At 62.5% G+C, this 226710-nt stretch carries 220 protein-coding genes, 1 tRNA gene, 1 pseudogene and 1 riboswitch (2 of these 223 running past the window's edge); of the genes and pseudogenes, 89 read left to right on the top strand and 133 right to left on the bottom strand.

All coding sequences use genetic code 11. The features are described from left to right. From fabZ to EB231_RS20510, 10 genes are all read right to left on the bottom strand, one after another. Nucleotides 1-309, bottom strand: the 5' portion of a protein-coding gene (fabZ, locus tag EB231_RS20555; protein ID WP_172350470.1) for a 3-hydroxyacyl-ACP dehydratase FabZ. Its footprint begins 159 nt before the window's first position; 309 of the gene's 468 nt are visible here — the first part of the coding sequence; the start codon lies at nt 307-309; its stop codon lies beyond the left edge, outside the window. Then, the gene (lpxD, locus tag EB231_RS20550) at nt 302-1357 is read right to left on the bottom strand and encodes a UDP-3-O-(3-hydroxymyristoyl)glucosamine N-acyltransferase (protein WP_172350469.1); all 1056 of its coding nucleotides are present in this window, start codon (nt 1355-1357) and stop codon (nt 302-304) included. Before lpxD ends, fabZ begins: the two co-directional genes overlap by 8 nt. A 75-nt stretch (nt 1358-1432) precedes the next feature. After that, nucleotides 1433-3811, bottom strand: a complete 2379-nt coding sequence (gene bamA / locus EB231_RS20545; protein ID WP_172350468.1) for an outer membrane protein assembly factor BamA — start codon at nt 3809-3811, stop codon at nt 1433-1435. Between the two features lie 217 nt (nt 3812-4028). Next, a complete protein-coding gene (rseP, locus tag EB231_RS20540; RefSeq protein WP_172350467.1) occupies nt 4029-5171 on the bottom strand; it encodes an RIP metalloprotease RseP in 1143 nt (380 codons plus the stop codon). A 97-nt stretch (nt 5172-5268) separates the two neighbouring features. Beyond that, entirely contained in the window at nt 5269-6084 is an 816-nt protein-coding gene (locus EB231_RS20535) for a phosphatidate cytidylyltransferase (RefSeq protein WP_172350466.1), read from the bottom strand. After that, complete coding sequence (locus EB231_RS20530) at nt 6081-6815, bottom strand: isoprenyl transferase (RefSeq protein ID WP_140773545.1); 735 nt, start codon at nt 6813-6815, stop codon at nt 6081-6083. The genes EB231_RS20535 and EB231_RS20530 overlap by 4 nt, the downstream gene beginning before the upstream one ends. 32 nt (nt 6816-6847) lie before the next feature. Further along, nucleotides 6848-7402 carry a ribosome recycling factor gene (gene frr / locus EB231_RS20525; RefSeq protein WP_027051885.1) on the bottom strand — a complete coding sequence of 185 codons (555 nt, stop codon included), beginning with the start codon at nt 7400-7402 and terminating at the stop codon, nt 6848-6850. A 109-nt stretch (nt 7403-7511) separates the two neighbouring features. After that, the gene (gene pyrH, locus EB231_RS20520; RefSeq protein WP_172352971.1) at nt 7512-8234 is read right to left on the bottom strand and encodes a UMP kinase; all 723 of its coding nucleotides are present in this window, start codon (nt 8232-8234) and stop codon (nt 7512-7514) included. A gap of 162 nt (nt 8235-8396) precedes the next feature. Beyond that, nucleotides 8397-9506: an aldo/keto reductase gene (locus tag EB231_RS20515; RefSeq protein ID WP_172350465.1), complete on the bottom strand. Its 1110-nt coding sequence runs from the start codon at nt 9504-9506 to the stop codon at nt 8397-8399. A 37-nt stretch (nt 9507-9543) separates the two neighbouring features. Further along, nucleotides 9544-10071, bottom strand: coding sequence for a nuclear transport factor 2 family protein (locus tag EB231_RS20510; RefSeq protein ID WP_172350464.1), 528 nt, complete (start codon nt 10069-10071; stop codon nt 9544-9546). Nucleotides 10072-10187: 116 nt separating this feature from the next. Between EB231_RS20510 and EB231_RS20505 the strand changes: the two genes are divergently transcribed. Continuing rightward, nucleotides 10188-11123: a LysR family transcriptional regulator gene (locus EB231_RS20505; RefSeq protein ID WP_172350463.1), complete on the top strand. Its 936-nt coding sequence runs from the start codon at nt 10188-10190 to the stop codon at nt 11121-11123. Nucleotides 11124-11136: 13 nt separating this feature from the next. Here the strand turns inward: EB231_RS20505 and tsf are convergent, their stop codons facing one another. The 5 genes from tsf to EB231_RS20480 all read right to left on the bottom strand — a co-directional run bounded on the left by tsf (nt 11137) and on the right by EB231_RS20480 (nt 14880). Continuing rightward, nucleotides 11137-12057 (bottom strand): translation elongation factor Ts, encoded by a 921-nt coding sequence (gene tsf / locus EB231_RS20500; protein ID WP_172350462.1) that lies wholly within the window; start codon nt 12055-12057, stop codon nt 11137-11139. Between the two features lie 109 nt (nt 12058-12166). Then, on the bottom strand, nt 12167-12949 hold the full coding sequence (gene rpsB, locus EB231_RS20495) for a 30S ribosomal protein S2 (RefSeq protein WP_023777441.1): 783 nt from the start codon (nt 12947-12949) through the stop codon (nt 12167-12169). 177 nt (nt 12950-13126) lie between these two features. Next, nucleotides 13127-13738 (bottom strand): LysE family translocator, encoded by a 612-nt coding sequence (locus tag EB231_RS20490; RefSeq protein WP_172350461.1) that lies wholly within the window; start codon nt 13736-13738, stop codon nt 13127-13129. Next, nucleotides 13735-14013 (bottom strand): DUF4031 domain-containing protein, encoded by a 279-nt coding sequence (locus tag EB231_RS20485; RefSeq protein ID WP_172350460.1) that lies wholly within the window; start codon nt 14011-14013, stop codon nt 13735-13737. The genes EB231_RS20490 and EB231_RS20485 overlap by 4 nt, the downstream gene beginning before the upstream one ends. Nucleotides 14014-14049: 36 nt before the next feature. Then, nucleotides 14050-14880 (bottom strand): cell envelope integrity EipB family protein, encoded by an 831-nt coding sequence (locus tag EB231_RS20480; protein WP_172350459.1) that lies wholly within the window; start codon nt 14878-14880, stop codon nt 14050-14052. Between the two features lie 138 nt (nt 14881-15018). Here EB231_RS20480 and EB231_RS20475 point away from each other — a divergent pair, with 138 nt between their 5' ends. The 5 genes from EB231_RS20475 (at nt 15019) to EB231_RS20455 (ending at nt 19282) form a co-directional block, all read left to right on the top strand. After that, the gene (locus EB231_RS20475; protein ID WP_172350458.1) at nt 15019-15483 is read left to right on the top strand and encodes a RidA family protein; all 465 of its coding nucleotides are present in this window, start codon (nt 15019-15021) and stop codon (nt 15481-15483) included. A 7-nt stretch (nt 15484-15490) separates the two neighbouring features. Next, nucleotides 15491-16219 (top strand): glycerophosphodiester phosphodiesterase, encoded by a 729-nt coding sequence (locus tag EB231_RS20470; protein WP_172350457.1) that lies wholly within the window; start codon nt 15491-15493, stop codon nt 16217-16219. Nucleotides 16220-16274: 55 nt separating this feature from the next. Then, entirely contained in the window at nt 16275-17489 is a 1215-nt protein-coding gene (locus tag EB231_RS20465; protein ID WP_172350456.1) for a GNAT family N-acetyltransferase, read from the top strand. Between the two features lie 107 nt (nt 17490-17596). Continuing rightward, nucleotides 17597-18034 (top strand): HIT family protein, encoded by a 438-nt coding sequence (locus tag EB231_RS20460; RefSeq protein ID WP_172350455.1) that lies wholly within the window; start codon nt 17597-17599, stop codon nt 18032-18034. Between the two features lie 111 nt (nt 18035-18145). Next, complete coding sequence (locus tag EB231_RS20455) at nt 18146-19282, top strand: phosphatase PAP2 family protein (protein WP_172350454.1); 1137 nt, start codon at nt 18146-18148, stop codon at nt 19280-19282. On the opposite strand, the gene EB231_RS20450 is transcribed toward EB231_RS20455, so the two are convergent. The 4 genes from EB231_RS20450 to EB231_RS20435 form a co-directional block, all read right to left on the bottom strand. Further along, nucleotides 19283-19924 carry a chloramphenicol phosphotransferase CPT family protein gene (locus EB231_RS20450; RefSeq protein ID WP_172350453.1) on the bottom strand — a complete coding sequence of 214 codons (642 nt, stop codon included), beginning with the start codon at nt 19922-19924 and terminating at the stop codon, nt 19283-19285. It abuts the gene before it with no gap. Nucleotides 19925-19988: 64 nt separating this feature from the next. After that, entirely contained in the window at nt 19989-22457 is a 2469-nt protein-coding gene (gene clpA, locus EB231_RS20445; protein WP_056576958.1) for an ATP-dependent Clp protease ATP-binding subunit ClpA, read from the bottom strand. Nucleotides 22458-22463: 6 nt separating this feature from the next. Next, the gene (gene clpS / locus EB231_RS20440) at nt 22464-22793 is read right to left on the bottom strand and encodes an ATP-dependent Clp protease adapter ClpS (RefSeq protein ID WP_010909565.1); all 330 of its coding nucleotides are present in this window, start codon (nt 22791-22793) and stop codon (nt 22464-22466) included. Between the two features lie 276 nt (nt 22794-23069). Next, entirely contained in the window at nt 23070-23399 is a 330-nt protein-coding gene (locus EB231_RS20435) for a phasin family protein (RefSeq protein ID WP_140773518.1), read from the bottom strand. 285 nt (nt 23400-23684) lie between these two features. Here EB231_RS20435 and EB231_RS20430 point away from each other — a divergent pair, with 285 nt between their 5' ends. Further along, a complete protein-coding gene (locus tag EB231_RS20430) occupies nt 23685-25109 on the top strand; it encodes a D-alanyl-D-alanine carboxypeptidase family protein (protein ID WP_172350452.1) in 1425 nt (474 codons plus the stop codon). A 47-nt stretch (nt 25110-25156) separates the two neighbouring features. Here the strand turns inward: EB231_RS20430 and EB231_RS20425 are convergent, their stop codons facing one another. The 3 genes from EB231_RS20425 to EB231_RS20415 form a co-directional block, all read right to left on the bottom strand. Continuing rightward, on the bottom strand, nt 25157-25858 hold the full coding sequence (locus EB231_RS20425; protein WP_172350451.1) for a DnaJ domain-containing protein: 702 nt from the start codon (nt 25856-25858) through the stop codon (nt 25157-25159). 277 nt (nt 25859-26135) lie between these two features. Then, nucleotides 26136-26573, bottom strand: coding sequence for a DUF1489 family protein (locus tag EB231_RS20420; protein ID WP_172350450.1), 438 nt, complete (start codon nt 26571-26573; stop codon nt 26136-26138). Nucleotides 26574-26642: 69 nt separating this feature from the next. Further along, entirely contained in the window at nt 26643-28046 is a 1404-nt protein-coding gene (locus EB231_RS20415; protein WP_172350449.1) for an L-serine ammonia-lyase, read from the bottom strand. 178 nt (nt 28047-28224) lie between these two features. Between EB231_RS20415 and EB231_RS20410 the strand changes: the two genes are divergently transcribed. Continuing rightward, on the top strand, nt 28225-28944 hold the full coding sequence (locus tag EB231_RS20410) for a DUF599 domain-containing protein (RefSeq protein WP_140773509.1): 720 nt from the start codon (nt 28225-28227) through the stop codon (nt 28942-28944). Here the strand turns inward: EB231_RS20410 and EB231_RS20405 are convergent. From EB231_RS20405 to EB231_RS20375, 7 genes are all read right to left on the bottom strand, one after another. Then, on the bottom strand, nt 28917-29714 hold the full coding sequence (locus EB231_RS20405) for a YdcF family protein (RefSeq protein WP_172350448.1): 798 nt from the start codon (nt 29712-29714) through the stop codon (nt 28917-28919). The genes EB231_RS20410 and EB231_RS20405 overlap by 28 nt on opposite strands. 55 nt (nt 29715-29769) lie before the next feature. Next, on the bottom strand, nt 29770-31335 hold the full coding sequence (locus EB231_RS20400; protein ID WP_172350447.1) for an amidase: 1566 nt from the start codon (nt 31333-31335) through the stop codon (nt 29770-29772). Beyond that, nucleotides 31335-31790: a GNAT family N-acetyltransferase gene (locus EB231_RS20395; RefSeq protein WP_172350446.1), complete on the bottom strand. Its 456-nt coding sequence runs from the start codon at nt 31788-31790 to the stop codon at nt 31335-31337. The genes EB231_RS20400 and EB231_RS20395 overlap by 1 nt, the downstream gene beginning before the upstream one ends. A gap of 7 nt (nt 31791-31797) precedes the next feature. After that, on the bottom strand, nt 31798-32085 hold the full coding sequence (gatC, locus tag EB231_RS20390; protein ID WP_172350445.1) for an Asp-tRNA(Asn)/Glu-tRNA(Gln) amidotransferase subunit GatC: 288 nt from the start codon (nt 32083-32085) through the stop codon (nt 31798-31800). Between the two features lie 82 nt (nt 32086-32167). Continuing rightward, the gene (locus tag EB231_RS20385) at nt 32168-32359 is read right to left on the bottom strand and encodes a hypothetical protein (protein ID WP_172350444.1); all 192 of its coding nucleotides are present in this window, start codon (nt 32357-32359) and stop codon (nt 32168-32170) included. Between the two features lie 294 nt (nt 32360-32653). After that, nucleotides 32654-33070, bottom strand: coding sequence for a hypothetical protein (locus EB231_RS20380; RefSeq protein ID WP_172350443.1), 417 nt, complete (start codon nt 33068-33070; stop codon nt 32654-32656). A gap of 24 nt (nt 33071-33094) precedes the next feature. Further along, nucleotides 33095-33802, bottom strand: a complete 708-nt coding sequence (locus tag EB231_RS20375; protein WP_172350442.1) for a metal-dependent hydrolase — start codon at nt 33800-33802, stop codon at nt 33095-33097. Nucleotides 33803-33926: 124 nt separating this feature from the next. On the opposite strand from EB231_RS20375, the gene ruvX reads away from it, so the two are divergent. Next, nucleotides 33927-34433 carry a Holliday junction resolvase RuvX gene (gene ruvX, locus EB231_RS20370; RefSeq protein ID WP_172350441.1) on the top strand — a complete coding sequence of 169 codons (507 nt, stop codon included), beginning with the start codon at nt 33927-33929 and terminating at the stop codon, nt 34431-34433. On the opposite strand, the gene EB231_RS20365 is transcribed toward ruvX, so the two are convergent. From EB231_RS20365 to EB231_RS20355, 3 genes are all read right to left on the bottom strand, one after another. Further along, nucleotides 34351-34692: a DUF6105 family protein gene (locus tag EB231_RS20365; protein ID WP_172350440.1), complete on the bottom strand. Its 342-nt coding sequence runs from the start codon at nt 34690-34692 to the stop codon at nt 34351-34353. The two genes, ruvX and EB231_RS20365, sit on opposite strands and share 83 nt — an antisense overlap. Beyond that, on the bottom strand, nt 34692-35240 hold the full coding sequence (locus tag EB231_RS20360) for a hypothetical protein (RefSeq protein ID WP_172350439.1): 549 nt from the start codon (nt 35238-35240) through the stop codon (nt 34692-34694). Before EB231_RS20360 ends, EB231_RS20365 begins: the two co-directional genes overlap by 1 nt. Before the next feature lie 118 nt (nt 35241-35358). After that, on the bottom strand, nt 35359-36987 hold the full coding sequence (locus tag EB231_RS20355; RefSeq protein WP_172350438.1) for a DNA alkylation response protein: 1629 nt from the start codon (nt 36985-36987) through the stop codon (nt 35359-35361). A gap of 226 nt (nt 36988-37213) precedes the next feature. Here EB231_RS20355 and EB231_RS20350 point away from each other — a divergent pair, with 226 nt between their 5' ends. The 4 genes from EB231_RS20350 to dprA are packed head-to-tail and all read left to right on the top strand — an operon-like array spanning nt 37214 to nt 41236. Then, the gene (locus EB231_RS20350; RefSeq protein WP_172350437.1) at nt 37214-38179 is read left to right on the top strand and encodes an aspartate carbamoyltransferase catalytic subunit; all 966 of its coding nucleotides are present in this window, start codon (nt 37214-37216) and stop codon (nt 38177-38179) included. Next, nucleotides 38176-39462 carry a dihydroorotase gene (locus EB231_RS20345; RefSeq protein WP_172350436.1) on the top strand — a complete coding sequence of 429 codons (1287 nt, stop codon included), beginning with the start codon at nt 38176-38178 and terminating at the stop codon, nt 39460-39462. Before EB231_RS20350 ends, EB231_RS20345 begins: the two co-directional genes overlap by 4 nt. Before the next feature lie 56 nt (nt 39463-39518). Continuing rightward, the gene (gene plsY / locus EB231_RS20340; RefSeq protein ID WP_172350435.1) at nt 39519-40106 is read left to right on the top strand and encodes a glycerol-3-phosphate 1-O-acyltransferase PlsY; all 588 of its coding nucleotides are present in this window, start codon (nt 39519-39521) and stop codon (nt 40104-40106) included. Beyond that, the gene (gene dprA, locus EB231_RS20335; RefSeq protein ID WP_172350434.1) at nt 40103-41236 is read left to right on the top strand and encodes a DNA-processing protein DprA; all 1134 of its coding nucleotides are present in this window, start codon (nt 40103-40105) and stop codon (nt 41234-41236) included. The genes plsY and dprA overlap by 4 nt, the downstream gene beginning before the upstream one ends. Nucleotides 41237-41245: 9 nt before the next feature. Here dprA and EB231_RS20330 read toward each other — a convergent pair whose 3' ends face one another. The 5 genes from EB231_RS20330 to EB231_RS20310 all read right to left on the bottom strand — a co-directional run bounded on the left by EB231_RS20330 (nt 41246) and on the right by EB231_RS20310 (nt 47422). Further along, nucleotides 41246-41458: a hypothetical protein gene (locus EB231_RS20330; RefSeq protein WP_172350433.1), complete on the bottom strand. Its 213-nt coding sequence runs from the start codon at nt 41456-41458 to the stop codon at nt 41246-41248. A 45-nt stretch (nt 41459-41503) separates the two neighbouring features. Continuing rightward, nucleotides 41504-42286 carry a trehalose-phosphatase gene (gene otsB / locus EB231_RS20325; protein ID WP_172350432.1) on the bottom strand — a complete coding sequence of 261 codons (783 nt, stop codon included), beginning with the start codon at nt 42284-42286 and terminating at the stop codon, nt 41504-41506. After that, complete coding sequence (locus EB231_RS20320) at nt 42286-44055, bottom strand: alpha,alpha-trehalose-phosphate synthase (UDP-forming) (RefSeq protein WP_172350431.1); 1770 nt, start codon at nt 44053-44055, stop codon at nt 42286-42288. The genes otsB and EB231_RS20320 overlap by 1 nt, the downstream gene beginning before the upstream one ends. Nucleotides 44056-44162: 107 nt before the next feature. Continuing rightward, nucleotides 44163-46325 carry an amylo-alpha-1,6-glucosidase gene (locus EB231_RS20315; protein ID WP_172352970.1) on the bottom strand — a complete coding sequence of 721 codons (2163 nt, stop codon included), beginning with the start codon at nt 46323-46325 and terminating at the stop codon, nt 44163-44165. A 35-nt stretch (nt 46326-46360) separates the two neighbouring features. Further along, nucleotides 46361-47422, bottom strand: a complete 1062-nt coding sequence (locus EB231_RS20310) for a glycosyltransferase family 4 protein (RefSeq protein ID WP_172350430.1) — start codon at nt 47420-47422, stop codon at nt 46361-46363. Between the two features lie 279 nt (nt 47423-47701). Here EB231_RS20310 and EB231_RS20305 point away from each other — a divergent pair, with 279 nt between their 5' ends. The 6 genes from EB231_RS20305 to EB231_RS20280 all read left to right on the top strand — a co-directional run bounded on the left by EB231_RS20305 (nt 47702) and on the right by EB231_RS20280 (nt 52094). Next, on the top strand, nt 47702-48088 hold the full coding sequence (locus tag EB231_RS20305; RefSeq protein WP_246740687.1) for a hypothetical protein: 387 nt from the start codon (nt 47702-47704) through the stop codon (nt 48086-48088). 399 nt (nt 48089-48487) lie between these two features. Then, complete coding sequence (gene groL / locus EB231_RS20300; protein WP_172350428.1) at nt 48488-50110, top strand: chaperonin GroEL; 1623 nt, start codon at nt 48488-48490, stop codon at nt 50108-50110. A 240-nt stretch (nt 50111-50350) separates the two neighbouring features. Then, a complete protein-coding gene (locus EB231_RS20295) occupies nt 50351-51166 on the top strand; it encodes a universal stress protein (protein ID WP_172350427.1) in 816 nt (271 codons plus the stop codon). A gap of 18 nt (nt 51167-51184) precedes the next feature. Continuing rightward, nucleotides 51185-51502 carry a universal stress protein gene (locus tag EB231_RS20290; protein WP_246740686.1) on the top strand — a complete coding sequence of 106 codons (318 nt, stop codon included), beginning with the start codon at nt 51185-51187 and terminating at the stop codon, nt 51500-51502. A gap of 22 nt (nt 51503-51524) precedes the next feature. Then, on the top strand, nt 51525-51791 hold the full coding sequence (locus tag EB231_RS20285) for a ChaB family protein (protein WP_340163185.1): 267 nt from the start codon (nt 51525-51527) through the stop codon (nt 51789-51791). An 87-nt stretch (nt 51792-51878) separates the two neighbouring features. Continuing rightward, nucleotides 51879-52094, top strand: a complete 216-nt coding sequence (locus EB231_RS20280) for a hypothetical protein (RefSeq protein ID WP_172350426.1) — start codon at nt 51879-51881, stop codon at nt 52092-52094. A 113-nt stretch (nt 52095-52207) separates the two neighbouring features. On the opposite strand, the gene EB231_RS20275 is transcribed toward EB231_RS20280, so the two are convergent. From EB231_RS20275 to EB231_RS20265, 3 genes are all read right to left on the bottom strand, one after another. Continuing rightward, entirely contained in the window at nt 52208-52612 is a 405-nt protein-coding gene (locus tag EB231_RS20275; RefSeq protein WP_172350425.1) for a baeRF12 domain-containing protein, read from the bottom strand. Nucleotides 52613-52812: 200 nt separating this feature from the next. Beyond that, on the bottom strand, nt 52813-53460 hold the full coding sequence (locus EB231_RS20270) for a BON domain-containing protein (RefSeq protein WP_172350424.1): 648 nt from the start codon (nt 53458-53460) through the stop codon (nt 52813-52815). A gap of 131 nt (nt 53461-53591) precedes the next feature. Next, nucleotides 53592-54110: a pyridoxamine 5'-phosphate oxidase family protein gene (locus tag EB231_RS20265; protein ID WP_172350423.1), complete on the bottom strand. Its 519-nt coding sequence runs from the start codon at nt 54108-54110 to the stop codon at nt 53592-53594. Nucleotides 54111-54124: 14 nt separating this feature from the next. On the opposite strand from EB231_RS20265, the gene EB231_RS20260 reads away from it, so the two are divergent. Both EB231_RS20260 and EB231_RS20255 read left to right on the top strand, forming a co-directional pair. Beyond that, nucleotides 54125-54361 (top strand): hypothetical protein, encoded by a 237-nt coding sequence (locus EB231_RS20260; protein WP_172350422.1) that lies wholly within the window; start codon nt 54125-54127, stop codon nt 54359-54361. 111 nt (nt 54362-54472) lie between these two features. Then, nucleotides 54473-55180: a CBS domain-containing protein gene (locus EB231_RS20255; protein WP_172350421.1), complete on the top strand. Its 708-nt coding sequence runs from the start codon at nt 54473-54475 to the stop codon at nt 55178-55180. 319 nt (nt 55181-55499) lie between these two features. On the opposite strand, the gene EB231_RS20245 is transcribed toward EB231_RS20255, so the two are convergent. Further along, nucleotides 55500-56777: an NRAMP family divalent metal transporter gene (locus EB231_RS20245; protein ID WP_172350420.1), complete on the bottom strand. Its 1278-nt coding sequence runs from the start codon at nt 56775-56777 to the stop codon at nt 55500-55502. 206 nt (nt 56778-56983) lie between these two features. Between EB231_RS20245 and EB231_RS20240 the strand changes: the two genes are divergently transcribed. From EB231_RS20240 to EB231_RS20225, 4 genes and pseudogenes are all read left to right on the top strand, one after another. Continuing rightward, complete coding sequence (locus tag EB231_RS20240; RefSeq protein WP_206681848.1) at nt 56984-57895, top strand: DNA-binding protein; 912 nt, start codon at nt 56984-56986, stop codon at nt 57893-57895. Then, nucleotides 57895-58338, top strand: coding sequence for a DUF3775 domain-containing protein (locus EB231_RS20235; protein WP_172350419.1), 444 nt, complete (start codon nt 57895-57897; stop codon nt 58336-58338). The genes EB231_RS20240 and EB231_RS20235 overlap by 1 nt, the downstream gene beginning before the upstream one ends. A 374-nt stretch (nt 58339-58712) precedes the next feature. Then, nucleotides 58713-59252, top strand: coding sequence for an Hsp20/alpha crystallin family protein (locus EB231_RS20230; protein WP_172350418.1), 540 nt, complete (start codon nt 58713-58715; stop codon nt 59250-59252). Between the two features lie 208 nt (nt 59253-59460). Then, a pseudogene (locus tag EB231_RS20225) lies at nt 59461-59695 on the top strand (ornithine carbamoyltransferase); the annotation flags it as partial. 77 nt (nt 59696-59772) lie between these two features. On the opposite strand, the gene EB231_RS20220 reads toward EB231_RS20225, so the two are convergent. The 5 genes from EB231_RS20220 to EB231_RS20200 form a co-directional block, all read right to left on the bottom strand. Next, complete coding sequence (locus EB231_RS20220) at nt 59773-60435, bottom strand: nitroreductase family protein (protein WP_172350417.1); 663 nt, start codon at nt 60433-60435, stop codon at nt 59773-59775. Between the two features lie 207 nt (nt 60436-60642). Beyond that, entirely contained in the window at nt 60643-62244 is a 1602-nt protein-coding gene (locus EB231_RS20215) for an MBL fold metallo-hydrolase (RefSeq protein ID WP_172350416.1), read from the bottom strand. Nucleotides 62245-62843: 599 nt separating this feature from the next. Beyond that, a complete protein-coding gene (locus EB231_RS20210) occupies nt 62844-63014 on the bottom strand; it encodes a hypothetical protein (protein ID WP_172350415.1) in 171 nt (56 codons plus the stop codon). A 34-nt stretch (nt 63015-63048) separates the two neighbouring features. After that, nucleotides 63049-63264 (bottom strand): helix-turn-helix domain-containing protein, encoded by a 216-nt coding sequence (locus EB231_RS20205; protein ID WP_172350414.1) that lies wholly within the window; start codon nt 63262-63264, stop codon nt 63049-63051. A gap of 170 nt (nt 63265-63434) precedes the next feature. Next, nucleotides 63435-63510 (bottom strand) — tRNA-Lys (locus tag EB231_RS20200). Between the two features lie 301 nt (nt 63511-63811). On the opposite strand from EB231_RS20200, the gene EB231_RS20195 reads away from it, so the two are divergent. Beyond that, nucleotides 63812-64300 (top strand): BA14K family protein, encoded by a 489-nt coding sequence (locus EB231_RS20195; protein WP_172350413.1) that lies wholly within the window; start codon nt 63812-63814, stop codon nt 64298-64300. A gap of 113 nt (nt 64301-64413) precedes the next feature. On the opposite strand, the gene EB231_RS20190 is transcribed toward EB231_RS20195, so the two are convergent. The 16 genes from EB231_RS20190 to EB231_RS20115 form a co-directional block, all read right to left on the bottom strand. After that, nucleotides 64414-64890, bottom strand: coding sequence for a DUF6882 domain-containing protein (locus EB231_RS20190; protein ID WP_172350412.1), 477 nt, complete (start codon nt 64888-64890; stop codon nt 64414-64416). A 33-nt stretch (nt 64891-64923) separates the two neighbouring features. Then, entirely contained in the window at nt 64924-66417 is a 1494-nt protein-coding gene (gene glpK, locus EB231_RS20185) for a glycerol kinase GlpK (RefSeq protein WP_172350411.1), read from the bottom strand. 92 nt (nt 66418-66509) lie between these two features. After that, the gene (locus EB231_RS20180; RefSeq protein ID WP_172350410.1) at nt 66510-68234 is read right to left on the bottom strand and encodes an ABC transporter substrate-binding protein; all 1725 of its coding nucleotides are present in this window, start codon (nt 68232-68234) and stop codon (nt 66510-66512) included. Nucleotides 68235-68313: 79 nt separating this feature from the next. Next, nucleotides 68314-68601 (bottom strand): DUF2160 domain-containing protein, encoded by a 288-nt coding sequence (locus EB231_RS20175; RefSeq protein WP_056576880.1) that lies wholly within the window; start codon nt 68599-68601, stop codon nt 68314-68316. Nucleotides 68602-68668: 67 nt separating this feature from the next. Beyond that, nucleotides 68669-69589, bottom strand: coding sequence for a carbohydrate ABC transporter permease (locus EB231_RS20170; protein WP_172350409.1), 921 nt, complete (start codon nt 69587-69589; stop codon nt 68669-68671). Nucleotide 69590: 1 nt separating this feature from the next. Beyond that, nucleotides 69591-70457, bottom strand: a complete 867-nt coding sequence (locus EB231_RS20165; RefSeq protein WP_172350408.1) for a carbohydrate ABC transporter permease — start codon at nt 70455-70457, stop codon at nt 69591-69593. Beyond that, nucleotides 70458-71525, bottom strand: a complete 1068-nt coding sequence (locus tag EB231_RS20160) for an ABC transporter ATP-binding protein (RefSeq protein ID WP_172350407.1) — start codon at nt 71523-71525, stop codon at nt 70458-70460. Between the two features lie 10 nt (nt 71526-71535). Further along, entirely contained in the window at nt 71536-72615 is a 1080-nt protein-coding gene (locus EB231_RS20155; RefSeq protein ID WP_172350406.1) for an ABC transporter ATP-binding protein, read from the bottom strand. Nucleotides 72616-72656: 41 nt separating this feature from the next. Beyond that, entirely contained in the window at nt 72657-74183 is a 1527-nt protein-coding gene (glpD, locus tag EB231_RS20150; RefSeq protein WP_172350405.1) for a glycerol-3-phosphate dehydrogenase, read from the bottom strand. A gap of 126 nt (nt 74184-74309) precedes the next feature. Then, complete coding sequence (locus EB231_RS20145; RefSeq protein ID WP_172350404.1) at nt 74310-75077, bottom strand: DeoR/GlpR family DNA-binding transcription regulator; 768 nt, start codon at nt 75075-75077, stop codon at nt 74310-74312. 117 nt (nt 75078-75194) lie between these two features. Then, on the bottom strand, nt 75195-76616 hold the full coding sequence (locus tag EB231_RS20140) for a pyridoxal phosphate-dependent decarboxylase family protein (protein ID WP_172350403.1): 1422 nt from the start codon (nt 76614-76616) through the stop codon (nt 75195-75197). A 210-nt stretch (nt 76617-76826) separates the two neighbouring features. Next, nucleotides 76827-77558, bottom strand: coding sequence for a peptidase (locus EB231_RS20135; RefSeq protein ID WP_172350402.1), 732 nt, complete (start codon nt 77556-77558; stop codon nt 76827-76829). Nucleotides 77559-77589: 31 nt separating this feature from the next. Then, a complete protein-coding gene (locus EB231_RS20130; protein ID WP_172350401.1) occupies nt 77590-78381 on the bottom strand; it encodes a transglutaminase family protein in 792 nt (263 codons plus the stop codon). A 7-nt stretch (nt 78382-78388) separates the two neighbouring features. Further along, a complete protein-coding gene (locus EB231_RS20125) occupies nt 78389-79330 on the bottom strand; it encodes an alpha-E domain-containing protein (RefSeq protein ID WP_172350400.1) in 942 nt (313 codons plus the stop codon). Between the two features lie 91 nt (nt 79331-79421). After that, nucleotides 79422-80834, bottom strand: a complete 1413-nt coding sequence (locus tag EB231_RS20120; RefSeq protein ID WP_056576849.1) for a circularly permuted type 2 ATP-grasp protein — start codon at nt 80832-80834, stop codon at nt 79422-79424. A 170-nt stretch (nt 80835-81004) separates the two neighbouring features. Continuing rightward, nucleotides 81005-81241: an Lrp/AsnC family transcriptional regulator gene (locus EB231_RS20115; protein WP_010909609.1), complete on the bottom strand. Its 237-nt coding sequence runs from the start codon at nt 81239-81241 to the stop codon at nt 81005-81007. 253 nt (nt 81242-81494) lie between these two features. Between EB231_RS20115 and EB231_RS20110 the strand changes: the two genes are divergently transcribed. Next, entirely contained in the window at nt 81495-81914 is a 420-nt protein-coding gene (locus tag EB231_RS20110) for a DUF4864 domain-containing protein (RefSeq protein ID WP_172350399.1), read from the top strand. Nucleotides 81915-81918: 4 nt separating this feature from the next. Here EB231_RS20110 and tgt read toward each other — a convergent pair whose 3' ends face one another. The 7 genes from tgt to coaD all read right to left on the bottom strand — a co-directional run bounded on the left by tgt (nt 81919) and on the right by coaD (nt 86498). Further along, nucleotides 81919-83049, bottom strand: a complete 1131-nt coding sequence (gene tgt / locus EB231_RS20105; RefSeq protein WP_172350398.1) for a tRNA guanosine(34) transglycosylase Tgt — start codon at nt 83047-83049, stop codon at nt 81919-81921. After that, nucleotides 83042-83311, bottom strand: a complete 270-nt coding sequence (locus EB231_RS20100; protein WP_172350397.1) for a hypothetical protein — start codon at nt 83309-83311, stop codon at nt 83042-83044. Before EB231_RS20100 ends, tgt begins: the two co-directional genes overlap by 8 nt. Then, nucleotides 83301-84389 (bottom strand): tRNA preQ1(34) S-adenosylmethionine ribosyltransferase-isomerase QueA, encoded by a 1089-nt coding sequence (queA, locus tag EB231_RS20095; RefSeq protein ID WP_172350396.1) that lies wholly within the window; start codon nt 84387-84389, stop codon nt 83301-83303. Before queA ends, EB231_RS20100 begins: the two co-directional genes overlap by 11 nt. Continuing rightward, nucleotides 84389-84838: a DMT family transporter gene (locus EB231_RS20090; RefSeq protein ID WP_056576832.1), complete on the bottom strand. Its 450-nt coding sequence runs from the start codon at nt 84836-84838 to the stop codon at nt 84389-84391. The genes queA and EB231_RS20090 overlap by 1 nt, the downstream gene beginning before the upstream one ends. A gap of 12 nt (nt 84839-84850) precedes the next feature. Continuing rightward, nucleotides 84851-85363, bottom strand: coding sequence for a peptidylprolyl isomerase (locus EB231_RS20085; RefSeq protein WP_056576829.1), 513 nt, complete (start codon nt 85361-85363; stop codon nt 84851-84853). Between the two features lie 30 nt (nt 85364-85393). After that, nucleotides 85394-85888, bottom strand: a complete 495-nt coding sequence (locus EB231_RS20080; protein ID WP_445299323.1) for a peptidylprolyl isomerase — start codon at nt 85886-85888, stop codon at nt 85394-85396. Nucleotides 85889-85997: 109 nt separating this feature from the next. Next, the gene (coaD, locus tag EB231_RS20075; protein ID WP_172350394.1) at nt 85998-86498 is read right to left on the bottom strand and encodes a pantetheine-phosphate adenylyltransferase; all 501 of its coding nucleotides are present in this window, start codon (nt 86496-86498) and stop codon (nt 85998-86000) included. 194 nt (nt 86499-86692) lie between these two features. Between coaD and EB231_RS20070 the strand changes: the two genes are divergently transcribed. Beyond that, nucleotides 86693-86845 carry a hypothetical protein gene (locus EB231_RS20070; RefSeq protein WP_172350393.1) on the top strand — a complete coding sequence of 51 codons (153 nt, stop codon included), beginning with the start codon at nt 86693-86695 and terminating at the stop codon, nt 86843-86845. Nucleotides 86846-86913: 68 nt separating this feature from the next. Here EB231_RS20070 and gyrA read toward each other — a convergent pair whose 3' ends face one another. Further along, nucleotides 86914-89718: a DNA gyrase subunit A gene (gene gyrA, locus EB231_RS20065; RefSeq protein WP_172350392.1), complete on the bottom strand. Its 2805-nt coding sequence runs from the start codon at nt 89716-89718 to the stop codon at nt 86914-86916. 210 nt (nt 89719-89928) lie between these two features. On the opposite strand from gyrA, the gene EB231_RS20060 reads away from it, so the two are divergent. Together EB231_RS20060 and EB231_RS20055 are read left to right on the top strand one after the other, a co-directional pair. Further along, nucleotides 89929-91632, top strand: a complete 1704-nt coding sequence (locus tag EB231_RS20060) for a SulP family inorganic anion transporter (protein ID WP_172350391.1) — start codon at nt 89929-89931, stop codon at nt 91630-91632. After that, on the top strand, nt 91629-92252 hold the full coding sequence (locus EB231_RS20055) for a ParB-like protein (RefSeq protein ID WP_172350390.1): 624 nt from the start codon (nt 91629-91631) through the stop codon (nt 92250-92252). Before EB231_RS20060 ends, EB231_RS20055 begins: the two co-directional genes overlap by 4 nt. A 71-nt stretch (nt 92253-92323) precedes the next feature. Here EB231_RS20055 and EB231_RS20050 read toward each other — a convergent pair whose 3' ends face one another. Further along, entirely contained in the window at nt 92324-93208 is an 885-nt protein-coding gene (locus EB231_RS20050) for a helix-turn-helix transcriptional regulator (protein WP_172350389.1), read from the bottom strand. Nucleotides 93209-93293: 85 nt separating this feature from the next. Between EB231_RS20050 and EB231_RS20045 the strand changes: the two genes are divergently transcribed. The 3 genes from EB231_RS20045 (at nt 93294) to EB231_RS20035 (ending at nt 94964) form a co-directional block, all read left to right on the top strand. Beyond that, nucleotides 93294-93824, top strand: a complete 531-nt coding sequence (locus tag EB231_RS20045) for a hypothetical protein (protein ID WP_172350388.1) — start codon at nt 93294-93296, stop codon at nt 93822-93824. 32 nt (nt 93825-93856) lie between these two features. Beyond that, nucleotides 93857-94234, top strand: a complete 378-nt coding sequence (locus EB231_RS20040) for a VOC family protein (protein ID WP_172350387.1) — start codon at nt 93857-93859, stop codon at nt 94232-94234. 100 nt (nt 94235-94334) lie between these two features. Further along, nucleotides 94335-94964, top strand: coding sequence for a MarC family protein (locus EB231_RS20035; RefSeq protein ID WP_140773427.1), 630 nt, complete (start codon nt 94335-94337; stop codon nt 94962-94964). Between the two features lie 18 nt (nt 94965-94982). On the opposite strand, the gene EB231_RS20030 is transcribed toward EB231_RS20035, so the two are convergent. Continuing rightward, nucleotides 94983-95408: an OsmC family protein gene (locus tag EB231_RS20030; RefSeq protein ID WP_172350386.1), complete on the bottom strand. Its 426-nt coding sequence runs from the start codon at nt 95406-95408 to the stop codon at nt 94983-94985. 146 nt (nt 95409-95554) lie between these two features. Further along, on the bottom strand, nt 95555-96076 hold the full coding sequence (locus tag EB231_RS20025; protein WP_056576800.1) for a single-stranded DNA-binding protein: 522 nt from the start codon (nt 96074-96076) through the stop codon (nt 95555-95557). Between the two features lie 226 nt (nt 96077-96302). On the opposite strand from EB231_RS20025, the gene EB231_RS20020 reads away from it, so the two are divergent. The 9 genes from EB231_RS20020 (at nt 96303) to EB231_RS19980 (ending at nt 104811) form a co-directional block, all read left to right on the top strand. After that, nucleotides 96303-96617, top strand: coding sequence for an ArsR/SmtB family transcription factor (locus EB231_RS20020; RefSeq protein WP_015317709.1), 315 nt, complete (start codon nt 96303-96305; stop codon nt 96615-96617). A gap of 14 nt (nt 96618-96631) precedes the next feature. Continuing rightward, entirely contained in the window at nt 96632-97108 is a 477-nt protein-coding gene (locus tag EB231_RS20015; protein ID WP_172350385.1) for an SRPBCC family protein, read from the top strand. A 21-nt stretch (nt 97109-97129) separates the two neighbouring features. Then, nucleotides 97130-97735 carry an ATP-dependent Clp protease proteolytic subunit gene (locus tag EB231_RS20010; RefSeq protein ID WP_172350384.1) on the top strand — a complete coding sequence of 202 codons (606 nt, stop codon included), beginning with the start codon at nt 97130-97132 and terminating at the stop codon, nt 97733-97735. Between the two features lie 88 nt (nt 97736-97823). Then, the gene (locus EB231_RS20005; protein ID WP_172347038.1) at nt 97824-98123 is read left to right on the top strand and encodes a hypothetical protein; all 300 of its coding nucleotides are present in this window, start codon (nt 97824-97826) and stop codon (nt 98121-98123) included. A 726-nt stretch (nt 98124-98849) separates the two neighbouring features. Then, on the top strand, nt 98850-101771 hold the full coding sequence (gene uvrA / locus EB231_RS20000; RefSeq protein WP_172350383.1) for an excinuclease ABC subunit UvrA: 2922 nt from the start codon (nt 98850-98852) through the stop codon (nt 101769-101771). After that, nucleotides 101771-102181 (top strand): DUF302 domain-containing protein, encoded by a 411-nt coding sequence (locus tag EB231_RS19995; protein ID WP_172350382.1) that lies wholly within the window; start codon nt 101771-101773, stop codon nt 102179-102181. Before uvrA ends, EB231_RS19995 begins: the two co-directional genes overlap by 1 nt. Beyond that, the gene (locus tag EB231_RS19990) at nt 102178-102642 is read left to right on the top strand and encodes a GNAT family N-acetyltransferase (RefSeq protein WP_172350381.1); all 465 of its coding nucleotides are present in this window, start codon (nt 102178-102180) and stop codon (nt 102640-102642) included. Before EB231_RS19995 ends, EB231_RS19990 begins: the two co-directional genes overlap by 4 nt. 43 nt (nt 102643-102685) lie before the next feature. Continuing rightward, nucleotides 102686-103492, top strand: coding sequence for a DUF72 domain-containing protein (locus EB231_RS19985; protein WP_172350380.1), 807 nt, complete (start codon nt 102686-102688; stop codon nt 103490-103492). A gap of 170 nt (nt 103493-103662) precedes the next feature. Next, nucleotides 103663-104811 carry a GGDEF domain-containing protein gene (locus tag EB231_RS19980; protein WP_172350379.1) on the top strand — a complete coding sequence of 383 codons (1149 nt, stop codon included), beginning with the start codon at nt 103663-103665 and terminating at the stop codon, nt 104809-104811. A 6-nt stretch (nt 104812-104817) separates the two neighbouring features. Here the strand turns inward: EB231_RS19980 and EB231_RS19975 are convergent, their stop codons facing one another. The 8 genes from EB231_RS19975 to urtA all read right to left on the bottom strand — a co-directional run bounded on the left by EB231_RS19975 (nt 104818) and on the right by urtA (nt 111936). After that, the gene (locus EB231_RS19975) at nt 104818-105189 is read right to left on the bottom strand and encodes a DUF4260 domain-containing protein (protein ID WP_172350378.1); all 372 of its coding nucleotides are present in this window, start codon (nt 105187-105189) and stop codon (nt 104818-104820) included. A gap of 42 nt (nt 105190-105231) precedes the next feature. After that, entirely contained in the window at nt 105232-105576 is a 345-nt protein-coding gene (locus tag EB231_RS19970) for an ester cyclase (protein WP_172350377.1), read from the bottom strand. Between the two features lie 132 nt (nt 105577-105708). Then, nucleotides 105709-105885: a hypothetical protein gene (locus EB231_RS19965; protein WP_172350376.1), complete on the bottom strand. Its 177-nt coding sequence runs from the start codon at nt 105883-105885 to the stop codon at nt 105709-105711. A 267-nt stretch (nt 105886-106152) separates the two neighbouring features. Then, entirely contained in the window at nt 106153-106848 is a 696-nt protein-coding gene (gene urtE / locus EB231_RS19960; RefSeq protein ID WP_172350375.1) for an urea ABC transporter ATP-binding subunit UrtE, read from the bottom strand. A gap of 71 nt (nt 106849-106919) precedes the next feature. Next, nucleotides 106920-107666 (bottom strand): urea ABC transporter ATP-binding protein UrtD, encoded by a 747-nt coding sequence (urtD, locus tag EB231_RS19955; protein ID WP_056576773.1) that lies wholly within the window; start codon nt 107664-107666, stop codon nt 106920-106922. 3 nt (nt 107667-107669) lie between these two features. Further along, nucleotides 107670-108899, bottom strand: a complete 1230-nt coding sequence (gene urtC, locus EB231_RS19950) for an urea ABC transporter permease subunit UrtC (protein ID WP_172350374.1) — start codon at nt 108897-108899, stop codon at nt 107670-107672. Further along, nucleotides 108896-110512, bottom strand: coding sequence for an urea ABC transporter permease subunit UrtB (gene urtB, locus EB231_RS19945; RefSeq protein WP_172350373.1), 1617 nt, complete (start codon nt 110510-110512; stop codon nt 108896-108898). The genes urtC and urtB overlap by 4 nt, the downstream gene beginning before the upstream one ends. 113 nt (nt 110513-110625) lie before the next feature. After that, complete coding sequence (gene urtA, locus EB231_RS19940) at nt 110626-111936, bottom strand: urea ABC transporter substrate-binding protein (protein WP_140773394.1); 1311 nt, start codon at nt 111934-111936, stop codon at nt 110626-110628. A 313-nt stretch (nt 111937-112249) separates the two neighbouring features. On the opposite strand from urtA, the gene EB231_RS19935 reads away from it, so the two are divergent. Then, nucleotides 112250-112657, top strand: a complete 408-nt coding sequence (locus tag EB231_RS19935) for a hypothetical protein (RefSeq protein WP_172350372.1) — start codon at nt 112250-112252, stop codon at nt 112655-112657. Nucleotides 112658-112775: 118 nt separating this feature from the next. Next, a complete protein-coding gene (locus EB231_RS19930; RefSeq protein WP_172350371.1) occupies nt 112776-114686 on the top strand; it encodes a PhoX family protein in 1911 nt (636 codons plus the stop codon). A 63-nt stretch (nt 114687-114749) separates the two neighbouring features. Here EB231_RS19930 and EB231_RS19925 read toward each other — a convergent pair whose 3' ends face one another. The 3 genes from EB231_RS19925 to EB231_RS19915 all read right to left on the bottom strand — a co-directional run bounded on the left by EB231_RS19925 (nt 114750) and on the right by EB231_RS19915 (nt 117374). Beyond that, nucleotides 114750-116321, bottom strand: coding sequence for a GMC family oxidoreductase (locus tag EB231_RS19925; protein ID WP_172350370.1), 1572 nt, complete (start codon nt 116319-116321; stop codon nt 114750-114752). A 48-nt stretch (nt 116322-116369) separates the two neighbouring features. Continuing rightward, nucleotides 116370-116900, bottom strand: a complete 531-nt coding sequence (locus EB231_RS19920; RefSeq protein WP_172350369.1) for a gluconate 2-dehydrogenase subunit 3 family protein — start codon at nt 116898-116900, stop codon at nt 116370-116372. 78 nt (nt 116901-116978) lie between these two features. Further along, nucleotides 116979-117374 (bottom strand): VOC family protein, encoded by a 396-nt coding sequence (locus EB231_RS19915; RefSeq protein ID WP_140773384.1) that lies wholly within the window; start codon nt 117372-117374, stop codon nt 116979-116981. A 233-nt stretch (nt 117375-117607) separates the two neighbouring features. On the opposite strand from EB231_RS19915, the gene EB231_RS19910 reads away from it, so the two are divergent. After that, a complete protein-coding gene (locus EB231_RS19910) occupies nt 117608-117913 on the top strand; it encodes a ribbon-helix-helix domain-containing protein (RefSeq protein WP_172350368.1) in 306 nt (101 codons plus the stop codon). Here EB231_RS19910 and EB231_RS19905 read toward each other — a convergent pair. After that, on the bottom strand, nt 117910-118623 hold the full coding sequence (locus tag EB231_RS19905; protein ID WP_172350367.1) for a purine-nucleoside phosphorylase: 714 nt from the start codon (nt 118621-118623) through the stop codon (nt 117910-117912). The two genes, EB231_RS19910 and EB231_RS19905, sit on opposite strands and share 4 nt — an antisense overlap. A gap of 188 nt (nt 118624-118811) precedes the next feature. Then, nucleotides 118812-121388 (bottom strand): cell cycle histidine kinase CckA, encoded by a 2577-nt coding sequence (cckA, locus tag EB231_RS19900; protein ID WP_172350366.1) that lies wholly within the window; start codon nt 121386-121388, stop codon nt 118812-118814. 327 nt (nt 121389-121715) lie between these two features. Between cckA and EB231_RS19895 the strand changes: the two genes are divergently transcribed. Beyond that, nucleotides 121716-122474, top strand: a complete 759-nt coding sequence (locus EB231_RS19895) for a flagellar biosynthetic protein FliO (RefSeq protein ID WP_172350365.1) — start codon at nt 121716-121718, stop codon at nt 122472-122474. 155 nt (nt 122475-122629) lie between these two features. Here the strand turns inward: EB231_RS19895 and dksA are convergent, their stop codons facing one another. Further along, nucleotides 122630-123046, bottom strand: coding sequence for an RNA polymerase-binding protein DksA (gene dksA / locus EB231_RS19890; RefSeq protein ID WP_006202025.1), 417 nt, complete (start codon nt 123044-123046; stop codon nt 122630-122632). 274 nt (nt 123047-123320) lie between these two features. On the opposite strand from dksA, the gene EB231_RS19885 reads away from it, so the two are divergent. The 4 genes from EB231_RS19885 to EB231_RS19870 all read left to right on the top strand — a co-directional run bounded on the left by EB231_RS19885 (nt 123321) and on the right by EB231_RS19870 (nt 127136). Further along, on the top strand, nt 123321-123824 hold the full coding sequence (locus EB231_RS19885) for a SixA phosphatase family protein (RefSeq protein WP_172350364.1): 504 nt from the start codon (nt 123321-123323) through the stop codon (nt 123822-123824). 76 nt (nt 123825-123900) lie between these two features. Further along, nucleotides 123901-125379 carry a YcjX family GTP-binding protein gene (locus tag EB231_RS19880; protein WP_172350363.1) on the top strand — a complete coding sequence of 493 codons (1479 nt, stop codon included), beginning with the start codon at nt 123901-123903 and terminating at the stop codon, nt 125377-125379. After that, entirely contained in the window at nt 125376-126461 is a 1086-nt protein-coding gene (locus EB231_RS19875) for a YcjF family protein (RefSeq protein ID WP_172350362.1), read from the top strand. The genes EB231_RS19880 and EB231_RS19875 overlap by 4 nt, the downstream gene beginning before the upstream one ends. A 123-nt stretch (nt 126462-126584) precedes the next feature. Then, the gene (locus EB231_RS19870) at nt 126585-127136 is read left to right on the top strand and encodes a hypothetical protein (protein ID WP_172350361.1); all 552 of its coding nucleotides are present in this window, start codon (nt 126585-126587) and stop codon (nt 127134-127136) included. An 85-nt stretch (nt 127137-127221) separates the two neighbouring features. Here EB231_RS19870 and EB231_RS19865 read toward each other — a convergent pair whose 3' ends face one another. Then, on the bottom strand, nt 127222-127488 hold the full coding sequence (locus EB231_RS19865) for a hypothetical protein (RefSeq protein ID WP_019858327.1): 267 nt from the start codon (nt 127486-127488) through the stop codon (nt 127222-127224). A gap of 343 nt (nt 127489-127831) precedes the next feature. Here EB231_RS19865 and EB231_RS19860 point away from each other — a divergent pair, with 343 nt between their 5' ends. Further along, the gene (locus tag EB231_RS19860; RefSeq protein WP_172350360.1) at nt 127832-129667 is read left to right on the top strand and encodes a monovalent cation:proton antiporter-2 (CPA2) family protein; all 1836 of its coding nucleotides are present in this window, start codon (nt 127832-127834) and stop codon (nt 129665-129667) included. A gap of 14 nt (nt 129668-129681) precedes the next feature. After that, nucleotides 129682-130227: a DUF924 family protein gene (locus EB231_RS19855; protein WP_172350359.1), complete on the top strand. Its 546-nt coding sequence runs from the start codon at nt 129682-129684 to the stop codon at nt 130225-130227. 68 nt (nt 130228-130295) lie between these two features. On the opposite strand, the gene folK is transcribed toward EB231_RS19855, so the two are convergent. The 3 genes from folK to folP all read right to left on the bottom strand — a co-directional run bounded on the left by folK (nt 130296) and on the right by folP (nt 132107). After that, nucleotides 130296-130808: a 2-amino-4-hydroxy-6-hydroxymethyldihydropteridine diphosphokinase gene (gene folK, locus EB231_RS19850; protein ID WP_172350358.1), complete on the bottom strand. Its 513-nt coding sequence runs from the start codon at nt 130806-130808 to the stop codon at nt 130296-130298. Beyond that, on the bottom strand, nt 130792-131151 hold the full coding sequence (gene folB / locus EB231_RS19845) for a dihydroneopterin aldolase (RefSeq protein ID WP_056576709.1): 360 nt from the start codon (nt 131149-131151) through the stop codon (nt 130792-130794). Before folB ends, folK begins: the two co-directional genes overlap by 17 nt. Nucleotides 131152-131222: 71 nt before the next feature. Then, nucleotides 131223-132107, bottom strand: coding sequence for a dihydropteroate synthase (folP, locus tag EB231_RS19840; protein WP_172350357.1), 885 nt, complete (start codon nt 132105-132107; stop codon nt 131223-131225). Nucleotides 132108-132206: 99 nt separating this feature from the next. Here folP and EB231_RS19835 point away from each other — a divergent pair, with 99 nt between their 5' ends. Both EB231_RS19835 and EB231_RS19830 read left to right on the top strand, forming a co-directional pair. Continuing rightward, nucleotides 132207-132830, top strand: a complete 624-nt coding sequence (locus EB231_RS19835; RefSeq protein WP_172350356.1) for a DUF922 domain-containing Zn-dependent protease — start codon at nt 132207-132209, stop codon at nt 132828-132830. Between the two features lie 210 nt (nt 132831-133040). Then, nucleotides 133041-134516, top strand: coding sequence for an MDR family MFS transporter (locus EB231_RS19830; protein ID WP_172350355.1), 1476 nt, complete (start codon nt 133041-133043; stop codon nt 134514-134516). 102 nt (nt 134517-134618) lie between these two features. Here the strand turns inward: EB231_RS19830 and EB231_RS19825 are convergent, their stop codons facing one another. The 3 genes from EB231_RS19825 to EB231_RS19815 form a co-directional block, all read right to left on the bottom strand. Then, nucleotides 134619-135656: an NAD(P)/FAD-dependent oxidoreductase gene (locus tag EB231_RS19825; protein WP_172350354.1), complete on the bottom strand. Its 1038-nt coding sequence runs from the start codon at nt 135654-135656 to the stop codon at nt 134619-134621. A gap of 81 nt (nt 135657-135737) precedes the next feature. Next, a complete protein-coding gene (locus EB231_RS19820; protein ID WP_137931040.1) occupies nt 135738-136058 on the bottom strand; it encodes a 2Fe-2S iron-sulfur cluster-binding protein in 321 nt (106 codons plus the stop codon). Between the two features lie 101 nt (nt 136059-136159). Then, nucleotides 136160-136528, bottom strand: coding sequence for an Hpt domain-containing protein (locus EB231_RS19815; RefSeq protein WP_140773357.1), 369 nt, complete (start codon nt 136526-136528; stop codon nt 136160-136162). 274 nt (nt 136529-136802) lie between these two features. On the opposite strand from EB231_RS19815, the gene EB231_RS19810 reads away from it, so the two are divergent. Both EB231_RS19810 and EB231_RS19805 read left to right on the top strand, forming a co-directional pair. Next, nucleotides 136803-143318 (top strand): kinesin, encoded by a 6516-nt coding sequence (locus tag EB231_RS19810; RefSeq protein WP_172350353.1) that lies wholly within the window; start codon nt 136803-136805, stop codon nt 143316-143318. Between the two features lie 188 nt (nt 143319-143506). Further along, complete coding sequence (locus EB231_RS19805) at nt 143507-144121, top strand: 3'-5' exonuclease (RefSeq protein ID WP_172350352.1); 615 nt, start codon at nt 143507-143509, stop codon at nt 144119-144121. A gap of 33 nt (nt 144122-144154) precedes the next feature. Here EB231_RS19805 and EB231_RS19800 read toward each other — a convergent pair whose 3' ends face one another. The 4 genes from EB231_RS19800 to EB231_RS19785 are packed head-to-tail and all read right to left on the bottom strand — an operon-like array spanning nt 144155 to nt 148235. Further along, nucleotides 144155-144805, bottom strand: a complete 651-nt coding sequence (locus EB231_RS19800; RefSeq protein ID WP_172350351.1) for an ABC-type transport auxiliary lipoprotein family protein — start codon at nt 144803-144805, stop codon at nt 144155-144157. A gap of 37 nt (nt 144806-144842) precedes the next feature. Then, entirely contained in the window at nt 144843-146216 is a 1374-nt protein-coding gene (locus EB231_RS19795) for an MlaD family protein (protein WP_172350350.1), read from the bottom strand. Nucleotides 146217-146230: 14 nt separating this feature from the next. Continuing rightward, complete coding sequence (locus tag EB231_RS19790; RefSeq protein ID WP_172350349.1) at nt 146231-147046, bottom strand: ABC transporter ATP-binding protein; 816 nt, start codon at nt 147044-147046, stop codon at nt 146231-146233. 1 nt (nt 147047) lies between these two features. Then, nucleotides 147048-148235, bottom strand: coding sequence for an ABC transporter permease (locus tag EB231_RS19785; RefSeq protein WP_172350348.1), 1188 nt, complete (start codon nt 148233-148235; stop codon nt 147048-147050). Between the two features lie 78 nt (nt 148236-148313). Between EB231_RS19785 and dgcA the strand changes: the two genes are divergently transcribed. Further along, the gene (dgcA, locus tag EB231_RS19780) at nt 148314-149297 is read left to right on the top strand and encodes an N-acetyl-D-Glu racemase DgcA (protein ID WP_172350347.1); all 984 of its coding nucleotides are present in this window, start codon (nt 148314-148316) and stop codon (nt 149295-149297) included. On the opposite strand, the gene EB231_RS19775 is transcribed toward dgcA, so the two are convergent. Together EB231_RS19775 and EB231_RS19770 are read right to left on the bottom strand one after the other, a co-directional pair. Then, complete coding sequence (locus EB231_RS19775; RefSeq protein WP_172350346.1) at nt 149268-150482, bottom strand: MFS transporter; 1215 nt, start codon at nt 150480-150482, stop codon at nt 149268-149270. The genes dgcA and EB231_RS19775 overlap by 30 nt on opposite strands. 128 nt (nt 150483-150610) lie before the next feature. Further along, entirely contained in the window at nt 150611-151393 is a 783-nt protein-coding gene (locus EB231_RS19770; protein ID WP_172350345.1) for a UDP-2,3-diacylglucosamine diphosphatase, read from the bottom strand. A 152-nt stretch (nt 151394-151545) separates the two neighbouring features. Between EB231_RS19770 and EB231_RS19765 the strand changes: the two genes are divergently transcribed. From EB231_RS19765 to EB231_RS19750, 4 genes are all read left to right on the top strand, one after another. After that, nucleotides 151546-152325, top strand: coding sequence for an SDR family oxidoreductase (locus EB231_RS19765; protein ID WP_172350344.1), 780 nt, complete (start codon nt 151546-151548; stop codon nt 152323-152325). Between the two features lie 175 nt (nt 152326-152500). Beyond that, nucleotides 152501-154825, top strand: coding sequence for an NADP-dependent malic enzyme (locus EB231_RS19760; protein ID WP_172350343.1), 2325 nt, complete (start codon nt 152501-152503; stop codon nt 154823-154825). A 217-nt stretch (nt 154826-155042) separates the two neighbouring features. Continuing rightward, nucleotides 155043-155693, top strand: a complete 651-nt coding sequence (locus EB231_RS19755) for an outer membrane protein (protein ID WP_246740685.1) — start codon at nt 155043-155045, stop codon at nt 155691-155693. Between the two features lie 163 nt (nt 155694-155856). Then, the gene (locus EB231_RS19750) at nt 155857-157056 is read left to right on the top strand and encodes a DUF2865 domain-containing protein (RefSeq protein WP_172350341.1); all 1200 of its coding nucleotides are present in this window, start codon (nt 155857-155859) and stop codon (nt 157054-157056) included. Here the strand turns inward: EB231_RS19750 and gltX are convergent. From gltX to EB231_RS19720, 6 genes are all read right to left on the bottom strand, one after another. Continuing rightward, nucleotides 156974-158347 carry a glutamate--tRNA ligase gene (gene gltX / locus EB231_RS19745; RefSeq protein ID WP_172350340.1) on the bottom strand — a complete coding sequence of 458 codons (1374 nt, stop codon included), beginning with the start codon at nt 158345-158347 and terminating at the stop codon, nt 156974-156976. The two genes, EB231_RS19750 and gltX, sit on opposite strands and share 83 nt — an antisense overlap. Before the next feature lie 227 nt (nt 158348-158574). Then, a complete protein-coding gene (locus EB231_RS19740) occupies nt 158575-159753 on the bottom strand; it encodes a hypothetical protein (RefSeq protein WP_172350339.1) in 1179 nt (392 codons plus the stop codon). A 364-nt stretch (nt 159754-160117) separates the two neighbouring features. Further along, nucleotides 160118-161923, bottom strand: a complete 1806-nt coding sequence (locus EB231_RS19735) for an ABC transporter ATP-binding protein (RefSeq protein ID WP_172350338.1) — start codon at nt 161921-161923, stop codon at nt 160118-160120. Nucleotides 161924-162316: 393 nt separating this feature from the next. Further along, nucleotides 162317-162727, bottom strand: a complete 411-nt coding sequence (locus EB231_RS19730; RefSeq protein WP_172350337.1) for a GNAT family N-acetyltransferase — start codon at nt 162725-162727, stop codon at nt 162317-162319. A gap of 56 nt (nt 162728-162783) precedes the next feature. Further along, a complete protein-coding gene (locus EB231_RS19725; protein WP_172350336.1) occupies nt 162784-164460 on the bottom strand; it encodes an NAD+ synthase in 1677 nt (558 codons plus the stop codon). 108 nt (nt 164461-164568) lie between these two features. Further along, the gene (locus EB231_RS19720; RefSeq protein ID WP_172350335.1) at nt 164569-165285 is read right to left on the bottom strand and encodes a DNA-3-methyladenine glycosylase I; all 717 of its coding nucleotides are present in this window, start codon (nt 165283-165285) and stop codon (nt 164569-164571) included. A gap of 94 nt (nt 165286-165379) precedes the next feature. Between EB231_RS19720 and EB231_RS19715 the strand changes: the two genes are divergently transcribed. Both EB231_RS19715 and EB231_RS19710 read left to right on the top strand, forming a co-directional pair. Then, on the top strand, nt 165380-165943 hold the full coding sequence (locus tag EB231_RS19715; RefSeq protein WP_172350334.1) for a DUF1003 domain-containing protein: 564 nt from the start codon (nt 165380-165382) through the stop codon (nt 165941-165943). Then, complete coding sequence (locus EB231_RS19710) at nt 165940-166527, top strand: DedA family protein (protein WP_172350333.1); 588 nt, start codon at nt 165940-165942, stop codon at nt 166525-166527. Before EB231_RS19715 ends, EB231_RS19710 begins: the two co-directional genes overlap by 4 nt. Before the next feature lie 30 nt (nt 166528-166557). Here the strand turns inward: EB231_RS19710 and EB231_RS19705 are convergent, their stop codons facing one another. Both EB231_RS19705 and EB231_RS19700 read right to left on the bottom strand, forming a co-directional pair. Next, nucleotides 166558-166917, bottom strand: a complete 360-nt coding sequence (locus EB231_RS19705) for a diacylglycerol kinase (protein WP_140773321.1) — start codon at nt 166915-166917, stop codon at nt 166558-166560. A 78-nt stretch (nt 166918-166995) separates the two neighbouring features. Beyond that, nucleotides 166996-167412 carry a GFA family protein gene (locus EB231_RS19700; protein WP_172350332.1) on the bottom strand — a complete coding sequence of 139 codons (417 nt, stop codon included), beginning with the start codon at nt 167410-167412 and terminating at the stop codon, nt 166996-166998. Between the two features lie 413 nt (nt 167413-167825). Here EB231_RS19700 and EB231_RS19695 point away from each other — a divergent pair, with 413 nt between their 5' ends. Then, a complete protein-coding gene (locus EB231_RS19695; protein WP_172350331.1) occupies nt 167826-168896 on the top strand; it encodes a diguanylate cyclase domain-containing protein in 1071 nt (356 codons plus the stop codon). 110 nt (nt 168897-169006) lie between these two features. Here the strand turns inward: EB231_RS19695 and EB231_RS19690 are convergent, their stop codons facing one another. The 3 genes from EB231_RS19690 to EB231_RS19680 all read right to left on the bottom strand — a co-directional run bounded on the left by EB231_RS19690 (nt 169007) and on the right by EB231_RS19680 (nt 174371). After that, the gene (locus EB231_RS19690) at nt 169007-170380 is read right to left on the bottom strand and encodes a class II 3-deoxy-7-phosphoheptulonate synthase (protein WP_172350330.1); all 1374 of its coding nucleotides are present in this window, start codon (nt 170378-170380) and stop codon (nt 169007-169009) included. Nucleotides 170381-170515: 135 nt separating this feature from the next. Further along, a complete protein-coding gene (gene mfd, locus EB231_RS19685; protein ID WP_172350329.1) occupies nt 170516-174013 on the bottom strand; it encodes a transcription-repair coupling factor in 3498 nt (1165 codons plus the stop codon). Between the two features lie 70 nt (nt 174014-174083). Continuing rightward, on the bottom strand, nt 174084-174371 hold the full coding sequence (locus EB231_RS19680) for a succinate dehydrogenase assembly factor 2 (RefSeq protein WP_172350328.1): 288 nt from the start codon (nt 174369-174371) through the stop codon (nt 174084-174086). A gap of 92 nt (nt 174372-174463) precedes the next feature. On the opposite strand from EB231_RS19680, the gene recG reads away from it, so the two are divergent. After that, a complete protein-coding gene (gene recG, locus EB231_RS19675) occupies nt 174464-176572 on the top strand; it encodes an ATP-dependent DNA helicase RecG (protein ID WP_172350327.1) in 2109 nt (702 codons plus the stop codon). Here recG and EB231_RS19670 read toward each other — a convergent pair. The 4 genes from EB231_RS19670 to EB231_RS19655 form a co-directional block, all read right to left on the bottom strand. Then, complete coding sequence (locus tag EB231_RS19670; protein WP_056576606.1) at nt 176524-177276, bottom strand: DUF502 domain-containing protein; 753 nt, start codon at nt 177274-177276, stop codon at nt 176524-176526. The genes recG and EB231_RS19670 overlap by 49 nt on opposite strands. A gap of 91 nt (nt 177277-177367) precedes the next feature. Further along, nucleotides 177368-179191, bottom strand: a complete 1824-nt coding sequence (gene glmS / locus EB231_RS19665; RefSeq protein WP_172350326.1) for a glutamine--fructose-6-phosphate transaminase (isomerizing) — start codon at nt 179189-179191, stop codon at nt 177368-177370. Nucleotides 179192-179392: 201 nt separating this feature from the next. Further along, nucleotides 179393-180769, bottom strand: a complete 1377-nt coding sequence (gene glmU, locus EB231_RS19660) for a bifunctional UDP-N-acetylglucosamine diphosphorylase/glucosamine-1-phosphate N-acetyltransferase GlmU (protein WP_172350325.1) — start codon at nt 180767-180769, stop codon at nt 179393-179395. 160 nt (nt 180770-180929) lie between these two features. After that, complete coding sequence (locus EB231_RS19655) at nt 180930-181676, bottom strand: cytochrome c biogenesis CcdA family protein (RefSeq protein ID WP_172350324.1); 747 nt, start codon at nt 181674-181676, stop codon at nt 180930-180932. A gap of 279 nt (nt 181677-181955) precedes the next feature. On the opposite strand from EB231_RS19655, the gene EB231_RS19650 reads away from it, so the two are divergent. The 8 genes from EB231_RS19650 (at nt 181956) to rpmG (ending at nt 191037) form a co-directional block, all read left to right on the top strand. Continuing rightward, nucleotides 181956-182333, top strand: coding sequence for a COG4315 family predicted lipoprotein (locus EB231_RS19650; protein ID WP_172350323.1), 378 nt, complete (start codon nt 181956-181958; stop codon nt 182331-182333). 374 nt (nt 182334-182707) lie between these two features. Further along, a complete protein-coding gene (gene topA / locus EB231_RS19645) occupies nt 182708-185344 on the top strand; it encodes a type I DNA topoisomerase (protein ID WP_172350322.1) in 2637 nt (878 codons plus the stop codon). Nucleotides 185345-185350: 6 nt separating this feature from the next. Then, entirely contained in the window at nt 185351-187657 is a 2307-nt protein-coding gene (gene rnr / locus EB231_RS19640; protein WP_172350321.1) for a ribonuclease R, read from the top strand. Beyond that, nucleotides 187657-188091: a DUF983 domain-containing protein gene (locus EB231_RS19635; protein ID WP_172350320.1), complete on the top strand. Its 435-nt coding sequence runs from the start codon at nt 187657-187659 to the stop codon at nt 188089-188091. Before rnr ends, EB231_RS19635 begins: the two co-directional genes overlap by 1 nt. A 75-nt stretch (nt 188092-188166) precedes the next feature. Beyond that, on the top strand, nt 188167-188907 hold the full coding sequence (locus EB231_RS19630; protein ID WP_056572180.1) for an NUDIX hydrolase: 741 nt from the start codon (nt 188167-188169) through the stop codon (nt 188905-188907). Nucleotides 188908-188985: 78 nt separating this feature from the next. Further along, on the top strand, nt 188986-190164 hold the full coding sequence (locus EB231_RS19625) for an MFS transporter (protein ID WP_172350319.1): 1179 nt from the start codon (nt 188986-188988) through the stop codon (nt 190162-190164). 92 nt (nt 190165-190256) lie between these two features. After that, a complete protein-coding gene (locus EB231_RS19620) occupies nt 190257-190715 on the top strand; it encodes a hypothetical protein (RefSeq protein WP_172350318.1) in 459 nt (152 codons plus the stop codon). Nucleotides 190716-190869: 154 nt separating this feature from the next. Then, complete coding sequence (gene rpmG, locus EB231_RS19615; RefSeq protein WP_006201775.1) at nt 190870-191037, top strand: 50S ribosomal protein L33; 168 nt, start codon at nt 190870-190872, stop codon at nt 191035-191037. Nucleotides 191038-191139: 102 nt separating this feature from the next. On the opposite strand, the gene EB231_RS19610 is transcribed toward rpmG, so the two are convergent. From EB231_RS19610 to EB231_RS19580, 7 genes are all read right to left on the bottom strand, one after another. Beyond that, nucleotides 191140-192207 carry an ABC transporter ATP-binding protein gene (locus tag EB231_RS19610; protein WP_172350317.1) on the bottom strand — a complete coding sequence of 356 codons (1068 nt, stop codon included), beginning with the start codon at nt 192205-192207 and terminating at the stop codon, nt 191140-191142. 4 nt (nt 192208-192211) lie between these two features. Beyond that, entirely contained in the window at nt 192212-193060 is an 849-nt protein-coding gene (locus tag EB231_RS19605) for a carbohydrate ABC transporter permease (protein ID WP_172350316.1), read from the bottom strand. Beyond that, a complete protein-coding gene (locus EB231_RS19600; protein WP_172350315.1) occupies nt 193060-193983 on the bottom strand; it encodes a carbohydrate ABC transporter permease in 924 nt (307 codons plus the stop codon). Before EB231_RS19600 ends, EB231_RS19605 begins: the two co-directional genes overlap by 1 nt. A gap of 176 nt (nt 193984-194159) precedes the next feature. Then, a complete protein-coding gene (locus EB231_RS19595; RefSeq protein WP_172350314.1) occupies nt 194160-195437 on the bottom strand; it encodes an ABC transporter substrate-binding protein in 1278 nt (425 codons plus the stop codon). A 29-nt stretch (nt 195438-195466) separates the two neighbouring features. Beyond that, nucleotides 195467-196654, bottom strand: coding sequence for a PLP-dependent transferase (locus tag EB231_RS19590; protein WP_172350313.1), 1188 nt, complete (start codon nt 196652-196654; stop codon nt 195467-195469). Further along, the gene (locus tag EB231_RS19585; protein WP_172350312.1) at nt 196651-197385 is read right to left on the bottom strand and encodes a FadR/GntR family transcriptional regulator; all 735 of its coding nucleotides are present in this window, start codon (nt 197383-197385) and stop codon (nt 196651-196653) included. Before EB231_RS19585 ends, EB231_RS19590 begins: the two co-directional genes overlap by 4 nt. Nucleotides 197386-197517: 132 nt before the next feature. Further along, nucleotides 197518-198219 carry a DJ-1/PfpI family protein gene (locus EB231_RS19580; RefSeq protein WP_172350311.1) on the bottom strand — a complete coding sequence of 234 codons (702 nt, stop codon included), beginning with the start codon at nt 198217-198219 and terminating at the stop codon, nt 197518-197520. Nucleotides 198220-198309: 90 nt separating this feature from the next. Here EB231_RS19580 and EB231_RS19575 point away from each other — a divergent pair, with 90 nt between their 5' ends. After that, nucleotides 198310-199257 carry a GlxA family transcriptional regulator gene (locus EB231_RS19575; RefSeq protein ID WP_172350310.1) on the top strand — a complete coding sequence of 316 codons (948 nt, stop codon included), beginning with the start codon at nt 198310-198312 and terminating at the stop codon, nt 199255-199257. A 7-nt stretch (nt 199258-199264) separates the two neighbouring features. Here EB231_RS19575 and EB231_RS19570 read toward each other — a convergent pair whose 3' ends face one another. The 3 genes from EB231_RS19570 to EB231_RS19560 all read right to left on the bottom strand — a co-directional run bounded on the left by EB231_RS19570 (nt 199265) and on the right by EB231_RS19560 (nt 203101). Further along, complete coding sequence (locus EB231_RS19570) at nt 199265-200755, bottom strand: FAD-dependent monooxygenase (RefSeq protein ID WP_206681847.1); 1491 nt, start codon at nt 200753-200755, stop codon at nt 199265-199267. Between the two features lie 522 nt (nt 200756-201277). After that, nucleotides 201278-202651 (bottom strand): PleD family two-component system response regulator, encoded by a 1374-nt coding sequence (locus EB231_RS19565; protein ID WP_172350308.1) that lies wholly within the window; start codon nt 202649-202651, stop codon nt 201278-201280. A 33-nt stretch (nt 202652-202684) separates the two neighbouring features. Continuing rightward, the gene (locus tag EB231_RS19560; protein ID WP_275451165.1) at nt 202685-203101 is read right to left on the bottom strand and encodes a response regulator; all 417 of its coding nucleotides are present in this window, start codon (nt 203099-203101) and stop codon (nt 202685-202687) included. Nucleotides 203102-203303: 202 nt separating this feature from the next. Here EB231_RS19560 and EB231_RS19555 point away from each other — a divergent pair, with 202 nt between their 5' ends. Further along, nucleotides 203304-203603: a DUF3572 domain-containing protein gene (locus EB231_RS19555; protein WP_027052046.1), complete on the top strand. Its 300-nt coding sequence runs from the start codon at nt 203304-203306 to the stop codon at nt 203601-203603. Further along, nucleotides 203600-204253 (top strand): hypothetical protein, encoded by a 654-nt coding sequence (locus EB231_RS19550; protein ID WP_172350307.1) that lies wholly within the window; start codon nt 203600-203602, stop codon nt 204251-204253. The genes EB231_RS19555 and EB231_RS19550 overlap by 4 nt, the downstream gene beginning before the upstream one ends. Before the next feature lie 39 nt (nt 204254-204292). On the opposite strand, the gene EB231_RS19545 is transcribed toward EB231_RS19550, so the two are convergent. Next, the gene (locus EB231_RS19545; protein WP_172350306.1) at nt 204293-205846 is read right to left on the bottom strand and encodes a hypothetical protein; all 1554 of its coding nucleotides are present in this window, start codon (nt 205844-205846) and stop codon (nt 204293-204295) included. 84 nt (nt 205847-205930) lie between these two features. Beyond that, nucleotides 205931-206518 (bottom strand): GNAT family N-acetyltransferase, encoded by a 588-nt coding sequence (locus tag EB231_RS19540; RefSeq protein WP_172350305.1) that lies wholly within the window; start codon nt 206516-206518, stop codon nt 205931-205933. A gap of 66 nt (nt 206519-206584) precedes the next feature. Here EB231_RS19540 and EB231_RS19535 point away from each other — a divergent pair, with 66 nt between their 5' ends. Then, nucleotides 206585-207913, top strand: coding sequence for a DNA polymerase IV (locus tag EB231_RS19535; protein WP_172350304.1), 1329 nt, complete (start codon nt 206585-206587; stop codon nt 207911-207913). A gap of 4 nt (nt 207914-207917) precedes the next feature. Here the strand turns inward: EB231_RS19535 and EB231_RS19530 are convergent, their stop codons facing one another. After that, entirely contained in the window at nt 207918-208424 is a 507-nt protein-coding gene (locus EB231_RS19530; protein WP_172350303.1) for a hypothetical protein, read from the bottom strand. Nucleotides 208425-208599: 175 nt separating this feature from the next. Here EB231_RS19530 and EB231_RS19525 point away from each other — a divergent pair, with 175 nt between their 5' ends. Next, nucleotides 208600-209481 (top strand): DMT family transporter, encoded by an 882-nt coding sequence (locus EB231_RS19525; protein WP_172350302.1) that lies wholly within the window; start codon nt 208600-208602, stop codon nt 209479-209481. A 26-nt stretch (nt 209482-209507) separates the two neighbouring features. Here the strand turns inward: EB231_RS19525 and EB231_RS19520 are convergent, their stop codons facing one another. The 3 genes from EB231_RS19520 to EB231_RS19510 form a co-directional block, all read right to left on the bottom strand. Continuing rightward, nucleotides 209508-210311, bottom strand: a complete 804-nt coding sequence (locus tag EB231_RS19520; RefSeq protein WP_172350301.1) for an ion channel — start codon at nt 210309-210311, stop codon at nt 209508-209510. A gap of 67 nt (nt 210312-210378) precedes the next feature. Further along, nucleotides 210379-213906, bottom strand: a complete 3528-nt coding sequence (gene dnaE / locus EB231_RS19515; RefSeq protein WP_172350300.1) for a DNA polymerase III subunit alpha — start codon at nt 213904-213906, stop codon at nt 210379-210381. A 118-nt stretch (nt 213907-214024) separates the two neighbouring features. Then, nucleotides 214025-216037 (bottom strand): acetyl-CoA carboxylase biotin carboxylase subunit, encoded by a 2013-nt coding sequence (locus tag EB231_RS19510; RefSeq protein WP_172350299.1) that lies wholly within the window; start codon nt 216035-216037, stop codon nt 214025-214027. Between the two features lie 199 nt (nt 216038-216236). On the opposite strand from EB231_RS19510, the gene EB231_RS19505 reads away from it, so the two are divergent. The 7 genes from EB231_RS19505 to EB231_RS19475 all read left to right on the top strand — a co-directional run bounded on the left by EB231_RS19505 (nt 216237) and on the right by EB231_RS19475 (nt 221444). Continuing rightward, nucleotides 216237-217364 (top strand): S-(hydroxymethyl)glutathione dehydrogenase/class III alcohol dehydrogenase, encoded by a 1128-nt coding sequence (locus EB231_RS19505; protein WP_172350298.1) that lies wholly within the window; start codon nt 216237-216239, stop codon nt 217362-217364. Between the two features lie 68 nt (nt 217365-217432). Then, the gene (gfa, locus tag EB231_RS19500) at nt 217433-218002 is read left to right on the top strand and encodes an S-(hydroxymethyl)glutathione synthase (protein WP_172350297.1); all 570 of its coding nucleotides are present in this window, start codon (nt 217433-217435) and stop codon (nt 218000-218002) included. A gap of 63 nt (nt 218003-218065) precedes the next feature. Continuing rightward, nucleotides 218066-218533 (top strand): YaiI/YqxD family protein, encoded by a 468-nt coding sequence (locus tag EB231_RS19495; protein WP_172350296.1) that lies wholly within the window; start codon nt 218066-218068, stop codon nt 218531-218533. A 30-nt stretch (nt 218534-218563) separates the two neighbouring features. Then, on the top strand, nt 218564-219241 hold the full coding sequence (locus EB231_RS19490; RefSeq protein ID WP_172350295.1) for a DUF1345 domain-containing protein: 678 nt from the start codon (nt 218564-218566) through the stop codon (nt 219239-219241). A 97-nt stretch (nt 219242-219338) separates the two neighbouring features. Beyond that, on the top strand, nt 219339-220223 hold the full coding sequence (locus EB231_RS19485) for a cytochrome b/b6 domain-containing protein (RefSeq protein ID WP_172350294.1): 885 nt from the start codon (nt 219339-219341) through the stop codon (nt 220221-220223). A 1-nt stretch (nt 220224) separates the two neighbouring features. After that, nucleotides 220225-221016 (top strand): molybdopterin-binding protein, encoded by a 792-nt coding sequence (locus EB231_RS19480; protein ID WP_172350293.1) that lies wholly within the window; start codon nt 220225-220227, stop codon nt 221014-221016. After that, nucleotides 221016-221444, top strand: a complete 429-nt coding sequence (locus EB231_RS19475; protein WP_172350292.1) for a GNAT family N-acetyltransferase — start codon at nt 221016-221018, stop codon at nt 221442-221444. The genes EB231_RS19480 and EB231_RS19475 overlap by 1 nt, the downstream gene beginning before the upstream one ends. Before the next feature lie 155 nt (nt 221445-221599). Here EB231_RS19475 and EB231_RS34965 read toward each other — a convergent pair whose 3' ends face one another. Beyond that, entirely contained in the window at nt 221600-222220 is a 621-nt protein-coding gene (locus EB231_RS34965; RefSeq protein ID WP_206681846.1) for a DUF3011 domain-containing protein, read from the bottom strand. An 87-nt stretch (nt 222221-222307) separates the two neighbouring features. On the opposite strand from EB231_RS34965, the gene EB231_RS19460 reads away from it, so the two are divergent. Further along, nucleotides 222308-223141 carry a transporter substrate-binding domain-containing protein gene (locus EB231_RS19460; RefSeq protein WP_172350291.1) on the top strand — a complete coding sequence of 278 codons (834 nt, stop codon included), beginning with the start codon at nt 222308-222310 and terminating at the stop codon, nt 223139-223141. A gap of 2 nt (nt 223142-223143) precedes the next feature. Here the strand turns inward: EB231_RS19460 and EB231_RS35190 are convergent, their stop codons facing one another. After that, nucleotides 223144-223353 (bottom strand): hypothetical protein, encoded by a 210-nt coding sequence (locus tag EB231_RS35190; protein WP_246740684.1) that lies wholly within the window; start codon nt 223351-223353, stop codon nt 223144-223146. A gap of 476 nt (nt 223354-223829) precedes the next feature. After that, a riboswitch (glycine riboswitch) is annotated at nt 223830-223916 on the top strand. Between the two features lie 149 nt (nt 223917-224065). Here EB231_RS35190 and gcvT point away from each other — a divergent pair. The 3 genes in view from gcvT to gcvP are tightly spaced (at most 17 nt apart) and all read left to right on the top strand, a layout consistent with a single transcriptional unit that may run on beyond the window. Continuing rightward, nucleotides 224066-225166, top strand: coding sequence for a glycine cleavage system aminomethyltransferase GcvT (gene gcvT / locus EB231_RS19450; protein WP_172350290.1), 1101 nt, complete (start codon nt 224066-224068; stop codon nt 225164-225166). 5 nt (nt 225167-225171) lie between these two features. Beyond that, the gene (gcvH, locus tag EB231_RS19445) at nt 225172-225540 is read left to right on the top strand and encodes a glycine cleavage system protein GcvH (RefSeq protein ID WP_172350289.1); all 369 of its coding nucleotides are present in this window, start codon (nt 225172-225174) and stop codon (nt 225538-225540) included. Between the two features lie 17 nt (nt 225541-225557). Further along, a protein-coding gene (gene gcvP / locus EB231_RS19440; RefSeq protein ID WP_172350288.1) for an aminomethyl-transferring glycine dehydrogenase crosses the window boundary here: on the top strand, nt 225558-226710 show its 5' end (the start). 1658 nt of this gene lie beyond the right edge of the window; the window shows 1153 of its 2811 coding nt (coding positions 1-1153); the start codon lies at nt 225558-225560; its stop codon lies beyond the right edge, outside the window.

Below are 226710 nucleotides of genomic sequence, written 5' to 3'. Positions count from 1 at the left end.
GGCGTTGTCGATGGTCAGGAAATAGACCAGCGACGGCTTCGACGCCCCAAGGCTTCGGATGCAGATGGCGCCCGCCGTCTGTGCCATGGCCTCGACGATCAGCACGCCTGGCATCACGGGCTGATCGGGAAAATGCCCCTGAAAATGCGGCTCGTTGATGGTGACGTTCTTGATGCCGATGGCAGATTCATCGCCATCGATGTCGACGATGCGGTCGATCATCAGGAAGGGATAGCGATGCGGCAGAAGCTTCATCAGCCCCAATATGTCGACCGCTTCCAGCGTCGTCGCCGCCACCATATCAGCCATTGTCCTTGCCCTGCTTGCGTGCCCTGGCCATCGTGCGCAACATGGCTATCTCCCGCATGGCTTCCGCCATCGGCTGTGCCGGATAACCGCCCCAGATCTCGCCGGCAGGGACATTGCTCATAAATCCACTTCTGGCGGCAAGCTTGGCTCCTGTGCCGATGGTCAGGTGATCGGCAAGTCCGACGCCGCCACCCATCGTGACATTGTCACCCACGACCACGGAACCGGAAATACCTGAAAGCCCGGCTACTATGCAATTGCGACCGATGCGGACGTTATGGGCGATCTGGACGAGATTGTCGATCTTGGTACCCTGGCCGATGATCGTGTCGGACATGGCGCCACGATCGACGGTCGAATTGGAGCCGATCTCGACATCGTCCTGGATGACGACCCGCCCGATCTGGGGAACCCGCTCCGGCCCTTTGGCGCCGGCAACGAAGCCGAAGCCGTCCTGGCCAATCCTGGCGCCGCCATGGATGATGACCCGGTTGCCGATCAGCGCATACTGGATGCTGGCACCCGGGCCGACATAGCCGTCACGGCCGATCTGGCACGACTGTCCAATGACCGCGTTGGGTGCGACGACGGTCCCGCGACCGATCGAGACGCCCGGCCCGATGACCACGCCGGCCTCGATGATGGCGCCGGCTTCGATATGCGCGGTCGGATCGACATGGGCATGCGGCGAAACGCCGGTTTCACCGGTCATTGGCCCTGGCGTGGCGGCTGTCGGGAACAGCAGCCGGCCGACGAGCGCGAATGCCTGTTGCGGCCGTGGGTGGATCAGCACAGCGACACCGGCCGGCGCCTTGTTGGCGAATTCCGCCGGACACAGGACCGCAGCCGCCCGCAGCGACGGCATCAGCGCGGAATTGCGTCTGCCGTCGACGAAGACGAGCGCGTTGGCAGCGCCTTCGTTGGCTGGTGCCAGCGCTTCGATCGAAACGTCGGATTGGCCGGAATCGACAAGCACCGAGCCGGTCAGATTCGCGACTTCGGCCGCCGTATACCGGCGTGATGGCGCGAAGAACACCGGGTCGGTCATTCCAGAAGCTATATCCAGCTAGGTCGGAACATTTCTCCCGGATCAAAACAATCCGGGAGCATCGTTGGCCGCCGATCAGAAGCGGGTCGATATGCCGAAGTTGAATTCCTGCACGTCGTCGCTCGCTTCCTTCTTGACCGGGATCGCATAGTCGATACGGATCGGACCGAACGGCGAGGCCCACATCAGGCCGAGACCGACCGAAGCGCGCAATTTCATACCGGTAGAGTCTTGGTTGACCAAGCTCTGATCGGCAATCTTGCTGCCATAAAGCGTCGCCGCATCGGCAAATACAGCGCCGCGCAGGCCGAAGCTCTCAGGTACGACCGGCAGTGGGAACTGGGCCTCGGCCGACGCGTTGAAATATGTGGTGCCGCCGAGATGGTCACCGCTGGTGCCGGAAGCGACCGGGCCGATGCCACCATAGGCAAAACCGCGGATCATGCGGTCGGTGCTCTGGAAGTGATCGAAGATGCGCAGGTCGCCGTCGCTGCCGTAACCCTCGACATGACCGGCGCCACCCGAAATAAGACCGACAAGATCGAGCTGTTCGGACAGCGTCTGATAGATGCTGCCGCGTCCCGTGACCTTCACGAACTTGGCATCGCCGCCAAGACCCGCGACCTCGACGGTCGTGTTGGCATAGATACCCTCATGCGGGTTCTTCATGTCGTCGATAGTGTTGTAGACCAGCCCCAGGCTGACCGACGATTTGATCCACGGACTCTGCTCGATGCCGTCCAGGACAGCCTGCGAGATGTTGCAGTTGCCTTGAGGAAGTGCATCCGTGGGATCGCAACTGTCGTCCACCGAGTACTTCTCTTGCGAGATATTGTACGCGAGCTGGGTCGTGATGCTGTTGGTGATCGGCAGTCCGAAGCGGACCGTCGCACCAGTGGTGTCGCTGTCATAGTTGTTGTTGTACTGCCTCGTCGACTTGTAGATGTCGAAGCCGGCGGCGATGCGCCGCCCGAGGAAATAAGGCTCGGTGAACGAAATGCTGTAGTCGCGCGAATTCTTGCCGCCACCCGCCGACAGCTTGATGAACTGGCCACGGCCGAGGAAGTTGCGTTCGGTGATCGACCCTTCGACGGACGGCCCCGCCGTGTCGCCACCGGTCGAATAGCCGGCGCCGATGGAGAATTCACCTGTCGACTTCTCGACCACATCGACCACCAGCACGACCTGGTCCGGCTGCGAGCCGGGTACAGTCGAGATGTCGACTTTCTCAAAATAATTCAGGTCTTCCAGACGCTTCTTCGCGCGCTGGATGAGCACCTGGTTGAACGCATCGCCTTCGCTGACGTCAAATTCGCGGCGAATGACATAGTCGCGCGTGCGATCGTTGCCGCGGATCTCGATGCGCTCGATATAGGCCTTGGTGCCCTGGTCGACCGTATAGACCACCGAAATCGTATGGTTCTCGAAGTTGCGGTCGCCGCGCGGCGTCACCTGCGCAAAGGCATAGCCGGAGCCGGCCACCTTCTCGGTCAGCGCGATGATGGAGTCCTCGACGTTCTTGGCATTGTAGACGTCGCCCTTACGGGTTTCGACCACCGATTCCAGTGACTTGGAGTCGACTTCCGGGATCGTGCTTTCGACGCTGATGTCGCCGAAGGTGTAGCGCTCGCCTTCCTGGACGGTGATGGTGACCGTGTACTTGTTCGTGGCGCTGTCGAGTTCGCCGACGGCCGACACGACCTGGAAATCGGCATAGCCGTGATTGTAGTAGAAGCGGCGAAGCAGCTCCTGGTCGGCGCGCAGCTTGTCCTCATCGTAGACGTCGTCACGCAGGATGAATGAAACCCAGGACGAGCGCTTGGTGTTGATCACGTCCGACAGGCGACGGCTCGAATAGGCGCTGTTGCCGACGAAGTTGATCGCCGCGATCTGCGTGCGGTCGCCTTCCGTGATGTGGAAAACCACGTTCACGCGGTTGTCGCCGAGTTCCATGATCTGCGCGGTCACGCCAGCATCGTCGCGGCCGATGCGCCTGTAAGCGGCCTTGACCGCCTCGACATCGGAATCGAGCGTCGCCTGCGAGAACGTGCCTCGCGGCTTCAGCTGAACCGCGGCCTGAAGCGCATTGTCCTTGAGCTTCTTGTTGCCCTGGAACAGCACCTGGTTGACGACCTTGTACTCGGCAACCTTGACCACCAGCGTCGAGCCGACCTGGTTGATCTGGACATCCGAGAACAGGCCGGTGCCGAACAGCGCCTTGACCGCGCTGTCGATGTCCGAACTGGAGAAGGCCTTGCCCGGCTTGATGGTGATGTAGTTGCGGATGGTCTCGGCGTCGACACGCTGGTTGCCGGTCACCTCCACCCTGCTGACGACAGCGGCTTCAGCCGCCGATGTGGCAACGAATTGCACTGCGAGCGCACCTGGTACGACCAAAGCGGCGGACAGTGCCGCCGCTGACGCGGCGTTCAGAAACTTGGATGCTGCCTTCATCGGGCTTAATAACCTTTTCTCGTAGTCCCCACGGCGAGAAAACCGGACGTGCGGTAATTTCCCCTACCGTATTAACCGGATTTTCCCTACACGCAAGGCTTCTGGTTAATTTGTATTTACTTAACCCTGGTGCGTGGCTTTCGCGTCACTCATATCCCCGTGCATGGTAAACGGCGTCTCAACATTGGCCATGTCGAAGCCGAATTTCTTCATGATTTCAGCATCCAAAGAGATCATTCCAGAACACGAAACCCATGAAGCACAGGACAAGGAGCAGACCGGCTCGATAGGCCATTTCCATCATCCGTTCCGACACCGGTCGGCGAATGACGGCCTCCACCCCGTAGAACAACAGATGGCCGCCGTCGAGGGGGGGAATCGGCAAAAGATTGAGAATACCTATCCCGACAGACAACAGCGCCACGAGCTGAACCAGCCACTCGAAACCCAGTTTCGCCGCCTTGCCTGCCATGTCGGCGATCTTGACGGGACCACCCAACTGGCACTTGTCCTCGCGCCCCGCGGCGAAACGCTTCAGGAACTGGCCGGTGCGCTCGATGACGTGGCCAGTTTCCTCGACGGCGGCCGCCACGGCACCGACCGGCGTGTAGGTAATGAGGCGGGGCTGGCCGAGTTCCTTGTTGTTGACGACGCCGATCACCGCGACCTTGACCTTGTTGCCGAGCGCGTCTTCCTGCTCCATCAACTGCGGGGTCGCGGTGACCGTGACTTCCTTGCCATCGCGCAGCATGACGAAGGTGATGGTATCGCCGGCCCGGCCCGAAACCAGCCGCTGCACATCGCCGAACGTTTCGACCTTGCTGCCGTCGACGCTGACGAATCGATCCCCGGGCAGGATGCCGGCCTTCGCCGCGGGACTGTCTGTCGTAACCTCCGCCACCATGGGCTCCGAGACATACCGCCCATAGGCCGCAAACAGGACGGCAAAGACGACGATCGTCAGCAGGAAGTTGAACAGAGGCCCGGCCGCCACGGTCGCCGCGCGCTTCCAGATCGCCTGGGTGTGAAAGGCGACCTTGCGCTCCTCGTCGGTCAGCGTCTCGAGTTCATCCGAGGTAGGCTGGCTGGAGGTGGCGTTCATGTCGCCGACAAATTTGACATAGCCGCCAAGCGGTATGGCGCAAAGCTTCCAGCGCGTGCCATGCCTGTCGTTGAAACCGATGAGTTCGGGACCGAAGCCGATCGAAAAGGCCTTGACCCCGATGCCGCACCAGCGGCCGACGAGGTAATGGCCCATCTCGTGGACGAACACCACCACGGTCAGCACGAAGAGAAACGGCACTAGCGTGCCCAGAAAGAAACCTTCCGTGCTGAAAATCGCGTGAAGAATCTCGTTCAATTCAGGCCCTCAAATTCTTCCGCAGTTGCGCCGTGACTGTGACATCAATCCAGGCGAATCCAAGGCGCGTCCGCACCAGATCGTGGAACGGCATCATTCAAATCGGAAACAGCCCCTGTGCCGGATGATCGGCGCCCGCCGAAATCCAGCCAATGACGTACAGGGCGAGAGCCGCCGCGACAAGCCCGTCGACACGGTCCATCACGCCGCCATGGCCCGGAATGAGGACACCCGAATCCTTGCAGCCGTGCCGCCGCTTGACCCAGGATTCGAACAGGTCACCGGCCTGGGCCACGATCGAAAGCACGAGTGCCACAAGGCCGAGCAGCGCCAGGTTCCCGGCACCGGCGGCGGCTGCCAGCATAACCCCGGCAACGACACCACCGACAGCGCCGCCCAGCGCGCCGCTGCGCGTCTTGCCGGGTGAAATCGACGGCGCGAGTTTGGGACCGCCGACTGCGCGTCCAACGAAATAGGCAAAAATGTCGGTCGCCCAGACGACCGCGAACAAGAACAGTATGGCGACGAGGCCCGCATGGTCGCCATCGCGCAGCAGAGCAAGCGACAGGCCGGACACGCTGGCATAGGCAAGACCGCTTGCCTCCCACTGCCCGGTCTGGCGAACCAGGGCGGCAATCGCCGTCACGGCAATCAGAATCACGGCAAGCAGCAGCAGCCAGAACGCAGGAAGGCCGGCGATCAGGGCGCCGATGAAAACAACCGCCAGCGCCTCGGGCAGGAAGCCCAGCCCATGGGCCGTGACAGGCCGCGACATGCGTGTCCACTCGTAAAAGATCATCGCCACCATGGCTGCGCACAGCAGTCGGAAAGGCAGGCCGCCAAGCCAGGTCAGGCCAAGGGCGATGACGGCAAGCACGACCGCTGAAATGACGCGGAGCTGAAGGTTGCTCATCCCGCGGCCGGTCGCGACGCGACGTCTTGCGGGCCCAATCCGCCGAAACGGCGTTCGCGGCCGGCAAATTCGCGCAAGGCCTCGGCGAGGTGCTCGCGGCTGAAATCGGGCCAATAGCAAGGCAGGAACACCAGCTCGCTATAGGCGGCCTGCCACAAGAGGAAGTTGGACAGGCGAAGCTCGCCACTGGTGCGTATGACCAGTTCCGGATCGGGAATGCCTTGCGTGTCGAGACAGCCGGCAAAGCTTTCGGCGGTGATCGCTTCGCTGTCGATCTCGCCGCGCGCCACCGCCGAAGCAAGCTTGCGCGCCGTGCGAACGATCTCGTCGCGCCCGCCATAGTTGAAGGCGATGACCAGTGTCAGCGCTTCGTTGCCGGCGGTAAGCGATTCGGCCTCGTCGAGCAGCCCTCTGATGTCGGCCTGCAGCCCTGCCCTGTCGCCGATGATCCTGACCCGCACGCCGCTCTGATGGAGCTCGGCGAGATCGCGGCGGATGAAAAGCTTCAACAGTCCCATCAGGTCGCTGACTTCGGACTTCGGCCGCGACCAGTTCTCCGAAGAGAAAGCATAGACGGTCAGGAAGGAGATACCGAGATCCGGTGCCGCGCGCACCGTCTTGCGCAACGCCTCGACGCCGGCGCGATGACCGGCAAGCCTCGGCATGCCGCGCGACTTGGCCCAGCGTCCATTTCCATCCATGATGATCGCGACATGCGCGGGCGTTGTCATGATCTCGCTTTCGGGTCAGCCTGCGGCCAACCCTAAACCTGCATGATTTCAGCTTCCTTGTCGGAAAGCAGATGATCGATGGTGCTGATTGTTTCGTCTGTGAGCTTCTGGACCTGGTCCGAACGCTTGCGCTGATCGTCCTCGCTGATGGTGCCGTCCTTCTCCGCCTTCTTCAGGAAGTCCATGCCGTCGCGGCGCACATGGCGCGCGGCGACGCGGGCGTTCTCGGCATAGCCATGCGAGATCTTGACCAGTTCCTTGCGGCGCTGCTCGTTGAGCTCCGGCAGCGGAATCCTGAGATTGGTGCCGTCCACGATCGGGTTGAAGCCCAGATTGGATTCCCGGATGGCGCGGTCGACGGCTCCAACCATCGACTTGTCCCAGATCGACACCGAGATCATGCGCGGCTCCGGAACGGTAACGTTGGCGACCTGGTTGATCGGCATCGTGGTGCCGTAGGCCTGCACCTGGATGGCATCGAGCAGATTGCTGGAGGCGCGACCGGTCCGCAGCGAAGCCAGGTCATGCTTGAACGCGGCTATTGCCCCATCCATGCGCCGCTTGAGATCGTCGTACTCACCACTCATCTTAGTCTCCTCGACCCGTCTGCCGCGGGTTCACTGCTTCGGGGCAAGGCCCCGTTCGAGCCTGATTTTCGAAAAGCCGGCTTCCCTTTTCTAGGGATCAGGCCCCGGATCAATCGTCCGCGACGACCGTGCAGCGGCCGCCGCCCCTCAGAATATCGCCGAAACCACCTTTTTCGTGGATCGAATAGACGATTATCGGAATGTTGTTTTCGCGCGCAAGTGCAATCGCTGCCGTATCCATGATGGAAAGGCCGCGATTTATGACTTCGGCATGGCTGATGCGCTCGAAACGGGTCGCGTTCGGGTCCTTCTTCGGGTCGGCCGAGTAGACACCGTCGACCTGCGTGCCCTTGAACAGCGCATCCGCGCCGATTTCAGCCGCGCGAAGCGCTGCGGCCGAATCAGTGGTGAAGAACGGATTGCCAGTGCCGCCGGCGAAGATCACCACCCTGCCCTGGTTCATGTAAGCGTCTGCCTGGCGTTGCGAAAAACTCTCGCAGAGTTCTGGCATGGCGATCGCCGACAGCACCACCGCATCAACGCCGATTTTGTGCAGCGAGGTGCGCAGCGCCAGTGAGTTGATGACCGTGGCAAGCATGCCCATGTGGTCGCCGGTGACGCGGTCTCCGCCCTTGGAGGCGACGGCCACGCCGCGGAAGATATTGCCGCCGCCGATGACGACGCCGACCTCTATGCCCAGGGCACGGGCCTCGGCGATGTCGGCGGCGATGCGATCCACGACCGAGACGTCGATGCCGAAATGCTGTTCGCCCATCAACGCTTCGCCCGACGCTTTCAACAAGACACGTCGGTAGAGGGGCTTCACCGTCATCTGGTCCTCTTCATTTTGCATGTGGTCGCGCCCGGGCTGGCCGCCCTCGCGCAGGCGCCGAGCCCCGAACATTGGCACGATGCCGAGTTCCGATACACGAAGGGCGCCGCGATGTCACGAGGCGCCCAATCGGCAAATTCACGGTAACCCCTGCCCGATCGATCAGTCCGTGGATACGCCGGCCGGCTCGCCCTCGACAAGCACCGGCGACGCGTAGCCGGAGGGCTTGTCGCCGGTTGCAGCACCGCCGGTGACGCGCGCCTGTATCTGCGGCCCGAAATAGGAATAGGGGAATGGCGCAGGGGTTCCGCTGACCAAATCCAGCCGGTCGCGAAGTTCGGCCGGAATCTCGAAGTCCAGCGCACCGAGATTGTCCGCGATCTGGCTGAGCGTCGTCGCACCCAGGATCACCGTTGCGATCCCCGGCTGCGTCGCCACCCAGTTGATCGCGACCTGCGGCATGCTGCGGCCGAGTTGGGACGCAACCTTCTCGAGCTCGGCCACGATAGTCCAGTTGCGCTCGGTGAATTTCTGGAAGCCCGGATGCGTCGAGTTGCGAAACCCGTCGAGCCGGCCAGCATTTCCAGCCTGGACCGGCCGGTATTTGCCGCTGAGCAGCCCGCTGGCCAGCGGGCTCCAGACCATGATGCCGGCGCCATGGCGCATGCCGAATGGCACGAACTCATTCTCGATCGAGCGTTCGGCGAGGGAGTATTCGAGCTGCAGCGCCGAAACCGGTTCATATCCGCGCAACTCGGCGATCGCCTGTGCCCGCCCCGCATACCAAGCTGGCACATCGGACAGGCCGACATGGCGCACCTTGCCCACCCGCACCAGGTCATCCAGGGTGCGCATGACCTCTTCGGCCGGCGTCAGCCTGTCCCACACATGCATGAGATAGAGATCCATATAGTCGGTGCCCAACCGCTTCAGTGAAGCGTCTATCGCGCGCATGATGTTCTTGCGGCCGTTGCCGCCGGCATTGGGATTGCCGGGCTGCATGTTCATGGTGAACTTGCTGGCGATCACCGCGGTATCGCGCAAGCCCCGCTCGGCGATGAATTCGCCAAGCCAGGCTTCGGCGGTGCCCCCGGTGTAGAGGTCCGCCGTGTCAAAGAAATTGCCGCCCGCCTCGACATAGGCGTCGAACATCGCGCGGGCCGTGTCCCTGTCGGCTCCCCAGCCCCATTCCTTGCCGAACGTCATGGTGCCCAGCGCCAGCTGGCTGACCCTGAGGCCGCTGTTGCCGAGCGTGTAGTAGGTCATGGTCATGATCGTCTTCCAATGCTTGATGGCGAGTGCCGTGGCATCACTGGCCCGGCGTCGCCTTGACCCAAGGGTTGCCGCGCTCATGCGTCATGTGGAAGGCGAAGCCGTCGACCTTCCAGTCGGTGGCGGCGCGCGTCAGCTTGTGCTCATACGTGCCCCAGACCTCCCAAAGCGGGTCGCCATTGCCTTCCATCCGGTTCCAGGCATAGCCGTTCGACAGGACGGTCGCCGTGTCCGCCTCGAGAACGACCTGGTGATTGGTGCGCAGGTGCAGGCTTGTCTTCGAACCCTTGAGATTGCCGGCCCAGGCGCCGATCAGATCGTCGGAGGCAATGATGGCCGCGGGCTGCCCCGACAGGCTACTGAAGTCAGCGGCAACCCGATCCGCGAAATAGCTGCGCGCGAGTTTCCAGTCCTGCGCGTCGACGGCGCGGTCGATGGCATCGGCTATACGGATGACCGCGCGTTCGTCCGCGAGCGCTTGCCAGGCGGACGATTCCGTCCCGCCGGCATCGACCGGCGACAGCGCCATGCCGGCCGCGAAAGTTACGTGCTTCAACGCATTCATATCTTTTCTCCTCAATGCCATCAGCCAATCGCGGATGTGCCGGCGACAATGTGGATCGGTGTCTTGGCATCGATAAGGTTGCATTGTTCGCAAGGACCATGCGATATCATTCATGAATGGATCGCGATCTGCTCAGCCATCTGCCTGTCGTCGTTGCCGTTGCCCGGCGCGGCGGCTTCGCGCTTGCAGCCGCCGAACTCGGCATGAGTCCGTCCGCTGTCAGCCATGCGGTGCGCCTTGTCGAGGAGCGGGTCGGTCAGCCCCTGTTCGCACGTACGACACGCAGCGTTTCGCTCACCGAGGCAGGCAAGGCACTGGTGGAAACGGTGGCCCCTGCCCTTCAGGATATTGCCGAACGGATGGATCGTATCCGCAGTGTCAAGGGCAAGCCGTCCGGCCTGCTCAGGATCAATGCCTCCAACATCGCGATCCCATTGGCGGCGACCCCGGTCGTCGCGGCCATGGCCGAGCGCTATCCGGACATCACGGTGGAGATCTTCGCCGACCAGGGGCTGGTCGACATCGTCGGCGAAGGTTTTGACGCAGGGATCCGGCTGGGCGAGATGATCGCGCAGGATATGGTCGCCGTGCGGCTCACGCCTCCGTTCAAAGCCGTCATCGTCGCCTCTCCCGCCTATATCGGGCGCCGTGGCCGCCCGCGCAGCATAGCCGATCTCGTCAACCACAATTGCATCGGTTACCGGCTTGTCCGCTCCGGCGCGCTCTATCGCTGGGATTTGGCGGAGGACGGCAAGGATGTCGTCATAGAGACCGGCGGAACGGCCATCGTCACGGATTCGCTCGCCGCGATTGACCTGGCGCTTGCCGGAGTAGGCCTTGCCTATCTGTTCGAACCACTGGCGCGCGCGGATCTTGCGGCCGGCCGCCTGGTGCAGGTGCTGCCGCAATCAGCGATCGAGGAACCTGGCCTGTTCCTCTACTTCCCGCGCCGGGCGGCGATGGCGCCGAAGCTGAGGGCGTTTATCGACATAGCACAAGAAATCGGCCTGACATCCATGCGAACATCAGGCCGAAAAACACTGTCGGAATAAAGCGATAGGAAGCTTACTTCTTGACCGCCGCCGCGACTTCCGCCGCGAAATCGGTCTCTTCCTTCTCGATACCCTCGCCAAGCGCGAAGCGCAGATAGGCGGTGATCTTGGCCGGCGCGCCGATTTCCTTCTCGGCATCCTTCAGCGCCTTCTCGACGGTGATGTCGGGATTGAGCACGAAGGCCTGCTTCAAGAGCACGACTTCCTCGTAGAACTTGCGCAGGCGACCTTCGACCATCTTCTCGATGATCGCTTCCGGCTTGCCGGACTGACGCGCCTGATCGGAGAAGATCGCCTTCTCGCGCTCGACCGCAGCCGGGTCGATCTGCTCTGCCGTCAGCGCCATCGGGTTGGTGGCGGCGACGTGCATGGCGACCTGGCGGCCGAAGGCGTTGGCCGCATGCTCATTGCCCGTGGTTTCGATCGCGACCAGCACGCCGAGCTTGCCAAGGCCGTCGGCAACCGCGTTGTGGACATAGGTCGCCACCGCGCCATGCGGAACGGTCAGCTTGGCCGAGCGGCGGAAGCCCAGGTTCTCGCCGATGGTGCCGACAGCGTCCTTGATGGTGTCGGTGACCGACTTGTCGGAACCCGGATATTTGGCGGCGGCAACCGCCTCGGTCGTGCCATAGGCGAGAGCGACCTTGGCAACGTTGGCGACGATTTCCTGGAACGCGGCGTTGCGAGCAACGAAGTCGGTCTCGGAATTGACCTCGACGACCGCGGCCTCGCGCACGCCATTGTCGACGCCGATCAGGCCTTCGGCGGCGGTGCGGCCAGCCTTCTTGTCAGCCTTGGAAATGCCCTTCTTGCGCAGCCAGTCGACGGCCTCTTCCATATTGCCGTTGGTCTCGTTCAACGCCGCCTTGCAGTCCATCATGCCCGCGCCGGTCAAGTCGCGGAGTTCTTTGACCTGTGCAGCCGAAATGCTCATTGTCGCCTCTTTGTTTTAAATGCACCGACGCACCATCGGTACTCGATGGTGCGTCTGTTTAGCGTGCCAAAATATGAGAAAGATGAAGGCCGTTGCCGGCCTTCGATTATCAAGCCTCGGGGGCTTCCGATGCCGGAGCCGGATCGAGCGCCGGCTCGACCGGAGCTTCAACCGAAGCGCCGATATCGACGCCGAGCGCGCCCTGCTGACGAGCGATGCCGTCGATCGCAGCCTTGGCGATCAGGTCGCAATAGAGCTGGATGGCGCGGGCCGCGTCGTCATTGCCGGGGATCGGGAAATCGATCTTGTCCGGATCGCAGTTCGAATCGATGATGGCGACGACCGGGATGCCAAGGCGCTTGGCCTCGAGGATGGCGATCGCTTCCTTGTTGGTGTCGATCACGAACATCAGGTCGGGCGTCGAGCCCATGTCCTTGATGCCGCCCAGCGCCTTGTCCAGCTTCTCGCGCTCGCGGTCGAGGTTCAGGCGCTCCTTCTTGGTGAGGCCCTGGGCCTCGCCGGCAAGCATCTCGTCGAGCTTGCGCAGGCGCTGGATCGAATTCGAGATCGTCTTCCAGTTGGTCAGCATGCCGCCGAGCCAACGCGAGTTGACATAGTACTGGGCCGAACGCTGAGCCGCATCGGCAACGATGTCGGACGCCTGGCGCTTGGTGCCGACGAACAGCACGCGGCCGCCCTTGGCGACGGTGTCGGAGACCTGCTTCAGCGCCTGGTGCAGCAAGGGCACCGTCTGCGAGAGGTCGATGATGTGGATGTTGTTGCGGGCGCCATAGATGTAGGGCGCCATCTTCGGATTCCAGCGGTGGGTCTGGTGGCCGAAGTGAATGCCAGCTTCCAAAAGCTGGCGCATGCTGAAATCAGGCAGAGCCATTCTTATTTTCCTTTCCGGTTAGCCTCCACGGACACAGGCATTTTCGGACTAGGTCCTTGAACGCCACCGGAGGTTTCAGCCGGATTTCTCCCGGGCAGACACCAAAGTCCGTGTGTGGAATGAGCGCGCATATAGAGGGGAAGTGCGACAAACGCAAGCGGGGCGCCGTTTTACCGCTCAGCGTGCGGCAATCAGCGCTCCGGTGCCGATCATCGCGCTGCCGGCAAACCGGTTCATCAGCCGCATGCGCCTGGGTGTCCTGAACCAGCCCGAAGCCCGGCCCGCAAGTGCTGCATAGACACCCATGGTGAGGACGTTGACGCCGATGACGACCGCCACCACGAGCAGGCCATCGACAAAAGTGAGTGTGTCGAGGTTGAGGATCAACGGCATGATCGAGGCATGGAACAGAATTGCCTTCGGGTTCCCCAGCGCGATGGATGCGCCAAGCAAGAAGGACCGGGACAATCTCGCCTCGGCCGTCCGCGGCTCATTCGATTGCGCGGCCGAGGCGCGCCACATCCTGATCCCAAGAAAGATCAGATAGACAGCACCCGCATATTTCAGCAGGAGAAAGATCCACTCGAAGGTCTGGGCCAGCGCCACCAGCCCGAGCAGCGCCAGGGTGACCAGCACCGCATCGCCGGCGGCGACCCCAATGCCGGCCATGAAGGCACGAAGGAAGCCGCGCGACACGCCATTGGTGATGACCGCGAACATTGCGGGTCCCGGTGTGGCGGCGGCGAGTGTGACGGCGGCGCAATAGGCGAGAAATGCCGTTGGTGTCATTGCTTGGCCTTTCCATTGGGCACCCGCACGCGCCGGAAGATCGCGACGATCTCCTCGCGGCTGCATTCGATGGCGCCGAGCCGCACCGCGCGGTCGCGCTCCAAGCCGGTTATGTCATAGTGCGGAGCCGATGTCTTGGGCGGGCCCTGGTAGGACGAACGCTTGACGCCCAGTTCGGCGGCGAATCGATGCAACTCGTCGGTGTCGTCGGCCATCAGGTGGCACCAGCGATGGCCGGCCCACTTCCAGATCGCCGCATCGACGTAGACTGCCATCAAGCCCGCCGCGGCCAGCTCAATTGCGCACCCCGGCTATTTCGATACCGGGCAAGGCTTTGTCTGGTCGAACAGCGAAAGATTGACCAGTTTGCCGGTCATCGAGAAGTCGCCATAGTCCATGGTGAGATCGCGGGTGATGCCGTTCTCATGCAGCTTGAAGCTGATCCGGTACTCCGGCACTTCCTCGCCGTTCTGAGCGCTGTCGTCGAAATAGGCGATGTCGACCGGCCAGTATTTGTCGGTGGCGAGCTTCGCCAGCGCCGGAGCCTCGGGATCGGCCTTGTCGGCTTCGGTCTTCTTGCCGACGACAACGGTGGTCGTCATCACCTTGTTGGCGTCTTCCGAGCCGTCGAACAGGTTGGTCTGGTAGAAATTCTCGCCTTTCTCGGCCTTGCCGATCAGCTCAACCAGATGCTGGGTCGGAAACTGGGTGGCGGCGAGTTCCAGGCTGTTCTTTTCGGGCTTGTCGATATCGACCTTGAGCCCTTTCGGATCCTTCGTGGCGATACCCTTGACCTCCTTGTCGAGGTTCTGGTCGACAAAGGATTTGGTCACGAACGAAAAGGTCTTGCCTTCGGCATCCTCGAAAGTCGTCGTCTGCTGGTCGGTGAGTCTCGTGTTGTCGTTGGTGATGATCTGGGTCACGAAACGGAATTTCACCGTATAGCCTTCGCAGGCCGAGCCGTTGAATTCGTAGACCATGCGACCGGATATGCCTGTTATGCCGGACCGGTCGGAGGCCTTGTTGAGGGTGAGGTCATACACGGCGCGGTGCGCCTGCAGCGCCGGGACGGCGAAAGCGGGTCCTATCGAGAATACCGCCGACAACAGGACGGCGTGGAATGCAAGGCGCGTTGCGCGCATGAGGTACTCCGATCGTCGCGGCTGATGGCAGGCCGCAGGGAAAGATGGTCCAGCTTAAAAAAAGTCGTGGCGGAAGCGAGGCAAAAATAGCAATTTCGGCCCGGCCAGCGCGGCGTCTTCCAGCAATAGGGAAAAGCAATGAGTGAAACAATCGAAAAGCGGCTAAGCGATCTCGGCGTGGCGCTTCCTGTCGCCGCCGCACCTGCCGCCAACTACGTGCCCTATTGCAGGTCAGGCAATTTGCTGTTCACCGCCGGACAATTGCCGATCAAGGACGGCAAGCTGCAGGCGAGCGGCCTGCTCGGCCGCGACGTCGACACGGCAAGCGGCAAGGACGCGGCAAAATACTGCGCAATCAACATTCTGGCACAGGCCAAAGCCGCACTCGGCGACCTCGAGAAGATCCGGAAGCTTGTGAAGATCACCGTCTTCGTCGCCTCCGCGGCTGACTTTGTCGAGCAGCATCTGGTCGCCAACGGCGCCTCCGATTTCCTGGTCGCCGCCCTTGGCGAGCGCGGCAAGCACGCCCGCTCGGCCGTCGGCACCGCCTCCCTGCCGCTTAATGCCGCAGTGGAAATCGAAGCGATCTTCGAAGTCGAATGAGGCTGACATGACCGACCTCTCCTGGCTGACTGCCCGGCCGGTTGCCCATCGCGGCTTCCACGACATGAACAAGACGCGCTGGGAAAACACGCTGTCGGCCTTCGCCGCCGCGGCCGAACGCGGCTACGCCATCGAATGCGACGTGCATCTGTCGTCGGACGGCGTTCCCATCATCATCCATGACGACGATCTGAAAAGGCTGACTGGAGAGGATGGTTTCGTCTGGCAGCGCAGCGCGGCCGAACTGACCGCGCTCAAGGTTGGCGGCACATCCGACCACTTGCCGACGCTGCAGGAAGCGCTCGACCTGGTTGACGGCCGCGTGCCCATGGTCGTCGAACTGAAAGGGATTCCCGGCCGCGATGAAGGTCTGGTGGCGCGTGTCGGCAAGATGCTCAAGCGTTACAAGGGCAAGGCGGCGATCATGTCGTTCGATCACTGGCTGATCCGCGATTTCCCGAAACATGCACCCGGCATTCCCGCTGGTTTGACCGCCTACGGCAAGGACCTCAAGCTGATCGAAGCGCATTTTTCCATGCTGGCGCACGAACTCTCCTTCACCTCCTACGCCGCCGGTGACTTGCCGAACCCGTTCGTCAGCTTCGTGCGTGAAAGGCTCGAGATGCCCGTCATCACCTGGACGGTCCATGACCAGCCCGCGATCGACCTGACTTTCAAATATGCCGATCAGATGACATTCGAAGGGTTCGAACCCGACCTGGTGAAGGTCGCCTGAGCCGAGTGTCTGAAACGTGACTTGTAGCGGCCCGGATGGAGCTTAAATAAGCCTCATGGATCAGGGTGACGACGGCGACGGGCAAACGGCAAACGCGGACTATTCGATCCGCATCGCCGCCGGCATCAGCGCTTTCACCTGCGATGAATGGAACAGCTTTGCCGGCACCACGCGCGGCGATGCGGAAAATGGCTATAACCCACTCGTTTCATTCGCGTTCTTGAGCGCGCTGGAAGATTCCGGATGCGCCGTGCGACGCACCGGCTGGCAAGGACATCACCTGCGGCTGGAGACTGCGCAAGGCAGGCTGCTGGGCGCGGTCCCTTGCTATCTCAAGTCGCACAGCCAGGGCGAATATGTGTTCGACCACGGCTGGTCGGATGCCTTCGAGCGCGCCGGTGGCCGCTATTACCCGAAACTGCAATGCGCCGTGCCGTTCACGCCCGTCACCGGCCCTCGCCTGCTGGTCGGCAAAGGCGAGGATCCGGATGCGGTCAAGGCCGGGCTCGCCGCCGGCCTCAAAATGGTGACCGACAAGCTCGGCGTGTCCTCGGCGCATGTCACCTTCGCGCTGGAAAGCGACGTCGCGACGCTTGAGGCAGCGGGCTTCCTGCATCGCACCGACCAGCAGTTCCACTTCTTCAACGAAGGCTTTTCGACTTACGACGACTTTCTCGCCACACTTGCCTCGCGCAAGCGCAAGGCGATGAAGAAGGAACGGCGCGAAGCGCTTGCCGATGGCATCACCATTGACTGGCTGACCGGCAAGGGCCTGACGGAGAAAGCCTGGGACGACTTCTTCGCCTTCTACATGGACACCGGCAGCCGCAAATGGGGCCGCCCCTATCTGAACCGCCAGTTCTTCTCGCTGATCGGCGAACGCATGGCGGACGATATCCTGCTGGTGATGGCCAGGCGCAACGGGCGCTACGTTGCCGGCGCCATCAATTTCATCGGCTCCGACGCGCTCTATGGCCGCAACTGGGGTTGCATCGAGGATCACCCCTTCCTGCATTTCGAGGTGTGCTACCATCAGGCCATCGATTTCGCCATCGAACGCAAGCTGAAGGTGGTCGAGGCTGGCGCGCAGGGAGAGCATAAGCTGGCGCGCGGCTACAGGCCGGTGACAATGCATTCCGCCCACTACATTTCGCATCCTGGCTTGCGCAACGCGGTCGCCGACTATCTCAGGCGCGAGCGGCGCGAAGTCGAGCGGATGGGCGAATATCTGGAAGAGCATACCCCGTTCCGCAAGGACCTGGAGGAGTAAGCAGGCTTGACACGGTCGATCTCGCCTGATCGCCCGCCGCATCGTCTTGCCGCTCCGGAAGAGCTTCGCTACACGGGATGGCGAGGTACAAATCCGGAGCGTTCGCCATGGCCCAAACCGCCTATGACACCGAGAACATCTTCGCCAAGATCCTGCGCGGCGAAATTCCTTCGCACCGCGTTTACGAAGACGATGCGGTCGTGGCTTTCATGGATGTGATGCCGCAGGGGCCGGGCCACACGCTGGTGGTGCCAAAGGCGCCGTCGCGCAATCTGCTCGACGCCGACCCGTCGACCTTCGGCCCGCTTTTCACGGTCGTCCAGAAAGTGGCCCTGGCCGTGAAGAAGGCTCTCAACGCCGATGGCGTCACCATCCTGCAGTTCAACGAACCGGCCTCCGGGCAAACCGTCTATCACCTGCACATCCATGTCATCCCGCGCTTCGACGGCATCCCCCTGAAGCCGCATACCGGCGCTATGGAAAAGCCCGAAGTGCTGGCTGCGAACGCCGAAAAGATCCGCGCCGCCCTTTCGGCTGAATCTTAAGCCTTTGTAAACCGAGCGATCACCGCTGCGACCGGGACACCACCCGGCGGCTTCTTTCTTAATACTCCAGCAAGCCCTTGCGAGGCATTTCTCGTGCGCGAGGGACATGCATTGCAAGATACTTTCGAATATTTGAGCCGGCGATCCGGAGCCAATGGTGAGGCCGCGTTTTCAAAACTCTTGGTCGAATCATTTCTTCGGCACAGTATTATTCATGCGGTTGCGCTGTTTACTCTGGGATTAGGCTTTGTGGTTGGCGCCCGGGTCGGGAATTTTCCGGATTTCGGATTGCTTTATGAATATGCCTTTTATCTGGTGGTCTATTTCTGGATTTTTGGATGTGCATATGCAGCCTTCCGGTTGATTCAACTGGCGTTGGTCCATCGCGCAAAGTCGCCGGCCAACCATTTGCTGGTTTCCTTCCGGCAATTGCTGACCGATAGGAACCGCATTGCCAATGGCGTGAACGGCCTTGCCGCGATCCTGATTTTTGTTTCGGGTTTTTCAGTGCTGAAGGGCGCGATCGCTGTATTGGCGCCTTTCTCCTGGGACCAGGCCATCGCACACTTCAGCACCAAGCTGCATTTCGGCCGCGCTTCTTACCAATGGCTCTGGTGGATTCTTGAAAGCCCGCTAGCCATCCGCCTTCTCAATTTCTGCTATAATTTTTGGTTTGTGGTGCTGATCGTGACTGTCTTTTCAAGTGCCGTGGCGACCCGCGATACTCTTCTGCGTCATCAGTTCCTGCTCAGTTTCATGCTGCTCTGGCTGATCGGCGGCTTCTTCGTTGCTTTGACATTCTCATCCGCCGGCCCTTGCTACTTTGCAAGGTTGGGGTTTGGCGATCTCTATCAGCCGTTGATGGACGCACTTCAATCGGCGAATAAACAGTATCCAGTCTGGGCCCTGTCCCTGCAGGAGCGGTTGTGGAACGGCTATGAGGGTCTGTCTTCAGGAACCATGGGCATATCAGCGTTCCCTTCCATTCATGTCGCGTCATCCGTGCTTTTTGCGCTCTATGTAACGAGGCTGTCTCCACGGCTGGGCGTCGTAATGTGGATATTCGCGGCGATCATCATGCTCGGGTCCGTGGTTCTTGGGTGGCACTACGCCCCGGACGGTTACGCGGGCATGCTGATCTCGGTCGCCATCTGGAAAATCACCGGTGTTGTATTGTCCCGGACGACGATTGCTTCGCGTTTCGCGAGCGAGATTCCTTCGGCCCGCCCGGAAGCTGCGTCGGTATAGTCAGGAACGCTGATGGATTGCGGGGGGCGGATCCGCAAGCCCCTGAAAGACTGTCGGGTGCGCCGCTCCCGGTAGAAGCCGTTCGCGGATCGCATCCGCGCACTGCACCGGGCTCAGCAACGAAGTGTCGACCTCAAGATCGTATACGCCCGGCCGATGTACCTCATCCTGCCACAGGCGCACCGGCGAAGGTACGGGATCAGCCGGCGAGCCGATGACATAACCCCTGCCCGCCTCGCTGGCGGCTCGCCTTTCCATAATGATTTCAATTGGACAGCGAACGCCGACAAACAGCACCGGCAGGTCGGCGAGCCGGCGCGCACAATCGATCAGGCAGTTGAGGGGCTTTGAATACGCATCGTGATGGCCGACATCCGTCACGACATTCAGGCCCAGCCGGCTGTGGGCCGCGATCGATTCATAGAGGGCCGCATAAAAGCGGGGCACGAGGACCTCAAGGTCAGGTCGCTCCCCGCCGGGGCGCAGGCCTATTCCCGGACGATATCGCGGGGGTGTGATCCGCTCATAGCCGTCGACGCCCAGATTCATCCACGGGCCATCGAAGCTTTCCTGAATGGCTCGGGCGATGCTCGACTTTCCTGATCGCGGCGCGCCGTTGAGGATGATGATCTGGCCGGCCATAGCCACCCCATTGTTCAAATGAAAAAAAGCCCCGTTTCCGGGGCTTTTCTCGACTGCGAAATGATCAGTTCTTTCTTGGCAGTTGCGGCACCAGGCTGCGCTTGCCGCCATCCTTGCCCTTGGGCTCCGGCTTCTGCGCCACAACCTTCTTTGCCGCGGGTTTCTTGGCCACGGCCTTCCTTGGCTTGGGTGCGTCTTCCGGCTCTTCCTTCTTCGGCTGCACCGGCGCCTCATCGGCCAGCGATTCGAGCTTCAGGCCGGTCTCGCCGGTTTCCTTCTTCTCGACGGTGACGCGCACCGTGCCGCCCTTCTTCAGCTTGCCGAACAGCACCTCGTCGGCCAACGGCTTCTTGATGTGCTCTTGGATGACACGACCGAGCGGTCGCGCCCCCATGCGCTCGTCATAGCCCTTGTCGGCAAGCCAGGCGATCGCATCCGGCGACAGGTCGAAGGTGACGCCACGCTCGGAGAGCTGGGCCTCGAGCTGCATGACGAACTTCTGCACCACCTGATGGATCACCGGCACCGGCAGCGAGCCGAACGGGATGATCGCATCGAGACGGTTGCGGAACTCCGGCGTGAACAGCCGATTGATCGCCTCGACATCGTCGCCTTCGCGCTTGGTCGAACCGAAACCGATCGCCGCCCGCTGCGCATCCGATGCACCCGCATTGGTGGTCATGATCAGGATCACATTGCGGAAGTCGATCTGCTTGCCGTTGTGGTCGGTCAGCTTGCCGTGATCCATCACTTGCAACAGGATGTTGAACAGGTCCGGATGTGCCTTCTCGACCTCGTCTAGCAAAAGCACGCAGTGCGGATGCTGGTCGACGCCATCGGTCAAAAGGCCGCCCTGGTCGAAGCCGACATAGCCGGGAGGCGCGCCGATCAGCCGTGAAACGGTATGACGTTCCATGTATTCCGACATGTCGAAGCGGATCAGCTCGACACCGAGCGAGGCGGCGAGTTGCTTGGCGACTTCGGTCTTGCCGACGCCGGTCGGGCCCGAGAACAGGTATGAGCCGATCGGCTTCTCCGGTTCGCGCAGGCCGGCACGAGCCAGCTTGATCGCCGAGGTGAGCGCGGTAATGGCGGTATCCTGGCCATAGACGACACGCTTCAGTTCGATGTCGAGGCCTTGCAGCACTTTCTCGTCATCGGCCGAAACCGTCTTCGGCGGAATGCGCGCCATTGTGGCGATCGTTGCTTCGATCTCCTTGATGCCGATGGTCTTCTTGCGCTTGGCTTCCGGCACCAGCATCTGCGAGGCACCGGTCTCGTCGATCACGTCGATCGCCTTGTCCGGCAGCTTGCGGTCATTGATGTAGCGCGCCGACAGCTCGACCGAGGCCTTGATGGCTTCGCTCGTGTAGCGGACCTTGTGGAATTCCTCGAAATAGGGCTTCAGCCCCTTCATGATCTCGATGGCATCCTCAATGGTCGGCTCGTTGACGTCGATCTTCTGGAAGCGCCGCACGAGCGCGCGATCCTTCTCGAAGAACTGGCGGAATTCCTTGTAGGTGGTCGAGCCGATGCAGCGGATCGCACCCGACGACAAAGCCGGCTTCAACAGGTTGGACGCGTCCATCGCGCCGCCCGACGTGGCGCCGGCGCCGATCACCGTATGGATCTCATCGATGAACAGCACGGCGCCCGGATAATCCTCGAGCTCCTTGACGACCTGCTTCAGCCGCTCCTCGAAATCGCCGCGATAGCGCGTGCCGGCCAGCAGCGTGCCCATGTCGAGCGCGAAGATGGTGGCGTTGTGCAGCACTTCGGGAACATCGCCCTCGACGATGCGCTTGGCCAGGCCTTCGGCGATCGCCGTCTTGCCGACGCCGGGGTCGCCGACATAGAGCGGGTTGTTCTTGGAGCGGCGGCACAGCACCTGGATGGTGCGGTTGATTTCCGACTCGCGCCCGATCAACGGATCGATCTTCCCGGCCTTGGCCTTGTTGTTGAGGTTGACGCAGTAGGCGGTCAGCGCGTCCTGCTGCTGCTTCTTCTTGCCGCCTTCCTCTTGCGGCTCGGCGCCGTTCTGGCCGCCCTGCTCGTCATCGGCGCCGCGCGGCGAGCGCGTCTCCGATGCGCCCGGGCGCTTGGCGATGCCGTGCGAGATGTAGTTGACCGCGTCGTAGCGGGTCATCTGCTGTTCCTGCAGGAAATAGGCGGCGTGGCTCTCGCGCTCGGCGAAGATGGCGACGAGCACGTTGGCGCCCGACACTTCCTCGCGGCCCGACGACTGCACATGGATGACCGCGCGCTGGATGACGCGCTGGAACCCCGCGGTCGGCTTGGAGTCCTCGTCGTAGCCGGTGACGAGGTTGTCGAGCTCGGTGTCGATATAGGTGAGAACAGTGTGCTTCAGCTCGTCGAGATCGACGTTGCAGGCGCGCATGACGGCGGCCGCCTCGGTGTCGTCGATCAGCGCGAGCAGCAGATGTTCAAGGGTTGCGTATTCATGGTGCCGCTCATTGGCGAGCGTCAGCGCCTGGTGAAGCGCCTTTTCCAGGCCTTGGGAGAAAGCCGGCATGTTACCTCACTTCTTCTCCATCACGCATTGCAGCGGATGCTGATTCTGTCGGGCGAAATCCATGACCTGAGACACTTTGGTCTCGGCCACCTCGAATGTATAGACCCCGCACTCGCCCACTCCATGATTGTGAACATGAAGCATGATGCGTGTGGCGGCTTCGCGGTCCTTCTGGAAAAAACGCTCCAGGACGTGAACCACGAACTCCATCGGAGTGTAGTCGTCGTTGAGGATGAGGACCCGGTAAAGGCTGGGCTTCTTGGTCTTGGTTTTGGTGCGCGTGATGACGGCCGTCCCGCGGCCGGCCTCATTGCCGTCGCCGCCGCCGTTTTGCATCCGCGCCACTTGTTTCGTGGCAGTCAAACCGATCGTCACGTAATCCTGCCTCTTCGAATCCTCATGCGAGTTCGACATGTAGGTGTTCGATGGACGATTTTAAGCCCTTCTGGTTAGCTGACAATATGGCTAGGTGACCAAACTTCGCGGATTTTCGCAATCGTGAAGCGCTACGCCGCCCCGGAGCGGAAATTGGCGTGAAAAAACCCGGCCGCGCTTCCGCGACCGGGTTTGTCCCAGACCCAAAGGGCCGGAGTTGCAGCTGTCGGACGAAAATTACTTCGCCTTGGCAACGATCGATTCGAACGGCTTGTAGGCTTCCTTGGCGAGTTCGGCATAGAGATCGCCAATCTTGGTGGCTTCGGCGACGAACGCCTCGTAGGACTGCTTGGCGTAGTCGGACTGGATCTCGATCGCCTTTTCCAGCGACTTGGCCGAAAACAGCTTCTCGGCAGCGGCGCTGCCGGCCTCGAAACTCTTCTTGGTGTATTCACCGGCTTCGGTCGCGATCGCCTGCGCGCCCTTGGAGAGCGAAGCGAAGCTCTTCAATCCGGTATCGGCGAATTCCTTGCCGTATTTGCTGAAGTCCTCATAGGTCTGGGTCATTTCACGATTCCCTTGACGGTTGAGGCGTCCTTCTTCGGGGCGCCCTTGTGCAATGCACTCAAATATATTGTGCGCCGCACAAAAGTCAATATTTGACCTGCGTGCGGGGCCTGCCTGCGCAGGCAATGGCTAAAAATCAAATAAAGTGAGTTTCAAGCCCGAAGAAAATGGTGAACGCGGCGGTTACCATAAACGGATTGGTAACGCTGCCCCGCTAGCTTGGCTGGAAGTGAGGCAGGACCCTTTGCCGCCTCCAGCGCAACGAAGAATTCAAGGGAAATATCAGTGCGTCAGGCGTTGTTGGGCATCGTTTCCAAATCCACCTCCCCCCTCAAAGCGATCATGGTCTTCGCCTTGGCGATGACATTCGTCTGCGCTGACGTCGCCTCGTCGCTGGCAGCGCGGCCGGCAGCCATTGTCGTGGACGCCAAGACGGGCAAGGTGCTGTACTCCGCGGATGCCAACGGCAGGCGCTATCCGGCGTCGCTGACCAAGATGATGACGCTCTATCTGACCTTCGAAGCGATGGCGAAGGGCAAGATCAGCAAAAACTCGCCGGTGGTGTTTTCGGCCCATGCCTCCGCCGAGGCGCCGACGAAACTCGGCGTAAAGCCGGGCGGTTCGGTCACGGTCGAGACCGCGATCCTGTCGATCGTCACCAAGTCGGCGAATGATTCGGCCACCGCGCTCGGCGAAATGCTTGGCGGTGATGAAACCACCTTTGCCCGCATGATGACCGCCAAGGCGCGGCAGCTCGGCATGAACGGCACCGTCTTCCGCAATGCCAACGGCTTGCCCGACCCTGGTCAGTTCACCACCGCGCGCGACATGGCTACGCTGGGCATCGCACTGCGCGAGCATTTTCCCCAGTACTATGGCTATTTCTCGCAGCGCTCCTTTCTCTACGGCCGCCAGCGCATCAACGGCCATAACCGCCTGCTTGGACGCATCAAGGGCGTCGACGGCATCAAAACCGGCTACACCCGTGCCTCCGGCTTCAATCTCGTCTCGTCCGTCTCCGACGGCAACCGCCGGCTCGTCGCCGTTGTCATGGGCGGGACGTCGGGCGGCAGCCGCGACAACCAGATGGCAAGTCTGATCAACACCTATATGCCGAGGGCATCGACCCGCGGCGGTGGCGATCTGGTTGCCAAGGCTGACAGCAACAATCCGATCAAGGCACTTGCCAAGGTTCTCCTGCCCAAGCACGACGCGCCCACCCCGGATGAAAAGCCGGTAGCTGTCGCTGAAGACGACACGGCTGTCGCCGACGACGCAACCGTTGCCCAGGGCGACAGCGAGGACGCGGATACCGCTCAGGCCGAGACACCCAAGCTGGTAGTCCCGGCAAAGAAGGTGAAGACCGTCATCGTCGCTGCCCCCAAGGTCGCTACGGCGCAGGTCGTGGCCGCCTATGCGGAACCGGCACCGGCTGTCGATCCGGTCAACACGGCGTCGGTACCGTCGGGCTGGGCCATCCAGGTCGCATCGTCGCCTAAACAGTCGGAAGCCCAGGCATTCCTCGACAAGACCACCAAGCAGGCGCCCAAGGTGCTGGCGGATGCTGCCGGCTTCACCGTCGCCTTCGACAAGGACGGCGTCACCTATTACCGCGCCCGCTTTGGCGGCTTCGGATCGAAGGACGCCGCCTGGAAGGCCTGCACCGCTTTGAAGAAGAAGAAAATCGAGTGCTACGCCGTCCAGCAATAGAACGGTGTGGAAGCGATCTCCCGGAAATTTGCTGCGTCGAAGGAGAACTAATTGTGATTGGAGAGCAAGACGTCCTTGGCTTCGTTAATTCGCGCCGCCAGGAAAGACGTGCCGCCGACATCGGGGTGCAGGCGCTGCATCAGGCGGCGGTGCGCCTTGCGGACATCCGCCGCGGCGGCCCCCGCTTCAAGACCAAGGACCTTGTAGGCCTCCTCCTTAGTCATGGAGCCCGGACCTGGCGCAACACCCAGCCCTTCGCCACCGTTCGTCTCAGTGTTTTTGCGCCAGACGGGAAATCGGCCGTCAAGATACGTCTCTAGCAGTTGGCGACTCTCCGCATCGCCGGAGAGTTCGCGGTAGAGATGCTGCAGCTCCGCAAGGCCCATCGCGCCAAGCATCTTGCCGTCGTGGCGGCCGGCCAGAACCAGTCCTTCAAGGCCGCCCGTATTGTGATCCAGCTCCATCTCGAGTGCCGCCGTCCGCACCGTCGAGCGTTTTCCTGGCGCCGAACCGGCCTTGGGTCGGTTCGCGTGGGCGGCGGCATACCAGCCGATCGCCACGAACAGGATGACGCCGCCGATTCCGCTTCGACCGACTAGAAGCAGGGCGCCGCCCGCCAGCGCCAGCAGGACCGGAGCCAGTGTTCTCGTCCCGCTCGCGAGCCGTGCGGGGTCCGCCCGGAGGAAGGCCGAGACCACGGCCAAGAGCACCAGCAGCAATGCGACCAGAACGATAATTGCGCCTAACATTTCCCACCGCCCCGCGGATATCCTGTCCGCCCGGACAGCCGCGTGATGTCACCGAACACTTTTTCTGCGCCGGAATGATGGCCTTCCCTCGGGCGAGAAGAGGCCGCCATGCAGGCCGGCCCGGCGAATGCCGCGGCTTTCGTCGAGTTCGACAGCTTTTGATCGCGCATGAATTTCAAGATGTGGCGTTGTGGCTCCGCTTGCAAGTCCAGTGCGAGGCAAGATTGGGGGCCAGAAACAGCCCGCGCCGGGACAGGCAACGCTTGTGCGCGGAGACCTACAGCAAGCCGAGGTCGGCAAGCTCGCGCCTGAGTTTCGGCGGCATCTCGACCAGTCCGGCCTTGCCCTTGCCGAGATCGAGTGGCGCGTCCGAAGGTTTCAGGTAGCGCCAGCCCTGGAAAGCCCGCCGCGGCTGCCAGTCGGTGCGCACGACTTGCGGATCGAGCATCAAATGGCAGCGGCCGATGCCCTCATCGTCGGTGAACGGCCGGATCTCAGTGATCAGCTGGCGGCACTGCACGTTGCCCTTGATCACCCAGTAGAGCGAACCACCATCGATGATCTCGGCGCCGCGCGTCGGCACCATGCGCGTGGTGTGCCAGTGTTCGGCCGGTTCACCGGCTCGGCGCCGTTCGTCAAGACGGAACTCGATCCATTCCTCGAGATCCTCGACGCTGTCGCAGCCGACGCACAGTTTTAGGAGATTGAGAGCCATTCGCTAAGGTTAGTCCGGAGCACCGGTACGTCAACGGCCTGACGAACTTCTCCACAGTGCCAAGCGCCCTCAGCACTCCACGACATTGACAGCGAGCCCGCCGAGGCTGGTTTCCTTGTACTTCTCGTTCATGTCGAGGCCGGTCTGGCGCATGGTCTCGATCGCCGAGTCGAGGGGCACGAAGTGAACGCCGTCGCCCTTGATCGCCAATGACGCGGCGGTCACCGCCTTGACCGCGCCGAGAGCATTGCGCTCGATGCACGGAACCTGCACCAGCCCGCCGACCGGATCGCAGGTCATGCCGAGATGGTGTTCGAGCGCGATCTCGGCCGCATTCTCGACCTGCATGGCCGTACCGCCCATGACGGCGCACAAGCCGGCCGCTGCCATTGCCGAGGCGGAGCCGACCTCGCCCTGGCATCCGACCTCGGCGCCCGAGATCGACGCATTGGTCTTGATGATGCCGCCGACGGCCGCTGCCGTCAGCAGGAAGTCGCGGATGCTCGGCTGGTCGGCCTCCGGATGGAAATGCAGCCAGTAGCGAAGCACCGCCGGCAGCGTGCCGGCTGCGCCATTGGTCGGCGCGGTGACGACGCGCCCGCCGGCCGCATTCTCCTCGTTAACCGCCATCGCGTAGATCGACAGCCAGTCATTGGCGAGCAGCGGATTTGGCCGGTTCTGTTGCCACTGTTCCTGCAGCTTGTCGTGGAGCTGCCGGGCGCGGCGCCGCACCTTCAGCCCGCCAGGCATGATGCCATCCTGCGACAAGCCACGGTCGATGCAGCCCTTCATCGCACTCCAGATCGCGTCGAGGCCGGCATCGAGATCCTCGCGCGACATCTGCGTCTCCTCGTTGACGCGCTTCATCTCGGCGATGGAAAGGCCGCTCTTGGCCGCCATCTTCAGCATCTCGACCGCGTTCTTGAAGGGATAAGGCACTTTCTTGCCTTCCGTCGTCACCGACCCCTTGGCCTTCATCCGCTGCAGTTCTTCTTCCGAGACCACGAAGCCGCCGCCGATCGAATAGTAGATGCGTTTGAGAAGCAGGCGATCAGCGGAATCGTAGGCATAGAACGCCATGCCGTTGGCGTGACCCGTGAGCGGCGTCTTGCGGTCGAGCACCAGATCCGTGGTCGGGTCGAAATGGTAGGACGGGTGGCCGGGCGGTGAAATCAGCCTGTCGGCGGTGATGCGGCTGACAATGCCGTCAGCCTGGTCGGGATCGACTGTTTGCGGGGTCTGGCCGGCGAGGCCGAGGATAACGGCGCGGTCGCTGCCATGGCCGATTCCGGTATAAGCGAGCGAGCCATGCAGGCTGGCCCCGATGCGGGCGACCTTGGCGCCGGCGGGCCGCGGCCAGTCGTCCCCCGCGACTTCGTCGAGAAACCGCCGGGCGGCAGTCATCGGCCCCATCGTGTGAGAGCTGGAGGGGCCGATGCCTATCTTGAACAGGTCGAAAACCGAAAGGAACACGCTGTCTCCTGGGGCACGTCGAGGACTACATACAGATATAGGAATTCCCCGGATGTTTCCGCTCTTTTGGCAATCGCGGCGCAGCACCTGCCGACCTTGTTTGCTCCGGCAGCGACATTGCCGTCGATCACGTGAGCCCGCATCGAAGCGACCGCGCTGGATGTGATAAATTCAGCCCATGGGCGATTCCTTCTATCTTTCGATGGCTGATTTCGGGGCGCTGGCCTTCTTCCTGATCGCGTGGCTGCTGCACACGCTCGCCTCCGACGGCAAGCTGGTCAGCCGCATGTCGCTGACGACCGCGATGAATGCACAGCGCGAAGCCTGGATGCGCACCATGGCCGAACGCGAAATCCGTATCGTCGACACCGCCATCATGAGCGGCCTGCAGCAGGGAACCGCCTTCTTCGCCTCCAGTTCCCTGATCGCGCTCGGCGGCTGCTTTGCCTTGCTCGGCGCGTCCGACCGAGTGCTTGAGGTGCTGAGCAACCTGCCACTCGGCGGAGCGCCGTCGCGCCCGGCCTTCCAGATCAAGGTGCTGGGACTGGTGCTGATCCTCGCCTTTTCCTTCTTCAAATTCGGCTGGGCATACCGGCTGTTCAACTACTGCTCGATCCTGATCGGCGCGGTGCCGATCCCGCACGGCGAAGCCTCGCGCAATCCGGTCACCGAAACGGCGGTGTGGCGCGCGGCGCAGATGAACATGCTGGCCGGCAAGCATTTCAACTCGGGCCTGCGCGGCGTGTTCTTCTCGATCGGCTATCTCGGTTGGTTCGTCGACCCGGTGGTGTTTGTGCTGTCGACGCTTCTGTTGCTGGCCGTGCTGGTGCGCCGCCAGTTCTTCTCGGCGGCGCGGCGCGCCGTCATCGGTCAGCCGCCCGGCGCCGGAAACGGCTGATCGATGCGGCCCGAAAGCCAATAGGCGAAAAGCCCAATCCATTCGCGGAGCGCTATGGTGGTGTTCTGCACGGAATCGATCGCATTGTCGCGAAACAAGCCGACACCTTCCTTGCCGGAAGTGTGATAGTCGACCGGCCAGGGAACGGTTGGAAACCCAGCCTTGTCGAAAAGCGCCTTGGCCCGTGGCATGTGGAAGGCGGAGGTCACCAGCAGCCAGGTCTCGCCCGGCTTCGGTTCGACGAGTTTGCGGCTGAAGACCGCATTTTCGTAGGTGTTGCGGGACTTGTCCTCAAGGACAAGACGATCGGCCGATACACCAAGCGGAACGAGCAGGCGGGACGCGGTGTCGGCGTCCCCCTCGGCGTCGATGAAAAACGAGCCGTGTCCGCCTGATACAACCACCTTGGCTTGTGGGAAGCGCCGGGCGAGGATTGCGGTCTCGATCATGCGGTCGCCGCTGCTGCCCAATTCATAGCCGCCACGCGCCAAGTTGATGGCGCCCTCGAAGCCGCCGCCGAGCACGATGATGCCGTCGACCTTTTGCGGCAGCGGCGGGCGCGGAAAGCGCTCTTCCAGCGGGTTGAGCATCATCGCGCCAAGGGACGTCCAGGTCGAGAGCGCCAGAATCAGAAAGGCGAGAACGCTACCGGTGACGGCCAGCCGCCGCCGGCCGATCATTGCGGCGATCAGCCCCGCCAGAAGCAGGAAGATCGTCAGGTTGAGCGGCTGGATGAAGAACCAGAAGACCTTGGAAAGAAGGAAGAACATCGCTCACCCCAATACGGCGCCGCGCATCCTTTTACGCGCTAGACGAGCGATACCCTTACCACCACTTTTCCGGCTGGAATGTGCCGGCCGCCTGCTCGATGACGGCGGCGGTCTGGAACAGTGTTTCTTCCTCGAACGGCCTGCCGATGAGCTGCAGGCCAAGTGGCAGGCCCTTGGGATCGAGACCGGCCGGCACGGCGATGCCCGGCAGGCCGGCCATGTTCACGGTGACCGTGAAAATGTCGTTGAGGTACATCTTGACCGGGTCGGCGGCCATGTCCTCATCGGCGATGCCGAAGGCGGCCGACGGGGTCGCCGGGGTCAGGATGACGTCGACACCGGCGGCGAAGACGTTTTCGAAGTCGCGCTTGATCAGGTTGCGGACCTTCTGAGCCTGCAGATAGTAAGCGTCATAGTAGCCGGCCGACAGCACATAGGTGCCGATCATGATACGGCGCTTGACCTCACGGCCGAAACCGGCCGCACGGGTCTTCTCATACATCTCGACAATGTCCTTGCCCGGCACGCGCAAGCCGTAGCGGACGCCGTCGTAGCGCGCGAGGTTGGATGAAGCTTCCGCGGGTGCCACGATGTAGTAGGCCGGCAGCGCGTATTTGGTGTGCGGCAAGGAAATATCGACGATCTCGGCGCCGGCATCCTTGAGCCAGGCAATGCCCTTCTGCCACAGCGCCTCGATCTCCTCAGGCATGCCGTCGACGCGGTATTCCTTGGGAATGCCGACCTTCATGCCCTTGATCGGCTTGCCGATCGCCGCCTCATAGTCCGGAACCGGCCGGTCGACCGAGGTGGTGTCCTTTGGGTCGACGGAGGCCATCGACCTGAGCAGGATCGCGGCGTCGCGCACGTCGCGCGCGATCGGTCCGGCCTGGTCGAGAGACGAGGCGAACGCGACGATGCCCCAGCGTGAGCAGCGGCCATAGGTCGGCTTGATGCCGACGGTTCCGGTGAACGCGGCCGGCTGGCGGATCGAACCGCCAGTGTCCGTGGCCGTGGCGCCGGCGCACAGGAAGGCCGAGACGGCGGTTGCCGAACCACCGGAAGAGCCGCCCGGCACCAGTTGCGCATTGTCCAGGCTGCGCTGGGTTTTCGTGCCGCCGGCAGATACGAAGCCGCCATCGCCCTGATGCGTCGTCGGCATCACCACCGTGTCGAGGCGCGAGCGCCGCCAAGGGTTTATGACCGGGCCATAATAGGATGTCTCGTTGGACGAGCCCATGGCGAACTCATCCATGTTGAGCTTGCCGAGCATCACTGCGCCGTCGGCCCACAGATTGGCGGTGACAGTCGATTCGTAACGCGGCTTGAAGCCGTCGAGTACATGGCTGCAGGCCTGGGTATGAACGCCTTCGGTGCCGAACAGATCCTTGATCCCCAGCGGAATGCCTTCCAGCGCACCGCCCTCGCCCTTGACCAGCCTGACATCGGATGCCTTGGCCATGTCGCGCGCTCTGTCGCCGGTCACCGCGACATAGGCATTGAGCGCCGGATTGGCGCGATCGATCGCCGAGAGATAGGCCTCGGTGATCTCGGTCGCGGTGATTTCCTTGCCTCGCAGCTTGGCGCGGGCCTGCGAAATCGTCAGTCGGGTCAGATCGCTCATCAAAGGCTCTTTTCGTAAAATACCGACCACTCGGAATCGGGATAATCCAGCACCGGGCCGCAGCGCGAGAACCCGGCACGTTCGTAGACGGCCCAGGCCGCGGGATGACGATCGCCCGTCTCCAGCACCAGCCGCTTCAGTCCTTCCTGCCGCGCCAGCGCCTCGACCCGTTCGACGATCCCAGCGCCGATCTTGCGGCCGCGATGCGAAGGCCGCGTGTACATACGCTTGACCTCGCCTATGGCGTCGCCATGGCGTTTCAGCGCCCCACAACCGATGGCGACGCCATCGTCGCGGGCGATGAAAACGGTCGTATCCTGGCCCGCCATCTGCTCGACCGTCAGATGGTAGCAATGCTCAGGCGGCGTCAATTCGAGCAAGGTCTCGTTGAGTTCCTGGACCAGCCCGCGCACATCGTCCTGCAGCGGCGTCTCGATGGCGATCTCGATTGCCATCGACGCCCTACTCCACGACCTTCGGCACGAGGAAGAAATTCTCTTCGGTCGCCGGCGCATTGGCGACGATGTCGGCCGCCTTGTTGCCGTCGGTGACGACGTCCTGGCGCTTCTTCATCTCCATCGGCGTCACCGAGGTCATCGGCTCGATGCCGGACACATCCACCTCGTTCAGCTGCTCGACAAAACCAAGGATGGCGTTCAGCTCGCCGGTCATGCGCTCCGCATCCTCTTCGCTCACCGCGATACGGGCGAGACGCGCGACGCGCTTCACAGTCTTGACATCAACGGACATTCTGGAACCTTCGAAAAACCTGCCCGCGCTATAGCCGCGCCGAGCCGTGTGCGCAACATATTGGTGCCAGTTCGGTTACACCTCACTGAAAGGCATAGCCTGCGTGCCCGCGGCTTTGCGCAATAATGGCGTTGACGACAGCTTTGCGGTTCGCGGGGTTGTCTTTAAGGATCATCATCGGCGCACAAGGTTGCTGGACAAGCTGAACGAACGGTATTCCATGACGATCGATGGCAGCGCGCAAGCCGACGATCACATTTTCCGGGCCGCTCATTGCTCTGGCATAGCGAATGTCGAATGGACCCAGACCGCCCCCAATTCTTCAATCACGGAGAATCGAGGATGGTCTCGGTGACTTCGAACTTGATACGAATGCTATCGGCAGGGCGTTCCGATAACCCGTCCCGTCAGATGCGCATGATCGTCCTTGCCCAAAGCCTCGATAAACTTGCGCTGCCGCTCCGGGATCTCCGGGTCGAATACCGGTTGATAGGACAGCACTCTGGCGCGGACGACGACCTGCGCGTTGCTGATGTAATTCAGGTCAAGATCATAAGTTCCGGGACGATCAAGGCATGTTGACGCCCTCGCACCGATAGTAGCTGCCGCTGTTGCCGCTCGCCTCGCTTTCGTCATCGATCGGCCGGACCGACACGAGATCGAGCTGCGTCGGGCTGATCCGCCTCACCGACAGGACATCGGGAAAGACATAGCCCGGTTCCTGGCAAATGGCCGTCACCGCCCAGCTCGGCGAGCGTGTCGCCTTGCTGACCTGCACGAATTCGCAATTGTATTCGACGCCCTGCAGGCCATGCACGGAAAGCACTATGTTGCCGGCGTCGATCAACGTCTGCAGCGTGTCCTTCCTGGCCTGCGTGCAAAGCTCCTCGGACTGCAGATAGACGCCTTCGATAAAGTCATCCGCGGCAAGCGCGGGCGATGCCGCGACAAACATTGACACGCAAAGAGATCGTCGCAACACCATGGACTTGTTCCGCTTTGGCTGTTTCTAGATCGTAATCGCCTGGCCGATATCAGGCAATGCGACCTTCACGCCGGACCCTTCCAGGCCGGCCTCGAATTTCTCGGGCGTCGGATCGATCATTGGAAACGTGCCGAAGTGACAAGGCACGACCGTGTCGAACTTGAAGAAACGGCGACATGCAAGTGCCGCCACCGCGCCGCCCATGGTGAAACGGTCGCCGATCGGCACGATGCCGATCTTCGGCTCATGCAGCTCGTTGATCAGCGCCATGTCGGAAAAGATGTCGGTATCGCCCATATGGTAGAGCGTCCGGTCTTCCGGGAAATGCAGGACCAGCCCGCCGGGATTGCCGAGATAGACATTCTTGCCGCCCTCTTCGCCAAACGAGGAAGAGTGCAACGCCTGGACAAAGGTGGTGGTGAAGCCGCCGCAATCGACCGTGCCGCCGATGTTGCCGGGATTGATCTTGTTGCCGTCCACGCCCTTGCCGACCAGATACATGCAGATCTCGAAATTGGCGACCAGCTGGGCACCACTCTTGCCGAGCACTTCCAGCGCGCCGCTGATGTGGTCGCTGTGCCCGTGCGTCAGCAGGACATGCGTGATCCCTTCCGCCGGTCCTTCCCAGCCGCCCGTCCAGGATGGGTTGCCGATCAGATAAGGGTCGATGAGTATCTTGGCGTCAGCGGTTTCTATACGGAAGGCCGAATGGCCGTACCAGGTCAGTTTCATGTATGCATTCCTCGATTTTTGCCGGGCCAAAGGATAGAACGCCGATAGCCCCGAGATCAAAGGGTATAGTGTCCGCCGCCCATCCGGAAGGATGCGTGCCGCTGAAAAAGACAAGGGAAAACTGTTGGCTATCATCACGATTGAGCAATTGCCGGCACGGCTCGCCAATGGCAGGACGCTGGCGGGGCTCGATCTCGGCGACAAGACGATCGGCGTTGCGGTTTCCGACCGGGGATTCTCCTTCGCCCATCCACGCCCGGTCATCATGCGAAGGAAATTCTCCCTCGACGCCGCCGTGCTTCTGGCCTTGCTGGAGAAGGAGAATGTCGGCGCGGTTGCGATCGGGCTGCCGATCAACATGGATGGCTCGGAAGGTCCGCGCGCGCAGAAATCACGCGCCTTCGTACGCAACATGGCCCAACTGAGCGACCTGCCCTTCGTGTTCTGGGATGAGCGGCTGTCGACGGTCGCGGCCGAAAGGACGTTGATCGAAATGGATTTCTCGCGCGCCAAACGCGCCGGCAAGATCGACTCGGCCGCGGCCGCCTTTATTCTGCAGGGAGTTTTGGACCGGCTTCGGTCGCTCGATGCAGCCGAACGAACGGAACCTGGACCGCCCAACGCCGACTGATCCAGCCGGCGATTTCGCGACGGCGGCGGAACGCCCACAGGGCCAGCAGCAGAAGCCCGTCGAAGATGCACGTCTTCGCTACCATTCCAGGGATGATCGAGGGGTCGATGCCCAGCATCTGACCGTAGAGCTGGAAGAAGAAGTCGTGCGTTTGCCGGCTGAGCATGACGTAGCCGAAATTGAGGTCGTTGGCCGACAGATAGAACCAGCCCCAGAAGATCGCCATCGGGGCCGCCCACATTCCGAAGATATAACGCATCAGCGGCCTCCCTTCCCGTTCGGTCCAGTTCGGCCCGATATCAGGGAGAGCAGCGAATTATGGGCCGCTGCCTTCGCCATGCTGTGCGCCATGGCATGGAAATCCGCGTCATCGGACGCGGCCGCCGAGCGCCGCTCGGCGAGCATCGCGACATAGGAGGCCAGCAGCGCGGCCAGTTGCACCGCGACGACCATGAAAAGCCCGTTGATGCCCTGCGCGGCGCCACCGATCAGGATCATCGACAGCACGCCTGAAGCGGAAATGAAGGCCATGCGAACGACGCTGTCTGCGCCCGGGCTGGCCGCATCGTTGATCAGGGAATCGACAAAGGCCCAGAAGAACAGCACCGACACCACCAGCAATGCTGTCGCCAGCGGCGCGACAACGATGACATTCTCCAGATTGACGAACCGGGCGCTCTCGACCGTGACGCCGAGCACGCCGAGGGCTGCGGCCACGCCGCGGTTTCCATCGATGCAGATCAGTGCCAGCAGGGCGAAAACAATCGCCCAGTGCACAGACAGAAAGGAGGTCAATACGTGTCGCATCGTGGTTCCTGCTTCGGCAGGAATGACAGTGGGCTTTGCCGCCCGCCGTCGCAATGGAAACCATTTGTTAAGGTTAACGGCGATCCACAGGACGCACAGCGACCCGGCGGTTCCCGGCTCAGTTCACCGGCGGATAAAGCGTGTCGATGATCATGCGCGCATCGTGGCGCGAATCGAGCATGCCGTAGGTGTTGCGCCACTGGCCGGCCAGACGCGTTTCGACGAAGGCATCGGCAATCCGCCCTGCCCCCAGCCGTCGCAGTTCCGCCGCCGCTGCCGACAACGCCAGCTGTTCCGTCAGCAGACGGGCGGAGCCCTCATCGGTCGAAGCCACCTGCATCGCCGCCTTCAGCACGCCGATCGTGCCACGCCCGCCGGCGCCGAGGTCACGGTCGATTCCTGCCAGCACCTCTTCGAACAGGCCCGGCGCGCGGCCGAGCACACGCAGCACGTCGAGTGCCATGACGTTGCCCGATCCTTCCCAGATCGCGTTGACCGGGGCCTCGCGATAATAACGGGCGAGCGGCGCTTCCTCGACATAGCCATTGCCGCCGAGGCATTCCATAGCCTCGTAAAGCAGCGGCGGCGCGATCTTGCACACCCAGTATTTGACCACCGGCGTCATGGCGCGGGCAAACGCCGCCTCGCCGCGATCGCTCGCCGCCTCGTCGAAAGAGCGCGCCAGCCTGAACGACAGCGCGGTGGCCGCGGCGACATCGAGCGCCATGTCGGCCAGCACGCGCTGCATCAGTGGCTGCTCGATCAAGGTCGAGCCGAACACCTGGCGGTGGCGGGCATGATGAACCGCTTCCGCCAGCCCTGCCCGCATGATCGCCGAGGACGCCACGGCACAGTCGAGCCGGGTCAGGGTCACCATGTCCATGATCGTCTTCACGCCGGCGCCGGGTTCGCCGACCATCTCGCCGATGGCGTTGACGAATTCGACCTCGGACGACGCGTTGGAGCGGTTGCCGAGCTTGTCCTTCAGCCGCTGGAAGCGGAAGCCATTGCCCGACCCGTCGCCGAGAACACGCGGCACGAGGAAGCAGGACAGTCCCTCCGGCGCCTGTGCCAGCACCAGGAAGGCATCCGACATCGGCGCCGACATGAACCATTTGTGGCCGGTCAGGCGGTAGAAGCCGCTGCCGGCGCGTTCGGCCCTTGTCGTATTGGCGCGCACATCCGTGCCGCCCTGCTTCTCCGTCATGCCCATGCCGAGCGTCAGCCCGGTCTTCTCGACTGGCGGCTTCTGGCTCTGGTCGTATTTGCGCGTCGTGACCCGCGGCGCCCATTCGCGGAACAGTTTCGGGCTGGCCATCAACGCCGCCAGCGAGGCGCTGGTCATTGTGATCGGGCAGAGATGCCCGGTCTCCAGCTCCGCCGTCAAATAGAAGCGCGCGGCGCGCACCTGATGGCGGCGACCGATCTCGGCATCGCCATTTTCCCAGACCGAGGAATGCAGGCCATTCGCCACCGAACGGCGCATCAAGGCGTGGTAAGCGGGGTGGAATTCGACCAGGTCGATGCGTCGTCCCTGGCGATCATGCGTCCTCAGTTTCGGCGTCTCGACATTGGCGAGACGGGCCAGTTCCTGCGCCTCCTGCGTCAGCACGAAACGGCCGAGCCCGTCCAGGTCCTTGCGCACCGGGTCGGAAAAGCGCTCGGCAAGCTGGATCAGCAACGGATCGCCCCGCCAGGCGTTGCCGCCCGTCAACGGCGGCGGCTGGTTCGTTACGTCGTCGGTCACGCCCAATCCCTTTTATCGGTAGACCTTTATCGGTAGAAAGGTCCTTATCGTGCGAAAGCCACGAATCCGAGGCCCTCGGCTAGATATAGCCAAGCGTTGCCGCGCGCGCGACGAAAATACCGGCCGATTTAATCGGCTATCTACACGAAAAAAATGAGGAGAACGGCGTCAATCCAAAGCTGGCGCTTGCAGGCGCAAAATCCGCACCCTATAGCAGCGCCTTGAGATGACCGACGCTTCGTCCCTGCCACTCTACCCTCACCGCCATCTTCTGGGCATCAGCGATCTTTCGCCCGCCGACATCGAGCTATTGCTCGACCGGGCGGATCGGGCGGTCGCGATCTCGCGGCAGTCCGAGAAAAAGACCTCGACGCTGCGCGGACGCACCCAGATCAATCTCTTCTACGAAGCCTCGACCCGTACGCAGTCTTCGTTCGAGCTGGCCGGCAAGCGGCTCGGCGCCGACGTCATGAACATGTCGGTGGCGAGTTCCTCGGTGAAGAAGGGCGAGACGCTCATCGACACGGCGATGACGCTGAACGCCATGCGACCCGACATCCTGATCATCCGCCACCAGTCGGCGGGCGCGGCCGCCCTTCTGGCGCAGAAAGTCGGCTGCTCCGTCGTCAACGCCGGCGACGGCGCGCACGAGCATCCGACACAAGCGCTGCTCGACGCGCTGACCATCCGCCGCGCCAAGGGTCCGCTGTCGAAGCTGATCGTGGCAATCTGCGGCGATATCCTGCATTCGCGCGTGGCGCGCTCCAATATCATGCTGCTCAACGCGCTCGGCGCACAGGTTCGGGTCGTAGCACCTTCAACGCTGCTACCCTCCGGCATCGACCGAATGGGGGTGATTGTCACCCGGTCGATGGCCGAAGGCCTGAAAGACGCCGACGTGGTGATGATGCTGCGCCTGCAGCGCGAGCGGATGGAAGGCGCCTTCGTGCCTTCGGTGCGCGAATATTTCCGCTATTTCGGCCTCGATGCCGAAAAGCTGAAGGTGGCCAAGGACGACGCAATGGTCATGCATCCCGGCCCGATGAACCGCGGCGTCGAGATTGCCTCCGAAATCGCCGACGGTCCGCAAAGCGTCATCCAGGAACAGGTGGAGATGGGCGTTGCCGTGCGCATGGCGGTGATGGAAGCGCTGCTCGACCCCCGTCGCAATCAAGAGGGTCGCGACGCATGAGCACGACGGTCTTTGAACGCGCCCGCATCGTCGACCCCTCGCGCGGCATCGACGAAGTCGGCTCCGTCATTGTCGATGGCAAGAAGATCGTTGCCGCCGGCAAGGCGGCGTTGAACCAGGGCGTGCCCGAGGGAGCGACCGTCATCGACTGCGCCAACAAGGCGATCATCCCCGGCCTGATCGATGGCCGCGTCTTCATCGGCGAACCAGGTGGCGAGCATCGCGAAACCATCGCTTCGGCGAGTGTTGCCGCCGCGGCCGGCGGCGTCACCTCCATCGTCATGATGCCCGATACCGATCCCGTGATCGACAATGTGGCGCTGGTCGAGTTTGTGCTGCGCACCGCCAAGGACACGGCGATCGTCAATATCTTCCCGGCGGCGGCGATCACCAGGGGCCTCGATGGCCGCGAGATGACCGAGTTCGGCCTGTTGCGCGAGGCCGGCGCCGTCGCTTTCACCGATGGCCGCCACACCATAGCAAGCGCGCTGGTGATGCGCCGCGCCCTGACCTATGCCCGCGACTTCGGCGCTACGATCGTGCATGAAACGCAGGATGCCGACCTCGGCTCGTCAGGCGTCATGAACGAGGGCCTGTACGCCAGCTGGCTCGGCCTCTCCGGCATTCCGCGTGAAGCCGAATCCATCCCGCTGGAGCGCGATCTGGCTTTGGCCCGTCTGACGCGCGGTTCCTACCATGCGGCAAAGATCTCGACGGCGATGGCGGCAAGCGCCGTGACGCGCGCCAAAGCCGACGGCGCTGCCGTCACTTCAGGCGTGTCGATCCACAATCTGTCGCTCAACGAAAACGATGTTGGTGAATACCGCACCTTCTTCCGTCTGACACCGCCGCTGCGCGCCGAGGAAGACCGGCTGGCGATGATCGAGGCGGTCAGGGATGGCACGGTCGACATCATCGTCTCCTCGCACGATCCGCAGGATGTCGACACCAAGCGCCTGCCCTTCGCCGACGCCGCGGCCGGAGCCATCGGATTGGAGACGTTGCTTGGTGCGGCCTTGCGGCTCTACCACAATGGCGATGTGCCGCTGCTCCGGCTGATCGAAACCCTGTCCACCGCGCCGGCAAGGCTGTTCGGATTGGCCGGCGGCACGCTGAAGCCTGGTGCTGTTGCCGATCTTGCCCTTGTTGATCTCGACGAACCCTGGATCGTCAGTGAAAGCGGCATTCGCTCGCGCTCGAAAAACACCTGTTTCGAAGGCGCGCGCCTGCAAGGCAAGGTCTTGCAAACACTGGTCGCGGGCCGCACAGTGTACCCGGCATAGACTGGGAACGGGCGTCGAACCTGATCCGGTTGGCCCAGGAAAATGCGGGGGAAACAATGACTTACGGCCTGATCCTGGCATTGGTGTTCGGCTATCTCCTGGGCTCGATCCCATTCGGCTTGCTGCTGACCCGTGCCGCCGGCCTCGGTGACGTGCGCAAGATCGGCTCGGGCAACATCGGCGCCACCAACGTGCTGCGCACCGGCAACAAGGGCCTGGCCGCCGCGACCCTGCTGCTTGATGCGCTGAAGGGCACGGCCGCCGTGCTGATTGCAGGCCATTTCACGCCCGAAACGGCGGTCTGGGCCGGCCTCGGCGCCTTTCTCGGCCACCTCTTCCCGGTGTGGCTGGGCTTCAAGGGCGGCAAGGGCGTCGCGACTTATCTCGGTGTGCTGATCGGCCTTGCCTGGCAGGTGGCGCTGATCTTCGCCGTCGTCTGGCTGGTGATGGCCTTCCTGTTTCGCTTCTCCTCGCTGGCGGCGCTGACGGCGGCCGTCATCGTGCCGATCGCCCTGTATTTCATGAGCGCACCGCAAACAGCCGTCCTGTTCGTGGTGATGAGCATCATCGTCTTCATCAAGCACAGGGCGAACATTTCGCGGCTGCTTGCCGGCACCGAGGGCAAGATCGGAGCCAAGGGATGAGCGAGCCGGCCGCCGGGCCGCGCCTCAGCGACCGGCAGCGGCTGAGCTGGCTGCGGCTGATCCGCACCCAGAATGTCGGCCCCGCTTCCTTTCGCGATCTGATCAACCGCTTCGGTTCCGCCGAAGTGGCGCTGGAGATCCTGCCGGAACTGATGATTTCGGGCGGCGCCAGCCGGATCGCCCGCATTCCGTCGATCGCCGAAGCCGAAGCCGAGCTCGAGGCAGCTCGCAAGGCTGGCGCGCGTTTTGTCGGTATCGGCGAGCCAGACTATCCATCCTTGCTGAGAAGCATGGACAATCCTCCCCCGCTACTGGCGGTCAGGGGCAATGCAGCTGTGTTCCGGTTGCCGGGGGTTGCCATCGTCGGCGCCCGTAACGCATCGCTGGCCGGCATAAAGATGGCGCGCAAGCTGGCGGCCGATCTTGGCGGCGATGGCTACGGCATCATCTCCGGCCTGGCGCGCGGCATCGACACGGCGGCGCATCAGGGCAGTCTGGCGACCGGCACTGTCGGTGTGCTCGCAGGGGGCCTCGACCTGCCCTACCCGCCTGAAAACGCAAGCCTATGTGACGACATTGCCGAGCGGGGTGCCATCATCTCTGAAATGCCATTCGGCTGGCAGCCGCGCGCCCAGGATTTTCCACGCCGCAACCGGCTCGTCGCGGGGGCTGCCCTTGGGCTGGTGGTGGTCGAGGCGGCGCAGCGTTCAGGCTCGCTGATCAGCGCCAGGCTTGCCGGCGAAATGGGCAGGCTGGTCTTTGCCGTGCCGGGCTCCCCGCTTGATCCGCGCGCCGCGGGATGCAACGGCCTGCTCAAGGACGGCGCCACGCTGGTCACCGAGGCATCTGATATTTCCAGGGCGATCGCACCGTTGACCGGCATGCGGGCGCCTGATGTGCCGCCGTTTGAAGACCCGCCCGACTTTTCGGCCACCCCGCCGCCCGGCGAAAGTGACCGCGCACGCGTCATCGAGGCGCTCGGCCCGACGCCGGTGTCGGTCGACGAAATCATCCGCCACACCGGCTTGCACCCGGCCCAGGTGTTCATGATATTGCTGGAACTCGACCTTGCCGGTCGGCTCGAACGCCATGCCGGAGGCAATGTTTCGCTGGTTTTCGGGGACGGTTGAGCGCAACGATCAATGGCGGTTGCCGCCCTTCTCCCCGGCCTCGGCATAATCCGTTGTGTTGGCTCCAAACAAATCGTTCTCGACAGCCTTGCGCCAGACTGCGTCGGCATCTTCGGGACGCAACGGCTGAGCTGCCGTCTTGGCGTCACCGCTTTGCGGCTCAGAGCGCCGCCGCAGCCAGGCGGGCATGATTTCCCGGATGAGGCTGGTCAGTTGGGTCATTGCAGACTCCTTCCATGCGCGGGAACGGCTTGGGTGCAATCCGGTTCATTTGGCCATTGCGGCTAGCGTGGCCACGGTCTCGCGTCTGCTCATCACGTCCAGCCAGGCCAAGGCGGCGTCTACGCCGGCCAGCGCAAAAGGTGCCGCTGTCGATCCATACGGCTTTATGCGAACGGAGATGCCGTCCAATTCGTTGACGACCTCGAACCCGTTCTCGTCTGAAGTATCGTCACCGAGGAACACCGGTCGGCGTCCCCTGAAAGCCGGAATTTGCATGAAGCGTCTTATGGCTGCTCCCTTCGCCGCCTCCAGCGGCATCAGTTCCACACCGGCATTTCCGGCCAGGACCCGATATCCCGCAGGTAACTTGTCCAGGGCCTGTTCGACCAACTGCGTCGCCCGCTGCAGCAAATGCGGCGCCGCGCGTGTATGAATGGCAAGGATCGGTCCCTTGCGTTCGATGTAGACGTCCGCATTGTCCAGTTCCGTCGCGATTTCGTTGGCAAGCGCTGCGATGTCGGCCGGTTCGCCGGCCGCTTCGACCGGACCATCGCGCGCCAGCCTGTGCTCGAGGCCATAGAGCCCGGCGGCGCGCAATCTGAGGGGTTGGAAGAGATGGTCGACGGCGGCGATCGACCGTCCCGTGATGAACGCCAATGCTCCGTCCAATTGCGCTTCTAGCCGTGTCAACAGCACGCGCAACTCCTCACTGACAACCACCGCATCGGGATGCGCGGCATGTTCGAGAAGCGTGCCATCGATATCGAGGAACAGGCTCCATGGACCTTGCGGGACGACGGGTTCTGGCAGGTTTGGCGATATCGACATCACAGCGCCGCCACACGTCTGCGATCAAGCAGCGATATCACATTGCCAGGGGGCGCCGGAGCGACGCCGACGGCACGATCGACCGCATCACGCTTGCGTAGGCGCGCGGCATCGAGAAGCATGCTGCCCGCCCACCGATAGACATTGTTGTCGCGCACGATCTCGCGCATGCGTCGCATGCGCTGGAGTTGCTCGTCCTCGGACATGGTCAGGGCCTGCAGCAAGGCGTCGCCCATCATCGCCGCGTCATAGGGATTGACGATCAGCGCCTCCAGCAGTTCCTTGGAGGCGCCGGCGAACATGCTGAGCAGCAGCACACCTTGTTCATCCTCACGCGCCGCAACAAACTCCTTGGCGACCAGGTTCATGCCGTCATGCAGGCTGGTCACTGTGCAGACATCGGCCGCACGGTAGATCTCGTAGACTTGGTCTTGCGAGTGATGCTCCGTCACCATCAGAACGGGCGTGTAGCCTTCGCGACCATGGCGCTGGTTGATATCCTCGGCATGGCGCAGGCATTCCTCATACAATTGTTGATAGGCGGGAAGAGTGCCGCGGCTGGGCGCCGCGATCTGCAGGAACGCCACCTTGCCGATCCATTCCGGATGAAGCGTCAGCAGTTCATCGAGCGCATTGAAGCGATCGAGGATACCCTTTGTATAGTCGAGACGTTCGACGCCAACGCACAGTTTGACATTCTCAGTCAGACCGAATCTCTCACGGACACGCAGGCGGCATTGCGCCACGTCAGGCAGTTTGGCCAGTTGCGCCGGCGGCCATTCGATTGAAATCGGATAGGCATGAACCAGGCTGATCTGGCCGCCATAGGAGATGGCCGAGTCCTCGCGCTCGATCCTGCTCTCCAGGAAGCGGTCGACGCTGTCGATGAAGTTGTTGCAATGAAACTGGGTGTGAAAACCAACGATCGAACTGCCAAGCAGCCCCTCGAGGATCTTCTCGCGCCACGGGCAGATGCTGAACACCTCCGAATTGGGCCACGGAATATGCCAGAAGGTGATGATGATCGCCTCGGGCAGGCGTTCCCGGACCATCCGCGGCAGCAACGCGAAGTGGTAGTCCTGGACCAGCACGATCGGCCGCTCGTTACGGGCCTCCGCGACGACGGTGTCGGCGAACTTGCGGTTGACCGCCTCATAGGCTTCCCAATCCGAGGCACGGAATATCGGCCGGGTGAACGCTATATGGCACAGCGGCCAGAGACCTTCATTGGCAAAGCCGAGATAATAGCCTTGCTGTTCTTCCTCGCTCAGCCAGACACGGCGCAGCGTGTAGGAAGGATTGTCGGGCGGCACCTCGATCCGGTCGTTCTTGTCGACCACAAGCGCGTCGGCTGAACCGCCGCCATAGGCGATCCAGGTGCCTGCACAGGCCCGCGTGATCGGTTCCAGGGCGGAGACCAGGCCGCTGGCGGGTACGACCAGTTGGATGTCGTCGCCCTCGCGGTTGTGGATATATGGCTCGCGATTCGAGACGACGATCACCTGGGCATCGGGAAGTTCGGTTGCCAGGATATGACGCAGCGTTTCGGGCGACCACTGCACCAGTGCCGCGGCCGCCGACTGCCCATTTTTCTCAAATTCCGGCAAAGAGCTGCGAGCGGGTTCAACGTCCGCGGCGGCAATCCTGTTACCCTTGCGCGCCCGCACTTTCATCGTCACCAATACAACAGCCAGGACGACGACAGCTGCAAGAATGAAGAGCCACAAGGCGAATACGGGAACGGCCAGGTACAAACTGTTGTCGGGCATTGAAATCGATTACCTTTCAATGGGATGCCGAAACAACTCCATCTGATGGAGCTTCGACGCCCATAGCTGGTGGTCAAACGCCCGCGGCGCCTGATGGTTCCGATTTTTCAGCTCCTGACCACGAGCGGCACCAGCCCCTCATGAGGTTCGGCAAGGAAGGCTCCGACACGGTCCCCCACGCGCTGGAATGTCAGATCCACCGACGCCTGCCCTACCGAAAGATGGCGAATGACGAGGTTGTCGATGCCGATCGGCAGGCGCGGCCGGGTTACATGGATCTCGCCTGTCCAGCCATCGATCTGAAGGCCGAGGCACGATTGCATGAGCATGAAAGCGGAGCCGGCGGACCAGGCTTGCGGCAGGCAAGCCACCGGATAGGCAATCGGTGCCTCGCCGGCCGCGCGCGTGAAGCCGCAAAAGAGTTCCGGCAGCCGCATGTTGAAGTGAACGGCGGATTCGAAAGTGCCGCTCATCAGCCGCACCACGCTGTCGCGGCTGCCGTATCGCGCCAGTCCGGCCGCGCAGATCGCCGTGTCGTGCGGCCAGATGGATCCGTTGTGATAGGACATCGGATTGAAGAAGATCGCGTCGTCCGCCAGCGTTCGCAGTCCCCAGCCGGAATGGAACGAGGCCGATAGCAGCTGGTCGGCGACCATGCGCGCGCGGTCCGGTTCGGGAAGGCCGACATAGAGCAGGTGACCGGCATTGGATGTGCGCACCTTGCAGGGTTGGCCGTCGCCATCCAGCGCCAGCGCATAGTAGCCAAGCTCCTCGATCCAGAAATGGCGCTCGACTTTTTGCCGAATGGCGTCGGCGCGTATTTCCCAGTTTTCCGCCCGCTCCGTCTCACCGCGCAACCGTGCCAGTTTCGCCAACCCCTGGAATGCCGCAAAGACGTAGCCCTGTACCTCGACCAGCGCGATCGGTCCCTTCGGAATGCGGCCATCGGCGTGAAAGACGGAATCGAAACTGTCCTTCCATCCCTGGTTGGCAAGGCCGGATTCCGCAGCGCGCTGATAGGTGAGGAAACCCGTCGAGCGGCTCGCTGTTTCGATCCACTCGGCCGCGGCGCACAGCGAGGGCCACAGCGTATCTATGAAGGCTATGTCCCCCGTGCGGTCCGCATAGGCGCAGGCAAGATGGATATAGAGCGGCGTCGTGTCGACACCGCCATAATAGCGCCCGAACGGCAGTTCGCTCAGCGCCACCATCTCACCCTTGCGCGTCTCGTGCATGATCTTGCCGGGTTCGGAATCGCTGAAGGGAGAGGTCTCGGTCGCCTGGTGCTGGGCGAGAAACGCCAGGACGCCGCGCGCCAGACCAGGATTGAGCCAAAGCATCTGCAAGGCTGAAATCACGCCATCGCGGCCAAAGGCGGTGGAGAACCAGGGAATGCCGGCATAGGGATAAGGTCCGGTAGCCAGTTCCGTGGTGAGCAGCGCGACATCGGCGCGAGCCCGCGCCATCCAGTCATTGAAAACGCGGCCCGAACTGTGCAGCGTCGCGCCATGTCGACGTTTGGCGCGCATGCCGAAACGAGCACGGGCGGCAGCAGCGCGAAATCGCTGGCTTTCGGGGTTAGCATCCGTCTCGTTGCCCACTTCCACGTAAAGCGTCTGGCTGCTGCGCTTGGTGACGGCGATGACAAAATCCGCCTGGTCGGAGGTCAGTTGATCGGGCGTCTGCGAAAACGAAATCGCCGATGTCCGCACCACGCTGTCCAGGCCTTCGTAGCGGAGCACGACCGCGCTCTTGGCGATCTCGGCCGTATGGGCCGTTCCACGCCTCGAGCGGGTCGAGCCGCGAACCTCGAACATGTCGCGAAAATCAGCAGCAAAACGCAGCGACAGCAGGATCGTCGAATGCTCCCGGCTGTAGTTGGACAGCGTTATGCGCTCATACAGCCTTTCCTCCCACAGCAGCCGGACGCGCTCGATGTGGATAGCGCCTTGCGGTATCTGGCGGCCCGCGGCGCTCTCGATCGGCAGATTGGTGAGGTTGGTGGTGAACAGCACGTTGTCCTGGCTGAGCGACGCGCCAAGCAACGACGTCGACCGCCCGCCAACGGTGAGGCGAAATTCGGAAAGTACGCGCGTGTCGTCGCGGAAGAATCCGTCGCCGACCCCGCGTATGTCGCCATAGGCGTCGGCGACGACAAAGCAGTCGCCATGCTTGAGCGCGAAAAGACGATGCGGCTCCCTGGGCGCGGTTTCGTCCAGGGAAGCCAGTGCTATGGCAGGATCAAGCTTGCGCTCGTCGAGATGGGTTATGGTCAAAAGATCGTCCCGTACTGGTTTCGAACGGGCTATGAGGCTCTGCTTTGCTCATGGCCGTTGTTCAGCCGCGAATAAGCCGCGACGTAGTCCCTGGCCATCCTGTCGGCTGAAAACCGCCTTTCGAACACCGCCCTTATGCGCCGCCTGTCGAGTTGCAGGAGAGCCGGCATCGTGGCGACAGCATCTTCGATCGTTTCGACGACGAAGCCGGTAACTCCATAATCGATGATCTCGGGCATGGCGCCGCAACTCCAGGCCATGACCGGGGTTCCGCAGGCCATGGCCTCGATCACGGCAAGGCCGAAGGGTTCGGGCCAATCAATGGGAAACAAGAGGGCGGCTGCGTTGCCAAGAAATCTGCTCTTCTGATCCTCGCCGATCTCGCCGACATATTCGACCCTGTCGCCATCGATCATCGGCTGGACGACTTCCTCGAAATAAGCGCGATCGCCATCACCGACCTTGGCCGCAAGTTTGAGTTTCAGCCCGGTGCGGCGGGCGATTTCGATCGCTCGGTCCGGTCGCTTGTCGCGCGACATCCTGCCGAGAAACGCAAGATAGCCGCCATCCGAGCCTGCCTCGAAATCGGGTTCGTAGAGATCGACCGGCAATCCGTGATGAATCGTCGCCAGCCAATTCGCGGACGCGAACCGCGCCCGCTGGCTGCGGGATATGGAAATCATCGGAAACCGCGGGAACCGGTCGTAGGCTTGTGCGAGGTCGGCGTAATCCAGCCTGCCATGCGGCGTCGTCACTGTACGTTGCGGGATCCCTCGGAAGAACGGGAAATGCAGGAAATGACTGAGATGGAAATGAATGACGTCGAAATCGTCGGCCCGTTTCCTCACCTCGTCGAGCATCGATAGATGCGCCGCGATCTCGGATTTCAATGGACGCGGATCAAGACGAAGGGCCCGCTCGCGGCATGGCACGAGCCTGGCGGAGGTCTTCGTGTCGCCACTGGCGAACAACGTCACATCGTGGCCGAGGGCGACGAGAGCCTCGGTCAGGTAGGAAATGATGCGCTCGGTGCCGCCATAGAGCCTTGGAGGTACGGATTCATATAGTGGCGCGACGTGGGCAATCTTCATGGCCCGGCCTTCCCTCAATGAGCTGGTCATGCAGTGGAAATGCCTCAGCCGCAGGATCGTTCCGGCCTCATTCGCAGATGCGTCAAATGGTCGGGAGCCTTTGACGTTCGATCGAGCCGCCCTATTTCATTTTGGCTGCCGAGTTGCACTCAGCTTAAGGAGGCCTAGGTGCAGGAGCCCAGGGATATCGCGGCCCGACGCCTGAGTATGATCATCGAACAATATGTCGAGGCCAGAAAACGGCGTTATGGCTTCGTATCGACGGATCAGGCTGCCAGGGTGATCCGCAGGATGCTGAAACCAGCGGACCCAGCCCTTTCCGATCGCAAGCTCGACGATATGGTCGCCGCACTCGCGGTGAAGAACGGCCTGGCGGTCGTCTTCGATCGCGGCGCCAGGGGACCGGCTGATGGCACCGAGGCCGACCTGAACAGAAAGGAACCGACCATGCGAGCGCCAGCGGAGACTCCGGATGTTGCCAGCGCGGTGGATGCCATTCTGGGCACTCAAACCGCCCCACTTTCCCAAACCGCCCCACTTTCGATGAGCGCTGTGATCTCGCTGCTGCGCGAACGGACCGGCACCAAGCGATCGGACGCGGATCTGGAAGGCCTGATCGCCAAGAAGGCCGCGGTCCTGGACGTGCATCTGTCGCGGAACGGCTGAGCGGTCGATCGCGGCGCAAGGTTTAACAACGGCGCCAGCGTGATATGAAAATCGGAAGCACTAAAGTACACGTCCGCCGCGGATGCGTTTTATCGCAACAGATTGCTCAGACTCACTCCTCCCTATTCGTTTGCATAGCTGCTCTGCTGGCGATCGGCTTGGCCGAGCCCCTCAACGCCTTGATCGCGGCAACTTGTTTCACTGACGTTTTGGGACCCGTTCGATAGCGAATTCGGGCTGTGTGGCATGGCTGTTATCCAAGCTGCGTTGACAGCCACCCAACAGGAAACGGGTCTACTTTGATCCTCGTCAACCTGGGCTGACGCTTGGATTGATGCGTATCAAAGCCGGCTGACCTCATCCCTGTTAGCCAAGACGCATCATAGCTCGGAGGCGATCATGGCTCACAAACAGGTATTGTTTCGTTCAGCAGCGCGCGAAAAGATTCTTCGTGGCGCAACCCAGCTCGCCGACGCCGTACGCGTGACGCTCGGGCCGCGCTCGAAATCGGTTCTGATCGAAAAGAAGTGGGGCGCTCCCATCGTCTGCAATGACGGCGTGACCATCGCGAAGGAATTCGACCTGAAGGACCCCGAGGAGAATCTTGGCGCGCGGATGCTCAGGCAGGCAGCCGAGAAGACCGGGGACATGGTCGGTGACGGCACCAGCACGTCAACCATCCTGGCCCACGCGATGTTCGCCGACGGGGTGCGCAATGTCGTTGCCGGCGCCAGCGCGATCGACATCAAGAAAGGTCTCGATCGTGCAACAAAACGGGCGATCGACACACTCAAGCAGATATCTCGGCCGGTCTCGACCCGTCGCGAAAAGGAACAGGTGGCAACGATCTCCGCGCACAACGATCCCCTCATCGGCCAGTTGGTCGGCGAAGCAATGGAGAAGGTCGGCGGCGAAGGTGTCATCACGGTCGAAGAATCGAAGACCACGGAAACCGTCCTCGACGTCGTCGAAGGCATGCAGTTCGACCGCGGATTCCTGTCGCCCTATTTCGTGACCGATCCGGAGAAGATGGAAGCGGTCCTCGAAGATGCGCTCGTGCTGATCGTCGAAAAGAAGATCGCTTCGCTGAATGATCTTATCAAGCTGCTTGAAGCCGTGGCGAAGTCCGGTTCGCCCTTGCTGGTGATCGCCGAGGAAGTCGAAGGCGAGGCCCTTGCGACGCTCATCGTCAACCAGATCCGGGGCACCTTCAAGAACTGTGCCGTAAAGGCACCTGGCTTCGGCGATCGCCGCAAGGCCATGCTGCAGGACATTGCCATCCTGACCGGCGGCCAGGTCATCTCCGAAGACCTCGGGCTCAAACTGGAAAATGTGACCATGGAGCAGTTGGGGCGCGCGAAGCGCATTGTCGTCGACAAGGACAATACGACGATCATCGGCGGCAGCGGAGATGCAAAGGCGATCAAGGGCCGTGTTGAGCAGATTCGGCGCGAGATCGACAACACGACGAGCGACTATGATCGCGAAAAGCTGCAGGAGCGGCTGGCCAAGCTTGCGGGCGGCGTCGCCGTCATCAAGGTCGGCGCGCCGACAGAGGCCGAGATGAAATCGAAGAAGGAAGCGCTCGACGATGCCATCAGCGCCACGAAGGCCGCGGTCGCCGAAGGTATAGTGCCAGGCGGCGGGCTTGCCCTCTTGCGCTGCATCGCGACCGTGGCTGACGAGGAGCAGCATTGCGAGGGCGACGAGCGGACCGGCGTACAGATCCTCAAGCGCGCGCTGGAAGCACCAGTCAGGCAGATTGCAGAAAATTCAGCAGTCGACGGCGGGGTCGTCATTGCCAAGATGATTGAAGGCATCGGCAATTTCGGCTTCGATGCGGGCCGCAAGGAATACGTCGATCTCGTCGAGGCCGGGATCATCGACCCGACCAAAGTGGTGCGCATCGCTCTGGAAAACGCCGTCTCGGTCGCGAGCGTTCTGCTCTTGACGGAAGCGACCATGACCGAAATTCCGGAACCGGCGAAAGAACGCGCTCTCGAACCAGAGATGACTATGTAATACCGCGCGAAACGTCGTTGCCAAGACAAACTCGATGATGATTTCGGCGCAGCAATGCCGCGCTGCCCGCATTCTCATTCAAGTGGCTTGTTCTCTCTTGGCTACTGCGTCCGGCGTCTCGCAAGCCGGCGATGACGATGTGCCCTGACGGACTTACAAGATATGCGGACTTTGATACGCATCAAGGCGCGAGATCGGACCTCCGGTGATCTTGCAACAAATCTCATCGGAGGCACGGAAATGATCTTCAACACCATCATGGTTCAACTCGACGTCGATTCTCCGGCTGCGCCGCGAGCGACCTATGCGCTGGAGTTGGCGCGGCGCTTCGAAGCTACGCTGATCGGTTTCGCCGCAGCCGATTCATACGTGTTTGTTCCGGGTGACGATGGCGGCATGGCGGCGGCGGAAATCATGCGTGAGCGCCGGATCGAGATCGAGGATCGCCTGAAGATTCTGAAGGAGGAATTCCTGAGCCTCGTCGGAGACGACGCCACATGGCGTGAAGAGATCGGGGACCCGACACGTCTGCTCGCGATGCATGCCCGCGCCGCCGATCTCGTCGTGACGGGAACGCCGGTCTCCGGCGCTGATCACCACCGGGTGGTCGACATCGGAACATTTGTGCTGTCGGCCGGACGGCCTGTGCTGATTGCGGCCGACCGGCTTGTCCCACCCGACCCCAAGAACGTTCTGGTCGCGTGGAAGGATACCCGCGAGGCTCGGCGAGCAGTCACCGATGCATTGCCCTTCCTGACCGGCGCACAAGATGTGCTCGTGGCGACGATCGAAGAACAGAACCAGAGAGATGCGCGCGAAAGTGTCAGCGACGTCGTCCGGTTCATGATGAGGCACGGCATCAAGGCGAGATCGGAAGTCCTGGACTCGGATCATAAGGATGCTTGCGAAACCATCATCGAACTCGCCCATGGCATGGGTGCCGATCTTGTCGTCGCCGGTGGCTACGGTCATAGCCGGCTGCGCGAATGGGCCTTTGGCGGCATGACCCGCTCCCTGCTCAGGAATGGCTCCGTCGACCGCTTGTTCTCGAACTGACGCGCTGAATGCAGCGCGGTGACCGACACCGTGCCGCTGATGGCGATGGCAAACGAGGCGATCGTGGTCACGGTCGACTCAGAGCCCAGCGACAGGACCGGGGCCGGCATCAACGATGTCGCGACCTTCATGGCAACGCATGGCATCACGGCGCGCACCGAAGTGCTGAAGGCCGATGACGAGAGCGACGAGCTGGTCGACTTCCTGAGCTCCGCCAACGCAGACCTGGTCGTGTCAGGCGCCTACGGGCACAGTCGGATCAGGGAATGGGTATTCGGCGGCGTTACCCGCCCGCTGCTCGACGACAGCCGGCTCTGCCGCTTCATGTCAAGCTGATCGTCCGCGACGGCCACGTCCGATGTTCATCGGCCACATCCCAGCCATGGGCGTTGGCTTGGCTGCAGTGAGAATGGCAATGCCCTATGCGACCGAGAAGGATCTTCCACCGTCTGTCAGGGCGCACCTGCCCCTGCATGCGAGGGAGATCTTTCGCGCTGCTTTCAACAGCGCCTGGGACGAATATGCCGACCAAGGCGAAAGGCGTGAAGAGACTGCCTACCGCGTCGCTTGGGCTGCCGTGAAGCGCCTTTATCGAAAGCAAGGCAAAGGCTGGGTGCTCATTTGAGCCCGCGCAGTTTGATCGAAATCAAAACCATCCGTGTCGTGTTCATTCATATGATTTCAAAACAGGCGCTTAATTAATACGGGTTCAATGACTCACATCGTCGCGGGGCTTCTCAATGCGTGCAACGCTGAAAAGAACAAGGGAGCGGATTTTCCAACGATCTGGAAAAACATCCTGAAGGTGCACCCTTACGTCGCGGGATCGCCGATCCAGGACAGCGGCGAGAATGGGCCCATGTTGAAAATTCCCCTGATCACCGGTCAGTTTCTCGTCTTCCTTGGCTCGAGCTTCTCACTCCTCTAAACCGGGATGCGTTCAAATTGAACTGAGCATCCAATCCGCCCAAAGTCGCCATGCTAAAAGGTTCTCGACGATAGTCGAGATCGGCAGGGTTTGGTCGATGATCTGGGCGGGGCTCAAGCCGCCGCCAACGTGTTCTCGATCGCCCCGGCGGGATGTTTCGCGAGATCCTTGGCCAGCTCGCCCACCAGCTTTGCTTTCAGCGAAGGCTGAAAGTGCTTGCGCAGTTCGCCCAGCGTGCGCGGATCGGCGATCACCACCACATGCTGGAACGCTTCCGCCAGCGCTTCGCGATTGAGATAGGCTGCCACGGTGGCGGCAAAGTCGTCTTCCCGCAGGCGGGAATCATCGGGATTGGCCGCGGAACTGCGATGCCGTCCGCCCGAGCCCGTGTTAGCCGAATGCAGCATCGGTTCGGGCAATTCCACCAGGTCGATCCGGGGTTCGGGGCTCTTGTTGCGGAAGAGACGCAGGTTCTCGCCGTCGGTGACCGCGATGATAGTGCCATTAGCCAGAATCATTTTGTTTCTCCTTTGACACGGTCTTGATCGAGGTCCAACGCACTGCCTCGCCATCCTTGGCAACGATCTTCGTCGCCTCGTGAACTGGAAGAGCGCGCCCTCTTCCTCCGAGCGTGCTTCTCTTAACCGAATACGCACCGCGCGCTGCATCGGCGTGGCGGCAACTCATGGAAGCCGCCGCGCCGGCCTTGTCGGCCTCATCAGATTATGGAAATCCGATCGTCCACCGCCCGGACGCCCGGCGACGACCAGGCGGCACGCTCGGCTGCCTGGCGCTCGGACCAAGCCTTGACCTTGCCTTCAAGGGTAACCTTGCCATCCAGAACGATGACGCGGATCGCCTGGGCTTCGATTTCCGCATCACGTTTCAGCGCGTCCTCGATGCGCTTCTTGACGTCGGGCACCGAGGCACGAGGGGTGACTTCGATCTGATTGGCAATACCGACAACGCCGGCCAGCCCGCGCACCGCCTCGGCCGCCGCGTTCTTCTGGTACTGCCATTCAACTTTCCCGGTCAGCGTGATCCAGCCGTCCTGGACCTTGACCTGCACCTTGTCCCTCGGGATGGAGACGTTCCAGGTGACCGCATTGACCGCACGTTTGGCGATCTCGTCGTCCGCGGTCCCCTTCTGGCCAATCAGCCGGACTTCGATTTCCTCGGCGAGACCCTTCACGCCCTTGACCCGCTTGACCACATTTTCGGCGGTGGTCTTTTCCCAGTAGGAAGAAACATGTCCGGTAAGGGTGACGATGCCATCTTCCACGGCGACGCCGATGTGTGCAGCGTCGATGCTCGGCTCGAATTCCAATTCATCGAGAATGTTCTGACGCAACGTTAAATCCGTCATGGTCTGTCTCCTGTTTGTTGAGCGGACTTCTCGCCCGCAGCGTCAACAAAAAGCATCTTTTGCGCCCTTGCTCATTGATCCGGCTCAATGCCGCGTCGGATAGTCAGCTGCTTGGTCGATCGACGCGATCGTCAAGAGCTGGCGGGAGTGCCCACGAGCCAATGGTGTCGCATGCTGTCCAGGGTCTCGGCGATGTCATCGGCCTCGACTTTGACGAGGTCGGTGTGACCAAAACCCAGGGAATAGTCGAGCACAGAGACGATCGTGGGCCGTACTCTGAACAGCTTCACAGGTACGGACTCACTGGGCTGGACAGCCGAAATCTGCGGGAAGCGCTGCACCATCATGCGTCCGATTTCCGTGAGTTCGGAAGGCAAGGCGACCTCCGTCGCGGTCGCCGCCATCGACAACCCCTTGATCTCCAGCCAGTTCTCATAGGGTGCGGTCAGGGCCACCGAAACGCGCGGATCGCGAGAGATATTCATGGCCTTTTGCGAGCTGGCTCCGCAGCCGAAATAAAGCAGCAGACCATCATGGGCGAACGAGACGACCGTCGCCTGTGGCGAGCCATCGGAGCGGGTCGTTGCTATCGTCATGTCCATGCAACGCGCCAGGATGTCGATCATCTTCTGCTGAAGCTTGTGTTTCATGACACTCTCCTCGTTTGTTCAAATGGGCCAGCATCTCGGCCTGCGTCGCCTTCACGCCGCCGCACCAACTCGGCGGTTCGCCGCAACGGCGCGAAGTCGTCAGGCGTCAGCGTTTCCTTCTCGAGCAGCAGGAGGGCGGCCACGACGTAGCCGATGTTGAATTTATGCTCATTGCCCATCGTTCGACGCTCGAACCAGATTTTGCAGGATTGGATTTGAAAACTGCAACCTCGGTCGGGATCCTGCCTTGACGCCGGTCAAAGCGCCCGCCTGCCCAGGGAATAGGATGAGGTCAGCTATTCCATGCTGTCGCGATCCCTCGGCGGCAAGCCGAACAAGTCTAGATTTCGAAGGAGACGAACGTGCAAGCCTCATCGATAATGACTTCCCCCGTCATTGGCGTCGAACCGTCCGCATCGATCGCCGACGCGGCCGGATTGATGCTCTCGCGCAAGATCAGCGGCCTTCCCGTCATCCGCAGCGATGGCGTGCTGGTCGGGATTGTCAGTGAAGGCGATTTTCTGCGCCGCAGCGAGCTGGGCACGAAACGCAAGCGCTCACGCTGGCTGGAGTTTCTCGTCAGCCCAGGACGTGTCGCCGAGGAGTATGTCCATGCCAACGGCCGTCGGGTCGACGAGGTAATGTCCGAACAAGTCGTCACGACATCCCCTGAAAGCGCATTGGAGGACGTCGTCGAACTCATGACGCGCCACCAGGTCAAACGCATTCCGGTGGTCGAGGGCGGAAAAGTTATCGGCATCGTCACACGTTCCGATCTTCTGCGCGCATTGCTTCGCTCTCTTCCAAAGGGCGACTCGACGGTGGCAACCGACGAACAGATTCGTCAGAAGATCGTTGCGGAGCTTGCGGCGCAGCCATGGGCTGGAACAGACATGATCCATGTCAGGGTCGACAAAGGGATTGCCGAGCTGAACGGCGCGATCCTTGACGAGCGCGAGCGTCAGGCCGCGCTTGTCGCGGCAGAAAATGTTGCCGGCGTGAAATCCGTGACCGATCATCTGTACTGGGTCGAGCCTCTGTCCGGCATCGTGGTCGACCCGCCAGCTTAAGGCAGTACTGCCAACTGAGCTTGGCCGCGCGATCGGAAGCCGGCAAGCCGAGAGCCAGAATTGATCTGGCACGAGGTCACAGGCGCTTGCAGCAGCAACGCGTGGCCATTGCCCGCGCCTTGGCGATGAAACCGTTGCTGGTGCTCGCCGATGAACCGACCTGCAATCTCGACACGGCCTCGGCCGATGCTGTCTTCGACTTGATGCGGCGCTTCAACACAGAGCGTGGGAAGATCTTTTATCATCACCCACAATCACGATCTCACCGGCCGTTGCGCCCGCATCATCCAAGCCGTCGACGGCAGGACCCTTCCGTCTGTCACAGCACGAAAAAGCCAATTGAAGCCAGGGCCATCACCGCCGTGGCGAGCGCGCCGCCGAGAGCCATCCAGCGCGGCAAGGTGAGATGGCCCATGATCCGAGGGTTCATGGCGATCATCATCATGATCGCCATCAGTGGAGCGGCCAGAACTCCGTTCACCACAGCACTCCAATAGAGCGCTCTTATGGGATCCATGCCGACAAAAGTCAGAGTTACCCCACCCAGCGTCGCCACCGCAATCGTGCCGTAGAAGGCCTTGGCATCTTGCGGGCGCCGATCGAGGCCTTCCGACCAACGAAACATCTCCGCGACTGCATAGGCGGCCGAGCCGGCAAGCACGGGGATGGCAAGCATGCCCGTGCCGATAATGCCGGCAGCGAAAATGGCGAACGCAAACTCCCCGGCGACAGGCCTGAGTGCTTCGGCCGCCTGCGATGAGGTTTGGATCTGCGTGATCCCGTTGGCATGGAGCGTTGCCGCGGTGGCGATGATGATGACAATGGCCACCAGGTTGGAGAAGCCCATTCCGAACAGTGTGTCGCCCCGGATGCGCGACAGCTCCGGCCCGGCAGCGTGCGAGTTGGCGCCCAGCCGTTGACGATGTTGCCGGTGCTGCTCCTCGACCTCCTCCCCGGCTTGCCAAAAGAAGAGGTAAGGACTGATTGTCGTGCCAAGAACGGCAACCAGCGCCATGGCGTGATCGCCGTCGAAGGCGATCTGCGGAACCAGCGTGCCATAGAGCGCCGTGCCCCACGGCACATGAACCGACAGCACCACCGCGACATAGGCAAGCAGGGACAGGGTCAGCCATTTAAGCACCGTGACGTAGCGGCGGTAGCTCACGAAGATTTCCAGGAAGATGCACGTCAGCGCGAACAACACCGCATACAAATATTGCGGGCCACCTATGAGCAATTCAAGCGCCGCTCCCATGGCGCCGAGGTCGGCGCCGATGTTGATGACGTTGGCGACAAGCAGCAGAAGAACGGCGAAACGCAGCAGCCAGGGCGAGTAGTGTCGACGCAGATTGCGCGCGATACCTTGGCCGGTTACCGCGCCGATCCCGGCACTGATCCCTTGAGTTACAGCCATCAGCGGATAGCTGAAGAGCATGGTCCATGCGAGAGAGTAGCCGAATTGGGCGCCCACCTGACTATAGGTGGCAATACCGCTTGGATCATCATCAGCCGCCCCCGTGATCAGGCCTGGGCCCAAGCTTCCGAAGAAGTTGTAGCGTTTGCTAAACGCGGCAGCCGATGCCTCCGACGGTTCCATCGAATGATTTCCCCTCACTTTTCTCGTCACGCGAACCGAGCTCACTATTGCCACGCCGAGCTGTTCCGAACCTTCGAGCGCGAAGAAGCACGCATATTTTCTATCCGGTTTCGAAGTCCGACGGATTGATGCGGGTCAAGAATACGAGGCGTCGAATGGCCTAGGAGGGCTAATCAACCTTTTGAACTCCAGCACCGAGGAAGGTCATGCCCGAGCCGCTTCAGACCGCCAGGCCCAGCCTTGGCGTCAAGCCAATGACGCCATTGGCGACCAAGCCGCTCCTCGAGAACATCGGGGTGGCAGCAAAATTCCGCGATTTTGCCGATCTCCTCGACAGCCAAGGCGCCGACGGTTTCCGTGCACGGGCCTACAGAAGGGCCGCAGATGTCGTTTCCAGGCTGGAACGGCCGGTGGGCGAGATCCTGGCAAGGGAAGGACGCGATGGCCTCGTCGCCCTCCCGGCAATCGGAACAGGCCTGGCTGGCGCGATTGCCGAGATGGTTGCAACGGGACGCTGGTCCCAGTTGGAACGGCTGCGCGGCGAAATGGAGCCGGAGGCGTTGTTTCGGTCAATCCCCGGAATCGGACCACGATACGCGCACCGCCTCGCCGAGGACGGACAACTCGAGACCCTCGAAGACCTCGAGAATGCGCTCCATAGCGGCGCGCTTCACGTCAAGGGCATCGGTCACAGGCGCAAGGAGATGCTGGGGGCAGCCCTCGCCGAGCGGCTCGGCAGGGCTCGGCTGAGAACGACCCATCAATCTCAACCCTTGCCGCCAGTGTCGATGCTGCTCGATGTTGATCGCATGTATCGCGAAAAGGCGGCGGCCGGGGCGCTTCGCAAGATTGCGCCAAAGCGCTTCAATCCGAAAGGCGAGGCCTGGCTGCCGGTGTTGCATGCGCGACATGACGACTGGCATTTCACCGCGTTTTTCTCGAACACCAGGCTGGCGCACGAACTGGCGAAGACGCGCGACTGGGTCGTGATCTATTTCCAGGTCGACGGCCAACCGGAAGGGCGCTGTACGGTCGTCACCGAAACACATGGTCCGATGATCGGCAGACGCGTCGTGCGGGGACGCGAAAGTGAACAGCAACTGAAGGAAACAGTATGATGGAAAAAGCGGCGAGCAGTATTGGCAATGGTGAAACGGAACTCGAAGTTCCCCTCGAAACCGTATGCTTCATCATCATGAAGGCGCGTGAATTCGATGCCAAGGATCCGGTCACCGAATCCAACCCCGCCTCCAATCCATCCGACGACCGATCCGCGGCGATCCTGGAGGATCATGCCGACGACCCCGTCCTCGAAGAACTGCAGTCCCTGATTTCCGACCTTTCGCTCGACGCTCAGATCGACCTGGTCGCCCTGATGTGGCTGGGTCGCGATGATCAATCCGCCGACGAATGGCAAAGTGTCCGCCAGCAGGCGACGGACGCGCACAATGAGCACACGGCCGACTATCTCTGTGGGACACCGCTGCTCGCGGACTATCTTGCCGATGGACTGTCCACACTCGGCTACTCCTGCCTCGAATTTGAGCGCGAGCACTTTTAGTCATCACCGCGCCGTGCACTTTGCTAACGGAAGACGTCCGGCTCGGTAATGATTTGATTGCGCTGTAGCTCAGTGATCGCTCATCTCCACCACGATTCCAGCGGGAAACATTTTCAGTCGCCATTGATGTCGATCAATGAGGCCTCCCCTTGCAACGGCTTTGATGCTGTTCTTGCCAGGCCGAGCCAGATTTGGCGACGCGGGCGCGATGGACCGCAGCAAAACCGCGGATTCGCGAAGCAATGGGCCAGTTCGACGACGACACTTGGCAAGCAGGTCCGCTGACCTCCAGCTCTAGCACCTCTTGGGAGACCTAAAGGTGGAAGAGTGGAGGCGGCGATACCTGCCGATCAACTCACCAAAGGAGAAAAACCATGGCTGAAGCTGCCACCAAACTCCCAGTCAAGACTGAGAAGAGCACTGCCCCTGCCCGGTCCGACAACTGGACAGCACCGTTCGAAAGCCTGCGTCGCGAAATCGACCGGCTATTCGACGACTTTCACCCATTCGACTTCCGCATGCCTTCGACACGGTCCCTATTCGGCCGTGAACTGCCGTCCCTGCGGAATGCGGGTTGGCCAGTCGCGCCCGCCATGGATCTGGTCGAGAAGGACAAGGAGTACGAGATCACGGCCGAGCTGCCCGGCATCGACGAGAAAAATGTCGAGATCAAGCTCTCCAACCACACGCTGACGATCAAGGGCGAGAAGAGGGACGAAAAGGAAGAGAAGGACAAGGACTACTATCTGTCCGAGCGCCGCTACGGCTCCTTCCAGCGTTCGTTCCAACTGCCTGAAGGCGTCGACGCCGACAAGATCGATGCAAGCTTCGCCAAGGGCGTGTTGACGGTGAAACTGCCCAAGACCGCCGAAGCCCAGAAGGCCGAGAAGAAGATCACGGTCAAGGCTGCGTAGTGACCCGCTTGTCTCGGCGCGTCTATCCGGCGCGCTGAGACCTTCTTCAAAGGACGATATGCCAAGCTGCGTTTGGTTGGGTGCCTAGTCCGGATAGCGAAACTATTTCGACCCCGGATCGCTTTGCCGCACCATATCAATGCAATTGTTTGACGACACTTCCTGGTTTGCCGGCGCGAGGGACTGATCGCGAGCTTGGCTTTCGCTTCTTCTCAAGCTGGCGGCCGATCTCAAGGCGGCCAAGCCCGCCGGACACGAGATCCCTCGTCTTGTCAGGAACAACATCGCGCTGATCTTCGAGAAGGATTCCACGCGCACGCGGACGGGGTTCGAGGTAGCGGCTCATGACCAGGGCGCTCATGTCACCTATTTCGGCCCCACGGGCAGCCATATCGGTCACCAAGGAATCCATGAAGGACACAGCTCGCGTGCTCGGCCGGATGCGGCTCAGAACCGGGTTCGTCAAAATCGGGCAAGATGTCGTGAGCACAATCGATGGCTGATGGAGTGTAGAGCTCCATCAGCCTGAGCTCGGATATCCTACAGGTTGCACGAAGGTCACGAACTGCGTCTGCGACAGGCCAAGCACCTTGCCAAGCGTCGGCTTGTCCACCCCGCCCACCAGGCACGTACCCAGACCGGCCGATGCGCAGTAGAGATAGACGTTTTGCGCCACGATGCCCGCGTCGACATGGGCAAACGCACTTGCCTGATCTTCGTTCGCAACATGCAAGCGCCCCCTATCGGCGCAGTAGATCAGGACTGCAGGCGCGGTTTCAACAAAAGTCTCCTTGCTTGCCAAGCGCCGAATGTCGCGCGAAAGAATGGTCACGGCAGCCTGTCCGGCCGGGTCGAATTTGCGCACGCCCCGTTCGTCGGCGACATAGATGTCGGTCTCCATGGCGCCATGCCATGAAGGCGCCGTATGGCCGCCGCTGTTCGGCCTGTTGATGCCGAAGGCGCACCAAAGCAATGTCGAAAGGGTCTCGTCATCAATGGGTTTGTCGGCGAAGAGCCGTGTCGATTGCCTGAGCGAAAGCGCCTCGAGCAATGACATCCCTCCATTCTTGGCAGCGTCCGGCAAGCTGGAAGACGTGTCGGCTAGTGCAGTCCGGTTGGAGAAAGCTGCAACCATGGATGCAATTGACAGAAAAACACGTCTCGATATGCCTGCCATGGTCATTCTTCCTCTCCGGCGATCCGATTCTTGGCTGAAGACAAATTACTCGCCGAGATGAACGCCCAAGGCCGCAGCAGCGCTCGGGGCCAACATCGCAACTCCGATCAACTCGCGGACCAGACCGCCATCGATATGCTGTCCGTCTAACCTCTTCTTGCATCGGTTTTCGCGGGCCGCATTGCCCTGAATCAATTCGCCTGTCTTCGACCTTTATGCCCCCTTTTCTTCGAGCGCCCTGCGCACGCGCCTGATAACCGCTGCGCGACCCCGCTCATCTGCCGCGGCGCTCACCGCCTCATTTATATCCAGGAGAAGCTTGGAAAGGTCGTTGTGCCAATCGAGGCGAGCGACCTTTTCCGGTCTCAGACGGCGCGGTTCGTTGAGTGCCACCGGCACACTGCCGCCGGGTGTCAATCGGAAGGCGTCATCCAGGCTCGGCATGACGATCCTGCCTTCCGGGATCAACCCTCGCAGCCGCTTGCTGAGAGCGCTGAGCCCCGTTTCCTCGCCGTGGGTCAGGAAAGCCACCTGCTTGACCGGAAGTCGAGCCTGGACCCAGGCGACCAGCTCGCCGGCGTCGGCATGGCCGGAATACAGGTCGAATAGACTTATATGCGCCTTGACCTCCACCTCTTCGCCCTGGATGCGCACGCGCCGAGCCCCGTCGAGCAGGATCCTGCCAAGCGAACCCTGGGCTTGGTACCCGGCGATCATCACCGTGGCGTTCCGGCGCCAGAGATTGGCCTTCAGATGATGGCGGATGCGCCCCGCGTCGCACATGCCGCTGGCAGCGATCACCACGAAGAAGCCGGTCAGGCGGTTGATCGCCTTGCTCTGTTCCACCGTCTCGGTAAAACGTAGCTCCTTGGACTTGAGCGCCTGGCGTAGCACGTCACCCTGTTCGATCTCATCGGCATGGCGCTCAAAAATCGCACTGGCACGTGTTGCCAGCGGCGAGTCAACGAAGACCGGAGCTGTCGGCACCTTCCCCGCTTGCATGAGCAAATACAGATCGACCAGCAATTCTTGCGTCCTTTCGACAGCGAAGGACGGAATGATGAGCGGGCCGACGGCCTCGGCGGCGCCACGCACGATGTCGCCGAGCAAGGAGCGCCGCTGTTCGGGCGAAACGTCCGGCCGGTCGCGGTCGCCATAGGTCGACTCGCAGATCAGATAGTCGACGCCGGCGGGCCCCTCGGGATCGGTTTGAAGCAGCTTGTGGCCTGGCCCGATGTCGCCCGAAAATATGATGCGCAGCGGCGCCTCGTGTCGATCGATCTCAAGCTCGACGGATGCCGAACCAAGCATATGGCCAGCGTTCCAGAACCGAGCGCGAAGGCCTTCGGCGACCGTAGTCCATTCGCCATATTCCAAAGCCCGAAACATGGTCATGCAGGCGGCGGCATCTTGCTGGCTGTAGATCGGTTCAACGAGCGGGCGCCCACGCTGCGCGTTGCGACGGTTCAGGTGCTCGACCTCCGTTTCCTGGATATGCGCCGAATCCGGCAGCATGACCGAGCAGAGGTCGATGGTGGCGAGGGTCGTGAGGATGGGACCAGAAAAGCCCTGCTTGACCAGTTTCGGCAACAGGCCGCTGTGATCGATATGCGCGTGCGTCAGAATGACCGCGTCAATCGCTTCAGGTGGAAACGGGAATGCCCCGTAGTTCAATTCCCGCTCGGACTTCGACCCCTGGAACAGGCCACAGTCGACGAGGATCCGCCAGTGCGCCGTTTCGATCTCATAGCATGAACCGGTGACGCCACGGGCTGCGCCGTGGAAACGCAGGATAGGATCCGTGTCGCTTCTCATCTCGCCACGACCTAGTGCGACAGGCCCACTATATCATCCGAGCCATGCCGTACCGTGCCAATCTTCGTGGCAACGACTATAGCGCCGTCCGGGCGAAAACGCCAGGGATTGCCGCCTGCCAGCCCCGCCAGCGCGCATGGGCCGTATCGCCGACCCGCTACAGCGGTCAGCGCCAATCGCGCGCTGTAAGGCGACTATCGGTCGGTGCTCGACAACGCAGATTTCAACTCGTCCAAAGTCGTCTTGCCGGTACTGAATAGCGCCATGACGCGAGATGCTAGGTTCTCGCGCTCTGGACTGTCGAGCGGGATGCCCGTGGTCTGGCAATGCTCGTCAAGCGCTCTGGTTAGGATGGATAGCTGGTCGGGATCGGCTGTGTTTTGGAACGGCATTTGACACCTCCACTCAGGCGAAAGCGCTGTCCTCTTTCATCATCCCTGTGCCCTCAAGACGGGATGACGTCTGATAAAATAAAATGACCCAGAAAATCCCGCAACAAAAAATTGTGTGAGGGTCAGTCCGTACGAATCCGTACCATCTGCTCTATCGCCCTTTCCCCGTGGAGCCTTCCGGGCACTGTCTCCCTCGGCACAATGTGCTCATGCAGGCTTGTTGTCGCGGATTTTTCGCCTGCCCTGCAATTTAGCGGTTTCCTCGGCTAAAAGCTTTACAAGCATATTCCGCTTTGCCGGATCGGCTTCTGTTTCCAGTTTTGATGAGAAATTTTTGATGTTTTCAAGTTGAATGTAGTGGTCGTATCTACCGGCCATAATCGCGCTCCTCTCAAGAGGCATGCGGTAGTATTCAACTCTCCACGCCCTTCTTCGTTGCATCGCAACCGACGACTCGCTCATGCAGCCGCGCGATGCGCGAAGCCGGCCCGGCCATATGATCGTTGTTCACGCCGTTCGCCATTCTCCAGATCGTCGTCGGGGAAACATTCGCCTGCCGGGCGATCTCGGGGCGACTCAGGCCGGCGCGTTCGAGGCCGGCAATGAGGGCGGCGAATGGATCGGGCATAGGAGAAACTCTCACGATCCGGCGACGGGGGAAAGGCTTGGGGAAAAAGCCGGGGAGAAGGAATCGGGGGAAAAGGGGCCGGCTTTCCCCCACGCTTTCCCCCAAGGCCAAATGATCCGCCCGCCGCCGGCCGGCTTTCCGCTAAATCATTTGATATTCTTGGCTATTTTTGGTGAGCGCGATGGGATTCGAACCCATGACCTACTGATTAAAAGTCAGTTGCTCTACCGGCTGAGCTACGCGCTCCCGCGGGCTTGAAGGCCGCCCTCGAAATTGCGCGGAACATAGGGAGAGTGCCTCGACCGGTCAACCGGAAAAAGAGGTCCACGGGCCAGACTTCTCAAGCATCGCCGCCGTGCCTTCCTGCCCGCTTCGGTTACGAGTGGCACGCTCCTGGCGAAGCAGAGGCGCAACCTCCCGTCGTCACCGGGTACAGCCCGGAGAAACATTACAAATCAGCAACTTGGGATTTGACGAGGAACCTTCGCCCACATCACCCGTTGTCTCACCACAAGGGACGTCAATCACCCTTTCGAAGGAGAAGACCATGAATAAGATCGTAACGGGTATACTGGCGACCACACTTTCGGCTTCGTTTGCCGCCGCAGCTGTGCCTGCCAATGCAGCGCAGATGTTTGTGCCGCAGGCGGCATCGGCTTCGAGCGATGTGCAGACGGTCGATTACAAGCCGTGGATGAACAACCGTCACTTTAACCGCAATTCCGGCAATCGTCATTTCAACGGCCATCGCAACTTTGCTCGAAACAACGATGGCGGCGGATATTGGAATGGCCATCGCGGTTATCGCGAATACCATCGCGGCTATCGCCGCCACGGCGACTATTGGTTCCCGCTCGCAGCTTTCGCGACTGGCGCGCTGATCACGGGTGCGATCGTCAACAGCGAGAACCACCGCGTCTACGAAGGCAATTCCCATGTGCAGTGGTGTTACGACCACTACCGGAGCTACCGTTCCTCGGACAACACCTTCCAGCCAAATTACGGCCCGCGGAGGGAATGCCGTTCGCCTTACTGATCCAAGCGCGTATATCAGTAGCTGGAAACTCTGAATGGAAGGCCCGCGTCGGAAATGGCGCGGGCCTTTTCGGTTGGAATTACACCATCCCGATCGGCGGAATGAAGTTCCTGTCAGCTGGCCCAGCCTGCGCTTTTGAGGATCAGATAAAGACCGCCCCCTTCCCCGCGCGGAGAGCGGTAAGCACCGAGTGCTTCGCAGACACGCACCATCGCTGCTGTCAGTTCCCAGCCGAGCGCTTCCAGATCATCTTTCGTGTCGGTCACATAGGCCTGCTCAAGTTCGGCGATATCGTTCTTCTCACCGAAGGAACGAACCCGCTTGGCATCGCCGAGAAGGTCGTCGGGCAGGTTAGAATTCGACCAGGCCCAAAGCCAGTTACCAGCTTTGGCGCTTGTCGAGCCTGCAATCTGAATCTCGGTGACGACTTTTACGACACCCTGGTCCGAGAACAGAAGCCTGCCGGTCGTCAGGTCGTAGTCATAGCGCGGCCAGTGACCGAGGCGGAACTCCTTCTCCAAACGGGCATTCTTGTCGCGTAGCTGTTCAAAAGCCTCGTCCCGCCAAGCAGGATACCAGTCTGGCTGCATGCCCCCCACCTTCAGCTCGTTCCGTGGTGAGCGTTATGGCACGCTCAGCGTCCTGCGCACAGCATCGCGCCAGCCCGCCAGCTTCGCGGACCGCATGGAGTTCTCCATCTCCGGCTTGAAACGCCGCTCCAGTGCCCAGCTTTTCGTGAACTCCTTCGCCTTCGGCCAGACCCCTGCTTTCGAGCCGGCGAGCCAGGCCGCACCCAGCGCGGTCGTCTCGAGGATGGTCGGGCGGTCGACCGGCGCGTCGAGTATGTCGGCCAGGCGCTGCATGGTCCAGTCGGATGCAACCATGCCGCCGTCGACCCTGAGAACCGTTTTGGCGGAAGTCCCCTTCCAGTCCTTGCGCATGGCGTCGAGCAGGTCGCGGGTCTGGTAGGCGACGGATTCGAGTGCGGCCCGCGCAAATTCCGCCGGGCCGGAATTGCGGGTCAGTCCGAAAATGGCGCCGCGCGCGTCGGCGTCCCAGTGCGGCGCGCCCAGTCCGACAAAGGCCGGCACCAGGTAGACATTCTGCGTCGGGTCGGCCTCGGCGGCCAGTTGCCCGCTATGCTCGGCCTTGCCGATCACCTTGATGCCGTCGCGCAGCCATTGCACGGCCGCCCCGGCAATGAAGATCGAACCCTCCAGCGCGTATGTGGTCTTGCCGTTCAATCGATAGGCAATGGTGGTCAAAAGCCGGTTCTTCGAACGCACCAGATCGCTGCCGGTGTTGAGCAGCGCAAAACAGCCGGTGCCATAGGTGGATTTCATCATGCCGGGCTCGAAGCAAGCCTGGCCGATGGTCGCGGCATGCTGGTCGCCGGCAACACCGAGGATTTTTATCTCGGCGCCAAACAGATTTTTCTCGGTCGCTCCATAGTCATCGGCGCAATCCTTGACCTCCGGCAGCATTTTTGCCGGGATGTTGAGAATGGCCAGCAACTCATCGTCCCAGGCGTTTTCCGCGATGTTGTAGACTAGCGTGCGCGAGGCGTTGGTGGCGTCTGTGGCGTGGATCTTGCCGCCGGTCAGCCGCCAGATCAGAAAACTGTCGATGGTGCCGGCCAGCAATTCGCCCTTCTCGGCGCGTTTCCTGGCGCCCTTCACCTTGTCGAGCATCCAGGCGATCTTGGTGCCCGAGAAATAGGGATCGAGCAGCAGCCCGGTCTTGCGCGTGAATTTCTTTTCCAATCCTTGCTTTTTCAGCTTCTGGCACAGCGGCGCGGTGCGGCGGTCCTGCCAGACGATGGCATTGTGGATCGGCTTGCCCGTCGCCTTGTCCCAGATGACGACGGTCTCGCGCTGGTTGGTGATACCGATAGCGGCAACGTCGGATGCCTCGCGGCCGGCAGCCTTCAGCGCGGCCTTCACGGTTGTCACGACACTCGCCCAGATCTCCTCCGGGTCATGCTCGACCCAGCCGGAGGCAGGATAGTGCTGGGTGAATTCCTTCTGTCCGCTGCCTACGACTTTCATCTGGCCATCGAACAGGATCGCACGGGTCGACGTCGTTCCCTGGTCGATTGCCAGCACAAAACCATTCATTCCAGCGTCCTCCGCCTTGACACAAAGAAGGGAGACGGCAACGCGCCGCCTCCCCCAATTTCACACGGGCGCGAACGCCCGCATAGACAGTCCTACTTCTGCCAGCTCTTGACCAGTTCGTCATAGTTGATGGTCTGCGGCTTTTCCTTCTCGTTCTCGATCTTGAGCTGAGGAGCGAGATTGCCGGCCTTGACCGCGTCGGCGTTCCAGTAGGCGAGATCATGTTCCTCGGCGAGCTTCGGCCCGATGTCACCCTGGACGCCGGACTTCTCGATGCGGCCCATGACCTTTTCCTGCTCGGCGCAGAGCGAGTCCATCGCCTCCTGGGCCGACTTGGCACCAGAAGAAGCGTCACCGATCGCCTGCCACCACAGCTGTGCCAGCTTCGGATAGTCCGGCACGTTGGTGCCGGTCGGCGACCATTGTACGCGGGCCGGCGAGCGGTAGAACTCGATCAAGCCGCCGAGCTTCGGCGCACGTTCGGTGAAGCTCTTGTCATGGATGGTGGAGTCGCGGATGAAGGTGAGGCCGACATGGCTCTTCTTCACGTCCACGGTCTTCGAGGTCACGAACTGAGCGTAGAGCCAGGCCGCCTTCGCCCGGTCCTCAGGCGTCGACTTCATCAGCGTCCACGAACCGACGTCCTGGTAGCCAAGCTTCATACCGTCCTTCCAGTAGACGCCATGCGGCGACGGCGCCATGCGCCACTTCGGCGTACCGTCGTCGTTCATGACCGGCAGGCCGGGCTTGACCATGTCGGCGGTGAAGGCGGTGTACCAGAAGATCTGCTGGGCGATGTTGCCCTGCGCCGGCACCGGACCCGATTCGGAGAAGGTCATGCCTTGCGCTTCCTGCGGCGCGTAGGCCTTCAGCCAGTCGAGGTATTTCTGGATCGAATAGACCGCCGCCGGGCCATTGGTGTCGCCGCCGCGCGCCGTGCAGGAGCCGACCGGCTGCGATTTCTCGTTGACCTTGATGCCCCATTCGTCGACCGGCAGGCCGTTCGGGATGCCCTTGTCGCCGTTGCCGGCCATCGACAGCCAGGCGTCGGTGAAGCGCCAGCCGAGCGAGGGATCCTTCTTGCCGTAGTCCATGTGACCATAGACCTTCTTGCCGCCGACATCGCGGCCGGTGAAGAATTCGGCGATGTCCTCATAGGCCGACCAGTTGACCGGAACGCCGAGGTCATAGCCGTACTTGGCCTTGAAATCGGCCTTGTTCTTCTCGTCGTTGAACCAGTCGTAACGGAACCAGTAGAGGTTGGCGAACTGCTGGTCGGGAAGCTGGTAGAGCTTCTTGTCCGGCGCGGTGGTGAAGGAGGAGCCGATGAAATCCTTAAGGTCGAGGCCGGGATTGGTGACATCCTTGCCTTCATTGGCCATCCAGTCGGTCAGGTTGCGCACCTGCTGATAGCGCCAATGGGTGCCGATCAGGTCGGAGTCGTTGACCCAGCCGTCATAGAGGTTCTGGCCGGTCTGCATCTGGGTCTGGATCTTCTCGACGACGTCGCCCTCCTGAATGACGTCATGCGTGACCTTGATGCCGGTGATGGCGGCAAAGGCTGGAGCCAGCACCTGCGACTCGTACTGGTGCGTCGTCAGCGTTTCCGACACGACCTTGATTTCCATGCCGGCAAACGGCTTGGCGGCGTCGACAAACCACTGCATCTCTTTTTCTTGATCGGCGCGTGATAGAGATGAAAGGTCGCCTATCTCCTTGTCCAGAAAGGCTTTTGCCTCATCCATGCCCGCATAGGCGTTGCCCACGCCGAGCAATAGCACAAGGGCAGTCGTTGATGTTAGGAATTGCCGTCGCATTGTGTTTCCTCCACTTTTCAAGGTTCAAGTGCGATCTGGGGCGGTCGCCAGCACGCGGCCGCTCCAACAGTTTCCCCCTCTATACGTAGCGGAACACGCCGATGGCGTAGACCACGGAGAGAGCGAGAGCCCACCACAGGCTGGGCCCAATCAGACCCAGCCAAGCGAGATGGATAAAGGCGCTGCCAAGCAGCGAAACGAAGAGGCGATCGCCGCGCGTCGTCTCGAAGCGCAGCACGCCGACACGCGGATTGCCGCCGGGCGACGCATATTCCCAGACCCCCATGCCGACCAGCAGCAGCGCGATGACGATGAAGAAGGCGGCCGTCGGCCAGGTCCAAGCCATCCAGGAGAAGTCGAGATTCATGGACGGCCCCTCCCCAGGGCGAATCCCTTGGCGATGGTGTTGCGAACGGACTCTTGCGTTCGTTTCATCACACCCTCCCCAGGGCGAAGCCCTTGGCGATGTAGTTGCGCACAAACCAGATCACGAGCGCGCCAGGGATCAGCGTCAGCACGCCGGCGGCGGCCAGCAGCCCCCAGTCCATGCCCGATGCCGACACTGTGCGGGTCATGGTCGCCGCGATCGGCTTGGCGTCGGTCGTGGTCAGCGTGCGGGCGATCAGCAGTTCGACCCACGAGAACATGAAGCAGAAGAAGCAGGCGACACCGATGCCGCTGGCGATCAGCGGCATGAAGATCTTGATGAAGAAGCGCGGGAAGGAATAGCCGTCAATATAGGCGGTCTCGTCGATTTCCTTCGGCACCCCGGACATGAAGCCTTCAAGGATCCACACCGCCAGCGGCACGTTGAACAGGCAGTGCGCGAGCGCCACCGCGATATGCGTGTCGATCAGACCGAAGGCGGAATAGAGCTGGAAGAATGGCAGGGCGAACACCGCCGGCGGCGCCATGCGGTTGGTCAGGAGCCAGAAGAACAGATGCTTGTCGCCAAGGAAGCGATAGCGCGAGAAGGCGTAGGCCGCCGGCAAGGCCACTGACACCGAAATCACCATGTTCATGACGACATAGGTGATCGAGTTGATATAGCCGGAATACCAGGCCTTCTGCGTGAAGATCGTGACGTAGTTGGCGATGGTCGGGGCATGCGGATAGAGCGTCAGCGAGTTGACGATCTCCGCATTGGTCTTGAAGCTCATGTTGATGAGCCAGTAGATCGGCATCAGCAGCACGAAGATGTAGAGCGTCGGCACGATCCACCACCAGCGCGATTCCTCGCCGCGACGGCGCATGCGCCTGTCGAGTTCGCTCTGCGACAGCGAACTGGCCAGACCTTCCGCGGCGGCGGCCCCGTTCATCGCGTTGCGCTCGGTTCGTTCATTGGCGCCGGCCATCTCAGCGCTCCGCGTCGTAGTTGGTCATCACGGTGTAGAACACCCATGACAACAACAGGATGATGAGGAAGTAGACCAGCGACATGGCGGCAGCCGGACCGAGGTCGAACTGGCCGAGCGCCGTCTTGACGAGGTCGATCGACAGGAACGTCGTCGAGTTGCCCGGCCCGCCGCCGGTGACGACGAAAGGCTCGGTGTAGATCATGAAACTGTCCATGAAGCGCAGCAGCACGGCGATCAAAAGCACCCGCTGCATCTTCGGCAACTGGATGTAACGGAACACCGCCCAGCGCGAGGCGCCGTCGATCTTGGCTGCCTGGTAGAAGGCATCCGGGATCGAGACCAGACCGGCATAGCAGAGCAGCACGACGAGGCTCGTCCAGTGCCAGACATCCATGATGATGATCGTCACCCAGGCATCGAATGGATCCTGCACGTAATTGTAGTCGATGCCGAGCGCGTTGACGTAGTAGCCGAGCAGGCCGATGTCGTTGCGCCCGAACACCTGCCAGATGGTGCCGACGACATTCCACGGGATCAGCAGCGGCAGCGCCATCAGCACCAGGCAAACCGGCACTCCCCAGCCCTTCTTCGGCATGTTGAGCGCGATGAAGATGCCGAGCGGCACTTGGATGGCGAGGATGATGAAGGAGAAGATGAGGTTGCGGCTCATCGCCTCCCAGAAGCGGCTGGAATGGAGCAGTTCCTCGAACCACTCGGTGCCGGCCCAGAAGAAGACGTTGTTGCCGAACGTGTCCTGCACCGAATAATTGACGACGGTCATCAGCGGGATGACGGCGGAGAACGCCACCAGCACCAGCACCGGCAGCACCAGGAACCAGGCCTTGTTGTTCCAGGTCTTGTCCATCTATGCCCCCATCTCGACACGCCAGGAATCGGCATAGATGTTGATGCCCGCAGGCTCGAACCGCACCTTCGGTTCGGCCGGAACGGCCTCGTCCTCGCCGATGACGGCGGCGATGTCGCGCCCCTCCAGTTTGGCGCGCACCACCTTGTGGCGGCCCAGATCCTCGACCTTGCTGATTGAAACAGCCATGCCTTCGCGGCCGAGACGCACATATTCGGGACGGATGCCGAGTTCCACGGCACCGCCGGCCGCTTTGGGTGCGCCCGGCAATTCGATCCGCTGGGAGCCGAGCGTCGCGGTCTTGCCGTCGATCGCCACCGGCATGACGTTCATGCCGGGCGAGCCGATGAAATAGCCAACAAAAGTGTGGCGCGGCCGCTCGAAGAGTTCCGCCGGCGTGCCGATCTGGACGATACCGCCATCATACATGACCACGACCTGGTCGGCGAAGGTCAGCGCCTCGGTCTGGTCATGGGTGACGTAGACCATGGTGTAGCCGAAGCGGCGATGCAGTTGCTTCAATTGCGAGCGCAGCACCCACTTCATGTGCGGGTCGATGACGGTCAGCGGCTCGTCGAACAGGATGGCGTTGACATCGGAGCGCACCAGCCCGCGGCCGAGCGAGATCTTCTGCTTCTGGTCGGCGGTCAGGCCCCTCGCCTTCTTCTTCGCCCACGACGCCAGGTCGATCATCTCCAGCGTCTCGCGCACCTTGCGGTCGACATCGGCCTCCGGCACGCCACGATTGCGCAGCGGGAAGGCCAGATTGTCATAGACGGTCATGGTGTCGTAGATGACCGGGAACTGGAACACCTGCGCGATGTTGCGCTCCTGCGTCGACAGATTGGTCACGTCCCTGCCGTTGAACAGCAACTGGCCATGCGAGGGATGAAGCAGCCCCGAAATGATGTTGAGCAGCGTGGTCTTGCCGCAGCCGGACGGGCCGAGCAGCGCATAGGCGCCGCCATCCTCGAAAGTGTGGTGCACTTCCCGCAGCGCGAAATCGGCATCCTTCCGCGGGTTCGGCAGGTAGGAATGCCTGACATGGTTGACGTCGATGCGTGCCATATCGCCCTCCTCAAGCCGCCAGCTTCGGCGCGGTCACGGCACGGCCGTGCTCGTCGAAGACCATGATGTGACGCGGATCGATGAACACCTCGACCACCGCGTCGGTCTCGAAATCGCGGATGCCGTGGGTCAGCATGACCCAGCGCACATCGGCGAAATCGAGATGGATGAAACTCTCGGACCCGGTGATCTCGGTGATGGTGACCTTTGCCCGCACCGGCACCGCCGAGGCATTGGGCCGTTCGAGAGAAAGATGGTGGGGCTGGAAGCCGATCGTGTAGTTGCCGTCGGCAATGCCGACGAGTTCGGGCGGCACCGGCAGCTTCACCCCGCCTTCGAGCAGGAAGTCGGCGCCCTTCTTGGCCAGCACGATGGTGTTGAGCGGCGGATCGGCGAAGGTCCTGGCCGTCACCAGGTCGACCGGCCTGCGGAAGACGTCGATGGTCGGCCCGAACTGGGTGATACGGCCCTCCGACAGCGTTGCCGTGTTGCCGCCGAGCAGCAGCGCCTCGTGCGGCTCCGTTGTGGCATAGACGAAGATGGTGCCGGCGGCGGCAAAGATCCTCGGCAGTTCGGCCCGCAACTCCTCGCGCAGCTTGTAGTCGAGATTGGCGAGTGGTTCGTCGAGCAGCACCAGGCTGGCATTCTTGACGATGGCGCGCGCCAGCGCTGTGCGCTGCTGCTGGCCGCCCGACAGGTTGAGTGGTGTGCGGTCGAGATAGGGCGTCAGCTCGAGGAGTGCGGCGGCCTCGCGCACCTGGCTATCGATCTTGCCCTGCTCGACGCCGGCCACCCTCAGAGGCGAGGCGATGTTCTCATAGACCGTCATCGCCGGATAATTGATGAACTGCTGGTAGACCATGGCGATCTTGCGCTTCTGCACCGGTATGCCGGTGACATCATGGCCATCGAACCAGACTGAACCGGAGGTCGGCGCATCGAGGCCGGCCATCAGCCGCATCAGGCTGGTCTTTCCGGAAAGCGTAGGCCCAAGCAGGACGTTGAGCGAGCCGTGCTGAAGGGTCAGCGACACATCGTGTATGTGCTCCACCGCACCGACTGTCTTGGTGACGTTCCTCAGTTCAAGCATGACGCCTCCTCCCAGGCTTTCTGCATCAGCTCAAAATCTCCTCATTCGGCGGCCGCGACATGCCGGCGGCTTATGCCGCGCATGAATTCATCGAGGGCTGCGACCTGCTCGCGGGCGAGATGCAGGCCGCGCTTGGTCCGGCGCCACAGCACATCCTCTGCTGTGACGGCCCATTCGTTTTCAACGAGATAGCGAACCTCGGCCTCGTAGAGGTCGCCGCCGAAATTGCGGCCGAGTTCGGCATTTGACTTGGCAAGTCCGAGCAGAACCTGAGCGCGCGTCCCGTAGAGCCGCGTCAGCCGCCGGGCGAGGCGCGCATCGAGGAACGGATAGGCAGCCTTCAGCTTGGCCACCTGCGCATCGAAACCGGTGGCCGGGAAATCGCCGCCCGGCAGCGGCGCGTCCGACGTCCACGGCTTGCCGCGCTTGCCTAGGAAACCCTCGATCTTCTCCAGCATCGATTCCGACAGCCGGCGGTAGGTGGTGATCTTGCCGCCAAAGGCATTGACGATCGGCGCGTCGCCCTCGCCGCCATCGGCCCTCAGCACGTAGTCGCGCGTTGCTTCCTGCGCCTTGGAGGCGCCGTCATCATAGAGCGGACGCACCGCTGAATAGGTCCAGACAATGTCCGAGCGCTTGACGGGTTGCGCGAAATACTCGCTGGCCGCGGCGCAGAGATAATCGATCTCGGTATCGCTGATCTTCACGTCGTGCGGATCGCCGGGATAATCCCGGTCGGTGGTGCCGATCAGCGTGAACTCTTCCTCGTAGGGAATGGCGAAGATGATGCGGCCATCCTTGTTCTGGAAGAAATAGGCGCGCGGATCGTCGAATTTCTTGGCGATGACGATATGGCTGCCCTGCACGAGACGGACATTGTGCACATCGTTCAAGCCGACGACGCCGGAAAGCACGTGATCGACCCATGGTCCGGCGGCATTAACCAGCAGCCGGGCCTTGACCTCCTCGGTCTCGCCGTTCTGTAGATTCTCGATCTTGATCGTCCAAAGGCCGTCTTCGCGGTGCGCGCCGACAACCTTCGTCCGGGTTCGAATCGTCGCGCCACGATCGGCGGCATCGCGTGCGTTGAGCGCCACCAGGCGCGCATCATTCACCCAGCCGTCGGAATATTCGAAGGCCTTTTTGAACAGCGGCTTCAAAGGCTTGCCCGCCGGGTCGCTCGCCATGTCGAGCGTCCTGGTCGCCGGCAGCAGTTTGCGGCCGCCTATGTGGTCGTAAAGGAACAGGCCGAGCCGGATCAGCCAGGCGGGACGCAGGCCCTTGGCATAAGGCAGCACGAAGCGCATCGGCCAGATGATGTGCGGCGCGTTCCTCCACAGAACCTCACGCTCCATCAGCGCCTCGCGCACCAGGCGGAATTCGTAGAATTCGAGGTAACGCAGGCCGCCATGGATCAGCTTGGTCGAACCGGAGGAGGTTCCGGAGGCGAGGTCGTTCATCTCGGCCAGAAAAACCGAAAACCCGCGCCCAACGGCATCCCGGGCAATACCGCAGCCATTGATGCCGCCGCCGATTACGAAAATGTCCCGGACTGAAGTTGTGTCCACTTAATTCCTCCACGATTTCGCATTGCACCATTTTTGGTCTTTTGCGAAACCGTGGCGGAATTATTTCGAACTAATAACGAATGTCAAACGAAATATCAAAACGCCGTGAGACGGCCGTGACCAGTCTCAGCCGAGCGACGTCTCGATCAGTTGAACTTCGGCCTCCTGGCAGATCTTGCGCACCGACGCGATGTCGCAACGGTCGGTGATGAAGGTGTTGACCTGCGACAGGTGGCCGATACGCACCGGCGCCGTGCGCTCGAACTTGGTCTGGTCGGAGACCAGGATGACGTGCCTGGCATTGGCAATGATCGCCTGCGCCACCTTCACCTCGCGAAAGTCGAAATCGAGCAAGGCGCCGTCATGGTCGATGGCCGAAGCACCGATGACGGCGTAGTCGACCTTGAACTGCCGGATGAAATCGACCGCGGCTTCGCCGACGACGCCGCCGTCCGAGCCGCGCACGACCCCGCCGGCGATCACCACCTCGATCGAAGGATATATGCGCATCCTGTTGGCAACATTGATGTTATTGGTAATGACCATGAGGCCGCTGTGATCGAGCAACGCCTTGCTGACCGCCTCCGTCGTGGTTCCGATGTTGATGAACAGCGAGGCATTGTCGGGAATCAGCCTTGCCGCTGCGCGGCCGATCGCTTCCTTCTCATCCGCCGCGATCTTGCGCCTCGCCTCATACTCCATGTTCTCGATCCCGGAAGGGAACAGTGCGCCTCCATGGATACGCGAAAGCAGTCGCTGGTCGCAGAGATCGTTGAGATCCTTGCGAATGGTCTGCGGCGTCACATTGAAATGAGTGGCCAGGTCATCGACCAGCACACGGCCATGGTCCTTGGCCATCTGGATGATCTCGGCATGGCGCGGAGACAGATACATAGGCAAGCTCCCGTTTTCGTTTTTCTTGTCTATAGACGAAAGCGAAAGCCATGAAAAGGTATAAGCCGGCTAACAGAAATTACCCGATCGCCAAGGCAAAGCCGAAACGCAACGCCATCAGGGCTGGACCACACCATTCCTGGCGATTTCGGTGATGATAGCAAAAGCAGCGTCGACATCACCAGCTGTCGTTTCGAATTGGCCGACCTGGAACCGTATTGCCACCTGGCCGTCCAGCCTCGTCTGTGTCAGGTAGATACGTCCATCGTCGTTGATCGCATTGACCAGTCGCAGATTGTGCTCGTCGGCATCAGCGCTTGAGGTCGTTTTGTGCCGGAACGAAAACAGCGACAGCATCGGTTCGCTGACAATCTCGAAATCTGGCTCTCCTGCCAGCCGTGCGGCAAGCCCCTCGCTCCACGCGACATGGTTGCGGATCATGGCGCGCAGGTTTTGCAGCCCGTGGGCGCGCAGCAGGAACCACAATTTCAAGGCGCGGAAGCGCCGGCCGAGCGGCACCGACCATTCGGAATAGTTGATGATGCCGTCACGTCCGTGCGTCTTGAGGAATTCGGGCTTGACCGCCAGTGTGCGCACCAGGTCTTCCGGCTGTCGCAAGAACTGGATGGAGCAGTCGAACTGCGCGCCCAGCCATTTGTGCGGGTTGAAGACGACAGAATCCGCTTGTTCGGCGCCGGCCCAGAAATGACGATACTCCGGGCAGATCATTGCCGATCCGGCCCAGGCGGCATCGACATGCAAATAGAGCCCATGCCGGCGCGCCACACCGGCGACCGCGGCGATATCGTCCGTGCCGCCGATGCTGGTTCCACCGACGCTGCCTATGATGCCGGCAGGCAGCATTCCAGCCGCACGATCAGCGACGATTGCCGCTTCCAGCGCTGCTGTATCCATGGAGCGGAAGCGGCCGCTGACGGGAATGCGCACCAGATTGTCCTCGCCGATGCCCGAAACCCATATCGCGCGGTCGATCGAAGTGTGCACCTGATCCGAGGAATAGACGCGCAGCCGTGCCTGGCCGGCCAGTCCCTTTTTGTTGCCTTGCCAATCCAGCGCCCGCTCGCGCATGGTCAGCACGGCATTGAGTGTCGCCGACGAGGCGGAATCCTGGATAACGCCGGAGAATCCTTCGGGAAGGCCGAGCGCCTGGCGCATCCAGTCGACGGTGCGTGTTTCGAGTTCGGTCGCAGCCGGCGACGTCTGCCAAAGCATGCATTGCGCGGCCATCGCCGACACCAGATACTCGGCCACCACCGAGACCGGCGCCGCGTTGGCCGGGAAATAGGCGAAGAAGCGCGGATGCTGCCAATGCGTCATCCCCGGCACGATCTTCTCCTCGAAGTCGGCGAAGATCTTGTCCATCGGTTCGGCGTCTTCGGGCGGAGAGGCTTCGATGCTCCCGAAAATGTCGCCCGGATCGACCAGCGGCCGCACCGACCGCTCGCGCAACGAATTGCGATAGTCGGCGCCCCAGTCGGCGGCACGCTGCGACCATTGCCGGAACTCGTTGTTGTTCATCCTGTCCTCCCGACATCGCAAATCCGGCACCCCTGGCCCGGCTCTCGAATTCCACCATTAATTAACATGTAAAATAGATTCAACGGCTGTCGCGCACCGCGCCGCGCCCTGAAGCGCATCGCATTTGATCGGATCGACGGCGATGCGCTTTAGGTCCTTGTTTTCATGCATGTCGTTCGCCCAAAACCGGGGACGCTTGGGCGACATGCATTAGCCCGGGAAATCCGGCAGGCTGGCAAAAGCCGTCTTCAACGCATTCGACCAGCCATCGGAGATCGTGCGGTAATACTGGTCGTCCTGACCGATCCGCTTCTTCAGGCCAACCTTGAAAATATCCTTCTCCAGGAACAGCAGGTCGAGCGGCAAGCCAACCGACAGGTTCGATTTCAGCGTCGAATCGAACGACACCAGGAGCAGCTTCACCGTCTCGGCCAGGCTCATGGTCCGCTCATAGGCGCGAATGATGATCGGCTTGCCATATTTGGTCTCGCCGATCTGAAAGAACGGCGTGTCGTCGGTCGACTCGATGAAATTGCCCTCGGGATAGATCATGAACAGCCGCGGCGGACTGCCCTTGATCTGTCCGCCGAGGATGAAGGAGGCATTGAAATAGGAATCGGCCTTCTCGCCGGCGGGCGAGGAATGCGCGATCACCTCCTTGACCGTGTCGCCGACCAGCCGCACCGTCTGGTACATGGACGGTGTGTCCAGGAGCTTCTCGTGACGATCGCCGACCGCCTTGGTACGCTCGTCGAGCAGGCTGACCACGGCCTGTGTCGTCGCCAGATTGCCGGCCGACATAAGCACGATGACGCGTTCGCCGGGCTGCTCCCAGACATGCATCTTCTTGAAGGTCGAGATCGAATCCATGCCGGCATTGGTGCGCGTGTCCGACATGAACACGAGCCCGCGATCGATCTTCAGGCCGACGCAATAGGTCATGGAATCTCTTCTGGCACTAATCCTTGCGGGATTACTGCTCTACCGTGACGGTGACCGCAAGCTGTTCTTCCGCCTGCCCCAGCCGAATTCCCGATACCGGCGAGGCATCGCGGTAGTCGCGGCCGGTGGCCACCTTCACATAGCGTTCGTCGGGAGAAATACCGTTGGCGGGGTCGAAGGCAACCCAGCCGAGGCCCGGGACATGCGCTTCGGCCCAGGCATGGCTTGCCGCTTGTTCGACGGCGTCCATCATCAGATAGCCGCTGATGTAGCGCGACGGAAAACCCATGGCCCTCGCAGTGGCGGCAAAGATATGGCTGTGGTCCTGGCAAACCCCGGTTTTCAGCGCCAGCGCCTCTTCCGCCGGTGTCGTCGCATTGGTGGTGCCCGGCGTGTAGGCGACGCGCTCGCCGATCATTGCCATCAGCCGATGCAGCCTTTCGATATCGGTGCCCGCGCCGACCGCTTCGGCAAGATCGCGGATGCCGCCGCCTATGGTGGTCAGCGGTGTCTCCTGCGCAAACAACCACAGCGGCGCGAAGCCGTGATGCGGCCCGCTAACGCCTGACGTGTCGCGCGTCACCACCTCGCCAGAAGCCTCGACCGTGATGAAGTCATGGTCACCCTCGACGCTCAACAGTCGGGTGTCGTTGCCGTAGTGGTCAGTAAATCGCACTTCCTCGCGCGCGCCGTCGACCTTCAGCGCCCATGACAGCACCGTCTGTGTCTGCCCGCTCACCGGCAGCAGCCGCAGCCGTTGCAGCAGATATTGCACCGGGGTGTCGTAGCGGTATTCGGTCCGGTGCGTGATCTTGAGCCTCATGGCTTCCTCAATAAAACCGGTAATCCTGCGCGATCTCGTCGCCGAGCCTGGTGTTGTCGCGAATGAAGTTGGCCAGGAACTCATGCAGGCCGGCATCAAAAATGTCCTTGATCGACCCTGCCCTCAGCATGGTCTGCGTCTTCTCCGCCGTTGCGTGGCAGGCGTGACGCTCGCCGTAATCATCGCTGAGGAATTTCAGATGTTCGGACAGGAAGCGGTAGCAGAAAGTCAGCGAACGCGGCATGCGTACGTTGAGGATCAGGTAATCGGCGATGTTGGTCGGCTTGTAGTCGGCGTCGTAGACCCAGCGGTAGGAACGATGCGCCGACACCGAACGCAGGATCGATTCCCACTGATAGTTGTCGAGCGTCGAGCCGACCCAGGAGATCGACGGCAACAGCACGTAATATTTCACATCGAGGATGCGTGCTGTGTTGTCGGCGCGCTCGACATAGGTGCCGAGTTGCGAGAAGTCGAAGATTTCGTTGCGCAGCATGGTGCCGTAGAACGAACCGCGGATCAGCGCCGTCTCGCGTTTGATCGCGTCGAGGACGCTTGGCAGGTCACGCTCGTCGATCGGCCTAGCCAGCATCCGCTTCAGTGACATCCAGGCTTCGTTGATGCTTTCCCAGGTTTCTCGCGTCAGCGCGGTGCGCACCATGCGGGCATTGTTGCGGGCCGTCTCGATCGACGACATCGCGCTCGACGGGTTCGAGGTGTCGCGCAGCAGAAAATCGGCGACGTTCGCGGCCGTGTAGTCCGAGTACTTCTGCGTGAAAGCGACATCCGAGCCGGCGCTGAGCAGCACCGAATTCCATTCCTCCGACGCGCTTTGCGTGCGGGTCAGCGCCATGCGCAGCCCGGCATCGACCAGCCGCGCCATGTTTTCGGCCCGCTCTATATAGCGGTTCATCCAGTAGAGCCCGTTGGCGGTGCGGCCCAAAAGCATGTCAGCTTGCTCCGGTGTCGGGCGAAAGGCCAATGGCGAGTGGCGAATAGCGAAGAATACGTCTCATGATTGCTGCGTCCCCCCGCTCGTCTCAATCATCCAACACCCAGGTATCTTTCGTTCCGCCGCCCTGCGAGGAATTGACCACCAGCGAGCCTTCCTTCAACGCCACGCGCGTCAGGCCACCGGGCACGATCTGGATGCGGTCGGAAACCAGCACGTAGGGCCTGAGGTCGACATGGCGCGGTGCCAGCCCCTTGTCGGTCAGGATCGGACAGGTCGACAGCGCCAGTGTCGGCTGGGCGATATAGTTGGAAGGCTTCGCGGCCAGTTTCTTGGCGAACGCCTCGCATTCCTTCTTGGTCGCCGCCGGGCCGACCAGCATGCCGTAGCCGCCCGATCCGTGCACTTCCTTGATCACCAGCTCATGGATGTGCTCGAGCACATATTTCAGGCTGTCCGGCTCGGAACAGCGCCATGTCGGGATGTTGCCGAGGATCGCCTTGCGGCCTGTGTAGAACTCGACGATCTCGGGCATGTAGGAATAGATCGCCTTGTCGTCGGCGATACCAGTGCCCGGCGCATTGGCGATGGTGATGTTGCCGGCGCGGTAGACATCCATGATGCCGGGTATGCCAAGGGCCGAATCCGGCCGGAAGGTCAGCGGGTCGAGGAAGGAATCATCGACGCGGCGATAAAGCACATCGATCTGCTTGTAGCCCTCGGTCGTGCGCATCGCGACATGGCCGTCGACGACGCGCAGATCCTGCCCCTCGACCAGTTGCACGCCCATCTGGTCGGCAAGGAAGGCGTGCTCGAAATAGGCCGAGTTGAAACTGCCGGGTGTCAGCACCGCGATGGTCGGCGCGCCCTTGGTGCTCTGCGGCCGCACCGCCGCCAGCGACTGGCGCAGCAGCTGCGGGTAGTTCTCGACCGGCCGCACCTTGATCTTCTGGAACAGCTCGGGGAACAGCTGCATCATCGTCTCGCGGTTCTCCAGCATGTAGGAGACACCCGACGGCGTGCGTGCATTGTCCTCCAGCACGTAGAATTCGTCCTCGCTGATGCGCACGATATCGACGCCGATGATATGAGTGTAGACGCCGGCCGGCGGCCGCACCCCGATCATCTCCGGCAGGAAAGCCTCGTTCCTGGCGATGAGGTCCCTGGGGACACGGCCGGCGCGCAGGATTTCCTGGCGATGGTAGATGTCGTCGAGGAAGGCGTTCAGTGCCTGCACGCGCTGTTCGATGCCTTGCGTCAGGCGGCGCCACTCATTGCCTGAAATGATGCGCGGAACGATGTCGAAGGGAATAAGTCTCTCAGACGCCTCTTGCTCGCCGTAGACGGCAAAGGTGATTCCGGTTTTGCGGAAGACGCGTTCGGCGTCCTGCATCTTCTCGGTAAGCCTGGCTGGATCCTGCTCCTTCAGCCAACGATCATAAGCCGAATACGGTCTTCTCAATCCGGAGACTTCCGGAAGCATTTCATCGAACGCTGCCAATCGCATACTCCCCTGTGACGCCATTTCACTGGCGTCGCCGGAGAAAATCAAGCGCAATCGGTGATTTGGGAGGTCCGGTTGATCAGTATGTCGCGCCTGCCTAAAATTGAGGCAGCTGAAATACGGCCTTGATCAGGCTTTGCCTCGCGCCCGGGCACATGCATCCCCGGCTAGAAGGCGCGAAACGTGACGACCGTGAACGTGTCCTTGATGCCGGGGAGAATCTGCACCTTCTCGTTGACGAAGTGGCCGACATCTTCCTCATCGTCGACATAGAATTTGGCGAGTAGATCGTAGTTGCCGGCGGTGGAGTAAATCTCCGAGGCGATCTCGGCATCGGCAAGCGCGCTGGCGACCTCATAGGATTTGCCCAGCTCGCATTTGATCTGCACGAAAAACGCCTTCATGGCTTCGTCCCGCTAAACGTCCAAGTCCAAGCGGCCCTTCTGGCAGACTGGAGGCGGCCTTTCAAGCATTGGAATCCGTACTTAGCCGACACGGGCACTGGCCACGGCCTCGCGCAGCTCCGCAACCGGCATGACATTCCAGTGGCGAATATTCGCAATCGGTGAAACCGGGATGCATCGCCAAGCGTATGTTATCGTGGGTCTTCGGACATCATTTTTGAGGGACCATTCCGAGGAACGACGGAGACAGGCCATGCGCCGCGCTTTTTTCGCATTCGCAGTCATTCCATTCATCTTCATATCCTCGGCCTTTGCCGGCGATGCCGAAATCAAGGCTGGCCAGGCTGTCATCGATGGCCAGTTGAAGGCCCTCCTCGCTGATGATGGCGCCAAGGCCTACAGCTTCGCCGCCCCGAACGTGAAGCAGGTGTTCCCGACCGTCGATGCCTTCATGAACATGGTGACCAATGGCTACCCGCCGGTGCGCAAGCCACAGTCCTATGCCTTCGGCAAGGTCGAACAGACGGGCCCGGGTTCGATCATCCAGCAGGTGCTTATCGTCGGCCCAGACGGCAAGGATTATGAGGCGGTCTATACGCTGCAGCAGCAGCCCGACGGCACGTTCCGGATTACAGGCTGCAGCCTGCGCGCATCGAACTCGTTGAGCACCTGAGGTTTTACAGGGCGGGGATGTCGCCCCTCGCCCAGCCCTCCGTGATCTCGGTCCCACGCGTCTCGAAGCTCCCGGTCTCGATCCCGGCTCGAATGTCCTGCATCAGCTTCTGGTAGTAGGAAAGATTGTTCCAGGTGAGCAGCATCGCGCCAAGCGCCTCCTGCGAGCGCACGAGATGATGCAGATAGGCGCGCGAATAATCCCGCGCTGCCGGGCAGTCGCTTTCCTCGTCCAGCGGTCGCGGGTCGTCCGCATGGCGCGCGTTGCGCAGATTGACCTTGCCGCGCCTTGTATAGGCAAGGCCGTGCCGGCCGGCCCGCGTCGGCATGACGCAATCGAACATGTCGATGCCGCGCGCCACCGATTTCAGGATATCGTCAGGCGTACCGACACCCATGAGATAGCGCGGCTTGTCATCAGGCAGTTCCGGACAGGTGATGTCGAGCATCTCGAGCATCACCGCTTGCGGCTCGCCGACGGCCAAGCCGCCGACCGCATAGCCCTTGAGATTCATCGCGCTCAGCGCCTGCGCCGAGCGCACCCTGAGCGCCGCGTTGTCGCCGCCCTGCACGATGCCGAACATCGCCCTGCCGGGCTGGTCGCCGAACGCCACCTTGCAGCGCTCGGCCCAGCGCAGCGACAGCTCCATCGCACGCTCGATCTCCTTCAATTCAGCCGGCAGCGCCGTGCATTCGTCGAGCTGCATCTGGATATCGGAATCAAGCAGCCCTTGGATCTCGATGGAGCGCTCCGGCGACATCTCGTAGGCTGCGCCATCGATATGTGAGCGGAAGGTGACGCCCTTTTCGGTCAGCTTCCTCAGCTTCGACAGCGACATCACCTGAAAACCGCCGCTGTCGGTCAGGATCGGATGCGGCCAGCGGGCGAATTCATGCAGGCCGCCGAGCCGCGCCACGCGCTCGGCGCCCGGCCGCAGCATCAGGTGATAGGTGTTGCCCAGGATGATGTCGGCGCCGACGCCGCGCACCTGGTCCATGTACATGGCCTTGACGGTGCCGCCGGTGCCGACCGGCATGAAGGCCGGCGTGCGGATTTCGCCGCGCGGCATGTCGATGACACCGCGCCGCGCCTTGCCATCGGTCGCCAGAACCTTGAAGCTGAACGGCTTAGCCATTGAATTCCTTGTCATGAACCGGCGCGTCAGGCGCCTGCCTGTCGAGCGACTGGCGGTATTGCACGCAGCCGCGCATGAATTTTGGCCAGGGCGGCACGGCGATCGACGGCTCGGTCTTTTCAGGCAGCAGGTCCCACAAATCCGGGTGATGCCAGCAGAGATCATGGCCTGACGTGTCACGATGCGCGCGAATGCCGGCGCGCAGCTTTTTCACTTCGGCGATCAGGCCTTCGCGATCGAGGGCTTGCAGATCATCGTCCATCGCTCATCTCCGCTCGATAAAGCAGGCTTGCGTCTCCATAGGAGTAGAACCTGTACCGGTTCGCAATGGCATGCGCATAGGCGGCACGCATTGTGTCGAGACCGCTGAAGGCCGAAACCAGCATGAACAGCGTCGAGCGCGGCAGATGGAAATTGGTTATCAGCATGTCGGCCGTGCGAAAACGGTAGCCGGGCGTGATGAAGATGTCGGTCGGGCCTGACCAGGCAGCGAGCGAAGCGTCCTCACGCGCGGCACTCTCAAGCAGGCGAAGCGAGGTCGTGCCAACGGCAATGATGCGTCCGCCCCTCACCTTGGCCGCGTTGAGCGCGTTGGCAGTCGCTTCACTGACCGAACCGATCTCGGCATGCATCTTGTGATCGGCGGTGTCGTCGGCCTTGACCGGCAGGAACGTGCCGGCGCCGACATGCAAAGTCACGAAGTGGCGTTCGACACCCCTGGCGTCGAGAGCAGCAAAAAGCTCCGGCGTGAAATGCAAGCCGGCGGTAGGGGCGGCAACAGCGCCTTCCTCCCTTGCATAGATGGTCTGGTAGTCGGCCCGGTCGCGCTCATCGTCATCGCGCTTCGAAGCGATGTAGGGAGGCAGAGGGATGTGACCGACGGCGTGCAGCGCTTCGTCGAGGAAAGGCCCCGACAGGTCGAAGCCAAGCAGCGCCTCGCCGCCCTCGCCTTTCTCGACAACGGTGGCGTCGAGCTGGCCCAGGAAACAGGAATTGCCGTCATGACCGAAATGGATGCGGTCGCCGGCGGCGATACGCTTGCCGGGCCGCATGAAGGCCAGCCAACGGTCCGGCGCCACGCGCATATGCAGTGTCGCTTCGACTTGCGCCGCCGCTTCGCCGCGCCGCCTGATGCCTTTGAGCTGTGCCGGAATGACCTTGGTGTCGTTGAACACCAGCACGTCGCCGGCCCTGAGCAGGGATGGCAGGTCGCCAACCGCCCGGTCTTCAAGCTCTTCGCCTGGCTTGACCACCAGCATCTTGGCGCTGTCGCGCGGTTCTGCCGGGCGGAGCGCGATGCGCTCCTCCGGCAGGTCGAAGTCAAAGAGATCGACGCGCATCAGTATAGCCGGACGAGCAGCGCTCCGACCAGCAGCAGCACCGCGCCGGCGACCCGGCCGAGCGAGATCTCGCGCACCGCGACACCAAGGAAGCCGACGCGATCGATAAGCATGCCGGCCAGCAGCTGGCCGGCGACCAGGAACGCCATCAAGGCGGCGGCCCCGATGCGCGGAGTCAGGATTGTGGAGAGCGTGACATAGAAGCCGCCGAGCATGCCGCCGGCGACGAACAGCCACGGCGCTGGCGCCTTCCAGTCGAGCGAGATGCCTTGCAGCTTCACCACCGTGACGGAGATGATGCCGAGCACGATGGCGCCCGACAGGAACGAGAAGGCAGCAGCCGCGACCGGGAGACCCAGGCCGCGAGCCAGCTGCGAATTGATCGGGGCCTGAATGGCAATGAAGGCGCCGGACAGGATGCCGAGAAGCGACCAGACGACGCCCATCATTTTCGTTTCGCCTTACTTCACGTCCGCCGCGACCTTCAGCGACACGATCTTGTCGGGATCGACAACCGGCTCGCCGCGCTTGATCTTGTCGACATTGTCCATGCCTTCGATGACCTGGCCCCAGACCGTATACTGGCGGTTGAGGAAAGCGGCATCGTCGAAGCAGATGAAGAACTGCGAATTGGCCGAGTTCGGGTTCTGCGCACGCGCCATCGAGCAGGTGCCGCGGCCATGGTTGGCGTTGGAGAACTCAGCCTTCAGGTCCGGCTTGTCGGAACCGCCCATGCCCGCGCGCGAAGGAGCAAAGGTCGGCTTGTTCGAATTGCCGAACTTCACGTCGCCGGTCTGCGCCATGAAGCCGTCGATGACGCGGTGGAAGACCACGCCGTCATAGGCGCCTTCCCTGGCCAGTTCCTTGATGCGGGCGACGTGGCCGGGAGCCAGGTCGGGGAAAAGTTCGATGACGACCTTGCCCTTGGTCGTTTCCAGGATGAGCGCGTTCTCGCGGTCCTTGATCTCAGCCATGTCAGATATCCTTTTTCTCAAAAAACAGAATTATTTGTCCGCGGCGATGCGCACCTTGATCATCTGGTCCGGGTCGGTGACCGTACCGTTGTCGGCCTCGTCACCCTTCTTGATCTTGTCCACCAACTCCATGCCGCTGACGACGTTGCCGACGATGGTGTACTGGCCGTCGAGCGGCGGCGCCGGCGCGAACATGATGAAGAACTGCGAATTGGCGGAGTTCGGATCCTGCGAGCGGGCCATGCCGACCACGCCACGCTTGTAGTGCTCGGTCTGCGAGAACTCGGCCGGCAGGTCGGGCAGGTCCGAGCCGCCGGTGCCGACGGCTTGCGAGTTGAAACCCTTCTTCATGTTGCCGAACTTGACGTCGCCGGTCTGCGCCATGAAGCCGTCGATGACGCGGTGGAAGGCGACATTGTCATAGGCATGGTCTCGCACGAGCTTCTTGATCTGCGCGACATGCTTGGGCGCCAGGTCGGGCCGCAGCGCGATCGTGACGTCGCCGTCCTTCAGCGTGATGATCATGGTGTTTTCGGGATCTGCGGCATAGGCGGAAACGGAAGCGGTCAAAAGACCGGCGAGCACGACAAGGAACGAGGCGAGCCTTTTCAGCTGCATGTGTTTTCTCCGAGGCTTATTTCGCGAATTTGGCGGTGAGCGCGCCAGCAACCGCCGCCGGCACGAAGGGGCGGATGTTGCCGCCCATCGAGGCTATCTGCCGTACAAGTGTGGCGGTAATGGTGCGTACCGACGGGCTGGCGGGCAGAAAGACCGTCTGCAATTCAGGCGCCATGGTCTCGTTCATGCCGGCCATCTGCATCTCGTAGTCGAGATCGGTGCCGTCGCGCAGGCCGCGGATCATGATCGAGGCACCCTGCTTCCTCGCGGCATCGATGACAAGCCCGTCGAAGGCGACCACCTTGATGCGGGCGCCATCGCTGCCAAATTCGGCTTTCGTGGCGGCTTCGATCAACTGGACCCGTTCCTCGAAGGAGAACAGCGGCTTCTTGCCGGGATGAATGCCGATCGCGGCATAAACGATGTCGGCAACCGCCAGCGACGCCTTCAGCACATCGAGATGGCCGTTGGTCAGTGGGTCGAAGGAGCCGGCATAAAGGGCGATGCGTTCGGTCATGGCAGGTGCTTCTAGCGAGCCTCTCTCGCAAAGGCAAATCCGATCGGCGCGCTGGCCGTGAACCTTTTCCGGCGCATGAACGACAGATGAACACGCTGATCACGAAGCCTTCACGCAGCGTTCACTAGGTTGCACCTTAATAAGATGAAACCAAAATCCCATCTATCCGTTGTAAGGCGCAGGAGAACACGCACATGCTGATCTACATGCTCGCCACCGCAATGACCGTCGCCATGCTGATCGCCACCGTATTCGGGCTGCATCAGGAGGCACAACGCGTCCGCGTCAAGGTAACCACCAAGCGCTTCGAAGGTTTCGGCCCGCGCAAGCCGTATCGTCACTACTAGGTCATTCCACACTTGCTGCCGCGCCGGCCAATGGGCCGGCGTTGCTATGTCAAAAACCGGTCCAGGGCTTACTCAGCGCTATCCGAGCCAGTATCCGCCACCGGATCGGACTCAGAGCCACTCTCGACGGTTTCTTCGCCCTCTTCCTCCGCTTGCGGCTCCGAGATCCGCTCGACCGAAACCACCTTCTCACCTTCAGCCGTATTGAAGATGGTCACGCCCTTGGTGGCGCGGCTGGCAAAACGGATGCCGTTGACGGGCACACGGATGACGGTGCCGCCATCCGACACCAGCATGATCTGGTCGTCATTGCCGACCGGGAAGGTTGCCACCAGCCGGCCGATCTCGGCCGTTTTCGACACGTCGGTGGCCCGGATGCCCTTGCCGCCACGTCCGGTCAGGCGGAAATCGTAGGAAGACGAGCGCTTGCCGTAGCCATACTCGGTCACCGTCAACACATACTGCTCATGTGCCTTGAGGAACTCGTAGCGTTCGTCGGAAAGCTCCGTCTCCTCGCCGATTTCTTCGTTGGTCAGCGCAATCTCTTCCTCTTCACCGGCCGCTACGCCGGCGGCAGCCCGCCGTTCGGCCGCGGCCCGCTTGAGATAGGCCGCACGCTCGGCCGGCGAAGCGTCGACATTCTCGATCACCGACATCGAAATGATGCGGTCGGTTTCGGCCATGGTGATGCCGCGCACGCCGACAGAGTTGCGGCTCTGGAAGACGCGCACGTCGCCGACGGAGAAGCGGATGCACTGGCCGGAACTGGCGGTCAAAAGCACATCGTCATTGTCGGTGCAGGTCTCGACGCCGAGAATCTCGTCGCCCTCCTCCTCCAGTTTCATGGCGATCTTGCCGTTGCGGTTGACCTGGACGAAGTCGGATAGCTTGTTGCGGCGCACGGTGCCGCGCGTGGTGGCGAACATCACGTCGAGTTCGCCCCAGCTTGTCTCGTCCTCGGGCAGCGGCATGATGGTGGTGATGCGCTCGCCCTGCTCCAGCGGCAGCATGTTGATCAGCGCCTTGCCGCGGGACTGCGGATTGCCGATCGGCAGCCGCCAGACCTTTTCCTTGTAGACGATGCCGCGTGAAGAGAAGAACAGCACCGGCGTATGCGTGTTGGCCACGAACAGCCGGGTGACGAAATCCTCTTCCTTGGTCGACATGCCGGAGCGGCCCTTGCCGCCGCGGCGCTGCGCCCGGTAGAGCGACAGCGGCACGCGTTTGATGTAGCCGGAATGGCTCACCGTCACGACCATGTCCTCGCGCTGGATCAGGTCCTCGTCTTCCATGTCCGCGCCGCCGTCGGTGAGCTCGGTGCGGCGTGGCGTGCTGAACTCGTCGCGCACGGCGGCGAGTTCATCCTTGACGATCTGCTGGACGCGCGCGCGCGACGACAGGATGTCGAGGTAATCCTTGATCTCGTCGCCGATCGTGTTCAGCTCGTCGGCGATTTCGTCGCGGCCGAGCGCCGTCAGGCGCTGCAGGCGCAGTTCGAGGATAGCGCGCGCCTGTTCCTCGGACAGATTGTAGGTGCCGTCCTCGTTGATGCGGTGGCGCGGATCGTCGATCAGAAGGATCAGCGATTCGACATCGCCGGCCGGCCAGCGCCGCTCCATCAACTGTTCGCGCGCCGTCTGCGGATCGGACGCGGTGCGGATCAGCTTGATGACCTCGTCGATATTGGCGACGGCGATGGCGAGACCAACCAGCACATGGGCGCGGTCGCGCGCCTTGCGCAGCAGGAATTTCGTCCGCCTTGTGATGACCTCCTCGCGGAAGGAGACGAACGCCTTCAGCATGTCGGTCAGGTTCATCACTTCCGGCTTGCCGCCATTCAGCGCCACCATATTGGCACCAAACGAGGTCTGCAGCGGCGTGAACCGGTAAAGCTGGTTGAGGATGACGTCGGCGACGGCATCGCGCTTCAGCTCGATGACGACGCGATAACCCTGGCGGTCGCTTTCGTCGCGGATGTCGGAAATGCCCTCGATGCGCTTGTCGCGCACCAGTTCGGCCATCTTCTCGATCATCGAGGCCTTGTTCACCTGGTAGGGAACTTCGGTGATGATGATCGATTCGCGGTCATTGCCGCGCTGCTCGATGTTGACCTTGCCGCGCATCACGATGGAGCCACGGCCGGTCGAATAGGCGCTGTAGATGCCGGAACGACCAAGCACGATGCCGCCGGTCGGGAAATCGGGGCCCGGAATGATCTCCATCAGCGCCGGCAGGTCGATCGCCGGATTGTCGATCACGGCGATCGCGCCATTGCAGATTTCGCCAAGATTGTGCGGCGGGATGTTGGTGGCCATGCCGACGGCGATACCGCCGGAGCCATTGACCAGCAGATTGGGAAAGCGCGCCGGCAGAACCTTCGGTTCGGTGTCCGAAGCATCATAAGTGTCCTGGAAGTCGACAGTGTCCTTGTCGATATCCTCCAGAAGCTCATGCGCGACCTTGGTCAGCCGCGATTCTGTGTAGCGCATCGCCGCCGGCGGATCGCCGTCGATCGAGCCGAAATTGCCCTGCCCGTCGATCAGCGGCACGCGCAGCGACCAATCCTGCGCCATGCGCACCAAGGCGTCATAGATCGAGGCGTCGCCATGCGGATGGTATTTACCCATCACGTCGGCGACCGGGCGCGCCGACTTCACATATTTGCGGTTCCAGTGGTAGCCGCTCTCATGCGCCGCATAGAGGATGCGGCGATGCACCGGCTTCAGGCCATCGCGCACGTCGGGCAGCGCACGGCTGACGATCACGCTCATGGCGTAAGAGAGATAGGAGCTCTGCATCTCCTCGATGATGGAGATGGGCTCGATGCCGGTGGGGCCGCCGTCGGCGCCGCGCGGGGGTTTTTGGTCGGTCAAATCGGATCACAATCTAATCAGGAATCACTGACCGCTTATATAGGAAGCAGCGCCGAAACTCCAATATTCCCAGCACTTTTCCAGTGTCATTTTTGGTGGTAATTTCAAAAGGATACCGCTGATTGCGACGATATGGCCACAACGCTTTTCGCCGCCACAAGGCAAAAGCCGGCAATGGACCGTTTTCCCCAAGCGAAAGCCGCAAGCACGATGAATCGGAGCCGGTGGCTGCCTTTGCGAACGTTGAGCGGCTGGCAGCCCCGGCATATCAATGGCGATCTGGTCGCGGGTTTGACACTGGCCGCGATCGCCATTCCCGAGCAGATGGCAACCGCCCGGCTCGGCGGCTTTGCTCCCGAGGTCGGCTTCTTGGCTTTTGTCGCTGGCTCGGTGGCATTTGCCCTGTTTGGCGCCAATCGCCACCTCTCGGTTGGCGCGGATTCGACCATCACGCCGCTATTTGCCGGCAGCCTGGCGCTGCTCGCCACATCCGGCTCGCCGCATTATCTGGCCCTGGCAGCCATGCTGGCATTGATGGTCGGGTTGATCGTGACGCTGAGCGGCATCTTTCGCCTCGGCTGGATCGCCGATCTCCTGTCGGTGCCGGTCACGACGGGGTTTTTGGCCGGCATCGCCGTCCACATCATCCTCTCGCAAATGCCAGGGCTTCTCGGCCTGCCTGCCGAGAGCGGCGGGACCTTGCGGCGTATCGGCGAGACTGCCGGCAGTCTCCATCTCACCAACCCATGGGCCCTCGGGCTCGGCTTTGGCGTGTTCGCGATCGTGTTCTGCTCGGAACGGATCAGCGCCCGCATCCCTGGCGCCTTGATCGGCATGGTCCTTGCCACGCTTGCGGTCGTCGTCCTCGGCCTTAGGGATCACGGCGTCGAGGTGCTCGGCGCCCTGCCAAACGGCCTGCCGCGCGCCTCCCTGCCGGAGGCCGGCCTCGATGATGTACAGGCGCTGGTTCCGCTTGCGCTGCTGATCGCCATCGTCGTCATGGTGCAGACGGCCGCCACCTCGCGTTCCTTCGCCTCGCAGCAGGACGACGCCCCCGACGTCAACCGCGACTTCGTCGGCGCCGGCGCCGGGAGCATCGTGTCAGGCCTGTTCGGCGCCTTTGCCGTCAATGCCAGCCCGCCGCGCACGGCAATCGTCTCCCAGTCGGGTGGCCGCTCGCAACTGTCCGGCCTCATTGCCGCGGCGATCGTTCTGGCGCTCGGCGCCTTTGGCGGCGGCCTGCTCGCCAATGTTCCACAGGCCGCCCTTGCCGGCGTCCTGATGTTCGTTGCCCAGCACATATTGCGCTGGAAGGTGTTCGCCAATGTCTACCGGCAGGCGCCGGTCGAATTCGTATTGATCCTGGTCACCATGGCGGCAATCGTGGTGTTGCCGATCGCGACCGGCGTGGCGGTCGGCATCGGCCTGTCACTGCTGCACGGGATCTGGAGCGCGACCCGCACGCTGCCGATCGAGTTGGAACAGGTGCCGGGCACCTCCGTTTGGTGGCCACCAGGTAAGCCCGGTGCCGGCGAACAACTCTCGGGGGTGCTGGTGGCGGCGTTCCAGGCGCCGCTGTCCTTCGTCAACGCCGACCGCTTCAAGCGCGGCCTTTGCGATCTCATCGACGCCCGCAACGAAACCGTGAAACTGGTCGTGTTGGAGGCCAGCAACATCGTCGAAATCGACTACACCGCCGCGCAGGCGCTGAAAGACACCATCGTCCATTGCCGCAAGTCAGGCGCTATTTTTGCCATCGCCCGGCTGGAATCGCTGCGCGCGCAGGCGGCTTTGGCGCGGTTTGGCATTGCCGAACTCATCGGCCCGCAGCGAATCTTCCATAGCGTCGATGCGGCGATCAAATCGCTTGGTCCGGGGACACGGCAGCAGCAAGAGCAGGATAGAGTGCCATGATCGACCCCCGAGAACCCTTTGTCACGCCGATGCCCGTCGCGGACCTTAGGCCGACGCAGATAACCGTCGGCATGCGGGAAGTTGCGTTGAAACGCCAGATGATCCGGGAACAGGACGCCCAGAAGAAGACCGGCGCTTTTCTCGGCAGACACATGGTGCCCGTCGTATTGGGTCCCAAGAATCGAAACTACGTCACCGATCACCATCACCTCGCTCGCGCCCTGCTCGAGGAAGGCGTCAAGGACGTGCTTGTGACCGTGATCAGCGACCTGTCCGCGCTCGACAAGGACGCGTTTCTTTTCGTGCTCGATAACAGAGGCTGGATGCACCCGTTCGACGAGAACGGCCGGCGCCGCGATTACTCGGCAATTCCGAAGACAATCGGCGAGCTGATCGATGATCCCTATAGGAGCATGGCCGGCGAGTTACGCCGGCAAGGCGGCTTCGCCAAGGACACGACGCCGTTCAGCGAATTCATCTGGGCGGATTTCCTTCGTCGGCGCATCGACCGCAATGCGGTTGCGAAGAACTTCGACAAGGCGATGAAAGAGGCGTTGACGCTCGCCAAGGGCAAGGACGCGGACTATCTGCCGGGCTGGTGCGGACCGACCTCGGATTGATCGTGCCTCGGCTTATGCATGGCCCGAAAATGACCTCGGTTTTGGAAGAACGACATGCATGAAAGCAAAACCTAAAACGGGTCGCATGAATCCGTTTCAACGCGACGCGCTTTAGGTGCGCGCATGCCGGTGCTGCCTGACCGGCGAGCGCGATAATCGCCTGGCGTCTCCCCCATGACGCGCCGGAACCGGCGATTGAACGTCGACAGGTCGTTGAAGCCGGCGTCGAAGGCGACCGCCGAGATCGCATCGTCCGACAGACGCAGCCGCACCGCTGCCCGGTGCAGGCGGGTCTTGAGCAGGAACTGGTAGGGCGTCATGCCGGCAACCTGCCGGAAAATACGCAGGAAATGATAGGGACTGGTCGCCGTCTCATCCGCCAGTGCCGAGAGCGAAACGGGGCTGTCGGCATCCAGTTCGATCCGCCGCACGGCTTCGGCCACCCGTTTCTGATCGCGGCGGCTCGGCGTGCGCGGGACAGCCGTGGCGCCGGAAGTCGTGGTCACGGCCGCGCCCGCCATGCGCAGGGAAAGTTCCTGGAAGGCATCCTTGTCGGCCATCTCACGCGCGGCTTCCGCCTCGGCCAGCAGCGGTGCCAAAGCTGGCAAGGGCGGCAGGCGCGGCACCTCGAAGGCGACGGTTCGGGCGCCCGGCACGCCGGCGGCGATCCGTTCCATATAGGCCGGTCCAAAATGGAACGAGAGGCAACGGTCGCCGCTGCCATGCTCGTGCCCGCATTCATAGCATGTGCCGGAATTGCCGAGCAGCAGTGCGCCCGGCGCCAGCATCGCGGTGCCTTGCTGCGTACGGTAGCGGAACGTGCCGCTGGTGACCGCCGCGACGCAGAAATCCTGATGGGATTCCTCGAACGGCCGGTCGCCGGCGCCGGCCGTGCAGATCACGTCCGCGACGTGCCAGCCGGGTCCGAATGCGAGGGTGCGGGTCGTCGCCGTCATGGCCGAAATATAGCAATTTTTCCCAAGCCCAGAACCCCGTCGGCGCCTACTCCTCGCGGTCTCCTGACAGAAAGAGACCGCACCCATGTTCGACCCCTTCGCCGAAGCCCTGCACAGTCCCGGACCGGTCGGCGGGCTTGCCGAAAAACTGAATCTCTACGGCCGCTTCGTCGGCGCCTGGACCTTCGACGCCTCGCGTCACCTCGAGGACGGCAGCGTGCTGACCGGACGCGGTGAAGTGCATTTCGGCTGGGTACTGGAAGGCCGCGCCATCCAGGATGTCTGGATCCTGCCCGCGCGCGGCACCGGCCCCTCGCCGTCGCTCGGCAAGTGGACATTCTATGGCACGACGCTGCGGGTCTATGATCCCGGCGCGGACGCCTGGCACATCTTCTGGAGCGATCCACGCAGCCAGTATTTCAGCCGCCAGCTCGGCCGTGCCGAGGGCGACACGATCGTGCAGGTCGGCGCCGACGGCACCGGTTCCTCGGTGCGCTGGAGTTTTTCGCGGATTACCGAGAATTCCTTTCGATGGCTCGGCGAGCGCTCGCACGACAATGGCGCGACCTGGCGGCTTGAAGTCGAGTTCCTGGCGCGGCGAGAGACAACAACCTGACGTCGCAACACTTTGTAACAATGGAGAAAACCATGTTCGACCATATTTCGATCGGCGTTCGCGACAGCAATGCCTCGAAGCGCTTCTATGACGCAGCGCTGGGACCTCTCGGCTATAGCTGCCTCAGCCAGTCACCGGGTTCGTTCGGTTATGGTGCCCAGAGTGTCGCGCTATGGGTCAACGAGGCGGCGCGGCCAGTAGCGGCGGACGGAGAATCCGGCCTGCATTTCTGCTTCGCCGCACCAACGCGGGACGGCGTCGATGCCTTCCATGCCGGTGCGTTGCGCGAAGGCGGAATCGACAATGGCGGTCCGGGTCTTCGCGCCGACTATGGTGAAAACTACTACGCTGCCTTTGTCGTGGACCCGGACGGCTATCGCCTGGAGGCCTATTGCAACGCTGCTGGCTAACCCTGCCGGGAGCCGTGCTTTCGCAGTCCTGACTGTTCCCACCGACCGGGCTTTGCTCTACCAATGTGGAACGGGCTCGGCCCGGCGGGAGGGATCAGCGATGCCGAGTTTCGACAGCCTGTTCAATGCCTTCGTCACCATTCTCGTGACCATCGACCCGCCCGGGCTGGCACCATTGTTTCTGGCCGTGACGCGCGGCATGAACCGCGAGGAGCGCCAGCAGGTTTCGGTGCGCGCCTCGGTCATCGGCTTCCTGGTGATGGCGCTGTTCGCGGTTGCGGGCGCCTCCATCCTGTCGGTGTTCGGCATCACCCTGCCGGCCTTCCGCGTCGCCGGCGGCTTTTTGCTGTTCTTCATCGCCTTCGAAATGGTGTTCGAGCGCCGGCAGGACCGCAAGGAGAAGATCGGCGACGTCGCCATCACCAAGGATATGATCCACAACATCGCCGCCTTCCCGCTGGCGATCCCGCTGATCGCGGGCCCCGGTGCGATTTCGGCGACGGTGCTGCTCTCCGGCTCGTTTCAGGGCTTCGCCGCGCAGGCCGCACTCGTCGGCATCATCTTCGTCTGCCTGGCCATCACCTATCTGGTGTTCGTGCTGTCGGAACGCATCGACCGCATCCTTGGCCAGACCGGCCGCTCGATCCTGACCCGCCTGCTCGGTGTCATCCTGGCCGCGCTGGCCGTTCAGTTCGTCGCCGACGGCATCAAGGCATTGATGGTGGGATGAGCGGCAGTCTCTACTGCCCTACTTCGCCGACGTGTCTACAACCTCAAAATCATGCGTGATCGTGGCCGTCTTGGCCATCATTGCCGAGGCCGAGCAGTATTTTTCGATCGACAGGTCGATCGCCCGCTTGACCTTGTCGGGCGAGAGCGCCCTGCCCTTGACGATGAAATGCATGTGGATGCGCGTGAACACCTTTGGCTCGGTTTCGGCCCGGTCGGCATCGAGCTCGACCACGCAGTCCTCAACCGCCTCACGGCCTTTTTCCAGGATGTGCACGACATCATAGGCCGAACAGCCGCCGGTGCCGATCAGCACCAGTTCCATCGGGCTCGGGCCCGGTGTCTTGCCTTCAGGTCCGGACGCCGTTCCCAGCACCAGCTTGTGACCGCTGCCGGACTCACCGACGAAGGTGCGCTCCTCGACCCATTTTACCCGTGCCTTCACCGCTTTGTCCTTTCAGTCCCAGATCGCACCTGCTGTCAGGCCAAATCAACAACGCAAAACCCCGAAAGTCCATCAGGACCCTCGGGGCGTATCGATCACGTAACGTCAGTCACCTGGCGACGTCAGCCGTTCGGCATTGCTTTCGATCAGAACGGGATCTCGTCATCCAGCTCGCGCGACGAACCACCGCCACCGCCGCCCCTGGGAGCGCCGCCGCCACGGTTGAAGCTTTCGTTCGGGCCGGATTGGCCGAAATCGGAACCACGGCTGCTGCCGCCACCGGAATAACCGCCGACCTGGCCGCCTTCGCCCTGGCCGCGCGCGTCGAGCATCTGCAGTTCGCCACGGAATTTCTGCAGTACGACTTCCGTCGTGTACTTGTCGGCGCCAGTCTGGTCCTGCCATTTGCGCGTCTGCAACTGGCCCTCGACATAGACCTTCATGCCCTTCTTCAGGTACTGCTCGGCTACCTTGGCGATGCCCTCATTGAAGATGACGACATTGTGCCACTCGGTCTTTTCCTTGCGCTCGCCGGAATTCTTGTCGCGCCAGCTTTCCGACGTGGCGATGCGGATGTTCACGACCGGCTCGCCCGAGTTCAGGCGACGAATTTCCGGATCCGCGCCAAGATTGCCGACCAGAATGACCTTGTTGACGCTACCCGCCATGATTTTTCTCCGCGCTCATCCGAAACAAATTTTTGTCGCAGCACCTTACAGGCTGCGCACGTCAGCCGCCTGCTAAGGCTGGCTTTTCCCACAAGGTTTTTGTTCCCTTTTCGTTCCTATATGCACTGCTGCTGATTGTCAAGGAATGGCAGCAATGCCTAGGGCCTTCATATGGGTTTCAAAACAGCACTTGCCAAATCAATAAGTATCAACTTATGCTTTTGTCATGATCGAAGCAGAGATTTTCCGCGCCCTGGCCGACCCGACACGCCGCGCCGTCTTCGAGCGCCTCGCCACAAGCGAGATGAGCGTGTCGGAATTGCGCAGCGGCCTGACTGTGTCGCAGCCGGCCGTCTCACAGCATCTGGCGGTGCTGCGTGGCGCGGGCCTCGTGGTCGAGCGGCGGGCCGGCCGCAACGCCTATTATCGTGCCGATCCTCAGGGGCTTGCCCCCTTGCTCTCCTGGATCGAACGCTACCGGACCTTCTGGCCGGAGCGCATCGAAAGGCTGAAGACGGTTTTGAAGGACATGGATCAGTGAAGGAAGTCGGATCAATGAACGCCGAAAGCCAAAGCGAAGCTGCCTCGGATGCGCTCGAGTTCGAATACGACCTTGCGGAGCCGCCGGAAAAGGTTTGGCGGGCGCTGACGGTTCCGGAACTGCTCGCCGCCTGGATGATGCCCAACGACATCACGCCGGAAATCGGCAATCGTTTTGCCTTCGCCGGGATGGACGCTGCGATCGAATGCGAAATCCTCGACGCCGAGCCCGAACGCCTCCTGCGCTATTCCTGGCGAGAGCAGCCGGACGATCCCGCACGGCAGGATCCTCTCGATAGCGTCGTCACCTTCACGCTCGCCCGCACCGTTTCGGGCGGCACGCATCTGCGCATCGTCCATGACGGATTTTCCCGCAAGGCGATGCCTGCCGTCGCCATGGCAGGCGCCGGCTGCCGGCTTTCGCTGGGGCCGCGCGGGGCAGGAAAGCCCATCGCGGCGAACACACCGCGCCTTGTGCTGCGTGCGGCCTGAACACGTAAATCGGAGAAGAAAATGAGCGGTATTGCCAGTCTGGTGCCGATGGTGGTCGAGCAATCGAGCCGCGGCGAACGCGCCTTCGACATTTTCTCGCGGCTGCTGCGCGAGCGCATCGTCTTCATCAATGGCGAGATCAACGACGACGTCTCGGCGCTTGTCTGCGCGCAGCTCTTGTCGCTGGAGTCGGATAACCCCGACAAGGAGATCTCGCTCTACATCAACTCGCCGGGCGGCGTGGTGACCAGCGGCTTCGCCATCTACGACACGATGCAATATGTCAGCTGCCCGGTATCGACCGTGTGCATGGGTTTTGCCGCCTCGATGGGTTCGTTCCTGCTGATGGCGGGCACGCCGGGGCGCCGCATCGCGCTGCCGAACGCCACCATCCTTCTGCATCAGCCGCTGGGCGGCTTCCAGGGCCAGGCTTCCGACATCCAGCGCCATGCCGAGCGGATCGGCAAGACCAAACGGCATATGGCCGAACTCTATGCCCAGCATTGCGGCCGCAGCTATGAGGAGGTCGAACGCACGCTCGACCGCGACCATTTCATGACCGCCCGCGAGGCCCAGGCATGGGGTATTGTCGACCACGTTTTCGATACGCGCAAAAGGGCGGCATAAACCCAAGCCAGATCGGATTCCTGGCGGTTGTCGAAGATTTGACGACACCGGTCTGGTTCCGGCAGCGGCTCGTCCCTATAATCCGGGAATGATCGACACTTATTCGCCCAGGACGTCGCATCGCGTCATCGCCGCCGCGGCGCTCACTTTCGCCAGCCTTGCGAGCGGCATGGCACTCGCCGACGACAGCGCACCGCCGGCGCACAAAGGCGCCCTGCCCGGCGTGGCCGGCGATTATCGCATCGCCAAGCCGGCTCCCCAACCGGAACCCGACGACGCATTCCCCAGCAACGGGAACGGCACGTTCAAGATCGGCGATACCGATGTCAGGATTTCCGGCAGCATCACGGTCGATATGGCCACGGGCGGGTTCAAGCCCCCGAGGTGAGCAGCCCTCCACCAGGGCCAGTTCAGCCATTTCCTCAAAAGAACAGCCCCGCCGTGCCTTGGGCAAACGGACGGGGCTTTTCTGGATCTCAAATCCATTTTTTGCCGGGAGTGTACTGCCGGCGTTGGATTTCGGATGCTTCGCGGCGTCAGCCGACGATCCGACTAGCAGTCTCTAATTTTTAGGGAATACGGCAAGTCACGGTTTGCCGGGCGGCGCAAACGCTAAACCCTGGCACTTATGCCTGCCGCGGCTCCAACGAGACGTGGAGCCCTTGGGGACTGTCCGGTGGCGTCATGCTCCGCTCCTGTGTCCGTTGCGACATTGCCGTCGCGAAGCGCAAATCGCGAATGCCTGCGGCGTCTCGCAGGCCGCCTTGGGGCGGCGAGGCCATCGAAAGACGGCCGGCTTCGCTGACTGCCCAAGACTGCTCCTGTGAGCCGGCCGCGTCAACCATCAATAGCCGGTTACGGAAAAATGTGATCGCCGGGAGGTTACGTGCCAGTCAGTTTTCTGAAAACAGCCGTGCCAGTTTTTGCACAGCTTTGTCAGGAGCGTGTTCAGCCTTTGTTCTTTCCGCTTGCCCGTTCGCGCGAAAGGCGGTTAAACGACTTCTGTCGGGAGTTATGGGCGTCTCTCGACGTGGCGGCAAAAAGACCTACATAGGGGATGGCCGGGAAGAACCAGCCAATCCCACGAATTCCAGATCTGAGGCGGCGACCGGCTATGGCCGACCATAAATTCCTTTCCATTCGCGGGGCGCGCGAACACAATCTGAAGAACGTCGATCTCGACCTGCCGCGTGACAGCCTGATCGTCATGACCGGCCTGTCCGGCTCCGGCAAGTCGTCGCTCGCCTTCGACACCATCTATGCCGAAGGCCAGCGCCGCTATGTCGAGAGCCTGTCGGCCTATGCCAGGCAATTCCTCGAAATGATGCAGAAGCCTGACGTCGACCAGATCGACGGCCTATCGCCTGCCATCTCCATCGAGCAGAAAACCACCTCGAAGAACCCGCGCTCGACGGTCGGCACCGTCACCGAGATCTACGACTACATGCGCCTGTTGTTTGCCCGTGTCGGCGTGCCCTACTCGCCGGCCACCGGCCTGCCGATCGAGAGCCAGACGGTCAGCCAGATGGTCGACCGGGTGCTGGCGCTCGAGGAAGGCACGCGCCTGTTCCTGCTGGCGCCGATCGTGCGCGGCCGCAAGGGCGAATACCGCAAGGAATTGCTGGAATTGCAGAAGAAGGGGTTTCAGCGCGTGAAGGTCGACGGCGTCTTCTATGAGATCGCGGATGTTCCGGCGCTCGACAAGAAGTACAAGCACGACATCGACGTCGTCGTTGACCGCATCGTCGTGCGCGGTGATCTTGCCACGCGTCTTGCCGACTCCATCGAAACAGCGCTGAAGCTTGCCGAGGGGCTGGCGGTGGCGGAGTTTGCCGACAAGCCGCTCGATTCCAGCCAGACCGGCGAGGATTCGGTCAACAAGTCCAAGAACGAGACGCATGAGCGCATCCTGTTTTCGGAAAAGTTTGCTTGCCCGGTATCCGGTTTCACCATTCCCGAGATCGAGCCGCGGCTGTTCTCGTTCAACAATCCGTTCGGGGCCTGCCCGACCTGCGACGGTCTCGGCAGCCAGCGCGCCATCGACCCCAATCTCGTTGTGCCGGACGAAAACGTGTCGCTGCGCGACGGCGCCGTCAGCCCGTGGGCGAAGTCGACCTCGCCCTATTACGTGCAAACGCTCGAGGCATTGGGCAAGGCTTACAATTTCAAGCTCGGCGACAAGTTCAAGGATCTGAGCACCGAGGCCCAGGACGCGATTCTGCGCGGCACCGGCGAGCGGGAAGTCACCTTCCAGTATGATGACGGGCTGCGCTCCTACAAGACGACCAAGACCTTCGAAGGCGTCATCCCCAATCTCGAGCGGCGCTGGAAGGAGACCGAATCCGCCTGGATGCGCGAGGAGATCGAGCGCTTCATGTCGGCAACGCCCTGCCCCGCCTGCAAGGGCTACCGGCTGAAGCCCGAGTCGCTGGCCGTGAAGATCGCCGGCAAGCATATCGGCGAAGTCACCGAGCTTTCGATCCGCAAGGCCGACCAGTGGTTTACCGACCTGCCGCCACATCTCAACGACCAGCAGAACGAGATCGCGGTGCGCGTACTCAAGGAAATCCGAGAACGCCTGCGGTTCCTCAACGATGTCGGGCTCGACTATCTGACGCTGTCGCGCAATTCCGGCACGCTGTCGGGGGGCGAGAGCCAGCGCATCCGGCTGGCCTCGCAGATCGGTTCCGGCCTGACCGGCGTGCTCTATGTGCTGGACGAGCCGTCGATCGGCCTGCACCAGCGCGACAATGCGCGCCTGCTCGATACGCTGAAGCATCTGCGCGACATCGGCAACACGGTGATCGTCGTCGAACATGATGAGGACGCCATCCTGCATGCCGACTATGTCGTTGACATGGGACCGGCGGCCGGCATCCATGGCGGCGAGATCATCGCCCAGGGCACGCCGCAGCAGGTGATGGCCAACCCCAACTCGATCACCGGCAAGTATCTGTCGGGCGCGCTTGAAGTCGCCACCCCTGGTGTTCGGCGTGAGGCGAAAAAAAACCGGCGCCTGAAGGTCGTCGGCGCCCGCGGCAACAATCTGAAGAACGTCACCGCCGAAATCCCGCTCGGCACCTTCACCGCCGTCACCGGCGTGTCGGGCGGCGGCAAGTCGACCTTCCTGATCGAGACGCTGTTCAAGGCGGCCTCGCGCCGCATCATGGGTTCGCGCGAGCATCCGGCCGAGCATGACCGCATCGAGGGGCTCGAATTCCTCGACAAGGTCATCGACATCGACCAGTCACCGATCGGGCGGACACCGCGTTCGAACCCGGCCACCTATACCGGCGCCTTCACGCCGATCCGCGACTGGTTCGCGGGCCTGCCGGAGGCCAAGGCGCGCGGCTATCAGCCGGGGCGTTTCTCCTTCAACGTCAAGGGCGGCCGCTGCGAGGCCTGCCAGGGCGACGGCGTCATCAAGATCGAAATGCACTTCCTGCCCGACGTCTACGTCACCTGCGACGTCTGCCACGGCAAGCGCTACAACCGCGAGACGCTCGACGTGCTGTTCAAGGGCAAGTCGATCGCCGACGTGCTCGACATGACGGTCGAGGAAGGCGTCGACTTCTTCGCCGCCGTACCCGGCGTGCGCGACAAGCTCGACACGCTGAAGCAGGTCGGCCTCGGCTACATCCATATCGGCCAGCAGGCGACGACGCTGTCGGGCGGCGAGGCGCAGCGCATCAAGCTCGCCAAGGAACTGTCGCGCAAGGCGACCGGCAAGACGCTCTACATCCTCGACGAGCCGACCACCGGCCTGCATTTCCATGATGTCGCCAAGCTGTTGGAAGTGCTGCATGAACTGGTCGACCAGGGCAACACGGTGGTGGTCATCGAGCACAATCTCGAAGTGATCAAGACCGCCGATTGGGTGCTCGATCTCGGTCCCGAAGGCGGCGATGGCGGCGGCGAACTGGTTGCCTCGGGCACGCCGGAAGCGATCGTGCGCGAAAAGCGCAGCTACACCGGCCAGTTCCTCAAGGAGCTGCTGGAGCGGCGCCCCGGAGGCAAACGCGAAGCGGCTGAGTGATGGCTGAGGATGGTCTGATCACGGCCCAGAGCCGTTTTGGCGTGACCGAAACCATCGATCGCCTTGCTGAGGTGGTCAAGCGCGCGGGCCTGCTCGTCTTCGCACGCATCGATCATGCCGCCGGCGCGCGCGATGTCGGCGCCTCGCTGCGGCCGACCGAGTTGCTGGTTTTCGGCAACCCCAGAGGCGGCACACCGCTTATGCAGGACAGGCAACTTGCCGGCATCGACCTGCCAGTGAAGGCGCTGGCCTGGGAGGATGAGGACGGCAAGATCTGGCTGTCTTACAATGATCCGAACTGGATCGCCGCGCGCCATGGCCTGGGCGAAGCCAGCCGCGCCGCGGTCGCGGCGATGGCTGCCGGCATGAAGAAGGCGATCGCCGCTGCCACTGGAATGGATCAATCATGAGGCTTGCCCACTCCGAAGATCTCGCCGCGATCGTCGCGCTGACGGAAGCAGCCTACGCTCCCTACAACGCCATACTCGACGCACCGCCGATCCCGGTGACCGAGGACTATGCGCCGCGCATCGCCAACGGCGAGGTCTGGCTGCTGGAGAGCGGCGATGGGCTTGCCGGAGTGCTCACACTGGAGCGGCACGAGGATCACGCGATGATCTTCTCCGTCGCGGTGTCGCCCACCTTCCAGGGCAAGGGTTTCGGCATAAAGCTGCTCAATCACGCGGATCAACAGACGCGCTTATGGGGCCTGCCGGAGATACGGCTCTACACCAATGCGAAAATGGAACGGAACATCGCGCTCTATCTCGCTTACGGCTATCGCGAAACGGGTCGCCGGCCCAATCCTTACAGGCCAGGATGGGTGCTGGTCGACATGGCAAAACCGGTCGACGAAACCACGACGGTCTGATTTTTCTGAATTTGGCCAGACTTCTGCATTCGGGAGGACGACAATGAGCAAATCGGGAACAATCCGCTCCGGCATGGGCGGCTGGACCTTCGAGCCTTGGGACACGTCCTTTTATCCGGACAAGCTTCCGAAGGCCAAGCAGTTGCAATACGCCAGCCGGCAGGTGCCGAGCATCGAGGTCAACGGCACCTATTATTCCAGTTTCAAGGAACCGACCTTCGTCAAATGGGCCAGCGAGGCACCGGACGGCTTTGTCTATTCGCTGAAAGGCAACCGCTTCGTCACCAACCGGCGTGTACTGGGCGAAGCCGGTGAATCGATGTTGCGCTTCCTCGGTTCCGGCGTTGCCGCTCTGGGCGACAAGCTCGGTCCGATCCTGTGGCAGTTCGCGCCGACCAAGAAATTCGATCCGGACGATTTCGAAGCCTTCTTGAAACTGCTGCCGGAAAAGCAGGATGGTGTCGCGCTTCGCCACGCACTCGAAGTGCGCAATGACAGTTTCATCGTGCAGGAATTCGCCGCGCTCGCGCGCAAATACAAGGCTGCGATCGTCTATGCCGACCATGCCAAATATCCTGATATCGCCGATGTGACCGGCGATTTCATTTACGCCCGGCTGCAGACCGGCTCAGACGACAATCCCGACTGCTATACGCCGAAGGGGCTCGATGAATGGGCGGCACGTGCAAGGATCTGGGCGGAAGGAAAGCAGCCGGCCGACCTGCGGCGTGTCGACCCCGCCACCGACGCTCCGGTGCAGCCGCGCGACGTGTTCGTCTACTTCATCACCGAGGGCAAGGTGCGCGCGCCCTTCGGGGCGATGGCGCTGATGAAACGGTTGGCGGACTGACGAGCAACAGGCCACATGCCATAAGCGCCACCTATGCGTCTTGCCCTTGGCAAAGCGCCTTTTGATGGCATCTTCGCCGCCATCGTAACCTTATCGACACTTCCTTGCTGCATGAATGCGGCGACGCCAAGCCGCAGAACTGGAACCGCCGCCGGCAAGGAAAGAGGGGCATGTCGCTCGACTACACTTCGCTTCTGCTGGCTGTCGGATTCTCCGCGGCCTGCCTGAGTTTGACATTGTTCGGCATGTGGCTAACCGCCCGTTCGGAGCGTTTTCTGCTGACATGGGCAATAAGCCTCGTGTTCGTGGTCGGCGATATCTTCTTCTATGACGCCTATATCGACATGCCCGGGCGGCTGCTCGGCATCGCCGCGCTGGGTTTCCTGCTGATCGGCTTTTCAACCATGCTGGGCGCTGCCTATCAGTTCAGAACGGGCGATTCACCGGTCAGGCGAACGCTGTTGGGTTGTATTTCGCTGGTGGTGACGCTGCCCCCCATGGCGCTGGGCTATGACGGCCTGGGCTTCATATTCGAGAACTCGTTCGCGGCCTTGCTTCTGTTCGCCACCGCATTCGAATATTGGAGGTGCCGGAACGAGGCCCCTGCCCTGACGATCGGCATCACCGCGCTCTATTCGGCCACCGCCACGTCTTTCGCGCTCTGCGCCATGGTTCTTGCCTGGGATGGAAAACTGGTCCTGGGGCACGCACCAAGCAACTGGGCGGAGGAACTGAGCCTCATCGTGGTCATCGCCAGCATGACGGGTATTGGCGCCCTGTCGCTTGCGCTCAATCAGGGTCGTCTGGCGAGGCACCATCGCCGCGATGCCCTGACCGATCCCTTGACCGGACTGCTCAACCGGCGCGCCCTGTTCGACATGCATGGCGGTGTCCCGGTCGGCGCCTTTACCGCTGTCGTCGTCTTCGACCTCGACAACTTCAAGGCCATCAACGACGAATACGGCCACGCGGCGGGCGATGAGGTGCTGAAAGTGTTCGCCGGGGAACTCGCCGGCAATCTTCGCCAGGCCGACGTCGCGGCGCGCATGGGCGGCGAGGAGTTCGCGCTGGTGTTGAAGCGCACTCTGCCGGAGACGGTTGAAGAAGCCGCGGAGCGCATCCGGACCGCTTTCGCAACGCGCTTGATTGAGACCGAAAACGGTTCCCTGAACTGCACGGTCAGTGCCGGCTTTGCATTCGGCAGCAAAGAAGGCCTCAGCTTCGACAAGGTGCTCAGCGCCGCCGACAAGGCGCTCTATGACGCCAAGCGTGGCGGCCGCAACCGTGTCACTGCCTCCCCGTTCCGACGCGCGAGCTGACCTCGCTTACCGCCGCTTTCCGATGCGGCCAAGATGGGTGTGGTCAAAGCCTTCCGGAAATTTCAGGCCATAGCCCAGCATGCGGTCAAATCCCGCATGGGCAATCCAGAGCCATCCGAAACCGGCAAGAAGCGGAGCCGGCGCGAGGAGGCCAATTGCAAGCACAGCCGCGCCGAAGCCGTAGATGTGGACCGCGTTGTAGATGAACGCGCCCGTCCTGGCCCCCAGAAGATAGCCAAGGAAGCTGAGGTCGGGGGCGAAAAACGCCAGCAGCGCTCCCCACCATGGTATCGACCCATTGCCGTGCCAGAAGAGCAGGAGACCTGCCCCGAACAAGATAGCCCCCTCGAAGCGCTGCCATAGGACGGTCTCGGCCATCATCTGCTCCCTGTTGAGTTTGCTCGTTCGACGATCTCGCGGCTAAGAGGCGACCTCTTCATGCGTCGCCCCCCGGATCGCGGCCACGACGCCGGCCAGATTGTTCATGCCCCAGTGTTCGGCGTAGCGGTCGTCGCGAACGCGCACGATATCGATGACATCGATGGCGATCGGCGCATTCGTGGGACCGGCTCCCAGCAATCGCCCCGTGAGAATACCGGTGACAGACTTGCGCGTCGTCACCATGTCGCCCTCTGCGATCTGGTCCTCGATCCTGACGCAATCGCGATCCGCACGGGCGCGTTGGATTGCAGTCCGGCTAGAGAACATTCTGGACGAGGACGACCGCGAGACGCTGGCAGCAGCGATCGTGCTGCTGGAACGCATGGCATCGCCCGGGCCGGATTGATGGCCGTGGATATCAGCCAGGTCGGAAAGGAAACGAGCCGGCTATGGACAAGAGTTTTCGACCAGACACCGGGCCTTTTACGATGGGATAGCGAGGCGGCCCCGGCCAATCTATGCCGCCATGACGATCTCATTGAAGGCATCGAGGTCGACGTAGAAGACCTTGGTGATCTCCTCGATCAGGTCGTCGTATTCGCAGCCCTGTGACCTCAGGATGTTGATGGCGGCGATGATGTCGACGCGTTCGGTAAGCCGCCGCTTCTGGTAGTCCTCGATGTAACGTTCCATGGCTGTCCCTTAGCCTGCTGTGTGCCCAAACGCGTTTGAACGACAGAGATCGCAGGAGGGAAGCTAGGAAGCCTTGCTTGCGTGGAACTTGCCCGGCCTTCGCCGCGCCTTCGATCTGCGATAACCAGACTGATACGGAAGCGGCCGACTCACAAAGCCAAGAAAAAGACTAGCATGCAGTCCCTGATGCACCAGAGACGCGAATGGCCGGATGAAAGAAATATTGGACTTGCCAAGGAATTCGAACCAGAAGCTGAAGTGCCGATTCTAGACCGTGAGAAATTTGCGGACATCAGCCCGGTCCAAATCTTCTGCCGGGCCGGTGTGGACGATCTGGCCACGATCCATGATGTTGACCTCGTCAGCGAGTTCGCGACAGAAGTCGAGATACTGTTCGACCAGCAGCACCGCGATGCCGGCCTGGTCGCGCAGATAGTGTATGGCGCGGCCGATATCCTTGATGATCGACGGCTGGATCCCTTCCGTCGGCTCATCCAGCACCAGAAGCTTCGGCCGCATTACCAGCGCCCTGCCGATGGCGAGTTGCTGCTGCTGGCCGCCGGAAAGATCGCCGCCACGGCGGCCAAGCATCTGCTTCAGCACCGGAAACAGCTCGAAGACATGCGCCGGCACGTTGCGGTCGGCACGCTTCAATGGCGCAAAGCCGGATTCCAGGTTTTCGCGCACCGTGAGCAGGGGAAAGATCTCCCTGCCCTGCGGTACGAATGCGATGCCCGACCGGGCGCGGTCATACGCCGCGCTCCGGTCGAGCGCCTTCCCCTCGAAGGCAACGCTTCCGCTCGTCAGCCTGTGATGGCCAACGATCGATCTCATCAAACTGGTCTTGCCGACGCCATTGCGGCCGAGCACGCAGGTGATCTTGCCGGCGCCCGCCTTCAGCGAAACACCACGCAACGCCTGGGCGGCACCGTAGTGGAGCGTGGCGTTTGAAACCTCGAGCATGTCTCAGCGCCTTTTCCAGAACCGGAGAAAGGCCAGATCGAAGCGATGGAATTGGACCCGCCAGATCATGCTCACCTCCCCAGATAGACTTCGACGACACGCTCGTCGGCCGAGACAAAATCGAGTGTGCCTTCCGAGAGCACGGAGCCCTCATGCAGGCAGGTCACCTTGACGCCGAGTTCGCGCACGAAATGCATGTCGTGCTCGACGACAATGACCGAATGGTCGCGCGCAATGTCCTTGAGCAGCCGCGCGGTCTCCTCGGTCTCGGCATCGGTCATCCCGGCCACCGGTTCGTCGACCAGAAGCAGCTTCGGATCCTGTGCAAGCAGCATGCCGATCTCCAGCCACTGCTTCTGGCCGTGACTGAGGTTGGCCGCCAGTTCGTTACGTTTGTCGCCCAGCCGTATGATGCCAAGAATATCATCGATCTGGCGTGCCTCGGCGGCGGAGCGGCGGTGGAACAGCGCCGGGAAGATCGAGCGCGGCCCCTTCAGCGCCAGCATCAGATTTTCCTCGATCGTGTGGCTCTCGAAGACCGTCGGCTTCTGGAATTTGCGGCCGATGCCCATCATGGCGATCTCGGCCTCGTCATGCCTTGTGAGATCCACCTGGCCGTCGAAGAACACTTCGCCTTCGTCGGGCCGCGTCTTGCCTGTCACGATGTCCATCATCGTCGTCTTGCCGGCGCCGTTGGGGCCGATAATGGCGCGCATCTCGCCCTTGTCGAGCACAAGAGACAGGTTGTTGATGGCGCGAAAACCGTCGAAGGAGACCGAGACGCCGTCGAGGTAAAGGATGGTGTTCGACTTCGACATCGCTTACTCCGCCGGCTGCGGTTCGTGGCTGGACGACGACCAGTCGCCGGGCTTTGTCGCCGCGCTGCGAACGATCTTCGCCGGCGCCGGGTCGCCATCGGTGCCGGCCTCTTCGGCCAGCGATGCCGCCCGCAAGGCCCTGGCGTTGCCGCGCCAGGAATCCCACATGCCGATGATACCCTTCGGCAAGAGCAGCGTGACGGCGACGAACAACCCGCCCAGCGCAAACAGCCAGAGTTCCGGCAGCACGCCGGTGAACCAGGATTTGCCGGCATTGACCAGCAGCGCACCGATGATCGGCCCGACAATGGTGCCACGCCCGCCGACGGCCGCCCAGATCACCACCTCGATCGAATTGGACGGCTCGAATTCGCCGGGATTGATGATGCCGACCTGCGGCACGTAGAGCGCGCCGGCAATGCCGGCCATGACGGCCGAGACGGTGAAGGCAAACAGTTTCACGTTCTCTGCCCGCCAGCCGAGGAAGCGCGTGCGGCTCTCGGCGTCGCGCACCGCCATCAGGAGCTTGCCGTATTTGGAACCGACGATCGCCCAGGTAACGAACACGGCGAGCGCCAGCATCGCCGCGCTGACGGCGAAAAGAGCCGAACGGGTCGCATCGGCCTGCACGTTGAAGCCCAGAATATCCTTGAAATCGGTCAGCCCGTTATTGCCGCCGAAACCCATGTCGTTGCGGAAGAAGGCCAGCAGCAGGGCATAGGTCATCGCCTGGGTGATGATCGAGAGATAGACGCCGGTGACGCGGCTGCGGAAGGCGAACCAGCCGAAGACGAAGGCAAGCAGGCCGGGCACGGCAAGCACCATGAGCGCGGCGAACCAGAAATGGTTGAAGCCATACCAGAACCAGGGCAATTCCTTGTAGTTCAGGAACACCATGAAATCCGGCAGGATCGGGTTGCCATAGACGCCGCGCGAGCCGATCTGGCGCATCAGATACATGCCCATCGCATAGCCGCCGAGCGCGAAGAAGGCGCCGTGGCCAAGCGAGAGGATGCCGCAATAGCCCCAGACCAGATCCAGCGAGAGCGCCAGCAGCGCATAGCAGAGATACTTGCCGGTCAGCGCCACGATATAGGACGGGATGTAGAACGCGCTTGCCGGAGAAACAGCCAGGTTGAGCAGCGGCACGATGATGGCCGCCGCCAACAGGACGAAAATGGTGATGGCGATGCGGCGGTCCGCGCCGGCGGCGAAGAAGCGTCCCGTGATCATGCTTCCACCGCCCTGCCCTTGAGCGCGAACAGGCCGCGCGGCCGCTTCTGGATGAACAGGATGATCAGCACCAGCACGACGATCTTGCCGAGCACCGCGCCGGCATAGGGCTCGAGGAACTTGTTGACGATGCCGAGTGAGAAGGCGCCGACCAGCGTGCCCCATAGATTGCCGACGCCCCCGAAGACGACGACCATGAAGCTGTCGATGATGTAGCCGCGGCCGAGATTGGGCGAGACATTGTCGATCTGGCTGAGCGCGACGCCGGCGATGCCGGCAATGCCGGACCCCAGCGCGAAGGTCAGCGCGTCGACCCATGGCGTTCTGATGCCCATCGAGGCGGCCATGCGGCGGTTGGCGGTGACGGCCCGCATCTGGAGGCCCCAGGGCGTGCGCTTCATCACGTAGAGCAACACGCCGAAGACGGTGAGCGCGAAAACGAGGATCCACAGACGGTTCCAGGTGATGGCCAACTGGCCGACATCGAACGAACCCGACATCCAGGAGGGATTGCCGACCTCCTGGTTGGTCGGCCCGAAGATCGAGCGCACCGCCTGCTGCAGGATCAGCGACACCCCCCATGTCGCCAGCAGCGTCTCCAGCGGCCGGCCATAGAGGAAGCGGATGACGCCGCGTTCTATGGCGAGACCAACCAGTGCGGCGACCAGAAAGGCAAGCGGCAATGCGATCACCAGCGACCAGTCGAACAGGCCGGGAAAGGATGTGCGGATCACCTGCTGGACGACGAAGGTGGTGTAGGCACCCAGCATGACCATCTCGCCATGCGCCATGTTGATGACGCCCATCACGCCGAAAGTGATGGCGAGCCCGATCGCGGCAAGCAGCAATACCGAACCCAGCGAGATACCGTACCAGATGTTCTGTCCGGCATCCCACAGGGCCAATGTCGAATTGATGTCCGCGATTGCGGCTGTCGCGGCTTCCTTCACGGCGCCCGAGGCGTTGGCCTCGACCGACGTGAGCAAGGAGACCGCATCGCGGTCGCCACGCGCGCCGATCAGTGCGATCGCCGCAAGCTTGTCGGCATCCGGACGGTCGGAGACAAGAACCGAAGCGGCGCGGGCCTGTTCGAGCAGAGCCTTGACGCTGACAATCGTCTCCTTGGCGATCGCCGCGTCGAGTGGCTCTATATTGGCGGCGTCGGGTGTCTTGAACATGGTGGCGGCGGCGGCGATGCGGACGGTCGGATCCTTGGCGCCAAGCGTCAGCGTGCCCAGCGCATCGCGAATGACGCGGCGCAGCGTGTTGTTGACCTTGATCTTGGTGATGCCGTCCTTGGCCGCCTCGCCGGATGCTTCGCCGCTCAGCGGGTCGGAAAGCTGGACGCTTTCGCCGGCTTCCTTGCCTATGAACACCAGGGAATCGGCCTTGCGGATATAAAGATTGCCGTCGGCGAGTGCGGAAAGCGTCCCTTCAACGGCCGGGTCACCGGTGGCCGCCAGTTCGTGAACGACAGTTCCGATCTCCGAAAAACCCTTGGCCGTCGCGAATTTGGCAATGATGCCACGCAGTTCGGCTTCCCCTGCTCCCGATGACGACAGCGTCGCCAGCAGGAACAACAGCGTCAGCCCAATCATGCGGAACAGGTTCATCGCTTCAGGTGACTTCCGAAAGGTTGATTTCGCGCCGGGCGGACTGGAGGAGAAAGCCCGCCCGGCGCGCTTGCGGTCATGGGCCTGGACCTGACGGTCCAGGCCGGGGAGGATCAGTTCGTTCCCTTGCCGCCGCACTTGCCCGTGGCAACGTTGAAGTTGCCGCAGGACAGGGGCGCGCGCCAATCGGAGATCAGGTTCTTGGAGTCCGGCAGATAATCGGACCATTCGTCACCCATGACCAGGCCAGGCGTCCGCGAAACCGTCTCGAACTGGCCGTCGGCCTGGATCTCGCCGATCAGCACCGGCTTGGTGATGTGGTGGTTCGGCATCATCGTCGAATAGCCGCCGGTCAGGTTCGGCACCGAAACACCGATCATGGCGTCGATGACCTTGTCCGGATCGGTGGTACCGGCCTTCTCGACCGCCTTCACCCACATGTTGAAGCCGATATAGTGGGCCTCCATCGGGTCGTTGGTGGTGCGCTTGTCGTTCTTGATGAACTTGTGCCAGTCGGCGATGAACTTCTTGTTTTCGGGCGTGTCGACGCTCTCGAAATAGTTCCAGGCGGCGAGATGGCCGACCAGCGGCGCGGTGTCGAGACCGGCCAGTTCTTCCTCGCCCACCGAGAAGGCCATGACCGGGATATCCTCGGCCTTGATGCCCTGGTTGCCGAGTTCCTTGTAGAACGGCACGTTGGCGTCACCATTGACGGTCGAGACGACGGCGGTCTTCTTGCCGGCCGAGCCGAACTTCTTGATCGCCGAGACTTCGGTCTGCCAGTCGGAGAAACCGAATGGCGTGTAGTTGACCATGATGTCTTCGGCCGCGACGCCCTTCGACTTCAGGTAGGCTTCGAGGATCTTGTTGGTGGTGCGCGGATAGACGTAGTCGGTGCCTTCCAGCACCCAGCGCTTCACTGAGCCGCCATCCTCGCTCATCAGGTAGTCGACCGCCGGAATGGCCTGCTGGTTCGGCGCGGCACCGGTATAGAACACGTTACGCTCGCTCTCCTCGCCCTCATACTGGACGGGATAGAACAGGATGTTGTCGAGTTCGGAGAACACCGGCAGCACCGATTTGCGCGACACCGAGGTCCAGCAGCCGAACACCGCCGCGACCTTGTCCTTCGAAATCAGCTCGCGTGCCTTCTCGGCGAACAGCGGCCAGTTGGACGCCGGATCGACGACAACGGCTTCAAGCTTCTTGCCGAGCAGGCCGCCCTTGGCGTTCTGCTCGTCGATGAGCATCAGCATGGCATCCTTCAGCGTCGTCTCCGAAATCGCCATGGTCCCCGACAGCGAATGGAGAATGCCGACCTTGATCGTGTCGTCCGCCGCCTTGGCGGGAGCCGACATCAACAGGCCAGCGGCGACCACGCTTGCCGAGAACATTTTTGTTATTGTCGAGAAATTACCCCTCATACGGAAGACTCCCAAGCTGGTTGATTGCACCGCACCAATACAATGCAACCCCCATGCCAACCGCTGCCTGGACGCCAAAAAACGGCAAATAAACGAATATTATCAGATCGTTATTATATTAGGCGGAACAAACAAAGGAGAGCCGGTTAAAAATTGGTTGAGGGAAATTTGCGCAACGCACAAGGCATCTGCCTAATTTTCGCTCAATTCGACCAAATGCCTAGATTTTGATCGCAGCATACCGCGCGTGGACGACAAATGTTGCGATACGGCACAAAAATGGGGCAAGCTCGCGTCTCAACCGAGCGACGCCATGGCATCCCTGATTTCACGCATTTCTATCGGCATAGTGCTTCTGTCCACGGCAACCGGGGCCGCAAGGGCCGATTTCAGCGACGGCAAGATGCCTGATGGCACCTATCACTGCGAAGTCTACCTGCTCGGCATGTTCCTCAACCTCGGCGACATCACCATCAAGGGCAATGTCTACACTGGTCCGGTCACCTTCGGGGCCGCCCAGCAGGGGTACAACTACCAGATGGATGCAAACGGCGTGATCTCCTGGCTGGGACCGCTCGGTGGCTATACGGCTGGCGGCAACTCGCTGTCGCTGACCCAGGCAACGCTGGACGGCCAGAGCCCGCCCTCCTTCGACATCATCATGAAGCAGCCCGATGGTGCCTTCACGGCATCGACCTGCACCAAGGCAGACAATCCGTAGGCCTCGCCTTGGCGGGCGCGGCCTGCAGGCCCTCCCCGCCCTCTCATGTCATCTGGATGTTGCCGAAGCTGGATAGGCAGCGGTGCGCCGTCACCCATCCACATCGAGAGGCAGACACATGGCCAACTTCCCGTTTTCATCCTCCCCTGTCATTCGCGAAATCATCGCCGAGCGCGTCTCGCGCCGTACGCTCCTAAAAGGCGGCCTCGCTTCCGGCGCGCTGATCGCCGGCGGCAGCTTTGTCGGCTCGTTGTTCGCCGGCGAAACGCATGCCACCGCGCTTTCCACGCTGGGCTTTCCCGAACTGAAGCGGGTCTATGACAAGACCCATGCCGCCGCCGAAGGCTATGAAACAACAATCGTCGCACGCTGGGGCGATCCGCTCGTCGCTGGTCTCCCGGATTTCGACGGCAACACGGTCGCGGCCGCCGAACAGGAAAAGCGTTTCGGCTACAATTGCGATTACATCGCCTTCCTGCCGTTGCCCAAGGGCTCGGTGAACTCCGATCACGGCCTGCTTTGCGTCAACAACGAATACATCTCGCCCAATGTCATGTTTCCCGGCATGACCGAGGACGACGCCGGCAAGACGATGAGCAAGGAGCAGGTCGATCTCGGCCTTGCGGCGATGGGCCACTCGATCGTCGAGGTCATGTTCAAGGACGGCAAGTGGCAAACCGTCGAGGACAGTCCGCTCAATCGCCGCATCACGGCCAACACCGAGATGACCGTTTCCGGGCCGGCAGCCGGCCACGCGCTGCTCAGGACGTCCGCCGACGCGACCGGCACGAAGGTGCTCGGCACCAGCTACAATTGCAGCGGCGGCTTTACCCCCTGGGGCACCGTGCTGACTTGTGAGGAAGGCGTTTCCGACCTGTTCGGCGGCGATCCGAAGAAGGCACCGACCGCTGACATTCTCGACCGCTATGGCTTTGATGGCTCCGACATCTACGGCCGTGGCCGTTTCCATGACCGCTTCAACATCGACAAGGAGCCGAACGAGCCGAACCGCTTCGACTGGGTGGTCGAGATCGACCCTTATGATCCCCAATCGAAGCCGGTGAAGCGCACGGCCCTTGGCCGCATGTCGCATGAGGCCTCCACGGTCGTCCTCAACAAGGACGGCCGCATCGTCGTCTACATGGGCGACGACGACTATTTCGAATACATGTACCGCTACGTCTCGAACAAGGCTTACGACAAGGCGAACCCGGCTTCCGGCAACGGCCTTCTGGACGATGGCGTGCTCTCGGTCGCCCGTTACGACGCCGATGGCTCGCTGACATGGCTGCCGCTGGTTCATGGTCAGGGCAAGCTCACCGCCGAGAACGGCTTCGCCGACCAGGCCGAGGTGCTGTTGAAGACACGGCTGGCGGCGGACGCGCTCGGCGCGACCCCGATGGACCGGCCGGAGGACATCGAGACCAATCCGGTCACCGGCCGCGTCTACGCCGTCATGACCAAGAACAAGAAGCGAGACGAATCCAAGGTCAATCCGGCCAACACGCGGCCCGAAAACCTCTGGGGTCATATCGTCGAGCTGATCCCGCCCGGGGGCCGCGGCGCCGAGGCCGACCATACCGCCGACAAATACGCTTGGGACCTGTTCGTGCTCTGCGGCAATCCAAAGGACACCAAGGTCGGCGCAACCTTCCATCCCGAGACGTCGGACAATGGCTGGTTCGTCTGCCCTGACAACATCACCTTCGACCCGGCCGGCCGGCTCTGGGTGGCGACCGACGGCGCCAATGATTTCGGCCTGCCGGACGGCGTCTATGGCGTCGACACGGAAGGTGCGGCGCGCGGCTTGCCGAAGCTCTTGTTCACCTGCCCGCATGGCGCGGAAGCGACCGGCCCTTGCTTCACGCCGGATGGCACGACGCTGTTCCTTTCGGTGCAGCACCCCTCCGAGGATGCCGAAACACTCGACAAGGCGCAGTCCCTGTGGCCAGATTTCCGGGACGGCCAGCCGCCGAGGCCATCGGTGGTCGCCATCCGTCGCAAGGACGGCCAGCCGGTCGGGGCATAAGGTTCCAGCACAAAAAAAGGCGCGGAACCCGGTCAGGTTCCGCGCCAGCAGGCAGTCGGGAGGTTAGATGGTCTTGGCCGACATCTGGGCGGCGATGTAGTCGGCCTGGCGGATCGCCAGCGACACGATGGTCAAGGTCGGGTTTTCCGCGGCACCTGTCGTGAACTGGCTGCCGTCCGACACGAACAGGTTCTTGATGTCGTGCGTCTGGCCATGCTTGTTGACGACACCATCGGCCGCCTTCTCGCTCATCCGGTTGGTGCCGAGATTGTGGGTCGAGGGATAGGGCGGCGTCGGGAAGGTGCGCGTTGCGCCGACCGCCGCGTAGAGCGCCGAGGCCTGCTTGTAGGCGTGGTCGCGCATCGCCGTGTCATTGGGATGGTCATCGAAATGCACGTCGGCGATCGGCATGCCATGTTCGTCTTTTTCGTCGGCATGCAGTGTGATGCGGTTTTCCTCGCGCGGCATGTCTTCGCCGACAATCCACAGGCCGGCCATGTGGTCATAATGGTCGAGCGCCGTGGTGAAGGAGCGCCCCCAGCCGCCTGGGTTCAGGAACGCCGCCATGAACGGCAGGCCGAGGGAGAGCGTCTCGAACTCATAGCCGCCGACGAAGCCACGTGACGGATCATGCCGCGCCTCGTCGCGGATGATGCCGGCCATGGTGGTGCCGCGATACATATGCACCGGCTTGTCGAAGATCGCGTAGACCGAGCCCGTGGTGTGGCGCATGTAGTTCTTGCCCACCTGCCCTGAGGAGTTGGCCAGGCCATGCGGGAATTTGCTCGATTCGGAATTGAGCAGCAGGCGCGGGCTTTCGATCGAGTTGCCGGCCACCGCGACGATGCGAGCCTTCTGCTCCTGCAGCTTGCCGTCTTTGTCGGCATAGACGACACCCGTCACCTTTCCCGACGCATCATGGTTGATCTTGATCACCATGGCGTTCGGTCGGACTTCAAGATGGCCTGTCGCCTCGCCCTTGGGGATTTCGGTGTAGAGCGTCGACCATTTGGCGCCCCATTTGCAGCCCTGGAAGCAGAAGCCGGTCTGCTGGCAGGAGTTGCGGTCGTCGCGTTCGACGGAGTTGATCGCCATGTTGCCCGTATGGCATTCCTTGTAGCCGAGCTTGTCGGCGCCCGCCTTGAGAACCTTGAAGTTGTTGTTGCCCGGCAGGCGCGGCCAGTCATTGGTGCCTGTGACGCCCATCTTGGCTTCCGCCTTGGCGTAGTACGGCTCCATTTCGGCCAGCGTCACCGGCCAATCGAGGAGGTTCGCACCCTTCACCTTGCCGTAGGTGGTCGCCGTCTTGAACTCGTGCTCCTGGAAGCGAAGCGAGGCCCCGGCCCAGTGCGTCGTCGAGCCGCCGACCGATTTGACGATCCAGGCCGGCAGGTTGGGAAAATCCTTCGCCACGCGCCAGTCACCCGATGTGGTGCGCTTGTCCTTCCAGGCGAGTTGGGCGAACGAATCCCATTCGTCGTTGATGAAGTCCTCATACTCGTGACGGGCGCCCGCCTCGAGGATGACGACGTCTATGCCCTTCTGGGCCAGTTCGTTGCCGAGCGTGCCGCCGCCGGCGCCCGAGCCGATGATGACGACCACGCCGTCGTTCTTGAGATCAAATTGTGTTGCCATGGTTTCCTCCCATGAGATCGGTCAAAAAGCGGTTGCGGACAGAGTGGCTCAGAGCCACTCGATGTCGTTGAAACCGCGCGCGATGTAGCCGCCCTTGGAGTAGGACTCGCCCTCATAGCCGAAGATCGGCCATACCTCTTTCTGGTTGTAGAGACTGACGACGAGACCGCCGCGCACCGTCTGGAAGAAAGGCGTCTTCTCTATCTCGGTGAGCAGCGCCACACGCTGCTCCTCCCAGCCGAGCCCGCGATAACCGCCCTTGCCGGCCTTCTTGTCGAGCTCGGCAATGCCCTTCTCGATCAGTTCCTTGTGAGCGGGATCCTTGGCGGCTGTCTCGTCATGGCCCTTGACGGCGATGGCGTAATATTTGTCCGGCACCTGGTCGTGCGGATAGATGTCGCGCGCCACCTGGATCAGCGTCGCCATCGTCTCGGGCTTCAGCGCCGAGGTTTCCAAGCCCCAGGCGTGCTCAGGGCTGATGATGGCGCTGCCTGAAATGACAAGCAGCGCACCGACGCCGCCGCGTTTGAGAAGCTCGCGCCGTGACAGGCCAGGCTTCCTCTCATAAATCGTGACCATAGTTTCCTCCCTGCTTGCTGTTCGCACCCCTTGGGGTGCCGTTGCTGGCGCCGCGCGTTGCGCGCGGCTGGTTGTCCCCTATTGGAAGCGCCCTCCACGCTGCAGGACCTCGATCTTGTAACCGTCGGGATCCTCGATGAAGAAGAAGCGGGCGATGAGCGACCCGTCATGGTTGAACTCGACGATCTTCTTCGGATTGAGGCCGAGCGCGCCGAGCCGATCGTGTTCGCCGTCGAGATCGGCGACCGACACCGCGAGGTGACCATAGCCGTCGCCAAGCGCATAAGGCTCCTGCCGCCCCTTGTTGACGGTCAATTCCACTTCGAAAGGGGTATCGGCATTGCTGAGATAGATCAGCGTGAACGTCTCAAAATCCAGTCGCTGGGCGACCTCAAGGCTGAAGGCCTTGGTGTAGAAATCGATGGACCGGGCCTCGTCGAGAACCCGGATCATGGTGTGAATCGCCTTCGCCAAATCAGACTCCGCAGCTTTCATGCTTTAGAAGTGATTATGCGCGCCGGCGAAGAAAGGTGGTGGCAGCCGATTACCACGTGTAGAATAGGAGAAACGGTAGTGTCGCTTCATCTAAGGACGAAAGTCTGATTGCCGTTGTCGGCCGTCCGGTCGAAGATGAAACCGCAGGCAGTGTCAAAAGAGGCGTCGGCCACTGAGTCGGCACCCAAGACCAACAAAAACGGGAGGAAACGATGTGCAGAGTCTTTGCCGCACAGGATCCGGAAGGCTATCGTCAGATCAACCGGTCGATCCGCATTGATGGACATTCGACCAGCATCCAGCTCGAGGCGACGTTCTGGGCCCTGCTTGACGAAATCGCCGAAAGCCAGAACCTAACCACGCCCAAATTCATCTCGAAGCTGTACGACGAAGCCATCGAGATCAACGGCGAAATCCCCAATTTCGCGTCCATGCTGCGCACGACCTGCGCGCTCTATCTGCGCGGCCATCGGCCCGACCTGGACGAGCGGATGGCGCCTAAGCGAGAAGCGGCCTAGCGACCGTCCCCAGCGATTTCGAGCGCCAGCCGGGTCATGTCCGTGAAAAGCTGCTGACGTTCTGAATAGTCGGTCAGCTCACCGGTCTCGATATTGTCGACCACCGTGCAGATCGACAGTGCACTGACTCCGAAATGCCTGGCGATTCGGTAAAGCGCGCTGGTTTCCATGTCCACCGCCAGCGCGCCTGCCGCCTGGGCCTCCGCAAATCGGGTGCGACCGTCCGGGTGGTGGAAGATGTCGCTGCAAAGTGTCAGGCCGGCGTGATGTTCAACGCCGAGTTCGGCCGCCTTGGCCAAGGCACGGGCCAGCAGCGTCGGATCCGGACCGGCAGCGGTTCCGTAAAGGCCGAAGACTTGACCGCTTTGAGCGCTTTCGGGCCGAACCGATTGCGAAATGACAAGGCTGCGCAGCTTTACCTTGGCGCTCAGGCTACCGCAGGTACCGGTGCGGATCAGCGTTCTTACGCCATAATAGTCAAGTAATTCATGAGCATAAATCAGGAATGATGAAACACCGATACCCGTCGCCTGAATGCTGATGGGCCTGCCGCGAAACAGGCCGGTAAAGCCGAGAGTACCCCGCCGGCTATTGACGCAGCGTGGCGCTTCCAGAAATGTCCGCGCCATCCATTCGGCGCGCTGCGGATCACCCGGTAACAGCACCGTGTCGGCATAATCGCCTCTGCGCGCTTCGATGTGTGGCGTCAACAGTTGCTCCCCCAAGCCCGCTTGCTCCTTCACCCGCAATCATGGCGTTGTGAGGGCGTTGCGCAAGGGCAGAGAAGCGGAAGCGCCTAATGCATGTCGCCCAAAAGCGCCCTCCGTTTGGGCGAACGCCATGCACAAAAGCAAAGACCTGAAGCGCGGCGCATGGATCCGTTTCAACGTGAGGCGCTCTAGGACTCAAGCATGTCCTTGACGATCGTTGCCAGTTGCTTGAGCGAGAACGGCTTCGGCAGGAAGCCGAAATGCGCCTCGGCCGGCAGGTTCCTGGCGAATGCGTCCTCGGCATATCCCGACACGAAGACGAACTTGATGTCGGGCTGGCGCTTGCGCAATTCGCCAAGCAGGGTCGGCCCGTCCATTTCGGGCATCACCACGTCCGAGACGACGATGTCGACCTTGCCGCCCAGTGCTTCGAACACTTCCAGCGCCTCGACGCCGGATGATGCCTCGTGCACGGTATAGCCGCGCGAGGTCAGTGCTCGCACGCCGCCCATGCGCACGGCGTCCTCGTCCTCGACCAGCAGGACCGTGGCCGACCCGGACAGGTCCTTGGTGCTGTCGACCGGCTTGACCGGCGCGGCGCTCGGCGCCTCCCCGGGCTCGGCTGCCTTTTTCGCTTCCGCGATGTGACGCGGCAGGAAGATGCGGAAGGTCGACCCCTTGCCTACCTCGGAATCGCAGAAAATGAAGCCGCCGGTCTGCTTGATGATGCCGTAGACCATGGACAGGCCAAGGCCCGTGCCCTTGCCGACCTCCTTGGTGGTGAAGAACGGCTCGAAGATCTTCTTCAGCACATCAGGCGCGATGCCGCTGCCGGTATCCTCGACTTCGACCACGACGTAGTCGGCGGCGACGAGTTCGCGGTAGGGGAAGGTCTTGCACTCCTCGGCGGTCACGTTGCGGGTGCGCACGGTGAGATCGCCGCCGGCCGGCATCGCGTCGCGCGCATTGACCGCCAGGTTGACCACCACCTGCTCGAACTGGCCGATATCGACCTTGACCGGCCACAGGTCACGGCCGTGGTCGACCTTCAGCTTGATGTCGTTGCCCACGAGGCGGGCAAGCAGCATCCTGAGATCGGCAAGCACGTCGGTCAGGTTCAGCACCTCGGGCCGCAGCGTCTGCTTGCGCGAGAAAGCCAGCAACTGCCTGACCAGAGAAGCGGCCCGGTTGGCGTTCTGCTTGATGTTCATGATGTCGGGGAAGGACGGGTCCGACGGCCGGTGATTGGTCAGGAGCAGGTCCGACGCCATGATGATGGCGGTCAGCACATTGTTGAAATCGTGGGCGATGCCGCCGGCGAGTTGGCCAACCGCCTGCATTTTCTGGCTTTGCGCCATCTGCCCTTCGAGCGCCTTCTGCTCGGTCGTCTCGACGGCGTAGACGATGGCCGATTCCTCGGCGCCCTCGCCGCCGGTGCCATCGGCGACGGCGTTGACGTAAAACCGGATATGCCGCTCTTCATTGCCGGGAAGCACAGTGTCGATCGGTTCGATGTCGGCCTGCCGCTGGCGGGCTTTCTCGAAGGCGGCGGCAAAGGCCGGCCGGTCGCGCTCATGGATCACCGTATCGAGCCGCACGCGGCGATCCACGGCGTCCCGGTCGACGACCGAGGAAAACAGCGACAGGAAGGGCGCATTGGTACGCAGGATGCGCCCGTTGGCATCGACACCCGCGATCGCCATCGGCGTCGAATTGAAGAATCGGGTGAAGCGCACTTCCGAAGCACGCAGATCGGCCGACGCATCCTCGCCCTGCGTGCGGTTGAGCACGATCGTGCGCGTCGGGCCGCCGACACCTTCGCGGCTGGCCGAAACGCGATGCATGAAACGCACCGGCAGCGCCTCTCCCGTCATCGTTGTCAGGTCGAGATCGATGACCGCGTTGCGCGTCGTGCCGGGATCGGCCTTGACCGAGCGCACCAGCGCCATGCCGTCACCGGCAACGATATCCGGCAAGGTCACGGCGCCGGGCGTGAAACTGGCGAGATCAATGCCGAGCCATTCCGCGAGGGTGGCGTTGATGTAGGTGACACGGCCGTCCTGGTCCGCGGAAAAGAAACCGGCCGGGGCGTGGTCGAGATGGTCGATGGCTTTCTGCAGGTCGAGGAAGAAGCGCTCCTGCTCGGCCCGTTCCTGCGAAATGTCGGCGAGTTGCCAGGCCAGCATCGGCAGCCGCTGGCCCGGAACGCTGAAGGTTCGGGCGCGCGCCCTATACCAGCGGGCACCCTGTTCGGCGCCGGGCCGGATCGATTGGGCGAGCCGGAACTCGCCGTCGCCGGGCTGGCCGTCACGCAGGCCGGAGGCCAGCCGGTAAATGGTCACCGAAGCCTCGGGAACATCCGAAAGCAGCCCTTCGACCGTCTTCAGGTCGGCCGCCGAGGAGGCTCCGGTCATGTCGGCATAGGCGCGGTTGGCGTAGACGACGCGGCCCTTGGTGTCCGTCACCAGCAGGCCTTGCGACATCGAATCGACGAAAGCCTTGGACAGTTCATCGCCGGTCGAGCGCGGCGTGACCTGTACGAAGCCGATCGCGGTCGCGAACAGGAAGCCGACGCCGATCATCGCCAGCACGCCCAGCATGCCGAGCAGGAACGGATCGCCGAGGCGCTCGCGGAACAGGCCGAAGACGATCGCGGCCCCCGTCAGAACGACGATGAAGGTGATGAGCCGGGTGACCGCGCCCGGTCGCGTGTTCTGGTCGACGATCGGTACCGGATAGAAATCGCCGCGCGCTTCCTTGGCCATATGCCCCCTGCTCGTGAAGTCCGCTGTTCCGACACCCGCCCCTAATGCATGTCGCCCAAAAGTGACTTCGGTTTTGGGAAAACGACATGCACGAAACACAAGGACCTGAAGCGCGTCGCATGAATCCGTTTCAGCGCGACGCGCTTTAGCCGGTTGAATCACATTCTCCTAGTCCGGAAAAGGCCCGGGCGGCAAATGTCAGATAAAAATGATGCCGGCCGGCCGTAGAGTGTTTCAAGCTGTTCACGACGCGTGAAAGGCAACTTGCGGTGGCCAGCCGCAACGGTCTAGTGTCGCGTCACTTTCCAAACCGATCAGGGGAAACCAATGCAGTGGCTGGATAGCGTGGCGGGCCCTGGTTATGCGGCGGCACTCCTGTGGACTTTCGCGGCGCTGATCCTGCTGGTCATCGTGCTCGTCATCATCAGGCTCGTGCGCAACCTGACCTTCGGTACGTTTGTCGCCGGTGGACGGAACCGCAAGACCCGGCTTGCCGTCATGGACGCCACGGCCGTCGACAGCCATCGACGGCTGGTGCTGGTGCGCCGCGACGACATCGAGCATCTGCTTCTGATCGGCGGCCCGACCGATGTCGTCGTCGAACGCGACATCCGTCTGGCCGCGCCCCGCCGTCCGGCGCTGACCGGAGATGGCGGCCTGCAGCCCGTCCCGGCCGCCACGGCCCCGGCAGCAAAATCGCGTCCGCCGCAGCCGGCTCCCGCACCGGCTCGCCCCGCACCGCCTCCACAGCCGGTGACCGCTGCACCAGCGCCTGCCCGCCAGCGCCCGGCCGCACCACCGCCAACCCCGGCGCCCGCACCGAAGCCGGCGGCGCAAACCTATCAGTCGGCCAACGACACGCCACTGCCTGCCTACGGCTCCGCCAACGCCAATGCCGTCAGGCACGCGCCGCCACCGCCGCCAAGGCAGGACAGCATCGACGATACGCTGATGAAGGAACTCGAGGTTTCGCTGGACCAGCCCCGCTCCGGCGGCCCGGTGGGCAAACCGGCAGCCAAGGCGCCGCAGTCGCTCGACGATGAAATGACCAAGCTTCTGGGCGAACTTTCAAGCCAGAAGAGATGACAAGCGCCTGAGCCGGCCGGCGACCTGGCCGAGGTTGAGTACGCTGTCGCCCGGTTTTAGCCAGCCAAGCACCAACGAAAAATGGCCGGGAAACCCGGCCATTTTGATATCAACTTCGTTGTAGCTGCCCGGAACCGCGGCCCCAAAGCAATGCGTCAGTCGTCGCGATAGACTTTTTCGCGGCGCTCATGCCGTTCCTGCGCCTCGATCGACAAGGTGGCGATCGGACGCGCATCGAGCCGCTTCAGCGCGATAGGCTCGCCGGTTTCCTCGCAATAGCCGTAGGTGCCTTCATCGATGCGCTGTAGCGCCGAATCGATCTTCGAGATCAGCTTGCGCTGGCGATCGCGGGCCCTGAGCTCGATGGCGCGGTCGGTTTCCGAAGAGGCGCGGTCGGCGAGGTCAGGGTGGTTGGCGTTTTCTTGCTGAAGGATTTCGAGAGTTTCGCGCGCTTCGCGCAGTATGTCATTTTTCCAAGTGACGAGCTTTAGGCGGAAGTAGGATTTCTGCCGTTCGTTCATGAACGGCTCGTCTTCGGAGGGTACGTAATCGGCGGTAACGATGTCGTTCATTCGACTCACCCAAACTGCCCCAAATTTGGCGCCTATATATTCGCCGGTCGACGCCTGCACAAGCGCAATCGCCCACCGACTCACGCAATTGTTAAAGTACGCCGGCGGCCTCCGCCGAAGCGAGCCGCAGCCGATTCCATGGCTAAGGCGAAACCACCCTTTGCCATCCGGCCCATGCAATTCATTGGTGGGAGGACGCGGGACCATTGTGCGAACCGCCCTTCTCGTGGCTAATCGCGGTGCGGCTTCGGCATTCGGCATCACTGGAGGTTGGGTGAGCAGGCTCTATCTGTTGCGACACGCCAAGGCCGGCTGGGCGCTGCCCGGCATGCGCGATTTCGATCGCCCGCTCGACGCATCGGGCCGCGCCGATGCCGAGATCATAGGCACGGCCATGCGATCACGTGGCTATGTCCCCGACCTGACATTGTGCTCCAACGCCAGGCGCGCCAGGGAAACGCTCGAAGGACTGGCCGGTCAGACAGATACCGGCAAGGTCCTGTTTTTCGACACGCTCTACAGCGAAGACGCGGCCGGCTATCTCCGCCTTATCCGGGAGCATGGCGGGCCGGGTTCCCTGCTGGTTATCGGTCACAACCCGATGATGGAGGATCTTGCCATGGCGGTCTCCGGCGACGGCGACGACACGGCGCGGGCAACGCTCAATCATGGTTTCCCGACTTCGGGCCTGGCGGTCGTGCGCTTCCTGGACGATCTGACGAAGGTAGCCCAGGAAGCAGGTTATCTCGAAGCGTTTCTGACACCGGCCGATCTCTAGTGTCGCTTGCCGGCGCCATTTCAAAGCCGGGTTCCAAAGCCTATATCGCAGGGACCGAAGCCCGAGAGAGCACATTTTGGCATCATCGCTAACCACTTTCACCGACGAGGCAAGAATTGCCCTCGATACGCTGTCGGGACGCGCCACAGGGCTTTTTTCTCCGTCGTTGAGACTGGGCGTTACAGGCCTTTCCCGCGCGGGCAAGACGGTGTTCATCTCCGCGTTGGTCCACAATCTGATCCACGGCGGACGCCTGCCATTGTTCGAGGCACGGAGATCGGGGCGCATCGCGCGCGCCTTCCTCGAGGAACAACCTGACGACGCCGTGCCGCGCTTCCAGTACGAGGACCACATCGCCGCATTGGTCAACGACCGGGTCTGGCCCGATTCGACACGCGCCATTTCTGAACTGCGGCTGACCATCGAATACGAATCGGCCTCCGGTTGGAGCCGCATGTTCTCTTCCGGCAAATTGTCCGTCGACATCGTCGACTACCCCGGCGAATGGCTGCTCGACCTGCCGCTGCTCGGCAAATCCTTCACCGATTTTTCACGCGAAGCCATCGAGATGGCCGCTTTGCCGGTGCGAGAGGATCTGTCGCAGGCCTGGCGGGCGATCTCGGCGCGGATCGACCCGAATGCCGACGCCGACGAGATGACGGCACGCCGCCTGGCGGAGAGCTTCGCCGCCTATCTCAAGGCCTGCAAACTCGACGAGCGGGCGCTTTCAACCCTGCCGCCGGGCCGTTTCCTGATGCCCGGCGATCTCGAAGGCTCGCCCGCGCTGACTTTCGCGCCGCTGGCGGGCCTGGGCGACAGACGTCCACGACCGGGGTCGCTGCACGCCATGATGGACAGGCGCTACGAGGCTTACAAGACGCATGTCGTCAAACCTTTCTTCCGCGAACACATCACGCGGCTGGACCGCCAGATCGTGCTGATCGATGCCATGCAGGCGCTGAATGCCGGCCCTGGCGCCATGGCCGATCTCGAGCGCGCCGTGACCGAGATTCTCAGCTGTTTTCGTCCCGGCCGGGGCAGCTTCCTCACCGACCTCTTTTCGCGGCGCATCGACCGCATCCTGGTCGCCGCGACGAAGGCCGACCACCTGCACCATGAAAGCCATGACCGGTTGCAGGCTATCGTACGGCGGTTGGCCGACCGCGCCGTGGCACGGGCGAACTTCACCGGCGCCGACGTCGACGTGGTGGCCATGGCGGCGGTGCGTGCGACCCGAGAAGGCACGGTCAAGCAAGGCCGCGAGACGTTGCCGGTCATTATCGGCACGCCGATCGCCGGCGAGAGGATCAACGGCGAAACGTTTGACGGAAAGACCGAAACTGCCATATTTCCTGGTGACTTACCGGAGAAAATTGATGCGCTGTTCGACATCTCCGGACCCGACCACAGGCAGGATTCCGCGGACCCGGCAATCCGCTTTGTCCGGTTCCGTCCGCCAAGGCTCGAACGCACGGCCGAGGGTGTCACGCTGTCCTTGCCGCATATCAGGCTCGACCGCGCCCTGCAGTTCCTGATCGGAGACCATCTGGCATGACCGCGCCCCGCAAGCCGGCGGCCTTCCGCATCGAGCCGGAAGCCACGCCAACACAGCATGCGCCAGAAGCGCGCCAGACCGAGCCCTCGCGCAAACCCCGTGCGCTCAAGACAGATGTCGCGCTGGTCATACCGGCTGAGATCGACGTTTTCGACGAGCCGGACATCGTTGCGGCCGAGCCGCCACCGGCGATCGCCCCCAGAAAACGCTCACTGTTGGCCAGCATCTTCTTCGGCGCCATGGGCGTGCTGGTTTCACTGGCGGTCGGCCTGTGGACAGACCAGCTGATACGCGACCTCTTCGCCCGTGCCGAATGGCTGGGCTGGCTGGCCGCCGGCATGGCTGTTGTTGCCGTGCTCGCGCTCCTGGTAATCCTGATCCGCGAGTTCCTGGCGATCGCCCGCCTCGCCGAGGTCGAAAAACTGCAGAAGCGCGCGCTCGATGCCATCGCGCGCGACGATCCAAAGGCGGCACGATCAGTGGTCGACGAGCTTTCGGCTTTCGTCGCGGCCAAGCCGGAAACAGCGGCCGGCCGGCGTGCGCTGGCCGAACTGCGCGGCGAAATCATCGATGGCGGCAATCTGGTGCGCTTGGCCGAAGCGGAAATTCTCGGGCCCCTTGATGCCCGGGCGAAGGTGATGATCCTCGAGGCCGCCAAACGCGTCTCGCTGGTGACGGCGGTCAGCCCGCGCGCGCTCGTCGATGTCGCCTATGTGGTGTTCGAGGCAGGCCGCCTCATTCGCCGTCTTTCGGAACTCTATGGCGGACGGCCGGGAACGCTGGGGTTCTTCCGCCTGGCGCGCAGCGTTCTGGCGCATCTGGCGGTCACCGGCTCGATCGCCGTCGGCGACAGTTTCGTCCAGCAGATCGTCGGCCACGGCCTGGCGGCGCGCCTTTCGGCAAAGCTCGGCGAGGGCGTCGTCAATGGCATGATGACGGCACGCATCGGCATCGCGGCGATGGAGACGGCGCGCCCCCTGCCCTTCAGTGCAGCCAAACGTCCTGGACTGGGCGATTTTCTCTCTGCCTTGACATCGTTCGCCGCGAAGAAGGACACCGAAACGACGGGCTCCGGCAAGTAGCGCCCTGCTCCTCCCGACGATGAGCTGATTGCGGTTTCGACGCCCCGCAGTGACGAAGCATTAACCAATCTTCTTCATGGTCAAACCGGTTCCAAACAGCCTCTTTGTTGCCGGGTGTCGTCGATGAAAAGCGTAATTCTGTCCAGCGTCCTGCCCCTGGCCGTCGCGATCACAGCAGTCGTCGGCGTCGCTTCCGGGGCTTCCGCCGCGGAGCCGGACAAGCAGTTCTTCCAGTCGGCCGAAGGCAAATGGGTCGGTCCGGGCGAAATCATCGCCGGCAAGTACAAGGGCACGAAATTCAACTGCAGCTTCACCGGCTCCACGCCCGACGGCAAGATGGGCATGACGCTGGACGGCGGCTGCCGGGTCGGCGTGTTTACCCAGCCAATGTCAGCCAAGATCGAGCGCAAGGGCCGCGACTACAAGGGCTCCTTCATGGGCGGCTCGGCCGGTGCAGGCCTCGATATCATCGGCGGCAATGTTGTCGATGCCCGCAAGGTGGTCTTCACCATCAACCGTAACCAGTTGCGCGGCGTCATGCAGGCCCGCATTCCCGACGACAATTCGATGACCGTGACGGTTGCCGTGCGTGTCCAGGACCAGTTGGTGCCGGTCATCGGCATGAGCCTGAAGCGCGTCGATGCCGTCGAAGTCGGCTCCATCGCGCCTAACTGAGCGCGCATCGCGCCGTAATACACCTCAAAAGCAAAGAGGCGGCAGCCCATCGCCACCGCCTCCTCTGAAACAGTCGAACCGGGCGTCAGCCCTTGATCGCTGCCGTCACCTCGTCATAGGCCTTGCAGGCATCGGCAAGTGTCGTGGTGCCCTGGTACTTGGTTGTCACCGCCTGGACCTTGGCGGTCAGGTCAGCTGCCTTGGACGGATCCTTGGTGATCGCTTCCTGCAGCGCGGCAGCCATGTCCTGCGCCTTCTTGGTCGCGATCTCGGCCGTGCATTCCGGTGCCTTCGAACAGGCCGAGCCGGCAAGCACCGCCAGGCCGACGGCAACAAGCAAAAACTTCTTCATGTCAGTCATCTCCTCAAAAGGGCGCGACTTGATCGTCGCTCACCCTCCAATGGCCGAAGCCGAGCGTGCTCTAACCCTCGATTGTGGCAAGATGCAACGCGGCCTCAGCCTCAACTTGTGTAACGCGCCTGCAATATTGTCCGGGCTGGATTCAGGCTGTTCGATCCGCGCCGAAACCCCTATCCTTCCGGCCAGGCGCGAGACATGAAAATCGGAATCGATTTTCTGAGCGGATCATGCGCAAAATCAAGGTGCTACGGCGTCCCAGCGCATCCCTCGATCCGCGCGCCGCCATGGTTTTGACCGCGTCGGCCGCGGTCCTCGAACAAACGGAACGGTGGGAATGGCGGTAGAAACATCAGGCAGCGATCTCATTCAGGTGGTGGCGCTGCTTGCCGCGGGGGTCGTCGCCGTTCCAATCTTCAAGCGCATGGGCCTCGGCTCGATCCTTGGCTATCTGGCCGCCGGCGTGGTGATCGGCCCGTTCGGCATCGGCGTCTTTTCCGAATCGGGCGCCATCCTCCACGTCGCCGAACTCGGCGTCGTCATGTTCCTGTTCATCATCGGGCTGGAAATGCAGCCGTCGCGGCTATGGGGCCTGCGGCGCGAAATCTTCGGCCTCGGCGCGCTCCAGGTCGGGATCTGCGCGGTCCTTCTGACCGGCGTGGGGATGGCCGGGGGGTTTTCGATCTCGCAATCCTTCGTGGCCGGAGCCGGTTTCGTGCTGACCTCGACGGCGATCGTCATGCAGCTTCTGGAGGAACGCGGCGAAATCGCCTCGCCGAAAGGCCAGCGCATCGTCTCCATCCTGCTGCTGGAAGATCTGGCCATCGTGCCGCTGCTGGCCCTGATCGCATTCCTGGCACCCGGCGGCGCTGACACCAGCCTGTCGGAAAGACTGACCGAGGTCGGCATCGGCCTTGCCGCGATCGTCGGACTGGTGCTGGCCGGACGCTATCTGCTCAACCCCTTCTTCCGCATCCTGGCGGATGCCCGTGCCCGCGAGGTGATGACGGCGGCGGCCCTTCTGGTCGTGCTCGGATCGGCACTCGCCATGCAGCTCAGCGGCCTGTCGATGGCGATGGGGGCGTTCCTGGCCGGCGTTCTTCTGTCCGAATCGACCTTCCGCCATCAGCTCGAAGCCGACATCGAACCGTTCCGCGGTATCCTGCTCGGCCTGTTCTTCCTTGCCGTCGGCATGTCGCTCGACCTGCATGTGGTGGCCGCGAACTGGAAGCTGATCGCCGTCTATGTCGTCGCCTACATGGTGATGAAGGCGCTTGGCATCTACATCGTCGCCCGCATCCTCAAAACCGGCCATCGCGAAGCGCTCGAACGCGCCGTCTTCATGGCGCAAGGTGGTGAATTCGCCTTCGTCCTCTACTCGGCCGCCGCTGCCGTCGGCATCATCGACGGCCAGGCCAACGCGACCCTGACGGCGATCGTCATCATCTCCATGGTGCTGACGCCGCTGGCAATCATCGCCTTGCGATATGTCACCCCGCGCGACGAGCAGTCGCTCGACGGGGTCGATATCGCCGACGGCCTGACTGGCAGCGTGCTGATCATCGGCTTCGGCCGCTTCGGCCAGATCGCCAGCCAGCCGCTGCTGTTGCGCGGCATAGACGTCTCGATCATCGACAACGATGTCGAGATGATCCAGGCGGCGGCCGATTTCGGCTTCAAGGTCTATTATGGCGACGGCACGCGGCTGGATATCCTGCATGCGGCCGGCGCCGGCCGGGCACGCGCGGTGCTGATCTGTGTCGACAAGGCCGATGCGGCTGTTCGCATTGCCGAGCTGATCAAGGCCGAATTTCCGCTGCTTACAGTGCTGGCCCGGGCTTTCGACCGCGGCACCGCGCTGCAGCTCATTCGCGCCGGCGTCGACTATCAGCTGCGTGAGACCTTCGAATCTGCCCTGGTTTTCGGTGGCTCGGCCCTGGAATCGCTTGGTGTCGATCCCGAAGACGTGGCTGAAACGATCGAAGACGTCAGGCGCCGCGACACCGACCGCTTCGAAACCCAACTCGCCGAAGGCATCCGCGCCGGACAACGCTTCTTGCGGGGCAACATCGGCACGCCGATTCCGACACCGCTCTCCACGCCGCGCCGCCCCGGTCAGGCACTCAATGAAGAGACGGCCGGCGTCCTGCACAAATCCGAAACTGCCGATTGAACAGGGAAGCATGCATGGAATTGGACAGCAGGGCCCTGTCGGTCACCAAATTCTGGCGTGACGCCGGCGAGGATGCATGGTTCGAGAAGAACGATGCCTTCGATGCCGGTTTCCGCGACCGCTTTCTTGATCTGCACTACGCCGCCGCGCGGCGCGAATGCGATGATTGGTCAGAACACGCCGAAGGCTCGCTGGCGCTGATGATCCTGCTCGACCAGTTTCCGCGCAATTGTTTTCGCGGTACCGGCCACATGTATGCCACCGACTCGCTGGCCAAGCATTTTGCTCAGAAGGCGGTCGCCGCCGGGCATGACCTGGCGCTGGAACCCGAAGTCCGCGTGTTCCTGTATTTGCCGTTCGAACATGCTGAAAACCTTGCCGACCAGGACATCTCGGTCGAACTGCACACCGCCAGGGCCGAGTTCAACCTGAAATACGCGCTGGAGCACCGTGACATCATCCAGCGCTTCGGCCGCTTTCCGCACCGCAACAGGTTGCTTGGCCGCGAAACCACGGCGGAGGAAAAGGCATTCCTGGACGCAGGCGGTTTCTCAGGCTGACGCCCATCCATCTCTTTGTTCGACGCAATTCCCAAGGCGGAGCCGTCTCACACTTTCCTCGAATTGCCTCAGCGCAGCCACCAGTCACGGCCGGACGGCAATCTCTCGATGCCGGCGGCGTCTACGGCGCCCAAGCGCTCCGACACGCTTCGCCCGCCGACGGCAAGATCCGGCGCGATTTCGGCCAGCGGCGCCAGCACGAAGGCGCGCTCCAGCATGCGCGGATGTGGCACTTCCAGGCCGGTCTCATGGATGATGCGGTCGCCGAACACCAGAATGTCGATATCGATCAGGCGCGGCCCCCAGCGCTCCTCACGCACCCGCTTCAGCTTTCGCTCGGCATCGAGGCAGAGATCGAGCAGCGCCCGCGGCGAGAGTCGGGTCGACAGTTCGGCGGCGGCGTTGAGGAAATCCGGCTGATCGAGCTTGCCCCAGGGCGGCGTACGATAGAGCGAAGAGACAGCGGCGACGCTGGTATCCGCATCGGCATCGAGAATACGCAACGCCGCTGCCATCGAGGCAGCGGGGTCGCCCAGATTCCCGCCGAGGCTGAGATAGACGGTGTTACTCCGGCCAGACAACGGTCACCTCGACATAATCGAGCACACCAGGCACCGGCGCGTTCGGCTTGCGCACGGTGATTTCGGCTCTCTTGATCTGGGGAAACCGCTCCGTCAGCGCCTTTGCCACTTCCATTGCCAGGGCCTCGATCAGGAAGCGCCGCTCGCCGGTGATGATCTTCTCGATCACCGTGAAGGCAATCCCATAGTTGACGGTTTCCCCGATGGCATCGTCGACAAGCGCGCGGCCGGGTTCGACCGACAGCACCGCGTCGACATAGAAACGCTGGCCGAGCGCCTCCTCCTCGTCGAGCACGCCATGCCGGGCAAAGAAGGCGCAGTTCTTCAAGCGGATGACATACATGGCTCAGCGTCCCGATCTAGAGCGACGTGCGTCCACTTGGACGCACAAAGTACGCTCTAACACTTTTGAATCTACGCATCGTGCTTTCCGAAAATCGACTCCGATTTTCGGGCCGATGCAGCGGTTTCACGCGCCAGCATAGCATCCGCCACGGCCAGCGCGTCCACGTTGATTGCGACATCATGGACGCGAAACAGATGCGCTCCCCTGAGCCTGAGAATGACGCTGGTCGCCGCCGTCCCGGCGGCACGGTCGGCCGCATCGCGGCCGGTGACGGTGCCGATGAAGCGTTTTCGCGAGGTGCCGGCCATCAACGGAAAGCCAAGCGCATGAAGCTCGGCAAAACGCGCCATCAGGTCGAGATTTTCCTCAGCCGTCTCCTTGGCGAAGCCGAAGCCGGGGTCAAGCACGATGCGCTCGTCCGCAACGCCGTTCCGACGGGCGATCTCCAGCGATTTCTCCAGGAAGGCGAATTGGTCGGCGATCACGTCGGGCAGTTTTTCGCGATCCCGACCGGTGTGCATGATGATGAGCCCGGCGCCGGTTTCGGCGGCGACCCGCGCAATGTCGGGCTCGCGCTGCAAACCCCAGACATCGTTGACGACATGCGCGCCGGCAGCCACCGCAAGCCGCGCGGTCTCGGCACGATAGGTGTCGACCGAAATCAGCACCTCGCCGGAACGCGCCAGCGCCTCGATCACCGGCAGGATACGCGCCTGTTCCTCGCTGGCCGATATTGCGGCACCACCCGGCCGGGTCGATTCTCCACCAACATCGATGATCCGAGCCCCTTCGCCGACCATGCGACGCGCCTGGGCCAGTGCCGCCTCGGGGACATCAAACAGGCCACCGTCGGAAAAGCTGTCGGGGGTGACATTGAGGATCCCGACAACCACGGCCTTGCGGCCAAGGTCGAGATGGCGTCCATGGGCCAGCTGCCATCGCCCCGCCGTCATTGCTCATCAACCATGGGTTCATCAATGATGTGTGATCCGCAAAGGATCAATTCCGTTGCGTTGGCAACGGCCGTAAAGCAAGGTGGTCGAAGAGGCAATATGATGAAACGAACCCTGCTCTGCGCGCTGCTGCTTGCCGTGACGACCGCCATCCCAGCGGGCGCGGCCAATCTGGTGAAGACATACAGCTATTTTTCCATTGGCGGCAGCACGCTCGAGGATATCGAGAAGCAGCTCTCCAAACATGGGCCGCAGGTCAAAAGCACGGGCTCGCGCCACCCCGGCGCCACCCAGATGGCCTTCACCACTCGTATCAGCTACGCCCGGCAGGCTGGCTCCTGCCGGATCGCCGACGCGGTCGTGACCCTCAAGGTCAAGGTAATCCTTCCGGAATGGCGCCGCCCGCGCAAGGCGGATGCCGATGTCAAGCTGTTCTGGGATACGCTGTCTGCCGACATCAAGCGCCACGAAGAACGCCATGTCGAGATCGCCAAGAATCATGCCCGCGAGTTGGAAGACGCGCTGAAGGCTACCTATCCGCAGAAGGATTGCGATGCGGCCAAGGCGAAGGCGGCCGAGATCACCGCCGCCGTCCTCGCCAGGCACGATCGCGCCCAGGTGCAGTTCGACCGCGTCGAAAGCGTCAATTTCGAAAGCCGTATCCTCCGGCTCATGCGCTATCGCATCGAGCGCATCCAGAATGGCCAGTTGCCGCCGGCCTGAATTTTGTGGGCGCACCGAGCGGCGCCGACACAAGCCAACCGGGCCGAAGCGTAGTGCCAGCTTCGAAAAATTTTCGAACGGCAGTCGAAATCGGCCTATACGGAACGACATATCACGGGTTGGCAGGGCACAACCCTTCAAGCACGGCGCACCCACCAGACAAGCCCAATCGGTGACCCGGACAGCGCGCGAGCACATGGACGAAAGACTATGGACCAGGCTGTCGACAAGCAGACCATCGCGGCTGCGGCCACGCCACTGACCGAAGCCGAAAAGAACGCCATCATCGGCGGCGTGCTTTTGTCGATGCTGCTGGCGGCGCTCGATCAGACCATCGTCGCGCCGGCCATGCCGACCATCGGGCATGCGCTTGGCCATGCGCAGTATCTGCCGTGGATCGTCACCGGCTACCTGCTGACTGCGACCGCCATGGCACCGCTCTACGGCAAGATCTCGGACGTCCATGGCCGTCGGCCAACGGTGTATGCCGCGATCCTGATCTTTCTCCTGGGATCGCTTGTCAGCGCGATGGCTCCCAACATGTTCGTGCTGGTGGTCGGGCGCGCCATCCAGGGCGCCGGCGGCGGCGGCCTGTTCGCCCTGGCGCAGACCGTGATCGGAGACCTTGTGCCGCCGCGAGAGCGGGCACGATACGCGGCCTGGATTTCGGGCACCTGGGCGGTCGCCAGCATCGCTGGGCCACTGTTGGGCGGCACCTTCGCCGAACATCTGCACTGGTCGCTGATCTTCTGGATCAACATCCCGCTCGGCATCGCCGCGATGGCCATCATCAACAAGCCGCTGAGGAAGCTGCCAGTCGCGGCAAAGCGGCATCGCATAGACGGTCTTGGCGCGCTGCTTTTGATCGTGGCCACCGCCCTAGTACTTCTGGCCTTGAATTGGGGCGGCAGCGAGTATCCGTGGCTGTCGCGCGAAATCCTCGGGCTGCTGGCGAGTTCGGCCATCATCTGGTGTGCGTTCGCGCTGCGGCTGTTGCGCGCTTCCGAGCCGCTGATCTCGCTCGAAGTGCTCTCCAATCCAATCGTTCTCGGGGGCACGCTTTCGCTGTTCCTCCTGCAGGCCTCCAATATCGGGCTGTCGGTCTATCTGCCGGTCTACCTGCAATCGGTCATCGGCTTGTCGGCGAGCGAATCCGGCACCGCCCTGCTGGGGCTGATGCTGGGCACGGTTGCCGGCGCGACATTCAGCGGGCGCACCATTCCACGCTTCGTCCACTACAAGCGGATCGCCATGATTGGGTTGGCCTTCGCCGCCGCGTGTCTCGCCATCCTCACGCTTGTGGCCGGGCACGCCTCGCTGTTGGTCGTCGAGATCCTGACGACATGCATCGGCATTGGCAGCGGCACCACCTTTCCGGTCGCCACGGTGTCGGTCCAGAACGCGGTCGACCCCAAGCATCTCGGCGTCGCCACCGGCGTGATGACGTTCCTGCGCTCGCTGGGCAGCGCGCTCGGCGTGGCGATCCTCGGTGCCGTCGCGCTGGGCAACGGCCTGCCGCTGGCTGGCGAAGGCGCCCAGGCGGGCGGAGCCGTGGCTGGGACTTCGGCGTTCTGGGTGATCTTCGCCGCCGCCGTGGTTATGCTGATGCTGGCGCTTCTGACGCTCAGCCTGATGCCGGAAAAGCCGCTGCGCGGCCGGCCCGAGACTCCGGTCCTGGCGGACTAGACTGGAGCAATTCCAGGAAAGTGCGAATCGCGTTCCCCTTGGGAAATGCATTAGATCAAAGAGATAGAGCCTCTTCCCGTTTCCGCGAAACGGTGAAACGCCCTAGGAAGCGTCCACCACGCCGAGCTTCTTTTGCAGGCTCGTCGACGAGGTCGTGTACTGGAACACGATGCGTTCCCCGGGGCTGATGATGCGCTTGGCGGCCTGCGCCATTAGCGCCACTTCATGGAAGCCCGACAGGATCAGCTTTAGCTTGCCCGGATACCAGTTGATGTCGCCGACGGCGAAAATGCCGGGCACCGATGTCTGGAACTTCTCGGTGTCGACCGGAATCAGGTTTTCGTGCAGATTGAGCCCCCATTCCGCGATCGGTCCAAGCTTCATGGTCAAGCCGAAGAAGGGCAGCATGCGTGTGCATGGCACTTCGATATCGCCGTCCGGACCGCCCTTGATGGTGGCCGATGACAGCTGGCCATCGGCGCCGGAGAGGCCGGTCACCTGGCCGACCTTGAATTCCAGCTGCTTCATCTCCTGCATGGCGTACATCTTGTTGACGCTGTCGGGCGCGGCGCGGAATTCAGGCCGCCGATGGACCAGCGTCACGCTTTTCGCCACAGCCTGCAGGTTCAGCGTCCAGTCGAGCGCCGAGTCGCCGCCGCCGACAATGACGAGGTCGTGGCCGCGAAAATCCTCCATCCGGCGCACCGAATAGAAGACGCTCTTGCCTTCATAGGGCTCGATGCCCGGGATCGGCGGACGCTTCGGCTGGAACGAGCCGCCGCCCGCGGCGATGACCACCACCTTGGCCTCGAACACCTCGTTCTCGTCCGTGGTCACGCGAAAGCTGCCATCCTCCAGCTTCTCCAGGCTGGAGACCATGCGATTGTAGGTGAAGTCAGGCTTGAACGGGTGGATCTGCTCGAGCAGCTTGTCGACCAGCCCTTGCGCCGAGATCGAAGGCCAACCGGGGATGTCGTAGATCGGCTTTTCCGGATAAAGCTCCGCGCATTGGCCCCCTGGCCTGTCGAGAATGTCGATCAGGTGGCACTTCATATCGAACAGGCCGAGTTCGAACACGGCAAACAGCCCCACGGGCCCCGCTCCGACAATGAGGACGTCTGTGCTGATGATCCCGGTCATGCGCTATGCCTCGCTGCTGGATTGGCGTGAGACTGCATGACCGCCGACCCGCTGCCAAGCGGCAGCTGGAAAAATCGGCTTTCAGCCCTGGCGCTCGGGCACCCGCACCACCAGACCGTCGAGCGCGTCGCGCACCTTGATCTGGCAGGACAGCCGCGAATTCGGCTGGACGTCGTAGGCGAAGTCAAGCATGTCCTCCTCCATCGCCTCGGGCTCGCCGACCTCCGCCGTCCATGCCTCGTCGACATAGACATGGCAGGTGGCGCAGGCACAGGCGCCGCCGCACTCGGCCTCGATCCCCGGCACGGCGTTGCGGATGGCGTTTTCCATCACCGTCGAGCCGTTTTCGGCATCCACGTCAAAATGTGTGCCGTCATGGGCGATGAAGGTCAGTTTGGTCATTTGTCACCTGAAGGGAGTTTCAGCCGAGATAATCACTCCGGCAAACAAGTCAACTGCCGCGCGAAAGCGGCGCTCGGTGACGTTTTTCCACAAACCGGGGGTCAGCGATTGATCGCGGCGATGAAATCGCGCACTTCGTCGATCAGCGTGCCAAGCCGCTTGAGCGTCTGGCTGTCTTCCGGCCGCCGCTCGATCTCGGTGGCGCAATCGGCGATGGCGAAGGCGCCGACGCCGCGAGCCGAGCCCTTCAACCCGTGAGCCAGCAAAAGCCGGTCCTTGAGATTGGCGTCGACTATTTTGTCGCGCACCGACAGCGCCTGCTGTACAAACAGCGCCAGCACCTCCTGCTCGAGAGCGCGGTCGCCCATCGTCTGCCGGGCAAGGTGTGCCAAATCGACCGGTCGGGACTGCCTGGTTCCCGATACGTCGCCCCCGGGCATTGAGAAGGCAATGCCGCTTTCGCCACGCATGAACTCGAACTCCGTTTTCTTCGGCCGCCTGAAAAACTAGGCGAATCCAATGGACAACGGGTTAATGAATGGCCCGGAAAAATGTTGCGAAAGCGGCGCCCAAATCACGCTTCCGTTAACCTTATATTTAAAGTTTTACGTATCCCGCGGAATGCATGTTTTCTTTACCCCCCTGTGTCATTACGATACGAGGGTCCATTTTCAGCCTCCTGCGCGGGGGTAAGACAAACAGAATTATATAAGCCCGCGGCAGCTAGTACAGGGTAGCGAAGGCATGGCGAAGAAACCAACGACGAACACGAGAACTCTCGACAGCGACGTGGCCAGGGAACTGGAAAAAGCGCTCGATCTCGACCTCAGCGGCGACATCGGCAGCGGCGATCTCGATATCGCGGCTTCGATGGAAGATCTGGAAGCGCAGATATCCCAGGCCGCCGACGAGCTGGCTCGCGAGGGACGCAACCAGAATCCGGCACCCGCCGCCAATCAGGCGCCCGTGGCCAATCAGGGCCCCGTGACCGATCAGGCCGCGAAGCCCGCGCCAAAGGCCAAGCCCGCTGAACTGCGCCCGGTGGAGACACGCAATGGCAATGGCACGCAGCCCACGGGCTTTGCGCCGGCCAACGACGATCGTCAGAAAGATTACAAGACCCTCCTGCACAGCCTCAACAGGCGCGCTTCCAACACCGTCTACTGGATCATCGCGTTTGTGTCGCTCGCATGGGTCGCGGGCGCTGGTGCGCTCGCCAACCTGCTGTTCGGACCGGGCATCTGGCGGATCCGCACGCTCGACCAGTTCTTTGCCCGTCCCGAGCTGATTGGCCTCGCCGTCGCGGCGATCGTGCCGATCATCCTGTTCTGGGCCTTCGCGGCCATGATTCGCCGCGCCCAGGACATGCGCATCGCCGCACAGTCGATGACGGAAGTGGCCTTCCGCCTGACCGAGCCGGAAAACATGGCGCAGGATCGCGTCATGATGATCGGCCAGGCTGTTCGCCGCGAAGTGGCGGCCATGGGCGAAGGCATCGAACGCACACTTGCCCGCGCCGTGGAACTGGAAACGCTGGTCCACAGCGAAGTCAACCAGATCGAGCGCTCCTATTCGGAAAACGAAACCCGCATCCGTTCGCTGGTCGACGGGCTCGGCAGCGAGCGCGAGGCCGTCGTCACCCATGCCGAGCGGGTCCGCGCCTCGATTTCGGGCGCGCATGAGACGCTCAGGGATGAAATCGGCGCCGCCAGCGACATCATCCGCGACTCGATCCTCAACGCATCGACCAAGCTGTCGATGACGATCACCAATTCCGGCGACACGCTGATCGACCGCATCAATGAAAGCTCGATGTCGATTTTCGATTCGGTGGAAGGCCGGCTCGACAACATCACCGACAGGCTTACGACCTCTGGCGAGGCCTTCGCCAGCCTGCTCGACACGCGCATTGCCAAGCTGACGGACACGACGGACGGCCTGACCCGGTCGCTGACCGATCTGCTCGACGATCGTACCACCGGCATGGTGTCGCTGCTTGGCGGCGCCGCGCGCACCCTCAATTCGGAATTCGAAGCCAGCCTCAACGGCATCGAGCGCACGCTCGCCGAACGCGGCCAGGCGCTGATCAGCGAGTTCCAGACCCGCGCCGAAGCGCTGGACACCGGTACGCAGAAGCTCAACGCCGCGCTTGAGGCGCGAGCCCGCCAGATCAACGAGACGCTGGTCGAGCGCGCCCGCGAAATCGCCCACACTTTCGCCGAGAGCAGGGATACGCTGACCGCCATGATCGATCAGGGCAAGACCCAGATCGGCGCCGACATGGCCGACATCGTCACCTCGACATCGAGCATGCTGGAGGCCCGCGCCAGCGACTTCGCCGGGCGCATGGAAGCGGCGCGTCACGTCGTCTCGCGCTCTTTCGACAGCGACATCCAGCGGCTAGCCGACGCTCGCGTCGGCATCGAGGAAGCCGTCGAAAACCACAGCCGCAAGCTTTCCGAAAGCCGCGAACGCATGGCAGCCGCCATGGAGGCGGATCTCGCGAAATTCGCCGAGGGCCGCGCCGGCATCGATGCCGCCGTGACCAACCAGGTGCAGAAGCTGGCCGAAGGCCGCAGCCTGATCGCACGCGCCCTCGAAGAGGACCTGCGCAAGGTCAACGAATCGCGCGCTGCCATCGATGCATCGCTCGGCAGCCACCTCGAGAGGCTGGAAGAAGGCCGCAACCGGCTTTCACTGGCCCTCAACGAAGACTCCGGGAAACTCGTTCAAGCTCGCACGATCATTGATGAAATGGTCGCCGGACATGTCGGAAAACTCGCCGAAGGCCGCAACATCCTGTCGCGCGCCCTGGAAGCGGATCTCGGCAAGCTGTCCGACAGCCGCGCCAGCATTGACGGGCTGGTCGCCGGCCAGGTCGAGAAGATCGCCGAAGGCCGCGCGGTGCTCGCCAAGGCGCTGGAAAACGACATCATCGGCATCAAGAACCTGATCGAGACCCATTCGGCAAAGCTGATGGAAGACCGCACCCAGCTCGGTCGTTCGCTCGAAAACGACCTCTCGGGCATCAGGGGCCTGCTTGACGATCATTCCGGAAGGCTTGCCAACGACCGCAGCCTGCTGTCGCAGACGCTCGAAGCCGACCTTGCCAAGCTGGCCGAAAGCCGCTCCAGCATCGACGGCCTGGTCGCCGGCCAGGTCGAGAAGCTGGCCGAGGGCCGCGACATTCTCAAGCGCGCGCTGGAATCGGACCTCAACACCATCAAGGGCGTCATATCCAGCCAGTCGGAAAAGCTGGCGGAGGATCGCGGGCAGCTTTCGCGGGTCCTGGAAGCCGACCTGCAGAATGTGAACAGCGTCATCGCCGATCATATGAACAGGCTGGTTCAGGATCGTTCGACCTTGTCGAAGGCTCTTGAGGATGACCTCGCCAAGCTGGCCGACAGCCGCTCCAGCATCGATGGTCTGGTCGCCGGCCAGGTGGAGAAGCTGGCCGAAGGCCGTGACATTCTCAAACGCGCGCTGGAAGCCGACCTCAACACGATCAAGAATACCGTTGCCGACCAGTCGCAGAAACTGGTCGACGACCGCGCCCAGTTCGCCAAGGCGCTCGAAGCAGATCTCGAAAGCGTCAACAGCCTCGTCAACAGCCATTCCGAGCGGCTTGTCCAGGATCGCTCGACCCTGTCGAAGGCGCTGGAAGTCGACCTCGAAAGCGTCAACAGCCTCGTCAACAGCCATGCCGAGCGCCTGGTTCAGGAGCGCTCGACCCTGTCGAAGGCGCTGGAGGCCGATCTCGACAGCGTCAGCGGCCTGGTCGCGGGCCACGCCGACAGGCTTGTCCAGGAGCGCTCGACCCTGTCGAAGGCTCTCGAGGACGATCTTGCCAAGCTGGCCGAAAGCCGCTCCAGCATCGATGGCCTGGTCGCCGGCCAAGTAGAGAAGCTGGCCGAAGGCCGCGACATTCTCAAGCGTGCCCTTGAAGCTGATCTCGCCAAGCTGGCCGAAAGCCGCTCCAGCATCGATGGTCTGGTCGCCGGCCAGGTCGAGAAGCTGGCCGAAGGCCGCGATATTCTCAAGCGCGCGCTGGAATCGGACCTCAACACCATCAGAGGTGTCATATCCAGCCAGTCGGAAAAGCTGGCGGAGGATCGCGGGCAGCTTTCACGGGTCCTGGAGGCCGACCTGCAGAAGCTGACCGAGAGCCGCGGTGAGATCGACAACATCATCGCTGGCCATGTCGGCAAGCTGGCCGAAGGCCGCGACATGTTGAGCCGTGCGCTGGAAGACGATCTCGGCAAGCTCGCCGAGACCCGTAAGGACGTCGACCGCTCGCTGTCGGGTCATATCGACCAGATCGCAGCCAGGAGCACCGACATTTCGGCCGCGATCGCCGCCGATGTCGACAAGATCGAGCAGGCGTTCAGCCGTCAGACCGGCATCATCGAGGAACGCGCCGGAACCATGGAGCGTGCGCTTTCGACTGGCGTCGACAACGTCCGCAGCGTGCTCGAGAAGAGCGCGGTCTTCGTCGCCGGCGCATTGCGCGACAAGGTCCTGGAAGTCACCAGCACGCTGCATGAGCAGGCCGGTGCGGCCTTCAGTGACGCCGACCGCAAGATCGCCGAGCGCGCCGAACAGACGTCAGCCGCCCTTTTGGCGCGGGCTGAAGACATCGCCCGGACCTTCGAGGAGGCCGATCGTCGCCTCCACGCCCGTGCGGAAGATACTTCGAACGCGCTGCTTGCCCGCGCGGACGACACCTCCAGCACGCTGCTGGCGCGCGCCCATGAAACCGCCGATCAGTTGGCTGCCCGCGCCGGCGAGATCGCCGGCACCTTCGACCTGGCGGACCAGAAGCTCGCCGCCCGCGCCCAGGCAACCACCGATCAGTTGGCCGCCCGGGCTCAGGAGACCGCGGATCATCTGGCGGCCCGTGCAAGCGAGATCGCCGGCACGTTCGACGCGGCCGACCAGAAACTGGTTGCCCGCGCTGTCGAGACGGCACAGTCGCTGGCCGCCCGCGCCGGCGACATCCTGCGCAACTTCGAAAGCGCCGACCAGCGGCTCGGCATGCGCATCGGCGAATCGGCCGAGGCGCTGGCCGCCCGCGCTTCGGACCTCGGTCGCATCTTCGATGCCGCCGACCAGCAACTGGTTTCGCGCATCGCGGAAGGCTCGGACGCCCTGTCCAGCCGTGCGTCGGAAATCGGCCGCATCTTCGACGAGGCAGACCAGCGCCTGGTCTCGCGCATCGCCGACAGCTCGTCGACGATCGGCGAACATGCGCAGACCATCGTCGGTGCTTTCGCCAGCACCGAGCAGAGGGTCGCCGACCGTGCCCGCCAGACCGGCCAGGAACTGGCCGTGCATGCCCGCGAAATCGAGCAGGCGCTTGCCGGCGCCGACGAGCGTCTTGCATCGAGCGCGGCGGCGGCGGCCGCCCGTGTCGAGGAACAGATCGCGAGCGTCGAGAACCGGCTCGCCTACACTACCGAGACGATGGGACAGAAGCTCAACGAACAGGTTTCGACCGCCGAGGCGCAACTCGTTTCACGCGCCAATGTGATCGCCGAGACCTTCACCGCGGTTGGCCAGCATATCGGCCAGAGCACCAACGACGCCGCCAAGACGATCGGCGCCAACACCCGCGAACTCAACACCATGCTCGCGGCCCGCTCGGCCGAAATGTCGAGGATCCTCGACGAAACCGCCCGGCCGTTGGTCGAGCGCTTCGCCCAGGGTGGCTCGGAACTGCAGAAGAGCATGGAAGAGGTCACCGAACGCGCGACCGAGAAGCTGCGCAGCGAAAATGCCGCCCTTGTCAACGCGCTCGCCAGCCGCACCGCCGAGACCTTGTCGGCGGTCGAGGGCGCTCGCTCGTCGCTGTCCGACAGCGTTGCCGATCTCATCGGCCGCATGACCAACTCCAGCTCGCAGCTCGGTCAGTTGATCGAGCAGGCCGCGGTCAATCTCGGCCAGGTCGACGAACGCCTGACCGGCAGCACACAGAGCTTCGCGGCGACCACCGAAAAGGCGGCGCAGACCTTCGCCAGCTCGGCGCGCCTGGTCGATTCGAACACCACAAGGCTGACGGAACTGTCGTCGTCGACCTTGCGCGAAGTGGCCTCGATCGCCACCAAGTTCGATGAACACAGCCGTCTGCTGGCCAGTGCCTCGGACCTCTTGAGCTCTGCCCAGAGCAACCTTGAGCACACGCTGGAAAGGCAGTCGTCGCTCGAGGATCTTGCCGTCGGCCTGGTCAAGAAATCGGAAGATCTCGAAAGGGTCATGCGCTCCTTCGAAAACCTCGTCGGCCAGACGCTGCAGAACGCCGAAGGCAAGACGCTGGAATCGGCCGACAAGATCCGCAACGCCATCACCGATGTCGTGGATTCGGCCACCAAGCGCTTCGCCGATGCGACCGAGGAGATGCGGCGCACGGCGGGCTCGATCAAGAGCGAACTCGACCTCACCCGCGCCGAACTCAAGAAAGGCGTCATCGAGATGCCGGAAGAGGCGAAGGAATCGACCTCCGCCATCCGCCGCGCCGTTTCCGAGCAGATCAACGCCTTGAAAGAGCTTTCGGACATCGTTGCGAAGTCCGGTCGTGGCGGCGACACCTCGGAGCCGCGCACCTTGCGTCCGGCGCCGCAAGCGCCGGTCACCCGCGCTGCCGAGCCGCCGCGTCGCGCGCCGGCGCCGCAGCCGGAGCTTCGCACGCCTCAGGCGCCGCTGGGCGGCACCGCACTGCGCGGCACGCTCGATCTCGAGCGTCCAGCCGAGGCGGCACCGCGTCAGCAGCGTCCCGACGCCAACACCCGCACGCCACAGGGCGGCTGGGTGCGTGACCTCCTGACCGCGGCGTCGAACGATGCGGATCTCAGGCCGGCGGCTCCACCCTCGGCGCCCGCCGAAGCGCCGCGCGCGGCGCCTGCCCAGCGCTCGCCGCTGCATGTGGTGGAATCGCTGAACTCGCTCTCTGTCGATATTGCACGGGCCATCGACCACGACGCTTCGATCGAGCTGTGGAACCGCTATCGGCGCGGCGAGCGGGACGTGTTCACGCGCCGGCTCTACACACTGAAGGGCCAGCAGACGTTCGACGAGATCCGCCGCAAATATCAGGGAGAGGCCGAGTTCCGCGCCGCCGTCGACCGTTACTGCGACGACTTCGAGAAACTGCTGAAGGATGTCTCACGCAACGACCGCGACAACATCATGGCGCAGACCTACCTGACGTCGGACACCGGCAAGGTCTATACCATGCTGGCCCATGCCAGCGGCCGCTTGCACTGAGCCGGAATTGAACAGGCGGGGCCCCGCCCCGCCTGTGACTGCCTCAAAGCTCCGTCGCTGAAACCGTCTCGCAGCTGCGAGCCGACGCATACGTTCGGTACGCTCGCGGCGCAAAGTCCGCTTTCCCGACGGCGCGAAGACCACGGGCTAACCCGCTGCCCTGATCCTCGATAAAAAGGGGGCCGATCGTGAAGACGGCAATCATATTCGACTGCGAGTTTCTCTGCCTTGAGGGTTCGCAGCGCAGATTCTGGTGTGCTGCCCACGATCCAGACCCGGTCATCGCGCAGATCGGCGCTGTCAGGCTTGGGCTTGAAGACGGCTTTCCGCTGCTCGGTTCACACAAGGCCTATATCAGACCGATCGACCGGTTTGGCCGGAGATACGCGCTCGACCCGTTCTTCACCAAACTGACCGGCATCACTGAGGAAAACATCGAGACCGAAGGGATCGCGCTGGGAGAAGCCCTTGCCGACATCGATCGTTTTTCCGGTGGCGCGCGATTCTGGTCCTGGGGCAAGGACGAACTGAACATGATCGCCATCAGCTGCTATGTCGCGGGCATTCAGCCTTCCATCCCGGCCACCCGTTTTGACAATGCCGTGAAGTTGCTGATCGCGGCCGGGATGCCGATCGAGGATTTGGCGAGGACGCCGAGCAACAAGCTTGCGGACTATTTTGGTGTCGAACACCCGCCGTTACAGGGTCACGACGCGCTCGACGATGCGCTGTCAGTAACCTACACCTTGCAGCACCTGATGAAGACCGGAAAGCTGCGGCCGGAGGTCTTCGACCGCCTTTAGCCCGGAAGCGTCGGTGCATCCGGCGCCGGGCGCTCAGATCACCGAATCGGTCCAGCGGACGATCTGCTTGGCGGCATCGCCAAACGCACCGTCCAGCGCACTGACATAGGCGGAATTGCCGCTGCCCGAGACCGGTGTGGTTGCGGTGAAGCTCTTGGACGCGCGCACCTCACCGTTGCGGTCGTTGAGGATGCGTACGAACAGGTCGACTTCGGCGTGCTCGCCACCGTCGACGCGCACCTCGAACGAACGGATCTCGACGATGACCTGATAATCGATCGCCAGGCCCTCGCCCGGCTTGCCGACACCGGCAAAGCTGCCCGAGCGCTGGAATGTCTCGGCCAGCCGCGCCTGCACGATCAGCGGCAGGCGGTCGGCCCATTGCGCGCCCTTCAGATACTGGATCGAGCGGTCCGAGGGTTTGATGACGATGTTCTGGCTGTCCAGCGCCTTGAGCGCCGAGGGCTGGGCGATCAGGATTTGCTTGCGGCTGTGGCCATTGGCGTCAACGGGCGGCGCCGAAAGCTCGAATGTGTCCAGCGGCGCCGGTTTGCCGCCCAGTACCGCGCAGCCGGCAAGCGATAGCGCAAGCAGCGCCGCAGCCGATGTCAACCCGCTCATTCTCACCCAAACAGACTTCACGCGCGATCCTCGTTGTCCCCGGATCGTAAGATCAACCCGCATCCGCAGCTCATGTTCTTGGGGCGTGCGGCGGCCGAAGTCAACGCCGCGCCCTGCCATCGAACTGCCGCACCTCGCCATCGCCACCCGAAAGGATGCGCTGCGGGTTTCGGCTGAGATCGGTCACCGCCTCCTCGATGCGGGTGATCGAGCGGCGGCTGTCCTGCACCAGCGCCTCGACATTGGTCAGACCCTGGCCCGAGAAGCGCGCCAGATTGTCGGTGATGACGCCAAGCCGCGAATTCAGCGTATCGGCAACCTGCTTGAACGACTTCAGCGTATCCCTGGCGTCGGCCATCACGCCATCGGCCTGCCCCGACCCGAGCAAGGTATCGACCTTGGCGAGGATGCCGTCGACACGCACGGAGGCGTCGTTGAGCCGCTGCGCCAGTTGCCTGGCATCCTTGATCGTCTGGTCGATGTCGTCGGCCCGGTTGGCGAACTTGTTGGTCACGACGGCGATGTCGGCGGCGGCCTTATCGGCGCTTTCGCTCGCCTTCTGGATGTTGGCGAGAGCGGTGCGCACCTGCGCCGGGTCGATGCCGTCGAGCACGCCATTGACCTTGGCCAGCGTGCCTTGCGTCTGCTTGGCGAAATCATTGACGGAGCCGACCGCGGTGTCGACATTCTTGATCACGCCGTCGAGCTGCTGCGATGTCTCCTTGAGATTCCCCGTCACCGTGTCGACATTGGCAACAATGCTCTTGATCTTGTCCTTGTCGACAGCGTTGAGAATCCCTTCGGCGGCCTTCAGCGTGCCGTCCAGCTTGCCGGAAACGCCTTTCAACTCATCCGACAGCGCACTGACGGCGGTCAGGAACTTGTCGATGCCGTCGGAATTCTTGGCCAGTGCATCGGAGAAGGTCTGCACGTTCTTGACGGTGTCGGTCAGCGGTCCGCGGACATCCTTGGTGAAGCCTTCAAGCTCGGTCAGCACCTTGTCGGCGCGGTTGAAGATGTTCTGCGCGGTCTGCAAGAGATTGGTGACCGCCGAGGGGTTGGCAACGATCTCGGCAACCTTGCCTTCCTTTTCGGCCTGGTCGAGGAGTTTTACTTCCTTGGGGTCGGCGCCCTTGAGTTCGATATTGGCCTGCCCGGTAAGACCCGCAAGGCCGATATCGGCCTGCGTCGACTTGGTGATCGGCGTCAAGCGGTCGATCTCGGTGTCGGCGATGGCGACAGTCGGATTGTCCACGTCGATATAGACGCGCTTGACGTCACCGACCTTGACGCCGTTGAACAACACGAAACTGCCGCGGCCAAGCCCGGAAGCCGAGCCCGGAATGCGCACGCGCAGCAACGTGGTCTCGCCCTTGTCGCCGATCGCCGCCGTCCAGTACACGAAGGCGAACGCCGCCAGGATCGCGACCAGCGTGAAGATACCGACAATGACGTAGTTGGCTCTGGTTTCCATTGCTCCACTTATGGCTATGCGCGCGCCGCAAGATCAAGTTGCCGGGCGCGTTTTCCGCGGAAATAGGATTTCACCCACGGCTCCTCGCTCTTCAGCATGTCGTCGATGGTGCCTTCGACCAGTACTTTCTTGTTGCCGAGCACGGCCACGCGGTCGCAAGCGGTGAAAAGCGTGTCGAGGTCGTGTGTGACCATATAAACGGTCAGGTCCATCGTATCGCGCAGCTTGACCACCAGTTCGTCGAATTCCGCCGCGCTGATCGGATCGAGGCCGGAGGTCGGCTCGTCGAGGAAGACGATGTCGGGGTCGAGCGCCAGCGCCCGCGCCAGCGCCGCCCGTTTGATCATGCCGCCGGAGAGCTCGGAGGGGAATTTTTGCGCCGCGTCCGGCGGTAGCCCGACCAACTCGACCTTGAGCATTGCCAGTTCGTCCATCAGCTGTCGCGGCAGGTCGAGATACTCGCGCATCGGCACCTGGACGTTTTCCAGTACCGTCAGCGCCGAAAACAGCGCGCCATGCTGGAACAGTACGCCAAGCCGCATGTCGATGCGCAGGCGTTCCGCGTCGCTCGCCTTCTCGACATCGACGCCGAACAGCTTGATCGTGCCCGACCGCTTGCGCGTCAGGCCGAGAATGGTGCGCAGCAGGACCGACTTGCCGGCGCCCGAAGCGCCGACAAAACCGAGAATCTCGCCGCGCCTGATGTCGAGCGACAATTTGTCGAGGATCACCTTGTCGGCGAAGGCCACGGTGATGTCGTGCGCGGAAAGCACGATATCGCCCTCGCCCGTATCGTCCGCGATCGCCTTTGTCCTGCTCCGCAGCTTCATCTCAGAACTCGATCGCTGCGTAGAAGATGGCGAAAAGCCCGTCGAGAATAATGACGACGAAAATCGATTTCACCACCGAGGCGGTCACGTGCTGTCCGAGCGATTCGGCGCTGCCGCCGACCTTCATGCCTTCGACCGAGGCGATCGTGCCAATGATCATCGCCATGAACGGTGCCTTGATCAGGCCGGAGAAAATCGTGCTGAGATCGATGGCGACGCGCAGTCGGTCGATGAAGGCGGCAGGCGCGATATCTGAATAGAGCCAGGCCGCGAGAATGCCGCCGCCGAGCGCCGCGAAATTGGCGATGATGGTCAGGCACGGCAAGGCGATCACCAGCGCCACCAGCCGCGGGAAGACCAGGACGCCGATCGGGTTGAGCCCGATCACCTTCAGCGCGTCGACTTCCTCGCGCATCTTCATCGAGCCGATCTCGGCGGTAATCGCACTTCCGGAGCGACCGGCGATCATGATCGCCGTCATCAGCACGCCGAGCTCGCGCAGGATCAGCACGCCGACGAGGTCGACGACAAAAATGTCGGCGCCGAAATAGCTGAGCTGATAGGCCCCTTGCTGGGCAACGATGGCGCCGACGATCGCCGACATCAGCACCACCACTGGAATGGCGCCGACGCCCATGCGGTCGATCTGATTGAAGATCGCCGCAGGATTGACGGCATGGCCGCGGCCGAGCTTCATCTGCGCGCCGCGGATGGTGGCACCCAATATGTTCATCGAGGCAAGGAAGTCGTCGCGCATCTCGTAGACGCGCCGGCCGACCGCCTCCAGCGCGCGAATGATGATGTTGGGCGGCCGCACTGGACCGGATTCGGATTCGCGCCGAACCGCCTCGCCCACAGCGTCGAGCAGTATCGAAGCGATCTCGCTTTGGCCTTGCAGCTGGATTTTGACGCCCTTTTTCTCGAAAGCGCTGACCAGCCTGTCTATCAGCCAGGCGCCGGCGGTATCCATCTTCTCGATGTTAGAAAGATCGAGCGCCAAGACCTTGAAACCACTTCGTTTCTCGATCTTGCGCATATCGTCGTCGATCAATGCGACGGTGCGTGTCGTCCAGATTCCGGAGAAGGCGCAACCCAGAACGCCGTCCTCCTCGCCGATCGCCACGCGCGGTTCGTGGTCAGCCTCCCCCGCGGTCGTGCCGCTTGCGTCGCGCTTGCCGATGGTCAACATGGCGTCCTGTTTAGCCTGATGGAACCAAGCTGTCGATTTGCCGACGACGCCGTTCTCGCATAGCCGGAGCAGAAAAATATGGCGCGTGTCATTTCGGTTGAGGCCGAACGTTTCCCGATCGCCGGGACCTTCACCATTTCACGTGGTTCGAAGACCGAGGCCGAGGTCATAACCTGCACGATCAGCCAGGATGGTCATAGCGGTCGCGGCGAATGCGTTCCCTACAAACGCTACGGCGAGACCATGGACGGCGTGCACGCCGCGATAGAGGCGATGCGCGAGCGGATAGCCGGCGGCATCGACCGGACCGCCCTGCTCGGCGCAATGCCGGCGGGGGCCGCCCGCAACGCGGTCGACTGCGCCCTCTGGGACCTTGAAGCCAAGATGGGTGACAGCCCTGTTGCGCACGCAATCTGGCCAGCTCCGCCGCGTCCATTGGAAACTGCCTACACACTATCGCTCGGCGAACCCGCGGCGATGGCGGCACAGGCCCGTGCCAACGCCGGCCGGCCGCTGCTGAAGGTCAAGATCGGCGGTGACAATGACATCGCCCGGATCCAGGCGGTGAGACAGGCGGCACCCGGGAGCCGAATCATCCTTGATGCGAATGAAGGCTGGACCGACGACAACATCGTCGCGAACCTCGCCTTTGCCGCGGAGCAAGGCGTTGCGCTCGTCGAGCAGCCCCTGCCCGCCGGCAGGGATGAAATCCTGCGCCATATCGCGCATCCGGTGCCGATCTGCGCCGACGAAAGCGTGCATGAGGCGAAGAACCTGGAAGCGCTTGTCGGCCTCTACGATGCCGTCAACATCAAGCTGGACAAGTCCGGCGGACTGACCGCGGCGCTCGTGTTGCGTGACCGCGCCCGCGAACTGGGTTTTGGCATCATGGTCGGCTGCATGGTCGGCACATCGCTTGCCATGGCGCCGGCGGTCCTGCTCGCCCAGGACGCCGATTTCGTGGACCTCGATGGCCCGCTTCTGCTTGCTCGCGACCGTGTGCCGGGTCTCGTCTACCAGGGTTCGCTCGTCTCACCCCCGGACCGGGCGCTTTGGGGCTGAGCGCGCGGCAAGCCCTATCAGCATGAGGCCAATGATCGCGATCGGGATCATCACCAGGAAGCCATCGACGCCGAGACGGTCATAGAGCGGACCGGACGCGAGCGTAACGGCGGCCATGAAGAAGCCGTTGAAGAAATAGGCAATGCCTTGCGCGGCGCCCGTGCGCTCCTCGGAGACGGTCTCGGCGATCATCTTCTGCAGGCCGATCAGCACCATCGCGACAGACACCGAATGCAGTGACTGCACGGCGAAGAAGCCGGCGACGCCGAGGCCGAGCGGCCATACCAGTGGAAAGACGATCCAGCGCACGATCGACCCGATGCCGGCGATGACCATCACCCTGACGACGGATATGGAGGCGAAAATGCGATTGAAAAACAAAAACATGCAGACTTCGGACACCACGCCCCAAGCCCACAGCAGGCCAACGACGGAATCGCTGATGCCGATCGATTTCCAGTAGATGGAAACGAAGCCGTAGAGGAAGGCGTGGCTGGCGGTGATGATGCCGACGCCAAAGGTGAAGTAGAGGAAATAGGCATTGAACAGGCTCGGCGCCGCGTGCTGGATTTCCGCGGCCGACAGCGGCGAGGCCTTGCGCGGCCGCCCCATGCGCGGCGCCAGCAGCCCCGCGACGAGCGCCGCGCCAAGAGCGAGAAAGATGATCACCGGAACGGCTTGCGGACCGGTAGCTGCCAGGATGAAGCCGCCCGCGACATTGGCGCAGAGATAGCAGATCGAACCCCATTTGCGCATGCTTGCGTAGTTCGAACCGAAGCGGCGCACGCCCGAAAGCGCCAGCGAATCGGCGATCGGCGAATGCGGCGTCCAGACAATGGTCAGGGCAAGCGACACCGCCAGCACCATGGCGTAGGTCGGTGTCAGGAAATAACCCGCCGAGAGCAACAGGGAGGCTGCCACCAGCGCGACATAGACATCGGCGCGGTCTCGCGCCCGGTCGGCGAGCGTCGTCAGCAACGGCGTCGTCACCACGCGCAGGAACATGGGCGCCGCCAGGATGACCGCAATCTGCTCGGCGTGAAAGCCCTTGGCCTGCAGCCAGAGCGGGAAATAGGGCAGATGCGTGCCGAGCGATATGAACAGCGTGCCGAAGATAAGGCTCATGCGCAGTTCGAAATGGCGCGGCTTGACGAGCTGTTCTGGCGAAAGCGGCGGCAGGGACATGAATCGATCCAATTACGCCGCACTTGGCCGGCCGGCCAGCAACGTAGATCGATCCCTTAACATGGTGGAAAATTCGGGGAAACCGGCTGGACTAATCGATTGACGCCGAAAACCGGCGAGAATTCGGGTCAGGCCGCCTGCCCCACCCGATCTTCGATGAGCATCGGGATAAAGGGCCCGTCCGGCGCTTCGGGCAGGATTTGCGCCCAGGTCAGGATTTCCATCCGGCCGTCGAAGTGCTCAACCACGGCCGTGCAGCTTTCCACCCAGTCGCCGGTGTTGATGTAGCGCACATCGTCGAAATTCTCGATCGCGGCATGGTGGATATGGCCGCAGATGACGCCGTCGACATGCGAGCGGCGGGCTTCCTCGGTCAGCACGGTCTGGAACGAGCCGATGAAGTTGACCGCTTTCTTGACCTTGACCTTGGCCCAGGACGAGAACGACCAGTAAGGCAGGCCGAGCAATTGGCGCAACCGCGTCACCACGCGGTTGACGATCATCGCCGCGTCATAGGCATGATCGCCGAGATAGGCGAGCCAGCGCTGGTTGTGCACGACGGTGTCGAACTGATCGCCATGGATGACAAGAAGGCGCTTGCCGTCGGCTGTTTCATGGATCGCGCGGTCGGCGACGACGATGCCGCCGAAATGCACGCCCTGGAACTGGCGGGCGAACTCGTCGTGGTTGCCGGCTATATAGGTGATGCTGGCGCCCTTGCGCGCCTTGCGCAGCAATTTCTGCACGACGTCATTGTGGCTTTGCGGCCAGTGCCAGCTACGCCGCAGCCGCCAGCCATCGACGATATCGCCAACCAGATAGATGATGTCGGCGTCATGGTATCTAAGGAAATCGATCAGGAATTCGGCCTTGGCCGCCTTCGAGCCGAGATGGACGTCGGAAATGAACATGCTACGGAAAGTGCGGGGCTCTTGGCCTGACATCGCGATTTCACCCTTGCTTTCGAGCAGCCTATGCCTCGATTCATGCAACAACCGTATGACGGTTGCGATTGGTCCAGTCCAAGGACTAGCTTGCCGGCCTGATCACAGGAGAAATCGTCATGGATCTCGGTATCCGCGGAAAGAAGGCAATCGTCTGCGCTTCGAGCAAGGGGCTTGGGAAAGGCTGCGCCATGGCGCTGGCCGAGGCCGGTTGCGACATCGTCGTCAATGGGCGCAATGCCGAACTGGTGGCCAAAACCGCTGCCGAGCTGCGCGAGCGCTATGGCGTGACGGTGACGGAGGTCGTCGGCGACGTCTCCAAGCCGGAGGTACAGAAGGCGCTGCTTGCCGCCTGCCCCGAACCCGACATTCTCGTCAACAACAATGGTGGTCCGCCGCTACGCGATTTCCGCGAGCTCGATCGCGCGAAAATCCTCGAAGGCGTCACCCAGAACATGGTGACGCCGATCGAGCTGGTGCAGGCCGTCCTCGACGGCATGGCAAAGCGCGGCTTCGGCCGCATCGTCAACATCACCTCGCTGTCGGTTTATGTCCCCATCCCCGGCCTCGACCTGTCGTCGGGCGCACGCGCCGGCCTGACCTCGTTCCTCGCCGGCGTGGCGCGAACGGTGATCGACCGCAACGTCACCATCAACAGTCTCTTGCCGGGCAAGCTCGACACCGACCGGCTGCGCGGGCCGCACGAGGCCGGCACCGTCGAGGAACCCGCCGCTGCCGCCGCGCGCAAGACCCGCATCAGCGCCGATGTGCCGGCCAAGCGGCTCGGCACGCCGGAGGAATTCGGCCAGATCTGCGCCTTCCTCTGCTCGGTCCATGCCGGCTATCTCACCGGGCAGAACATACCGGTCGACGGCGGTCTCTACGTCAGCGCTTTCTGATCGAAAGGTCCGCGACGCGGCGCGATTCATCTGGCATGAAACAGCCGTAAGAATCTGACATCTAATGCTAATTGACGCGCCGGCGTTTAAAGCTGCCGGCGCGTCAATTAGCATCGCGAAAAATCTTGGCCGCATGCTAAAAGGACTCCCAACACAGGTTTCGAGGAGCGGCCGCATGGAAGGCGAGAGCAAGAAAACGGCACGTTCGGACCTCGACGAAGCCGCCCTTTACTTCCACAAGCACCCGACACCGGGAAAGCTCGAAATCCAGGCAACCAAGCCGCTTGGCAACCAGCGCGACCTGGCGCTCGCCTACTCGCCCGGTGTCGCCGCCCCTTGCCTGGAGATCCGCGACAATCCGGCGACCGCCGCCGACTATACGGCGCGCGCTAACCTGGTCGGCGTCGTCTCCAACGGTTCGGCCGTACTCGGTCTCGGCAATATCGGCCCGCTCGCCTCCAAGCCCGTGATGGAAGGCAAGGCGGTCCTGTTCAAGAAGTTCGCCGGCATCGATGTCTTCGACATCGAGATCGATGCCCCCGAGATCGAACGCATGGTGGAGACCGTCGCCGCTCTTGAACCCACTTTCGGCGGCATCAACCTCGAGGACATCAAGGCGCCGGAATGTTTTGAAGTCGAAGAGCGGCTGAAAGCCCGCATGAGCATACCGGTGTTCCACGACGACCAGCACGGCACCGCCATCATCGTCGCCGCCGCCGTGCTCAACGGGCTGGAATTCGCCGGCAAGACCATTTCGGACATAAAGATCGTCACCTCCGGCGCGGGTGCGGCCGCCCTTGCCTGCCTCAACCTCCTGGTCTCGCTCGGCGCGCGGGTCGAAAACATCTGGGTCACCGACCGTTTCGGCGTCGCCTACAAGGGCCGCACCGACGAGATGGACCGCTGGAAAGACCCCTATGTGAAGGACACCGAGGCGCGCACGCTGGCCGATGTCATCCCGGGCGCCGACGTCTTCCTCGGCCTCTCCGCGGCCGGCGTATTGAAGCCGGAGCTGCTGCAGCACATGGCGCCGAAGCCGCTCATCCTGGCGTTGGCCAACCCCAATCCCGAGATCATGCCGGAAGTGGCGCGCGCGGCACGACCCGATGCCATGATCTGCACGGGCCGGTCCGATTTTCCCAATCAGGTCAACAACGTCCTGTGCTTCCCCTATATCTTCCGCGGCGCGCTCGACTGCGGTGCCAGCGCCATCAATGAAGAGATGAAGATGGCCGCGGTGCGGGCCATTGCCGCCCTTGCCCGCGAAGAGCCTTCGGACGTCGCCGCGCGCGCCTATTCGGGCGAGACGCCGATCTTCGGGCCTGATTTCCTTATCCCCTCGCCCTTCGATCCCAGGCTCATCCTGCGCATCGCGCCGGCCGTCGCCAAGGCAGCCTGCGACACCGGTGTGGCGACACGGCCGATCACCGATTTCACCGCCTATATCGACAAGCTCAACCGTTTCGTCTTCCGCTCCGGCCTGGTGATGAAGCCGGTATTCTCGTCCGCCAAGGCGTCGAGCGCCAAGCGCGTCATCTATGCCGATGGCGAGGATGAGCGCGTGCTGCGCGCCGCCCAGGTGGTGCTGGAGGAAGGCATCGCCGAGCCGATCCTGATCGGCCGTCCGCACGTCATCGAGGTCAGGCTGAAACGCTACGGGCTGCGCATCAAGCCGGGCGTCGATTTCGGCCTGATCAACCCCGAGGACGATCCGCGCTATCGCCACTATGTCGACCTCCTGATCGAACTTGCCGGCCGGCGCGGCGTCACGACGGAGGCCGCGCGCACCATGGTGCGCACCGACAATACGGTGATCGCGGCGCTCGCCCTGAAGCGCGGCGATGCCGACGCCATGGTCTGCGGTCTCGAAGGACGCTTCGAGCGGCACCTGCGCAACGTCACACTAATCATCGGCCCACGCGCCGGCATCAAGGACTATGACCTGTCGACGCTGTCCATGCTGATCTCGCAGCGAGGCATCATCTTCCTCACCGATACGCACGTCTCCGTCGACCCGACGGCGGAGGAGATCGCCGAGATGACCGTGCTGGCGGCGGAGGAAATCCAGCGCTTCGGCATCGAGCCCAAGGCGGCACTGCTGTCGCATTCGGATTTCGGCTCGCGCGATTCGCCAAGCGCGCTGAAGATGCGGCAGGCGGCGGCGATCCTGGCGCGTATCGCGCCGGAACTTCAGTGCGACGGCGAAATGCATGCCGATTCAGCCTTGTCGGAACCTCTGCGCCAGCGCGTCTATCCGCATTCGCGCCTGAAGGGTGAAGCCAATCTGCTGGTGTTCCCGAACCTCGATTCGGCCAACATCACGCTGACGGCGCTGCGCGCGATGATGGATGCGCTGCATGTCGGGCCGATCCTGCTTGGCACCGATATGCCGGCGCACATTCTGACGCCCTCGGTGACATCGCGCGGTGTCGTCAACATGACGGCGCTCGCCGTGGTCGAGGCCGCGCACAAGGCGCAGGCTATCGCCAATCTGGACTAGGCCGGGCTCCGGCGGTTCGACCTGGCCCGCAGGAGGCTTGCCGGCGCGCGCCGACAACCACCGCTTTCCGACTCGGGGTGTTGCCGGTCGGCAACTTGCGATTGCGGAAAGCCGGTGTTGGCCGGGAGCGGATTTCGCACCGAAAGCCGACCTGATATGGTTTCGCATATGATTTGACGGTGAGGACGTCATGAAGGGTTTGTTGCTTGCATCCGCATTGCTGTCCCTGATCAGCGGACAAGCTCTGGCCGCGGACGCTATCAGTGCCGAGCCTGCAACCGTCCACGATTGGTCCGGCGTCTATATCGGTGGGCAAATTGGCTACGGTTTCGGAAGGACCGATGCGGCTTACAACTTGCCGAACACACCGACAATCCGCGGTTCTCAAAACTACGATACCGACGGTTTCCTGGGCGGCATCCAGCTCGGCTACAACTACCAGATCAATTCCACCGTTCTCGGCGTGGAGGCCGATTTTTCCGGAGCCGACATCAAGGGCCACTCCGACGAGATCAATGTCGGCGGAGGCGATACTTACGACACCAAGGTGGATTGGTTTGGAACGCTTCGCGCCAGGGCGGGCTATGCGTTCGATCGCACCCTGATCTACGGGACCGGTGGCCTGGCGTTTGGCAGCGTCGAAAACCAATATCTCGACGGTCCCTTGAACAGTTCCGAAAAGAACACCAAGGTCGGCTGGACCATCGGCGCTGGAATGGAGCAAGCGATCACAGATCATTGGTCGGCAAAGTTCGAATATCAATATGTCGATCTGCGGGACCAGACCATCGACTATGGAGCCAACTCCAACACCACCTTCGACAACACGTTCAATACGGTCAGGATCGGCATGAACTACAAGTTCTGACCGGCCGGAGCGGTCTGCCGCTAACTGTTGTTGCTCGGCCGATTGAACCCGCCTGCTGCAGCGACTTGACGGCTTTCGGCCAACCGCCGGACTGCATCCGAAATAGACGATTAACCGCGAACGGGGTAGCTTGGCGACCACAGGCAAGCGGGATTTGAGGCGGATGACAAGCGCAGGGTTGAAGCGGGCGCATACTGCCATGCTGCTTGGCCTCCTGCTGTCCGGCGCCGCCATCACCGAACCACAGGCCGCCTCGCGAGTTTGCCGTCAGTTGGAGGCCGATCTCGCCGCGGCTTCGCGCGGCGGCGGCGGCCCGGCAATGATCCGGAAATACGATGCCGCGATCGACCGGCAGCGCGAGCAGATCTCCAAGGCCCGTGGCCAGGCGGACAGCGCCGGGTGCGGATTTTCGCTGTTTTCCCGCAACGTCAATCAATGCGCCGGGCTCAACGCCACCATCGACCGCATGAACGCCAACCTCGACAGTCTCCAGGCCAAGCGCGCCCAGCTCGCTGGCGGCGGATCGCGTCGTGACCGTGGCCGCATCCTGGCCGCGCTCGACGCCAATGGTTGCCGCGACGACACGGTTGCGCCGCGCCACGCTCCGCTGCAGGAAGCCGACCGTGGAGAAGACGGCAACGCGAACCTGTTCGACCAGCTTTTCGGCAACGACAGCCAGCGGAGCGACACGCTTGACCAGCCCGACGATCCCGATGGGGAGCGCAATATCAGCAGGGTTTTGAACCAGCCCGGGATTCCCGACTTCCCGAGCGCGGGCGGCGAGTTCCGCACGATGTGCGTACGTACCTGCGATGGCTACTTCTTCCCGATGTCGAACGCGGCCTCGGTCAGCGATTTCGAGCGCGACCAGAAGAATTGCGAATCGAGCTGTCCCGGCACCGAGATGCAGGTCTTCTATTCGCGCGGCATGGATGACGATTCCGCCGCGATGACGTCATCGGTCACCGGCAGGCCCTATAGCGAACTGCCAACTGCCTATCTCTACAAGCAGTCCAACATGCCGCGCCCTTCGGCTTGCGGCTGCAATGCCGCGCAGAACTTCCAGATCATTGGCGGCAACTCGCCAAATCCGCAACAGTCGCAGCCCGAAACGGACGCGGCACCGTTCATTCCGGTCCCTGCCTCCAAGCCCGATCCGGGCGCCGACCCGGAAACCCTGGCCAATATGGAAGGCGGGCTCGACCGCGAAGCCATCAAGCGGCTTTCCGCTAAGCCGGTGACATCGCCCGTGTCCGCCTTGCCGCCGGAACAGCGCAAGGTCAGGGTCGTCGGGCCAACGTTCCTTCCCGACCCATCAGCGGCAATAAATCTGCAAGCTCCGGCCCCGAAGGCAGTCCGGTAAGCGCAAGCCTGAGCGGCATGAACAGCCCCTTGCCCTTGCGCCCGGTCGCTTCCCTGATCTTGCCGGTCCAATCCTTCCAGACTGTCCCGTTCCAGGGCTCTTCCGGCAGGACATCGAAAGCCTGACGAAGAAAATCGCGGTCGTCGGCGGAAAAATCGGACCGTTCCTGCGGACCTTCGCGCAAGATGCGCCACCAGCCCACCGCATCGGCGAGCCGGTCGAGATTGCCGCGCACCGCCAACCAGAAAGGTTCGGCCTGGTCGCCCGAGATGCCGAGCACCATCAGCCTGTCTCGGGCCTCGTCGAAGCGCATATGGTGCAGCAGCACGCGGTTGAGCACGAACAGCTCGTCCGGATCGAACTTGGCCGATGATTTCGAAGTCGCGGCCGGGTCGAAATGGCCGGCGAGTTCAGCCAGGTCATGCGCGGCCGCGACATTCTCCGAGGTGCCGACCAGCACGGCAAGCGAAGCGACGGCCATCGGCTCGATGCCGTCCTCGCGCAGGCTTTCAATGGAGAGCGCCCCGGTGCGCTTCGACAGTCCCTCGCCCGAGACGGTGGTCAAAAGATTGTGGTGACCGAAAACCGGCGGTTCGGCGCCCAGCGCCTTGAACAGGGCAATCTGCACGCCGGTATTGGTGACATGGTCGTCACCACGGATGACGTGGCTGATGCCCATCTCGATGTCGTCGACGACGGACGGCAGCGTGTAGAGATAGGTGCCGTCCTCACGCACCAGCACCGGATCCGAGAGCGAAGCGAGATCGACCGTTTCCTCGCCGCGCACCAGATCGTTCCAGTGGATGTCGGTGCGTTCGGGCTGCTGCGGATCGTCCGAGAAATTGGGCAGCAGGAAACGCCAGTGCGGCCGGCGCCCGTCGGCCTGGTATTCGGCGACCTGCTCTCTGGTCAGCGCCAGGGCCTCGCGGCCATAGACCGGCGGCAGGCCGCGCGTGCGGCGCACTTTTCGCCGGAGATCGAGTTCCTCCGGCGTTTCGTAGCAGGCATAGAGAACGCCCGCCGCCTTCAGCCGCTCGACGGCCGCGTCGTAGATCTCGAAGCGCCGCGACTGATATTCGGTGGCGTCCGGGAAAATGCCCAGCCAATGCAGGTCGTAGAGGATGGCGTCGGCGAATTCCTGCTTCGAGCGGGCGATGTCGGTGTCGTCGAAGCGCTGGATGAAGCGGCCCTTGTTGTTCAGGGCAAACAGCCAGTTGAAGAGAGCGGTGCGCGCATTGCCGATATGGATGCGGCCGGTCGGTGACGGGGCGAAACGAACGGTAACTGTCATGGATGGGGCGTACCGGATGCCTTTGTGATTGACAAGATGCGCCCCCGCGCTGTGCCGCAGACATAGAACATGGCGCGCGCGATGAAAAGACCGGGCAGCGCGTGCTGCGTTCGAGCGCAGCCGGCGGGCGGAGCCGACGCCGGTCGAGATAATGATGCCGCTCGGTTCCTGCCGCCTTAGGTCAACTCTTGGCGAGCCCGGACATCCGAACCGGTCGCCGAGGGTGATCAGCGGCCAAAATCATCGGAACTGAGGCGGGTCCAGCGGTCGCCCATCAAGCCACCGATGAAGATGTCGCCGGAGCGGACCGCTTCCGTGACTTCGGCGATCCGCGAGCGGACCATCGTCCCCCCGGCGTAGCGGAAAAAGACATTCTTGTAGCCGAAGAGCTGAGGCATGAACCTGCCTTGCGTTTGCCCGGTGATGCCCACGCAGCCCATATTCCTCGCGTCGACGATCAGGCCATCCAGCGTCGCGCCCCAGTGAGATCCGGAGGCCTGGATTTGCAGCAGGTTCGCGATGCCGTCGGCTTGGCCGTAGAAAGCGTAGCAGCCGAGTATCTTGCCTGTTTCGTCGTAGGTCCCGCCGAAATGAAGGGGACCGTCGGCCCGCTTCTCGGCCGCCAGAGCGAGCAGCCGTGGCAGCTCGCCATCCTGCCAACGCGGCCGAAGCGAGTAATCGGACACCAGGGTCGGCAACCGCTCCGCAAATTGCGCGGCATCCATCGGTTCGCGATGGACCCGGTGTGACGAGGAGTGCTGAGCGGGCGGCTCGAATCTTTTTCTCGCAAAAGCGTCGAATGCTCTGGCGCAAGGATCGAGCGCGAAGCGAGGCAGGCCCGGCCATTTGCCGCGCGCCACGGTGGCGGCCATCGCGGCCGGCCGGAAAATGCAGGTCCATCCCAGACAATGCACCGGCAGCAGCTGATACTTCATCGGGCGCGCGAAGGCCAAGGATACCCGATTGGCCGAATCGGTCAGGTGCAGATCGAATGCGCCTTGATGCACGGCACGCAGCAGTTGCGGTCCGGCCGAGCCGTGATCGGTGCCGGGGTCGGCCATGAGCGGCCCGATGATCGCCGCGTTCAATGCCGCTCCGTTGAGTTCGTAGCGGGCTTTCAGGACCCCGAGGAAGCCACCCAGACGGCCCTGCGGGTTGATCTGGACAAGAGCGTTGCTCTCCCCGGGCTGGCCGGCAGGCTCAAGATAGATCTTTTTCATATACTCGGCCGTCTCCGCGATCGCGCGATCGAGAAGGTGACGTCGCCGCCGAAACTTCGTCAGGAAGAGTGCGGCGACACGCTCGAGATCTTCGGCTGCGAGCGGCCGAACCGTGCCGTGTTGCGTCTCCAGCACCGACGGCGCAGCCACGCTTTTCACACCGGCATTTGCGGAAACAAGATGCATCGTGAGGCCTATGGAGGTCGTCTGCCGGAGGACGAAACCCTGTGCTGATCAATCGGGATCCCAGGAGATGCGAAGATCTTCCTTGGGTTGCTTTGAGCAAAGCCATATCAATCAATGGTTGAGACAACGTATCTCGATCGGCATCATAAACAAAATGTCTCAAACTCAGGATCCGCAAAAGGGCCTGGATATCGCTTCGCGTCACGGATTGGCTCGGCCAGCATAGGCTGGGTGACGGGGAGCCCCCGCCGATGCATTCGCGACAGGTTCGGCCCCGCCCCGCGGTTGCGTGCACCGCCACTCCCGACCGGCCGACAGCGCCTGATAGAGGTGGCCTCCGAACGAAGCCGAAGGCCACCCCAGATCAGATGGCAAGTCCCTTGGTCAGCTCGAGCGCCTGGCGCTCGAACAGGCGTCGGTAGATGCCGCCCTTCAGCCGGATCAGTTCGTCATGCGAGCCTTCCTCGACGATGTTGCCGCGATCGAAGACCAGCAGCCTGTCGAGCGCCCGCACCGTCGAAAGCCGGTGCGCGATGACCAGCGTGGTGCGGCCGACCATCAGCCGCTCCATCGCCTGCTGGATCAGCACCTCCGATTCCGAATCCAGGCTCGATGTCGCCTCGTCCAGGATCAGGATGCGCGCATCGGCAAGGAAGGCGCGCGCGATCGCCACGCGCTGCCGTTCGCCGCCCGACAATTTCACGCCGCGCTCGCCGACCAGCGTGCCGTAACCCTTCGGCAGGTTGGCGATGAAGTCGTGCGCGCTCGCCAGCCTGGCGGCATGTTCGATCTCGGCCTGCGTCGCGCTCGGCCTGCTATAGGCGATGTTTTCGGCGAGCGATCGGTGGAACAGGATCGGCTCCTGCTGGACGATGGCGATCTGCCCGCGCAGCGACGCTTGCGCCACCTGCGAGATATCCTGGCCGTCGATCAGGATCTTACCCGCATTCACGTCGTAGAGCCGCTGGATGAGCTTGACGAAAGTCGTCTTGCCCGACCCCGAGTGCCCGACGAGCCCGACACGTTCGCCCGGTGCGATATCGACCGAAAAGTCGCGATAGAGCGGCGTCCGGTGATTGCCGTAGTGAAAGGTGACGTTGTCGAAGCTGATGGCCCCTTGCGTGATCCGGACCGGCCCGGCGCCGGGCCGGTCTTCGATGCCGAGCGGCTCGGACTGGAAATCGACCAATTCCTCCATGTCGTTGATCGAACGCTGCAAATTCCGGATATGCGTGCCGATATCGCGCAAATAGCCCTGCAGCACGAAGAACGAGGTCAGCACGAAGGCGATGTCGCCGGCGCTCGCCTGCCCCCATGACCACAGCATTAGCGCCAGACCGATCACCGCGGCGCGCATGGCCAGCAGCAGCACTCCTTGGGTGGTGCCGTTGACGGTGCCGCGCACCCAGGTGCGGCGCGTGCGTCCTCGCCATTTGGCGATAACCCTAGCGAGGCGGCGCTCTTCGCGCTCCTCTGCGCCAAAACCCTTGACCACGGCGTTGCAGCTCACTGCATCGGCCAGCGAGCCGCCCAGGCGTGTATCCCACGTGTTGGCGAGCCTTGCCGCCGGCGCGACATAGCCAAGCGACAGCATTGCGGTCACCATGATGAACAGCACCGAGCCGGCGGCAACGACCGCCCCCATCAGCGGCCAGAACCAGCCGAGCAGCAGCGTCGAGCCGACAAGCATGACGACGGACGGCAGCAGCGCGATGAGGATGGTGTCGTTGAGCAGGTCGAGCGCCCACATGCCGCGCGTCACCTTGCGCACGGTCGAGCCGGCAAAGCTGTTGGCGTGCCAATCGGTGGAAAACCGCTGGACGCGATGGAAGGCATCGGCGGCGATGTCGGCCATCATCTTGAGCGTCAGTTCGACGATGCCCATGAACGCCAGGTTGCGCAGCACAACGCCGGTCAGCGCCAGCGCCATCAGAATCGAGAACGCCGTCATCGCGGCATTCCAGGCAATGGCGTCCGCGCCAGCACTGCTGGCGACGGCGTCGACCAGCCGGCCGGAATAAAGCGGCGTCAGGACATCGGCCAGCGTCGATAGCAGGAAACCGCCCATGATGAGCGAAAGCCGCCACGGCTGGCGCCGCCAGTGGGTGAGCGAGAAACCAAGAACGCTGCGAAACGCGCTCGCGCGCAAATCGATCTTAAGACGAGCCATGATGTCATTCGGGCGCAAACGAGCCCGATCCCAGTAAAGTCGAAAATTGAAGAAGCCGCGCAAGGGGCTGATGATTGCCCGGAAGCGGACTGGCATATTTTGGCGTCACGCCCCTGTCAGGGCGGCGACCGGCATCGGCATAAGCCCGTGCCCAATCCGGCTTCGACGCGAAGAGTAGATCTTCGCGGAGTGCCGGATGAGACCTAGGCTTCGCGGCCTCGCATTACCATGTGAAATACTGCCATTCGGACCTCCCGCAAATGAATCGCGGAACGGCCCTTATAGAGACGGCCCGATGCATCGCCAAGGCCAGCTCCTGACCAAAGCGTATCTGGTCCAAGGACTGAGATTATTTTGCAACAATAGCTGATAGAAGCTTTCGCCGGGTGCCCGTCATTGGGGCGAGCGATCGAGGCGCATGTATCGGCCGTCCGTCGAGGCCTTGAAACCCAGTTTCTCATAGACGCCATGCGCGTCGCTGGTCGACAGGCTCCAGTGCGAGACGGTGCCGAGCTCGGGATGATCGATGAGCTCCCGCACCAGCCGCGAGCCGATGCCCTGCCCGCGATGCCGCGGCCAGACGAAGATGTCGGCGAGATAGGCGAACACCGTGCGATCGGTGATCGCCCTGCCGAAACCGACCTGTTTGCCATCGATGTAAGCGGCCGCGCAGAACGAATTGGCAAAGGCCCGGCGATGAAATTCATCGCTGCGTCCGGCCCCCCAGTAGCTCGTCATCAACAGGTCCGAGGTCGCGCGGAAGTCGATCCGCGCGAGGTCGAAACTGATCTCACAGTCTTGCATGGCTGTGTCCTCGCCTCGCGGCATCGCACATTTTCGTCCGGTGGACGAACCGCGCCTTATCCACGATCCCTGAAACGGTTGGTGATGGGATAACGGCGGTCGCGGCCGAAATTCTTCCTGGTGATCTTCACGCCAGGCGCGGCCTGCCGACGCTTGTATTCGGCGATATAAAGCAGATGCTCGATGCGCGTCACCGTCGCCCGGTCATGGCCACGCGCCACAATGTCGTCGACGCCCATCTCGTTTTCGACCAGGCATTCGAGGATGTCGTCCAGCACCGGATAGGGCGGCAGCGAATCCTGGTCGGTCTGGTTTTCCCGCAATTCCGCCGACGGCGCCTTGTCGATGATGTTCTTCGGGATGACCTCGCCCGACGGTCCGAGCGCGCCCGGCGGCACATGGCTGTTGCGCCAGCGCGACAGCGCATAGACCTGCATCTTGTAGAGATCCTTGATCGGGTTGAAGCCGCCATTCATGTCACCATAGAGAGTGGCATAGCCGACCGACATCTCGCTCTTGTTGCCGGTGGTGACGACCATCGAGCCGAACTTGTTGGAGATCGCCATCAGAATGGTGCCGCGCGCTCGGCTCTGCAGGTTTTCCTCGGTGATGCCTTCCTTGGTGCCTTCGAAAAGCTGCGTCAGCGCGTGCATGAACCCTTCGACGGGCTCAAAGATCGGTACGATGTCATAGCGGCAGCCGAGCGCGCGCGCGCAGTCCTCGGCATCCTTCAGCGAATCCTTCGACGTATAGCGGTAGGGCATCATCACCGCGCGCAGCCGCTCCTCACCGAGCGCGTCGACGGCAAGGGCAGCGCAGATCGCCGAATCGATGCCGCCCGACAGGCCCAGCACCACATTCTTGAAGCCATTCTTGTTGACGTAGTCGCGCAGGCCCAGCATGCAGGCGCGATAGTCGGCCTCCTCCCTCTCGGGGATCTTCGACATCGGCCCTTCCGAGCAGACCCAGCCCTCCTCCGTGCGTTTCCACGTGGTGACGTCGATCGCGTCCTCGAACTGGCTCATCTGGAAAGCCAATCTCTTGTCGGCACCGATGGCGAAGGACGCGCCGTCGAAGATCAGCTCGTCCTGACCGCCGAGCTGGTTGGCATAGATCATCGGCAGGCCGCATTCGATGACCTGCTTGATGACAACCTGATGGCGCACATCGATCTTGGCGCGATAATAGGGCGAGCCGTTCGGCACCAGCAGAATTTCAGCGCCGCTCTCGGCCAGTGTCTCGCACACCGCGACGTCGCCCCATATGTCCTCGCAGATCGGGATGCCAAGCCGCACGCCGCGGAAATTGACGGGGCCCTGCAGTTCCGGCCCGGCCTGGAAGACGCGCTTTTCGTCGAACTCGCCATAGTTCGGCAGGTCAAGCTTGTAGCGCTCGGCCAGGATCTTGCCGCCATCGGCGACGATGATCGAATTGTGCGTGCCGCTCTTGCGCTTCAGCGGTGTGCCGATGATGACGCCTGGCCCGCCATCCGATGTATCGGCGGCGAACTCTTGCGCCGCCCGCTCGCATGCCTTGAGGAAGGCCGGCTTCAGAACGAGATCTTCCGGCGGATAACCGGCCAGGAAAAGCTCGGTATAGAGCACGAGATCGGCGCCATGGCGCGCGGCATCCGCCCTCGCCTCGCGGGCTTTGGCGAGGTTGCCGGCGACATCGCCGACTGTCGGGTTGAGCTGGGCGATCGCGATGCGCAGTATGTCGGGCTTCTTGGTCATGCCTGCTGACTTAGCGCGGCGGAATTGCCCGAGCAATGGCGTTCGTTTGGACCACCCCAGACCGTGCCGATCCGAATGACCTGGGGTCATTCGCGCCCAGACCGGCGATCAGTCGTCGCCCATATATTCGCGCAACGACTGCGGGGAATGGTTGTCGCCGATCGACATCGCCAGGATGCGCGAAATGTGCCGGCGCGGCAGGCCCGTGTCCGCCACCCACTGATTGATCTGGGCCTGGATCTTGTCGAGGTCCCTCTTCGAAGTCGGGCTTTCGGCGATATCGAGGCCTGCGTCACGAAGGGCCGCCGCCATGTCGGGCGAAATGACAAAGGCGTCCCAGCCCAGCCAGCGCAGGAAATACTGGCCGGTATTGCCGCCCAGCCGGCTGCCATGCTTGCCGAGATAGGCCATCAGTCCGACCTGATCATCCGCTGGCCAGTCGGCAAGGAAATGACCGAAGCCGCCATGTTCCTTGGACACGCGTTCGACGAAGGCAGAGTTGTCGCGGACGGATTTGATCTTCTGCGGATTGCGCACGATGCGCGGGTCGGAAGCCAGATCGTGCCAAAAATCGTCAGGCTGGAACAACAGCCGCTTCGGCTCGAAACGCAGAAACGCCTCCTCGAAACCCGGCCACTTCTGTTCAATAACGCGCCAGACAAAACCGGCGGCAAAGATTCGCTCGGCCATGGTCGACAGAATGCGATCGTCCGGGATGTCGGCGACTGCGGCATTGTCGGGCACCGGCCCCAGCAGCGTTGAAAGCTCCGCTTCCCCACCCTTGCGTTTGGCTGTACGGGCGCGGATTTTGGCGAAATCTGGCATCTTGCCTCCATCTCCATGCCGCGCTTTTGAAGGTACGGCATCTTCCTATATGGAGACGAAACTGCCAAGCCAACGCTTTGGTGTGGAGACGTCCATGAACAAGACAGTGCCCGAACTGGCCAATCGATGGCTGAGGCGAAACCCAGAGAATTTGAGCGAGCTCGAGAGGCGGGTGCTGCAAAGCACTGTCGACCGCAAACCCATATCACAGGACATCAACGACAATCTTACCGGCCTTCAGGGCGCGGGCGATCGTATCGCCGATGCCATCGCGCGTGTCGGTGGTTCGTGGACGTTCATTCTGTCATCCATCGCCTTCCTGATCCTATGGATCGGTGCCAACTGGTGGCTGCTAGGACAAAAGTCGTTCGACCCCTACCCCTTCATTTTCCTCAACCTGGTGCTGTCGATGATCGCTGCCCTGCAGGCGCCGGTGATCATGATGTCGCAGAATCGCCAGGCGGCGCGCGACCGCATCGACGCTGCCCATGACTACGAGGTCAACCTCAAGGCCGAAATCGAGATCATGGCACTGCACGAAAAGCTGGACGAATTGCGCCACAGCCAGATCATCGGCATGCGCGACGAGATCGCGCAGATAGCCGAACAGCTGAAGCGGATCGACGAACGGCTCGCTCCCCAGACCCAGTCCTCATGACCGAAGCGATCCATCATTTCATCGAACAGTACGGGCTGCTCGCCGTCTTCGTCGGCTGTGTCGCCGAAGGGGAAAGTGCCGCGATCCTCGGCGGCTTCTTCGCCCACCAGCATGTTTTCGTGCTTTGGCACGCCTTTGTCGCGGCAGCGCTCGGCGCCTTCGCCGGCGATACCTTCTTCTTCATCCTGGGCAGAAGTTTCGCAGACAACCGTCATGTCGTCAGGCTGCGCAGGCGGCCCGGCTTCCGCCGCGCCTACCGCCTGCTCAACACCCATCCCAACATCTTCGTGCTGTCGAACCGCTATGTCTACGGCATGCGCCTGGTCGGCGGCATCGCGGCCGGCCTGTCGACCATAGCAGCACCCCGCTTCGTCATCCTCAACGCCATCTCATCGGTGATCTGGGCGGTGGTGTTCAGCACCATTGGCTATGTTTTTGGGCTGGGCGCCGAGCATTTCGTTGGCCAGGCCTTGCTGCGCCACGAACGACTGCTGATCGGGCTTGGCATCGGCCTCACCGTGGCCGTGCTGGCCTGGCTTGTCGCCCGCCACATCGCCAGCCGCGAGCGTAACCGTGAACAGTGATGCCGCCAGCCTCCATAGTCGGGCGGAAGGTCAGATGGGAAAGCCGGTGATCCGCTCGATGAGCGCGATGCCCCAGACGCCGGCGACGATGAATACCGAAATCAGCACGGCTAGCGAACCGCAATCCTTGGCCAGCTGGATGTCGACATTGAACTCGCGGCTGAACGCATCGCAGGCGGCCTCGATCCCGGTGTTCAGCACCTCGACCATGATCAGGAGCAGCACCGCCCCGATCAGCAAGGCGTAGCCACGCCACGAGACGGAAACGAACCACCCGGCCGGCAAGGCGAGCAGCAACAGCAGCAATTCCTGCTGGAAAGCCTTCTCGCTGGCGGCCAGCTTGCGAAACGCCCGCACCGAATTGAAAAAAGCGTCGATCAGCCGCTGCATGCCCAAACCTCTGTCCGAATTACCGGCACGAGATAAAGCAACGGCCCGATCAAGGGAATAAGGCGTCTCGTCCAAAATTCATTCGGCGACCGCTATCGAAGGCGTCGACTTTTCAAATTGGGGCAGTCCGTCGTCGATCGAATAATAGTCGCCCTTGTCGCCAACGAAGATATGACAGTCGCCCTTGAGGCCTGTCGGCTTGTCGAACGATCCCGCCATGACCGAAATGTAGCCTTGATCCCTCGGCTTCCAGAAAAGCACCGACCCACATGTCTTGCAGAAACCGCGCCTGGCGAAATCGGACGCTTCATACCAGGTGATGCTTTCGGCGCCTTCGATGACGATGTCGGCGTCGGCAACATTGGTCGCGGCATAGAAATGCCCGCTCTGCTTCCTGCATTGCGAGCAATGGCAGTAGACGACATCACGCAACGCCCCGTGCGTCCGGAAGCGGACCGCTCCGCACAGGCATGATCCCCGGTGACTGTCGCTCATTTTGGCACCCCTTGAAGAAACCTCGTCCAGCATCATTGCCAGGATTCCAGCTTTGCGGGGATTGCGCGCAAGCAAATACGACATCGATTGGCGTGGCGAATTCGAAATTCAGTTTCATTTCCAGCAGCGCGCCGCACGCATTTCGAATTCAACGCGCCAAATTGGGTCTTGTCTCGCGACCGTGATGCGAAAGTTTATGCTTCTACAGCCACAGGTAGAGAAAACTTGCGGGAATCGTGCAAATTAAGGAAACTTTAGCGCTACCGCATTTATGGTTGCGTCAAGCGAAGGTCATGGGTGGGGACAGGTCTCTTCGCAAGATGTTTTGGACTATCGGCTAGCGCTCCCCAGGGCGGCGATCAATGGAACCCGCAAATTCCGCGCCGGGATCCGAGGGGACGAGTGAACTAGACATGCAGCCGGCATCCGCCCCAACCGAACAAGGCACCGACATCGTATCCGCCGTTGTCGCCACGATGCGTCAGCTCGGCGTGCTCGGCCTGCCGCGCAATTACGAGATCTTCTACGAGGCCCTGAGCGGCACCAATCGCGAGCTTAGCCTTGCCGTGCTCTCGCTGAGCAACCGGCCGACACAGGACGAGTTGGACAAGATAGGCCGTTCTTTCTTTGCCCATAACCATGGCCCAGACATTGTCGAGCATGCGCGGGACGTCATCGCCAGGGAGCTCGAGGAAGTCGCATCGCTGTTGCGAAGCGAGCGCGGCCACATCGAAAAATACGGCAGGATTCTCGATGAGACATCGAGCGGCCTGAGTAACCGAAGCCTGCTTTCGCAGGATCTCCTGCACAAGATCGCCAACGCCATGTCGGTCGCCACCAACTCGACCATTGATCATGGCCGGCAGGTCGCCTCGACGCTCAACGACAAGACGACCGAACTCGAGAGCGTCAAGTCGAAGCTCGAAGAGTACAAGCGGCTCGCCGACACCGATCCGTTGACCCATATCTGGAACCGGCGGGCCTTCGACAAGGAAATCACCCGGATCTACAACAGCAACAAGGGCATCCTGTTCAATGCCCTGATCCTTGCCGACATCGATCGGTTCAAGGATATCAATGATCGCTACGGTCACCCGGTCGGCGACAAGATCATCCAGATCATCGCCGACATTTTCCAGACCAGCATCCGCGGCGACATGTTCGTTGCCCGCACCGGTGGCGAGGAGTTCGCGCTGATCATCGAGGGCGCCAGCGAAGACGCCACCTACGAGATCGCCGAGCGCATTCGCGCCCTGATCGAACAGACGCCGTTCACCAGCAGCCAGACCGGTATGAATTACGGCACCGTGACGGTGTCGATGGGCATCTGCATGGCGTCGGAGGCCGAAGGCCCCGAGGACCTCTACACGAAAGCCGACCGTGCGCTCTACCGCTCGAAGGTCAGCGGCCGCAATCGCGTCACCAAGCATTCCACCATGGCCGGTCGCGCCGGCAAGAGCTGGCTGCTCTACAAGAAAGACTGATGTCTTTTGCAGATCGCGCCGGCTTGGGCGGGAGCGCAAACGATGAGCTGAAAAAGGAAAGGCGCCGGGTTTCCCAGGCGCCTTTTTCTTTACCGGTCAATTGGTTGGGATCAGCCGTTGGCGACCTGCTTGTGCTGCACCGGATGGCTTTTCTTCAGGAGGTCCGAGACCAGGAAGGCCAGTTCGATCGCCTGGTCGGCATTGAGGCGCGGATCGCAATGGGTGTGGTAGCGGTCCTGCAATTCCTCGGCCGTGATGGCGCGCGCGCCGCCCGTGCATTCGGTCACGTTCTTGCCTGTCATTTCGACATGGATTCCGCCCGGATGCGTGCCTTCCGCGCGGTGCACCTCGAAGAAGGTCTGCACCTCCTTCAGGATGCGGTCGAACGGCCGCGTCTTGTAGCCGGCTGCCTCGATGGTGTTGCCGTGCATCGGGTCAGACGACCAGACCACGCTGCGGCCTTCCTTCTGCACCGCGCGCACCAGCTTCGGCAGATGATCAGCGACCTTGTCCGAACCAAAGCGCGCGATCAGCGTCAACCGGCCGGGCTCGTTCTCGGGGTTGAGCAGGTCGATCAGTTCAAGCAAGCCGTCAGCGCTCAGCGACGGGCCGCATTTCAGGCCGAGCGGGTTCTTGATGCCACGGCAATATTCGACATGGGCATGGTCGGGCTGGCGCGTGCGGTCGCCAATCCAGATCATATGGCCTGACGTGGCGTACCAGTCACCGGAGGTCGAGTCGACGCGGGTCAGCGCCTCTTCATAGCCGAGCAGCAGCGCCTCGTGGCTGGTGTAGAAATCCGTCTCGCGCAGCGCGTAGTTGGTCTCCGAGGTGATGCCGACGGCCTTCATGAAGTCCATCGTCTCGGTGATGCGGTTGGCCAACGACTCGTATTTTTCGCCCTGCGGGCTGTCCGACACGAAGCCGAGCATCCAGCGGTGCACGTTCTCCAGGCTGGCATAGCCGCCCTGCGCGAAAGCGCGCAGAAGGTTGAGCGTCGCCGCCGACTGGCGGTAGGCCATTTCCTGGCGGGCTGGGTCGGGAATACGCGATTTGGCATCGAATTCGATACCGTTGATGATGTCGCCGCGGTAGCTCGGCAGCGTCACCCCGCCCTTGGTCTCGTTGTCGGACGAGCGCGGCTTGGCGAACTGGCCGGCAACGCGGCCGACCTTCACCACAGGCTGTGCGCCGGCAAAAGTCAGCACGACCGACATCTGCAGGAAGACGCGGAAGAAGTCGCGGATGTTGTCCGCGCCATGTTCGGCAAAGCTCTCGGCGCAATCGCCACCCTGGAGCAGAAAGGCTTCGCCAGCGGCAACAGCCGCCAGCTGCTTCTTCAGCTTGCGTGCCTCACCGGCAAAAACCAGCGGCGGAAAGGTGGCGAGCTGGGCTTCCGTGTTTTTCAGCGCGGCAAGATCCGGATAGGCAGGAACCTGCTTGATCGGCTTTGCTCTCCACGAATTCGGCGACCATTTCGTCATCGCTGCACCCAACGCTCTTTCCGGCGAACACCCTCGCCCGCATTTCCACCCCTATATGGGTTGGCCGGCTCCATACACGAAGCCGATTTCCTATTCTAGACCGGAATCTCAGCGCTGGCGAATGGGCAGGCTGGGCTATGCCGCCTTCTCGACCAGCCTTGCCAGTTGCGTCATGACCACCGCCGAGCCCGCCAGACGCTTTTCGGCCGTTGGCCAGTCGCGGGTGAAGACGACGCTGTGGTCCGGCCGGATCTTGGCCAGCGAGCCCTGCTCGCTGATAAACTTGACCAGCCCGACCGGGTTGGAGAATTCGCGCTTGCGGAAATGGATGACGACGCCCTTCGGCCCGGCATCGAGCTTCTCGACATTGGCCTTGCGGCAAAGCGCCTTGATGAAGACGATCTTCAGGAGATGCTTCACCTCGTCCGGCAGCGGGCCGAACCGGTCGATGAGCTCGGCGCCAAAGGCGTCGATCTCCTCGGTGTTTTCGAGATCGCCAAGACGGCGGTAGAGCGCCAGCCTGAGCTGCAGGTCCGGCACATAGCTTTCCGGGATCATCACCGCCGTGCCGACGGCGATCTGCGGCGACCAGCCGCCATCCTGGACCTCGCCGGAATCCTTCACCTCGGCGACGGCCTCCTCCAGCATCTGCTGGTAGAGTTCGAAGCCGACCTCCTTGATGTGGCCGGACTGTTCTTCACCCAGAAGATTGCCGGCGCCCCTGATATCGAGATCGTGGCTGGCGAGCTGGAAGCCGGCGCCGAGCGTGTCGAGCGACTGCAGCACCTTCAGACGGCGCTCGGCGGTGTCGGTCAGCTTGCGGTTGGCGGGCAGTGTGAACAGCGCATAGGCGCGCACCTTGGAACGGCCGACGCGGCCGCGCAACTGGTAGAGCTGCGACAGGCCGAACATGTCGGCGCGATGGATGATCAGCGTGTTGGCGGTCGGTATGTCGAGACCGGACTCGACGATGGTGGTCGACAGAAGCACATCATATTGCCCGTCGTAGAAGGCGTTCATGATATCGTCGAGTTCGCCCGGCGGCATCTGGCCATGAGCCACCGCCACCTTCAATTCGGGAACAGATTCCTTCAGGAAATCATGGATTTCCGCGAGATCGCTGATGCGCGGAACGACATAGAAGGAATGCCCGCCGCGATAACGCTCGCGCAGCAGCGTCTCGCGAATGACCAGCGGATCGAAGGGTGAGATGAAGGTGCGCACCGCCATGCGGTCGACCGGCGGGGTGGCGATCAGCGACAGTTCGCGTACGCCCGTCAGCGCCAGTTGCAGCGTACGCGGGATCGGCGTCGCCGACAGCGTCAGCACATGGACATCGGTCTTCAGGTCCTTCAGCCGCTCCTTGTGCTTGACGCCGAAGTGCTGCTCCTCATCGATGATCAGCAGGCCGAGATTCTTGAACGAGATCGAGGATCCGAGCAGCGCATGGGTGCCGACAACGATGTCCACCTGCCCCTCGGCCAGCGCCTTCTTCGTTTCGGCCAGCTCCTTGGCGCCGACCAGCCGCGAGGCCTGGGCGACCCGGATGGGAAGGCCGGAGAAACGCTGCGAAAACGTCTTGAAATGCTGGCGCGACAACAGCGTCGTCGGCACCACCACCGCAACCTGGAACCCTTCCATGGCGGCGATAAAGGCGGCGCGCAGCGCCACTTCGGTCTTGCCGAAGCCGACATCGCCGCAGATCAGCCGGTCCATCGGCTTGCCGGCGCCAAGATCGTCGCGCACCGAATCGATCGCGCTCTGCTGGTCGTCGGTTTCCTCATAGGGGAAACGGGCTGAGAATTCGTCATAGAGGCCTTCGGCCGGCACCAACGCCGGGGCGGCGCGCATCTGCCGCTCGGCGGCGATGCGGATCAGCTGCCCGGCCATGTCGAGCAGGCGCCGCTTCAGCTTTGCCTTGCGCGACTGCCAGGCACCGCCGCCAAGCTTGTCCAGCGTCGCCTCGGCTGTATCAGAGCCATAGCGCGACAGAAGCTCGATGTTCTCCACCGGCAGGAACAGCCGGTCGTCGCCGGCATAGTGGATTTCGAGGCAATCATGCGGCGCACCGACCGCTTCGATGGTGCGCAAGCCGATAAAGCGGCCAATGCCGTGGTCGGCGTGGACGACGATATCGCCGGCAGACAAGGCCGAGGCCTCGGCAATGAAGTCGGACGCGCGCTTCTTGCGCTTCGAACGCCGGATCAGCCGGTCGCCCAGAATATCCTGTTCGGCGACGACGACCAGTTTCTCGGTCTCGAAGCCGGATTCGAGCGGCAGTACGGCAAGAGCAGCCTGCCCCGGCTCGAGCTGTTCGGCTTCCGCCAGCGTCTCGACTTGCTTGAGATTGCCGAGATGATGCTCGGCCAGGATCTGGCCAAGCCGGTCGAGCGAGCCTTCGGTCCAGCCGGCGATGACGACACGGCGGCGCGCGGCGCGTTCGTCGGCGATGTGTCTGACGACCACATCGAACACGTTGACGTTCGGATCGGCGCGCTCCTCGACGAAGCTACGGCCATGGCGCGAGCCGGCGTGATACACCTTTTTCGCACCGGCATCCGGAGCATCAAAGGGCGTGAAGTCGATCGCTTCGCGCGGTCCGAGCGAGGCGATCAGGTTTTCCGGCGACAGGTAGAGCAGATCGGGCGCCACTGGCTTGTAGGGCACCGCATCTTTCAGCGCAGCGTCGGCCTGCTTCTTACGCGCCTCATAGTGGTCGAGGATCAGCGTGTGGCGTTCGGCCAACGCCTCATGCGCCAGATGGTCGAAGACAACCGGCGTGTCCGGCAGATAGTCGAATACAGTCTCCAACCGTTCATAGAAGAACGGCAGCCAGTGCTCCATGCCGGCGAAGCGCCTGCCCTCGCTGACCGCCGCGTAAAGCCCGTCGTCGCGCTGCGGCGCGCCAAAGGCCTCGATGTAGGAGCGGCGGAAGCGGCTGATGGTTTCGGGCGTCAATGCCACTTCGCTCATCGCCTGCAATGCCATCGACTTGCGCTGGCCGGTGGTGCGCTGCGTGGCGGCGTCGAAGACGCGGATCGATTCCAGCGTATCGCCGAAGAAATCCAATCTGAGCGCCTCGCTCCAGCCCGGAGCGAACAGGTCGAGAATGCCGCCGCGCACCGCGAATTCGCCGATGCCGCGCACCGTTGGCACGCGCTCGAAGCCTGACGTTTCCAGCCGTGATACCAGTGCGTTCATGTCGATCTGGTTGCCGGGCCTGGCGTGAAAGGTCTGTGCCTCGACAAGGTCGGCCGGCGGAACGCGCTGCAGCAACGCATTGGCGGTGGTGAGGATGACGGCGCGGTGTGGCTTCTTGGCCAGCGCGATCATCGCGGTCAGCGCATCGAGGCGCTTGGCGGCGGCATCCGAACCTGGCGAGACGCGATCGTAGGGCAGGCAATCCCAGGCCGGCAGTTCCAGCACCGGCAGGCCGGGTGCCGCGAAGGCCAACGCCTCGATGATCGCCGGCAGGCGCTGGCCGTCGCGCGCCACGAACAGCACCGGCTTGTCGGGCGCGATTTCCAGGGCCGTCTGCACCAGCGCGAAGGCTTCATAGCCATCGGCGACGCCGTCGACGATGAACTGGCCGGCACGGCCTTTCGGCAGACCAATGGTGGGAATGAGGCTCATCAAATCACGGTCTTGTTTGTCGCAATTCCCGTGGGAAAACCGCTTCGCATTTTCCTGGAATTGCTTTTGTTCAGAATGTCATGGTCCGGCGGGACGCCAGAATCTTTTGCAGGACGGCGCAATCGATATCCGCCGGGATCGGCCGTTCACCGGTGATCAACGGCAGGAATTCGGTGTCGGGAATGTCGAGGAGCCTCTCATATTGGTCGATTTCCTCGTCGGTCAAGGCACTGATCTCGGCGTCGGCGAACGTGCCGAGGATCAGATCCATCTCGCGCATGCCGCGATGCCAGGAACGGAACAAGAGCTTGCGGCGGTGGGTGTCCAGCCCCTCGCTTGATCGTTTCGTTCCGGTCATTGTGCCGCATCCTCGCTTGCTGCGGCGCATATAGCGTGGATAGAAGGTGCTGTCAGCCTTGCGCTGACACCGTCGCAACATAAGCTGACATTATGCGTCCTTCCATCCTCGATCCGCTGTTCGTCCCGATCACTTCGCTTGCCGGCGTCGGGCCGAAGGTTGGCGCGCTGATCGAGAAGGTCGTCGCCGCTGATCTTGGCGATCGCGCGGCCCGCGCTGGCGACCTTCTGTTCGTGCTGCCGCATACCGTCATCGACCGCCGCAGCCGGCCGGGGATCGCAGGGTCCGCGGAAGGCCAGATCGTCACGCTCGACGTGCGCATCGACCGCCACCAGCCGCCGCCGCGCGGCAACAGGTCGGTGCCCTACAGGGTCTACGCCCATGACGATACCGGCGAAATCGGCCTGACCTTTTTCCATGCGCACGCCGCCTACCTCGAAAAGGCGATGCCTGTCGGCGAGCTTGTCGTGGTCTCGGGCCGCATGGAATGGTTCAATGGCCGCCCGACCATGGTCCACCCCGACCATATCGCGCTGGCCAGCGAGGCGGAAAACCTGCCGCTGGTCGAACCGGTCTATCCGCTGACCGCGGGGCTTTCGGGCAAGGTGCTGCGCCGGGCGATCGGCCAGGCGCTGGCGCGCTTGCCCGAATTACCGGAATGGCAGGACGGCGCCTTCATGCGCCGGCACACCTTTCCCACCTTTGCCGATGCGCTCATCCGTATCCACAATCCAGCAGACCCGATCGACGTTTCCATCGACGGCGCTGCCTGGCGGCGTCTTGCCTATGACGAGTTGCTGGCGGGCCAGGTCTCGCTGGCGCTGGTGCGGGCAAAGATCCGCCGTCTGTCTGGGCGCCCCCTGGTCGGCGACGGCCGCATCGTCGAGAAATTGCGTGCGGCCCTTCCCTATTCATTGACCACAAGCCAGGAATTCGCGCTCGGCGAAATCAATGCAGACCTTGCCGACCCCGAGCGCATGCTGCGGCTTCTGCAGGGCGATGTCGGTTCGGGCAAGACGGTGGTCGCTCTGCTTGCCATGGCGCGCGCCGTCGAGGCGGGCGGCCAGGCGGCACTGATGGCGCCGACCGAAATCCTGGCGCGCCAGCATCTGGCGACGATCGCGCCACTTGCCGCCAAGGTCGGGCTGCGCATCGCCATCCTCACCGGCCGCGAGAAGGGCCGCGAACGCACCGAAACGCTGGCTGGTCTGGCGAGCGGCGAGATCGATATCGTCGTCGGCACCCATGCGCTGTTCCAGGAGACGGTCACCTTCCACGACCTGGTCCTTGCCGTGATCGACGAACAGCATCGCTTTGGCGTTCACCAACGGCTCGCCATCACCGCCAAGGGCGATGCGCCCGACATGCTGGTGATGACCGCGACGCCTATCCCGCGCACGCTGGTGCTGACCGCCTTCGGCGACATGGATGTCTCGAAGCTGACGGAAAAACCGGCCGGCCGCCAGCCGATCCGCACAGTCACGCTGCCGCTTGAGCGTCTCGACGAACTGGTCGGGCGCATGGAGGACGCGGTCGCCGGTGGCCAGAAGATCTACTGGATCTGCCCGTTGGTGGAAGAATCGGAAGAGATCAAGCTGATGTCGGCCGAGGATCGCTTCGCTTCGCTGAAGCCGCTGTTCGGCGACCGCATCGGCCTCGTCCATGGCCGCATGAAGGGCGCCGAGAAGGATGAGGCCATGCGTGCCTTCAAGGAGGGCGAGACCCGCATCCTGATCGCCACCACGGTCATCGAGGTCGGTGTCGACGTGCCGGACGCCACCGTCATGGTGATCGAGCATGCAGAACGCTTTGGCCTTGCGCAGTTGCACCAGTTGCGCGGCCGCGTCGGGCGCGGCGACAAGCCCTCCTCCTGCGTGCTGCTCTACAAGGATCCGCTCGGCGAGACCGCAAAACGCCGGCTGTCGGTGATGCGCGAGACCGAGGACGGCTTTTTGATCGCCGAGGAAGATCTGAAATTGCGCGGCGAAGGCGAGCTTTTGGGGACCCGCCAGTCCGGCACGCCGGGGTTCCAGGTGGCGCGGATAGAGGCGCATGCCGATCTGCTGGAAGCCGCCCGCGATGATGCGAGGCTGATCCTGTCGCGCGATCCGGAGCTGCAATCCGACCGCGGTGAGGCGTTGCGCCTGCTGCTCTACTTGTTCGGCCGCGACGAGGCGGTGCGGCTCTTGCGCGCCGGATGAGGCCCTAGCGGCGGATTGGCGACCGTTCCATTGATCGGCTCGCCGTTGAGCGTCACCAATTTCGTCTTCACCTCGGGCGCCACCAGCCCGGCGGAGACGATCAGCTTGGCGCCGTCCTCGATCGTCATGTCGAGCAGCACGATGTCCGACTTCGGCACGTACATCAGGAATCCGGTTGTCGGATTCGGCGTGCAAGGCATGAACACGGCGATCAGCGGATCGCCTTCCTGGTCGAGCTTCTCATTGATCTCGGTTTCTTTTTCGCTGGCGACAAAGACCAGCGACCACACGCCCTTGCGGGGATATTCGACCAGTCCGACCTGACGGAACATGTCGCCCTTGTTCGACAGCACGGTCTCGAAGATCTGCTTCAGCGAGCCATAGATACCGCGTACCAGCGGCATGCGGCCAAGCAGGCGCTCGCCGAAACCGACAATGGCGCGGCCGACAATGTTGGCGGCGAGGAAACCGATCAGCGTGATCAGGATCAGCGCGACGATCAGCCCGAATCCCGGAACAGGAAACGGCAAATAGGTGTCGGGGCTATAACGCGCCGGAATATAAGGCTTTACCCAGGAATCGACCCAGCCGATGAACGACCAGGCGATATAGGCGGTGATCGCCAGGGGTGCGCAGACGATGAAGCCTGTGAGGAAATAGTTCCTCAGCCGGGTCATGCCGGAGGTCTTCGGAGCATCGGACATGGTTCACCGGGGCGCGGGTTGCAGCGCAACATTAGTGAACCGGACGGCCGTTTGGAACTGCGAAGTTTTTAAAGAGCGCCTGTTGAGGCCCCTACTCCACCGTGACCGATTTCGCCAGGTTGCGGGGCTGGTCGACGTCGGTGCCCATGAAGACGGCGGTGAAATAGGCCAGCATCTGGATCGGCAGCGCATAGATGATCGGCGAGATGATTTCGGGCACGTCCGGCAGGATGATCGTCTCCATCGTCTTCACGCTCGCCTGTGCCGCCCCCTTGCTGTCGGTGATCAGGATGATCTTGCCGCCGCGCGCCGCCACTTCCTGCATGTTGGACACGGTCTTCTCGAAGATGCGGTCATGCGGCGCGATCACGATGACCGGCATGTTCTCGTCGATCAGCGCGATCGGCCCGTGCTTCAGCTCGCCCGCCGCATAGCCTTCGGCGTGGATGTAGGAGATTTCCTTGAGCTTCAGCGCGCCTTCCATGGCCAGCGGGAAATTGGTGTCGCGGCCGAGATAGAGCACATCGGAATAGCGTGACAGGTCCCGCGCGATGCGCTCGATCTGCTCCTCGAGCTTGAGCACCTGGTTGGCATAGCGCGGCGCTTCCGAGAGCGCCCGCACCAGGGTTTTCTCCTCATCCTTCGAGATCGTGCCGCGTGCCACGCCGGCCCGCACCGCAAGCGACGCCAGCACCGAGAGCTGGCAGGTGAAGGCCTTGGTCGAGGCGACGCCGATCTCCGGTCCGGCCAGTGTCGGCAGCACGACATCGGATTCGCGCGCCATGGTCGATTCCCGAACATTGACGACGGCGCCGATCTTCATGCCGGCCTTGCGGCAGTAGCGCAGCGAGGCCAGCGTGTCGGCGGTCTCGCCCGACTGCGAGATGAAGAAGGCGGCATCGTTGGCCGACAGCGGCATCTCGCGGTAGCGGAACTCCGAGGCGACATCGATGTCGACCGGCAGCCGCGCATAGCGCTCGAACCAGTATTTGCCGATCAGGCCGGCGAGATAGGCGGTGCCGCAGGCCGAGATCGCCAGCCGGCCGATCTTGGCGAAGTCGAACGGCAGGTCGAGCGGTTTGGAGACGCCGGAGACGAAATCGACATAATGCGCCAGCGTGTGCGAGATCACCTCGGGCTGCTCATGGATCTCCTTCTCCATGAAATGGCGCCGGTTGCCCTTGTCGACCATGAAGGAGGTCGACAGCGACTGCTGGCGCTTGCGCTCGACTTGTCTGCCGTCAATGTCGAAGATGGCGACGCTGTCGCGGCGCACCACCGCCCAGTCGCCGTCCTCGAGATAGGTGATGGAATTGGTGAAGGGCGCGAGCGCAATGGCGTCGGAGCCCAGGAACATCTCGCCGTCGCCATGGCCGACGGCGAGTGGCGGGCCGTTGCGGGCGCCGACGATCAGGTCTTCGTCGCCCTTGAACATGATGGCCAGCGCAAAGGCGCCTTCGAGCCGCTTCAGCGCCTGGTGCGCCGCCTCGACCGGCTTGCGCCCCCTGGCCAGTTCGCGCGCCACCAGATGCGCGACGACCTCGGTGTCGGTCTGCGAGGAGAAGGAATAGCCGTCGCGGATCAACTCATCGCGCAGCTCGGCGAAATTCTCGATGATGCCGTTGTGGACGATGGCGACACCGTCGGAAAAATGCGGATGCGCATTGGTCTCGTTGGGCACGCCATGCGTCGCCCAGCGCGTGTGGCCGATGCCGATCGTGCCCTCGAGCGGGTCGTCCTTGAGCCGGCGTTCAAGGTTGATCAGCTTGCCCTCGGCGCGCCGGCGGCCAAGTTCACCCTTCTCGATGGTGGCCACGCCGGCCGAGTCATAACCGCGATATTCGAGCCGCTTCAGCGCGTCGACGATGAGCGGCGCAACCTGCGAGTGGCCGACGATTCCAACGATACCGCACATGCAGACAGTCCCCGATTCCCCATGCAAAACCAGCGCTTATTTAGGGATGGCTGGCCCGCCGCGAAAGTCACATTGCATTTCGCCCACTGTAACGGACGCTTGCGCACGCATGCACCATGCCAGACCGCTCTTGCAATCCGGTTACTGCAATTGATCGGATTTCAATTGCTTCAGGAAGAAACAAAGCCCGCCGACTGACCGCTAATGATCGGCGCCAGCGGCCTTCTTCTTCGCCGCCGCGGCCGAGGCAAATCGCTCGCGCAATTCCTTGCCCTTGCCGGGAATGGTCTTCTGGCGGGCGCGGCCGAAGGCCAGCGCGTCGTCGGGCACGCTTTCAGTGATGACGCTGCCCGACGCAATGTAGCCGCCCTTGCCGATCGATACCGGCGCCACCAGCGAGGAGTTCGAGCCGACGAAGGCGCCCTCGCCGATGTCGGTGAAGAATTTCGAATAGCCGTCATAGTTGCAGGTGATGGTGCCGGCACCGATATTGGCGCCCGCGCCGACACGGGCATCGCCGATATAGGTCAAATGGTTGACCTTGGCGCCCTCCTCGACAACAGCCTGCTTGACCTCGCAGAAATTGCCGACCTTGGCCTTCTGCCTGAGATCGGCGCCTGGCCGCAGCCGAGCGAATGGCCCGACATCGCAATTGGCCGCGATGGTGGCGCCTTCGATATGGCTGAAGGCATGGATCCTGGCGCCGCCGGCGATCTTCACGCCTGGGCCGAACCAGACGTTGGGTTCGACCAGCGTGTCGGCGCCGATCTCGGTGTCGTGCGAGAAATAGACCGTTTCCGGCGCGATCAGCGTCACGCCCGACAGCATCGCCTCCTGGCGTCGACGCTGTTGCCAGATGCCCTCGGCCTGCGCCAGTTCGGCGCGGTTGTTGATGCCGAGCGCGTTCTCGAAACTGGCTTCGGTGGCCACGACATCGAGACCTTGCGCGCCCGCGATCTCGACAATGTCGGTCAGATAATACTCGCCCTTGGCATTCTTGTTGCCGACCGCGTCGAGCAGCCCCAGCGCATGGGCGCCGGCGACCGCCATCATGCCGGCATTGCAGAAGCTGATCTTCTTCTCCGCTTCGGAACAGTCGTTCTCTTCGCGGATGGCGATCAGCTTGCCGCCTTTTTCGACCAGCCTGCCATAGCCGTTTGGATTGGGCGTTCGGAAGCCGATCACCGCGACGGCCGCGCCTTCGGCGAGCTTCATCCGCGCCAGGATCAAAGCCTCCGCATCGATCAGCGGCGTGTCGCCGAACATCACCAGGATGTCGTCATAACCCCTTGATATCGCTTCACGGGCGGCAAGAACGGCGTGCGCCGTACCCAAGCGTTTGTCCTGCACGAAGGTCTCGGCCTTGGGTGAGAACTTCGCCACCGCCTTGCGCATCTCTTCCGCGCCATGGCCGATGACGATCGCATCGCTGCTGGCACCAGCGGCGTCGGCCGCCTTCACCACATGGGCGACCATCGGCAGGCCGGCGATCGGATGCAGCACCTTCGGCAACGCGCTCTTCATGCGCGTGCCTTCGCCAGCGGCGAGGATGACAGACAGGCAGGATCTCTGGCTCATGGGCGGACAACCATAGGAAAAGGGTTGGGAATCAAGACAGGATAGCAGTGGCGCCATGCTGCACCAATGCGGTTAAATTCCGGTGAGATGGTCGAGCAAGTGACTTTTAATCAGTCGGTCCACTGTCCGATATTTTATGGCAAATGCCGCAGTTGCGGCCTTACCCCAGCCGCCCCAGCACCGGAAAATTCTCCAGCAGCCAATACGACACCGTCTGCACGCCGCCGGTGAGGAAAAACACGCCGGCGACCACCAGCAGCGCGCCGATCGCTTTTTCGACCCGGCCGAGATGGACGCGGAATTTGCCGAGGAAGCGCATGAAGGCGCCGGAAAACAGCGCCGCGATCAGAAAGGGTATGCCAAGCCCAAGCGAATAGGCGGCGAGCAGCAGAGCGCCCTCGCCCACCGTTTCGCGCCCGCCGGCCAGCGTCAGGATCGGCCCCAGCACCGGGCCGATGCAGGGCGTCCAGCCAAAGGCGAAGGCCAGCCCCATGACATAGGCGGCGACGGCACTGGCCGGCTTGCCTTGCGACTGGAAGCGCGCCTCGCGCGACAGCAGCGGAATGCGCAATATGCCGAGGAAATTCAGGCCCATCAGGATAATCAGCACGCCGGCGGCCATCGCCAGCGGCTCCTGCCAGACGCGCAGCAGCCGGCCGATGGTCGAGGCGCCGGCGCCGAGCGCCACGAACACGGTCGAGAAGCCGAGCACGAAGGCGATCGAGGAATAAAGCAGCGCGCCACGCGTGCCTTCCCTGGCCGTCACGCCCGCATTGCCGCGAAAATCGTCGACCGACACGCCGGCCATGTAGCAGAGATACGGCGGCACCAGCGGCAGCACGCATGGCGACAGGAACGAGATAGCCCCCGCCCCGACCGCGCTGACATAGCCGATGTCCAATGCCATTCCCTGAGCTCCGACTGTTTGGCGACGATATAGCGACGCCCTGACCTGTGCGCCAATCACCAATGTGTGGCAACCGGTCGCTGTTCGGGCAATCGCAATGGCCCCGAATTCAGTAGCGCCACCCATCTAGTACGACCGAACCGAGGGAATTGTTACTGGCAACTGCGGCCGCCAGCTGCCGATGTCCCACAAGCCTCTCGGGAAGATACCGCGATCGAAAGGCGTTGACGCTGTGAGGCCGCGATTTCCCGCGTGTCTCCAGATATCAGGGAGATTTCCATGAAAACCATAACCGTAGGGCTGGCAGCACTTTTGCTCAGCACCGCCGCATCCTTCGCCGCTGACGCGTGGAAGGAAGCAGAGGTCAATGGCACCAAGATCTACACAGACGCCATGGGCATGACGCTTTACACCTATGACAAGGACGAGAAGGGCAAGTCGAACTGCTACGACAAATGCGCCACCAACTGGCCGCCGCTGAAGGCCGAAGCCGGCGCCAAGGCCGACGACGAATGGAGCGTTGTCGACCGCACCGACGGCACCAAGATGTGGGCCTATGATGGCAAGCCCGTCTACACCTTCATCAAAGACAAGAAGGCCGGCGACGTGAATGGCGACGGCGTCGGCGAAGTCTGGCACATCGTCAAGGCCAACTGAGTCTTCGCACCCATTCCCGCTTGTTGGCGGGACAAGAACTGGCTGCCGTGTATCCTTCCAAAGCAAGTCCGGCGGCCAGCACCTATCTGCCTATCACGGCATAGCCTGCGCACGCCATCGTGCCGGCTGTTCGCGACTCGGCCGAAAAACCAAAACAGGTCGTTTCGGCCGACTCCGCACCATCATCACCTCAAGCTGAAATTCTGTGATTTTCTCCATACACTCTTAGAGTGTATTGCTGCCGGCGACCTCGCAATTTGGGCGCTTCCCCTTGACCGGATGCAAAAGCGCGGCCATGTGAGCGACAAACAGAAACGAGATTTCGTCGCGCGCAGCGGAATTCTTCTGGCGCATCACAGCAGATAAGAGACCTCATGGACGTCGTCGTCGTCGAATCGCCGGCCAAGGCTAAGACAATCAACAAATATCTGGGCAAGAACTACAAGGTTCTGGCTTCGTTCGGCCATGTCCGCGATTTGCCGGCCAAGGACGGCTCGGTGCGCCCGGATGAAGATTTCGCCATGTCCTGGGCGGTCGACACGGCATCGGGCAAGCGGCTCGCCGACATCGCCAAGGCGGTCAAGGATGCCGACGGCCTGATCCTCGCCACCGACCCTGATCGCGAAGGCGAGGCCATTTCCTGGCATGTGCTGGAAGTGCTGAAGCAGAAGCGCGCGCTGAAGGACAAGCCCGTCAGCCGCGTCGTCTTCAACGCCATCACCAAATCGTCGGTGCTGGAAGCCATGGCCAATCCGCGCCAGATCGATGCGCCGCTGGTCGATGCCTATCTCGCCCGCCGGGCACTCGACTATCTCGTCGGCTTCACGCTGTCGCCGGTTCTATGGCGCAAATTGCCGGGCGCCCGTTCGGCGGGCCGTGTCCAGTCGGTGGCTCTGCGCCTGGTCTGCGACCGCGAATCCGAGATCGAGCGCTTCATCCGCGAGGAATATTGGCAGATCGCCGCGATCCTCGGCACGCCGCGCAACGAAAATTTCGAAGCACGGCTGACCGCCTTCGAGCGCAAGAAGCTGCAAAAGCTAGACATTGCGAACAAAGCGCAGGCCGACGACATCAAGGCGATGCTCGAGGGTGCGACCTTCAAGGCGTTGTCCGTCGAAGCCAAGCCGACCAAGCGCAACCCCGGCCCGCCCTTCACCACCTCGACGCTGCAGCAGGCCGCCTCGTCGGGCCTCGGTTTCTCGGCCACGCGCACCATGCAGGTGGCGCAGCGCCTCTATGAAGGTATGGAGATCGGCGGCGAGACCACCGGCCTGATCACCTATATGCGAACCGACGGTGTGCAGATGGCACCCGAGGCCATTTCCGGTGCTCGGGACGCCATCGCCAAGGAATTCGGCCCAAAGTACCTGCCGGAGAAGCCGCGCCAATACACCGCCAAGGCCAAGAACGCCCAGGAAGCGCACGAAGCGATCCGCCCGACCGACTTCATGCGCACCCCAGCATCGGTCAGGCAGTATCTCGATTCCGACCAGTTGCGGCTCTATGAGCTGATCTGGAAGCGCGCCATCGCCAGCCAGATGCAGCCGGCCGAAATCGAGCGCACCACCGTCGAGATCGAGGCCGTCAATGGCGCCCGCACCGCCGAGCTTCGCGCCGTCGGGTCGGTCGTCCGCTTCGACGGCTTCATCGCCGCCTACACCGACCAGAAGGACGACGACGCGGAAGACGAGGAAAACCGTCGTCTGCCGGAGATCCGCGCCGGCGAGCAGCTTGCCCGCCAGGCGATCAACGCCACCCAGCACACGACCGAGCCGCCGCCGCGCTATTCCGAGGCTTCGCTTATCAAGAAGCTGGAAGAGCTCGGCATTGGCCGGCCGTCGACCTACACGGCAATCCTCAAGACGCTCGAGGACCGCGATTACGTCACGATCGACAAGCGCCGGCTGGTGCCGCAGGCCAAGGGCCGTCTGTTGTCCGCCTTCCTCGAAAGTTTCTTCGAGCGCTATGTCGAATACGACTTCACCGCCTCGCTCGAGGAAAAGCTCGACGAGATCTCCGATGGCAAGCTTGCCTGGAAAGACGTGCTGCGCGATTTCTGGAAGGATTTTTCGGGCGCGGTCGCCGACATAAAGGAACTGCGCGTCACCGACGTGCTCGACGCGCTCAACGAGGAACTGGCGCCGCTGGTCTTCCCTGCCCGCGAGGACGGCTCGAACCCGCGCATCTGCCCGAAATGCGGCACTGGTAATCTGTCGCTGAAGCTCGGCAAGTTCGGCGCCTTCGTCGGTTGCTCGAACTATCCCGAATGCTCATTCACCCGCCAGCTCGGTGACGCCGCCAATCCGAACGGCGAGAATGGCGGCGGCGAGGACGGCACCAAGGTGCTCGGCAAGGATCCCTACACGGCTGAGGAAATCACCCTGCGCTCCGGCCGCTTCGGCCCCTATATCCAGCGCGGCGACGGCAAGGAAGCCAAGCGTTCGAGCTTGCCCAAGGGCTGGACGCCCGACTCCATCGACCATGAGAAGGCGCTCGCGCTGCTAGGTCTGCCGCGCGACGTGGGAAAACATCCCGAATCCGGCAAGATGATCTCGGCCGGGCTCGGCCGTTACGGTCCGTTCGTCCTTCATGATGGCACCTACGCCAATTTGGACAGCATTGAGGACGTGTTCTCCATCGGTCTCAACCGTGCCGTCACGGTGATTGCCGAGAAGCAATCCAAGGGCAAGGGCGGCCGTAATGGCGGCACGGCTGCGGCCCTGAAGGAACTTGGCGACCATCCGGACGGCGGCGGCAAGATCGTCGTGCGCGACGGCAAGTACGGGCCTTACGTCAATTTCGGCAAGGTCAATGCCACGCTGCCCAAGGGCAAGGATCCGCAGTCGGTGACGATTGAGGACGCGCTAGCGCTGATTGCAGAGAAGGAAGCCAAGGGCGGCGGCGGCAAGAAGCCGTTCCGCAAGGCGGCAGCGGCCAAGGCACCGGCGGCCAAGAAAACAGCGGCCCAAAAGCCGGCTGCGAAGAAGCCGACCGCGAAGAAAAAAGGGTAGGACAGCGTGGCGCGCAGGATCACCGGAAGAAGCCACGGCGATCCGCGCACCGCCGACACGAGGGCCAAGGTCAAGGACGACTACAAGCCATCGCGCGATGAGATCCTGCGCTACATCGCCGAAAATCCCGACCGGGCGGGAAAACGCGACATCGCCAAGGCGTTCGCGCTGCGCGGCGACGACCGCATCTGGCTGAAAGATCTCCTGCGTGACCTGCAGGATGAGGGCGTACTCACCAAGGAGCGCAAGCGGCTGGCCCGCGTCGGCGCCCTGCCCCATGTCGCCGTGCTCGACATTTTCGGCCGCGACGGCGACGGTATCTTGCTGGCGCATCCGGCGGAGTCCGTGGGCACGGGCGAACCACCCGTCGTGTCGATCCGCGTGTCGCGCGGCGGCAACGGACCAGCGCCGGGCATCGGCGACCGCGTCCTGGCCAAGACCTTCCCGACCGATGACCCCTCAGGCCCCGCCTATACCGGACGGGTGATGAAGATCTTCGAGAAGCGCAACGATGCCGTTCTCGGCGTCTTCCGCGTGCTGCAGGACGGTACCTTCCGCATCGAACCAGTGGAACGGCGCCAGCCGGAGCTGATCGTCGACAAGGAATTCCAGAACGGGGCTGAGAATGGCGACCTGGTCGAGGTCGAGCCGGCACGCGCCTCCCGTTATGGGTTGCCGAGAGCCAAGGTGCTCAACGTGCTGGGATCGCTGACCAGCGAAAAGGCGGTCTCGATGATCGCCATTCATGCCCACGACATTCCGCACATCTTCCCGGCCGACGTCATCGCCGAGGCGGAGGCGGTAAAGCCCGCGACGATGGCCAATCGTGAGGACTGGCGCGACCTGCCGCTGGTCACCATCGATCCGGCCGACGCCAAGGACCATGATGATGCTGTCTTCGCGACGCCTGACCTGGACGAAAAGAATCCGGGCGGCGTGATCGCCACTGTCGCGATCGCCGATGTTGCCGCCTATGTCCGGTACGGCACGGCACTCGACCGCGAGGCGCTGAAGCGTGGTAATTCGGTCTATTTCCCAGATCGCGTCGTGCCGATGCTGCCCGAGCGTATTTCCAACGACCTCTGCTCGCTGCGCGAAGGCCAGGATCGGCCGGCGCTTGCGGTGCGCATGACCTTCTCCGCCGATGGCCACAAGATCAGGCACTCCTTTCACCGCGTGATGATGAAGTCCGCGGCGAAGCTCGCCTACCCCCAGGCCCAGGCGGCGATCGACGGCGCACCGGACGACAAGACCGGCCCGATCCTCGACACGGTGCTGAAGCCGCTATGGGATGCCTATGCGATCCTCAAGCGCGGTCGCGACGGCCGCCAGCCGCTCGAACTCGACCTGCCGGAGCGCAAGATCCTGCTCAAGCCGGATGGCACGGTCGATCGCGTCATCGTGCCGGAACGGCTCGATGCCCACAAGCTGATCGAAGAATTCATGATCCAGGCCAATGTCGCCGCGGCCGAGACGCTGGAGGCGAAGAAGCAGGCGCTGGTCTACCGTGTCCACGACGCGCCTTCGCTCGCCAAGCAGGAATCGCTGCGCGAATTCTTGGCAACGCTTGGACTATCGCTGGCGCGCGGGGCGCAGATGCGGCCCAGCCAGTTCAACGGCATTCTTGAGCGCGTGCATGGCGCCGACAACGAGGCGCTGGTCAATGAGGTGGTGTTGCGCTCGCAGAGCCAGGCCGAATATTCACCCGGGAATATCGGCCATTTCGGCCTCAACCTCAGGCGCTACGCGCATTTCACCTCGCCGATCCGCCGCTACGCCGACTTGATCGTGCACCGCGGACTCATTGCCGCACTCGGCCTCGGTCCCGGCGGGCTGACGCAGGACGAGGAAGCGCGGCTCGAGGATGTCGCGGTGCTGATCTCCGGCACCGAACGGCGCGCCATGGCGGCCGAGCGCGACACGGTTGACAGACTGATATCAGCCTATCTCGCCGAACGCATCGACGAGCGCTTCGACGCCCGCATCTCCGGCGTCACCAAATCAGGACTATTTGTCCAATTGCCGCAATATGGCGCCGATGGTTTCATCCCCGTCTCAACTCTGGGCGGCGATTACTATATATATGACGAAACGGCCCGCTCCCTGTTCGGAGAACGCTCGGGAAAAGGCTACCAGCTCGCGGACCGCGTCGAGGTTCGGCTCGTCGAGGTGGCGCCCATGGCCGGCGCGATGCGTTTCGAGATGTTGACCGACCCGAAGCCCCTACCAGGCTCCACCAGGTCGTTTCACAAGGCTAAGGGCCGCGCCCGTGCGTCGCAATCGCGACCGGGGTCGCGCGGCAGGAGACGATAATGGAACAACAGGTTTTCGGCGGCGAACATCAGTCGGGCCGGGTTGCCCGCCCATTATGGACGGCGATGAAGCGTGGCTTTTTGGGGCGCTGCCCGAACTGCGGCGAAGGCAAGCTGTTTCGCGGCTTCACCAAGACCGTCGAGACCTGCAGCGTCTGCGGCGAGGAGATCCATCACCATCGCGCCGACGATCTGCCGGCCTATCTGGTCATCGTCATCGTCGGCCACATCATTCTCGGTGCCTTCATGGGCGTGGAAGCGACGTCGACCTTGTCCACCTGGCAGCACATCCTCATCTGGGTGCCCCTGACCATCTTGCTGTCGGTAGCGCTGCTGCAACCTGTCAAAGGCGCCGTCATCGGATTGCAATGGGCGTTCTATATGCACGGCTTCGGCGGCGAAAAGGATGGGATTGAGCCTCATCCGAGAGCCTAGAGCTCCGGCTGGCGCAACATACCGACCGTGAAAGGCCACTTTCGCTTGCCAGAAGTTTCCGCTAGGTCCCTGCGCATGGAAGCAATGACCAAGGTGGACGTCGACAAGCTCGACAAGGGTCTTGCCGCACATAGCGGCCGGCCTCTGCGTCCGCGTGACGCCGCGACGCTGATCCTGCTCGACCGCAAGGGCGATGAGGTGCTGGTGCTCATGGGCCGCCGTCATGCCGGCCACGCGTTTATGCCAGGCAAGTTCGTGTTTCCCGGCGGCCGCACTGATCCGGCGGATAGCCGCGTCGCGACCGCTACCGCATTGCACCGCGATGAGGAAGCAAAGCTGCTTGCTGGTCCCGGCCGCACCAGTGCCGCGCGAGCCCGGGCTGTCGCATTGTCAGCGATTCGCGAGACCTATGAGGAAGCCGGGCTGCTGATAGGCCAGAAGGCCGCCTTTGCCACCGACAAGCGTGACTGGCAGGGTTTTGTCGAACACGGCGTAAGACCGTCACTGGAAACGCTGCGTTTCATCGCGCGCGCCATCACCCCACCCAACCGGATACGCCGCTTCGATACCCGTTTCTTCAGCGCCTGGCGCAACGATGTCGCCGTCGAACTGCCCGGCGGCGGGCCGACCAACGAACTCGAGGAACTGGTCTGGCTGCCGCTCGCCAAAGCCCGGGAAGCCGACATACCCGACATCACGCGAATGATCCTGGACGAGCTGGAAAAGCGCCTCGCCCATGATCCGCTGCTGCGTCCGGGCGGTCCAGTCCCCTTCTACCGGCTTGTCCGCAACCGCTTCACCCGCGAACTTCTGTAGGGCAATTCCAGGAAAAGTGTGACGCGGTTTTCCGCCCGGAATTGCGTAAGATCAAAGAGACAGAGTATTCAGCATCCCATGACGGTCGATACCCAACCCAAGGGCGACGAACGCGTACACTGGCTGCCGATGGTGGCGGCGATCTCGTCGATCAGCGTCGTCGGCATCGCCATTGGCCTCGGCATGCCCCTGCTCAGCGTCATCCTGGAAACGCGGGGCCACTCGGCTTCGATGATCGGCCTTAACACCGCCGTCGCCGGCCTGGCCTCGATCGCCGGTGCGCCGTTAGCCACACCGCTCGCCATGCGCTTCGGCGTCGCCTGGACCATGATTGGGATGATCGCCGCCGGCGCCCTCGCCTTCGTCGGCTTCCATTTCGCGCCCGACTTCTGGATGTGGTTTCCGCTGCGCATCGTGCTTCATATCGCGTTGACGGTGCTGTTCATCCTGTCGGAATTCTGGATCAGCACGTCGGCACCGCCGCACCGGCGCGGTCTTGTGCTTGGCATCTACGCCACCGTCCTGTCGCTCGGCTTTGCCGCCGGACCGTGGCTGTTCGCCCATCTTGGCAGCTCCGGCTTCAGGCCGTTCGGCGTCATCATCGTACTGGTGACGCTGGCCGCGATACCGGTGCTGGCCGCGCGCAATGAAAGCCCCTCCATCGTTGCCGATGGCGAGACCAGCAACTTCCTTCGCTACATCTGGTTGGTGCCATCGGCGACCGCCGCCGTGCTGGTATTCGGTGCGGTCGAAACCGGCGGCTTCGCGCTGTTTCCGATCTACGGCAACCGCATCGGCTATTCGGAAGCCGACGCCGCATTGCTGCTGACCATGATCGGTCTCGGCAATGTGCTGCTGCAGATCCCGATCGGCATGATCAGCGACCGGGTCAGCGACCGCCGCTATCTGCTGCTCGCCTGCGCCACCGTCGGCCTTGCCGGCACGGTCTTCATGCCCTTCTTCGCCCAGAATTGGCACCTGATGGCCGCGCTTCTGTTCGTCTGGGGCGGTGTTGTCGCCGCCATGTACACGATCGGCCTTGCCCACCTCGGCTCGCAGCTTTCCGGCCATGAACTGGCATCCGCCAACGCCGCCTTCGTGCTCTGCTATGGTGTCGGCATGGTGCTTGGCCCGCAGGCGATCGGCATCGGCATGGACGCGTTCGGTCCGTCCGGTTTCGGCTGGTCGCTCGGCCTGTTCTTTGGCGCCTACATGGCGCTGGTTGGCGTCAGGCTCGTCCGCAAGATTCTCCTTTGACCCTTTGAGATAGCGACCGCTGCTGACAGAACCGTGTCAGCAGCGTCAGGTTAAAAGAGTGTCCCCCAAAAACGGAAGTTGAGGACACTCCCATGATCGACAGCGGCTTTGAAACCACATCATTGCGAATGACGCTCCTGCTGCTTGTGACCTTCCAGGCCCCGGCCGCGGATGTCGACCGCATCATGGAGGCGGTCGTTGCGATCGCCCCGCTGGCCATGGGCAAGTACGACCGCAACGCCTATCAGTCGGGACACGGCATCGAGCGCTACAGGCCGCTTGAAGGGGCCGCGGCCGGGGCCGAAATCGAATTGCGCCGCCGCCTGGGCACGGTCGAGGTTTCATTCGAACTGCCTGACGACCAGGCGCTGGCAAGCCGCGTCGTCGAGGCGATTTTCCAGGCCCATTCCTATCAGGAGCCGGTGATCCGCCTCCAGCCGATCCTCGCCAGCCGATCCAAGGGGCTGGATGACCGCGCCAATCCGAATCGTTGGTGGAACACGACCGGAGATTGGAAGAAGGTTGCCGTGCCAGAGACGGAAAACGTCTGATTTACGCGCAATGGGCTTCCCGGACGGGCCACTTCAGGTCCGCCGGGCTTGACTTTCCAGGCACGTTCTTTATGTGTCGCGCCAAGTTTCCCGCGTCCGGGTGTTTTCCCGTGCTCCAGCGGCCAAAACCCCACGAACATAACGGACTGAGATCATGGCCAAAGCCGCAAACATCAAGATCAAGCTTCTGTCGACCGCCGACACCGGTTTCTTCTACGTCACCAGCAAGAACAGCCGTACCAAGACCGACAAGCTGTCGTTCCGCAAGTACGATCCGGTCGCCAAGAAGCACGTCGAATTCAAGGAAACCAAGATCAAGTAATCTGGGTTTTCCCTTGCAAACAAAAACGCCGCCCATCGGGCGGCGTTTTTGTTTGCAGGGCAGAGGCTGCGGGCTCGCTCCCTCAGCCCGGCTGAATTTCCTTCAGCCGATGCGATCGCCGCTTTTCGGATCGAACAGATGCAGCGACGTCGGATCGGCCGCCAACCGCACGATGTCGCCGGGCTTGACGCCGGCGCGTCCCATGGCAAAGACGCAAAGCTGCTGGCCGGCCAGCGCGACGTAGAACTGTGTCGAGAGGCCGAGCGGCTCCACGACCCCTACCTCGCCCTGTAGCGCGCCGTCATCGGCCAACCGGATATGCTCGGGCCGCAGGCCGATGGTAATGGCATCGCCGTCGCTGAGCGGCGGGCCATCCGGCAGTTTCAGCGCCTGGCCATCAGCCAGCACCGCTTCCGGTACCTCGCCCTTGCGAACCGTCGCCGGCAGGAAATTCATGCCCGGCGAGCCGATGAAACCGGCAACGAACACGTTGGCCGGACGGTCATAGAGATCGAGCGGCGCGCCAACCTGCTGGATCAGCCCGTCATGCATGACGACGATCCGGTCAGCCATGGTCATAGCCTCGATCTGGTCGTGCGTGACATAGACCGAGGTGGTCTTCAGTTGCTGGTGCAGCGCCTTGATCTCGGCCCGCATATGGACGCGCAGCTTGGCATCGAGGTTGGACAGCGGCTCATCGAACAGGAAGACCTTGGGATCACGCACGATGGCGCGGCCCATGGCGACGCGCTGGCGTTGGCCGCCGGACAGCTGCCGCGGCAAGCGCTGAAGGTAGGTGTCCAGGCCCAGCCGCTTGGCCGCGCCATCCACCCTGGCATCGATCGCCGGCTTCTCGGCCTTGCGCAGCATCAGGCTGAAGCCCATGTTCTTCGACACATCCATGTGCGGATAAAGCGCATAGGACTGGAAGACCATGGCGATGTCGCGATCCTTGGGCGCCACGTCGTTGACCAATTGCTCACCGATACGGATCTCGCCGCCGGAGGCTTCCTCCAGCCCGGCGATCATGCGCAGCAGTGTCGATTTCCCGCAGCCGGATGGACCGACCAGAACGACAAATTCGCCGTCGGCGATTTCAAGGTCGACCGCATGCAGGACGCGGACGGCGCCGTAATCCTTGCGGACCTTTTCGAGCGTGACAGAGGCCATCGGTCTATCCTTTGACGGCGCCGGCGGTCAGGCCGGTGACGAGATAGCGTTGCAGGAAGGCGAAGAAGATACAGACAGGGATCAGCGCCAGGATCGACGCCGCCATCATCTGCCCCCAGTCGACGGCGAATTTGCCGATGAAGGTGAGCAAGCCGACGGCGAAGGTCTTCTGATCGTCGCTGGAAATCAGCATCAGCGCGAACAGGAGCTCACTCCAGGCGGCGGTGAAGACAAAGCCAAGCGTGGCGCCCATGCCGGGCAGCGTCAGCGGCACGATCACCCGGCGCATTGCCTGCGCACGCGTACAACCGTCGATCATCGCCGCCTCTTCCAGATCCTTCGGGATGCCATCGAAGAAGGATTGCATCAGGAAGGTGGCGAAGGCGGTGTTGAAGGCGGTGTAGATGACGATCAGCCCGGTCAGGCTGTTGATCAGCCCGATCTGACCCATGACGCGGTAGATCGGCGGAATGACCATCACCAGCGGAAAAGTCTGGGTCAAAAGCAGCATCAGCGCCAGCACCGCCTTGCCGCGAAAGGTGAAACGCGACATGGCGTAACCGGCGAGCGTGGCGATCACCGTCACCAATGCCGCCGTCGACACGGAGACGATGACGCTGTTGAGGAAATAGCGCGGGAAATCGGTGGCCTCGAGCACGGTGACGAAATTCTGCAACGTCGTGCGCGACGGCCAGAAGGTGATGCCTTCGGAATAGAGCAGCCGCTCCGGCGTCACCGAGATCTTCAGCGTCCAGTAGATCGGGAACAGGGCGAAGATCACATAGGCGGCGATCGCCGCGTAGAGGCCGATACCACCAAAGAACCGTTGTGAAGCAGAGCGTCCCGCGATCATCAGACGTGCCTCACCAGGGAGCGGCGGATGGCGATCAGCGCGATTGCATAGGCGATCAACAGCACGAGCAGCAATACGGCTACCGCCGAGGCATAGCCCTTGTCCAGTGACTTGAAGGCGCTGACATAGATATAGACCGGCACCGTATTGGTGGAACCAGCCGGCCCGCCCTCGGTCATGACGAAAATCAGGTCGGCGAAGGTGGCGATCCAGATGGTGCGCAGCATCACCGTGATGGCGATGGTCGGCGCGAGGAATGGCAGCGTCACCTTGGTGAAGCGCTGCCAGGGCGAAGCGCCGTCGATCGCCGCCGCCTCGTGCATTTCGGACGGGATAGACTTCAGCGCCGCCAGAAGCGTGATGGCGAAGAACGGAATACCGAACCAGACATTGGCGACGATCGGCCCCCACATCGCCGTGGCGGGATCGGAGAGCACATTGGTCGGCTCAGCCTTGAGCCCCAGCGCGTACAGCCAATGCGGCAGCGGCCCGATGATAGGGTTGAACAGCCAGGCCCAGGTCAGCCCGGACAGGAAGGACGGTACCGCCCAGGGCAGGAACACCAGAGCCTGCACCAACTTGCGACCCCAGAACGGCTTGTCGAGCAGCAGCGCCAGGCCAAGACCGAGGAAGAATTGGAAGAACAGGCTGGCGATCGTCCACCACAGCGTGTTGATCAGGGCTTGCCCCAGAACCTGATCCGACAGCATCGCCTGATACTGGCCGAGCCCGACATATTCCGACTTGAAGGCCGAGAATTTGCGGAAGGAGTAGCTGATGCCGATGATCAGCGGCACCAACAGCACCACGATCAGCAGGATGATCGCCGGGCTGAGATAGAGCCAGGGCTCGATGACGGCATGCGACAGCCGCTTGCGGCGCGGCTTGCCGGCGGATCGTATTTCGGACACGGCATAGGTCATTGGGTGAGGATCGGCTCCCTGGAGCGGCGTCGGGGACAGCGTCCTTCTCCCCGTTTGCGGGGAGAAGATGCCGGCAGGCAGATGAAGGGCAGCGCCAGTCTATCGAGGCGTTGCGCCGCCCCTCATCCGTCACTTCGTGACACCTTCTCCCCGCGAACGGGGAGAAGGGAACAAAACTACTTCTTGTTCTTCGCCAGCCAGTCCTGCTGTTCCTTGGTCAGGAAGGCAGCCCATTGGTCCGCGACGTCCTTGGCGGTCTTCTGGCCAAGCAGCACTTCCTGAAAGTTCTTGATCGCGACCTGGTCGACGAAGTTGCCGAGATTTTCCAGATGCGTCGGCGGCGTCACCATTTCATATTTGGAGCTGTCGCTCAGTTCCGTGAACCAGCCCTTGAACTGCTCGGTCTTGAAATGAGGATCCTGGTCGGCGCCATTGTGGATCGGGACGACGCCGACTTCCTTGGCCCATGCCAGATTGTCCTTGGGCGAAAGCAGCGTCGCCATCAGCTTCCAGGCGTCGTCCTTGTGCTGCGAATTGGCGAACATCGCCCAGCCGGCATAGCCGAGCGTCGGATACGACTTGCCGCTCGGACCAACGGGGAGCGGCGCCACGGCGAAGTCGTCGGCGCTCATCTTGTCGGCGATGCCGAGCAGCGCGTCCGGATCCTGGTTCAGCATGGCGCAGGTGCCGGAATAGAAGCCGGTGACGGTCTCGTTGAAGCCCCAGCTCACCGCATCCTTCGGCGCCAGCCCGTCCTTGTACATGTCGGCCAGCATCTGCAGGCCCTTGACCGAGCCCTCGTCATTGATGGTCGAGGTGCCGTCCTCGTTGAAGTAGCCGCCCTTGCCTGCGGCGATGTTCATGAACATGTGCATGCCGTTGAAGGCGCCCGGCCCGCCGCGCAGGCAGTAGCCATACTTGCCCGGGATGGCGGAGATCTTCTTGGAATCGGCGACGAACTCGTCGAGCGTGGCCGGCGGACCGTCGAGGCCGGCTTCCTTGAACAGCTTCTTGTTCCAGAACAGCGCGTTCACATAGTAGCCGTAAGGGATCATGAACTGCGTGTTGTTGACCGTCGAACCGAACTGCTTGGCGCGGTCGCCGAGCGTCTTGGCATCGTCCCACTTGGCCATGTAGGGGCCGAGGTCCTCGAGCTGGGCATTGTTGGCATAGAGACCCATCCAGCGTTCCGGCATCTCGACCACGTCGGGCGTATCGCCGGCCTGCACCATGGTCAGGAACTTTTCGAAAGCCTGCCCCCAGGGCAGCGAGATCAGCTCGACCTTGACGCCGGGATTGGCTGCCTCGAACTCGGCGATCTGCTTTTTCAGGAATTCGGTGCGCGGCGGGCTGGTGATGACTTCGACCATCTTCAGGGTCGAATCGGCCAGCGCGCTCCCGGCGGAAATCGCCAACCCCGCAACGGTGGCAAGCATGATGGTCAGTTTTTTCATGTTCAAGACTCCCATTTTGAACCCGCTTGTTATTTTCTGGCTTTTTCGAAGGCCTGGGCGACGTCGGCCCAGAGGTCTTCGACACTTTCCAATCCGACATTGAAGCGGATGGTTCGGGGGCTGACGCCGAAGCGCGCCATCGAATTCAGTCCCGGCGTCTGCTCCAGCGACGCCTTGGCCGGCACGACCAGGCTTTCATGCCCGCCCCAGCTGACGCCGATGCGGAAAAACTTCAGCGCATCGACAAAGACGGGGATGTCGATATCGTCCGTCACCTCGAAGGAGAACAGACCGGCATAGCCTGCCAGCGTCGCCTTGCCCGGATGGTTCGAATAAACCGGATGGTTGACGCGCTCGACATTGGCATGCGCCTTCAGCCGCTCGGCGATGGTGAGCCCGCTCTTCATATGGTGCGGCAGGCGCAGCGGCAGCGTGCGCAGGCCGCGCAGCAGCAGCCATGCTTCGAACGGCGACAGCTTGCCGCCGAGATAGGAATAGGTCTGTTCGTTGATGTGCTTGATATGCGCTGCGGAGCCGGCCACCACGCCGGCGACGGTATCGCTGTGGCCGCCGAGATATTTCGATGCTGAATGCAGCACCAGGTCGACGCCATGCATGATCGGCTTCTGGAAAACCGGCGTCGCCCAGGAGTTGTCGATAGTGGTGACGATGCCCTGCTCCTTGGCCAGCCGGGTCAGATGCGGCAGATCCTGCAGCTCGAACATCATCGAGGTCGGACTTTCCAGATAGAGCAGCTTGGCGCCGGGAAGTGCCGCCGCCACCGCATCGGGATCGGAACCGTCGACGTAATCGACCTTGATGTTGAGCCGTGGCAAAAGCCGTTCGAACAGCCGGTAGGCATCGCCGTAGCAGTTCCGCACGGCCACGATGCGCTCGCCCGCCCCGACAAAGGCAAGCACCGTGGCGCTGATCGCCGCCATGCCGCTGGAAAAGCCGCGCGCGGCCTCGGCGCCCTCAAGGGCGGCAACACGCGCCTCGAATTCCATTACCGTCGGATTGTCGCCGCGCGAATAGATCGGCTGCCTTCGCTTGCCGGCAAAGGTGTCGGCCATCTCGGCATAATTGGCGAAGGTGAACAGCGAGGTCTGGTAGATCGGCGGCACCACCGCGCCACCGGGGAACGGTTCGTCATGCGCCAGCAGTGTCGCCGCCTCGGCAAGATAATCGTGATCGAAACCGCTCGGATGCTCGTTCATGTCTGGCTCGGAAGTTTGAGTTTGGCGGCACCGCGCTTGAGATCGTCCTCGACGGTGGCGATCAGCTTGAGTGCCTCGGCGCGGGCCCCCTGCGGGTCGCGCGCGGCGATGCGCTCATAGATGGTGCGGTGGTAGGGAAAGCTGGCGTGACCGAAATCGCGCACGCCCAGCGGATGCTCCCAGAAACGATGGAACAGCTCGTGCATGGCGGCGATGATCTGTTCGAACAGCGGATTGCCGGAGACGCGGTAGACCGCCTGGTGGAACTCCCAGTCCTCTTCAGACGACATGCCGTCGCGGGTACGGAATGCCTGCTCCATGATGTCGAGCTTGCGCTCGATCTCGGCGATGTCGGCCGGGCTCGCCCGCTCGGCGCAGAGAGCCGCGGCCTCCGCCTCCAGCGCGCGGCGGATTTCAAGCGTTTGCATCAGGCTGGTGAAGTCGTTGCCGCCCGCCAGCGTCAGCGGCATATGCAGCATGTCGGGCGACACAGCCGCCTTGAGATAAGTGCCGCTGCCTTGCCGGCGCTCGACCAGGCCAAGCCCTTCCCACCGCGTCAGCGCCTCGCGCACCGTGTTGCGGCTGACCTTCAGCCGCTCGGCCAGGATACGCTCGGTCGGAAGCCGCTCGCCGGGCTGCAAGGCTTCGGCGCGAACAAAGCCCACCAATGCCTTCAGCACAGCGTCATCACGCGCCGTCGTCTGAATGGGTGGCAGGCTGTTCTGGTCCACACTTCCTCCCCGAAGCGATGCACAAGTGGTCCAATGGTCCAACCAATTTCTGCACAGACGGAGAGATGTGTCAACAGCCGAAACGGGGACAGACCGAACGCGCGCGCCATGGCGCGCGTTCGGCCCGTCAGCTCAAGCGTGGCTTCGCGCCGGCGTGGCGGTGGTGGCGCGCCAGCGCGCGAACATGGCCTCGCGAACCCGCCTTGAACCTGCGAGCCGCTCCTTTGCTTCCGCCAGCACGGAAGGCGAAGCCTGTGCGGGCGTGCCCGATTGGAACGGAGGCGCCGGGGCGTATTCGAGCGAGAGCTGCACCGTTTCGGCCTCGGCCTGACCGAGAAACCTGGCGACAAGGGCGAGGCCGAAGTCGATCCCCGAGGTGACGCCGCCCGCGGTTATCAAGTTTCCGTCCTCGACAATTCGCTCGTCGACTGGGATGGCACCGAACTCGGCGAGGAAATCATGCGCGTACCAATGCGTCGTCGCCCGCTTGCCTTTGAGCAGGCCGGCTGCACCCAGCACCAGGGCACCGCTGCACACCGAGGTGACGTAGCGGGCCTGAGCCGCGCGCTCCCGCACGAAGTCGAGCACGGCCTGATCCTCCAGCAGCGCGTTGACGCCGCCTCCACCCGGAATGCACAGCACATCGAGAGGAGGGCAATCGTCAAAGGTCGCCGTCGGACTCAGGCACAGTCGCGTCGACGACATCACCGGATTGCGATCCTTCCAGATCAATTCCACCTCGGCGCTCTTTGCCGATGCCAGGACTTCATAAGGGCCGGTGAGGTCGAGCTGCTGGACATTGGGGAAGACGAGGATGCCGAAGCGAAGGGTCATGGAACTCTCCATAGGTTGACTCCGGCCAATCTAAGGCACCATGCTTTGGCACGATCGCCAATCACCCCTCGTTTCAAGCCAAAAATCGCCATGCGCCGTATCGAAATCCTTGCCTATCCCGATGTCCAGCTCCTCGATGTCAGCGGACCGCTTCAGGTCTTCGCCAGCGCCAACGATTTCAGGACGCAGACCGGCGAAGCCGCCCCCTACGAGGTCACGGTCGTCGCCGCCTCGCCGCGGATCAGGACATCGGCCGGTCTCGCGCTGGAGGCGGCGGCGTTGCCGGCACACGGGCCAGGGATCGACACGCTGATCGTGCCTGGTGGATGGGGCGTCAACGCGGCCTGTGAGGACCCCGGGCTGATCGATTGGGTGACCGGCCGCTCGCACGACGCCACGCGAACAGCCTCCGTCTGCAGTGGCGCCATGCTGCTGGCGACGGCGGGCCTGCTCGACGGCAGGCGTGCCGTTACCCACTGGGGACGCTGCGCCGAATTCGCGCGGCGCTTTCCGGCGGTCCGCCTCGAACCCGATCCGATTTTCATCCGTGACGGCAATGTGTGGACGTCGGCAGGCGTGACGGCGGGCATCGATCTCGCCCTTTCCTTCGTCGAGGCCGACCTTGGCCGGCGCGTGGCGCTTGCCGTGGCGCGCGAACTGGTTGTCTTCCTGAAGCGCCCCGGTGGCCAGGCGCAGTTCAGCCAGACGCTCAAGCTGCAGCTAGGCGACGAACGCTTCGACCGGCTGCATGGCTGGATCCAGGACAATATGGACGGCGACCTTTCGCTGCCGAACCTGGCCGAGCGCGCCAATATGAGCCCGCGCAGCTTCTCCAGGCACTATCGGGAGGCAACGGGCCGCACGCCTGCGCGCGCGGTCGAGGAGATCCGCATCGAGGCGGCGCGACGGATGCTGGAACGGGGCGAGGCCGTCAACCAGACGGCCCGCCGCTGCGGCTTCGGATCGGAAGAGACGATGCGGCGCGGTTTTTTACGTGTCCTCGGCACAAACCCGCGCGATTATCGCGAACGCTTCTGACGCAAGCCTAACGCGCGGTGGGCGGCCCGAACCAAGCGGTCAGCGCGTCGGCCAACCCCATTTGGGCTCCAGCCCCGACCCAGGCCACATATCCATCCGGCCGGATCAAGACGGCATCGGGCGCGGCGACCGTCCCGAGGGCCGGTAGCTCCCAGATGCCGTCATATCCAGCCTCGATCTGGCGGACCCGATCCGCCCAGGGCGTAATGTCCGGCCAGCCCGGTTCACCAACGTTGAGGAGCACCGGCCGGGCATCGTGCAGCAGGCTGAAGACCCGCGCCGGACCGCGGCCTGTGACAAGGTCGAGGTCGGGCATCCGCCGCCCAAGCAACGGGTGGCCCTCGCCGAGATCGTAGCGGATACCCAGGCCGGACATCTCCGCGGCGATCCGTTTGCGCGGCTCTTCCATGCCGAGCAACTCGGTCATCGTATCGCTCAAGGCCTTGGTGCGGTCATCCGTGCGGCGAAGCGCGACCTGCGCCATGGTGTTGCGCAACACGCGGGCGGCGACAGGATGGCGCTCGGCGTGGTAGGTGTCGAGCAAGCTTTCCGGTGAGATCCGCTTGACCACCTGGGCCAGCTTCCATCCCAGATTGACCGCGTCCTGCACGCCGATATTGAGCCCCTGCCCGCCCATCGGAGGATGAATGTGCGCGGCGTCGCCGGCCAGAAGGACACGTCTGTCGCGGTAGGCGGCGGCCTGACGTGTCATGTCGGTGAAGCGAGAGAGCCAGGTCGGGCTGTGGACCCCGAAATCGGTGCCGTAGACAGCGACAAGTGCCTCGCTGAGATCGTTCAGCGTCGGCTCGCCGCCGATGGTCAGCTGCCTCTCGGTCAGCACGACACCCACCCTGTCGCTATCCTCGATCTTGCCTATCGCATGAATGCCGTAGGCGTCGTTGCGAAAGCCCAATGCCGGTTCCCTGGACATCTCGACCTCGGCGATCATCCAGCTCATCGTCGGATCCCATCCGGCGAACTCAATGCCCGCCGCCTTGCGGATCGTGCTGCGTCCTCCGTCGCAGCCGACGAGGTATTGCGCCCTCAAGGGTTGGCCGCCGGACAAATCCAGGTGGACACCGTCATCATCCTGCGCGAAGTCAGTGACTTCCTGCCCGCGATAGATTGGCACCCCCAACTCGTCGATCCAGTCGGCCAATATCCGTTCGATATGGTTTTGTCGCAGCGCCAGCAGATAGTTGTGCCGGCTGGGAAAGTCGCTGATGTCCAAACGGATCATGTGGAACCCGACGGTCGGGAAGCGCTGCCCGCGCGAGAGAAACCGGTCGGCAATTCCGCGCTGATCGAGAACCTCGATGGTGCGTGCGTGCAGGCCGCCCGCGCGCAAGCCGGCCAGCTCCTGGGTCGGGCGCCGCTCGACGATGGCGACATCGATACCGGCCAAAGCGAGTTCGCCGGCCAGCATCAGCCCGGTCGGACCGGCCCCGACGATGACCACAGCATGATCCCGACCGCCTCCTGACGACACAACACCCATTATCATCTCCCGTTTCCGCTGGCTTAGGCCGCGGTTTTACGAAAACAGGCGGGTCTTGCCGCAAGCCCCTTGTGCGCCATATGTATGAAATAGAGAGAGGTGCTCTCCTGGCCTTGGATGAACGACAGCTCAGAATGGCGGCGCGCAGTCGCGCCGCCGCAGTTGAAGCCGCGTAAGCGTTATTCAGATTTTCCCGCCCATGAAAAAAGCCCCTTTCGGGGCTTTTACGCAGTCTTGAAACAAAGGGGGCCGGTCGGCGGTTGGCAGCGGTACGAGGAGGCCACTATGTGCCAGCGCCGGCCGGCCGACCCCACGGACCCAGGAGATGCGGCGGACCTGAGCATCATGGGGTATTTCAGGGATCGAGCCGGCTATCTACCCTCGCGCCGGCTTCGTCTTCCCCTCCACATTTGCGCACGGGCTTAGGAAAATCAACAGTTTCTTAACCAAGGCTCGCGAATCGCTTGGATTAAGGTAAATAGCTAACCTTGTTGGATTGACCGAACAATCAGGCGCGCAGGGTCACGCCGCCTTGGCAACGACGCGGTTGCGGCCGCCGCTCTTGGCTTCGTAAAGCGCGAGATCGGCGCGCTTCATCAGCGCAGCCACCGTATCCACACCCTTCAGCACCGACGACACGCCAACGCTGACGGTAACCTCGATCGTCTTGCCGTCGGTACCGATGGCGAAGGGCTGCTGGGCGATTTCGGCGCGGATGCGTTCGGCCACTTTTTCGGCGACCGCACCATCAGTGTCCGGCATCACCACCACGAACTCCTCGCCACCAAAACGGCAGGCAAGGTCGATACCCCTGACATTCTTGCGCAGCCGCCGGGCGAATTCCCGCAGCACCTCGTCGCCGCCATCATGGCCGTGCGCGTCGTTGATCGACTTGAAGCGGTCGAGGTCGGTGATCATCACCGACAGCGGCCGGCGCCGCGCCACGGCGCGGTCGAACAGTGTCTGCAGATGGCTGTCGAGGTAGCGGCGGTTGTGCAGCCCGGTCAGGCCGTCCGTCACCGCCATTTCGATGGTCTGGGTGACGCTGGCGCGCAATTGGTCGTTGTAGCGCTTGCGACGCACCTGCGTGCGCAGCCGCGCCGTCAGTTCTTGCTGATCGATCGGCCGCATCAGATAGTCGTTGATGCCGAGTTCGAGGCCGCGGATGATGCGCTCCTCCTCGCCCTCCTCCGCCAGAAGGATGATTGGGACGAAACGGGTGCGGTCGAGCGAGCGCAATTGCGAGCAGAGCCGAAGCGGATCGAAATCAGCAAAGGCCGTCGAGATCATCACGCATTCATAGGGATTTTCGGCCGCCTGGAAGAACCCGGCATGCGGATCACCGGTCACGTCGAGATCGGCGCGGTCGCGCAGCATCTTCTGGATGCGCTCGACCGATGATTTGCGCTCATCGATCAACAGCACTTTCGGCGTCGTGTCCTCGGACGCGAAATTGCGGCTGAGCAGTTCCTCGATGCCGATATTGCGCGTCGTCGAGGCCCGCAGCCGGAGCTCGTCGGTCAGCGACTTCAACCGGACCAGGCTCTTCACGCGTGTCATCAGCTGCAGGTCGTTGACCGGTTTGGTCAGGAAATCGTCCGCGCCGGCCTCCAGCCCGCGCACACGGTCGGACACTTGGTCGAGCGCGGTGATCATCACCACCGGGATGTGCGACGTCGCAGGATCGCTCTTAAGCCTGCGGCAGACCTCGAACCCGTCCATGTCGGGCATCATCACGTCGAGCAGCACGACATCGACCTTGCCGTTCTCGCAGGTCTCGATCGCGTCGGGCCCGTTGCTGGCGGTCAGCACCTCGAAATATTCGGCCAGCAGCCGGACCTCCAGCAGCCTCACATTGGCAGGGATGTCGTCGACGACGAGGATCCGCGCGGTCATTTCACAAGGCTCCGGCTCGGCTGGAAGGGCACATCAGGCATCGCCCAGATAGGATTTGATGGTCTCGATGAAACGCGGCACCGAGATCGGTTTCGAAATATAGGCCTCGCAGCCGCCCTGGCGGATGCGTTCCTCATCGCCCTTCATGGCGAAGGCCGTCACCGCGATGACCGGAATGACGTGCAGATCGTCATCTTCCTTCAGCCATTTGGTCACTTCCAGCCCCGACACTTCGGGCAGCTGGATGTCCATCAGGATAAGATCGGGCCGGTGCTTGCGCGCCAGATCCAGCGCCTCCAGGCCATTGCGGGTGCGCACCGTCTCGTAGCCGCTCGCTTCTATGAGGTCCCGAAAGAGCTTCATGTTGAGCTCATTGTCCTCGACAATCATGACCTTCTTAGGCATCGACATCCCGTCCCGGCCGTCCTTCCGCTCGAAGGTGGCCGTCATGCGCCCCTGGTTGAACGCACCAAACCCTGCTTCACTATACGGCAATATGATTGACGAAACGGAAACCCTCGGGCTGCAAAACAGCGCGAATTCCACTTCGCCTCACTGCGCGTCCAAAAGGCGCGCCGCGCTGTAAAGGCTTGCCGCAAGCAATTCTTGCCATTACTGCGGAGAGACTCATTCCACATTGCAGAAGGTAGTGATGGCAAACGCGGCGTCAATGCGCGAAGAGGCGGAAACCATTGCCGTGAAGGCGCTGGGCTTCGTTGCCTCCGACCCGGAGCTGTTGCCGCGTTTTCTGGCGATCACCGGAATAGAGGCGCATTCGATCCGCAAGGCCGCGGGCGAGCCGGGTTTCCTGGCCGGCGTGCTGCAATTCATTCTTGCCCACGAGCCGACGCTGATGCGCTTTGCCGAGGAAACCGGCACGCCGCCGGCGGCCGTCGGCAAGGCATTGCGTGCCCTGCCGCTCGGTGACGACAACCATGAGCATTCCATATGAGCGATGATCCGGAGACCGCCCGCCAGATCGAGGAACTGGCGGCCGACGACCGGCCGCTGCTGGTGCTCGACGTCGACGACGTCGTGCTCGAATTCATCCGCCCCTTCCCGCATTTCCTGAAGTCGCGCGGCTATGGCCTGACACTGGCGTCCTTCCGGCTGACCGGCAACATAGCCGAAACGGCGAGCGGCCGGCTGATCGAACAGCCCGAGGTCACGGCACTTCTGGGCGATTTCTTCGACGCGCAAGCCGATTGGCAGAGCATCACCGACGGCGCGGCGCAAGCCCTGGCAGGACTTGGCAACCGCGCGGAAATCATACTGCTGACGGCCATGCCGCACAGGCATCGTGCGGTGCGTCGCATCCATCTCGATGCCCTGGGCCTAGACTATCCGCTGCTGACCACCGAGATGGCCAAGGGACCGGCGGTGGCCAAGCTGCGCGGCAAGAACGGCCGGCCGGTGGTCTTCGTCGACGATCAGCCGCACAATCTGGCGTCGGTACGGGAATCGGTCGCCGACGCAAATCTTTTCCACCTGATGGCCGACAATTCGCTGCGTGCGTTCCTGCCGCCGGTCCCGGACGATGTCATCGTTGTCCAGGACTGGCACGAAGCCGCGCCGAAGATCGCTGGCGCGCTGGGGCTCTAGCGTTAGACCCCTTCCTGAAATTGCTTGAGGGCTGAGCCCTCAAGGATTCAGTTTCGCCCCTGACCCGCCATTGTCGCTGCCACCACTGTCGTCGCCGCCGCTATCGTCCGCACCGTCCCCATCGTCGACGCTGTCGTCCACCGCCGGATCGGCGGGCTTCAGCATGACGCCGTTGACGGTGACCGAGCCGTCGGCCTTGGTGCTGACAGCCCATTCCAGACGGCCGTCCGGCAGCGTCTTGGCAAAACCCTTGGCCATGAGAGCGACGGGCACGTATTGTCCCAGTTCCGGCTCCGCCTTCGCGGCGTCCTGCAGATGCGCCATGATCTTGTCGAAGCCGGCGACATCGACCGTAAGATTGGCGTCGGGCTTTTCACCGAAGCCTGTCATCTCGCCTTCCAGCGCGATCTCCATGTCCTTGTTCTTCACGGTGCTGTGGCCGATGACGACCTTCGGCGCCTTGGCCAGGAAGTCGGCTTTGAGCTGGTCGCCGAACTCGGGCGACAGCGGCGGCTTCTTATTGAGATCAAAGGCTTCGATCGCCTTCTTCGCCATGCTGTCGAGATCGATATTGGCACCGCCGAAATTGAGGTCGATATCGGTGGGCAGCAACGCCACGCTCCAGCTCGGCAAAAGCTGCTGCGGCACGGTCAACCCCGACGCCTTGATGCCGTAGGTGATCTTGCCGTTCTGGGAAACGCCGTCGCTGCCGAACACGGTGCTGAGCTGCGTCGCCCCGAAAGTGCCGATCGGGCTGTCGACGGCGAAATCCTTGAAGCCATAGGTGCCGTCGATGCGCTCCCACACCGGAAGCGCAGCGAGCAGAAGTGACTTCAGTTGCGCCTGGTTTGCCTTCAGCGTCGTCTCGTCCTCATTGGCCACGGCAAATGCCAGGAGGTCGAGCAGCGGCCTGGTCTGCACGCCCTTGCCGCTGGCTTCCACCGACAATTCCGGCGACTTGATGGTGACCGGGAAATTCAGCCCGCTCTCAGGATCATTGAATTTGATCACCTCGACAAAATTCGAAATTTTTTGCGACGTGGTGAAATCAACACCGCCATTGGCGGCCTTGGTGGCGGCAATGGTCGCGGTGCCGGCACCAGTGCTGGCCTCCATCTGCTGCTTGGCATCCTTCGATGCCATCGTCATGCCGGCCAACGAACTGGCGCCGCTGATGAAGGCCGCCAGATTGGGATCGTAGACGCCGGAACCCTTGCCGTCCTTGATCGAAAACTGCGTGCTTTGCAGCCCCTCGGGCCCGTTGAACTCGAAGGACCCGCTTTGCGAAAAATCCATCGAGACATCCCAGGTCCCATTGCTGCGCGGCTTGACCAGCGAAGCGTAGGGCGCGAAGTCTAGTTTCACCTTTCCTTCTGCGGGAAAGGTCGCCGCAAGCGCCTGGAGATCGAACGCGATCTTGTAGGCGTCGCCTTCGACCGAGATCTTCAGAATGCCCTTGTCGAGCGCCTGCTTGCCGACATAGCGGGACAGGTCATCGGACAATTGCTTCGCGCCCTGGCTGTCTACGGTCTGGCCGAAAGCGGGCGCGCTGAGCACAAGCGCGGTAAAGGCAACTGGCAACACACGGTTCACGGGAATTCTCCGTTTGGTCGAAGGGCAGAAATCGTTTCCTACGTCTGGTAGGGAAATACCATCACAACTGCAAGACGATGGTGGTCAGGTGCCCGGCTCCAGCACCAACCGCATCAGCGGTCGACCCGCCTTGCGCTCGACCAGCCTCTCGAACCCGGCCTTCTCGAACACCCCTGACGAGCCGACGAACAAGCCGATCGAACGCGAATCGCGCGACAGGTCGATCGGGCAGGCCTCGACAAGCCGTGCACCGTTCCCGCGAGCGAAATCGATGCCGCCTTCAACGAGGCGATGCGTGATACCCCTGCCGCGCGCTTTGGCGCGAATGAAAAAGCAGGAGATCGCCCAAACGCCCGGATCTGAAGCGTCGGCGGGGTCGATCGGCGCAGAGCCCCTGCCCTTGTTGTTCCATTCGGGCACGTCGTAGCGCGGCCCGATCTGCATCCAGCCAACCGCCTTGCCGTCCTCGAAGGCCAGCAGGCCGGGCGGCGGGCCGGCTTCGATGCGTGCCTTGATATGGTCCTTGTTGCGTTCGCGGCTGCTTTCGCGCCGCGCCGCCGGCGCCAGCCTGAAATGCGTGCACCAGCAGCCGTAACAGGCGCCCTGCTTGCCAAAAAGGTCTTCGAAATCAGGCCAGAGCTCAGGCGCCAGCGGCACTATGGTCGTGCTCATGCGGTTCTCCCCAGGCCAAGCTTGTCGCTGGCCTTGCACTGTCGTACCATTGCCTCTGTTCTCTTTATGTTCGCAGTGATGGCGGCCCCTGTCAACAATCCCGATCACGGTTTTTGCCGTGACTGCCTGACGTTTCAGCGCAGTGAGACGCGCCGCTGCGAACGCTGCGGCAGCCCTCGCCTTGCCCGCCATCCCGAGCTTTACCGGCTGCATCTGGCCCATGTCGATTGCGACGCCTTCTACGCGGCGATCGAAAAGCGCGACAACCCGGCGCTCAAGGACAAACCGCTGATCATCGGCGGCGGCAAGCGCGGGGTCGTCTCCACCGCATGCTACATCGCCCGCATCCGCGGCGTGCGCTCCGCCATGCCGATGTTCAAGGCGCTCGAGGCCTGCCCCGAGGCGGTCGTGATCCCGCCCGACATGGAAAAATACGTGCGCGTCGGCCGTGAGGTGCGCGCCATGATGCAGGCGCTGACACCGCTGGTCGAACCGCTGTCGATCGACGAGGCGTTTCTCGACCTCGCCGGCACCGAACGGTTGCACGGCCTGCCGCCGGCCGTGGTGCTGGCGCGCTTTGCGCTGGCCGTCGAGAAGGAGATCGGCATCACCGTTTCGGCCGGCCTGTCCTACTGCAAATTCCTCGCCAAGATCGCGTCGGACTTCCGCAAGCCGCGCGGCTTTTCGGTCATCGGCGAGGCCGAGGCGGTCGGCTTCCTGGCGGCTCAGCCCGTGACGATGATCTGGGGCGTCGGCAAGGCGTTCAACGCCACGCTTGAGCGCGACGGCATCCGCACCATTGGCCAGCTTCAGAAGATGGAGCGTGGCGACCTGATGCGCCGCTATGGCGCGATGGGTGATAGACTCTACCGGCTTTCGCGCGGCGAGGACGTCCGCCGCGTCGATCCCGACCAGGACGCCAAGAGCGTGTCGGCCGAAACCACCTTTGACACCGACATCGCGTCGCTGGAAGAGCTGGTCTCGGTGCTGAGGGGCCTTTCGGAAAAGGTCTCGGCGCGGCTGAAAAAGTCAGGCATTGCCGGGCGCACCGTGGTGCTGAAGCTGAAGACCCAGGATTTCAAGCTGCGCACGCGTAATCGCCAGCTCGGTGACCCGACCCGGCTCGCTGACCGCATCTTCTCGACCGGAGTGGAGCTTCTGCGCAAGGAAACGGACGGGACGAAATTTCGGTTGCTCGGCATCGGCGTCAGCGACCTCTCAGATGACGACAAGGCCGACCCGCCGGATCTGGTTGACGTCCAGTCGCGCAAACGCGCCATGGCCGAAGGCGCGATCGACGCGCTGCGCGACAAGTTCGGCCGCAAGGCGGTGGAGACCGGCTATACATTCGGCAGGGGCCGTGATGCCCACCCGCCGGAGCCGCTCGAGGAATGAGCTGTCAGGTGCGCTTCAGATCGATGCGACTGGTCACAACGTTCTTGCCGGTTTTGGGATCGCGGTCGGTGACGGTCAGTAGAATGCCATTGGCTCCCTTTTTCTGCACCGTCAGCTGCGCGCTGCGGTCGCCATTGACCAGCTTGGCCCAGCGGATGGCGAGATTGATCGCGTTGCCGGAGCGGCTGCCGTTGAGCTGAGCCGGACCGGTGCGCGATCCGACATAGACACCGCTGTATCTGGCACTGCTGGTTGTCAGATGGGCGCTGATGGCACGCGTGACCACAACGAGGCCGCGGCAGTTGCCGTCGAGCGACAGCGAGGACGCTGTCGCATCCGATTTGAAGGTGCAGGAAACGCTGACGGTCGGCGCCTGCGTCGTCACCTGGACAGTCCCGTTGCCGGCAAAACTCCCCTGGAAGGATTGGAGAAACTTGCTCTCATCGGCATGTGCCGCATTGGCCGCGACCAGCAAACAGCCGGCAAGTGCGAACCGCGCTGGTGATATCATCGAAGTTCTCCTCGTCGGGCTGACATGCAGACTTGGGTGAATACTGCAACTCAACGCCCCTTGGCGTATCAGGTTCCGTCGGCAACGCGACCGTTTGCAACGTCGCCGCGACTGGTCCAGAAGAATCAAGCGGCTAGCAATTGCGGCAGAGGCTCCCGCCTGCGAGATAGCGGCCATGAAATCCACCCCTTCGATCCCCAAGGCCGCGTTCTGGATGGCGCTGTCGGTTACCTCGTTCCTGGGGATGTCGATCGCCGGCCGCGCCACGACAGCCGAGCTCAATGTCTTCCAGGTGCTGGAACTGCGCTCGGTGATCGGCTTCCTGATTCTCCTGCCGCTGGTGCTGACAAGCGGCGGCTTTGCGGCGATGCGCACGCAACGTCCCCTCGCCCACATCGCCCGCAATGTGGTTCACTACAGCGGCCAGGCGGCATGGCTCTACGCGCTAACGCTGATTCCACTGGCGGTGCTGATCTCGATCGAATTCACCACCCCGATCTGGACGGCGATCCTGGCGGTGACTTTTCTGGGCGAACGGTTGAGCCGGCCGAAACTGGCGGCGGTCGTGCTCGGGCTGATCGGCGTGGTGGTCATCGTGCGCCCGGGCGTCGGCTCTGTCGATCCGGGACACCTCGTCGTGCTGGGCGCCGCGGTCTGTTTCGGCATATCGTTGGTCATGGTCAAATCACTGACCCGCACGGACACCGTCGTGCGCATCATTTTCTGGATGCTGATCATCCAATCGGCGCTCGGCCTCATCCCCGCGCTCTACGTATGGCGCACCCCTTCACTCGAACTCTGGCCATGGATCGTGCTGATCGCCTTCACCGGCATGTCATCACATTTCTGCATGGCCCGTGCGCTCACCTATGCCGACGCGACCGTCATTTCGCCGATGGATTTCCTGCGGGTGCCCTTGTCCGCGCTGGCTGGCTGGCTGCTTTATCACGAGCAGATCGACGCCTTCACCGCCGGTGGCGCGCTGCTCATCCTGATGGGCAATCTGCTCAATTTGCAGCGCAAGCCAGTCGAGCCGGCTGAAGTGGCGGCGTCGTAGCCGGCATCACCTGAATATTCATGCGCCTAGTCGCCTGCGTCCGGTATGTTGAGAACATGCCCGCAGGCCTTGCAATGCACGGCGTCCGGTTCGTGCCGCTGCAGCCCGCATTGCGGACAGGGGAAGAACACTTTTGCGGGCCGGAAGATCGCCTGCGCCAGCCTGACGAACAGCGATATACCGATGATCATGGTGACGATCGCGGTCAGCTTGCCGGCCATGCCCGGCAGCACGATGTCGCCGAAACCGGTCGTGGTCACCGTGGCGACGGTGAAATAAAGCGCGTCGATGTAGTTTTCCAGCCCGGCTCCGTTGCGGAAGAAGAAGGTATAGACGAAGCCGGTGATGACAAAGAGAAAGGTCAAAAGGTTGATGACCGCTTGGCTCGCCTCCCGCCAGGGGCGCAGGCCACGCATCTCGAAATGCCGCCAGATCGAACCGCTGCGCGACAATGACCACAGCCGCAGGATGCGCAGGAAACCGAGATTGGCGAGCGCTGTCGGCATCAGCAGGGTCAAAAGGATGAAGACATCCACCCAGGAGGTCGGCTGCCTCATCAGGCGCAGCATGTCGTTGGAGGCCAGCAACCTGGCGATCAGGTCGACGCCGACGAGCACCGCCACCGCATAATCCAGCCACAGGAACGAAGCCGATTGCTGGATGACGGGTGTCGCGATGAAGAAGGCGATGATTGCCAGATCGATGACGATTGCCGCCAGCTGGAACCGGAAAGCCGCCGGCGTGCGCCCATGGTAGAGCCTGCGCAGCGTGTCGCGCAGGCTCGCAATTGCGGAAAGATCCGGGGATGAATCCTTGTCGGGGGTCTTCATGCGGATCGCGATTGCGTGAGCGGCAGATGCCACCCGCAGGATCGCCACCGCCTGCCAAGGGCGGCGGTCACACCAATTCCACTTCCACCACGCCGGGCACGGCGCGCATCGCCGAGGCAATCTGCGGCGAGACGCGGTAGCCGCCCTGCAAGGCGATCTCGACCTCGCCCTGCGCCTCTTCCTTGATCACGATAATGCTCACCTGGCTCTCGCCACGCTGGGTGAGTTGGGATTGGATAATTGAGGCGGGACCATCGTTCCTGACGAAAATGCGCAGCGCCTTCTGGATGCGGCTTGCCTCGTCCTCCAGGGACTGGACCGAGTTGATGCGCAAATTGACGCCCTCGGGCCTGTCCTCCGCCGCCACAGTGATGACGACGGAGCGGCCGGCTTCCAGAAGGTCGCGATACTGTGCCAATCCTTCCGAAAACAGCACGGCCTCGTACTGGCCGGAAGTGTCGGAAAAGGCCACCACGCCCATCTTGTTGCCGGTTCGCGTCTTGCGCTCCTGCTTGCTGGTCACCGTGCCGGCCAGGCGGCCGGCAGAAGCGCCGCGCTTGACGGCGGCTGAGAACTCCGCCCAGTTCTGCACGCGCATCTTCTGCAGCGCCGCCTTGTATTCGTCGAGCGGGTGGGCAGAGAGATAGAAGCCGACAACCTGGAATTCGCGGTGCAGCCGGTCGGCGGCGAGCCACGGATCCGTCGCCGGCAGGTTGAGCGCCTGCGACTGCGCGCCGAGCGAGGCGCCGAAAATATCGGCCTGGCCGGAAACGGCATTCTGCTGCGCCAACGATGCCAGCCCCATCATCCGTTCGACACCAGCCATCATCTGCGCCCGGTCATGCCCGAAACAGTCGAGCGCGCCGGCCATGATCAGGCTTTCGAAGACACGCTTGCCGACGATCTTGGGATCGACCCGCTCGCAGAAATCGGCGAGGTTCTTGAACGGCTTCTCGCCACGGACAGCAACGATGTGCTCGACCGCCGCGTCGCCGACGCCCTTGAGCGCGGCCATCGAATAGTAGATGCGGTTTTCACCGACCTCGAAAGGCCGAAAACTCGTCATTACCGACGGCGCCAGAACCTCGATGCCGAGACGCAGCGCATCCTGGCGGAAATCGGCGAGCTTGTCGGTGTTGCCCATGTCGAGCGTCATCGATGCCGCCAGGAACTCGACCGGATAGTGCGCCTTGAGATAGGCGGTCTGATACGAGACCACGGCGTAGGCGGCGGCGTGCGATTTGTTGAAACCATAATCGGCGAACTTGGCCAACAGGTCGAAAATGAAGTCAGCTTGCGGTTTGCTGACGCCACGCTCGACAGCGCCAGTGACGAAGCGCTCACGCTGCTTGTCCATCTCGGCGCGGATCTTCTTGCCCATGGCGCGGCGCAGAAGGTCGGCTTCACCGAGCGAATAGCCGGACAGCTCCTGCGCGATCTGCATCACCTGTTCCTGGTAGACGATGACGCCTTGCGTCTCCTTCACCAGATGGTCGATCTTGGGGTGGATCGAGGCCATCTCCTCCTCGCCATGCTTTCTGGCGTTGTAGGTCGGGATGTTCTCCATCGGGCCCGGCCGGTAAAGCGCGACCAGCGCGATGATGTCCTCGATGCAGTCGGGCCGCATGCCGATAAGCGCCTTACGCATGCCGGCACTTTCCACCTGGAACACGCCGACCACCTCGCCGCGCGACAGCATGGCATAGGTGTCGGGGTCGTCGAGCGGGATCGTCGCCAGATCGATGTCGATGCCACGGCGGCGGATCAGTTTTACCGCCGTCTCCAGCACGGTCAGCGTCTTCAGGCCGAGGAAGTCGAACTTCACCAAGCCGGCCTGCTCGACATATTTCATGTTGAACTGGGTGACCGGCATGTCCGAGCGCGGATCGCGGTACATCGGCACCAGCTCCGACAAAGGCCGATCGCCGATGACGATGCCGGCGGCGTGTGTCGAGGCGTGGCGATAGAGCCCTTCCAGCTTCTGCGCCATGTCGAGCAGCGTCTGGACGATCGGCTCCTTCTCCGCCTCTTCGGCAAAGCGCGGCTCATTGGCGATGGCGTCGGCGAGCTTGACCGGATTGGCCGGGTTCTGCGGCACCATCTTCGACAGCTTGTCGACCTGGCCATAGGGCATCTGCAGCACGCGGCCGACGTCGCGCAGCACGGCGCGGGCCTGCAGCGTACCGAAGGTGATGATCTGGCCGACCTGGTCGCGGCCGTATTTCTGCTGGACGTAGCGGATCACCTCTTCGCGGCGATCCTGGCAGAAGTCGATGTCGAAGTCGGGCATCGACACGCGGTCCGGATTGAGGAAGCGCTCGAACAGCAGCGAGAAACGCAGGGGATCGATGTCGGTGATGGTCGTTGAATAGGCGACCAGCGATCCGGCGCCCGAACCACGGCCCGGCCCGACCGGAATGCCTTGCGCCTTGGCCCATTTGATAAAGTCGGCAACGATCAGGAAGTAGCCGGGGAATTTCATCTTCTCGATGATGCCGAGCTCGAATTCGAGCCGCTCGCGATACTGCTCGACCGTGTAGCCCGGTGTCGGTCCGTGCAGGGCAAGCCGCGCGTCGAGCCCCTCGCGCGCCTGGCGGGCGAGCTCCGCGGCCTCGGCCTTTTCGGCCGCGTCCTTGTCGGAGGCATCGCCGCCGGTGAAGCGCGGCAGGATCGGGCTGCGGTTCTTTGGATAGTACGAGCAGCGCAGCGCGATCTCGACGGTGTTGTCGATCGCTTCCGGCAGGTCGGCGAACAGCTTTGCCATATCGGCCTGGCTGCGCAGGAAATTGTCCGGCGACAGCCGGCGTCTGTTATCGACGGCAACGACGGTGCCCTCGGCGATGGCGATCAGAGCGTCATGCGCCTCATAGTCGTCGCGCGACGAGAAAAATGCCTCGTTGGTGGCAACGAGCGGAAGTTCGTGCGCATAGGCGAGATCGATCGTCTGATGTTCGATGACCCGGTCGTAGCCCGCAACGCGATCCAATTCGACATAGAGCCGGTCGCCGAACAGCGCCTTCAGCGTCAAAAGCCGCGTCTCGGCCAGATCGCGGCGATCCTCCTTCAAGGCGTTACCGATCGGGCCGCGCGGTCCGCCGCTGAGGCAGATCAGCCCATCGCTCTGTCCAGTCAACGTCTCGGTGGTCAGATGCACCGCCTCGCCGGGCGGTGTTTCCAGGTAGACGCCGCTGACCAGCCGAACCAGATTGGAATAGCCGGCCTCGGTCGCGGCGAGCAGGACGACCGGCCGCATTTCCGGGCCTTGGCGGCGGCGATCACGCTGGCCGTCTGCGTTCTCGCCGGAAAAGGCGAGCGCGATCTGGCAGCCGATGATCGGCTGGATACCGTCCTTGACCGCCTTCTGCGCGAACTCCAGCGCACCGAACAGATTGTTGGTGTCGGTGACCGCGATGGCCGGCGCTTCGTCTTTCACGGCGTGGCCAACGATCTTGCCAAGCTGGAGCGCACCCTCGAGCAGCGAATAGGCCGAATGCACGCGCAGATGGACGAACGGCCGCGCCGGTACCTCCGGCCGCGCGGCCGCGATCGCGGCTTCGCGCTTCAGGGGGTCGCGTGGAAGTCTGTCATCCGCCATGGTTTCTCGCGCTGTCGAAGGCTTTGAGTCGGTGAGGATGTATTGTCCGGGACAGGGCGATACCAGTCCAGCACAAACGACCGACAACCACAGGCTTCCGCGCCCCTGCGCGACTTGCTCAAGCGAATTCCATGATCACCGCGTCCACAGCCAGGCTGTCGCCGGGCTTGGCGTTGAGCTTGGACACAACGAGATCGCGTTCCGCACGCAGCACGTTTTCCATCTTCATCGCCTCGACCACGGCAAGCGTCTCGCCGGCCTTGACCTCCTGGCCTTCGGTAACGGCGATCGACACGACGAGGCCGGGCATCGGGCAAAGCAGCAGGTTCGACGTGTCCGGCGCCACCTTCTCCGGCATCAGCCGTTCCAGCTCGGCGGTGCGCGGCAGCATGGCGCGGGCGGTCACCGACATGCCTTTCCAGGCGATGCGAAGACCGTTGGCGACAGGCCGGATCTGGGCGACAACCCTGCGCTTGCCGACCGTGCCGCGCCAGATCAGGTCGCCCGGCCGCCAGTCGGACGAAACGGTCAGCGCCTTGCCGCCCTCGATCGACAGGTCGATCTCCATTGGGATCGAAATCATGCCTTCCAGGATGGACGCCTGGAGATAGTCATCGCCGATCTTCACCACCCAGTCGCGCTTGAGGGCGCCCGAATGCGGCGCCAGCCGCCCGCCCAGCCGGTCGAGCCTGTCGCGGCGCAACAATTCCGTGGCGGTGGCGATTGATGCCAGCACGGCCTCTTCCTCGCTGTTCGGCACGACAGGGGCAAAACCGTCGGGATATTCCTCGGCTATGAAGCCGGTCGAAATCGCCCCTTCCCGCCAGCGCGGATGCTGCATCAGCGCCGCCAGGAACGGGATATTGTGCTCGATGCCTTCGACCACAAAACTGTCCAGCGCTTCCGACATGGCATCGATCGCCTCGATGCGCGTCGGCGCCCAGGTACACAGCTTGGCGAGCATCGGGTCGTAGAACATCGAAATCTCCGAGCCTTCGGTGACGCCGGTGTCGTTGCGGATGACGACATCGCCAAACTGCCCCTCCTCCGGCGGCCGATAGCGGGTCAGCCGGCCGATCGACGGCAGGAAATTGCGATAGGGGTCCTCGGCATAGAGCCGGCTTTCCACCGCCCAGCCATTCAGCTTGATGTCGCCTTGCTTCAGACCAAGCTTTTCGCCTGCGGCAACGCGGATCATCTGTTCGACCAGATCGATACCGGTGACGAGCTCGGTCACCGGATGTTCGACCTGCAATCGTGTATTCATTTCAAGGAAATAGAAGTTCTTGTCCTTGTCGACGATGAACTCGACCGTGCCGGCGCTCTGATAATCGACGGCCCTGGCCAGCGCCACCGACTGCTCGCCCATGGCCTTGCGCGTCTTGGCATCGAGAAATGGTGACGGCGCCTCCTCGGCCACCTTCTGGTTGCGGCGCTGAATCGAGCATTCGCGCTCACCGAGATAGAGCGCGTTGCCATGCGCGTCGGCCAGCACCTGGATCTCGATATGGCGCGGATCGACGACGAATTTTTCGATGAACACGCGGTCATCGCCGAATGAACTCTTGGCTTCCGATCGCGCCCGGTCGAACCCGTCGCGCACTTCCAATTGGTTCCAGGCGATGCGCATGCCCTTGCCGCCGCCGCCGGCCGAGGCCTTGATCATCACGGGATAGCCGATCTCGCCAGCGATCTTTTCAGCATGGTCGGCATTCTCGATGACGCCGAGCCAGCCGGGCACCGTCGAAACCTTGGCGGCGTTGGCGAATTTCTTCGATTCGATCTTGTCACCCATCGCCTTGATGGCCTTGGGCTTCGGGCCGATGAAGACGATGCCTTCCGCTTCCAGCGCTTCGCAGAAGGCCGCCCGTTCGGACAGGAAGCCGTAGCCTGGATGCACGGCCTGAGCCCCAGTCTCCTTGCACGCGGCGATGATCTTCTCAGGGACAAGATAGCTTTGCGCTGCGGGCGACGGCCCGATATGCACCGCCTCGTCGGCCATTTCGACATGAACCGCATCGCGGTCGGCATCGGAATAGACGGCAACCGTGGCAATGCCCATCTTGCGCGCCGTCTTGATGACGCGACAGGCGATCTCGCCACGATTGGCGATCAGGATTTTCGTGAACATGCTGAGGTCGTTCCCCTCCGGTCGGTCGTTCCTTTTATGGCCTGTGCTTGCGGGGTCAAGCCGACCATGCAAATCACTGCCTTTCAATCGATTTGCGATTCCAATTCTTCGCTGTGGCCCAGTCTCGGCGCCAGCTTCCAGTTGATCGTGTCGATAAAACCTGAAACCTTGGAAAAAAATTCGCATTGGAGGACGCCTGATGAAGACCCGCGCCGCTGTCGCTGTCGCCGCCGGAAAGCCGCTGGAGATCATGGAGGTCGACCTCGACGGTCCGCGCGATGGCGAGGTGCTGGTCGAGATCAAGGCGACCGGTATCTGCCACACCGACGAGTTCACCTTGTCGGGCGCCGATCCGGAAGGGCTGTTTCCGGCCATCCTCGGCCATGAGGGCGCCGGTGTCGTGGTCGACGTCGGCAAGGGCGTAACCTCGGTCAGGAAGGGCGACCATGTCATCCCGCTCTATACGCCGGAATGCCGGCAGTGCCCGTCCTGCCTGTCGCGCAAGACCAATCTGTGCACGGCGATCCGCGCCACGCAGGGGCAAGGCCTGATGCCCGACGGCTCGTCGCGCTTCTCGATCGGCAAGGACAAGATCTTCCATTACATGGGCTGCTCGACCTTCTCGAACTTCACCGTGCTGCCCGAGATCGCGGTGGCCAAGGTCAACCCGGACGCTCCCTTCGACAAGATCTGCTACATCGGCTGCGGCGTGACGACAGGCATTGGTGCGGTGATCAACACCGCCAAGGTCGAGATCGGCGCGACCGCCGTGGTCTTCGGCCTCGGCGGCATCGGCTTGAACGTCATCCAGGGCCTGAAGCTGGCCGGCGCCGACATGATCATCGGCGTCGATTTGAACAACGACAAGAAAGCCTGGGGCGAGCGGTTCGGCATGACGCATTTCGTCAATCCGAAGGAGATCGACGGCGATATCGTCCCTTACCTCGTCAACATGACGAAGCGCGGTGCCGACCAGATCGGCGGCGCCGACTACACGTTCGACTGCACCGGCAACACCAAGGTGATGCGCCAGGCGCTGGAAGCCTCGCATCGCGGCTGGGGCAAGTCGGTCATCATCGGCGTCGCCGGCGCCGGCCAGGAGATTTCGACCCGACCGTTCCAGCTCGTCACCGGCCGCACCTGGATGGGCACCGCCTTCGGCGGCGCGCGCGGCCGCACCGACGTGCCAAAGATCGTCGACTGGTACATGGACGGCAAGATCCAGATCGATCCGATGATCACCCACACGTTGAAGCTGGAGGATATCAACAAGGGGTTCGACCTCATGCATGAGGGCAAGTCGATCCGAAGCGTCGTCGTTTATTGAAGCAAAGCCACACGCCGCCGACCCACCGGCCAGCGACCTCTGTGGTTCACAACTGGGAGGAGAATGGAATGGCGGAAAAACTGCACCCGAAAATCGACAATGGCCTGCCCAAGGAAAGCGCAAGCTTTGCAGGCGGCACGCTGGTCTGCGCCTGCACCAGCAAGCCGGTCAAGGTGAAGGTCAAGGGGCAGATCGCCCACAATCACGCCTGCGGCTGCACCAAATGCTGGAAGCCGGAAGGTGCTGTATTCTCGGTGGTTGCCGTCGCCGGTACCGGCGACGTCACCGTCACCGAGAACGGCGACAAGCTCAAGGTGGTCGACCCCAGCGCGTTGATCCAGCGCCACGCCTGCACCGGCTGCGGCGTCCACATGCACGGACCGGTCGAGCGCGACCATGCGTTCAAGGGGCTGTCCTTCATCCACCCCGAACGCTTCGCCGAGGACGGCTGGTCGCCGCCGGGCTTTGCCGCCTTCGTGTCCTCGATCATCGAATCCGGTGTCGACCCGAAGCGGATGGACGGTATTCGTGCGCGGCTCAGGACAATCGGGCTCGAACCCTATGACTGCCTCAACCCTGGCTTGATGGACTACATCGCCACCTGGACGGCGAAGAAGTCCGGCGCGCTGCCGGCCTGAACGCTGTAGGATTTCAGGCAGGGGCCGGACATGTTACCGGCCCCTGTCCGTTTCGGAGAAACAATGCCCGCGCCCGCCATCTACGTCGACGCCGACGCCTGTCCGGTCAAGGCCGAGGTCGAGAAAGTCGCCGAGCGCCTTGGCGTCTTCGTCACCTACGTCTCCAATGGCGGCCTGCGGCCATCGCGCGATCCGATGATCCGCAACGTCGTGGTCTCCAAGGGAGCTGACGCCGCCGACGACTGGATCGTCGAGAACGCCAAATCCAACGATGTCGTGGTGACTGCCGATATTCCGCTCGCGGCCCGCGCCGTGGCGCTCGGCGCCCACGTGCTTGGCCCCACCGGACGCCCATTCACGCCAGAAACCATCGGCATGGCCGTGGCCATGCGCGACCTCAAGCAGCATTTGCGCGAGACCGGCGAAAGCAAGGGCTACAATGCCTCCTTCGCGCCGCAAGACCGCTCGCGGTTCCTCGGCGAACTCGACCGTATCTTGCGGCGCGCCCTGAAATCGGCCACACCGAGCTAGAACAGAGCGCCATCCAGGGTCGGAACCACCATGGCTGCCGAAATTCCCGTGCAAAGACCAATGCAGCGCCACATGCTGTTCGCCATGTCCGCGTGTTTCGGGGCGCTTGCGCTGCTTGTGGCGTTGCTGCTGCACGCCCCGCTTGCCTATTCGATCGGCGCCAACGCCTTTTTCGCCGCTTATGTCATTCTTGTCGTCAGCCAGATGCCCAAGTTCACCGGCAAGTATCTAAGCAAGAATGCGCGCGCCACCGACCAGCCGGTGCTGGTCATCTTCGCCATCACGCTAGTCGTTGTCGGTGTCGCCGTTGTCTCGTTGTTCCTGCTGATCAATCAGAAGGACAGAGGCCACCCCGTCGAACTCATCTTCGCGCTGCTGTCGATCCCGCTCGGCTGGTTCACTATCCATGCCATGGCGGCACTTCATTATGCGCATGTCTACTGGATGGACGGCGACGAGGTCGACACCAAGACCAAGACAAAAATCCCGGTCGGCGGATTGCTGTTCCCAGGCGACAAGCGACCGGAGGGCTGGGATTTCCTCTACTTCTCGGCGGTCATCGGCATGACGGCGCAGACCGCCGACACGAATATTTCAACAACGCATATGCGCTGTGTCGTGCTCGTCCACTCGATCCTGTCGTTCTTCTTCAACACGGTCATCGTCGCCGCGGCCGTCAATCTCGCCGTCAGCCTTGGTGGTCCGTAATAAATCCGTGATCGGATGAAACATCGGTTTGGATCGCGACGTATCAGGAGGACAATGAACGCGCAGGCCACGCCGCGAGGCCGGGAGACGAGACAAGATGGAATCCGTTGCCAGAAGCCAATCCGCCACCGGACCGGATGCTCCCGTGTCGAGTGGCAGCACACTGATCTACCGGCAGTCGCGCTGGACGCGGCTGACGCATTGGATCTGGGCCATCTCGCTGTTCTTCATGCTGCTTTCCGGCCTGCAGATCTTCAACGCCCGGCCGCAGCTCTACATCGGCAAGCAATCCGGCTTCGAATACAACAACACCATTTTCGAAATCGGCGCAGCGAACACCGATGCCGGTCCGCGCGGTTACACCGAAATCTTCGGGCACCGCTTCGACACGACGGGCGTTCTCGGCTGGTCGGGTCCGCCAGGTAACGAGACGGCGCGCGGCTTCCCGTCCTGGGCAACCATTCCCTCCTACTATGATCTCGGTACCGCCCGCGTCGTGCATTTCTTCTTCGCCTGGATCCTGACGACGACCTTGATCGTCTGGCTGGTCGCCAGCCTGATCAACGGTCATATCAGGCGCGATCTTGCCCCGCGCCTCGACGACCTCAAGCGGCTGCCACGGGACATCGTCGACCACGCCAGGCTGAAATTCCACCACACACGCGAATACAACACGCTGCAGAAGATGGCTTATGGCGGGGTGCTGTTCGTGCTGTTGCCGTTGATGATCATCACTGGCCTTGCCATGTCGCCCAGCATGAATTCGGTGCTGCCGTTCCTCAACGAGGTGCTCGGTGGCAGGCAGACGGCGCGCACCATCCATTTCACGGTCATGCTGCTGCTCGTCGGCTTCTTCATCATTCACATCCTGATGATCCTTGCCGCCGGCCCGATCAACGAACTGCGTTCGATCATCACCGGCTGGTACCGCACGGACCCTCCCTCGCATGACGACAAGACGACGACCGAAAGGAGTGCCTGAGATGGCTAAGTTCCAGATCAGCCGCAGAAAATTCCTGACCGCCGCCAGCCTCGGTACCTCCGGTATCATGCTGTCGGGATGCGACGCTTTCGACAGCCAGCTGAGCATCGGCAGCGGCCTGCGCAGCTTCCTCGAAAACGCCAATGGCCTGACATATCGCGCGCAGCGCCTGCTCGCCGGGCGTGACGCACTGGCGCCGGAATTCACCGAAGCCGACATCCGCCAGCCGCAGCGGCCGAACGGAGTCACGGCCCCTGACGATGACACCTACAAGGGCCTGCTCGCGAACAATTTCGCCGACTGGCGGCTGGAAGTCTCGGGACTGGTTGAAAAGCCGCTGTCGCTTAGCCGCGAGCAGCTTCAGAACATGCCGAGCCGCACCCAGATCACCCGTCATGACTGCGTCGAAGGCTGGAGCTGCATCGCCAAATGGACCGGTACGCCGCTGTCGCTGGTGCTCGACCAGGCAGTGGTCAAGCCGCAGGCGCGCTACGTCATGTTCCACTGCCTCGATACGATCGACCGCAGCCTGTCCGGGGACGTCAAATACTATGGCACGATCGACCTGATCGACGCCCGCCACCCGCAGACGATCCTGGCCTATGGCCTGAACGGCAAACCGCTCCCGGTCGAGAACGGCGCGCCGCTGCGCGTGCGCGTCGAGCGCCAGCTCGGCTACAAGATGCCGAAATATCTCTACAAGATCGAACTGGTCGACAGCTTCGCCAATGTCGGCGGCGGCCGCGGCGGCTATTGGGAAGACAATGGCTACGACTGGTACGGCGGGATTTGATGGACCCTCGCCTGCAGGCCGAGCATGATCTTGCGGCAGCCGAGCTTCATGTCATCGAGGAGCGTCTCGACGACGACAACCGGAGGCTGACCGGTCGTAACGACGACCGTGCCCTCGCCTTTGCTCTGCGGGATGACAAAGGACACGCCGTCGGGATCGCCGCCGGCTATTCCTGGGCCGGCATCGCCGAGCTCAAGCTGATGTGGGTCGACGAGTCCTATCGAGGCCTTGGCCACGGGAGGAAGTTGCTCGATGCCTTTGTCGCGGAGGCAGCCGCGCGCGGCTCGCTGCGGATATGGGTTTCGACCCACGATTTCCAGGCACCCGGCCTGTACCAAAAAGCTGGCTTCGAGCGTATGGCCGAATTCGCTGGATGGCCCGAAGGCCATTCCAACATCATCCTTTGCAAGGCGGTGGTTCCCCGATAGGCAGCAGCCTGACGGGTCTGGCATTCAGCATGCGGACCTAATGCATGTCGCCCAGAAGTGCGCGGCGATTCTGGGACAACGACATGCCTCAAAACAAAAACTAAAAAGCGCGTCGCCTGAATCCATTTCAGAGCGGCAAGCTTTTGGCGGCGCGATCATTCGTCCGAACTATCGAAAGTGGTTTGACCCGGCTCAGGTGGCCCGCCCTGCATCTCGTCCGGATTGTCCACCCTGCAGCCGATGCCGTGGCACCCCTGATAGTTGCCGTGGGTATCGAAATTGGGATTGCCGTCCCTGTCGAATTGCGGCGTCGGGTCGATCCATTGATCGCCGCGGCGCGGCTTCGGCCTCGGATAATAATTGTCCGAATGGTGACTGTGCCTGTCGTTGTTATCGAGGATGGCGCCAACAATGCCGCCGACAATGATCGCTGCCGCCGCATCGCCGGGAGACGGCTTGCGGCCGGAGCCGGAGCCGGAGCCGGAGCCGGAGATCAGGAATTGCGCCGAGCAACCTTTGTCCACCCAGATGCCGCCGCCATCATAGCCCCAGCTTGTGCCGAACTGGCAGCGCGACTTCGACAGCCGGTTGGTCAATTGCACGCCGCCACGCGTGTCGATCCCGCAATAAGAGTAGCGGTAGTTGGAACTTGAGCAGACCAGGCGCATCGGCGCCGCGGCCCGCGCGGCATCGGGCAGCAGTGACAGTTTCGCCGGATTGCCCAGGAGGCAGGCCAGGAACATCATCGAACCGGTAACCGCCATCCGCACCGACATTGCAAGTCTCCAATTGTGTTCGCTATCGACAGAATGGCACCTCTGTGTAAGTCTTACAACCAGACAAGCTGCAATGAGGATACATTCATGCGCGCTAATAATATGGTCGCGGCGATCATACTTATTCTTTCTGCCTGGTTGGCGTTATTGCCGGCCCGCGCGGACGACAGCCTGAAGCGCGTCATCGACCAGAAGATGCTGACGGTCGGCGTGGCGCTCAACCCGCCATGGATCCTCAAGCAGGCTGATGGCAAATTCGCTGGCTACGATGTCGACCTGACCAGCGCCCTGGCGTCCGATCTCGGCGTCGACCTGAAGCTGGTCGAAGTGCCGTGGAACGACCTGAAGGCGCGTCTGCTCAAGGGCGATTTCGATCTGATCGCCGCAGGTTATGCCAGCACGCCGGAGCGCGCCCGCGAGGTTGTGTTCTCCAACCCGACCGGCACCGCCGACGTCCGCATGGTGGCCTCGATCGCCAGCCTCGGCAAAAGGCCGGGAAAGGTGCTGGCGGCGCCGGGATATAAGATCGCCGTGCTGTCCAATTCCACGGACGAGGCAGCTGCCAAGGAAGCTTTTCCGAAGGCGAACATCCTATCCTTCGACAACACTGCCGATGTCTTTGCCGCGATCATCGGCGGCGACGCGCAGGCGATGGTCGCCACCTCGCCGACACCGCAGATGGCGGCGAGGCTCTACGACGCGAAATTCAGGCTGGTCGGCGGCCCGCTGCTGCGCACGCCGGAAGCCTTTGCCCTGCGCCCGGACGATGTCCGCCTGACCCAGTACGTCAACAACTGGATCGGCGCGCGCACCGCCGACGGCACCATCGCCGGCGTGCGCCGCTACTGGTTCGGCGGCTTCAAATGGATGTCGCGCTTCGATACCGGCACCAAGGCGGAACAGGCCAAGCCGAAGCAGTAGGCTTAGGCCACTTTCTCAAGCAGCGGCTTCAGCGCCGGGTGGATTTCCGGCGAGGCGCGCTTGATCAGCGCGAGCAGCGTGCGTTCATTATCGCGCAGCGGACGCCGGCCTCCGCCGACGCGCTCGTTCTCGTAGAGGGGACGGTTAGCCCCGATGTGCTCGGCCAACCATTTGGCTTCGCTGACATCGATCGCTTCGGCGCGGCGGGCCAAAGCCTCGGCTGCCCTGTTCTTGGCTGTAATCGGTCACCGCCTCGACGAAGAACGGTGCCCAGTCCGCGCATTTGTCCCGCGCCGTCCGGTCGAGCGCGAACAAAGCCTCGCGTCACCACGCCATCGGCGAACACATCGCGGCGCAGCATCACCACGTCCTCCGAGGCGATGCGGTTCTTCGAGGTCAGCCCCGCCACCGGCGCGCTTATGATCAATTCGCCCATTGTCGTCCCGTCCGCCCCAAAGCGTCATATCGACCTTCTCTGTCAGGAGTGTCTTGGAAAACCGGCAAACGGCGTGGTTAGCGAAGACTTGTCGGCCAATGCATGTCGCCCAAAGGTGTGCAGCGGCTTCGGGAGAACGACATGCATCAAAACAAAGATCTAAGGCGCGTCGCGCTTTAGATGTCGCAGGGAGGTGACAAGGTGTCGCCGGCGGGCTATGGATGGCGCGTCGAGGACTCGAGGTTTGAGTCCTACCTGTTTGCGGGAGAGAGCAGCAAGAGCTGCCGCCGAAGGGGAAATCGCCCGAAATCTCTCAGGCAAAAGAACCGTAGACGGGAAAGACACTCTGGAAAGTCGGGGCTTGCCCCCGCGCCGAAGGTGTAAGCGCCGCTGACAGAGTTCCGGCTGCGCGAGTCTCTCAGGCTTCAGACAGAGGGGCACGGACTGGTCGCCATTCGCGGCCGATTGCGTGCGACTCTGGAGACGACATGACGGGCGACGACTCAAGACACCTTCCCCTCGAAGATATACACACAGCCGCCGGTGCGCGCTTCGGCGCCTTCGCCGGCTGGTCGATGCCGCTGACCTACCCGGCCGGCGTCATGAAGGAACATCTGCATACCCGCGAGCATGCGGGCCTCTTCGACATCTCGCACATGAAGCTGTTCGAGGTCAGCGGACCGCAAGCGGTTGCGCTGCTCAACCGAGCCTGCCCGCTGGATGCCGGCGCGCTCGAAATCTCGCAATCCAAACTGACCTTCTTCCTCAATGAGGCGGGCGGCATCCTCGACGACCTGATCGTCACCCGCCTCGGCGCCGACCGCTTCATGGTCGTCGCCAATGCCGGCAACGCCGTCGCCGACGAAAAGCATCTGCGCGAGCTGGCCGCGAATTTTGACGTGAAGGTCGACCCGCTCGACCGCGTCTTCCTGGCCATACAGGGACCCGAAGCCTGGGCCGCGCTGTCCCGCGCCGGCATCGAGACTGGTTCGCTGCTGTTCATGCACGGTGTCGAGCCGCGAAAGAACTGGTTCATGAGCCGGTCCGGCTATACCGGCGAGGACGGTTTCGAGATCGGCCTGCCCGAGGCCGATGCGCGCGTCCTTGTAGCGAAGCTGCTCGAGGATGAACGCGTGCTGTGGATCGGCCTTGCCGCGCGCGACAGCCTGCGGCTGGAAGCGGGGCTTTGCCTGCATGGCCAGGACATCACGCCGGAGACCGACCCGGCCGCCGCCGCGCTTATGTGGGCGATCCCCAAGGACATCCGCGCGTCCGGCACCTTCATCGGTGCGGACGCCCTACGCGCCTCCGTGGAACGTGGCCCGGCGCAAAAGCGTGTCGGCCTGAAGCCGGAAGGCCGCCAGCCGGTGCGCGCCGGTGCTGCCCTGTTCGACGCCGACGGCAATCCCGCCGGCCACGTCACATCGGGCGGCTTTGGCCCCTCGGCTGGCCACCCGGTCGCCATGGGCTATGTCGCCGCATCGCTGGCAAAGCCCGGCACGCGGGTCTTCGCCGACGTGCGCGGCACGAAAATCCCTGTCGATATCAGCTCTTTGCCCTTCACCTCTCATCGCTACCGCAAAGGATAGACCGCATGACAAAGACCTATTTCACATCCGATCACGAATGGCTCCGCGTCGAAGGCGGCATCGCCACGGTCGGCATCACCGACTACGCACAGGAACAGCTCGGCGACCTCGTCTTCGTCGAACTGCCGGAAACGGGAAAGAAGCTGACCAAGGGCGATACCGCCGTCGTGGTCGAATCCGTCAAGGCGGCCTCTGACGTTTACGCGCCGGTCGACGGCGAGATCACCGAGGCCAACGGCACGCTGTCTTCCGACCCCTCGCTGGTCAACTCGGCGGCAACCGGCGCCGGCTGGCTGTGGAAGATGAAACTTGCCGACGAAAGCCAGCTCGCCGGCCTCATGGATGAGGCCGCCTACAAAGCCCATATCGGCTGATAACAGGACTTAAAACGATGAGCGCAGCACTTACCCCCTTCTCGGCCCGCCATATCGGTCCCGATGTCAGCGACGTCAGAGCCATGCTTGCGGTTATCGGCGTCCCCTCGGTCGAGACACTGATCAGCCAGGCCGTGCCGCAATCGATTCGCCTCGACCTGCCGCTGGCCTTGCCGGCGCCGGCGAGCGAAGCCGAAGCACTGGCCGAATTGTCGGCGACAATGGCAGGGAATACCGTGCTGAAGAGCTTCATCGGCGCCGGCTATCACGGCGTCCACGTGCCGCCGGTCATCCAGCGCAATTTGTTCGAGAATCCGGCCTGGTATACGGCCTATACCCCCTATCAGGCCGAGATCAGCCAGGGCCGTCTGGAAATGCTGTTCAACTTCCAGACGCTGGTCACCGAACTGACCGGCCTGCCGGTGGCGTCGGCCTCGCTGCTCGATGAGGCAACCGCCGTCGCCGAGGCGGTCGGCATAGCGTTGCGCCACCACCGCGACAAACGCACCAAGGTGGCACTTGCCGGCACGCCGCATCCGCAGACGCTGGATGTGGTACGCACCCGCGCCGAACCGCTCGGCATCGAGATCGACGGCGAGACGATCGACGACAACACGGCCGCCTTGCTCGTCTCCTGGCCCGACACCTTTGGCGTCTATGGCGACCACAAGGCCGCGATCGACAAGGCCCGCGCCACCGGTGCCATTGTCGTCTTCATCGCCGATCCGCTCGGCCTGACGCTGACCGATGCGCCGGCAAAACTCGGCGCCGACATTGCGGTCGGGCCGATGCAGCGCTTTGGCGTGCCGATGGGCTTTGGCGGCCCGCACGCCGCCTATTGCGCCGTCTCCGACAGGCTGACGCGGCTGATGCCCGGCCGCCTTGTCGGCCAGTCGACCGACAGCAAGGGCCGGCCCGGCTACCGCCTCGCCCTGCAGACGCGCGAGCAGCATATCCGTCGCGACAAGGCGACCTCCAACATCTGCACCGCGCAGGCGCTCCTCGCCAACATGGCGACGGCCTATGCCATCTGGCACGGTCCCGTCGGCCTGCAGGCGATTGCCGGACGCATCCACGCGCTGGCCAACCGTCTGGCAGGCGGTCTCAAGTCGGCAGGCGTGCCCGTGCTCGGCGCCAGCCGTTTCGACACGGTGACGGTGGAGGTAAAGG

The sequence above is a fragment of the Mesorhizobium sp. NZP2298 genome, from assembly GCF_013170825.1.
Taxonomy (GTDB): Bacteria; Pseudomonadota; Alphaproteobacteria; order Rhizobiales; family Rhizobiaceae; genus Mesorhizobium.
Note: the sequence above shows the minus strand (reverse complement) of the source record. Positions and strands in the feature narration are given on the sequence as shown.

Coding starts and splice junctions, on each gene's coding strand:
- EB231_RS20125 (WP_172350400.1), bottom strand. CDS start 79,330: ATGCTTTTGGGCCGCACCGCCAACGGGCTCTACTGGATGAACCGCTAT.
- EB231_RS19750 (WP_172350341.1), top strand. CDS start 155,857: ATGACAAGCGCAGGGTTGAAGCGGGCGCATACTGCCATGCTGCTTGGC.
- EB231_RS20215 (WP_172350416.1), bottom strand. CDS start 62,244: ATGAGAAGCGACACGGATCCTATCCTGCGTTTCCACGGCGCAGCCCGT.
- EB231_RS19975 (WP_172350378.1), bottom strand. CDS start 105,189: ATGGCCGAGACCGTCCTATGGCAGCGCTTCGAGGGGGCTATCTTGTTC.
- EB231_RS19530 (WP_172350303.1), bottom strand. CDS start 208,424: ATGATATCACCAGCGCGGTTCGCACTTGCCGGCTGTTTGCTGGTCGCG.
- dksA (WP_006202025.1), bottom strand. CDS start 123,046: ATGAACGACATCGTTACCGCCGATTACGTACCCTCCGAAGACGAGCCG.
- EB231_RS20460 (WP_172350455.1), top strand. CDS start 17,597: ATGGCCCAAACCGCCTATGACACCGAGAACATCTTCGCCAAGATCCTG.
- EB231_RS20310 (WP_172350430.1), bottom strand. CDS start 47,422: ATGAAGATTGCCCACGTCGCGCCACTATATGAATCCGTACCTCCAAGG.
- EB231_RS19785 (WP_172350348.1), bottom strand. CDS start 148,235: ATGTTGACCATCGGCAAGCGCGACGCAAGCGGCACGACCGCGGGGGAG.
- EB231_RS19635 (WP_172350320.1), top strand. CDS start 187,657: ATGGAACAACAGGTTTTCGGCGGCGAACATCAGTCGGGCCGGGTTGCC.
- EB231_RS19625 (WP_172350319.1), top strand. CDS start 188,986: ATGACGGTCGATACCCAACCCAAGGGCGACGAACGCGTACACTGGCTG.
- gcvH (WP_172350289.1), top strand. CDS start 225,172: ATGACAAAGACCTATTTCACATCCGATCACGAATGGCTCCGCGTCGAA.
- EB231_RS20465 (WP_172350456.1), top strand. CDS start 16,275: ATGGATCAGGGTGACGACGGCGACGGGCAAACGGCAAACGCGGACTAT.
- EB231_RS20140 (WP_172350403.1), bottom strand. CDS start 76,616: ATGAACAACAACGAGTTCCGGCAATGGTCGCAGCGTGCCGCCGACTGG.
- EB231_RS20145 (WP_172350404.1), bottom strand. CDS start 75,077: ATGTATCTGTCTCCGCGCCATGCCGAGATCATCCAGATGGCCAAGGAC.
- tsf (WP_172350462.1), bottom strand. CDS start 12,057: ATGAGCATTTCGGCTGCACAGGTCAAAGAACTCCGCGACTTGACCGGC.
- EB231_RS19725 (WP_172350336.1), bottom strand. CDS start 164,460: ATGACCAAGAAGCCCGACATACTGCGCATCGCGATCGCCCAGCTCAAC.
- EB231_RS19935 (WP_172350372.1), top strand. CDS start 112,250: ATGGCATCCCTGATTTCACGCATTTCTATCGGCATAGTGCTTCTGTCC.
- EB231_RS20270 (WP_172350424.1), bottom strand. CDS start 53,460: ATGACGGATTTAACGTTGCGTCAGAACATTCTCGATGAATTGGAATTC.
- EB231_RS20025 (WP_056576800.1), bottom strand. CDS start 96,076: ATGGCGGGTAGCGTCAACAAGGTCATTCTGGTCGGCAATCTTGGCGCG.
- EB231_RS19795 (WP_172350350.1), bottom strand. CDS start 146,216: ATGGAAACCAGAGCCAACTACGTCATTGTCGGTATCTTCACGCTGGTC.
- EB231_RS19490 (WP_172350295.1), top strand. CDS start 218,564: ATGGCTGCCGAAATTCCCGTGCAAAGACCAATGCAGCGCCACATGCTG.
- EB231_RS19550 (WP_172350307.1), top strand. CDS start 203,600: ATGAGCGATGATCCGGAGACCGCCCGCCAGATCGAGGAACTGGCGGCC.
- EB231_RS20180 (WP_172350410.1), bottom strand. CDS start 68,234: ATGCGACGGCAATTCCTAACATCAACGACTGCCCTTGTGCTATTGCTC.
- EB231_RS20100 (WP_172350397.1), bottom strand. CDS start 83,311: ATGGACGATGATCTGCAAGCCCTCGATCGCGAAGGCCTGATCGCCGAA.
- EB231_RS19765 (WP_172350344.1), top strand. CDS start 151,546: ATGGATCTCGGTATCCGCGGAAAGAAGGCAATCGTCTGCGCTTCGAGC.
- topA (WP_172350322.1), top strand. CDS start 182,708: ATGGACGTCGTCGTCGTCGAATCGCCGGCCAAGGCTAAGACAATCAAC.
- EB231_RS19560 (WP_275451165.1), bottom strand. CDS start 203,101: ATGACGGCCACCTTCGAGCGGAAGGACGGCCGGGACGGGATGTCGATG.
- EB231_RS19875 (WP_172350362.1), top strand. CDS start 125,376: ATGACCGCGCCCCGCAAGCCGGCGGCCTTCCGCATCGAGCCGGAAGCC.
- otsB (WP_172350432.1), bottom strand. CDS start 42,286: ATGTCGATATCGCCAAACCTGCCAGAACCCGTCGTCCCGCAAGGTCCA.
- EB231_RS19590 (WP_172350313.1), bottom strand. CDS start 196,654: ATGAACGAGCATCCGAGCGGTTTCGATCACGATTATCTTGCCGAGGCG.
- EB231_RS20490 (WP_172350461.1), bottom strand. CDS start 13,738: ATGACACCAACGGCATTTCTCGCCTATTGCGCCGCCGTCACACTCGCC.
- EB231_RS20055 (WP_172350390.1), top strand. CDS start 91,629: ATGATCGACCCCCGAGAACCCTTTGTCACGCCGATGCCCGTCGCGGAC.
- EB231_RS19835 (WP_172350356.1), top strand. CDS start 132,207: ATGATGAAACGAACCCTGCTCTGCGCGCTGCTGCTTGCCGTGACGACC.
- EB231_RS19610 (WP_172350317.1), bottom strand. CDS start 192,207: ATGGCCTCTGTCACGCTCGAAAAGGTCCGCAAGGATTACGGCGCCGTC.
- EB231_RS19620 (WP_172350318.1), top strand. CDS start 190,257: ATGATCGACAGCGGCTTTGAAACCACATCATTGCGAATGACGCTCCTG.
- EB231_RS19820 (WP_137931040.1), bottom strand. CDS start 136,058: ATGACCAAACTGACCTTCATCGCCCATGACGGCACACATTTTGACGTG.
- urtA (WP_140773394.1), bottom strand. CDS start 111,936: ATGAGGGGTAATTTCTCGACAATAACAAAAATGTTCTCGGCAAGCGTG.
- EB231_RS20115 (WP_010909609.1), bottom strand. CDS start 81,241: ATGAAGGCGTTTTTCGTGCAGATCAAATGCGAGCTGGGCAAATCCTAT.
- EB231_RS19475 (WP_172350292.1), top strand. CDS start 221,016: ATGGACCCTCGCCTGCAGGCCGAGCATGATCTTGCGGCAGCCGAGCTT.
- EB231_RS20005 (WP_172347038.1), top strand. CDS start 97,824: ATGATCGACACTTATTCGCCCAGGACGTCGCATCGCGTCATCGCCGCC.
- EB231_RS20015 (WP_172350385.1), top strand. CDS start 96,632: ATGAACGCCGAAAGCCAAAGCGAAGCTGCCTCGGATGCGCTCGAGTTC.
- EB231_RS19990 (WP_172350381.1), top strand. CDS start 102,178: ATGAGGCTTGCCCACTCCGAAGATCTCGCCGCGATCGTCGCGCTGACG.
- gatC (WP_172350445.1), bottom strand. CDS start 32,085: ATGTCCGTTGATGTCAAGACTGTGAAGCGCGTCGCGCGTCTCGCCCGT.
- EB231_RS20010 (WP_172350384.1), top strand. CDS start 97,130: ATGAGCGGTATTGCCAGTCTGGTGCCGATGGTGGTCGAGCAATCGAGC.
- EB231_RS34965 (WP_206681846.1), bottom strand. CDS start 222,220: ATGTCGGTGCGGATGGCGGTTACCGGTTCGATGATGTTCCTGGCCTGC.
- glmU (WP_172350325.1), bottom strand. CDS start 180,769: ATGAGCCAGAGATCCTGCCTGTCTGTCATCCTCGCCGCTGGCGAAGGC.
- EB231_RS20175 (WP_056576880.1), bottom strand. CDS start 68,601: ATGAATCTCGACTTCTCCTGGATGGCTTGGACCTGGCCGACGGCCGCC.
- cckA (WP_172350366.1), bottom strand. CDS start 121,388: ATGGCCAAGGAAGCGCGCGGCGATTTCTATCCGGTACCGATCGTCGAC.
- EB231_RS19970 (WP_172350377.1), bottom strand. CDS start 105,576: ATGCGTTCCAGCAGCACGATCGCTGCTGCCAGCGTCTCGCGGTCGTCC.
- EB231_RS20265 (WP_172350423.1), bottom strand. CDS start 54,110: ATGAAACACAAGCTTCAGCAGAAGATGATCGACATCCTGGCGCGTTGC.
- clpS (WP_010909565.1), bottom strand. CDS start 22,793: ATGCAAAACGGCGGCGGCGACGGCAATGAGGCCGGCCGCGGGACGGCC.
- EB231_RS19815 (WP_140773357.1), bottom strand. CDS start 136,528: ATGCGTGGCGAAAGCGGCATTGCCTTCTCAATGCCCGGGGGCGACGTA.
- EB231_RS19505 (WP_172350298.1), top strand. CDS start 216,237: ATGAAGACCCGCGCCGCTGTCGCTGTCGCCGCCGGAAAGCCGCTGGAG.
- dgcA (WP_172350347.1), top strand. CDS start 148,314: ATGGCGCGTGTCATTTCGGTTGAGGCCGAACGTTTCCCGATCGCCGGG.
- EB231_RS20410 (WP_140773509.1), top strand. CDS start 28,225: ATGGGCGATTCCTTCTATCTTTCGATGGCTGATTTCGGGGCGCTGGCC.
- EB231_RS19715 (WP_172350334.1), top strand. CDS start 165,380: ATGAACAAGACAGTGCCCGAACTGGCCAATCGATGGCTGAGGCGAAAC.
- recG (WP_172350327.1), top strand. CDS start 174,464: ATGCGTCCTTCCATCCTCGATCCGCTGTTCGTCCCGATCACTTCGCTT.
- EB231_RS20230 (WP_172350418.1), top strand. CDS start 58,713: ATGGCTGAAGCTGCCACCAAACTCCCAGTCAAGACTGAGAAGAGCACT.
- folP (WP_172350357.1), bottom strand. CDS start 132,107: ATGACGGCGGGGCGATGGCAGCTGGCCCATGGACGCCATCTCGACCTT.
- EB231_RS20280 (WP_172350426.1), top strand. CDS start 51,879: ATGACTCACATCGTCGCGGGGCTTCTCAATGCGTGCAACGCTGAAAAG.
- EB231_RS19865 (WP_019858327.1), bottom strand. CDS start 127,488: ATGAAGAAGTTTTTGCTTGTTGCCGTCGGCCTGGCGGTGCTTGCCGGC.
- groL (WP_172350428.1), top strand. CDS start 48,488: ATGGCTCACAAACAGGTATTGTTTCGTTCAGCAGCGCGCGAAAAGATT.
- EB231_RS20190 (WP_172350412.1), bottom strand. CDS start 64,890: ATGCAGCCAGACTGGTATCCTGCTTGGCGGGACGAGGCTTTTGAACAG.
- EB231_RS20475 (WP_172350458.1), top strand. CDS start 15,019: ATGAGTGAAACAATCGAAAAGCGGCTAAGCGATCTCGGCGTGGCGCTT.
- EB231_RS19965 (WP_172350376.1), bottom strand. CDS start 105,885: ATGGAACGTTACATCGAGGACTACCAGAAGCGGCGGCTTACCGAACGC.
- EB231_RS20090 (WP_056576832.1), bottom strand. CDS start 84,838: ATGATGGGCGTCGTCTGGTCGCTTCTCGGCATCCTGTCCGGCGCCTTC.
- EB231_RS20285 (WP_340163185.1), top strand. CDS start 51,525: ATGTTCATCGGCCACATCCCAGCCATGGGCGTTGGCTTGGCTGCAGTG.
- EB231_RS19720 (WP_172350335.1), bottom strand. CDS start 165,285: ATGCCAGATTTCGCCAAAATCCGCGCCCGTACAGCCAAACGCAAGGGT.
- EB231_RS19495 (WP_172350296.1), top strand. CDS start 218,066: ATGCCCGCGCCCGCCATCTACGTCGACGCCGACGCCTGTCCGGTCAAG.
- EB231_RS19995 (WP_172350382.1), top strand. CDS start 101,771: ATGGCTGAGGATGGTCTGATCACGGCCCAGAGCCGTTTTGGCGTGACC.
- gcvT (WP_172350290.1), top strand. CDS start 224,066: ATGACGGGCGACGACTCAAGACACCTTCCCCTCGAAGATATACACACA.
- EB231_RS19540 (WP_172350305.1), bottom strand. CDS start 206,518: ATGAGCACGACCATAGTGCCGCTGGCGCCTGAGCTCTGGCCTGATTTC.
- EB231_RS19770 (WP_172350345.1), bottom strand. CDS start 151,393: ATGTTCATTTCCGACGTCCATCTCGGCTCGAAGGCGGCCAAGGCCGAA.
- EB231_RS20405 (WP_172350448.1), bottom strand. CDS start 29,714: ATGTTCTTCCTTCTTTCCAAGGTCTTCTGGTTCTTCATCCAGCCGCTC.
- EB231_RS19570 (WP_206681847.1), bottom strand. CDS start 200,755: ATGGGTGTTGTGTCGTCAGGAGGCGGTCGGGATCATGCTGTGGTCATC.
- rpsB (WP_023777441.1), bottom strand. CDS start 12,949: ATGGCTCTGCCTGATTTCAGCATGCGCCAGCTTTTGGAAGCTGGCATT.
- EB231_RS19735 (WP_172350338.1), bottom strand. CDS start 161,923: ATGGCTCGTCTTAAGATCGATTTGCGCGCGAGCGCGTTTCGCAGCGTT.
- EB231_RS19985 (WP_172350380.1), top strand. CDS start 102,686: ATGAGCAAATCGGGAACAATCCGCTCCGGCATGGGCGGCTGGACCTTC.
- EB231_RS20245 (WP_172350420.1), bottom strand. CDS start 56,777: ATGGAACCGTCGGAGGCATCGGCTGCCGCGTTTAGCAAACGCTACAAC.
- EB231_RS20330 (WP_172350433.1), bottom strand. CDS start 41,458: ATGACCCAACTGACCAGCCTCATCCGGGAAATCATGCCCGCCTGGCTG.
- EB231_RS19825 (WP_172350354.1), bottom strand. CDS start 135,656: ATGACCGGGATCATCAGCACAGACGTCCTCATTGTCGGAGCGGGGCCC.
- gltX (WP_172350340.1), bottom strand. CDS start 158,347: ATGACAGTTACCGTTCGTTTCGCCCCGTCACCGACCGGCCGCATCCAT.
- EB231_RS19595 (WP_172350314.1), bottom strand. CDS start 195,437: ATGAAAAAACTGACCATCATGCTTGCCACCGTTGCGGGGTTGGCGATT.
- plsY (WP_172350435.1), top strand. CDS start 39,519: ATGACTTACGGCCTGATCCTGGCATTGGTGTTCGGCTATCTCCTGGGC.
- lpxD (WP_172350469.1), bottom strand. CDS start 1,357: ATGACCGACCCGGTGTTCTTCGCGCCATCACGCCGGTATACGGCGGCC.
- tgt (WP_172350398.1), bottom strand. CDS start 83,049: ATGGCTAAGCCGTTCAGCTTCAAGGTTCTGGCGACCGATGGCAAGGCG.
- EB231_RS19760 (WP_172350343.1), top strand. CDS start 152,501: ATGGAAGGCGAGAGCAAGAAAACGGCACGTTCGGACCTCGACGAAGCC.
- EB231_RS19460 (WP_172350291.1), top strand. CDS start 222,308: ATGCGCGCTAATAATATGGTCGCGGCGATCATACTTATTCTTTCTGCC.
- EB231_RS20130 (WP_172350401.1), bottom strand. CDS start 78,381: ATGAGGCTCAAGATCACGCACCGGACCGAATACCGCTACGACACCCCG.
- EB231_RS20505 (WP_172350463.1), top strand. CDS start 10,188: ATGGATCGCGATCTGCTCAGCCATCTGCCTGTCGTCGTTGCCGTTGCC.
- EB231_RS19775 (WP_172350346.1), bottom strand. CDS start 150,482: ATGTCCCTGCCGCCGCTTTCGCCAGAACAGCTCGTCAAGCCGCGCCAT.
- EB231_RS20020 (WP_015317709.1), top strand. CDS start 96,303: ATGATCGAAGCAGAGATTTTCCGCGCCCTGGCCGACCCGACACGCCGC.
- EB231_RS20045 (WP_172350388.1), top strand. CDS start 93,294: ATGTTCGACCCCTTCGCCGAAGCCCTGCACAGTCCCGGACCGGTCGGC.
- EB231_RS19630 (WP_056572180.1), top strand. CDS start 188,167: ATGGAAGCAATGACCAAGGTGGACGTCGACAAGCTCGACAAGGGTCTT.
- EB231_RS20385 (WP_172350444.1), bottom strand. CDS start 32,359: ATGAGCGGCCCGGAAAATGTGATCGTCGGCTTGCGCGCTGCCATCGAT.
- EB231_RS20080 (WP_445299323.1), bottom strand. CDS start 85,888: ATGATCATCACGCTGAAGGACGGCGACGTCACGATCGCGCTGCGGCCC.
- EB231_RS19600 (WP_172350315.1), bottom strand. CDS start 193,983: ATGACCTATGCCGTGTCCGAAATACGATCCGCCGGCAAGCCGCGCCGC.
- EB231_RS19520 (WP_172350301.1), bottom strand. CDS start 210,311: ATGAAGACCCCCGACAAGGATTCATCCCCGGATCTTTCCGCAATTGCG.
- urtC (WP_172350374.1), bottom strand. CDS start 108,899: ATGATCACGGGACGCTTCTTCGCCGCCGGCGCGGACCGCCGCATCGCC.
- EB231_RS19525 (WP_172350302.1), top strand. CDS start 208,600: ATGAAATCCACCCCTTCGATCCCCAAGGCCGCGTTCTGGATGGCGCTG.
- EB231_RS20035 (WP_140773427.1), top strand. CDS start 94,335: ATGCCGAGTTTCGACAGCCTGTTCAATGCCTTCGTCACCATTCTCGTG.
- EB231_RS19695 (WP_172350331.1), top strand. CDS start 167,826: ATGCAGCCGGCATCCGCCCCAACCGAACAAGGCACCGACATCGTATCC.
- folB (WP_056576709.1), bottom strand. CDS start 131,151: ATGTATGTCATCCGCTTGAAGAACTGCGCCTTCTTTGCCCGGCATGGC.
- EB231_RS19700 (WP_172350332.1), bottom strand. CDS start 167,412: ATGAGCGACAGTCACCGGGGATCATGCCTGTGCGGAGCGGTCCGCTTC.
- EB231_RS19980 (WP_172350379.1), top strand. CDS start 103,663: ATGTCGCTCGACTACACTTCGCTTCTGCTGGCTGTCGGATTCTCCGCG.
- EB231_RS20480 (WP_172350459.1), bottom strand. CDS start 14,880: ATGCGCGCAACGCGCCTTGCATTCCACGCCGTCCTGTTGTCGGCGGTA.
- EB231_RS19680 (WP_172350328.1), bottom strand. CDS start 174,371: ATGACCGGAACGAAACGATCAAGCGAGGGGCTGGACACCCACCGCCGC.
- EB231_RS19740 (WP_172350339.1), bottom strand. CDS start 159,753: ATGCATCTTGTTTCCGCAAATGCCGGTGTGAAAAGCGTGGCTGCGCCG.
- uvrA (WP_172350383.1), top strand. CDS start 98,850: ATGGCCGACCATAAATTCCTTTCCATTCGCGGGGCGCGCGAACACAAT.
- EB231_RS19655 (WP_172350324.1), bottom strand. CDS start 181,676: ATGGCATTGGACATCGGCTATGTCAGCGCGGTCGGGGCGGGGGCTATC.
- EB231_RS19870 (WP_172350361.1), top strand. CDS start 126,585: ATGAAAAGCGTAATTCTGTCCAGCGTCCTGCCCCTGGCCGTCGCGATC.
- EB231_RS20360 (WP_172350439.1), bottom strand. CDS start 35,240: ATGCGACACGTATTGACCTCCTTTCTGTCTGTGCACTGGGCGATTGTT.
- EB231_RS19830 (WP_172350355.1), top strand. CDS start 133,041: ATGGACCAGGCTGTCGACAAGCAGACCATCGCGGCTGCGGCCACGCCA.
- EB231_RS20320 (WP_172350431.1), bottom strand. CDS start 44,055: ATGCCCGACAACAGTTTGTACCTGGCCGTTCCCGTATTCGCCTTGTGG.
- EB231_RS19555 (WP_027052046.1), top strand. CDS start 203,304: ATGGCAAACGCGGCGTCAATGCGCGAAGAGGCGGAAACCATTGCCGTG.
- EB231_RS19580 (WP_172350311.1), bottom strand. CDS start 198,219: ATGACCCTTCGCTTCGGCATCCTCGTCTTCCCCAATGTCCAGCAGCTC.
- EB231_RS20380 (WP_172350443.1), bottom strand. CDS start 33,070: ATGGTGTTGCGACGATCTCTTTGCGTGTCAATGTTTGTCGCGGCATCG.
- EB231_RS20515 (WP_172350465.1), bottom strand. CDS start 9,506: ATGACCATGACCTACTACACGCTCGGCAACAGCGGCCTCAGGGTCAGC.
- EB231_RS19930 (WP_172350371.1), top strand. CDS start 112,776: ATGGCCAACTTCCCGTTTTCATCCTCCCCTGTCATTCGCGAAATCATC.
- EB231_RS19480 (WP_172350293.1), top strand. CDS start 220,225: ATGGCTAAGTTCCAGATCAGCCGCAGAAAATTCCTGACCGCCGCCAGC.
- EB231_RS20535 (WP_172350466.1), bottom strand. CDS start 6,084: ATGAGCAACCTTCAGCTCCGCGTCATTTCAGCGGTCGTGCTTGCCGTC.
- dprA (WP_172350434.1), top strand. CDS start 40,103: ATGAGCGAGCCGGCCGCCGGGCCGCGCCTCAGCGACCGGCAGCGGCTG.
- EB231_RS20195 (WP_172350413.1), top strand. CDS start 63,812: ATGAATAAGATCGTAACGGGTATACTGGCGACCACACTTTCGGCTTCG.
- EB231_RS19895 (WP_172350365.1), top strand. CDS start 121,716: ATGCAGTGGCTGGATAGCGTGGCGGGCCCTGGTTATGCGGCGGCACTC.
- EB231_RS20485 (WP_172350460.1), bottom strand. CDS start 14,013: ATGGCAGTCTACGTCGATGCGGCGATCTGGAAGTGGGCCGGCCATCGC.
- EB231_RS20295 (WP_172350427.1), top strand. CDS start 50,351: ATGATCTTCAACACCATCATGGTTCAACTCGACGTCGATTCTCCGGCT.
- EB231_RS19575 (WP_172350310.1), top strand. CDS start 198,310: ATGCGCCGTATCGAAATCCTTGCCTATCCCGATGTCCAGCTCCTCGAT.
- EB231_RS19810 (WP_172350353.1), top strand. CDS start 136,803: ATGGCGAAGAAACCAACGACGAACACGAGAACTCTCGACAGCGACGTG.
- EB231_RS20060 (WP_172350391.1), top strand. CDS start 89,929: ATGAATCGGAGCCGGTGGCTGCCTTTGCGAACGTTGAGCGGCTGGCAG.
- EB231_RS20420 (WP_172350450.1), bottom strand. CDS start 26,573: ATGGCTCTCAATCTCCTAAAACTGTGCGTCGGCTGCGACAGCGTCGAG.
- EB231_RS20070 (WP_172350393.1), top strand. CDS start 86,693: ATGCTGATCTACATGCTCGCCACCGCAATGACCGTCGCCATGCTGATC.
- EB231_RS20235 (WP_172350419.1), top strand. CDS start 57,895: ATGGAAAAAGCGGCGAGCAGTATTGGCAATGGTGAAACGGAACTCGAA.
- coaD (WP_172350394.1), bottom strand. CDS start 86,498: ATGACCGAACGCATCGCCCTTTATGCCGGCTCCTTCGACCCACTGACC.
- EB231_RS20240 (WP_206681848.1), top strand. CDS start 56,984: ATGCCCGAGCCGCTTCAGACCGCCAGGCCCAGCCTTGGCGTCAAGCCA.
- EB231_RS20160 (WP_172350407.1), bottom strand. CDS start 71,525: ATGGCACGCATCGACGTCAACCATGTCAGGCATTCCTACCTGCCGAAC.
- EB231_RS20395 (WP_172350446.1), bottom strand. CDS start 31,790: ATGGCAATCGAGATCGCCATCGAGACGCCGCTGCAGGACGATGTGCGC.
- dnaE (WP_172350300.1), bottom strand. CDS start 213,906: ATGGCGGATGACAGACTTCCACGCGACCCCCTGAAGCGCGAAGCCGCG.
- EB231_RS19485 (WP_172350294.1), top strand. CDS start 219,339: ATGGAATCCGTTGCCAGAAGCCAATCCGCCACCGGACCGGATGCTCCC.
- EB231_RS20530 (WP_140773545.1), bottom strand. CDS start 6,815: ATGACAACGCCCGCGCATGTCGCGATCATCATGGATGGAAATGGACGC.
- EB231_RS19920 (WP_172350369.1), bottom strand. CDS start 116,900: ATGGTCACGATTTATGAGAGGAAGCCTGGCCTGTCACGGCGCGAGCTT.
- EB231_RS20205 (WP_172350414.1), bottom strand. CDS start 63,264: ATGCCCGATCCATTCGCCGCCCTCATTGCCGGCCTCGAACGCGCCGGC.
- EB231_RS19670 (WP_056576606.1), bottom strand. CDS start 177,276: ATGTCCGATGCTCCGAAGACCTCCGGCATGACCCGGCTGAGGAACTAT.
- EB231_RS19860 (WP_172350360.1), top strand. CDS start 127,832: ATGGCGGTAGAAACATCAGGCAGCGATCTCATTCAGGTGGTGGCGCTG.
- glpK (WP_172350411.1), bottom strand. CDS start 66,417: ATGAATGGTTTTGTGCTGGCAATCGACCAGGGAACGACGTCGACCCGT.
- gfa (WP_172350297.1), top strand. CDS start 217,433: ATGGCGGAAAAACTGCACCCGAAAATCGACAATGGCCTGCCCAAGGAA.
- EB231_RS19730 (WP_172350337.1), bottom strand. CDS start 162,727: ATGCAAGACTGTGAGATCAGTTTCGACCTCGCGCGGATCGACTTCCGC.
- frr (WP_027051885.1), bottom strand. CDS start 7,402: ATGAGTGGTGAGTACGACGATCTCAAGCGGCGCATGGATGGGGCAATA.
- glmS (WP_172350326.1), bottom strand. CDS start 179,191: ATGTGCGGTATCGTTGGAATCGTCGGCCACTCGCAGGTTGCGCCGCTC.
- EB231_RS20135 (WP_172350402.1), bottom strand. CDS start 77,558: ATGACCTATTGCGTCGGCCTGAAGATCGATCGCGGGCTCGTGTTCATG.
- EB231_RS20165 (WP_172350408.1), bottom strand. CDS start 70,457: ATGGACAAGACCTGGAACAACAAGGCCTGGTTCCTGGTGCTGCCGGTG.
- EB231_RS20510 (WP_172350464.1), bottom strand. CDS start 10,071: ATGAATGCGTTGAAGCACGTAACTTTCGCGGCCGGCATGGCGCTGTCG.
- EB231_RS20350 (WP_172350437.1), top strand. CDS start 37,214: ATGACCGACGCTTCGTCCCTGCCACTCTACCCTCACCGCCATCTTCTG.
- EB231_RS20040 (WP_172350387.1), top strand. CDS start 93,857: ATGTTCGACCATATTTCGATCGGCGTTCGCGACAGCAATGCCTCGAAG.
- EB231_RS20425 (WP_172350451.1), bottom strand. CDS start 25,858: ATGTTAGGCGCAATTATCGTTCTGGTCGCATTGCTGCTGGTGCTCTTG.
- EB231_RS19565 (WP_172350308.1), bottom strand. CDS start 202,651: ATGACCGCGCGGATCCTCGTCGTCGACGACATCCCTGCCAATGTGAGG.
- EB231_RS20470 (WP_172350457.1), top strand. CDS start 15,491: ATGACCGACCTCTCCTGGCTGACTGCCCGGCCGGTTGCCCATCGCGGC.
- EB231_RS20400 (WP_172350447.1), bottom strand. CDS start 31,335: ATGAGCGATCTGACCCGACTGACGATTTCGCAGGCCCGCGCCAAGCTG.
- rpmG (WP_006201775.1), top strand. CDS start 190,870: ATGGCCAAAGCCGCAAACATCAAGATCAAGCTTCTGTCGACCGCCGAC.
- EB231_RS19690 (WP_172350330.1), bottom strand. CDS start 170,380: ATGACGAAATGGTCGCCGAATTCGTGGAGAGCAAAGCCGATCAAGCAG.
- EB231_RS20110 (WP_172350399.1), top strand. CDS start 81,495: ATGCGCCGCGCTTTTTTCGCATTCGCAGTCATTCCATTCATCTTCATA.
- EB231_RS20375 (WP_172350442.1), bottom strand. CDS start 33,802: ATGAAACTGACCTGGTACGGCCATTCGGCCTTCCGTATAGAAACCGCT.
- urtD (WP_056576773.1), bottom strand. CDS start 107,666: ATGTCGAAGTCGAACACCATCCTTTACCTCGACGGCGTCTCGGTCTCC.
- EB231_RS20450 (WP_172350453.1), bottom strand. CDS start 19,924: ATGGCCGGCCAGATCATCATCCTCAACGGCGCGCCGCGATCAGGAAAG.
- EB231_RS19800 (WP_172350351.1), bottom strand. CDS start 144,805: ATGCGGGTTGATCTTACGATCCGGGGACAACGAGGATCGCGCGTGAAG.
- urtE (WP_172350375.1), bottom strand. CDS start 106,848: ATGCTCGAGGTTTCAAACGCCACGCTCCACTACGGTGCCGCCCAGGCG.
- EB231_RS19910 (WP_172350368.1), top strand. CDS start 117,608: ATGTGCAGAGTCTTTGCCGCACAGGATCCGGAAGGCTATCGTCAGATC.
- EB231_RS20170 (WP_172350409.1), bottom strand. CDS start 69,589: ATGGCCGGCGCCAATGAACGAACCGAGCGCAACGCGATGAACGGGGCC.
- EB231_RS19510 (WP_172350299.1), bottom strand. CDS start 216,037: ATGTTCACGAAAATCCTGATCGCCAATCGTGGCGAGATCGCCTGTCGC.
- EB231_RS19705 (WP_140773321.1), bottom strand. CDS start 166,917: ATGCAGCGGCTGATCGACGCTTTTTTCAATTCGGTGCGGGCGTTTCGC.
- EB231_RS19925 (WP_172350370.1), bottom strand. CDS start 116,321: ATGGCAACACAATTTGATCTCAAGAACGACGGCGTGGTCGTCATCATC.
- EB231_RS20275 (WP_172350425.1), bottom strand. CDS start 52,612: ATGATTCTGGCTAATGGCACTATCATCGCGGTCACCGACGGCGAGAAC.
- EB231_RS20365 (WP_172350440.1), bottom strand. CDS start 34,692: ATGCGTTATATCTTCGGAATGTGGGCGGCCCCGATGGCGATCTTCTGG.
- EB231_RS19790 (WP_172350349.1), bottom strand. CDS start 147,046: ATGAAGCTGCGGAGCAGGACAAAGGCGATCGCGGACGATACGGGCGAG.
- queA (WP_172350396.1), bottom strand. CDS start 84,389: ATGCGCGTCGATCTCTTTGACTTCGACCTGCCGGAGGAGCGCATCGCG.
- mfd (WP_172350329.1), bottom strand. CDS start 174,013: ATGAGCCTCATTCCCACCATTGGTCTGCCGAAAGGCCGTGCCGGCCAG.
- EB231_RS20435 (WP_140773518.1), bottom strand. CDS start 23,399: ATGACCCAGACCTATGAGGACTTCAGCAAATACGGCAAGGAATTCGCC.
- urtB (WP_172350373.1), bottom strand. CDS start 110,512: ATGAACCTGTTCCGCATGATTGGGCTGACGCTGTTGTTCCTGCTGGCG.
- pyrH (WP_172352971.1), bottom strand. CDS start 8,234: ATGACGGTGAAGCCCCTCTACCGACGTGTCTTGTTGAAAGCGTCGGGC.
- clpA (WP_056576958.1), bottom strand. CDS start 22,457: ATGCCGGCTTTCTCCCAAGGCCTGGAAAAGGCGCTTCACCAGGCGCTG.
- EB231_RS20085 (WP_056576829.1), bottom strand. CDS start 85,363: ATGGCTGAGATCAAGGACCGCGAGAACGCGCTCATCCTGGAAACGACC.
- EB231_RS19855 (WP_172350359.1), top strand. CDS start 129,682: ATGGAATTGGACAGCAGGGCCCTGTCGGTCACCAAATTCTGGCGTGAC.
- EB231_RS20345 (WP_172350436.1), top strand. CDS start 38,176: ATGAGCACGACGGTCTTTGAACGCGCCCGCATCGTCGACCCCTCGCGC.
- EB231_RS20050 (WP_172350389.1), bottom strand. CDS start 93,208: ATGACGGCGACGACCCGCACCCTCGCATTCGGACCCGGCTGGCACGTC.
- EB231_RS20155 (WP_172350406.1), bottom strand. CDS start 72,615: ATGCTTGAACTGAGGAACGTCACCAAGACAGTCGGTGCGGTGGAGCAC.
- EB231_RS19605 (WP_172350316.1), bottom strand. CDS start 193,060: ATGATCGCGGGACGCTCTGCTTCACAACGGTTCTTTGGTGGTATCGGC.
- EB231_RS19710 (WP_172350333.1), top strand. CDS start 165,940: ATGACCGAAGCGATCCATCATTTCATCGAACAGTACGGGCTGCTCGCC.
- EB231_RS20210 (WP_172350415.1), bottom strand. CDS start 63,014: ATGGCCGGTAGATACGACCACTACATTCAACTTGAAAACATCAAAAAT.
- EB231_RS19535 (WP_172350304.1), top strand. CDS start 206,585: ATGTTCGCAGTGATGGCGGCCCCTGTCAACAATCCCGATCACGGTTTT.
- EB231_RS20220 (WP_172350417.1), bottom strand. CDS start 60,435: ATGACCATGGCAGGCATATCGAGACGTGTTTTTCTGTCAATTGCATCC.
- EB231_RS19650 (WP_172350323.1), top strand. CDS start 181,956: ATGAAAACCATAACCGTAGGGCTGGCAGCACTTTTGCTCAGCACCGCC.
- bamA (WP_172350468.1), bottom strand. CDS start 3,811: ATGAAGGCAGCATCCAAGTTTCTGAACGCCGCGTCAGCGGCGGCACTG.